Source organism: Desulfopila inferna (genome assembly GCF_016919005.1).
Lineage (GTDB): Bacteria > Desulfobacterota > Desulfobulbia > Desulfobulbales > Desulfocapsaceae > Desulfopila_A > Desulfopila_A inferna.
The window spans coordinates 57,672-288,357 of sequence record NZ_JAFFQE010000003.1; the positions used below are offsets into that span (position 1 = coordinate 57,672).

Sequence of the window (230,686 nt, forward strand, 5' to 3'; positions counted from 1 at the left end):
ATGTCCGGCAAAGGCCAGAACCCCAAACCCTATAAGTGAACTGGCCGCACAGATACTCACCGCCCGGGTGGATGTCGATTCCCCGCCGGAGAGTTTTGCACAGACAATAAAGATACCATAATCGACACTGAGGCCGATTACCATTATGCCCATGATAACGTGCATCATGTTCAATTCCCTGCCGGTCAGAAGGCAGAACACAGACATGGCGGCAAGAGCCGAAGCAACCGGAGCCAGCACCGCAGCCACCGCTCTGGTGTTACGGAACTGCAGAATGACCAGCAAGGTGATGATCAACCCTGCAGCGCAGGACAGGGTGATAACATCATGGCGGAGCAGCCGCTCCACCTCCGCCTGCCATTTTTTGTTGGCAAGAATATGCACACCTTCCCCTTCTTCCTCAAATTCGAGGAGCTTAGCCAGAATCGAGTCATCAATGGCCACAGTCGTCATGGCCAGATGTGTAGTATCCCCCGTAAGCGGATCAGACGAGATCTTCAGCATCGAAGCAAAAAGAGGCTGCAGGGGACCACCCAGAAACACTCCCGGCGACAGGTGACGGGGATCGGCGTCCAGCCACGAAAAAAACGGGACAAAACCATTTTCGGCAAAACCACTGGATACGGCTGCAGAGATGAACTGATCTTTAAAGCCAACTCGATTATCCTTCCAGAATTGCTGCCACCCCCGGAGGTTGCGGTCCTGCGCCTGGGGACCGGGCAGCAGTGGTGCAAAAGATTGAAATTTTTTCACACCCTGCTCCTGCAGGAAACGGTATATCCGGTAATTCGTATCAAGCACATTATCCGGATTAGCACCGGTGGCGAGGACAAAGGCCTGCTCGCCTCCTCCCCCCCAGTTCTGATTAAAATGACGCTCATCGCTCTCCACCTGCTTATCCGGAACATCAAGAGCCCGCAGATCGCCATTGTAGCGGAGCTGAGGCCAGGAAATCACGCCCAGGACCAGGAGCACCAACCAGCTCAGGAGAATAATCCCGGGGCGTTTCGGTGTGGAAAATTTCAACCACTGAGTTTGGGGTTGGGCAGAGTTCCGGGGCCTCAAATTGACAATGGCCGGAATAACCAGAAAGGCACACAGCGAAGAAAGCACAATTCCTGAAAAAGCGAGTAAGGCCATCTGCCGGTGACTTGGAACCTCGGAGAAAAGCAGGACGATAAAAACGGAGGAAGTTGTCAGAACGGCATACAGCAATGGCCTCATCACCCTCCTCATCGCCTCGCCTTGGTTTCTGCCGCCCGCCATCAGAGCCAGATACAGGTGGATGGAGAAATCGACAGCTATGCCGAGCAGTACAATACCAAAGCCAAGGGCAAGACCACTCAATTTGCCGAATGCCAAAGCAGTCAGGCCTATCGCCAGGGGGGCAGCCAGGTAAGGCACGCTGATCACCAGCAGTGCCCGGATGTCCCGCAGGGCAAAGCCGAGTAAAAGAATCAGAAGAACAGTTGCCACAGGCAACAGCATCCGCAGATCGCTCTTGATTGTCCGGCTGTTGGCCAGGGTATGCGGCAGGCTTCCGATGACACTGGCCTTAATACCTGAATCCAAGGCCTGGCTAAAAGCATCGTCCAGGAAGCTCTCTATCTCTGCAGCCTGTGCCGAGTCGGTAAGGGAACCAGAGGCTTCGGCCACCACAAGGCAGCTCAGGCCATCCCTGCTCATAAAAAAGCCCTGGTCAATCTGCACCGCATACTCGGAGCGCATATGATTAAGCTTCCCGAGCGCCAGGGCGGTAAAACCCAAAGGATCGACCTGCACCTGTCTTTTCATGGCTATTCCGGCAGGACTGTTGAGCAGGGCGAAGGAGTTTCGCAGCCCTTCCTGTATTCCGTCAGGCGAGATTTTGGCGGCCAGCTTTTCAAGATCCTCTTCATTGAACAGTAAAGGCAGGGAAGGCTGAAGGCCGGCAAAGAGGGCAGTCTCATAGCCTTCAGGCAAACGGGACAGCACATAGGAAAAATGTCCGCTTTCCGCCAGCAGATTGCCCAGTTTTTCGGTACTCTTCTGCAGAACCTTTTTGCTGACAGGGCGAGGTATATGCTCCTGGTCGGCGTAAACGGTAATAAATACCCGGTCGACCAATCCCATCTGCTGCAGCATCCTGAGATCTCCCTGAACCGCTTCGCCCGGCAGCAGGTCAAAGGCATCTTCACTCAGCCTGAGGTCTCTGCAAAAAAAAAGGCCCAGGGAAAAGACAAGAAGCATGATGAGCCAGCGCGAAAAGGCAGCGGTTTTACTCATTGTTGCCACAGGTATTGAACAGTAGGTCGGGGGTATCGCCGTTCAAGACATAGGAATGGAAGCTGATGATGGTGCTGTCGCCTCCGGGTTCAACGATTTCCACCTTCTCGGGTTGTTTGCTGATGGTGTTGAAAGCGATGGTCACGGTACCGATATATTCACCGACCGCCTCGTCCTTCGGGGTTATGCGCAGGGAGGTTCCCTTTTTCTCAAGAATATAATGATCCCTTAGACGCGAATAATCACCTCCAAGCCACAGCCACAGCTGCTCTGCCACGGTACGCATAACAGGGTCTGAACCGAGATTGAAATCGACTGGCGCAGCCTTGTCATTGCAGCGCATGCCCTGATCACCGTTGAAGATGAGAACGGACGGAATCGGTGAAGTAAATTCCCAGCGCAGCCGGTCTGGTCGAACGACATTCAGTGAGCCATGAAAAATTACCGGTTCGGAAAAAAGTGCCAGTCTCCTCTCCTGAACGAATTCACTTGAGAAGGAATGGACCTGCGCTGATGCATTTTGAATTTCCTCCAGAAAGCTGTGTAATTCTTCCGCCTCCGATGCGAAACCGGATTTTGGAAAATTCATTATCAGCATCGTTACACAGAGTAGCAGAAGTGGGATTATCAACGGCCCTACGGCATGTAACCCAGACTGGTCGTACTTATTTCTGTAAATCATCTGATATAGAGTCCTGATATTATTTCCCTTTAATTCCACTTCAAGACAGCCGCTCCGTCAAGCCATGGCCTCCGGCCAGGAGATCACGGCTTATATAGCTTTACGGCTGTAACATACTGTCCGAATCCCAGCACAAGAACGGAATGCCTTGCCGTATCCACCCCACTGCTATTTCCGCAAGTGAGTATTTCGGGAACCACGCCTGTTTCAAGGACAGAGGCGGCAAAAGCAGTTGCCACTGCTGAAGCAGAAGCGAACTCGCCGGTGAATCGGCGGTAATGAATAATCGGCACATCTAATCGAGTATACGCTTTAAATTGTTCAAGCTGCTTTTCTCCTTCGCTTTTCATGGCCGCCGGAATACCTACCAGAATAAGGACACAACTGCGCTGCAATTCCGCGGCGCCGCCAAGAGAATCAAGCAAGGCAGTGATAACTCCAGCGGATTCAGAGCTTTGAAAAAACGGTAAGGAGATACAGCATTTGGCGTTGCGAATGTCCCTGTTGACATAAAATGCACCGCCGCCATCGGCAAGCGGCGATCCAGGAGAAATGGAAGGGTCAAGGAGGGGAGAAAAGGTATCGTGCCCCTCGTCCGCACTCAGAAGGATGCCGGGCTGAACCGGGCTGTTAAACTTAAGCTCTGCTGACAGCAAGGCCTGCTCAAAAGAAATATCACCGCCACTGGCGGTGATATTTGGCCCCGTTGCTCCGAACATGATTGCCACCTGACCGGCGGGTCCGTTATGAACCGAGCCCACGAAATCAGTGGGGCTTGAAAACTTTTCACCTGAGGCAGCGAGCCCGGAGAGAAAATCATGAGTTTCCGAAAGAGAACCCCAACCTGTACCCATAAAAACAGCACCTGGTTTCAGGAAATCCGGGCCGGCATCGTTATGGGCCATTACGGCAAGCGCCAGGGTCATGCGCGGCAAACGCTTGAGCCTGCGGATCAACTGCGGAGGAAGGTTTTCTGAAATTGTGTCAAGTCCCGCCATTCCGGCAGCTGAATCGCCGGCGTTGATCCGGCTCATGGTGGAACAGGTATCTCCGGCACCGCTCAGACAGGAATAGCCATGAATGGCCAAAACGGTCTCACTTTCCGCCACGGATACCTGTGAAAAAGAGCCGGGCCTTGCAATCACCAGCGACCCGTTATTGCCGCCAAAACCAAAAGAATTGGAGAGAACCGCCTTTATATTTTGCTCCAGGGGCTCAATCAGCGGGTTCAGGCCGAGCACAGGATCGATATTGTCCAAGCCGGTATTGGCCGGCAATACATTTTTCGCTATGGCGATAGCCGAAACAACCGCCTCTACAGCGCCGGATGCCGCCAGGCTGTGACCGGAAGCGCCTTTGATTGAAGAGAGTGGCGGCAAGACGGTAAAGAGTCGGCGCACGGCCTTGGATTCAGACAGATCGTTTCCCGGTGTTCCAGTGCCGTGAAGATTAATATAATCGATGTCTCCCGCCTGAATCCCGGCATCGGCCAGAGCTCCCTCCATTGCCGTAAAAGCACCCCGGCCCTCAGGGTGCGGAGCGGCAGGATGATAGGCATCGCAGGTAATCCCGGTTCCCAGCAGTTCGGCAATGGGATTTTCCGGTTGTACAGTGGTAAGGAGAAGCATGCCCGCACCTTCGGCAACCGCCATTCCCTGCCTGTCCCGATCAAGAGGCTTGCAGCCGTTTATATCGACCAGTTGCAGCGAGTGAAAGCCGAAATAGGTCAGACGGCTGAGAGAATCTACCCCCCCGACCAGAACCCTTTCCGCCCTGCCGCTGCGGAGCATGGCCAAGCCGGCGGAAATAGCCACGATTCCCGAAGAACATGCTGTGGAAACAGCGAGGACCGGTCCACTACATTGAAATTCCTGAGCAAGAGCGTGAGCGACGGTGCTTAATCCGTGATAGCGGTACAATGATTTATCATTTTGACAATCCCTCAGCAACTGCTCTGTGGTGGCTATACCGCCTGTAGTGGTGCCGATAACCACTGCATCGGGGGGAGCATTGGAGCCGGCCATGGCCTGGGTTGCGGCAAGGAGCGCCAGGTGGTGTGTTCGCGGCAGAGCGGACTGTTCCAGACCTTCAACCTGCCCAACCGGTAAATGACTGCCGTGCATCAGGGGAAATAAGGTCAGGGGTGTTATTGCCGAACGGTTCTTACGTAAGGTGTTTTCCGTTGCCGCTAATCCGCAGCCGAGTGAGCTGATGATACCTGCTCCGGCGACATACACTTTTCTATTTGTCAAGAAGCTACCTTGGTTCTATTTTCTTTTATATATTCGGCAAGATCTACCAGGGTTGAAAATACCTTTTCGCCGACTTCCTGGCTGTTGATGATAATCCCGTAGTCCTGTTCAACCATGACGACCATTTCCAAAACATCGATGGAGTCGATGCCAAGCTCACCGCCGACCAGTTGAGCGTTTTCATCAAATTTTTCAGGCGTTACGTCCTGCAGATTAAGGATATCTATGAGCTTGACCTTGAGTTCTTCAATAAGCTGTTGCATAAAGTTGTCATATTCACTGGTTGAGTTAATAATTGACGGCGTCGCATGGAGTAAAATGTTCAATCCCCCAAGTCATCGGAGTTGCTGAGATGGACTCTGCGACAAGCGCAGACTTCGAGAAAGGTTTATGACGTCCCGATGAAAAAAGCAGTTCCGGCCTGAGCCAGAAGATGCTCTGTTTCAGGGAGTAATCAGACTCAATAATCAAGCAGCAACACAGGAACTCATCTTATAAAACGAAGGATATTTTGTCATCAAATTTGGTGGCGATTTCGGAAATAATAAGGTATCAGTGTTGAACATAAGCTATGAATACTCCATCTCTCACCGATCTCAACCTCGAAGACCTGCTCCCGCATCGTGATACCATGATGCTTGTCAATGACGTTCTCGAGGTTGACAGCAAGCATGCTCTGACAATCTGCCATGTGCATACCTCCTGGCCGATGTCTGATGACAATGGAGTATCTTCTTTGATTTTAGTGGAGCTTGCAGCCCAGACCGCAGGAGTATGCAACGGCTGGGACAGAATACAGACCAAGGGAATTCAATCAGATCCGACCGGATGGCTTGTGGGTATTAAAAAAGCTGATTTTTTTATCGATTACCTGCCCTTTGGCGGCAGCATCATAAGCAGTGCTGAAAATATCAATATTTTTGATAACCTCCGGGAGGTTTTCTGTGAACAGCGATTGGATGATGTCCTGATCGGCAGAGTTACCCTCCAGCTTTTTCAACCATGACACAAGAAGAAAGAAGATGACGGATGTAAACGAACAGAAAATCGCCATAGTCACCGGGGGCAGCAAGGGCATAGGCAGAGCGATCTGCGTTGAACTGGCTCAGCATGGATTTTACCTGGTCGTCAATTATATCAGCGATCAGACGGGAGCTGAACAGACCCTGGAAAAAGTAGAACACCATGGAGGCCGGGGTGAAATTTTTCAATTCGATGTCAGGGACGGAGAGGCTACCGAAAAAGCCGTCGAAGACATAGCCTTACGTTTCGGCCGGATCGATGTCCTGATCAATAATGCCGGGATTATTGCCGACGGACTGTTTATGATGATGCCGCCGGATAAATGGCAGTCGGTCATCGATACTACCCTGAAGGGCTTCTATAATATGACACGGCCGGTTATCGAGAAAATGGTGCGCAGACGAAAAGGTGCCATTGTTTCCATTTCCTCTGCCAGTTCCCTTATGCCCAATCGAGGACAAGCCAATTATTCCGCTGCCAAGGCCGGCTTGAATGGCGCCAGCAGGGCCGTGGGCTCGGAGGTTGCCCGACTCGGCATCCGCGTGAATGTCGTCGCACCCGGGCTGATCGACACGGATATGATCCAGGCGGCCCCGAAAGAGCAGATCAAGGCAATGATCCCCATGGGCCGCATCGGCAGGCCCGACGAGGTTGCCAAGGTCGTGGGATTTCTTTGCTCGGATGAAGCCTCCTATGTAACCGGCCAGGTCATTTCAGTAAATGGCGGGATGTTATAAAAAAATTTAAGCCACCAGGATTGCCGTCAATCACTTCAAAACATCTTTCCTGTCCCTTTCCTCCTTATAATCAACCTATATGAAATTCAAACTTATCTATCCCAAATGGAACAAACTGGAGAGGCAGACGGAGTTTCATCTGCCCCCCCATGGTCCGGTCGTCTTTGCTGCAACTCTCCCGGACTACATCGATGTAGATTTCGTGGATGAGAATCTGGAAGACATCGATTTTGATGATCCCGTGGATTTCGTGGGCATTTCGATGATGCTCACGATCCAGGTCAGGAGAGGCTGGGAAATAGGCGATGTTTATCGAAAAAAAGGTATCAAGGTCATCTTTGGCGGAATTGCCGCCATGCTCCATGCCGAGGAGACCATGGCCCATGCCGATGCCGTCTTTCTCGGGGAGGCCGAAGGCAGGATGGAGCAGGTTTTTCAGGACTTCAGAGAGAATAAGCTGAAGCACCGCTATGATTTTATCGATCAACGGCCTGATATCGCCCTGGTTGGACCGGCGCGAAGAGATATCCTCAACCGCCGCCTTTACAATCATAAAGGTGTGCAGATGGTCGATCTGGTGCATGCCTCGCGTGGCTGCCGCTTTCACTGCTACCCTTGTGCGGTTTCCTATCTCGGCGGGAGGGTCTTCCGACCAAGGCCAATTGAAAAAGCAATAGCCGAAATGGCTGGAATCGACAATAACCGGCTGTTCATTGTTGATAACTCCCTGGCCCAGAATACCGAATGGGAAATGGAGCTGTTTCGGGAGATGATACCTTTGAAAAAGAAGTGGTGTTCTCATCCCATCGAGGACAAGCCGAAGGTGCTGGATCTCGCAGCCCGGGCTGGTGCCTGGTATGTGTACCAGGCAATCTTTGACACCTCGGATTACATAAAGGAAAGGGTCAAACGCTACCACGATCATGGAATCGGGGTGGAGGGCACAATATTATTGGGCCTGGATGATCATACGGAAGACTTCATCAAGCGCCTCATTGATTTCTTACTTGAGATCGAGCTGGACCTGGCCGAATTTACAGTCCTTACACCATTTCCCCACACCAAAGCCTATACCGAACTGAGTAAGGAAAACCGGATCATATCCAATGACTGGAATGATTTCTCCGCGGACCAGGTCGTTTTTCAGCCAAAGAATATGACTCCGGAAAAACTGCAGTCACTGCTCGACTACGCCTGGAACACCTTTTATCAGGATGAGCCGCAGCCAATAAAAATGGCCAGGCTGTTTAAAGAAGTGGTAAAAAAGGAAATGGCGGATAATTCGTACAGACCACGGGACAGGAACCTTGCCGGTCAATCTTTCGGCAGAACAGCGGTACGGGAAGATGATCACTGATTTTTCGACACACATACAGGAAGCCATTGCGGCTCTGCTGCACGGACCAAAATCTGCAGATAAAGAATTTGTCCGCGGCATCACTTTCGGCGAAGTATATGCCATGGCGGCAGGACTGCAGGCAGCCATGGCCGAGGCGACCGAGGAAACAGCTATCTGCCTGGCTACGGAAAACAAGGCGACCATAGCGGCGGCACTATTGGCTTCGCTTGCCAGCGGTCCGGCCTTCTTGCTGCCCTACGCCTTTTCGGCCAAGGCGCTCCTGCAACTGCAGAAAACCTGCGGCTTCACCACTGCTCTTGCCGATACGGCCGGCATTCCTGAAGGGATACGGATCCTTTGCCCGCTGCCGGGCGAATATGCCGGAACACCCCTCACCCCGCAGGCTTCACCACAGGCAGAACTGCTAAAAATCTTCACGGGAGGCTCCACCGGTACTCCGCGGGTCTGGTCCAAAACTGCAGAAAACATCTTCTCCGAAGGCTTTTTTCTGGCTGAAAAATATGATGTCAGCGAACACGACTGTATTCTCGCCACCATTCCGCCGCATCATATTTACGGTTTACTTTTCTCGGTAGTCCTTCCGCTTGTTTCAGCGGCGACCGTGATCAGCGAAACGCCGTCGTTTCCCAACGAAATCGTGGACGTAGCCGAAGATCATGGGGCAACTCTTCTGGCCGGGGTTCCTGCCCATTATCATGTATTGCGGGATAAAAAAATATCCCTGCGCCTTGCTTTTTCTTCCGCGGGCATGCTCGACAGAGAAGACAGCGAAGCCTTTTACCGGAAGAACGGCATAGGTGTGGAAGAAGTCTACGGCTCCACAGAGACAGGCGGGATCGCTACGCGAAACAGATCGACCGGCGCAGAATATTTTACTCCCTTTCCCACCATCGACTGGAAGATTGTGGGAGGTCGACTGGCTGTGCACTCACCTTATGTTTCACCGGATTTACCCGTCGACGAAGATGGTTATTTTATCGCAGGTGATCGGGTGGAATACAAAGGAATAAACCACTTTGCCTTGAAAGGACGGGCCGACAAAGTCACTAAAGTGGGCGGCAAGCGCGTCGATCTTGAAGAAATCAGTCTTTTAATCAAGAATGAAGCGGGAGTAACCGACTGTGTGGTCATAGCCCTCCCCGAATCAGGAGGCCGCGGAAACCGCATTGGCACCGTGATTCAGGGGGAATCGATCGATATCGACGTGATCCGGAAAAAGCTGACCGATTCACTTGAACCATATGCCCTGCCGCGCCTAATCAGAATCGTGAAACACATGCCGCTGAGCGCAAGTGGTAAATACGATTTCGACGCCATTGCCGGACTCCTTGGAAATGAATGATGGACTCGTAAAAACCTCGATCTACGTCGTTGTAGATCTGAAACGGCGATTTTCCGTACCACATGTACTGCCAAATCACCGTTTCAGATACTACGCCTAGTATATCAAGCTTTTTCCAGAGCCCATCTCGGCAACTTCGATGACTTTTTACAAGACTATCATGAATGACATTCTGCACAGCTTTGCCATTGGCTATGATTGCCTGTCTGCCTCTGCCGATCTTCTCGATCGAATCAACGTTTTCCCGGTGGCAGACGGAGATACCGGTACCAACCTGCGTATCAGTCTTGCCCCGTTTCGCAGTCCCGGCCAGGATAGCGGCACCATGCGTTTGCTGCTTGCCCGCTGCGCCACCGGTAACTCAGGCAATATAGCCGCGGCTTTCTTCCGGGAGTTCTGCCGGGCGCAAAGTATGGCCGATCTTCCCGAAGCGGCGGCTTTGGGAAAAAAAAAGGCCTGGCAGGCTATTGCCAGGCCCTGCGCCGGCACCATGCTCACGGTTTTTGACAGCCTGGTCTCAACTCTTTCCTCGCATGAGACATTATCGACAGTGTATTCCCCGTTGAGCCTTGAACTGCAAAAGGCGGTTGGCGAGACCACACGCCGCCTGCCGATTCTCTCTGAAGCAGGTGTTGTCGATTCCGGCGCCCTGGCCATGTATGTTTTTTTTGACGGATTCTTCAGAAACCTTACTCAACACCGCAATTCCGCCGTATCCATTTTTGATCTTTTTGCCGGTAAACTCGCTATCAGCCACGCCTTTCAGCCCGAAACCAGCAGTTCATATTGTGTCGATGCCGTCATACAATTGCCGGAGGGACAGGCGGCGGCCCCCGGAGAACCGGACGAACGGGCGAAGATGATCGACGACCTCGCCGGGCTTGGAGAAAGCGTGGTAGTGGTCGAAAATGACTCGAGTCTCAAAATTCACATCCATACTCCCGATCCCGACCGACTGCGAGGTCAGCTTGATTTATTCGGCAATGTTGTCCGCTGGTCCGATGAAGCAATGAACCGGACGGTGCGGCCCTTATCCGCGGCAGCGGCAAAGTCCCCTCTGCACATAGTAACGGATGCAGCGGGTTCGATCACCAGGGAGATGGCCCGGCTATCCGGCCTCACTCTGCTTGACAGCTATATTATAGCCGGAGATGAATCCAGGCCGGAAAGTCTGTGCAACTCCGAGGATATCTACCGGATGATGCGCGAGGGTGGGAAAGTGACAACCGCCCAGGCCTCAACCTTTGAACGGTACCAACATTATCAGAACATCAGCCGGCAATTCGGCCCTTCCCTGTATCTTTGCGTCGGTGCAGCTTTTACCGGTAATTACGACACTGCACTTTCCTGGAAGATGGAGCACGATATTGACGACCGGTTCACAGTCCTCGACTCCGGAGCAGCATCGGGCAAGCTTGCTCTCATCGCCCTGCTCACCGGCCGCTATGCAGAAAATGCCGATGGTGGAGCAGATATCATTGCCTTTGCCGAAAAAGTCATCGAAGAATGTGAAGAATATGTCTTTATTCACGAGCTCAAATATTTGGTAGCCGGCGGTCGGGTATCAAAGGCAGGCGGCTTTTTCGGGGATCTGCTGCACATGAAGCCCGTGATAACTCCAACCCGAAACGGAGTACAAAAAGTCGGCGTTGTTCACAGCACCAGACAGCAGCTCGCCTTTGCCCTTGAAAAACTGAAGAAACAGTATGATCCATCTGCTACGCCGACCGTCATGCTCCAGTATTCCGACAACCAGGACTGGGTGGCGGAAGTCGTCCGGCAGCAGGTGCGTTCCCTCTTACCTGAAGCGGAAATCCTGCTCACTCCTTTGTCATTGACTTCGGGTATTCATATGGGCCCCGGCACCTGGTCGATGGCCTTCGCCTCTTCTCGGTCCAGCCAATGAACATGGAAACCACCCTGGAGCCGATCATCATTCCTGCAGGCTGCCATAATATGCGCACGACCTCGGCCATCCGTGACCGGCTGGTCATTCTCCTGTGATCATGAACGGTTTTTGGTACACATTGCTCGTCCGCTTCACCAGCCTCTGTGGGCCATGGTTTTTTGTCATGGTTTCCCGCATCGTTGCAACAGGGTATTTTATATTTTCCCGGCGACGCGTGATCGAGAGCCGCCGCTTCTATGCCGCCCTCTTTCCCGAACGGAGCATGTTTTTTCATCTTTGGTGCACCTTCAGGCAATACCAGAATTTTACCACCATCCACCTTGACAGATACCTTAAAGCTCAAGATAAAGCAGTGACATACACCTCCGTTGACTGGGAGCAGCTCGACGGTGTGATCGGCCGGCAAGGCGGGATTCTCCTTATGTCTCACCTGGGAAACTGGGAAATGGCGGCCACGCTGCTGAAAAAGCAGCGGGAAGACCTGCAACTTCTTCTCTACATGGGAGTGAAGGAAAAGGAAGGTGTGGAAAAGATGCAAAAGGATACTCTGCGTCAATCCGGCATAACCATAATCGGGGTGGATAAAGAAGACAATTCGCCTTTTTCGGCAGTTGCCGGCATTCATTTTTTGCGCTCGGGAGGTCTGGTGTCAATGGCTGGTGATGTTGTCTGGCGCAGCGATCAACGCAAGGTGCGGGTCATCTTCCTTGGCCGGGATGCGTATCTTCCCGAAGCGCCTTTTATTTTCAGCCTGGTCTCCGGTGCCCCTCTTTTTGCGTTTTTTGCCTTCCGTACCGGCAAAAACTCCTATATTTTTACCCAGTCCGATCCCATTCCCATCCAGCCGAAATCCCGCCGGGACCGAGCAGAGGCTATCGCCGGGGCCGCCCAGCAATATGCCGATCTTCTGGAGAAAACATTGCGGCAGCATCCATTTGAATGGTATCATTTTGACCGCTTTATCCATTGAACCCAATAAATGCACGTCCTCGAGGAGGCCGTCCAAGAAGGGCATTCCCGGACAACCTCCCAGGACTTCAACTAACCTGCCGGGAATCACAGGGTGCTTTGCCGGATGGTTCAATATTTCCTTTTGCAATTGCAAAAACCTTAGAGTATCTTTGCTGATTTCAGCTCCGGAGTAACCGCAAGGTTACCGGCAATTATTCATTTTTCCGAAAACTTTTCTTAGCTTCGCCCGCCTATCATGACCAGAGATGAAATTCAAAGTAAAATTTTAGCCATCCTCACCGAAGATTTCGAATTCGAACATCCCGGTCCGGATGATAACCTTCGGGACGACCATGGCTTTGACAGTATTGATGCCATTGAACTTTTAAGCAAAATAGAAACTTCGATTCTGGGATTCACCCTCACCCGTGCGGAGAAAGAGAAGGCCATGGCAATCAGGACTATCAATGATATTCTTGGTTATATCGAAGAGATCAAAAACTCCCGAACCTCATAATTGCACTGCATATGAATAGACGCGTCGTTATCACCGCTTGTTCCGCAATCACTCCCATAGGGTATGGAAAAAAAGAGATCATCAAGAATCTGCGCCGGGGTAAATCCGGAGTGCGGCCCCTGCGTGATGACGGACTTTTGAGTAAACGTATTCATTCCCGCGTCTTCGGCACCGTGGATTATCCCATAGAATACGGCTTCAAAAGGTACTATCGAAAAACCATGGGTCCGGTGGCCTACTATGCCTGCCAGGTTGCCAGGGATGTCCTGGAACAATCCGGACTGGATCAGCAATTCATCACCTCCGGACGTCTCGGCGTCGCCTTTGGCTCAACGCACGGCAGCCCTACCGTCCAGCGTGAAATCTACAAAGCCTTTTTCAGCGAACTTGATTCAGAATTCTCGTCCATCGGAGCTGTTGATTATCTCCGTTCGATGGTGCATACCACGGCAGTGAACATCACCAGAATGTTTGGTATTACCGGACGGATCATTGCCTCATCCACGGCCTGCACCACCAGCAGCCAATCCATCGGTTTTGGTTATGAAACGATCAAATACGGCATGCAGGATGCGATGATCTGCGGTGGAGCCGATGAATACGATACAACCACTGTGGCGGTTTTTGACAACCTGCTGGCCTGCTCCGTCGATTATAACGACACTCCGCACCTTACCCCCCGGCCGTTTGACGCCGACCGTGACGGTTTGGTGGTGGGAGAAGGGGGCGGCGCCGTGCTCCTCGAAGAATATGAATCCGCCAAAAAACGCGGCGCGGTTATCCTTGGCGAAATAATCGGCTTTGCCTGCAACAATAATGGCGGCGACCTCATCCTGCCGAATCTTGACGGGATTACCGCTACCTTGCGCCTGGCTCTCGATGATGCGAAAATCTCCCCGGACGATGTTGATTTCATCAGCGCCCACGCCACAGCGACAAAAATGGGTGATGTGATCGAGGCCCAGGCCATCGCCGCGGTCTATGGCGACAAACCGCTTGTAACCGGTCTGAAGAGCTATATGGGCCACACCATGGGAACCTGCGGAGTTATCGAATCGATTCTTACCCTGTATATGATGGAACAGGGATTTATTGCTCCCACCCTGAACCTGGAGAATATCGATGAACGCTGCAGAATGATCCGGCACACCCGCGAACTTACTGAAACAAAAACAGCAATAGCAGCCATTCAAAATTTTGCTTTTGGTGGAGTGAATACCTGTCTGCTCCTTAAAGACGGCAGCACGGTTTAATCTTAATGTTTTCCCCGCGGCAAACTTTCAACCACCGGCCTTCAGGTTCATTGGTGGATATAATTCTCGACTGCAGTGCTACCTTGGCCTGCTGGGCTTGGTTTACCCTGGGTTTTATCCTTTTTTTCTCCTGGCGCTATCTCATTTATGCGCTAAGAGTAAAAAATCCGGAAATTCACTTTCAGCGTCTAAACTCACTTTTCTACAGGGGATTTTTTCGCATTCTCAGCCTTACCGCTCCCCGGCAAAAAATAGAGATTGATACGGAGGCGGCCTCCATAAAATCTTCAGTGATTATCTGCAATCACCTTTCCTACCTTGATCCATTGCTGCTGATCTCACTCTTCCCGCAACATAGAACAATCGTAAAAGCCCGATTTTTCGGGACACCTGTCTTCGGCTGGATAATCACCAAATCCGGGTATATTCCCGCCTCCGGCGAAGGAGGTTTTTCCCGCCTGATGGTGAACCAAATGGAAACCATGGAGCAGTATCTTAAGGATGGCGGCAATCTTTTCATCTTTCCGGAAGGAACCAGAAGCAGAAACGGAAAAATCGGCGAACTCAACAAAGGGGCTTTTAAAATTGCGCGGATGTGCAGCGCACCTCTATATGTTCTGCAAATCCGCAATAGCGACAGACTTTTTACGCCGGGCAGGTTTATCTTCAACACCAGGGTAGAAAATACGATTACCGTTAGAACTATCAAGCATATCCCACCGGACAGGAATGCATCTCCCTCTATCTCCGGCCTGCTGCAACAGGTACGGCAGGTATATATCTCTCAACAGGAAAAGGATCTCGAGGAGCTGTAAAAATCCGGCATGCACCTTATTATTTGTGCGGAGAGGATCGGCTCAGCGATTTTTTGGGATTATGCACCTTGATAATCTCGTAAATCGATATCGCCGAGATGGGCTCTGCGATAAGCACCCGTACGGGCATAAACTCCGACTTCGAGAAAGCTCGATGGTAGGCGTAGTATCTGAAACGGTGGTTTGGCAGTACATGTGGTACGGCAAATCGCCGTTTCAGGTCAATAACGACGTAGATCGGGCTTTTTACGAGTCCGTCATACCTTCAGATTTTCACATTCATGGAATCTTCGAGCAATTCGCCGATATCACCGGCAAGCAGCGCAGCTTCGTCACGATCGAAACGGACGGCACGTTCGGCATATTTGTGGCAATAACGGCAGTCGCTGCAGTAAGTTTCCGCACAGCGAATCGATTGAAAGCCCTCCAGGAAGTTATCCAGGGCCTTATTATCGATAACAAGATCAAGGGAAAGGAGCCTGCGGCGCAACTTGAGCATGCGCAAGGTGAGCTGGCGCTCCTCTTTGTTGTAGTGTCGCATGCGTTCACGCACCTGCTCATCTATATCTTGATGAAAGCCCGAAGGGTCGCCAAGCATTTCCAAAGAGATGATGTCCAGCAGATTCCCCTGGTAGCGACGATCGGCATATGCCCTGGCGGCCCGCAACAACCACGCCGTGGACCTGGAGCGATCTATAATCTTGAACTCATCAAAGCCCATGGCTTCATAGCAGTGAAGATCTTCAGGACGAATCCACCGGCTCATCAGCAAAAGTTCCGGATGAAGCAGGCGGCGCCGGGTACATTGCCAGAGGTAGAAATCGAGAAAAAAGCCGGCCTGCCGTGTATTCTGTGCCAATTGGGATGCATGGCCAACGCTGCAGGCATGTTCTGCCAGATAGTGACAATTATAGATGCACGAGACGTTGACAAAGAGCTGCAGGTCGCAGGACAATCCGGACCGGATTTTAGTAAGCATCTTGAAATCCCGATTGAATTCGCTGTATGGGATAATCAGTGGATTGACACCGAGTGCTTCCTGGTACGTGAGTCGGGACAGGTTGGTCGGCCAGCTGAGAACGCTGCCGCGTATCTCGAGGTCAGGGAAGTTTCGGCGTACCAATGCCACTACGGCAAGATTGGCAATGGAAACCGTGTCAATGCCTATGTCGACCAGCTGAGCGATGAATTCCAGTATGTCTTTCTTGCCTTCCGGTGTCTGCTCAAGGTTGCCGAGACAGGGGGCGTTAAGGAGATAACAGAATGACAGATCGCGCTCGTGGGCTGCAGCTATATAGGCTTCCGCTGAATTCCAGTCTATATGAGGCACGACCATTCCGGCCCTGCCCCCTCCCACAATATCGAAAGGCAGCTTGGCATAAATAGAGGTCGCTTCCGGAATTTCGGCAAGACCTTCAAGTAGATCAATATCCCAATTTGCAGCAATACTTAGTTTCATTGAAATTTCTTACATCCGATTCGTTTTTGATGGACCCGTAAAAGGTGGCCCTCAGGTCATGTATCCATGAACCGCAAACTGGAAAGGCGATGCCATGGTGAGATTTAATGTTTCCGCCAGATTTGCTTTCTGTAATTGCTCCGCTACTTCCTCTAGACTATATGCCGCCCTGAGTGAGAGCAACATGTCGTCGCGCAGCAGTGGAGGCGCATCCGGCACATAGGTATCGACTATACATTCAGCCGATTCTTCGCTGTCCGGGCGCAGCAGGTCCATGATCAGGATTGCGGCATGGGGCAGACTGTATTTATAGAGAGCATTCCACAGGACCATGGGGTCTGCCAGATGGTGAAGAAAGTTGTTGGAGATTACCACCTCATAGCGCTGACGCGGAAGAAGAATGTTTTCGGGCAGAATACCCTGAAAAAGATGAATCTTATCCCCCAAACCCTGCCGATGTATGTTTTTTTTGCCGAGTTCCAGCATCTGAAAGGAGCCGTCTACGCCATGCAGCTCACACCGCGGGAACAGTCCTGCCAGCCGCAAAGGAATTTCGGCCGGTCCGCAGCCGAGATCAAGAATGGCGCCCTGCGGTTCCTGCCCACGGAAAAACTTTCGAAATTGCTGCACAAAAAACCAATGCCCGTTATCGAGGCTGGCTCCGGCATAGGCGGCAACATGCAGTGGATCTTCCATAATTTCCGGTTCCGGAATACGACTCATGGCTTTTTCTTCTTTTATCCCTCCAAAGTCATTTTTCATTATGGTTTTCCATTGCCGATAAAAATCTACAGGCGGTTCCAACCCGGATTAACCGGATTATTTGCCTGGTAATTTTAGGATTTAAATACCTTTTTGATAGACTAGCGAAAACCTGCAACGCGAGTTCGGGTTTCTCGAAGTCGGAATTTATGCCCCTACGGGTGCTTATCGCGACGTCATCTTACAATAAAGCCCTTAATAATGCTTGTGTACGAATTAAAATTTTCCAAATTGTTGCTATTGCGGAGGGATCTCATCCGAAGGATATTTTACTTGTAAACTATCAGGGAAATGTTATATATTTTTGGTTTTCTAAAAATTGATGGCGTCGTAAAAAGCCCGATCTCCCGCATTGCCTTGTATATCGAACTTTTTATCTAGCCATCTGAGAACTCCGTGGCAACTTTTTACGAGATTATCAAAATTGCCTATATAACATTATATTTTGACGGTAAACGACTTCGTATCTGCTTGCCTGTTGAAACTTTCCAGAACTAATGGTACTTATTTGCTCCCCCTCCCGGCGTTTTCTGCTTCAATGCGTTGATCGGCAGGAGAAGACGTGGATTGATATTCCAGAATATCGACTGGCAGAAAGATGGAAGTGACCAAGATTACCGCATCCGTAACCGCTGAATATAATTCCCCTTGGTTTTCCGGCCATTTTCCCAACAATCCTGTTTTGCCGGGAATTGCTCAATTGCAGATGGTTGCCGATCTTATCACCAGACCTCAGGGGTATAATGGGTATTGTATGAGTTTAAGTCGGGTTAAGTTCAGAAAATTAGTCCGACCGGGAGATAAACTTGACGTTGAAGTTTCATGCAGCGATATCCCTCATCACTACATGTTTAAAATTACCAGCGGGAACCATGATGTCTGTTCCGGCAAGATGCTTTTCACCAAAAACGAAAGACTGTGAATTATTCATGAGTAACCACACTAACCAGACCATCGCCCGAATCTCCGAAATCATCATCGATGAGCTCAAGCTTGAAGATGTCACCCCCGAAACCTTTGATGCCGACCTTGATTTAGTTGACGAGGTCGGGGTCGACTCCATGGACCTGGCGACTGTTGCCCTGGTTTTAAGAGATGAGTACGGCATAAGAATCGACGAAGACGATTATCCCAAATTGACCACCGTACGTATCATTGCCGAATATATCATCGACAAACAAAACAGCAACGAATAGATGTCTGCCCAGCACCAGCAATACAAATTCTCGGAAATAATAGCAGATCCGCGTATCAGAGAGCGTTGGGAAAAAGTTCGCCGCTATTTTTTTCTGCGCGAATCAACATACGATATGAGCAACCGTTGCAACATCCGTTGTGAGGGATGTTATTATTTCGCCGGCGAAAAGCAGTTTGCCATAGAGAATAGCGATGAAAATTCCTGGCGCCGACTTTTTCAATCCGAAAAAGAACGCGGCATAACTTTTGCCGTTCTGGCTGGAGCCGAACCATCGCTGGTGCCGCATTTATGTAAGATCTGTTATCAGACGATACCACTGGGAGCGATAGCCAGCAATGGCCTCAAGCCGATTTCCCGGGAGATTGACTACCGGATCCATATCTCCGTCTGGGGCAATGACCGAACCAGTGAAACAATCCGCAAGGCTCCGAACATGCTTGCCAGGCAGATCGCCAATTACAAAGACGATCCCAGGGCCGTTTTCGTTTACACATTCACACCGGAGAACATTGATGAGGCCCGGCAGGTAACAAAACTTCTCACCGATAACGGCCGGCAAATCACCTTCAACATGTTTTCCGCCCCTGTCGGCTACCAAGGACATCTCCGTCATACCTCCGAGACTTTGAAGAAAACACGTGAGGTAATGAGCGAACTGCTGAGGGATTACCCGCAGACGGTTCTCTTTTCGACGTACAACATTGTTGCCCATACTGAAAAATCAGCTTTGCATGAACTTTTTTCCTGTTCCTATCCTCGGATGAATTCCTCCATGGATGTCGGCCTCGGCAGGACATTCCGGCAATATCGCACGGACTTGCAATGGGACCGGGAAGCCGCCTGTTGCGTCCCGGATACGGATTGTGATGACTGCCGCCATTATGCTGCGGGCAGTGCTCTTGTCACCGCCAGAATGTATCGACATGCCATAGACCCTGTGACATTTTCCGCCTGGCTGGATTATGTTGATACGTATCTTGCCGTCTGGGTCAGAGGATATGATAAAGGAGTCAACCTGTGCAACACCTTTATCACTCCGCCTCCAAAGAATTAGATTACCTATGAAAACTGTCAGCTCCCTTCTCGATCACCATTGGTACGAGCGTTATAAAAGAATTTCCAGGCTTAACATCCGCAGCTCCATTTACGATGTAACCAATCGCTGCAACCTGAGATGCAAGGGATGCTTCTTCTATTCCTCCGGTGAAGATAAGGTGGCAGCCGAGGAAAATGATATAGACAAATGGCATGGCTTTATCGCCAAAGAGTTGAATCGGGGTGTCAATCTGGCAATTCTGATCGGCGGCGAGCCGACTCTCTGCCTGGACAGGATTGAAGCCTTTTACAAAAAAATACCCACCTTTTGTGCCACCAACGGCCTGATCAAAGTCCCCAGGGATCGTTTTCCGGACCTGATGGTTGGTATTTCCCTGTGGGGTGATGCTGAAGATGAGAAAATTCTGCGCGGAAAAGACACATTTACACTTTCAAGCGCCAATTACCAGGGCGATCCTCATGCCTACTATCTCTATACCATTACCCCCAAGCAGCTCGGTAAAACTGAAAAAATCATCCGCAAGATCAGAGATGTCGGTCTCAAAGTCCACATGCAGCTGCTGTCCAATGACGAAGATGTGGATGGTTTTTCATGGCAGGCGGACGAACTGATTGCGGTGCGCGACGAGATGGACAGTATGCTGGACAGCTACCCCGACACCGTTATTTCTTCAAAATACTACCACGAGGTCATCACTACGGGTAAAATGCTGGGTCGATCTTTCGGCTGGATGGAATGTCCCTCTGTAACAGAGCCGATCGACAACCGGGACCCTCGTCCGAAAAGATTGATAGGCTTCATTCGCTGGTCATCCGAGTTGCAGGCCATGCATCGCTGCTGCACCTCTGAAACCCGCGACTGTTCTACTTGCAAAGATGGCGCCGCCCACATGAGCTGGGTTATGGTGAACAAAAGAGCGCACATTAAAACGACCAAAGATCTGCAAAACTGGATAGAGGTTTATGAAATGTTTGCCAAACTCTATCAATTTATACCCTGGTAGCGGTTATGGGAAAAAAAGATGCCGTCATTGTCGGTTATGATGCCATTTCCCCCCTGGGATGCGACCTGCAGGGGCAATGGCAAAATGCCGTCAAAGGTCTGAGCGGCATCGGCCCGCTTACCCGATTTCCACTGCCTGAAAATTTCCCGGTCCGCATTGCCGGGCAGGTCCCGGATATAGTCGACAAGGATTATCCTTTTCTGACCGCCCGGCACCAGGCCGCCTGGACATCTCCTGTTTTCAAATACTCCCTGCTTTCGGTCGCCCGGGCCCTGGAGCGCAGCAATATTGAACTGTCTCCTGAAATTGCACTTCGTACCGCGGTAACATACAGCTCCGCGATCGGCGGGCTGGATGCGGTGCTCAATGCCGACAGACGGCTGCAGGCCAACAATAAATTACCCCCTCCATATACCAATCCCAATGCCTGCGTCAATATGGTCGGCGGTAAAATCGCCATTGAAACCGGAGCACAGGGCCCTATCACCTCAACGATATCCGCCTGTGCCACCGGTCTGACCTCAATAATTATCGGTGCCATGTTCCTGGCTCAGAACCGAGCCGACATTGCCATCTGCGGAGCAGTTGATTTTGCCCTGGTCGAGCCTATTGTCGCAGGTTTTTATACCATGAACGGCGCCTACGCTCCCGCAGAAGGTCGGGAAAACGAAGCACCGGAACAGGCCAGCAGGCCATTTTCTGCCAACCGCCGGGGTTTTGTCATTGCCGAAGGTGCAGGTGCAATCATTTTAGCCACCAGAGAATTTGCAGAGACACATGGACTACGCTATAGTTCGGAGCTGGCCGGCTGGGGAATGACATCGGATGCACACCATTTTGTAGCTCCCAATTCAGTCACCATCAGGCAGTGTATGCAGAACGCCCTGACCGATGCCGGTCTTCTGCCCCAGGATATCGCGGCGATTAACGCCCATGCAGCATCCACAAAGCTGGGCGACAAAATTGAATATAGTGCCATGAAGGAAATTTTCGGAAATAATCTTCCCCCGGTCTGTGCCAATAAATCACTCATCGGCCATGCCATGGGTGCCTCCAGTGCAATCGAAACCATTTTTGCATTGCAGGGGATGCAGGAAAGCATACTCCCTCCGACAATAAATTATCAGGCTGATCCGGAAATTGAAATCGATTGTGTCGCCGAAGGGAAACGGTCTCTGCAACAGGAATTTATACTCAAAAACTCTTTTGGCTTTGGTGGCTGCAATAGCAGCGTAATTTTCAAGAAATCGTATTAAAAATCATTTATGAAGGCACCGAAAAACAGAAGGGTTTATGTAGTAGGCTATGACGTTGCGACTGCTCTGGGCAACAGCTTTGCCGCAACATGGCAGGGTGCCGTTGAAGGTTTAGCCGGTTTTCGCAGATTGAGCCGCTGCGAAAGTTCGAGCCGCAGCAATGTGGTCGGTGAAATTCCGGATTGGGATCCGAGCCAATTTTCATATGTTAACCGTAAAGAATCTTCTCTATGGAATGCAGACTACATCTTTCTTACCATGGAGGTTTGCCGGCGTGCCCTTCTCCATGCCGGTCTTGAAATAAATGCAGAAACAGGTCCCAGGACAGGTTGCCTGATCGGTTCCGCTCTCAATGGCACCGATTCTTACCGGATCGCCATGGATAACTATATCAACAAAGGACCGCTGAAAGTCAGCCCTTATCTGCTGCCCAATGTCTGCGCGAATCTTCCGGCCGGTAAGGCAGGTATGCTGATGGGATTCACCGGACCGATTTTCTCCCCTCAGGGCGCCTGCGCCTCGGGAAATCATGCCATTGGAATCGGGGCGAGAATGATTCGTGACGGTGACTGTGATTTTGTTCTGGCCGGCGGTGTCGAAACCTGTATTGTGCCGGAAATAATTCAAGGATTTTCCAATATGCTGGCCACCATCAAGGTCGGCCCCAAAGACCGAGCGGCGGAAGATCCCACCCAGGCCTCACGGCCCTTCAGCCTTGACCGCAAGGGGTTTGTGCTTGCTGAAGGCGCCGGCGTACTTGTTTTGGCCTCCGAAGATGCCCTGCATTCAATGGGCCTGACGGCCAAGGCCGAAGTTGCCGGAATCGGCTGGAATTCCGATGCCCATCATTTCACCCGCCCAAATGCCACTACCATTATCCGCGCAATGCAGGATGCAATTGATGATGCGGAAATCTCACCTGCCGATATTGGGGCCGTAAATGCACACGGTACCTCTACGCCGACGGGAGACAGTACCGAGGTTGATTGCCTTCGTGCCGTTTTCGGCGATTCCATGGCGAATATTCCGGTATCTTCCAATAAATCACAGGTAGGCCATTCGCTTGGTGCATCTGCCGCCATTGAGGCGACTCTTGCCATCGAGGCCATGAGACTTGGTCTGGTTTTGCCCACTGTCAACCATATCCCCGATCCTGCTTTCAGTGATATCGATGTAGTGCCGAATACAGCGCGCAGACATCAACACGAATTTGTCCTCTCAAATTCGTTCGGCTTCGGCGGCACCAACTGCTGTATCGTTTTTCGAGGAGTGTGATGCGACCACGACCTTTTATTCCTGAAAAACTGGAAAAACCCTGCTATGTCAGAGACATTAACAGCGGCAAGATCTGGCATCGCTGCGAGATGCGAACACTCTATGTGGATACCGATCGCTCTCAGGTCGTCTATCATGCCAACTACCTGCGTTATTTTGAATTCGGCAGGGCTGAACTCATGCGGGAAGCAGCCTATCCCTACAAAGAAATCGAGGAGAGCGGATATATCTACCCGATCATCAAAACGGAACTCAACTATTATTCGCCGCTCTTCTACGACGACCTGATGTACATTCATACCCGTCCCGCCGGTATGGAATTAGTTAAACTGCAGTTTGATTATTTGATCACCAGAGCTGACAACGGCGAAATCTGCTGCACCGGTTTTACCAGACACTGCGCAGTGAACAGTAAGCATATCCCGGTTGAAATTGATGAAAAAACGATCAATCTCTGGAAAAAGTTTCCGGATTCATGAGCAGTAAGCGAATCCCCTGTAACATATCGGTACAACCATGGTTTAAGGACCATCGTATCGGCGGCAGGATTTGCCTTCCAGCCGTCGAAACCATGCTTTTTTTAGCCGCCCATTGCGCATCGATTTCCCCTGAAACTGATATCAGAATCATGGAAGATGTTCGCTTCGGCAAATTTCTTGAGATTCCGCCTATTGCGGCAAGGCTGGAGGCTCTGGTAGAGTATTCCGCCAATATCGATCGCCGGGTGCAGGTTAAGCTGCTCAGCCACATCCGCCTGAAAACCATGGCCAGAATCATAGAGCATGGCGAAATATTTTTCCCGGCAGAAACTAGAGACAATCACGCTCTTCAGAACATTGATCCAGCGCCGCCGACAAACACTACGGCTGAGATCAGCGCAGCGCAGTTGTATGACGAAATTGTTCCCCTGGGCTCCCGGTATCATACGCTTCAGGAAAAACTGCTCCTTACAAAAGACGAAGCATGGGGAAAATTGAGGGCTCCCGAAATTTCCTTCTGCTATGCCGTTCAGGATATGATTGGTTCGCCGTTCCCGCTGGATGGCGCTCTGCATGCAGCTTGTGTTTTAGGCCAACGATTGACGGATCTGGTGCTCTTCCCGGTTGGATTTTTCAGGCGAATTATCAGCCGGCCGACTCTTCCGGGTGCACTCTACCTGACCAGAGTGACAGTGACCGCCATAAACCATCGTCAAATAGTATTCGATCTGAATATCTTCAATAATGAAGGTCTTCTTTATGAAACTGTAAATGGACTTCGAATGCGCGATATAAAGCGATAAGTGCAACTGAGAATGCCGGCATTAAATATCCATACAAGTCCAGCTCGGCAACTCCGATGACTTTTTATGAGATTATCTACCTTGAAATAGAGATACTATGGAACCTTTTGAACGAGAATTATTGGAATTAATCATTACCACATGCAACCTTAGCGATATCGAAGTTGACAAGATAGCAAATACCGATCCACTCATCGGCCCGGATTCTCCTCTCGGAACCGACTCTCTCGATGCCCTGGAAATTGCAGTTGCTGTTCAACATAAATATGGTGTGCGAATGGATTCGGAAAATACCAGCCGACTCGTTTTACAGTCTCTGGCGACTCTTGCCGAGTATATCAAAAAGGATAGCGGAAATGCGACCGGTGCTTGAGCATCTTTTTATCACATGTGATCCGGAATGAAACTTTCGATCGAAGAATCCATCCCCGAGTGCATCGGCACTCTTCAGGTAGACGAGGAAGCAGGCGGTAAAAGAAGGGTTTCGGCGGAATGCCTCTTTCCCCCTTCATTTATCGGCTTTGCGGGACACTTTCCCGGAAACCCTGTTCTTCCGGCCATTGTCCAGCTGGCAGCAGTCCGCTGTATTGCCGAACAAGCCCTGCAGCAGCACCTGGTTGCGGAAAAATATTCCCGGACGAAGTTCAGAACCATGATACAGCCTGATCAGAAGGTAAGTTTTCAGCTTATTATTAATGCGAATGAGGGTGGATACAAGGGTAAGTTCCACTTACGAAATGCGGCTCAAGAGTCAATTGCAGAAGGTCTTTTTGTTTTCAACACTCAAGAATGAATCTGAATAGTAACGAAAATGGCAAGGAAAAAATATTTTAACACTCTTGCGGATGCCCCTCAGCCGCTCACCGTTGTCATCGGCAGACGTGTTCGGTTCGAGGAGGTTGATTCCATCGGAATGGTATGGCATGGCCGCTATCCCAGTTATTTTGAAGATGGTCGCATTGCCTTTGGAGATACTTACGGACTAGCCTACTCAACCTTCGTTCAACATCGGGTGATGGCCCCAATCGCCCAAATGCATTTTGATTTTAAATCCCCGCTGCGCTTTGATGAACAAACCACCATCGAAACATCGCTGCACTGGAACGACGCGATGCGCCTTGATTTTTCGTATATCATCCGCAACAGCAATGACAATATCGCCGCCACCGGTTATACCGTTCAACTCCTTACCGAACCTGATGGCACCGTTTTATTTGCCCCACCGGACTGGATTATCCGCTTCAGGCGAAAATGGCGGGCGGGATTCCAAGACGGGCAGAAATAAAAAACTGTGCATCCGCTTTGTCTGATTGACATGGCCACCCCGTTCTACCGAGTATCCTCTTCGGAAAAATTCCTCAAAAATGAATCATTTTTTCACTATTGAAGATTGATTTCGTTACTCGCTTGACATACCATTCAATTCAAAGTATTTTTGGTGTTTTTAATTTTACTGTCTTATACTTTATGGAATACTCAGCTTTGCTGGGCGTATTAGATAGAGTGTAATCAGTTTTTGCCTTTTTACCCGGGAACACTAAGGCTATTGGTATTTATTTGTCTAAACGGAGCTGGAATCTTTCCGGATAAGAGCCTCTAGACTGACCCAGCTGAGCTGGATAAGAACCTTTAGACAGATTATTTTTTTGCAAAAACACAAGAAAACAATCTGTAAGGTACTAAAAATTACAGGCAATTTAAAAAGAGAAGAGCAACGAACAGAGAGACAAATACATTATGTTTGAAAATCTGACAGACAGGCTGGAGGGAGTTTTTAAGAAACTCCGCGGCCACGGCATACTTTCGGAAGAAAACATCGACGAGGCAATGCGTGAAGTTCGCATGGCCCTCCTTGAAGCGGATGTTAACTTCACAGTTGCCAAAGAATTCGTTGCCTCCGTGACTGAAAAGGCCATAGGCCGAGAGGTTTCGCAGAAACTTTCTCCGGGCCAGCAGGTCATTAAAATAGTGCATGAGGAGCTTGTCGAGCTGCTGGGCGGCTCAACCGAGCAAATCAGACTGGACGGCAGGCAGCCGGTCATCATCATGATGGCGGGCCTGCAGGGCTCCGGCAAGACAACCACCTCAGGCAAGCTAGCCGGACTGCTGCGGGATAAAGGCCGCAAGCCCTACCTGGTCCCGGCTGACGTTTATCGTCCGGCGGCCATTGAACAGCTTCAGGTGCTCGGCGAGAGGCTTGGCATTCCCGTTCACCCCTCTACAACTGATCTGAAACCGACGGTTATCTGCAATCAGGCCGTCATTGAAGCTAAGAATCAGGGCTACGATACTCTGATCATCGATACCGCCGGCCGCCTGCATGTCGATGAAAGGATGATGACGGAATTGAAGGAAGTTCAGGCGGCTGTCGAGCCTTCTGAAGTCCTGTTCGTTGCCGACTCCATGACCGGCCAGGATGCGGTTACGGTTGCCGATAAATTCAACCGCGACCTGGAGATCACCGGCGTAATCCTCACCAAAATGGAAGGTGATGCCAGAGGCGGTGCGGCCCTCTCCATTAAAAACGTCACCGGCAAGCCAATAAAGTTCGTGGGCACCGGCGAAGCACTTGACGCCATTGAAATTTTTCATCCCGACCGGGTTGCCTCGCGTATCCTGGGTATGGGTGACGTGCTCACGCTTATCGAGAAAGCCGAGGCAGTTGTCGATAAAGAACAAGCCGACAAGCTTGCCAAAAAGCTGCAGAAGAGCCAGTTTTCCCTGGAAGATTTCCTCGATCAAATTCAGCAGATCAAGAAAATGGGCTCTCTTGAGCAGATCATGGGAATGATCCCGGGCATCAACAAGCTGAAACAGATCAAGGATGCACCGAAACCGGACGAAAAGGAACTTGGTAAAACCGAGGCCATTATTCGTTCCATGACTCTCAAGGAACGTCGTGATCACCGTATAATCAACGCCAGCAGACGACAGCGAATAGCCGCCGGCTCGGGCACAAGCGTCACCGATGTCAACAGGGTGCTGAAAAGCTACACGGCGATGTTGAAAATGATGAAGAAAATGCGTGGCAAACCGGGTTTTGCATCGGGAAAAAAACGCAGAAAGTTGCCCAAGGGCATAAGAAGATAAATTATTTAATGACGAAGAACTCAGATATTTACCACTTACTATAACCGGAGGATTAACCTGGTATGGCAGTTCGCATTCGATTAACCAGACTTGGCAGAAAGAAAAAACCTTTCTATCGTATTATCGTCGCCGACAGTGAAAATAAACGTGACGGTAAGTTCCTTGACATCCTGGGAACATATGATCCACTGCAGAATCCTGCTGCGGTGCAGATCGATAATGACAAATTACAAGATTGGCTCGGCAGAGGCGCATTGCCGACAACCACGGTAAAGAGCCTGATCAAGAAGCAAGCCGTTGTCGGCGAATAGGTAGAGTATGCAGGATTTAGTGGTATACATAGCCAAAGCGCTTGTTGACAATCCCGATGAGGTGAAGACAACCGTGAGCGAAGAGGAAGACAGCATCACTATCGGACTCAGCGTCGCTCAAGAAGATCTTGGTAAAGTCATCGGCAAGCAGGGCAGAACCGCTCGGGCCATGCGCACTTTGCTCGCGGCTGCAGCTGATAAGGAAAACAAGAAAACACGCCTTGATATTCTTGAGTAGTGGGTGAGTTTCCATGGCTGATGAGTTTAGCTTTGCCGAAGATGAATATCTTCTTGTAGGAAAGGTCACCAAACCGCACGGACTGCATGGTGAGGTAAAAATATTCCCCTTTTCGGAAGATGCTCAAACGCTTTTGCAGTATCCCAAAATAGTGCTGGTGGACCGAACAGGTCGGCTGTCTCCTGTTCTTCGTGTGGAAAAGGCACGGGTACAGGGCAAGACGGTGGTTGTCAAGCTCGACACCGTCAACGACAGAAACGAGGCGGAAGCCCTTCAAGGCAAGGGAATTCTGGTATTCAAAGAAGATCTTCCGGCGGCTGGAGAGGATGAGTTTTACTGGTATCAACTGTATGATCTGCCGGTATTTACCGATGCCGGAGAAAGACTTGGCGTGATAACGTCAATCTTTTCGAATGGCGCACAGGATATTATGGTGGTAGAGGATGATGATAATGAATATCTGATTCCGATACTCGACACCATCATCAAGGAGCAAACCGAAGAAGGTGTCGTTATATCACCGCCTCCCGGGCTTCTTGAAATCAATAGCGGCAGCAGTGCATGATTTTTGACATATTGACGATTTTTCCCGATTTTTTTCAGTCTCCGCTTGAGGAGAGCATTCTGAGAAGGGCCAGGGACAAAGGTAGTATAGAAGTACATATTACCAATATTCGCGATTTTGCCTTCGACAAACATGCCATGACCGACGATAGACCCTTCGGCGGCGGCGAGGGCATGGTGATGAAGGCGGAGCCTCTTGCCGCTGCATTGCAAAGTATCGAAAAGGTTATTGATACACCTCGGGTGATTCTACTCAGCCCTCAGGGCAGAGCATTCACTCAGGAGGTAGCAGGGGAACTCGCGGCCGAGCCGCAGCTGATTATGATCTGCGGCAGATATGAAGGAGTTGATGAACGTTTCCGGCAGCACTACGTCAGTGATGAAATCTCAATTGGAGACTATATACTCACCGGAGGCGAACTTGCCGCTCTGATAGTCATTGACGCGGTCACCCGACTGCTTCCCGGGGTACTTGGCTGTGCGGCATCCGCTGAAAAGGATACCTTCAGCAGAAACCTGCTGAAACATCCGCAGTACACGCGGCCTCGAGAATTTGAAGGTTTAGCGGTACCGGAGGATTTGCTGTCTGGAGATCATCAGCGCATCGAGGAGTATCGTTTTATTGCGTCAATACGGCAGACACTGGCAAAACGGCCGGAGCTTCTTGCACGTGAGACTTTTTCGAAAAGTGAAATTAAACTCCTGAAAAAAAATGAGCTCTATGCTCCAATAGAAGAAATACGGAAAGGTCGGATAAGTTGATGCAGGAACAAAAAGAAAGGGGTGTTGATATAGCCCTGGTGCATCATCCGGTTCTTGGCAAGAAAGGTGAAATTATCGGATCGGCGGTAACCAATCTCGACCTTCACGATATAGCACGGATAGCAAGGACCTATGGGGTGGATGAGTATTATATTGTCACCCCTTATGCGGATCAGCAGGAACTTGTAAAGGAAATACTCGAACACTGGCAGAAAGGTCATGGCTCGACCTACAATCCTGCCAGAAAAGAGGCTTTCAGTCTGGTTAGGCTGGCACATTCACTTGAAGAAGTCATTGAGGGCATCGCCCGCAAACGGCAGCTCAAACCGATGCTGGTGACCACCAGTGCAGGTACTCAGGAAAAATGTATTTCCTACACTGAGTCACGCAAGCGCATTGACAACGGCGAGCCCACATTGCTAGTATTTGGAACCGCCCATGGCCTTGCTCCCGAGGTGAGTGCGAAAGCGGACTACACTCTGCCCGCGATCGCAGGCAGGACGGGATATAATCATTTGCCCGTCCGATCGGCTGTTGCCATCATCTGCGACAGACTGTTGAGTGATGAGAACGACAAATAAACGGAACCACAACCAATAAAGTTTAACTAAAAAAAAGACGTTATGAGTGCAATCATCGATAAAATTGAATTAGAGCAGATGCGCCAGGACCATCCGGATTTCCGTCCTGGAGATACCATCAAGGTGTACATCCGCATCATTGAGGGCAGCAAGGAACGTGTGCAGATCTTTCAGGGAGTCGTAATCAAGCGCAAGCGCGGCACAATGAATGCCTCCTATACCGTCAGGAAAATTTCCCACGGTGTCGGCGTCGAGAAAACATTCGCCCTGCATAATCCTCGAATTGAAAAAATTGAGGTTGTCTCCCGAGGACGTGTACGCAGATCCAGACTCTTTTATCTGCGCGCCAGACGGGGCAAAGCCGCACGTATCCGCGAGCGCTCTACCCGCTAAAGAAGATCTGCTCTTCAGGGGACTCGCAGGTGCAACAGTAGAGTTTCCTGAAGGGATTTCCCAAGTGAAAGGGTCTTCGCTGCTCAATATCTTGCCGTCCGAGGATGACAATTTTCGGCTTGAAAGAAGTTTGCGCACTCAGGGCTTTACCTGTATTGCCGGCACCGACGAGGTCGGACGTGGTCCTCTGGCAGGACCTGTGGTGGCTGCATGTGTTACTCTGCCGCCGTACTGTGATGCATCGCCTTTTCTTGACTCCAAGGAAACCAGTCATGCGCAGCGCCTTAAGCTGGGCAGTCTGCTTCAGGAAAATGGTGCAACTATCGGCATCGGCATAGTTTCCCACAGGCAAATTGACACCATCAACATCCTGCAGGCATCCCTGCTTGCCATGAAACTTGCTGTTTTTCATCATTCCACCGTAGGAGCCACGCCGGATTTTATTCTGGTAGATGGAAGATTTGAATTACCGCTGAGCGTCCCTCAGCTTGCCTTGATAAAAGGTGAAAGCAAGAGTGGCTCGATAGCAGCTGCCTCCATTGTCGCCAAATTACAGCGGGATCGCATCATGACCTCTCTTGACGAAAAATATCCTCATTACAATTTCAGACAGAACAAGGGATACGCTACCCTCCATCACCGGCAGGCAATCGCCGGATACGGTCCCTGCCCCGTACACCGTTTGACGTTTAAAGGAGTACGGGAATTTGTCATATAACGGTATCTCTCTCGGTAAGGCCGGTGAGAAATCGGCTGCGCATTTTCTGCGTAAAAAGGGATATACCATAATCCAGACAAATTATCGCACCAGATACGCCGAGATCGATATTATTGCCGATCACCGCAACACCTTGGTTTTCATCGAGGTTAAAACCCGAAAAACCAATTTTCTCGAAACACCGCTTGCGGCTGTTACAGTAAATAAACAGAGACATATCAGCATGGCTGCCCAGCTGTATCTCGGCAGTAAGAATCTTTTTGACAAAGATGCCCGTTTTGACGTCATCGCCGTTTATCTCGGTGGTGGTACAACCCCGCGGATAGAGCATATTGAAAACGCTTTTGAGCTCAACTTCGGTTTTTGAGATGGCATCGTCAAGAAATCGATCTTCAGCTCTGCAGCCTCAATGACTTTGTAGCGTCTTATCAGCGTTGATAATCTCGTAAAAAGTCATCGAAGTTCCGGGATGGACTCTGGAAAAAGCTTGATATACTAGGCGTAGTATCTGAAACAGCGATTTGGCAGTACATGTGGTATGGCAAATCGCCGTTTCAGATCTACAACGACGTAGATCGGGCTTTTTACGAGTCCATCAGCGTTGATAAACTCATAAAAACCTAGATTTTCGGATGGCTAAGTAAAAAACTTCATATGCTAGGCGCGCAAAATTTCTATTATTTCGGCGTACTAGGGTACGTCGTAAGGATAGAAATTTTGCAGCAACGACACAGATAAGCGAAGACTTCGGATGAAAAATTTTTACGACGCCATCAGCGTTGCATATCGATCTTTTTTTTATCCGATTAACCGGGAACTTTGCGCTGATTTCTATGATTCTCAGCAAATGGGAGAAATCACATGTCACTGATTGGTATAACGATGGGCTGCCCCGTCGGAATCGGGCCCGAAATTATTCTTCGATACTTCCAGGCCACCGGTAATCCCCGCAATAATAGAACCGTCGTGATCGGTGACCTTGAGGTTCTGCGCTATAATGCCTCTCATTTCGGCATACCCATCGAGTGTGTTCCGTGGCAGCCCGGCGAAGCATTACCTGATAGCGGCATTCCCGTTTACAGCGTTACCAGCCTTTCACCGGACATGCTCAACTGGGGCCGGCCCAGCAAAGAGACCGGACTGGCCATGGCCGGATATATAGAGACAGCCGTTGAGTTGGCCAGGCAGGGAGCCATTGACGGAATAACCACCTGCCCTATTTCCAAAATAGCCCTGCAACGCGCCGGCTACTCCTACCCTGGCCACACCGAGATGCTGGCAGATCTCACCGGAGAGCACCATTTTACCATGATGATGGCCGGCACCTCATTGCGGGTTACTCTGGTTACAATTCACTGCAGTGTACAGCAAATAGCCGCACGATTGAGCATTGAGACAATTCTGCAGCGCATCCGCATCACGCACACATCCCTGATTACCGACTTTGCGATCCCCAAACCTAAAATTGCGGTAGCCGGTCTCAACCCTCACGCCGGCGAAGAGGGCATGTTCGGCGTTGAGGAATCGGAAATTATTTTGCCTGCCATCGAACAGGCCAGGGCGGCAAACATGAATGTCGATGGTCCCTACCCTCCCGACACGGTCTTCGTCAAGGCCGCGGCAAAAGAGTTTGACGCAGTCGTCTGCATGTATCATGACCAGGGACTCATTCCCTTTAAGCTCCTGCATTTCGACGACGGCGTCAATGTGACCATAGGTCTGGCTCTGGTGCGCACTTCCGTGGATCACGGCACCGCCTATGATATTGCCGGCAAAGGGGTGGCAAAGGCCGACAGCCTTGCCGCGGCAGTGAAAATGGCTGCAGAAATCGTGGAAAACAGAAAGAAAATGTGCAATTATACCTTATCATCATGATGTAGACTTGGAAATGACAGACAATGGACCAGAATGAGAACAGCGAGATGAAGCGCGGCAGCCTCATCGTTTTTGAAGGAATCGACGGCACCGGTAAATCCACGCAGTTAGAGCTGCTGGCAGTACACCTGAGAGCGAGCGGGTACGATGTTGTTACCACAAAAGAGCCGACGGAAGGTGAATTCGGCCAGCGGATCCGCAAACTCTATCTCAACCGGGATGAGGTAACCAGGGAGGAAGAGCTTGATCTTTTTCTGTGCGATCGCCGTGATCATGTGGAACACCTGATACGACCCTCCCTTGCAGAGGGTAAAATCATCCTCTGCGACCGCTATTATCTCTCCACCATGGCCTATCAGGGTGCAGCCGGCATGAATATAGATGAAATTGCCAGAAAAAACAATTTTGCTCCTGAGCCCGATCTGGCTCTCATTTTTCAACTGAACCCGAGACAATCCATTGAGAGAATTACCAGCAACCGAGGAGACCGGCTCAACGATTTTGAACAGGAAGATTCTCTTAAAAAGGTTGAAAGAATTTTTAATTCACTCAGTTATCCTTATATTTGTTATATTGATGCCGATCAAACCATAGAGGATGTTCATCATGCCGTCACGGCTGCGGTATACACTATCTTGAACAGGCCAGAATAAATATATGAACATGTCCCGCTTCATTCTTTGTATATCGCTTTTAGTCATTGCTCTGCTTTCCAGCGGATGCGCCAACGGCAAACAGCAGGAGCCCGTTGCTCCTGAAATTCCATGGCAGGAAAGCACGGACTCCTCCTGTTCCTACTTCTACTTCCTCTGGGGGAGCAATGCCGAATACGATGAGAGGTATGATGAAGCGTTGGAGGCCTATGAAAAAGCCTCGATCTGCGATCCCGATGCGGACTATATTGCCGAAAAGATTCCGGTACTGCTGATCCAGCTGGGCCGACTTGAGGAAGCAGCCGCCTGGCTTGAAAAATATATTGCCGGCAGACCTGATAAAACGGTGCAAAGGTTTATACTGGCTCGTCTCAGGATTCTTGAAGGAAAAGAAGATGAAGCCATACAGATTTATCGAGAGGCGCTCGAGGTCGAGCCGGACAATGCCAATATCCAACTCCGCCTCGGACTCTTACACGGTAAAAAAGGTGAATTCGAAGTAGCTGAAAATATCTTTAAGGCCATTCTGGAAAAAGACAGGAATTCATATTTCGCCCTTCTCTATCTGGCGCGACTCTATACTGAAAACAACGAACTCGATAAAGCGGAGCAGCGGTACCTTGAGGCTCTGCAGCTGAACTGGTCAAAAGAGCTTTCCTACGAAATCGCCGACTTTTATAATCTTCGCAAACAATTCGACAAGGCCCGGCAGGTGTACGAAGATGTTCTGAAAAAAGACGAAAGGGATGAAGGCGCTGCGCTTGGAATGGTGCAGACCTATCTTTTTCTCGAAGAAGCTGAAGCGGCGCTTGAAGAACTCACCAGATTACGACAATTCAGCAACAACCCGGATAAAATAGACCTTGTCAGAAGCCAGATTCTCATCAATCTTGGTGAAAATGAAGCGGCCAAGAAAATTCTTACTTTTCTGGTGAAGGAGAAGGCGCTGTCCCAGGCGAATTACCTTCTTGGCGTCATACTCTATGATGAATCGGACTTTGAAGAAGCGATCAAGGTTTTACAGAGGGTTGAACCAGGCGCACCCGAATACCGCGACAGCATAATGCTCCAGGTGAGAATCCTGGAAGAATCGGATAAGTCAGAGCAGTCGATCAAACTCCTTCAGAATGCTCTGGAAGATGAGCAAACCAGGCTGCCCTCCTTTTATTCATGGCTTGCCTCGATCTACCAGCAGCATGATAATATGGAAAAGGCGCTTGAAACGCTGGCTGAGGGAATAGTTGTTTATGAAAATGATGAATCGCTTCTGTATGAATATGGTATCCTGCAGGAGAAAACCGGTAATCATGAATTGGCCATGCAGTTGATGGAAAAGATACTTGTCCTCAATCACAATCATGCCGATGCCCTGAACTTTATCGGTTACAGCTGGGCCGATGACAATATTAACCTGCAGAAAGCCTATGAGTATATCGGCAGAGCCCTTGAGCTTAAGCCGGACAGCGGCTATATACTCGACAGCATGGGCTGGGTATACTATCGCCTTGGAGCTTTTGACAAGGCCGAAACGGAGTTGCTCAAGGCTGCTGAACTTGAACCGGAAGATCCCTATATATATGAGCATCTGGGCGACACCTACAGAGCACTGAACGACAAAGAGAAGGCATTGCATTATTACAGGAAATCCCTGGAATATCTGACAGATGATCAAAAAAGCACAACCATTCAAAATAAAATCAATACACTCGATGATCACTCATAACCACCTCACCCTCTCGATGATTTTCCTCCTTCTCGTTATCAGCGGCTGTGCTCCGAAACAGTGGCAGGATCCCCTTGGTGAAAAAGAAGAAAAAGCAAGCCGTGAACTGCTTCTTGCGGAACTGCAGAGACAGGAGCAGAATTGCACCTGCTGCATCGATGCGGAAATCTCCGCCACGTGGGACTCCAAAATCTACGATGGAGGGTTAAACGGCTATCTGCAGATCTTCCTGCCGTCCTCCTTCAAATTAGTGGCTATCAATCCTCTGGGACAGCCACTCTTTGCCCTGACCACCGACGGTAAAAAATTTCAGACCATTAACGCCGTCGAGGGAGTATTTAAACATGGCAGGGTTTCAAGCTTTGTTGACAGACATTCCATTCCCAAAAATGTTTTTCATTCCGAGTGGGGCAAATGGCTGACGGGAAAAATATTCTTTGAGGAAGAGCAGCTTACGGAACTCCGTCGTGATGCTGCGGCACGAGGGATCTGGCTTACTGTGGAGAAACCTGATGATTCAATTTTTTCCAAGGAATACCTTCTCTTTGATCCCCTGGACAGGCTGCTCCTGGAAAGAGTTGTCTACGACAAAAAAAACCGCGAGGCAGCACGGGTAATCTATAATGAATGGATCCAGGAAAACGGTTGCCCCCTGCCGACATCCATTGAAGTGGTGGGAACATCCTTTGGTACAAACATACAGATTGAACTCAAGGATATCCTGGTCGACAAGATGTTTTCCGAGGAGACTTTCTCCCTCAAGCTTCCGCCTGGATATCTACGACAATATTATCCCTGATGGACTCCCGAGCAGCACCGTACGGGCATAAACTCCGACTTCGAGAAAGCTCGATCCAGGTCTTTGCGGACTGAAACGGATCTGAGCCATTTCGGCAACTTCAATTTTGTACGAGATCATTGTCCCTGACCATGTCTGTTGCACTTCCTATTTCTCACCAAGATTACTGATAATAATCACGAAAAGATTGTCTTCCTTGAAAAAGACCTGCTTCAGGTCATAGTTGTAACTGTCCGCGAGTTCAAGAACAACCCGGACCTTATCCGGATCCCGATGAGTTGAGATTTTGACCTTTCTTATATATTCCCCTTTTGTTTCGATAACGGGATCGATTCCGATAGCAAGAACGGCGTCGAGAAAATCACAGACAACGAGAAGATTATTCTCTTCGGTTGAAAAAACGATAGGCGGATAAAAACCGTTTAATTTGAAGAGCACCATTTCCTGGTCATTTGTGCTGCGTTCGAAAGTGACATCGTGAAGAGCGGCAAAACGCTTACTTTCAGCTTCCACCGTTGAGGTGTCTTCTTCCTCCGCTGTGCCATCTGCCTCGGCGTTATCTTTAAAAGCATCAGTTCCTTTTTCAAAAGAGCCCTCCGGCTCATCTTCTATTTGTTGTAGGCTTTCGGTGGAAGTCTGCTTATCGCTGCCTTCCTCCGTTGCGGTATCTTCTTCCTCCGCTGAGCCATCAGCCTCGGCGTTATCCTCAAAAGCATCAATTCCTTTTTCAAAAGAGCCCTCCGGCTCATCTTCTGATTGTTGTACGCTTTCGGTGGAAGCCTGCTTATCGCTGTCAACAGGGGCAGGCGGCGGTGAAGAAGTGGAAATCTCATTTTTTTCATCTTTCTCCACCGGCGCTGCAGTGACTGGTTCAGCGGGAGCCTGCGGTTCTTCAGGCTGCTTGGCTTTCTTTAAGATCCTGATGATCAGCTTGTTCTCCTCTTCTCTGAAATCTCGAACGACACTGAACACACTGCTTTCTTTAAGATCGATGACGATCCGGGTTTTGACCACCGGCGTATGATGGAGTCCGACACGAACTCTTTTTATCAAATCACCCCCTGCGGCAATAACCCGTCTATTACCTGCGGGATATCCAGTATTTAAAAAGTCACAGACTACGCGAGGATTGTCTCCATTAAGCTCAAAAACCCGGGGGACAATCCTGCTGCTCAATTTCACCTGTATAGTCTCAATATCATTTTCTTCCAGAAAGTGAATGGATTCAATCATTGCCTCACCATTTTTTTCTGCTGAAATCGCCGATATTGTCCAAAGCAGGACCAGTATCATGAAAAAAAATGATAATATATTTTTCATTATAACTTCTCTTTTTCTGTGATTTTTTAAATACATGTCCTTAAATTTAGATCTGATAGGTAATTGAATACTGTATCCCTGCTTGAAAAGTCAACTGATTTCCGTTAAATCAAAGCGGCTGTTCTTTCTTCAAGAACAGTTCATCTAGTATAGAGATTAATTCCAGCATCACCGGGTTAAAAGATACCCTTTCCATAAATGATCTACCGGATATAATGAGCCAATCTATTTTACCCTATGTTTCCAAGCCCGGGCGCTACCTGGGAGAAGAGTTCAACTCCATAAAAAAGCAATGGCGGCAGGCGGATGTCCACTTTGCCCTGATCTTTCCCGATCTCTATGAAATAGGAATGTCCCACTTTGGTTTGCAGATACTCTACCATCTCCTCAATCGTGAGGAAAAGGTGGTGGCAGAGCGATGCTTCTGCCCGGACCTGGATGCCGAAAAGGTGATGGAGGAGAAGGGATTGTCTCTCCTTTCTCTGGAGTCGGCGACACCGCTTTCCTCCTTTGACGTCCTCGGCATCACTCTCCCTTACGAGCTTTGCTACACCAATATTCTCACCATCCTCAAGCTCAGCGCCATCCCTTTTTACAGCCGGGATCGCGATGAATCCCATCCACTTATCCTCGGAGGCGGTTCCTGTTCGATGAATCCTGAACCTGTTGCGGATTTTTTCGATGCGATTCTGCTGGGAGATGGAGAAGAGGCCATCATCGAAATTGCGGGGGTGATCAGGGATGGGAAGAAAACAAATATAAAGCGAAGCGCCCTGCTCGGCAAACTAGCTGAAATTAAGGGAGTATATATTCCAGCTCATTTCCAACCGGAATATGACAAAGACCACCTGATTACCAAAATAGGCGAAGCAGCAGCTCATGCCGGCAGCGTGGAAAGAAGAATCGTCGCCGATCTCGATGATGTCTCCCACCTGTGCAACCCTCTGGTTCCCAATGCGAAAATTGTTCACGATCGGCTCGGTGTGGAAATCGCTCGAGGCTGCACCAGGGGCTGCCGGTTCTGTCAGGCAGGAATGATCTACAGACCAGTCAGGGAAAGAACGGTTGAGCAGATTATGAAGCTCGCTGAAAAAGGAATAGAGCGTTCCGGTTTCGAAGAACTCGCCCTCCTCTCTCTTTCAACCGGCGACTATTCCTGCATCGACGACCTGCTTCCGGAACTGATGGATAAATTTGCTGAACGCTATGTCTCCGTATCCATGCCCTCCATGCGGGTGGGCACCCTTTCCCAGCCTGTCATGGATCAGATAAAGAGGGTGAGAAAAACAGGTTTTACCGTTGCCCCCGAGGCGGGCAGCGAACGATTGCGGCAAGTAATAAATAAAGGCATCACCGAGGATGACCTTCTGAAAACCTGCAAAGATGCCTGCAGTATGGGCTGGAAAGGCATAAAGCTGTATTTTATGATCGGCCTGCCTACTGAAACGCTCGAGGATGTCGAGGCCATTGCCGCCCTTGCCCGAAAAACCAAAGAGGCGACCAGCTCCGCCGGAAACCGGCGAATGCAGGTGACCACCAGCGTCGGCACATTTGTCCCCAAACCCCATACTCCCTTTCAATGGGAAAGACAGCTGTCTCTGGAAGAGAGTCGGGAAAGAATTTATCATCTGAAGAGGATTATGCCCTCAAAGGGTTCCAAATTGAAATGGCACAATCCCGAGATGAGTTTCCTTGAAGGTGTCTTTTCCCGCGGTGACCGACGACTGGCGCAGTTGATCGAGACCGCCTGGTCCAAGGGTGCCCGTCTGGACGGCTGGACGGAGCATTTCGATCTGGTAATCTGGCAGCAGGCCGCTCAGGGGTGCGATATAGACTTAACCGGTTATCTGCGGGCCAGGAACCATGATGAAATACTCCCCTGGCATCACCTCTCCAGTGGCATTGATCCGCAGTTTTTAAAAGATGAGCTGGAAAAGGCCCACAGCGGAGACTATACCCCGGATTGCCGCTACCATGGCTGCCGGAATTGCGGCTTATGTGATTTTGATGAAATCAAACCCATTGTTCACAAACGAAGACAGCAGCCCGAAAAGCCATCACGACAACCCGAAAAAGTTCAAATCCCGCAGGAAGCCGATGCCCATTTTAAATATATGGTGAGCTATTCCCGCAGAGGTAATATAAGTTATCTCGGACATCTGGAGATCCTTCAGTTACTTTTCAGGACATTACGCCGTGCCCGGATCCGCACCAATTTCTCCAAAGGATTCAACCCCTCACCGAAAATTTCCTTTGGCGGAGCGCTTCCCGTGGGGATGCAAAGCGAGGCGGAGTTTTTCATCATGGATTTGCCAAAACCCCTGAAGAATACTGCCGACACTGCTGCTCAACTGAATTCGTGCCTTCCGGAAGGCCTTCAGGTGCATGATATCAGACTTCATTCCGGCAAGATACCACAGAGCGTCGTTACCTCCTACACTGTGACCCTGCCCCGGGAATTAACCCATGATGAAATTATGGCGAAGGATACCTTCCTGGATTCAGAACATTTCCTTATAAAGCGTAAAAGAAAAGGTCTGGAAAAGGAGATAGACATTCGTCCGCTTGTAGAAGATATAGCCACGGTCAATGAAAAGACCCTGCGGTTCCGGATAAAATCCACTGCTGGAACTCCGGGCATCAAGGTCCAGGAGGCTCTTGCACACATTCTTTCCTGGCGGCAGGAGGAACTTATTGAAATCAGGATTGTCAAAGCATCCTGGTCGGATTTGAATGAATAAACGGCGGTAACATTACCTTGTCACCAGTGGTGATCTGATACGGAAATAACCACTACTTCGTCCCTGTTTTTTTCATTTACCTGATTCCCCTTAATCCTCAGCTCAAGGTCGGGACTACTCTTTTCACGGGTCTCTGCAGCCCGGACGGCTGCAGCGAAGCCCCCATGGACGGGTTTATGGCGTCCCGATGAAAAGAGCAGTCCCGGCCTGGGCCGGAAAATGCTGAGTTTTAAGGGTAATCAGATTCATTTATTTATCAAAATGTTGCCCGACAGACACCATCATGGTAGAAAGATATTTCAGTTCGATTGGAGCCAATAAAGCAAAAAATACTGTAAAACTGCTGGTTTTTAACTGTTTACTGAATAGTTACAAAATATTAACTGCTCTTAAAGAGGATTCCCGATGAATAAAAAGATAGTACTTCGTGATGATGAGATGCCCACGCAGTGGTATAACGTGGTGCCTGACATTCCCAATGGACTGCAGCCTCCCCTTGATCCGGAAACCAAGGAGCCCATGGGTCCCGAAAAACTCTCAGCCATTTTTCCCATGGGACTTCTGGAGCAGGAAATGTCTACAGCCAGATTTATCGATATTCCCGAGGAAGTATCGGACATACTCAAGATCTGGCGCCCGGCTCCACTGGTAAGGGCCTATAATCTGGAACAGGCCCTGGGAACGAGATCAAAAATCTATTTTAAAAACGAAAGCGTCTCTCCGGTGGGATCGCATAAACCCAACAGTGCTGTCGCTCAGGCATATTACAACATGAAAGAAGGGGTGAAGCGCCTCACCACCGAAACCGGCGCCGGCCAGTGGGGTTGCGCCCTATCCTTTGCAACCAGCAAATTCGGACTGGACTGCAAGGTCTATATGGTCCGGGTTTCATTCGACCAGAAACCCTATCGAAAATCAATGATGCACACCTATGGAGCGGAAATTGTCCCCAGCCCCAGCGAGCAGACCAACACAGGTAGAAGAATACTCAAGGAATATCCAGACACCCCGGGCTCTCTGGGAATAGCCATTTCAGAGGCACTGGAAGATGCCGCCACTCGTGATGACACCAAATATGCCCTCGGCTCGGTGTTGAACCATGTTGTTCTCCATCAGTCGATCATAGGCCTGGAGACCAAGAAACAACTGGAAATAGCAGGAGATTATCCAGATGTGATTATCGGCTGCTGCGGCGGCGGTTCAAACTTCGCCGGACTGATGGTGCCCTTTGTTCCCGATTATCTTGAGGGCAAAAAAATCCGTTTTGTCGGGGTCGAACCTGCCTCCTGTCCTTCGCTTACCATGGGAAAACTGGCCTACGATTTTGGTGATGTTGCCGGAACCACTCCGCTCCTCTACATGTATACCCTGGGACACGACTTCATTCCCCCGGGAATTCATGCCGGTGGACTGCGTTATCATGGGATGGCGCCGATTGTTTCCGCTCTTGTGAGGGAGAAAATGATCGAGCCCATCAAGGTTCACCAATTGGAGTGTTTCGAGGCCGGCGTATTGTTTGCCAAAACGGAAGGAATAATCCCCGCCCCCGAAACCTGTCATGCCATTCGCGGCGCAATAATCGAAGCAACGCGCGACCTCAAGGAAGAAAAGACTATTCTCTTTAACTTTTCGGGGCATGGATTGATCGATATGGGTTCATACGACAAATACTTCTCCGGAGAACTGCAGAATTATGACTACCCGGAAGAGCAGATTCTCAAATCCATGGCAAACCTGCCCAGGATCTGATTTTCCGCCCCCGCACCCTCCCCGGAGTCGCCGGTTATGCTGAAAGTGCACAACCAACCATCATTGGCAAAGAGGACCGGTCTGGTCCTCTTTTGCCTGCTCTGCAGTGTAATCTTATCCGCGATGCCTTTAGATGCCGTCGAGATTGAAGGTTTCGGTTCCCTTATCGCCAATGGAGGATATGCGCTGCAGTTAGCAGATGAGGTTGTCCTCTCCGGCAATTCCGATACCTCCTATATTCCGGCATCCACCATCAAAGTGCTGACATCGCTTATGGCGCTGGAGATCCTCGGTCCGGAGTATCGTTTTGTCACCCGCTTTTTTATTGATCCCGACAAGATGCTCTATATCCAAGGGGAAGGTGATCCCTTTCTTACCTCGGAAATGGTAACCCGGATGGCGGTGCAATTAAAAAATTCGGGTATTACCGAAGTCGAAACAATCGTGCTTGACGATAGCGCCTTCACTCTGGAAACTCCTCCTCCGGGATCCACCGGAACCAGCAATCCCTATGACGCCCACAACAGCGCCCTGGCTGTTAATTTTAACGCTCTTCCCTTTAAAGTAACCGCAGATAGCAGGGTGCTTGCCGCCGAAAAGCAGACACCTCTTCTGCCGATGATGGAAGATCTGGGCCGAAATTATCCGGCAGGAAATTATCGGGTCAACGTCAGCGGTTTTCCCTCAGGGAAAAATCACTCCAACATCCTGCGCTATTCAGGAGAACTGATTACAACGCTGTTCACCTTGCAGGGAATAAAGATAAACAACGGGTTCAAAAAAGGCACAACTCCACGGGAGGCTCGGTCAATCCTGGTCTATGAATCAGAAAAAGATGTTGCCGAACTGGTTCGTCTCTGCCTCTTTTTTTCCAATAATTTTATTGCCAATCAACTCTATCTCAGCTGCGGCGCACGGATTCACGGATTTCCGGCTACCTGGGAAAAGGCAGGCAGAGCCGCCCGGGAATATATAACTCTGCAGCTTCAGCTGCAACCGGAGGAAATTCATATGGAAGACGGTTCCGGACTTTCCACTGATAACAGGATCTCACCGGCTGCGATGCTAACCGTCTTAAACAGGTTCATGCCATATGCGACCCTTATGAAAAGACAGGAAGACACTTATCTCAAATCGGGAACACTGACCGGAGTCTATTGTTATGTGGGCTATTTCGGGACGGTCGGCAATTTCTCTCCTTTCGTTTTCTTCCTCAACCAGATGCACAACAACAGGGAATTACTTCTCCACCTTCTGAGAAAAGAATATTTGGACACTTTTTTTTGACCAGCGCCGCAGTACTGCGGACAGCCGACCGGGACATCTCTTCTTAGATATTATCTGTTTGAAAAATGATTTTTCCGTGGTATTTTGAATATTTCAAGCGTTTGCATATCTTTTTTTAGCTTTACCACAGGAGATTTCAGTGTCACCAATTCGCATAGTATTCAGTTTGCCGCCAACCCTGCTGTTACTTTCATCTTTCCTCGTACTGGGTGGGTGCAGTGCTCCGGAAGGTAATATTACCGACGGCAAAAGGTGGTATAGCATGCATAATTGCCATGCCTGCCACGGCCAAAACGGAAATGACGGAAGAGCGCCCAATATTGCCGGCCTCGATATGAGCTATCGCGCATTTCTAAGCCGGCTCAGAGAGACGGAGACGGCAGTTATGCCACGGTACCCTAAAGAAAAAATCAATGATCAGGACGCTGCCGATATTCTCGTTTATCTGAAAAGTCTTGACTGATCAGTGGCATCATTCTTCTTTTCTCACCCTGCCGGCGCCATTAATCCAATGGCAGCCTATATCGCTTCTCGACTCCTATAGCATGCCTTGTAATTAGCAGACTGCGGTACTGGCTGTTATGCATCGTCAACCGCACAATTGCCCTTGCAAAAGCGCAATCAAATGCCTATAAGGCAGAGATACGATTCAGTAGTTGAGCAATCCCTTTGTTTTCTCTGCCGTAATAGGGTACATTAGTACCTTCTTGTTTTTTTCTGGAAAGGGGTCAGCCAGGGGATTTGAATTCTCCGACCCGTCTGCATCGCTATCAACCTATCTACATATATGACAGAATCACATTACTCACGCATAGAAAAGAATATCGACACATTTCCTTCGCTTCCCTCTACGGTCGCTGAAGTAATGAACGTGGTGAACAATCCCGAGAGTTCGGCCAAAGAACTGACCCAGGCCATACTCCCCGATCAGTCAATGTGTGTTGCCATACTCAAAATTGCCAACTCCGCCCTGTACGGCAGACCGAAAAAGGTAAGCTCCCTGGAGACGGCTATAACCGTTCTTGGCTTCGATGAAATCGAGAATATCGTCCTGAGCAAATCGGTTCTCAATGCATTTGGTGCGGTGTTCCAGAGAAATGATACAATTATAAGCGATTTCTGGGATCACTCTTTTACTTGCGCCCTGGCGGGAAAGATTATCGCCGAACATTTCTCCATTACCGCTCCCGGACGCTTTTTCATCGGCGGCCTGATCCATGATATCGGTAAGCTCGCCATGCTCCTGACTTTTCCGGAGGAATATTCTGCAGAGAAATGGTTAAGCGGCTTTTCATCGGCGGAAAAACTGGAAGAGGAACAACGGCTGTTTGGCATCACCCACCAGGAAGTTGGAGGCAGACTCCTGGAAAAATGGAATTTTCCCGAGCAACTGGTCAATGCGCTGCAATATCATCACCGTCCTGATGATTCTCAGCAAAATCTGGGGTTCCCGATTATTGTTCAGCTGGCCGATGTGCTTTCCTATATTTGCTGCACCAGGGAAAAAGAAGAAGTAATCAACATTGAGATGAGCATCAGAGAACTTATTCCAGGGATCGAGACAACCTGGAACAACCATAAGCTCTCCTGGGAGAGTCTACGGCTGGAAATGTGGTATAACTGGGTAGTTATCGAACGAAAGCACGGCAGTTCGATATTGGCTATCCTTGCCTATTAACTTTGAGTTCTGATTACCCTTATCCTCATACTGAGTTTTCGGGGTAATCAGACTTCGAGTCTATTTCTGTGTATGGTCAGGTTTTATCAAAATACTTTCCGATGCATCGGAAGCAATATTGAGCTACTCTGAATTATTCCACAACCGGTATTTCTCGTATTTTCTCGATTTTCTCAACCAATGTATCAACAGCAAGTCCCATGATCAGTCTGCCCTTCTCCGGAGATGCCAGCCAAGACGCGGCGCCCATTCTGCCATCAGGAAAAACTTTACGCATCTCCTCTGCTGTCAACGGCCAATAATATTGCTTATCTTTAAATTGTTTTTCCTCGACCTCTTTCTCGGCAAAAGCATCAGGACGAAGGAGCATAGTCAGAGAAATTTCCGACGGCGTGGCATGACTGCCGTCCCGGCCATCGAAGAGTTCCTGCACCAGGTCGATCTCCTTGAGTCCCTCATACCAGGCAAAAAGAGCGAAATGGCCGGCTGTGCCTCTCATTTTGATCTCCTGAAATGCGGTTTCGATTGCGTTTTTATTGCCGCCATGACCATTGATAAAAAATATTCTGGAAAAGCCGTGGTGAACAAAAGAAAGACAGACGTCGACTATAACCTGGATGAAAGTGGTTGGAGCAAGGGTGGCGCTTCCCTTAAAATTCATATGATGTGGCGATACTCCATAGTTAATGGTGGGTGCGACAAGCAGATCCATTTTCTTGCCGACCTCCCTGGCCACCCCTTCAGCGGCAATGAAATCGGTGCCGATGAGACCGTATTCACTATGCTGCTCGACTGAGCCAACCGGTATCAGAATGGTGTTTTTCTCTTTGAGATACGTTTCCACTTCCTTAAAAGAAAGATTTTCCAGCAGCATGTAATCTCCTCCATGTGTGAACGGTCAGGCACTACCTGTATACCTGCGCATCCCTGAGCAGTTTTCCCGCACCATCCTTTGCCGAGAGGACAGGCTCTTCCACCAGGGGCCAATCTATTGCGATATCAGGATCATTCCAGATGATACAGCACTCATGCTGCGGTGCATAATATTCGGTGGTCTTATAAAGAAACTCTGCCACCTCACTGAGGACAACGAAACCATGTCCAAACCCCGGGGGAATCCACAGTGATTTTTTGTTCTCGGCGCTCAAATACTCACCAACCCATTTGCCGAAGGTGGGAGACTGTTTGCGCAGATCAACCGCCACATCGAATACCTCTCCGACCACGGTGCGAACGAGCTTCCCCTGAGCCTGTTCAATCTGATAATGGAGACCGCGCAGCACGCCATGCAATGAACGGGAGTGATTGCTTTGCACGAATTCACCTTCGAGTCCCGTCTCCTCCTGCCATTGCCGCTTATTGAAGCTTTCGTAGAAGAAGCCACGTTCATCGCCGAAAACCTTGGGTTCGACCAGGAGAACTTCCGCTATTGCCGTGGGTGTAACTTTCATAATCATTTACCTATTTTTTGTCTGTTACCGTACATTTCCTGATAATACTCTCTGTAGGAACCGTCAACAACACCTTCGACCCACTGCTGATGATCGAGATACCAGTCTATTGTCATTCTGATTCCCTTCTCGAAGCTGATCCTCGGCTGCCAGCCGATCTGTTCTGCAATCTTTCTGGCATCAATGGCATAACGCCGATCATGTCCAAGACGGTCGGTCACATAGGTGATCAGTGATCGTCTGGCCGCCTTGGACGGTAGAAGGCCCAGCTTCTCGTCGAGCGTATCGCAGATAATCTCCACCACATCGATATTCTTTTTTTCATTGTTGCCGCCGATGTTATAGCAATTGCCGATTTTACCGTTTTCTATTACCGCGGCGATTGCCTCACAATGATCCTCAACGTAGAGCCAGTCCCGAATATTCTTGCCGTCTCCGTAGACCGGCAGCTCCCTGCCGTGCAGACCGTTGTGCAAAACCAGGGGAATCAGCTTCTCGGGAAATTGATAAGGACCATAGTTGTTGGAACAGTTGGTGATCATCACGGGCAGGCCATAGGTGTGATAGTAGGCATTAACCAGATGATCCGAGGATGCTTTTGAGGCGGAGTAAGGCGATCTGGGATCATAAGCGGTTGTCTCGGTAAAGAGACCGGTTTCTCCCAGCGATCCGTAAACTTCATCGGTGCTCACATGCAGAAAAAGCGGGTTGCCATCCGCTGAATTTCTCTCCACCCAGCTCTTCCGGGCGTTTTCCAGCAGGGTGAAAGTCCCAATAATATTTGTAGTTATAAAGTCAGCCGGTCCGGTGATGGATCGATCCACATGAGATTCCGCGGCAAAATGGACCACTGTGTTTATTTTTTCTTCAGTAAATATCTCTGCTATCCGCTCACTGTCGCAGATATCCCCCCTGATAAACCGATAGTTTTCCCCCTCCTCAATGCCAGCAAGGTTCTGCAGGTTGCCTGCATAGGTTAATTTATCCAGATTGATGATGCGCCACTGTGGATACCGGTGATTGAGAAGTCTGATAAAATTAGCACCAATGAAACCACAGCCGCCGGTCACCAGGACTATTCTTTTAATTTTCATAAATATTCTCGGTTTTATGTTTGCATTCTGTATGAAAGAGCCCTATTGTGGCCTTTTGTATTTAGCTGATTAATACGATGTGTCGTAAATATTCTGCTTCTTTTTTCTCAAGGGCATTTTAAGTCTCCGCTTATCCCCATCGGATCATACTCTCAAGAGAATTTTTCCTTCAAAGCACTGCACTTTATAATAAGTCGAATACAGAAATTAAAGAAGTATTTTAAAGAACAACATTCCGCCAAACAATACCACTGAGAAATGAGTAAACATCTAGCACAGGAAATAGCCAAAAGAAGAACCTTCGGCATCATCAGTCATCCCGATGCGGGGAAGACCACTCTCACCGAAAAACTTTTGCTCTACGGTGGCGCGATCAATCTCGCTGGTGCGGTAAAGTCCAAGAAAAATGACCGCAAGGCTACCAGTGACTGGATGGCCATCGAGCAAGAGCGCGGCATTTCGGTCACCACATCGGTGATGAAATTCGCCTACCACGATTTTGAAATCAACCTGCTGGACACACCAGGCCATCAGGATTTCTCCGAGGACACCTACCGGGTGCTCACCGCGGTTGACTCCGCCATCATGGTGATCGACAATGCCAAAGGCGTTGAAACCCAAACCGAAAAGTTGATGGAGGTCTGTCGGATGCGAAATACCCCTCTTATCACCTTCATCAACAAACTTGACAGAGAAGGATTGTCTCCTCTCGATGTTATGGCTGATATCGAGGACAAGCTTCAGATTGAATGCTCACCGCTCTCCTGGCCTATCGGCATGGGAAAAACCTTCAAGGGCGTCTACAACATTCTTCACAAGCAGATCCATCTTTTTACACCCGGCCGGGAATCACGAGAAGATGACGGCATTACCATAAAAGACCTTAATGACCCGCGCCTTGATGAGTTGTTGGGCCGACAGGCCGATGATCTGCGCGAGGATATCGAACTGCTGGAGGGTGCGGCCAGCCCATTTGAATATGAGCATTACCGCAGTGCAAGCCAGACACCGGTATTTTTCGGCAGCGCCATCAACAATTTTGGAGTCCAGGAACTTCTCAACGGCTTTATCAGCATGGCGCCGCCTCCCGAACCACGACAGGCCGCCTCACGAATCGTCAATCCCGAAGAAGAGGATTTTTCCGGATTTGTTTTTAAAATCCAGGCCAACATGAATCCGGCTCACCGGGACAGGATCGCCTTCCTCCGTGTCTGTTCGGGAAAATTCACAAGGGGTATGAAAGTCAGACATCATCGGATCGGCAAGGAAATCACTCTGGCAAATGCCACTATCTTCATGGCTCAGGACCGTGCCAATGTGGAGGAAGCCTGGCCAGGTGACATTATTGGCCTGCATAATCACGGGACCATCAAGATAGGAGATACCTTTACTCCCAAGGAAGAACTCAAGTTCACGGGCATTCCCAACTTTGCTCCCGAGCACTTTCGACGGGTCATCCTGAAAAATCCTCTGAAAATGAAGCAATTGCAAAAAGGACTGGTCCAGCTTGCCGAAGAAGGAGCAATTCAGGTCTTCAGGCCGCTTATCGGTTCCGACTATATCATGGGTGCAGTAGGCGTCCTGCAGTTTGAAGTAACCGTGGCCCGGTTGAAAAATGAGTATGGGGTAGAAGCGATTTATGAACCGGTGAGCTATCAAGCCGCTCGCTGGGTCAGCTGCAGCGACAAAAAGAAACTGACCCAGTTCGAATCCAAGAATCAGGGGGCTCTGGCCAGGGACTCAGAAGGATTTCTCACCTATCTTGCCCAGAACGAATGGATGCTCAACTTTTTTATGGAGAAGTGGCCGAACATAGATTTCCACAAAACGCGTGAAAACGTATGATTTACAAGGGAACTTTTTTGCCAGGCCAACCCAGCTGAGCCGGACTTTTTACAGTACCCCTTAGGGGGCTTATAGAGGCAGATTCAAGGATTTAAATACATTCTTCGTTTTCTTGCTTTTTGCACCCTCTCAAGAGGATACAGAAATCCAGCAGGGTCGTGTCGCAGGCGATTTGTTCTTGAATAGAGGAAATAACGTTGTTATTCCTCTTCATCACGAACAAAAATAAGAGCTGCTCCTTCCGTCAGAGCGGCAGCAACTTTTTTGCGGGCGACAGTAATGATGCGCTGAATCGTTCCCCTGGAGACGCCCATACGCTCTCCTGCTTCTTCCTGAGTAAGACTTTCCCGATCACACAGCCGCAATACCTCAAGCTCATCGAGGTGCAATTCAATCTGACGCAGTTCATGCAACGGCGTTCCGGTTGGCTTGAACGCCATTCCGCAAAAGTTCCCCTCGCAGTTTCTGGCTTTTTTAGGTCTTGGTGACATTTCTTTCCACTAAAATAAAGTATGTGTTTTCAACACGTAACCAAACCGGATGGATGAAAAACAAAAACATGTAAATTGATAATCTCGCAAAAAGTCATCGAAGTTACCGGGATGCTCTGCGATAAGCGCAGACCTTCCGGAACATCATCCAAAAAGACTACAGTGTCGTACTGGTAGTGGTATATATCACATAATCGACGCCTTTGGCAAGTGTCTAGTCGCAAGTCACCTATTTTGTTGAAGAGTGGTAGTTCAATGAATCGTCTTGATCCCGGCCCTGATGCAGATTTGCGGCAGGTCCCCGACTATTACTTCCAACAGCAGAGGACCTGTGTGCCCGTACGGATGCTTATCGCAACGCCATCATCAATGCTGACAGTTGCCGGAGCCCTGGCAAGTCTGCGCTGGGTGCATCACCACCAAGCGGTTTTGCTGCAGGTTTTCGATCACACTTTTGACATCGGGCAACTGGCCCTGGTCAGCATGATATACTGTAATTCCGACTTCGTTAAATCCCTGCATTGGCCTTTTACCCAGGCCGGCCACGACAATAGCCTCAACTCCGGCCTTCTGCAGAAGTGTAACCGGGGCCATGCAGCCGCCAGCCTCATGACCTTCGTTTATGATCGTGGTGACATCGGTGACTTCATTGCCCGATGACAGGTCAATAACGGTAAAAATATCACAATGTCCGAAGTGACCTGACCGTTCCGCCTCAAGCCCTCCCGGAGCATTCGTAGGTATTGCAATTTTCATTATTTTCTTCCTCCAAAGATAAAAAATGTGTATATATTGGCCCAATATCGGTGCACGAACTGAACCATCCGGCTCAGCCGGAGAGTTAATTGCACTATTTTGCATATGCACAAAATATAGTATACCTGCCGAACTTCTCTGTCAAGCTAATTTCTTTCCTTGAATTCTCTCATGTGGAATTCGACCGATTTCTGCTGACTACGAGGATGGACAAGCAGTATCAATTCAGGTAAAGTTAAGAAACAGTAAGCAGATAACCGGCACAGCTTTACCCCTTCACTGCCGGGGCCGGACAACCGTCAAATAGCAATTACCCAAACATTCTCCAGAGGGTAAATTACTCTATAGAAAATGAAAAAGACACTCCTGCTGACCTCAATCATCCTGGTCCTGCTCCTTTTATCGGTTCAGACATCCATCTCTATTCCCAAGAGGACCATTGATCCTGCTTTTTCTGATATTACCGTGACCGGTTCAAAGAGTCATCTCCTGCTATTCGCCATGCTCAAAAACGCCTTTACCGAGGAGATGCTGCAGGGACTGCACAGTGGACTTCCTATACATTTTTCTTTTTTCATTGAACTCAGTCAAGCTGACAGTGAAAACTCACTCATCTCCCTGGAGACCCGGCACGTCATAAGTTATGATACCTTAAAGGAGACCTACAAGGTCGAGATAGAGGAAAGCGGCAAGCGTTTTTTCTCCTACCAGTCCCTGGATGAGGCGCAGAAAGCGATCAATGAACTTAATGGCTTGAAAGTGGTGGAACTCAACCGGTTACAGCCGGATACCCCCTATACCATACGAATACGCGCAGAACTTTACAAAAAAACCCTTCCCATGGGTTTGCATCGGGTGGTCCCTTTTATCTCCTGGTGGGATATAAAAACCAAATGGCACAGCATAACATTTACGATATAACCCAGCTGAGATGGACACTTTACAGTACCACTTGAAGGGTATTAGGACCTTGGCTACAGAGGTTGTTTTAATTATTTAAACCTGATTACCCCTAATCCTCAGCTCAAGGTCGGGACCGCTCTTTTCACGGGTCTCTGCAGCCCGGATGGCTGCAGCGAAGCCCCCATGGACGGGGTTTATGGCGTCCCGATGAAAAGAGCAGTCCCGGCCTGGGCCAGAAAATGCTGATTTTCAGGGGTAATCAGATATTTAAAAAATATTACTATTTTGTTTTCCCGTTTTTTTTTGGCAGTTCAGGAGTAAAGCTCTAAACCATGAGTCCGGAAACAGAAACATATCATAACAGCCTTAAAAATCCTTTGCCGCAAACCCTTATCGGAGATGCCGCCATTCTCCAGGAACAAAAGCGCCAGAAGAAAAAGATCACTCTGTTTGTCATTCTCTTCTGTTCCTGCCTGATCCCGATCTTTGTCTGGTTTCAGTCTCTGCTTTTCAATCATGAAGTTACCATTCCGGTAAATTCGAATATTCTCATATTCGTTCTCATCAACGTCAATGTTCTCCTGGTTCTGCTGGTCCTTTTCCTGGTGCTTCGCAACCTTGCCGAACTTTTCCTGGAAAGCAGAAAAAATCTCTTAAACACCAAACTGAAAACCAAGCTGGTCATCTCCTTTCTCTCGCTATCCCTGATTCCTACAATCCTGCTCTTCTTCGTGGCACTGCAGTTTGTCTCCACCAGTATGGATTTCTGGTTTAATGCCAGTGTGGAAAAATCTCTGCAGAAGTCTCTGGAACTGGCCCAGGCGCTATTGCGCGATACGGAAGAGCAGGCCAGTCGGCTGGGTACGGATATCAGCACCAGGCTTCAGGAAGCTTCGATCAGCAAGGATCCCCGAATCGCCTCACGGGAACTGGAAAACATCCTGAGCCTGCAAACGCGCTACGGACCAGACAGCCTTATCCTTGCTGCCGGCGACGGCAGTTTTGAGATCACGGCAGCAAGCACGAGGCTTAAGGGCATCAAGCTTCCTGATATCCCTGTCAATATACTGCAGAAGCTGGAACCGGATACAGCTGGAGAAAATATTATTCAGGAAACATTGCAAGGAGATCTTGTTCGTCATGTTGCCGCGATTCTGCTGGGCGAGGAAAAAATCAGCGCAACACTGACAACAACCCTGCTGATCGACACAGAGCGTCTTGCCGGAATGGAAACCATCTCACAGGGCATGGAGGGTTACCAGCAGCTCAAGTATCTCAAGGAACCGTTTAAATTCTGGCTCCTGATCATTCTTCTGATTGTCACCATGCTCATAATCTTCGGAGCTGTCTGGTTCGGCTTCTATATTTCCAAGGGAATCACCGAACCGGTCGCCAAGCTGGCGGACGCCACGAAAAGGATTGCCGAGGGGGATCTGGAATTTGCCATCGAAGGAAAAACAGATGATGAGATCGGCCTGCTGGTGGACGCCTTCAATAAAATGACGGCCAATCTCAACAGCAGCAACAAGAAACTTGCCGAAACCCTTACCGCCCTGCATTCCAGTTCGCAGGAATCCGAGCAGCGCAGAAGGTATACGGAAATAATCCTGCAGAATGTTTCCACTGGGGTCATTTCTCTCGATGAAGAGGGGCGGATTATCACCATCAACCGCTTTGCCGAGAGCCTTCTCAACATTGACAGGAACTTTTATCTCAACAAGCGCTTTCAGGACACGCTCCTGGAGCAGCATGCCGCAATTATCCACGGCTTTCTGGAAAAACTGCAAATCTCCAGAAAGTTAAGCATACAGGAACATTTGCGCCTGAACATCCAGCAAAAAAACTACTCGCTTCTCATTAATTTCACCCGCCTGGAAGACGAGGAAGAAACGCCGCTGGGGTACGTGCTTGTCTTCGATGACCTCACGAAGATAGAGAAGATGCAGAGAATGACAGCCTGGCGTGAGGTCGCCCGCAGGATTGCTCATGAAATCAAGAACCCGCTCACCCCGATCCAACTCTCGGCTCAGCGGTTGCGCCGGCGATATCCGGATATTCTTGAAGATGGTGACAAAATATTTGATCAGTGCACAGCCACCATCATCAACCAGGTGGATGAGTTAAAACGGTTAGTGAGCGAATTCTCCCAGTTTGCCCGCATGCCCAAGGTTCAAAAGTCGCAAGGCAACCTTGTCGAACTGGCCAACGCCACGCTGTTTCTCTACCAGGAGGCTCATAAGCACATAGACTTTCAGCTTCATGAAAAGAATCCCCTGCCCACTTTCTTTTTTGATGGAGAACAGATAAAGCGATGCATTATCAACCTTCTCGATAACGCAGTTGCAGTTTTGTCCGATGGCGGTAATATTATTATCGAGTTGCTGAGCAATGAGGAGAGCGTCTTCATTCGAGTATGCGATGACGGTCCCGGAACCACACCGGAGGACAAGGGCAAGCTTTTCGAGCCTTACTTTTCCACCAAAAAAACTGGAACAGGGCTGGGGCTTGCCATCGTTTCTACCATTGTCGCCGATCATAGCGGCTATATCCGGGTGATGGACAACAAACCACGCGGTTCAATCTTCATTATCGAACTGCCTCTTCAGGCCGAAAAGAAGGACCGGGCTTAGGTTCGGTCAAATACTTTCCAATGCAGATGAAGATAACAATGCAGCTCGTCAGGAATACACCATAAGCAGGCGGCAGAAGAAATGAATAACAGACGAATCCTGGTAATAGACGATGAGATTTCCATTCAGGAGTCACTCAAGGGCATTCTCGAAGACGAAGGTTTCAGCGCCCTCAGCGTGTCCTCGGCAGAGGAAGGCATGCTTCTTATTGAGGAGAAAAAGGTGGATCTGGTCCTGCTCGACATCTGGCTCGGGGATAACATGGATGGTCTTACCGCCCTTGAGGAAATCAAGAAAATCGATGATATTCCCATCATTATGATCTCCGGCCATGCCAGTATCGAGACGGCGGTCAAGGCAACCCGCAAGGGAGCTTATGACTTCATCGAAAAACCACTGTCCTATGACAAGGTAATCCTCTCGATAACCAACGGCCTGCGCTTTGCTCAGTTGGAACGGGAAAACAGGCTTCTTCGCCAGAGCACGACCAAAAAAACCAGGATCACCGGCAACTCCGCAATCATTTCCGCCCTGCGCGATCAAATCAAGATGGTGGCGCCAACGGATGCCTGGGTTCTTATCCGCGGAGAACACGGGACCGGCAAGGAGCTTGTTGCCCAGGCAATTCACAGCCTTTCAGCTTCCTGCGATCGCCCAATGGTGGAGGTTAACTGTGCCGCCATTCCGGAAGAATTAATAGAATCGGAACTCTTCGGTCATGAAAAAGGTTCCTTTACAGGCGCCAATGCCAACAAGCGCGGCAAATTCGACCAGGCCGACGGCGGCATCCTCTTTCTCGACGAAATAGGAGACATGAGCCTGAAAACTCAGGCCAAGACCCTGCGCATTCTGCAGGAACAGAAATTCGAGAGGGTCGGCGGCAGCAAGACGATCCACGTCAATGTCCGCGTACTCGCGGCCACTAATAAAAACCTGGAGGACGAGATCCAGAACGGAAATTTCAGGCCGGATCTTTTCTATCGCCTGAACGTCGTACCCATTCACGTTCCCCTATTACGCGATCGCATAGAGGATATTCCCCTGCTTGTCGATGACCTCATGGACAGCTTGAACGGCAAGGGACTGGTTAAAAAGGTCTTTGATAAAAGCGCCTATCGGGAAATGATGAAACATGACTGGCCCGGCAATGTCAGAGAACTGCAGAACTTCATCGAAAGGCTTGCCATCATGTGCCCGGATGGAATCATCCATGATCATCATATACAGTTCTTTCTTAAAAGTCCCACCGGAAACATTACGGGAGTGATAAACAACGATATGCGTTTTCCCTATCAGGCTGTCGATTTTAAGGAAGCCAAAAGATCTTTCGAACGCGAATATCTCAATATCAAGCTGGAAGAAAATGAAGGGAATATATCAAAAACAGCCGAACAGATAGGGCTTGAGCGCAGTCATCTTCATAAGAAACTCAAGAGTCTGAACATCATTCAGTAATGATGGACCAGTAAAAAGCCCGACCTGCGTTGTTGGAGTCGAATTTCTCGAAGTCTGCACTTATCGCAGAGTCCATACATCAACAACGATGACTATTTACAGTAATGATTGTGCCGTAAATACAAAGCATAAAATATAAGGAGCAGCAATGGTTTTTCCAGATTATCGGCCCCGCCGTTTACGAAAAAATGAAGCTTTCAGATCACTCATCCGGGAGACGCATATTTCCGCATCACAGCTTGTCTATCCACTTTTCGTCCTGCCGGGAAAAAATATTCGTGAAGAGATTCCTTCCATGCCCGGAGTCTTCAGGATTTCCGTGGACCAGTTGGCCGGTGAGGCCAAAGAATGCCTTTCCCTGGGGGTCAACAGCGTTATCCTTTTCGGTCTTCCCGAGCAGAAGGACGCCATGGGCTCCGGAGCCCATGCCAAAAGCGGCATAATCCAACAGGCGATCAAGGAATTGAAGAACAAGGCCCCACAGCTGATGGTCATTACCGATGTCTGTCTTTGTGAATACACCGACCATGGTCATTGCGGCTGCATCATCGGCAATGAAGTCGATAATGACGCCACCCTCGAGATCCTTGCCAAGACCGCTCTGTCTCATGCCCAGGCCGGGGCGGATATGGTGGCGCCGTCCGATATGATGGATGGCAGGGTTGCCGAAATTCGAGGAATTCTGGACGAAAACAACTTCGACTCCATTCCCATAATGTCCTATACGGTCAAATATGCCTCGGCCTTCTATGGTCCATTTCGCGATGCGGCAGACTGTGCGCCTCAGTTCGGCGACAGACGAAGCTATCAGATGGATCCCGCCAACAGCCGCGAGGCTCTCCGCGAGGCAACTCTGGATGTTGATGAGGGCGCGGATATCCTCATGGTGAAGCCGGCCATGGCCTATCTCGATATCATTGCACGACTGCGGGAAGAGTTTGATCTTCCCATAGCCGCCTATCATGTCAGTGGTGAATATGCCATGATCAAGGCAGCGGCGGCAAATGGCTGGATAGACGAAGAAAAGGCGATGGCCGAGACGCTGTTGTCTTTGCGGCGTGCCGGCGCGGATATCATCGTTACCTATTTTGCCAAGGATATGGCACGGCTGCTGCGACGCTGACCAATGCTCTCCCCTCGGAATCCGGGGTAAAAAAGTACCCGTATGAAAAGCGAAGTACCGGAACCGGGCTTCGCTTTGATACCCTCTTCCCACTCCGCAACCGCAGCACCGCCGGCCATAACCTCCTCAGAAAGAACCCCTCCTGTCCTTTAAACTGCGATATCGCAGCCAGAGAAGACTCACGACCGCGCTACCGCCAATATCGGCTGCAATGTCTGCAAGACTCACATATCTGCCGGGGACAAAGGACTGGTGAAACTCATCACCGATTCCATAAAGGAAACTCAGCAAAACAGCTACTACGGCAATGGTCTTCGGCCTGGACAGGCGCAACTCACATGAGGGAACAAAAAGAATGGTCGCGGCGAGCAGTCCATACAGAACAAAATGACCTATTTTATCCAGAAGAGGTATTTCCGGCAGGTCCAGCTGATCGCCTGACTGATGGGAGAGAGCAAAAATGATCCCCATGACGGTGATCATGGGGATCGTGCGAAAAACCGTGACGACCCTTTCACTCATTTCCAGGTAGTTCAAGCATCGATGTGCACCTGGTCACGTACTTCAGGAGAAAGCTGTTTCCAGATATTGCGCCTGGCCGCGGTAAGCTGCTGTACCGGAGCATTTTTTACAATCTCTTTTTTCTTATGGCGATAAGAGGTAATCTCCATTTTTTTGCCGGTAAAAGAGAAGGTGTGAGTCCATTCAACAGTGATGGTTTCCTCATTTTCTTCCAGCGGGACATCCAGGGGAGTTCCCGAGGAGGCAATCTGAACGCAGTCGGAATCTGTGACCTCCAGTACCCAGGCGTCACCGTTGCGGTCGGAGTACAGCAAAAAAACACCTACCTGATGTACCATTTTCTTTTTTTCAAGGGCCAGCTTCTGAAATTGTTGAATAACACCTCCAAGAGTCGGCTGTTTTTGTTTCCCGGACTGCCTGGGCACCATCCCGCCACCGGAACCGGAGCAGCAGCGTTTAAATTTTTTCCCGCTGCCGCATGGGCAGACATCATTTCGTCCAATCTTCATCTTTTAAACCTTTTTGTAATTACGTGTGCCTATGTTTTTCGGGCTGATCGTGTGCTGATGGGGTGCCCGGAGTCGGAGTTTATGCCCGTCAGGGTTCCCCTGACTTGCTACCCTTTGTAATTACGAGCACTTGCTGTATCCGCAGTCGTGACAGGTTTCGCAGCCCTCTTCGAATACCAGAGATCCGGCACATTCCGGGCAGATGGAAGCAAAACCATGCTGGGTGCCGGCCATAAACGACTTGAAAAGCTTGGACAGCTGGGCCGGCAGGTCGTGCATATGGCCGGAGGAACGGTCCAGCTGCTTTATGATCTCTTCCATCGGCACATTGAAGCGCAGGGCCAGGGAAACCAAACGGCAGGTGGTTGTCCACATGGTGGACTTATCCTTCAGATCTATCCTGTTGTCAAACGGAAATTTGGCGAAAACTTCCATAGGCTGCTCATCCTGATCAAAACAGACGATAATATAGACCGATTTCTGATCCTGATCCTTGAGGCGATATCGCTTGGCATCCAGGGTGTCGGGTAAATTCCGCTTGCATTGTCCGCCGCTGTTGACGATCATAGTGCCTTCTTCAACTTCACTTTTGTTCCTGGAATTGTTGAGCACCTGAGCGTCTCTTGAGCCGTCGCGGTAAACGGTCAACCCCTTGCAGCCTGAACGAAATCCCATGATGTAGGCGAGCTTGACCTCTTCCCGGGTTGCGGTATTCGGTAGATTAATGGTTTTCGATATGGAGCTGTCCACCCCGTTCTGCTGCAGAATTCCCTGCATCATAATGTGGTCTTCGGGCTTAATATCCTGAGCGGTTCGGAAGACCTCCTGCCATTTCTCGGGAATCTCCTCATGGCCGATGACCGTTCCGGTATCAGCTACCTTGCTCATGAGATCCTCGGAATAAAAGCCTTCTTCGCGCGCCGTCGCCTCAAAATGCTTGTTTACCAGGATCAGACGGTCACCGTCCATAACATGTTTGACCATGACAATGGAATAGTAAGGCTCACAGCCGGAAGCGCAGTCGGCGATCATGGAAACGGTTCCGGTCGGCTGAATCGAGGTCAGGGCGGCATTTCGTCGCGGAGGATAGTCATTTATGTCAGGATCATACGCTGGAAAAGCCCCCTTTTTCCCGGCAAGCTCCCGTGATTTCTCTTCTGCGGCCTCCCTGACAAAGCGCATAACTTCAGCACATAACTCCCGGCCCTTTTCACTGTCGTAAGGGACCGCCAACTGGATCAGCATATCGTGCATTCCCATGATACCCAGTCCAATTTTTCTTGTCTTCAGGGTCATCTCCTCAATCTCCTTGATGGGAAATCGATTACAGTCGATGACGTTGTCGAGAAAGGTCGTTGCTTTATGAACCGTATTTCTCAACCTGTCATAATCAACGGCACTCTCATGAACAAAATTGGCCAGATTCACGGAGCCGAGATTGCAACTCTCGTAGGGGAGAAGCCATTGTTCACCGCATGGATTGGTCGCCTCGAATTCACCCAACTGGGGGGTCATGTTGGCCCTGTTGGCGGCATCGATAAACAGAACACCAGGTTCGCCGTTAAGCCAGGCAAGGTCGATTATTTTATCAAAGACTTCGCGGGCATTCAGTTCGTTGACTGCCACGCCGTTTGACGGCTCGATCAGCTGATAGACGTCATCTTCTTCCACTGCCTTCATGAAACCATCGGTGATGGCGACACTGAAGTTGAAGTTGTTGAACTTACTCTGGTCTTCCTTGGCGGTAATGAAATCGAGAATGTCGGGGTGGTCGATACGCAGAACACCCATATTGGCGCCGCGCCTCTTGCCGCCCTGCTTGATGGTCTCTGTTGCGGCATCGAAAACCGCGGCAAAAGAAAGGGGACCCGAAGCGACGCCCTGGGTTGAGCGAACCGATGCATTTTTGGAGCGCAGCCTGGAAAAAGAATACCCTGTTCCCCCTCCGGTCTTATGGACCAGAGCACCATTGCGGATGGCGCTGAATATCCCATCCATGGAATCTTCCACCGGGAGAACAAAACAGGCCGACAGCTGGCCGAGATCGGTACCGGCATTCATCAGACAGGGTGAATTGGGTAAAAAGTCCATGTGGTAGATCAGTGCAAAGAATTCATCCTTCAGGATTTCATATTCTTTCTTGTCTTTCTCCACCTGGGCCACCGCACTTGCGACCCTGCGGCATAAAGTTTCCCAGGTCTCAACGGGAGCACCATCGGAATCTTTAAGATAATAACGTCTTGCCAGTACTGTCTCAGCGGTATTGGTCAATACCTGTTTGGTCAAGTCAGGTGCCATGAACTCCCCTCTTCTGGAATCAATTCTAGGATATATTCTGTATTGCAAAAAAAACGGACTGCGTATAATCTGAGACTAATCATTGCAAATGCTGTTGGATTGCAGCAAATGATCCCCCCTCTCATTGTCAAGCTTATACACCACATTTATGGCATGCTCAAGACCTATCTACAAGATATGGTAGAAATCAAAAAAGAACACCCAAAAATCAACAGCTTAAAAAATAAAAAAATTTGTACTGCAAATTACACTGCCCGATGAGATCCTGATCATCCATTTTCCGTGCCATTCTTGTCTGTTTCTGAAAAGCAATATACACCATCGAGTTGCAATGATATAGAATGGCTCCCAAGTCATTGTTTTTTCTTTTTTCCTCTTTTCTAGATTTCCCTCGTCAAGTCAACAACTTCATCATTTAGACAGGATACTCCGAAAAGTTTCGCTCATACTGTTTCCTTTGATGTCGCTGAATTTCTCTTTTGAGAATGATGATTATTATTTAATAGATATTCAGAGATGAACTTTTATTAGTCGAAAATCAGCCGACTAAAAAAAAGCAAAACCATAATGAGACATAAAACTTTTACACGGTGTACTCATGAAACACTCTATATTTTTTCTCTTTCTCTTTATCTCATCCTTTCTTGCTGCAACCATGATTGGTGTCTATTCCTTAGAGGCACAGAACCAGGAGAAGAAGCGGGAAACAGCAGAAGCTCTATTCGCCGGTGGCTGTTTCTGGTGCATGGAGAAGCCCTTTGAAGATTTGGACGGTGTGTATTCCGTAGTTTCCGGATATTCGGGCGGAACGAAAGAAAATCCCACGTATGAAAACTACGGCGCCAGCGGCCATATCGAAGTAGTCCGGATAACTTATGATCCCGAGATAGTAGATTATGCACAGCTTCTTGAGATTTTCTGGAGACAGATAGACCCAACCGACAGCGGCGGACAGTTTGTCGACCGTGGGCATGAATACACCAGTGCTATATTCTATTATGATGAACGGCAGAAGAGGCTGGCCGAGCAATCGAAAAGACGCCTTGAAGAAAGCGGTATCTTCGAAGAGCCCATCGTCACCCCTATTCGACCGGCGGAAAAATTCTGGCGCGCCGAGGAATACCATCAGGACTACTATAAAGAAAACCCCATACGCTATAACTTTTATCGTTCCAGATCCGGCCGCGATTCGTTCCTCGATAAGCACTGGGAAGGGAGAGGAGCCAACTTAACCGATAAACAGGTACCCCGGAATTTAAAGGATCGTCTCACCCCCCTGCAATACGAAGTAACCCAGGAGGACGCAACCGAGCCGGCTTTCGACAACGAATACTGGAATAACGAACAACCGGGGATCTATACGGACATCGTCTCCGGAGAACCTCTCTTCAGTTCTCTTTCCAAATATGATTCAAAAACCGGCTGGCCCAGCTTCACCAAACCGCTGGTACCGGAGAATATAGTCGAGCGCCGTGATCTCACCTGGCTGGGACCGCGCACCGAAGTACGCAGTAAAAATGCTGATTCACATCTGGGACATGTCTTCAAAGACGGTCCGCCGCCCACAGGCCTGCGCTATTGCATCAATTCCGCCGCTCTGCGCTTCATTCCCGCTGATTCACTGGCGCAGGAAGGCTATGAGGAATTTGAACATCTCTTTGAATAGCACTTGGGAACCGGTGCTGCGTTCTTGACCGGTTCCTGAGCTTTTCCTGCGCTGTTCAGCAAGGAAGATCTCTCAAAATGTGATTACTTCATAACCCTGCTCGATAAAGCCGCCCATTGACGGATGACCTGACATATCGCCCACCAGAGCTATACCCACCTTCTCTATCTCTTCGGCAACCCTCAGCTTCATGGAACAGGCTCTGCAGGCGCCATACACTATTCCCAGCCCTCTGGCCTTTTCAAACTGAGTATATAAAAAATGGTCCGGCTCAGCCATTTCGGGAACCAGTGAAACAGCATCTCCCTCTATGACTATTTTTCCACCCAGACCGCGTTCATGCAGGTCGATACCGTTAAGCAGAACATGTATAAAACACATAGAGTCGTTCCGAAAAGCGAAAATAACCTTTTTTGCCGTGTGCATTCCGTCCTCCTTACTCGCCGAACCGATCCCTCTTGAGGGTATTCATGGCGAGCTCGTAATATTCTTCATGGAAACCTTCATCCAGTTGTTCAACCTCGACATACTGAAACCGCCTCGTTTCATTGTTTTCCTCATATTCACTGAGTATTTGAAGCCGATGTTCCATTTTATGATGCTCGGCATCTTCTGTCAATTTTACCGGATCAGCCCTGCTCTCTGATGCCGCAACCAATGGACATTCTTTCCTTAAGGTAATAAGATCTGTTGCCGATATAAGATTACAGCTTATCCGGAGTTCATCCGGCAATTTCAATGATTTTTCATTCAGGAAATACCCTAGCTGCTACTATTAATGAATTATTCTGTATTTTTTTTCGCGGAATCCTCCTGACAACCACACGTTGAACTCCTTTAAAGGCTTTATGAATTATAGGATTTTTTGCCTCAACCAAATCAGAAATCAACATATAGAAAACTCCAAAAAATTATAAAGAGGTCATAAATGCTCAACAGATTCAAAAACGTCAAATTTACCACAAAACTTTTCCTGGCGATGATTTCGGTGGTAATATTTTCAATTCTCATCACCTCCGGCAATGCAATCAGGATGTCTAAACAAGGGCTCTACACGCTTGGGGAAGGAGCGATGCAGGATATACATCAAAGCCTGTACAATTCGATGGCCGCTATTGACAGCAATATCCGTGAAAAACTGGAAGGTGATCTTCTCCTGCTTGAGCGGCAGATAAACTCCGAAGGCGTATTGTTTCTCGATGAAGGCAGAATGATCAAAGAAAATCTGATCAACCAGATCACCAAAGATACGCTTACCAAAGAAATTCCCAAACTGCAGGCAGGCTTGCGCTATCTCAACAACGACAAGGAGATAGTCGATGATATCCAGGAAATCACCGGAGCGACCGCCACCATTTTTCAGCTGGTTGACGACAAGTTGCTGCGCATCTCTACGAATGTCAGAAAGGCTACGGGAGAGCGGGCTACCGGTACTTACATCCCTTCCGACAGTCCGGTCTTTCAGGCTATTATGCGCGGGGAAACCTATAGGGGCAAGGCTTTTGTCGTTAACGACTGGTATCTTACGGCTTATAAACCCATACGCAATTCCGAGAGCGAAATTGTCGGAGCAATTTATGTCGGTCAGCTGATGATTTCCGCACAGGTCCGCAAACTGGTCTCTGAAACACGGATTGGTTCCGGTTACTTTTTTCTCTACACCGATATGGGTTCATTACTCGTTCATCCGACACTGACGGAATCCGACAATATCTTTACGGTTATTCCAGCCTTTAAAGAAGGGGACGGTATGATCGACTATATACACCAGGGTCAGGAAAATGCAGCCTACAAAAAACGGATTGATGGATGGGGAGTTACTCTGGCGGTCAACATGAATCACGAAGATATCGTTGGCGGTCTCGATGTTGCAATGCTGCGCAACAATCTGCTGGTGGGCCTGTTTGTCATTGCCGGCGGTATTCTGGTCACTGTTTTTCTGGTCCGCTCCATCAACAAGCCGTTAAAGGAACTGGCGGAAAAGGCAATCAAGGTTGGAGAAGGCAATTATACCATCAATTTTTCTTCCAGAGTTGATGATGCCATTGGCCAGCTCACCAACTCATTGGGGGTAATGGTTTCCAAAGGGAAAGAAATGCTGGAAGACATAGTAAGATCTTCTGAATCACTTTCGGCGGCTTCTACCGAACTTGCGGCAATATCCGATGAGATGGTGAAAAACGCCGAATCTACCACGGATATCGCCGATGATGCCTCTGCCAACTCACAGGAAGTCTCAGATAATATGGCTTCAGTTTCAGCGGCGATGGAAGAGTCCACCGTCAATCTGGACATGATTGCCACGGCATCAGAAGAGATGGGCACCACTATCAAGGAGATAGCTGAGAACAGCGCCAAGGCACGGCAGACTACTGAAACGGCAGTGACGAACACCAAGAAATCGCATAAGAGTATTCAGGAGCTTGGAGAGGCGGCCAAGGCCATCGGCTCGATAACGGAAACAATCAGGGAGATCTCGGAACAAACCAACCTGCTGGCCTTAAATGCTACCATAGAAGCAGCCAGAGCCGGGGAGGCCGGTAAAGGATTCGCCGTGGTTGCCAATGAGATCAAGGACCTTGCTCAGGGAACCGCTGAAGCCACGGGCAAAATCAAAGAGGCGATTGACGGTATCCAGGCGAAAACGACTGTGACCGTGAAGGAAATCGAGGAAATTTCCGAAGTCATCAGCTATGTTGATGAAATAGTCAACGGTATCGTCACGGCCGTGGAAGAGCAGTCAATCACCACAAACGAAATAGTCAATAATGTCAATCAGGCCTCGCAGGGAATCTCCGAGATAAACGAAAATGTTGCAGGCAGCAATCAGATGACCACGGAGATGAGCGAAGGTGTCGCGCAGGTTAAGGAGCGCTCGCTGGAAGTGAAGGAGAGCAGTCAACATGTGCGCTCGTCCGCCGACGAACTTTCCCAACTTGCCGAGCGCTTGACTTCGCTGGTGTCCCGTTTCAAAATCTGAAGGAAGGGACGGCGTCAAATACCATATCCACACTGTATAGCGAATTCTTCCGGAACCTGCAGCAGCGCTCTCATGAGCGCTGCTGTTGTTTTATATACCCGGAAAATGGTCAAACTTGATTATTGCGAAAAAGTCATCGAAGTTTCAGAGATAAACTCTGCGATAAGCACACCTGCGGGCATAAACTCCGACTTTGAGAAAGCTCGATGTGCTGGAAGCGGTACCTTACGCGTTGAATTGCCCGTACATGCGGCACGCGGTTCGGTAAACCGCCACTTCAGACCTGCACAGCCCTACTACGACGCAGACCGATATTTTTTACAACTTCATCAAACTTTGAAACTGCCGACTATCTTGTTCAGCTCCACTGCCAGTTTCTGAAGGCCTTCCGAACTGCTTCGTACCAAACGGCTGCTCTCCGAGATAGCCTCGGCGGCAGTATTTACTTCGGCGATATCGCGGGCAATATCACCTGCCACCGATGAGCTCTGACTGACATTTTCGTTCACTTCTTCTATCCCCTGGCTTGCCTGCGAGATATTATTGGCTATCTCCTGAGTCGCCGCGGTTTGCTCCTCAACGGCAGTGGCTAATGTGGCCACAATATCATTGACCCCGCTGATTATCTTGGTAATCTGGTCTATTTCAAGACCCGCGGAACCGGTTGTTCTCTGCACCTCATCGATTTGACTCTTAATGTCAAGAGTTGCTTCCGCTGTCTGCTTTGCCAGTTCCTTTATTTCATTGGCAACTACCGCAAACCCCTTGCCTGCTTCACCGGCACGGGCTGCTTCGATAGTGGCATTCAGCGCAAGAAGGTTAGTCTGGTCTGAAATTTCTGTTATTGTTTCAGTGACCCTCCCAATCTTCTCGGCGGCAACATTTAACTCACCCATCTTCAGGGCTGCACTCTCGGACCGAGTAACTGCATCTGTAGAGATACTCCGTGCCCTTTCCGCATTTTCGGCGATCTCGCTGATAGTCGAACTCATTTCTTCTGCTGCGGCTGAAACCATATTGGTGTTTGTTGAAGACTGCTCCATGGCGGCAGCGACATTGGTGAGGTTTGCACTCATCTCTTCTGAAGCGGTTGCAACATTACCGGCTCGTCGCGAGGTGTCTTCAGCGCCGTCGGAGAGCTGACCTGAAATGCGCAGGAGTTCGGCTGAAGATGTATCAACCGAAGCTGAATTTTCGGCAATCTGCCTGATGATATTCTGAAGTTTGGCAATGAAAGTATTGAACCAGAGAGCCATTTCGCCAACCTCATCCTTTGATTTCACCACCAGACGCATGGTCAGGTCACCTTCACCTTCAGCTATATCCTTGAGCCCGGCAACCGCCTGATTAATAGGTTTGACGATGGACATAGAGGCGATAACCACCAAAAATGCGGCAGCCGCCAAGGCAATCAGCGTTACCAGAATAATGAGATTCCTGATGGTTTTAGTCGAAGTCAGGAATTCATCGGCGTCCTGAGTGGCGCCTGCATACCAGTCGACATTGGCTAAAGGCGCATATCCTGCAATCTTGTCTGCACCTTTATAGGTATATTCATCCGCACCGCTTTTACCAGAGAGCATTTTTCCGGCAAATTCCTCATCCCGGAAACTGTAGAAATATTTAGTTCAAGTATGAATTTTTCATTGGGATGTGCCAGCATTAGACCATCTTTAGCCGTCAAGAAACCATAGCCGGTCTCCCCCACTTTGCTCCCTGAAATGAGATCGACGAGAAAATCGACTTTCACAACTATCCCGACCGTTCCCAGGAATTCAGAAGAATCACTGACAATTGGTGCACAAATGACGGTGGTCAGCTGATCCGTCGCTTTTGAGCGGACCACGTTTCCAACAACCGTTTTTCCTGAAGACCTTGCCTTCTGAAAGTATTCCCGTTGATCGACCTGCAAACCCTGATATCCTAAATTCCGACCCAGTACACCGGTAAAGATAAATCCTTTGCTGTCCGTTAAGAATATGCCTTCATTGGCCTCTCCCCCACAGTGGGTTTTCAGTAAGCGATCTTCTCGGTCTACCGTCTAATTCACCGAACGAGGGCTTGACCGTCCACCTGATTATCTGCTCATTGATGGCGTCACGCCCTCGATATCCTGTGATTTATTTCTATCCAGTGGAGGCAGGCAGCGCAACGGCCGACCGCAGCCCTCAGGGCTGCGGCAAAGCTTCCTGTTTAGGGAACTGCCACGCAAATGATATATTACGCAATCGGGTAAGGTAAGCTCCCTATAGCCGAACCTCAGTCATCCTGTTTTTTTGCAGGCAAGGACTTAAAAATATGAGCAACAGAGGCATCTATGTATTCGGCCAGCTGTTTTTCACTCATCTTGCTCCTGAGTGTGTTGGTGGCATTTCCACGCCATAAAACCTTCTTGTCGGCCGAGTCCAGAACATCAATGACCAGGGTTCCTCGCGAGAATGTCTTCTGCACGATGCCGTCTTTCATTTCCTCCGGCATATTCCCGAGCAATCCGGTGTATCCGGATCGCGAATAGAACGATGCCAGAGAAATATCTTTTACCTCCTCCTCAATTGTGCCGAACCAGGCGAGAAGATAATCAGGTTTATCGGCTGCTCCGGCCTTTGCAAAGCCCATGGACTGCAATCTGTCTTCCACCGCCCGTTTGACCAGCGCATCAATTCTGGGATTATTTACTCGCAGGTCGCTGCTTGGCTCCGAGTCCTCCAGCCAACTGTATGTGGCCATCGCCGTCTGCGGCATCTGCCCCTGGCGATCTACCTGCTGAGATGAGCTGACTTCTCCCGGTCCAGCGCCTCTTGCTTCTCCGGTCGGTGCCTCAACGGTGCAGCCTGCCACCGTTAACAGGAGAAAAATTGCAATTACCGCAGTTGTTACGATCGGTGTTGTTATCAGTCTCATCATGTATACTCTCTCTTCTTGCTTCACGTTTATTTATCTTCTGTGCATGGCTTGACGATCAAAACAATTGTCAATGGCGTTCGCCAGCCGGGAGGCGGACGAGACGAATGTGTGCTCACATACGATTATAGAGCACATTCCGCTCGGCGGGCACATAATTTAGGATAAATTACCCCTGCCTGGACATGACTGCTCGGCCCAAGGCATGTTTGGAGGGGGATGTAGAACCGGGCGGTCTCCTGACTGACCACGAGTATTGAGATGGCATCTGAGAAATATTGAGGTTACGGCTCGTACAATCTCGATCCCCCCTTCTGCAAGGATCAACACCGAAATGGGGATTTCAACAGAAGAAGGAAACGGTCTCTGAGCCCGGTTACCGAGATAAGCGATTTTCGCGCTCAACTGACGGGTGACCTGGCAACCCAGACTAAGCATCCATGCCAGTTTTTCCCTGCGATCATCCTTTTCCTCTCCGTTAATGACGGATTCGCCACCATATCCATAGCCGACACCGCCGGATTCCCAGCCCTCCGGGAAAAAACGAATATACTAAATGCCCCTGGACGCGGCAGAAGGGCATACAGAGACTGACTTAAATATCGTTTGAACGCCCTTTCCAATCCAACCGGAATCATCTTGCTGGAAGCTATCTGCATTTCCATGGCGACGAAAGAGCCTTTCATCCCTTCAAGTGCCGACTTCCAGCTTCTTGCCTGTCTATCTTCCTCATGGCATCCATGACACCCAACTCCGCGATGCGCAGTAGCATCTGTCTCCGACGGCGCCGGTGCGGAAACGCGACAATCTGATCAAAATCTCCAAGAAAGTCCCAGCAAAGGTCCATCTTGAGAAACATCATAAATGAAACTACCTTCCTCGTAATCGACGTCGAGGTAACGGTAGCCGATAATCGTTGAAAATGTCGGTGTCCAACGATAGCCAAGATTGAAATTGGCATCCCACATGAAATCCGAGCCCGCGCCAAACCCGCCCAGAAATAATCCTCCGCTGAGGAAGAATTGAGACTGTCCCAGGAAGGTCAGACCCCTCATCCCCACAATCGGATCGATCCAGTCCTCGTCATTGGAAAAATCCTGCCGAGGCAACTCTCCCGGCCGGAAACGCAACGCGGCATCCACCGCCCAGTAGCGAATTCCCGCAAGAATATCAACTGAAGCAGACGCCTCATCGAATACCCGCACGATGCCCACAACTGATACTATCCATGATTCCGTCTCTGACTCCACCGCGGAAAACAGCGGGCCGGGAGTGGCTTCATCGTCTTCTATGTCGACATAGGCGATATCGGCAGACAGACCGAATCTGCCCTTGCGGGCTTCCCCAACCAGAAATAGCGCACCGTTGACATTGTCGACAACGTCCGAAAAATCTACATCGACATCGACCGGGGGAGCGGCAGGAAAGGTCGCTACCGTGCCATCGAGGCCTGCCAGCCACACATAGGGCACGAGATGAAATTGCCATTGGTCCCCATTGCCCTCACCAGCGGCCGCGTAGACGCAAGACCACGCCATGAGAGAAATCGAGAACAAGGTAAATCCGATACATGGAACACGGTATTTTTTCATGGTATGCTCTCCCTCTTCCTGAGTTGGCCAAGAGTAGAATCTTCTCAATTGTTTTGCAGATATCCGCTTGTCAAATTGTATATGAAACATGAGCTATTTGGAGCTACTTCACCGTATACCCCCTGCCCTCGAGACATGCACTCCGCGCTTTGCTGTAGCGATCGAGCATTGCCTGTCGTAATTCGAGAGAGTGTGGTTCCTTCGTTGTATTCGCCACCGCTTTCCGATGTTTGCCACCATCGAAGTCGGTGTTGGTAACGAATTTGATGACGATGATGTCCAGGGGAGATGCCTCAGCCCACACCCCAACCCACTTCAGCATATTTTCTATGCTATCTCGTCATTTAAAACATACTATTCGCAAAAAAAGTCACTCTTATGTATTTTATCGCCATTCAGCATGTTCAATGACCTAATTTAGGATAAATTGCCGGTAATATCCACTCCGTCGAGCGGGGTTCTCCTTCGACGAGCTTTACTCAAAGCTCAGGCATCCGCAATCGAACTTGATTGCCCCCAACGAAGCGATCGCCTATTACTGCGAAATTTTGCCTGGTCATATCCGTATGGTCGACTGATGCTGGGATAAGCAGTCTCCTTCTATCTATTTCCAACCAACATCGTTGAGGACCACTTTACATCGCTCACCTAATTTGTAGTCGCTGGGCAATCCATCAGTTCATTGTATCGTTGAAGCCGGCAGATCCGGAACTAACTCAAGATAAATTGTCTCTGGATCCGAGGAGTTCCAGGATGTTAACGCCTAGCGCAAACATGCCTCTTGAATAAAATACCGCTCACAGTGCCTGGCAGGGCGAGCCGCTGAAGAAAAGCGGAATATTCAATCCACGGGAGAGAAAACTTTGTTCGTTGACGCGCGGTCAGATTTAAACATAATAATCTCCGGCATCTCTTCTTTTTCCATCCGCATCTTGCCCATCCCTGGCAAAAATCGTCCAAATTTACCTTGCATTGCTTGGACAAAAACGAATACACTTTCTTAAGGGCAGTTAGAGCAGCCAACTGCCGTAATATCGCATCCATCACCGTTTATCATTGTGAATTTGATTGGTTCGACAGGCACCTAATTTAGGATAAATACCCGCTCAGCCAGCTCAACTCCGTCAGCTTCGCTGGAGCGGGGTTCTCTTTTCCATTAAACGCTTTACCGGGAGGGTCCTTCAGCCGGTCGAGGTTACAGATGGTGCAGAACAATAAATCTTCTCAACAGTTATGCCGTGAATCCAATAGCTCCTGCCCGCCGAAAGAGATCAGAAAGCACCTAAGTTGCATTCTCTCGAGTCCGGATTTTGACGCCAGCCAACAACAGCGCGATTTTCTAACCTTTGTAGTCGATCAGAAACTGGCGGGGAACAGTCAAGCCATTAAGGCATATACGGTGGCCACCGAAGTTTTCGGGCGTAATGACAACTTCAGCCAGGCCGACGATCCCATTGTCAGTATCCAGGCAAATAAACTGCGCCGTGCACTTGAGCGCTATTATCTTCTTTCCGGCAGGAACGACGAACTCCGCATCAGTATCCCCAAGGGAGCCTATGTTCCTATCTTCAGCCGTGCACAGGAGTATGTCTCCGAAGTGATGCACAAAGAGCGGATAATGCCTCAGGGGCCCACGGTGCTCATCAAACCTTTTATCAACCAAACCAACCATTCCCGCAACTACCACTTGGGTGAGAGTTTTACCACGGAACTTTCTACAGAGATCTGCCGTTACCAGTGGATCAAGGTGCTCAGGCCAAGACCGGCATTTCTTGGCATAAGCGGCATGAAAAGTTTTGTGCGATTCTTTGTAGAAGGGAGTATCCGGGAAGATGACAAGGGGATCAAGGTCAATGTCAGCTTATTTGACGCCAAGAGCGACAGGCTGATCTGGTGCGATTTTCTGCGAATGAGCGTCGAGGAGGCAGGAATTATAGAATTTCAAGAAAAGTTTGCTGCGAAGGTGGGCACAGTCATTGCCGGGGAAAACGGCATCATCGCCAGGACCCTGTATGCCGAATCGAAAAACACGCATTTTTCCCGACTTGGAACCTATGAAGCGATCCTGCAGTACCATGCCTACGAACAGACATTTTCTCCGGAAGATTTCACGAGAGCCTTGCAGGCCCTGAAAAGGGCATGCTGCATAGAACCCGGATGCGGTCAGGCCTGGTCTTTCCTCGCAAGGCTTTATGCAGCCGCTTTCAGCCTGGAATTACCGGGATTTGACATATACATGACGGAGAAAAAGGCACTTGAGTATGCATTGAGGGGGGCGCAACTCCAACCGCAAAGCCAGGCAAACAGAGTAACACTGGCCTACATCCGCATGCTTGCCGGTGATATTGATCTTGCCCGTAGGGACATAGAGCTGGCGTACGCAATGAATCCGGAATCTCCGTTTATGATGGATGTCATCGGCTATATAATGACCCTCCTCGGCCAGTGGGAAAAAGGCTCGGTGCTGATAAAAAACGTCATGCGACTGAATCCCTACTACAGACCGATGGTTCATTATGCCTTATGGGCGGTTTGTCTGCGCAGAGGAGATTGCGAAGGCGCCTATATCGAAACCACCGAAATACGTCGGAATGTCTGCTTCTGGCATCCACTTGCCAAAGCGGCCACGCTTGGCCTGTGCGGCAGGATCGAAGAAGGCAGAACGCATGCCGAAGAGCTCCTGCGCATCAAACCCGACTTTCCCGAGCGCTGCAATATTCTACTGCAGCGCTACATCAAATTCGACGAGATCACGGAGTGCCTGGTAACAGGTCTTGAGAGAGTGGGGATCAAAATACACTGAACATCATCCTGGAGAACAGAATCTGAACATCAGCCATATTCACAGCTGCTTTTCTTGCGTAGAGGAGGACGGCATGCAAAATATCAAAGAATACAGTCGGCTTCTGGAATCCAGACAGCAGGAATCTACCTGGAAAAAATGGGGCCCCTATCTCAGTGAGCGGCAATGGGGTACCGTCCGTGAGGACTACAGTGAAAACGGCGATGCCTGGGAGTATTTCAGCCACGACCAGGCGCGCTCCCGTGCGTATCGCTGGGGGGAGGACGTTTTCGATATTTTCGTCGAATACGCCAAGGCTGCCCCCGAGGATATCCTGGTCAGGATAACCATGCATAACCGCGGGCCAGCGGCGGCGCGTCTGCATCTGCTGCCGACGCTCTGGTTTCGCAACACCTGGTCTCATGCGCACCAGAATGCCAGGCCGTTGCTGCGCTCAGGTTTTCTGGGAAAGAGCAGAACGATTGTCGTCGAGCACGGCAACGGCTCGTCTCAGGAGAGGCTGCAGGTATATACCCTGAGCGGGGAAGTAGATCCGGCACTGCTCTTCTGCGATAATGAAACCAACAGGAAAAGGCTCTTTGGTATTGCCATAACCAGCGCCTATGTGAAGGGCAGCATCAATGATTTCATTGTTACTGGAGACCAGTCGGCAATCAATCCGGAGCAGACGAGCACCAAGGCCTCCTTTTATTATCCACTCGACATCGAGGCCGGCAGCAGCGCAGTCGTCCGGCTGCGCCTCTCCGCAGCCGAGCTGCAGTGGAAGGAAGCAATGACACTTTCTGCAGCAGATGACCTCTTTGACGATCGGCAGCGGGAGGCGGATGAATTCTACCGCCATGTGACCCCTTCCTCGGTCGGTGAGGACGACAGAGCTATCATGCGACAGGAACTGGCCGGTATGTTATGGACCAAGCAATATTATCACTTCGATGCCGACCTGTGGCTCGAGGAGCACCATGCCCATCCGCTGCACAGTCAGTCCCGTCCCATCAGGAACAAAAAGTACCTGGCCTCCGGTAAACGACTGGAAATCAGGTCGAAACTTTTTGCAGGCGAATACCGTAAGTGTAGAGGCGGCTTCTTTCAGCCTTCGAAGGAGCAAGTATGTCTCTGAATCCGTTGGCTATACTCTATGTGATGGTATTTTTCCTGCTGGCCTGTCTGATCGTGTCGGTTCCTCTCGAGGGAGGATACCATGTTGGTATGCGAAAGCGTCTCAGTGATAAAGGGGCAAAAGACGAATCCGTAGGCGTCATCGTCGGCTCAATCCTAGCCCTGCTGGCGTTTCTGCTTGCCTTTACCTTCAACCTCGCTGCTGCCCGCTATGAGGCACGGCGGCAGGTTGTCCTTGAGGAGGCGAACGACATCGGCACCACCTATCTGCGCACCTCTCTTCTGCCTGAGCCTCCCCGCTCCGAGGTGCAGGAACTGTTGCGCAAATATGTCAATATCCGGGTGGAAGCGTCGCAATCCGATGTCGGCGCTGATGAAATCATCGCCATTATCGATCAATCAGAACAAATACTTGAAGCAATATGGGACAAGACGATGAACGTTGCTTTGCAGAATCCCGATGTGATGACCAGCCTTTTTATCCAGTCGCTGAACAAGACCATTGATACGCAAGCCAAAAGGGTAATGGTCGGGGCACGTAGCCAGATCCCGTTGCCTATTTCCCTGGCCTTACTCGCTCTTGCTATAATAGCACATTTTTGCGCCGGGTATCAGTCCGGGATTTCAGGAAAGAAAAGATCGCCTGTCATTCTCGGCTTGATTTTATCGTTCGCCTTGGTGCTGACGATGATTGTCGACATGGACATTCCCAACAAGGGTTTGCTGCAAACCATGCAGACATCGATGGAGGATCTTCAGGAGACAGTGAACAGGCCTTCAGCATATATTAGCAACCCTTGACATCTTGAGGGTGTAATTGAAATCTAACCAATCGTTATGAAAAAACATGTTATCTCACATTTGTTGGTACCCGCCCTGCTGGCACTGGGGATGATTCTCGTCTCTCCCTCACTTTTATGGGCTTTGGAAAAGGCTGAGAACTTAGAGCAGCTGCAGGACATCCCTCCCGATCGGGTTGATAGTGTCCTGGCGGAACTCAGCGACGAGCAGATTCGATTTATCCTGAAAGCGAAGTTGTTGACCGAGGGTGTGGAAACCGGGGCGGTGGAGAAAGAAACGGGAATGGTACAGCTGATAAGACGCTGGATTCACTTGCTTGACAACGGCAACGGAGAGAACCTGGAGAACAGGGTGACAGGGATTTTTACACATGTTCCGGAAATACTGGAAAATTTGAAAGAGATCTTCTCCCGCCTGGGGAAAAATTCGGTTCCCTCGTCCGCCTGGGCGAATGTTGCCCTCGTCGCGCTTGTTCTGGGTGCAGCCCTGGGGCTGGAATTTGCGGGACGAATGCTGACTGCCTCCTTCCGTCAACGTTTTGCCGGCGCTGCAGTACCGCATATCAACGCCTACACGCGGTTCAGGGCGGGGATATTGCGTGCAGTGCCGGAAGTACTGCATCTTAGCCTTTTTCTCGGCTCGGCTTTTCTCCTTTTTCTCCTGACCGAAGGGAAACGCATCGCGGGAGTCCGCTTTCTCTTCCTGGCCGTGGTCTTCAGTATCATCTTCATCCGGCTCGCCACGCTGCTGTCCCGGCTGTTTTTCGCTCCCCGGGTCCCAGCCCTGAGAGTACTGCCGGTAAGCGATGCAGCGGCTCGGGCAATGCACGCGGGTGTACTCTTTTTCTCCTCCTATATCTCCATTGGCCTGAGCTTCATCGTTCTTCTGGCGGAGCTTGGCATGGAAAGGGATGGTGTGACTCTGGTGACCGTTATCCTGGGCTCTCTTCTCATTTTTTCCATTGCCATTTCCATCCTGTCATACAGGAAAAAGATCACTGCCCATTTGCTTTCCGCAGGTTCGGACGACGGTGGCAAAGACTGGTTCAAGACGCTGTTCGCTGCGCTCTGGCACGTTCCGGCATTGCTCTACCTGTTCATCATCTGGCTGATTTTTCTATTACAGCAGATCATGGGAATATCCCGGGACAATGGCGCCCTGCTCCTCAGCCTACTCATTGTCCCCATCTTCCTGCTGCTCGATAGGATCGGCCAATGGGTGGTAGGGATGACAGTGAGCACCCTGAAGCTGTATCCCAGCGACGGTGAAGAGCAAGACCAGGGAATAAAAACCGCGGCGGAACCGACGGCGGCGCAGAAGGAACGTCTGCTCACCAACAGGGTCGGACGCATCGTGCGGGGAGCCATCTTACTGGCCTTGGTCGGCTGGATCTTCAATCTCTGGGGATACAGCCTGCCCTACTCCGCGGACATATCGAGAATAGTGTTCAAGTCGCTTTTGACACTGGCGGTGGCGCTCTTTTTCTGGCGGCTGATTTCGGGGTATATCGAGACGAAGCTCCGGGAAGACGAGGCTGCACAGCCGGAGAGAAAAACGGAGGACGACGAGTGGGCCCCGGTGGCGCAAAGAGGGAGGGGATATACTCTTCTGCCCATGGTGCGCAAGTTCATCGGCTCCGTTCTCATGGTCATGGTGATCCTGATCATCCTATCGTCCATGGGCGTCGAGATAGGACCGCTGCTCGCCGGCGCCGGCGTCATCGGTCTGGCCATCGGTTTCGGGGCACAGAAACTGGTAAGCGATATCTTCTCCGGCTTTTTCTTTCTTCTCGACGACGCCTTCCGGGTAGGCGAATATCTCGAGGCAGGCGGTGTTTCCGGCATGGTGGAGGGCATCACCCTGCGCAACGTCATGCTCAGGCATCACCGGGGCATGCTGCAGATCGTCCCCTACAGCGAATTGGGCCCGATAACCAATTTCATGCGTGGCGGCGTCGTAGTGAAGTTCAACCTCGAGTTTGCCTACGACACCGACATAGACCTGGTCAGAAGGATAATCAAGAAAGTCGGCCAGGCCATGCTCGAGGACGAGGAGTTCGGTGCGGATTTCATTGCCCCCGTCAAGTCCCAGGGAGTCCGTGAGATCGCCAATTCGGTCATGGTGATTCGGGTGAAATTCACCGCCAAACCCGGCACCCATTTCGTCATCCGCCGCGAGGCCTACCGCCGCATTACCGAGGCCCTTGCAGCAAAGGGAATTCACTACGCTCATCGGAAGGTTATCGTCGAGGTAGCAGGGGAAGGTGAAAGCGGGGAGGATGAAAGGAAGCTGGCAGGTGAAACTGGAGGAGCAGCTCTTTCCGCCATCGCCGAGTCACAACAGAAGAGCGTTGGCAAACAGACGTAAGTCCGGCATTCATGGTCCGCGTGCTGCGCGATGTTGACGGCGCCAACCTGGACCGCGTCCAGATCGTCAAGGGCTGGCTGGACAGCAAGGGCGAACCTCAGGAGCAGATCTACGATATCGCCTGTTCGGATGACCGTACCATCAATGAGAAGAATCGCTGCGAAGGGCTCGTCGGCGATACGGTGAACATAGAAAACGCCACCTACACCAACAGTATCGGTGATGCCCTGATGATGACCTACTGGAAGGACCCGGACTTCGACCCGGAGCAGCGGGCCTTCTATTACATGCGTGTGCTGGAGATCCCTACGCCGCGCTGGACCACCTATGATGCCGCGTTCTATGGCGTCGATCTGCCCGAGGGCGTGCCGCCGACTCACCAGGAACGCGCCTACACCTCGCCGATCTGGTATACGCCGTAAACATACTCCGAACAGGGAAGGTATCGTTTAATCTATGAAAACACAGTTTATCAGCACCCTTGGCGGCCTCTTGCTCCTGTTTTTTCCAGGGACCGTCAGTACCTGGGCCTGCACGATCTGCTACCCGGTGCCGGAGACGACCCTGGCCGATCGCGTCATCAACAGCGAGGTTCTGGTTGCGGTGCGGGAAATATCTGGAAAGGCCTATACCTTCAAGGTGATCAAGTCACTCAAAGGTGGGAACGCCCCGGAGGAAATACATCTCTTTATCGATGCCGCATCACGCCGCCGGCTGGCAGCAGATGTAAAAGACGTCGTCATTCTCTCCCGCAGTGGGAATACGGACTATCGTTTTTTTGCCTATGGCACTCCAGAGGTGCAGCTGCTGATCGAAACCACCCTCGACAAATCGGCCCACTGGCAAAGCGCGGGCGGCAGTGAGGAGCGATATCGATTTTTCCTGCAGTTTCTTACTGACCCCGACTCTACGATCCGTGAACAAGCCTATCTGGAGGTGTCCAGGACCCCCTACCTTCTGCTCAAGAGCTTCGCGGCCGAAGTGGACCGGGACACCATCCATGCCCTTCTTGCCAACTGGCGGTATACGGAATGGCACCCGTTATATATCCTTCTGCTCGGCCACTCAGAGCACCCGGACGACCGGATCCATATCGCCAGGGAGTTCAACAGCTTGGCGGCACACGGCCTTACCATGAACCTGGCGCCATGGACCACCGCCTTTATCGAGTCGCAGGCCTCGGATGCTGACCCCATAACCCTAGCCAGCACCAGATGTGAACGGGGAGGGGTCAGCTGATCTTTAAGTTCTCATTTTTACCGAAACATTGAGTAAGCACAACCTGCGTTGTTATTAAAATGTGCTCCCTGACACAAAAATCAGCGGCCAAGATCCTCTAACTTTTTGACAGCGCTTTCCACCTGCCTTAATGTTTAGCGATCCTGTTACTGCATCAACACATATCGACCCTGACCAGATTTTCCCAAGTTTCCAAAATATCTAGAAAAGTTGGTGGTCATCCAAAAACCATCTACATAGAGGAGAAAAATAATGAGTCGAAAACTTTTTGTATTTATCGGATGCTTAATCATGTTAGGAACAACGAGCTCATTCGCTGCCGAAGAAGTGAAGGACTACTCAAAAACTATTGAAGTATTTAAAAGTTCGCCCGTGGTGCAGAGGTTTTTTGATTCATCCTATGGCTATGCTGTTTTTCCGACAATTGGTAAGGCCGGCTTTGTGATCGGAGGATCCTATGGCAAGGGACAGGTCTACAAAGGTGATGAGGTAACAGGAAAATCGACGGTAGTTGAAGGATCGATAGGGCTGCAAATGGGCGGCAAAGCGTTCAGTGAAATCATTTTCTTCGAGGACCAGCGTGCCTACGATGAGTTCACCGCCGGCAATTTCGAATTCGGTGCCACGGCGCAAGCCATCGTCATAACAGCAGGGGCTGAAGCGAAGGCAGGTACTGCGGGAGCCAGTGCAGGGGCAACCGCCGGCCCGAAGACAGGAGTCCAGGCAGATGTCGATTATCACAAGGGCATGGCCACCTTCGTTCATGGACTGGGTGGACTCATGTACGAGTTTTCCGTCAGCGGCCAAAAATTCACGTATACACCCTTATAGTAAAAACGTGCCATAAAATTTCCTGATTACAAGGAAAACTTGCCCTTTTTCCCACCCTGCGCCAGGTATGCAGGCTACTGGTTCAACAAGATAGTGGCTGCATAATTGCTCGAACTTGCAATTGAACTGCCGCTCTTTGCCACGCAGGATCTTGTTCACTGCCGTCTTCAGATTATCGTAGATACCCCGCCTGCATGTGCCCTGGAAAAAAACGAAGGCCTTATTGTGAACATCAAAAACCATCTCCTGGCTTTCGCGGGGATATGCTGCCACAAAGAGCATTCTGCTGTGGCAGAGACATAAATGAGCAACCTTTATCGATTGTGGTATGCCGCCGAGTATCGCTTTTTCATGGCTCCAGTCGAACTGATATGCATCACCGAGATCAAAACACAAGGGAATATAGCAATGCTCCGGTTCACGTCCTCTTTCTTCCCGCCATTTCTTCGCATAACTTTGAACGCTGTCGTAGGCTCCCTGGTAACCTCCACCATGAAGGATCTCGAACATGCGTTGGGCGGTCATCCTCCAACGTTTCGGTCGGTTGAAATTCTCCTCGAGAAGTTCGTCGAGCCGATTTGTATATGACCCGAGTTTAGGGAACTGCTGTTCCTCACGTTCGTAGCGGTGTTCAGTTACCGGACTGCGAATAACCTTGCGCACTGTATTTCGAGAGATATTCAAATCCCCTGATATCTGTTTTATAGATCGACCCTCTACAAAATGATATCTCCGTATTTTAGCTATCGTTTCCAAAATTAACATCCTCCCCTCCCTCCAAGATCTAATTTGATCATGATAGGGATACCATAGGGGATCAATTTTGGATGCTGAATGACACTACAAGATGTTCGCAGGATTTTCAGGCCTTTCGAAATCGAAGTAACACAACTCAAATATTCTTTGAGCACTGGTACCAAATCAAGAAGTAAGCTTAGAAAAGAGTTGCTGATCTTCAATTAACTTGCTTAAGAAAAGGATGGGGTTTCCGTATAAAAGCATTAGTTTTTAATAGAATCTACAACGGCCTTTTTTAGGTAGGAGAAACATAATGAGTATCTTGACAGCAGTAGTCGTCCAAGATGAATATCCCGTTGCTGAGCGTTTGATTGATATTTGTGAGGATTATGGAATAATTGTGCTCGGTAGCGCGTTAAGGGCAGAAAAGGGCCTGGATGTTATCAGGAGCACTCAACCTGATATGGTACTTATAGGTTATCAATTTCAAGGCATGATGGATGGGGTTGATGTAGCCAAGCTAATTCATGAAGAAGCACCCGATACTCGAGTAGTGTTTGTGACTAAATTCACTGATCCGGAAACGTTTGAACGAATTAGAAAAGAGGATCATCCTTATAGAATAGTGACAAGACCCTTCACCAAAAAGGATATTGAAGAGGCATTGAAGTAAGCCTCTCCTGAAAGCCTGATACAGCTGTCTGCAAAAATGGTTTCAAACCTTGTGAGAAATGGTTTCAAACCTGGCGGCGCGCTACACTACACTAGGGATTTTTCAAAGGGATTTCCTAATATCCAATAGAAAAAGAACTTACGGCATTATGCCGTAAGTTCTTTTTCTATTACTGGTGGGCGAGATGGGATTCGAACCCATGACCTTCGGCTTCGGAGGCCGACACTCTATCCAGCTGAGCTACCCGCCCAAAAAAAATATTGCTGTGAAAACAAACAATTGAGACTTAGCAAAGGGTAAAATAATACTCTACTCAATTGGCCCTGTCAATCTTCTAAAACTTTACTATACTTTTTCTATGAATAAAAAAAGGGATGTTTGGTGCTTAATGATATAGGCCGGATAATCCATTACTTATTTCGGCCGTTATGACAGGGATAATCGTGTCCCCGCCCCTTTCTCCTGAGCCGATCTGAGGATGAGATCGGCGGTAACCAGATCCTGGACGGCAACTCCAACCGATTTAAAAACCGTTATTTCATCATCGCTCTCTCGTGCCGGAATTTTTCCGGTGACGACATCGCCAAGATCACCATGAATCGACTCTTGGGTGATAATCCCCTGGGCAATGGGCTGTAGAAGATCTCCGGCTTCTGCCAGACACCCCTGCATCTGATCGACAACAACCTTGGCTCGGGCAATGGTTTCCGGTGGTATCTCTATCATATCAGGCTTATAAGAACCTACACCGTTGATATGAACACCGCTCTTGAGATGCCGATCTTCAAAGACAGGTTTTCGGGATGGAGTGGCGGTACAGATAACATCCGCCTCCTCAAGAACGGCAGCCGAATCAGCGGCAACCACTTCGATATTCAGCCGTTTGCTCATTTTGTCGGCAAAAGCCTCGGCTTTTTCAGGTTGTATATCGAAGACATAGGCCTTATGGATTTTCCTGACCGCACAAACTGCCTCGAGTTGCGTTTCTCCCTGTGTGCCTGTCCCGATTATCGCAGCGACACTCGCCTCTTTACCGGCAAGAAGAGAAGTCGCAAGTCCGGAGACAGCTCCTGTTCTCATGGCAGTGATGGCTTCCCCGTCCATTACTGCAAGCGGAACGCCGGTACTTGAGTCGAACAGCAGCATCATCGCATGCACCATGGGCAGCCCTTTTGCGGGATTGTTTCTGATGTTGGTAACCGTTTTTACGCCCACCTTTTGGATATGCGGTAAATAAACCGGCATAAACAAGGCGTTGGCGTTGTCCGCATCCATCTCCAGGCGAGTCCGGACCGGCATTACCGCTTCACCTTTGCTCAGAGCGCTAAAACCATCTTTCATCGCTTCTATGCAGCTCTCCATAGTCAAAAGAGAGTATATGTCGGTACCGGAGAAAAAAAGTATGCTGTTATTCTTCATCATTACCTCGCGGTAAATGTAAATCCATAGGTGTAAGGCAATCAGGGCGAATGGCTATATTGACGCAGCTCACCCTGCGGCCTGAAGTGTTCATCGAAACTGATCATGTTTCGGGCTGAAGGGATCGGGCCACCCTTTTTTTTCAGCCGTCCTTGACAATATCCCGCAAAACATGGCGACCAAGAAGGCAAAAGGCGAATTGGTCGTGATGCCGGTAAGAAAAAAGGCAAAGCACAGAACAGCGAAGATATTACGGTAAAATTTCATCTTTCTCCTTTACCAAGGTGTTCCCATTATATAATGGGGCAGGAACAGGGATAGCTTGGGGAAAAATACCGTCACGAAGAGTACCGGAATCCAGCATAACAGGATGAACCACAGACAGGGCTTCATCATCTCATCAATCGGTGCTCCTCCCAGCCGTCCGGAGAGATATAGTACAGGCGCCGCCGGTGGGGTGATGCAGCCAAGACCCGTGTTGACGCCGACAATTGCGGCATAGTGAATGGGATTGAAGCCCAAATCCAGTATGATAGGCATAAGGACCGGTGTCGACAGGACCACTACGCTGATATCATCCATGAGCATGCCCAGGATAACAAGAAAGATATTGATCATGAACATGACCATGAGCGGGTCAGTGGAAATGGCATAGAACACGCCAAGCAAGACGCCCGGGAGGTCTTCCAGAATATAGAGCCGGCTCAGCATTGCCACAGAATAGAGCATCACCATGATGACACCGGTGGTAACAGCAGTTTCGACCATTACCTCATAGGTGCTTTTCGGGTTGAGCCCTTTATAAACGAACAAGCCGACAGGGATCGCATAAAGTACGGCCATCGCCGATGCCTCTGTGGTGGTCATTATTCCGCCGTATATACCTCCGAGAACTATTACCGGCAGCATCATCGCCGGCAGAGCCATCCTTCCCCTTGATTTGAACAGTCGTATCCTGTCTTTATTGGTCCTGTTTTTCTTTTCGCCTATTTTTATGGTGGTGTTATGACGGAGAAGCCACCAGTTCACCGAGATGAGCAGTGCAATGGTAATGAAGCCGGGAACAACTGTGGCGAGGAAACATGCCAGCACCGATTGACCGCTTATCCAGGCGAAGATAATCAAGGTTGCATTGGGCGGAATAAGCAGTCCCAGAAGTGAAGCGTTTGCCAGAAGTGCAGCGGCAACCCCCCGTGGATATCCTTCAGCATGAAACCGTGGAAAAATGATGGATCCGACACAGGACAGTGTGGCACAGGCAGCTCCGGCGATAGATCCGACAATGGCACAGGATATGACGGTGACGATTCCCAGTCCCCCCTTGAAGTGCCCGACAAAAACATCGACGAAATCAATCAGTTTTTCGCCGATTTTTCCACGCTCCATGATGCCGCCGGCGGCGATGAACAGAGCAATGGCAATCAACGATGTGGAATTCATCTGGCCATATCCGTAGGGGAGCAGCTGCGTGGCCTGATAGCCATCCCCGGCGGGGCCACCGAAAAATATCAACCATGCCGCTGAAGCCATGAAGCTTACCGGGACCGGGACGCCGATTATCAAGCAGAGCACAAGAATTACGAGCGCAACAAAAATCATTTCTTTTTCCTCCTGAACAATTCACGCAGACTGAGAACCAGGTCCCTGGCGAAGTAGTAGACCATGAAAAGCAAGCCTAAGAAAACGGATAAATAGCCCAGCCACAGCGGAATTCTCCAAACGCTTGTCTTGGGAATAGCTATTCCGGTGCCTAAAGGACCCATAAACCCGAACATAAAGAATTCATAGCCGTACCACGCAAAAAGCCCACCTACACAGACGGTTATGAAATTTCTCAGAACGACTAAAAACTCCTTAAGTTTACCATCGGGCAAATAGGCGTTGACCAGATCTGCGGAAACGTGGGTGCGGCTATAGGCTCCGATTGCCGCTCCTATGAAATAGAGCCAGAAAGCAAGTATTTTGACCCATTCCTCATAGCCGTACAGATTCTTCTCGAGGACATAACGAAAAAAAGCGGCGAGACAGATGGTGAGAGTAAGGACAACAGCAGAAGAAAAGCAGATGATGGAAAAAGAATTGATGATTATGCGGTCGAAGATATTTTGAGGTGCGTCCACGGTAGTAACGCATTCAGCCGTTGTGGCACATACATCTTCATTCTTGATATCTGACACGGGACAACTCCATGGCGTAGTCTGAGGCCGGGGGAGCACATACCCCCCGGACCCAGCTTTTCGATTAAACTAACGCTGAAAAGTGAAAAAGGATCATTTTGGTGCAAGTTCTTCTCGGAATTCGTCCATGAGTTCCTTGGTCATGTTCCTTTCAAGTTTCGGCCAAGTAGAAGCAGAAGCCTTCATTATGGGCTGCAGTTCTTCCTTGGTGTAGGTGTGAACCTCTATGCCTTTCTCTCGCATGAGATCCATGTAGTGGTTATCAACATTCTTGGCGTTATCAATACTGCTGGTGGTGGCGTCGGCAAGAATTTCCTGGATAACGGCCTGATCTTCCGGCTTGATCTTGTTCCAGGTCTGGCCGCTGATCATGTAGTTGAGAACCTCGATAGAGTAGTTGGTCATATACCAGTGCTTGAGGACATCGCCGAGAGCGGTATAGGCAGCTGCTACAGGGTAACCATTGACGCCGTCTACAACACCGGTCTGAATCGCCTGATAAACGTCGGCATAAGGAACTGTCTGGGTATTGTAGCCCATGGCCTGCGCGGCAAGGTTATATACGTCCATATCCGGAACACGGACAAGGACACCCTTCTCTAGATCAGGATTGAGGGGCTCATTGGCCGCTTTGGTGGTACCGGTCCCGATCATACCCTCAACATAGAAACCCAGGAGCTTAACGCCGAGCCTTTCGTTGAACTCGTTCATCTTACCGAAAAGCCAGCCATCCTGTGCAAAAACTTTCTTTGCATCTTCATAGTCGCTGACATATCCGTTGATGTAGATAAGTTCCATCCGGGGATCAAACTGGCTGGGAACGGAGATACAGGACATGTCAATGGTTCCGCGAATCTGCTCTTCATAGACCAGACTGTAGTCGCCAAGCTGGTTGGCAGGAAAAACTCTAACTTCAATGCGGCCATCTGTTCTATCCTTAATCTGCTCGGCAATCTTGTTCATCATTTCGGTAGCCGGATGATCGGTTGCGTTCTGTCCCGCAAACTTAAGAGTCAGTTCCGGCTCAGCTAGAACAGTGTTTGCACCGAAAAAAAGCATGCTTATCAAGGTGACACAAACAATTCGTTTTTTTAAGAACATTCTACATTCTCCCTTTGGTTAAAATTAAGCGAATTAATTAATACCTGGAAACAACGTACGATTTGCCTTTTTATCCTCCTTTTTCTGTGGTTGACTATCAATGGGCAACAATGCAGATGATCCCATTATCCCCCTTTTAAAGATATACAAACTTCAGATTGTACACAATAAATACATACATTCTCTTTGTGCTGTTGCTGTATACACTATTTTGCTACCAGCGGCAACCATCGATTTCTTCGTACCTGCATTGGCTTAGCCTCATTAAAAAAATGTACAATAGAAAAAGTTAGGTTTTATTAGTTATTTTCTCAAACCCTGAGATCTGTTTAAAACAACCTTTTTCAGAATCGGTCCAATAAAGATCGCATTAATCATTCTCGATAATCTCGTAAAAAAGTTACCACAAAGCGCTCAGATAACCAGATAAAAAAATATTTCAATAAGGATTGGGATTTTTACGACGTCATCAATTCTTCAGCATTCGCACGCCCACGTCTTCCAGTTGACAGTCCATCCATCTTACCTCATTAACGTATCTTCCCGGAGAACTACTTAATAACCACAAATCAATCAAATATCAGCATCATTTTTTTTGAGCCTGCAACTATTTTATCGAAGGTTTTTACCTGCGGCAGCAGGTGCCTCAGAACCAGGAAGATACCCTGTATATGCAAAAGAAAAAACTCTTTATCTTATAGTAAACCAGCAGTTGAACAGATAAGCAACTTTCACTCGCATCCCGCTTCAACTATTGCCAATTGCGCACCCGTATTTGCCTTGGCTTCAGAAGATTATAATCCTCTCGTTGGTCAGAATCAAAATATCTTCAAACTACCTTGAAAATAACTCTTTTATTAATCTCGTGGTTATTGAGAAAGTTGGTGAATATTATCCAATCTGGAAATAATTCACCTCCCATGCTTTCTTTTTTATTAAGATAGTAGTAGCTATTTAATTTTGATGGCGCCTAAGAAGGCTGACCTCTTTTAAACCGACAGCTCAAGATATAATATCAGAAAGACAAAAAACCTTACATCCTGAACTTTTGCATGTTAACCGGTAACGATTATGTTCAAACCGAAATGCTTACCCATCCTGATCGGCAGTCTTCCGCTGACTGACCATCAGAAAGCCACGGAAGTCATTCTCTCATATACTCCGGAAATTCCGCTGTGGCCTCAATTACCCAAACTTCCCCGGGAAGGGATGGTTCGTCAGTTTATCTCGGGGTTCCCGGGACTGCAGGAAGATGGAGGACGGTTTTGGATCGACACCGGTGTATCCGATTTTGAAGAGCAGATGACTGCCTTTTATCAGGAATATATGGAAATTGAAGAAAAGTCCGGTTCCGTTTTTTCCACAGGTTCCAGGTTTGCTCTGAATGCCGAAACCGCCACGGGGTTCGAGGTATTTATCAATACCATGAAAGCCCGGCGGCAATCCTTTATTACACTCAAAGGACAAATCACCGGCCCGGTAACCACAGGTATCGGAGTAAAGGACCAGGAGAACAGATCCATTTTCTACGATGACGGACTGCGGGATATGCTGATCAAACTCCTCACCCTCAAAGCCTGCTGGCAAATCGTAAAGCTCAAAGAACTAACCGGAACGGCCTCTCCGATTATATTTATCGACGAACCCGGTATTGTCAGCTTCGGCTCAAGCGCCTTCGTCGGTATTTCCAAAGAGATGGTCTCCGAGGCAGTGGCCGAGGTGGTTGCCGGCATTCAGGGAGCAGGAGGCCTCGCCGGAATTCATATCTGCGCCAACGGCGACTGGAGTCCTGCCCTTTCTTCGGCCGCCGACATCATCAGCTTCGACGCTTATTTTTATTTTGACAACTTCACCCTCTATAGGGAACAGCTCACCCGCTACATTAAGCGAGGCGGCATCCTGGCCTGGGGCATCGTACCCACCGGAGACCCCGGGGTTCTCCAGGTGGTTGACGCTGAAAGCCTGTTTAAAAAATGGCAGGTGCAACTCGAGTTTCTATCCTCTTTCGGTTTTTCCCAAAAGGAGCTTATGGAACAGACCTTCATCGCTCCATCCTGCGGAACCGGTTCACTGCCGATAGAGTTGGCCGTAAAGGTCCTGCAGCTTACCGCCGAGGTTTCCGAAAGAGCACGAGTATTTCTGGACAGCGCTTGATCCTCGGTGCATACTCTGGGCACCAAACGATTCGATTTCGCAAATCTCTATTCTTTTTCACCTCTTTAATGATACTCTCGATTATTTCCCTGTCCCCGCCACTATTTTCATAAATCGTCTGAAGTTGATATCACCCTGATTTTGATTAACTTCCTCGCACAACGGGTATTTTCGAATGATAATAATGTATTTTTCTCTTGAAAATTACACATAGTTGGATTAAGACAATACCAATGACAGTAACAATGTTCTTTTGATTCGAACGATTTAAACGTTTATATAAAGATTTATCTAAACATAACAGACTGATAACAAAAATAACATCACCGAATATCATAACAACAAAAAGAAAATTACTGTCGCTTTCACAACTTAGTCCATCTTCGAATTTGAATGCTATTATAGATATATAAATGCATACCGCAACTTTCACCTTAACCCTTATTTCGGATGTCAGTAACGATGTTAAACACCCTTAAACCTGATATCCACAAGCGACTCGAGGCTGCCGTACTGGAGGTTTTCTCCCGGTCCGACTTCCATAAGGCCAGCATCAGAGATGTCGCCGAAAGGGCGGGAGTCAGCTTCACCACCATCTACAAACATTACGGCAGCAAGGAGAGGCTGGTCTTCGCCTTCGTCGATGTATGGATGGGCAAGCTTACCGACCGCATCGTCGATCACGTACAAGGAGTTGAGAATCTTCAGGAAAAGCTGCGCAAAGTTTTCTGGCTCCAGATTGAGTATTACGAAAAACATGAAGGATTGGGCCGCATTGTCTTCATGACGCTTCCCATGAAGACCTGGATGGCCGACGAAACTTTCGAACAGCGAAGGATGATGAACCTGGTCGTCAAGGTACTGAGCCAGGGACAGCAAGAGGGAATTCTCAACGACCGGGTGGATGCCTCTGTGCTCCTCGACTTCCTGATGGGATTCGTGCAGCGCAGTTTCTTTATGTGGATACAGAGAGGCAAGCAGGACAGCCTGGTTGAACACGCCAATATCATGTTCGGTATGGTTTGGCGGGGGATATTGCACCCCCGTCTGCTTGATCGGGAAGAACATTCTCAGCTTTTGTTCAAACAATTTTGATGGCCTCGAAAACTGCCCGGTCTTTCCGCGTTGCGGACTTTTTATCTGCCAACCTGGAGTTTTGTGGCACATTTTTATAAGATTATCATTGCAAATATACATGGCACTTTCAGATAGAGTCGTACCCTGAAGGAGGAGATTAGACGAAAAACAAAGAGTAGTTCCGTAAACCATTTGAGCACAAGGAACTCAGGGGACCCAACAAAAACAAAACGAGGGCTATTATGTCGAATTACGATGCTGTATTTTCTCAAAGTATCAACGAACCTGAGAAGTTTTGGGGCGAGGCCGCCAGAGGAATAGACTGGTATAAGGAATGCGAAAAAGTCCTTGATTCCTCCAACCCCCCATTTTACCGCTGGTTCAAAGGCGGCAAGATGAATACATGCTATAACGCGGTCGATCGACATGTGGAAAGAGGTCGTGCCGATCAGACAGCAATCATATACGACAGTCCCGTAACCAACACAATCACCAAAATAACCTACCGGGAACTGCAGGAAAAAATCTCCCATTTTGCCGGAGGCCTGCTAAGCCTTGGAGTCACAAAAGGCGATACCGTGGTCATATATATGCCCATGATCCCGGAGGCAGCGATTGCCATGCTGGCGTGTGCCCGGATCGGCGCCATCCATTCCGTAGTTTTCGGCGGCTTTGCCCCGCATGAGCTTGCCATCCGTATAGATCACGCCCAACCCAAAGTATTGATTACCGCCTCCGGTGCCGTCGAAGGCGTCAAAAAACTCGCCTACAAACCCATGGTCGACAGCGCTCTGAAACAATCTGTCCACGAGGTGGAAAAGGTTATTCTTTTCCAGCGCGATTTCCTCAAGGCGGATATGACCGCAGACAGGGATATCGACTGGAACGAGTTGGCGCAGAAGAGCCGGCCCGCAGAGTGCGTTGAACTCGATGCAACCGATCCACTTTATATCCTCTACACCTCAGGCACAACGGGAATGCCCAAGGGAGTTCTCAGAGACAACGGCGGTCATGCCGTGGCCCTGGCCTGGAGCATGAAGGCTATCTATGACATCGATCCGGGCGACGTCTGGTGGTCGGCCTCCGACGTCGGCTGGGTGGTGGGACATTCTTATATCGTCTACGCGCCCTTGCTGATCGGCGCTACATCGGTCTTTTATGAAGGCAAACCCATCGGCACCCCCGATGCAGGTGCTTTCTGGCGGGTCATCGCCGAGCATAAAGTTAAAACGCTCTTTACCGCCCCCACGGCCTTTCGCGCCATTAAAAAGGAAGATCCTAACGGGACTTTCCTGAAAAAATATGATATCTCTCATTTCGAATGCCTCTATCTCGCCGGTGAACGGCTCGATCCCGACACCTATCACTGGGCGGCGAATATGCTTGGCGTCCCCGTAATCGATCACTGGTGGCAGACCGAAACCGCCTGGGCTATTGCCGCCAATTGCCGTGGCATTGAAGAGTTCCCGGTCAAACCAGGCTCACCGACCAAACCCGTCCCGGGATATGACATTCGCATCCTCGACAGTGAATGTCATGAAGTTGAAAGGGGCAAGGAAGGCAACATTGTGGTCAAACTTCCGCTGCCTCCGGGAACATTGGTCAATTTGTGGCGCAACGATGATCGATTCATTAAATCCTATATGACTTCCTTCCCCGGCTATTACGAGACCAGCGACGGCGGTTATATAGATGAAGACGGTTATGTGTATGTTATGGGACGAATGGACGATGTCATTAACATTGCCGGTCATCGTCTCTCCACCGGTGCCATGGAAGAGGTTATCGCCAATCATCCCGACATTGCCGAATGCGCTGTTATCGGCACCGAGGACAAACTCAAGGGGCAGCTGCCCGTAGGCTTCTTTGTCCTCAAGGCGGGCGTCACCCGGGATGTCAGGGAGATCCAGGACGAACTTGTCAAAATGGTAAGGGAAGCCATCGGCCCGATTGCCTGTTTCCGGGAGTCGACAGTAGTAGCCAGACTGCCCAAGACCCGTTCCGGAAAAATCCTGCGGGGTACCATGCGCTCCATCGCTTCCGGCAAGGCCTATAACATGCCGTCGACCATCGATGATCCATCCATACTCGAGGAGATAACCGAAACTTTGACGGATATGGGATATCCGAAAAAATAAGACAGTACAGGCGGCAGGGCTTAACATCCCCTGCCTTTTTATGAAGCCTATGAAAAAACCGGCACCACCCGGCCGGTTGTAGAAAAACAGGAAAAATTTATGAAAATCCATGAATATCAGGCCAAACAACTTTTTCGCAAATACGATGTCCCGGTACCTCAGGGCGACACCAGCACAGACCGGCAGGGGGTCGTTGATATTGCCGACAAACTCGGTCTGCCGGTGGCGGTAAAGGCCCAGATCCATGCGGGCGGCAGAGGCAAGGGCGGCGGCGTCAAGCTGGCCCGCGATCGAGCAGAAGTCGAGGCAGCGGCCGATGCAATCCTCGGCATGACCCTGGTAACCAAGCAGACGGGCCCCCAGGGCCGACTGGTAAAAACAGTGCTGATCGAGAAAGGCGTCAATATCAAAAAAGAATTATATCTCTCCATCATTCCGGATCGTGAAACGGCAAGCATTACCATAGTCGCCAGCCAGGACGGCGGTATGGATATCGAAGAAGTTGCTGAAAAAAGTCCCGAGAGAATCATCAAGGTTCCCATCAACCCGCTCATTGGCATACAAGGCTATCATTTGCGGCAGGTAATGTTCGGCCTGGAACTTGATTCCGTGCTGATGAAATCCTTTGGCAAGATCTTGCGCAGCCTCTACACCCTCTTTGTCGATTATGACTGCTCCATGGTAGAGATAAATCCCCTTATCGTCACCGAAGAAAATGAGGTCATAGCCCTTGACGCCAAAGTGGACATTGATTCCAACGCCCTGTACAGACATCCGGATATCGTCGAGATGCACGATCCCAATGAAGATGACGAGGCGGAGGCGGAGGCGGCCAAATACAATCTCAACTATATCAACCTCGACGGCAATGTCGGCAATATGGTCAACGGTGCAGGTCTGGCCATGGCCACCATGGACATTATCAAGCAGGCGGGAGCGGAACCGGCTAATTTCCTTGATGTCGGAGGCGGCGCCGATGCCGAAATGGTTGAAAACGGTTTCAGAATTATTCTCAGTGATCCCAAGGTAAAGGCTATTCTCGTTAATATCTTCGGCGGCATCCTGCGCTGTGATGTCCTGGCCCAGGGAGTTGTCCAGGCGGCCGGCAAGGTTCAGCTCAACGTCCCTGTGGTTGTGCGTATGGAAGGCACCAATGTCGAGGAGGGGCGCCGGATTCTCGCCGAGTCGGGCATGTCTCTGATTAATGCCACCGATCTTGCCGATGCAGCCCGCAAAATTGCGGATATCGTATCCTGATCCGAAGAATCGGCTGCACACCACCGACGTCTTTAGAAGATGGGGGTGGCCAAATTGGAATAGACCTGAATAGTTACGAATACTTCAACATGTATAAAGGAACACCATGAGCATTTTCATCAATTCTCAAACACGCGTCCTCGTCCAGGGCATTACCGGCAAGGAAGGACAGTTTCACACCCGCCAATGCGCCGAATACGGCACCAATATCGTTGCCGGAGTTACACCCGGCAAAGGCGGCCAGGAGATGGACGGTATTCCCGTCTTCAATACAGTCGCGGAAGCACGCAGGCAGACCGGGGCCAACGCTTCGATGATCCTGGTTCCGCCGCCCTTCGCAGCCGACGCCATTCTTGAGGCAACAGATGCCGGAATGGAAATGATCGTATGTATCACCGAAGGTATTCCGGTGATGGATATGCTACGTATAAAAAATTATCTGGCCCGGAAGGACTCCCGCCTGATAGGCCCGAACTGTCCGGGAATAATCACACCGGGCGAATGCAAGATAGGCATTATGCCCGGGCAGATCCATAAACCCGGTGGGCCGGTCGGCGTTGTCTCCCGTTCGGGAACCCTGACCTACGAGGTAGTTCATCAGCTCACCCAATACGGCCTCGGCCAGACCACCTGCATCGGCATAGGCGGCGATCCGGTCAACGGTACAGGTTTTCTCGACTGTCTCAAAGCCTTCAATGAAGACGGGGCAACCGAGTCGGTTGTCATGGTCGGCGAAATCGGCGGCAATGCCGAGGAAGAGGCCTCCGCCTGGATATCGGCGAATATGAGTAAACCTGTAGTCGGCTTCATTGCCGGCCTCACCGCGCCTCCGGGCAGACGCATGGGTCACGCCGGTGCTATCGTCAGCGGCGGTCAGGGCACGGCGGAAGCCAAGATCACTGCCATGGAGGCGGGAGGCATTCATGTCTGCCGCGATCTCGGCAGCCTTGGTAAACTCTGTAAAGAAGTATTTTGATACTGTTGCCGGCCGAAAAGTACTTCGGACGGCAACACAATCCGACTCCCAGATGAGCCCATGGCCGGTTGAGCTCATCTGAAGCTGGCGGATCGGAACTGCAAACAAAAACGGCAGGTTCGTCAAACATCACGGATCTTCGTTTGACTAAGATGGATTTCTCTGCACGAAGGAGACTGTATGAAAGCGAACGACCAACTCGATCACCTGATGAAATTACGCGCGGAAGCACGTCTTGGAGGTGGTCAGAAGAGGATTGACAAAATCCACTCCGAGGGACGTTATACGGCGAGGGAGCGCATTGAGATGCTCCTGGATCCCGGCTCTTTTGAAGAATTCGACATGTTCAAGCTCCATAGGTGCCGCGATTTCGGCATGGAAGACAAACAATTTCCCGGCGACGGAGTGGTCACCGGCTTTGGCACCGTAGATAACCGCAGCGTCTATGTCTTTGCCCAGGATTTTACGGTACTGGGCGGCTCTCTTTCTGAAACATTTGCCGAGAAGATCTGTAAAATTATGGATCTGGCTATGAAAAACGGTGCCCCGGTGATTGGATTGAATGATTCAGGCGGTGCCCGCATTCAAGAGGGAATTGAAAGCCTGGCCGGTTACTCGGAAATATTCCAGCGCAACGTCATGGCCTCTGGAGTTGTTCCTCAAATTTCCGCCATTTTTGGACCCTGCGCGGGAGGGGCTGTCTACTCACCGGCTTTGACCGACTTTGTCACCATGGTCAAAAAGCAGTCCTATATGTTTCTCACCGGACCGAAGGTAGTCAAATCCGTCACCCATGAAGACGTCACCGTCGAGGAACTCGGCGGCGCCGAGATGCATGCCAGCAGGAGCGGAGTGAGCGACTATGCCGCCGAATCGGGTGAAGACGCTATAAACTATATCAAAAAATTACTCTCATTCCTGCCGCAGAACAATCTGGAAACCACCCCTCAGGTTCCCTGTGACGATCCGGTCACCAGGACATCTGCGGAACTGAACAGCTTTATTCCCGACAATCATAACGAAGCCTATGATATGAAGGAGGTTATCCTGCAGTCTGTTGACAACCGGGATTTCCATGAAGTCAAAGAGACTTTTGCCCCGAACCTGATCACCGGCTTTGCCCGCTACAACGGTATGAGCGTTGGTATTGTCGCCAACCAGCCGGCCCATCTCTCCGGTGTGCTCGATATAGATTCTTCAATCAAGGGAGCCCGTTTTGTCCGCTTCTGCGACTGTTTCAACATTCCCGTAGTCACCTTCGTCGATGTTCCGGGTTTTCTGCCGGGAACAGCCCAGGAATATGGCGGCGTCATCCGTAACGGTGCAAAAATTCTCTATGCCTACGCCGAGGCCACTATTCCTAAAGTAACTGTTATCACGAGGAAGGCATACGGCGGCGCCTATTGCGTTATGTCTTCGAAGCATCTGCGGGGCGATATCAATTATGCCTGGCCCACTTCGGAAATTGCCGTCATGGGCGCTCGGGGGGCAGTCGGTGTACTCTACGGAAGGGAGGCTAAAAAACAGGAGAATCCAGCCGCCTTTCTTGCGGAAAAGGAGAAGGAGTATCAGGATAAAGTTGCCAATCCATACGTTGCCGCGCAAAGAGGCTACATTGATGACATTATAGAGCCGGCCCGCACCCGTACACGAATCTGCAGGGCATTAAACCTTATCAAGAACAAGCGGGACACCAATCCCATGAAGAAGCATGGCAATATACCTCTGTAAATTCTTTCCCCTTGCGCTGCGCTCTCTAGCGGACCGATGGGAGAAATACAGTATTTCTCTACCTAGATAAAGGAGAATTCCATGGCTGTAAAAATATTCATCAAAAGAAAAGCATCTGAAGTACACGTTATCGAACTTACGATGTTGTTAAAGAAACTGCGCGGCCTGACATTGAGCCAACCCGGATATATTTCCGGCGAAACCCTGCAGCGCATAGATGAACCCGGTGAAACAATGGTTATCAGCACCTGGCGATCCGTGGAAGACTGGAACAAATGGGTCAACAATGAGAAAAGGATGATGATTCAGGGTGAAATTGACCAGATTCTCGACCAGGAAACCGAATATGCAATTTATGGGTGAACCATGGCAGCGCCCTTTCGCGCCTGATTATTCCCGAGTACCTGCATAATGGGATGTTCAGCGTAAACATATTTTTTTCAATACGTGAGTACACCAATGGCAGAAGCAAACAAGAAGATAGCAGCCGCACTTGCAGCGGTAAATGCCTATTTACAGGAGGAGGCAATCCAGCAGCAGGGTGCATGTGCTGCAACCTCGCAAGCGCCTCAACAGGAGTTGAATCTCTGGGGACTCAGTGGACGACAGGACATGATGAACATGCGTCAACTGATACAAATGAAGGCTTTTTCACGCTTTTAGAATCTTACAGATTTTTTCTTGTTTTTTTGCAAGAAAATAATCTGTCTAAAGGTTCTTATCCAGCTCAGCTGGGTTAACACCTTACAGAACGTTTTCTTAAAAAAAAATAGTCTGTCCCAAGGTTCTTATACCCTCAAGGGGGTACTGATCTGGAACAGCATTTTAAAAATTCGAATGACCTCATTAGATGCCAACATGACAAGGTACCCACAAATCCGCTGCTTTTATACAGGCGACTTTTCAAGTGGAATCAAGACAGTATGCTTAATGCAAAGCAGATTAAGAGAGTTATACCATCATGTTTAACCGACCAGGTAAGGAGATGGAGTGATGAGTGACCAAGTAAAAATGACCGAATTACAATATGACAGCGACCGCCCAAAGGCGGGAAATCCTCTGAAAATAATGGACCTGAGTATTCGCGATGGCCATCAGTCACTGTTCGCCACGCGCGGCCGCACCGAAGATATGATTCCGGTCGCCGAAATGATGGATGAGGTAGGCTTCTGGGCTATTGAAACCTGGGGCGGCGCAACTTTCGATACCATGCACCGCTTCCTCAACGAAGATCCATGGGAAAGACTGCGCACCCTGAAGCGCTATATCAAAAAAACCCCTTTCTCCATGCTTCTCAGAGCTCAGAACCTGGTGGGATATCGCAACTATGCCGACGATCTGGCCTATGCCTTCGTCGACCGGGCCGCGGAAAACGGTATGGACGTCTTCAGGACCTTTGATGCGCTCAACGACTACCGCAATTTTGAGACCGTGGTCAAACAGATCAAAAAGAGCGGTAAGCATTTTCAAGGCTGTATCTGCTATACCCTGACCGAGCCACGTCTGGGCGGTGATGTCTATAATCTTGACTATTATGTCAACAAGGCCAAAGAGCTTGAATCCATGGGAGCGGATACCATCTGCGTCAAGGACATGGCCGGACTGATGGCGCCCTATGATGCATATCCTCTGGTCAAAGCTTTGAAAGAAGCGGTATCCATTCCGATCCACCTGCATAGCCACTTCACCTCAGGAATGTCGCCCATGACCCACCTCAAGGCGATTGAGGCCGGTGTCGATATCATAGACACCTGCATGACCCCGTATGCCTACAGGACATCGCATGCCGCCGTCGAACCGCTGGTCATGGCACTGCTGGGAACGAATCGCGACACCGGTTTCGACATCAAGAAACTGGCGGACATCAACGAGGTCCTGGAGAAGAAGGTCATGCCGAAATACAAGCATCTGCTTGATGACTCCAAGGTTTCCATCATTGATATCAACGTTCTCCTGCACCAGACCCCTGGCGGCATGCTCTCGAATCTGGTCAACCAGCTTCGTGAAATGGACGCTCTGGACAAGATCGACGAGGTCTATAAGGAGCTTCCCCGGGTTCGTAAAGATCTGGGCCAGATCCCTCTGGTCACCCCGACAAGCCAGATCGTCGGCGTCCAGACAGTGAACAATGTTCTGCATGACACCCCGGATGAACGCTATAAAATGATCACCGGGCAGGTGAAGGATCTCTGCTACGGCCTCTACGGCAAAACCGCGGTCCCCATCAATGAAGAAGTTCAGAAAAAGGCACTGAAGGGATATCCGCGCGGCGAAGAACCGATCACCTGCCGTCCCGCCGAAGTACTTGAACCCGAACTGGAGAAAGCCAAGGCGGAAATCGGCGACCTTGCCGTTGATATGGACGATCTTATTCTCTACGCCCAGTTTCCGGTGACGGGGAGAAAATTTCTGGAATGGAAATACGGCAAAACAGAGCCGCCGGAAAGCGTCAAGCCTATTACCCTGGAAGAAGTCGCCAAAAGAGATGCACTGCTGAAAAAGGCGAAAGAAGGAAAGTTAGTCGAGAAAAAAGGCGATACTCCTGAAAAAACCGAGGCAGTGCGTACCTTCAACGTCTTCGTCGACCAGGAGTATTTCAGTGTCGAGGTTGATCCGGTGGGCGGTCCAGTGGTCTCCATGCCGCGGCAGAATGCAGCACCCCAGCCTGCACAGCCCACGCAGCCGGCCTCTGCTCCCGCCAATCCAGCGCCGGCGGCAACTTCACAGAGTGCCAATCCCGCACCGGCCTCCACCAGCAGGACAGGTACGCTTCTCTTGGCACCTATGCCCGGTATGATCGTCAGTTATGCCAAAAACATAGGCGACAAAGTCAGTAAGGGTGAAACGGTCGTTGTTCTTGAAGCCATGAAGATGGAAAACGCTTTGGGGGCGCCCTGTGACGGTGTCATCAAGGAAAATAGTTTTAAAAGCGGCGACACTGTGGCTAAAGGTGCTGTTTTGTGCGTTATCGAGTAGCACCACTCTCCGAGAAAGGACATGGACAATATTTCCATGCCCTTTCTTTCAACCTTTTTCCCTTTACAACTCTGCAAACGCATATAACTTTATATGATAAGGAATGGGACAAGTCGCTCTTCCCCGTTGAACTATAACAATCAACCCTTTCAGAAAAGATGATCATCAAAGAAATCAGAGGGAAAAAGCCTCAATTTGGAGCGGACTGTTTTTTTGCCGATACCGCCGTCATAATCGGTGATGTGGAGATGGGAAACCAGTGCAGCATCTGGTTCAATGCCATTCTTCGCGGCGATGTCAACTATATCAGAATGGCGGACAGGGTGAATGTGCAGGATGGGGCTGTGATCCACGGTACCTATAAGAAATCACCAACCAATATCGGCAGTAATGTCTCCATAGCCCATAACGCCATCGTGCATGGCTGCACGATTGAAGACAATGTTCTTATCGGCATGGGCTCCATTGTCATGGATGACTGCATCGTCAATTCCAATACCATTATTGCCGCCGGGGCAGTGGTCACCACCGGGACAACGGTGGAATCCGGCTGCATCTATGCGGGAGTTCCTGCAAAGAAGATCAAGGATATCAGTGAGGAGCTTATCTCCGGTCAAATCGAGCGCATAGCCCAAAGCTATATCAAGTATGCGGGATGGTACAAATAACGTAACTATTCAGGCAAAACTGCCGGTTTTTAGTACCTTACTCCCCAAAAGCTGACATAAAAAACAAGAAAAGGGAAACTACCTTTAGGCAACTTACACTTACCGCCAAGGTACTTATCCCGGCCACTTGCGGCTTTCAGGGGTTAGCTTCTTGCTGAAGAGTTACCAAATAACTAAAGGCCACCTTTTCAAGATGGCCTTTAGTTAAACCGTGTCGTCGAGAAGAGAGAGGAGCCGTGCGGCAGCCACTGTAGGCGAGGTGTGTTCCTGCTCTATTTCCCCGAGTAGGCCGGGAATGGTCTTTTTTACCTTCGCACTGTTGTAAAACCAGTCCTTGAGTCCTTCGTCAAGGAGAAACCCAAACCACTGTCTCGCCTGATCTTTTCGCTTTTGATAGAACTCTCCGCTATCCGTCAGGGCCCGGCGATGCTCTTCGACGGCCTGCCATATTTCCTCTATCCCAACCTTTTCCAAAGCACTGCAGGTCAATACCGGCACCGTCCAGTTGGGACTGTACGGCATCAATAGATGCAGGGCGGCCTGATATTCCTTGCGGGCCAGTTCCGCCTTGCCGACATTGTCTCTATCGGCCTTGTTGATGACAATGGCATCGGCTACTTCGAGCACCCCTTTCTTTATTCCCTGCAGTTCGTCGCCTGCTCCCGCTATCATCAGCACCAGAAAAAAATCGACCATCGAGGCAACGGTGGTTTCGGACTGGCCTACACCGACAGTTTCGATAATGATAACATCAAAGCCCGCAGCCTCACAGACAAGCATGGTCTCCCGGGTTTTTCCGGCGACCCCGCCAAGGGTCCCGCTGGATGGCGATGGTCGGATAAAGGCTTTGTCATTGACGGCCAGCTTCTCCATCCTGGTCTTGTCGCCGAGTATGGAGCCGCCACTGCGGCCACTGCTTGGATCTATCGCCAGTACCGCTACACGAAGGCCCATTTCGGTCAGCATGGTCCCGAAGCTTTCGATAAAGGTGCTTTTCCCGGCTCCCGGCACTCCGGTGATTCCGAGCCTTACCGCGTTTCCCGTTCTGGGAAGAAGGGAGTCGATGATAGTCCGGGCCAGTGCCTGATGCCCTGCCAGTGAACTTTCAATAAGTGTTATGGTACGGGCAAGCACGAGACGATCTCCGGCGATAACCCCGTCGATATAGTACTGTGTGTCCTTAACCATAATTAAATCCTGAGGCGCATCACTTGAATTATTTTTTAAGGAATAAGACCCAGGTCTTACTCCTTAAATTTTCCAGGTCAATATTTCTCTTCCAGCAAAGTCAGTGTCTTATCCGCCGAGACCGGTACCGGGGTACCCGGCCCGAATACGGCTTTCACGCCGGCTTTATAAAGAAAATCATAATCCGCCGGAGGGATGACCCCACCCGCCACCACCATGATTTCCTCACCGCCCAGCTTGCCGAGTTCTTCTATCAAGGCGGGAATCAAGGTCTTATGACCGGCAGCGAGGCTGGAGGCGCCCACGACATGGACATCATTTTCCACCGCCATCTTGGCAGCTTCGGCCGGCGTCTGAAACATAGGACTGATGTCTACATCAAATCCCAGATCGGCATAGGAGCTGGCAATGACTTTGATGCCGCGGTCATGTCCGTCCTGGCCCATTTTCGTAACCAGCATACGAGGCCTTCTTCCATTCTTTTCCAGGAAGGCGGCGGTACGTTGGCGCAAAGCCTCGATCACGTTGCCGCTGGCTCCGAATTCAGAGGAGTAGGCTCCCGAGATGCAGCGCGTGGTGGCGACATATCTGCCGAAGACCTTCTCCAATGCATCGGAAATTTCTCCAACCGTTGCCCTGGCCCTGACCGCAGGCAGCGCTGCCTCGAGAATATTGCCGTCCGACTCGGCCGCCCTGGTCAGATCCGCCAGGGCCTTTTCCACGGCGTTATTATCTCGTGTCGCCTTGATTTCCTTAAGCCTGGCAACCTGCTCATCACGGACGGTGGCAGGAACTTCGCGGACCTCAAAGTCGATCTTTTCGTTGGGCAGTTTGTATTTATTGACACCGACAATAACATCGCTGCCCTGATCGATTCTAGCCTGCTTACGGGCAGCTGATTCTTCGATGCGCATTTTCGGCATACCTGATTCGATGGCTTTTGCCATACCGCCAAGTTCCTCGATCTCATCGATTATCTTCTGCGCCTCGTCGACGATGCTCTTGGTCAGCGCCTCGACATAATAGGAACCGCCCAGAGGATCGACAACATGGCAGACCTCCGTTTCTTCCTGAATGAGGATCTGGGTGTTGCGGGCAATGCGCGCGGAAAAATCCGTGGGCAGGCCAATGGCCTCATCAAAGGAGTTTGTATGCAGCGACTGGGTGCCGCCCAGAACCGCGGACATGGCCTCGAGAGTCGTGCGAATAACATTGTTGTAAGGATCCTGCTCGGTCAGACTCCATCCCGAGGTCTGGCAATGAGTGCGCAGCATCGAGGATTTGGGATTTTTCGGATTGAACCTGCTCATCTGCCGGTGCCAGAGAAAACGGGCAGCTCTGAGCATGGCGATATCCATGAAAAAGTTCATGCCGATGCCGAAGAAAAAGGAAAGTCTGGGCGCAAAGGAATCGACATCCATGCCGGCCTTCAGTGCGGCCTTGACATACTCGACACCGTCAGCCAATGTAAATGCGGTCTGCAAAACGGAGTTGGCTCCCGCCTCCATCATATGGTAGCCGCTGATGCTGATGGTATTATACTTCGGCATGTTTTTGGAGGAAAAGGCCATAATATCGGAGATAATCCGCATCGAGGGCACCGGCGGATAAATATAGGTGTTCCTGGTCAGATATTCCTTGAGAATGTCATTCTGAATGGTGCCGGTAAGTTGTTCATGTTTGACTCCCTGTTCTTCGGCAGCAACTATATAGCCGGCCAGGATGGGGATAACGGCACCGTTCATGGTCATGGAAACAGACATCTTATCCAGGGGGATGCCGTCAAAGAGAATCTTCATATCCTCAACCGAATCGATGGCAACGCCTGCCTTGCCGATATCGCCGGAAACCCGTGGGTGATCAGAATCATAACCTCGATGAGTGGCAAGATCAAAGGCAACCGAAAGACCTTTCTGGCCGGCATCCAGAGCCCGTCTGTAAAAGGCATTTGATTCCTTGGCCGTGGAGAAGCCGGCATATTGTCGGATGGTCCAGGGACGGCCGGCATACATTGTCGCCATGGGTCCCCGTACATAGGGTTCCATGCCCGGCAGGGTATTGACGGTTTCCATGCCCTCTATGTCTTCGGCGGTATACAGCGGTTTTACCCGGATTCCCTCCGGGGTCATCCACTCAAGCTCTTCGACCGGCCGGCCTTTCATCTGTTTGCTTGCAAGTTCCTTCCATTTGTCGAAATCCGGATGTTCACTCATGTGATGCTCCTCGTCATTATTGGCATTGGGTTCGTTGATTTTATTCCGGATACTGATTAAGACCGTTCACATAATTCAACCAGTATCCCCCCGGTGGCCTTGGGATGCAGAAAGGCAATCTTCGCTCCACCTGCTCCGATTCTGGGAGTTTGGTCGATCAACTGAATATCTTTGGCCTTGAGTTCGGCCAGGGCCTCTTCAATATTTTCCACACGGAAGGCTACATGTTGAAATCCCTGCCCTCTCTTTTCGATGAATTTGGCTACGGGACCATCGGGGGAAGTGGATTCAAGAAGCTCTACCTCACTTTCACCTACAGGAAAAAATGCGGTGGTTACCTTTTGCTCGGCAACAGTCTCGGCTCCTTCGAACTCAAGTCCCAGAACCTCGGACCAGAAATTTTTTCCATCATTAATACTATTAACAGCAATACCAAGATGGTCAATTTTCAGAATCTTCATAGTTTTTCTCCACGTTGCTTCATGATTTATTGCCTTTCAAGTGCGTGCTTCCTGTCTCAAAAAAGCTGTTTGCCGTTCTATTTGCCCTGTATTTTTGATTGTGGTTGAGCCATTCCCTGCCAGACCATCTCGAACAACTCATTCGCCTGCCCGGCAAGGCTCTCTTTTTTGCCCCGCTGAATCCACATGAAAAAACTGCGCTGCACAAAACCCATTATAAAATCAAGCAGTACACCGGCTCGAACTTTATTGTTGAGTATTCCTTCTTCCTGTCCCTGGCGCAGAACATCGACCATCAGGTTCATCATTCTGCGCTGCTCAAAGTTTTTATCGGCCATCCAGGTTTTCATAGGTAAGGTCATGAAAACGATACGTCCCAGGCCTTCGTGCCTCTCATAGTAGTCAAGCTGCAGCCAGAATACCTTGCGCAGCTTCTCTTTAAGATCTTCGATCCCTTGAAGATGATCAACAATTCGATCGGTGAGCTTACCCATCCAGACATCCACAAAAGCAAAAACCAGTCGTTCCTTGCTGCCGTAATGTTTGTAAATCGTGGTAAAACTCACCCCAGCCTTTTCAGCAATGTCACGGATGGAGGCTTTGTGGAAATCGGAATGGGAAAAGACTTCCAATACCGCCTTTTCGAGACGCGCTCGTATTTCGGGATTTAATTCATCTTGCATTATCAACCTGTCCATTTTTTCTCAAGCCGGCTTCACTCCATAGCATGATCCAGATTCCATGAAGCAACGCAGGTTATATACCGGCAGGCCCCTTTTCGACCGGTCTGCCATCCTCTACAGTCCACCTGCTGACAAAGACAATGCCCGCTCACTCCATTTAAAGAAATCATGAAGCTGAAGATCTTGAAGTGTACTGTATGTACTTTCGAATAACATTGTTACCTTTATGTATTAACTTATAAACAATATGACCGTCAATGGAAAAATAATTGGTATTAGTAACACTATGCTTCCTCGGCTCCATCCGGTCAGTTGCCGAACAATGAAAGTAAAACCCCTGCCGACACGGCAGATCCGATAACTCCCGCTACATTGGGCCCCATGGCGTGCATCAGCAGAAAATTTGTAGGCTCTTCTTTCTGGCCCACCACCTGTGAGACTCGGGCAGCCATGGGAACCGCCGAAACACCCGCAGAGCCAATCAATGGATTTATATCAATCTTCATCACCATGTTCATCAGCTTTGCCAACAATACACCGGAGGCGGTTCCAATGGCAAAAGCGACGATGCCCAGGCTCAGAATAGCAAGCGTTTCCACCTTGAGAAACTGTTCCGCCGTCGCTGTTGCGCCAACGGTAACGCCGAGAAAGATGGTGATGATATTGATCAAGGCATTCTTTGCCGTATCTTCCAGACGTCCGACCACCCCGCACTCCCTGAAGAGATTCCCAAGCATCAGCATGCCCACCAGAGTCGCCGCCGGTGGAACGATAAGGGAAACGACAATGGTAACGATGATGGGGAAGAGGATCTTCTCTTTCTTCGACACCTCGCGCAGTTGCTCCATCTTGATACCACGCTCTTTTTTGGTGGTCAGCAGCCGCATGATCGGCGGCTGAATAATTGGCACCAATGCCATGTAGGAATAAGCTGCAATTGCTATTGCACCCAGCAGATGAGGGGCCAGCTTCGAAGAGAGGAAAATTGCCGTCGGACCGTCCGCTCCGCCGATAATGCCGATGGATGCGGCTTCCTGCGCAGTAAATAAACCAGAGGCTATTGCCCCCATAAAGGTGATGAATATACCGAATTGGGCCGCAGCGCCAAGCAGCAGTGATTTGGGGTTGGCTATAAGCGGACCGAAGTCGGTCATTGCCCCGACACCGAGAAAAATCAGGGGTGGAAATATTCCCAGATGATCTCCCTGGTAGAGATAATACAACAACCCTCCGGGCTCAGCGGTATGGACTATCTTGTCGGTTATCTCGAGCACCGGCGGGGCCATCAGACCGGCAAAAGGAAGGTTTGTCAGCAGTACCCCGAAGGCAATGGGAACGAGCAGCAGGGGTTCAAATCCTTTGACGATCGCCAGATAAAGCAGCAGGCAGGAAACGCCGATCATCAGCACCGCACCGAAGGTCAAGCCATAAAATCCGGTATTTCGCAAAAATTGGAATAATGCTTCCAGCATAGCCTGTCTCCTTCTCGTTTTACGCCAACACCATGAGCAGATCTCCGGAATTTACGGAAGCACCCTTGGCCACTGAAATTTCCTTGACCACCCCGTCATTAGGCGCCTTAACATCATTTTCCATTTTCATAGCCTCGAGGACCAGCAGGGATTGCCCCCGCTCCACCTTATCCCCGACATTGACCAGGACATTCAGAATGGTGCCGGGCAAGGCGGCAACAATACTGCCTTGCGAATTGCCTCCCGGCTCTTTCTTCGCAACTGCTACTTTCGGCGTTTCTGCGCCGGTCTGTGGGTTATTGGCAGGAATAACCTTCCGCGGTGATGCGGCGGTTGCGCTTAGCTCATTGCCCTCTTCCGCCAGTTCCTCGATGGCAACCATGTATTCATTGCCGTTTACCAGCACACGGAATTTTCTCATGTCGCAAACCTCCAAAAGGACTACAATTTATTATTCAGCTGCTCGGCGATGCCCGCCTTTTGCCATGCAGAGGATGGCTCCTCGATTTTTTCGATATTTCTGATAATGATATTACTTACCGATGTCTTCAATTGCAGGGCGATTGCCGCAGTGACCGCGGCGACAATCTCTTCATCATTGATCACCTCATCTTTGCTGTCTTCCCGGGGAATTACATTCGTAGCCGGAACTGGCGTCCCGGCAGTCAACCTGGCCATGACAGCTATGGCAATCTGGAGGATCACCAGAGAAATGAGAGTAATCCCCATCCCCAGAAAAGTAACGACCAACCCGGCTATCAGCTTTTCCGAGAGGGACAGCGTTTTTATAATCTCGGGGTCGGCGAATTTTGCCAGCAGCTCTACTGTATTCATGCTTCCTCCGATACTGACCCAGCTAAGCTGGGAAGTTTTAGACAGTGTTTCTACAAATTTAACAAGAAACGGATCTGCTAGGTAACAATCCAGCAGAGCTGGATAAGAACCTTTAAGCAAATTATTTTCTTGCAAAAAAACAAGAAAAGAATCTGTAAGGTTCTAAAGCGGCATATTGCCGTGCTTCTTTGCCGGTCTTTTTTCCCGCTTCCCTTCCAGCATGTTGAAGGCATCTATAACTCGCTGCCGGGTTGCCTGAGGCTCAATAACATCATCGACAAAACCCCGTTCCGCTGCTTTATAGGGCGTTGCAAATTCAGCAGCATATTCCCGAAGAATATTTTGCCGGGTCGCCTGCTTATCCTCTGCTTGATCAATATCCCTTTTAAAGATGATATTGACCGCCCCATCAGAACCCATGACGGCAATTTCGGCTGAAGGCCAGGCAAAAACCATATCCGCCCCCAGAGACTTTGAACACATGGCGACATAAGCGCCGCCATATGCCTTCCGCGTAATCAGGGTAACCTTGGGAACTGTGGCTTCACTATAGGCATAAAGAATCTTGGCACCATGACGGATAATGCCGCCGTGCTCCTGAGTTATGCCGGGAAGAAAACCCGGGACATCGACTATGGTGAGCAGGGGTATATTAAAAGCATTACAGGTTCTGATAAACCTTGCCGCCTTATCGCCGGCATTCATATCCAGGCATCCAGCCATAACCTGCGGCTGATTGGCAACAATGCCGATTGATTTACCGTTGATTCTGGCAAAACCGGCAACCAGATTTTTGGCAAAGTAGGGCTGGTATTCAAAAAAGTCTTCGTTGTCGATAATCGGCCTGAAGACATCATGTATGTCATATGCTTTGTTGGGACTGTCCGGTATCAAATCGTTGAGTTCTTCGATTTGCCTGTTTAAATCACCTGCCGCCTCAGTACGCCTGGCGGTTTCCATATTATTCGAGGGCAGGAATCCCAGAAGTTTACGGATAGAATCAAGACAGTGTTTGTCGCTCTCTGCAAGAAAATGTACATTGCCGCTGGTGCTGTTGTGGGTCATGGCACCCCCAAGGTCTTCTGCGGAAACAACCTCCCCGGTTACAGTTTTAATAACCTGCGGCCCGGTGATGAACATCTGCGATGTCTTGTCAACCATAAAGACAAAATCGGTCAGGGCGGGTGAATACACTGCACCACCGGCACAGGGGCCCATGATTGCGGAAATTTGCGGAATCACTCCGGAATAAATGGCGTTTCTGAAAAAGAGATCTCCATAGCCCGACAGGGCATCCACTGCTTCCTGGATCCTGGCACCGCCGGAATCATTCAGTCCAACTACGGGAGCACCGACTTTAACGGCACCATCCATTGCCTTGACGATCTTTCTGGCATGCATCTCACCAAGGGCGCCTCCAGTAATGGTGAAGTCCTGGGAGAAAGCATACACCAGCCTGCCATCCACCATGCCATAGCCGGTAACCACGGATTCACCCTCGAAATCCATTTTGTCCATGCCGAAACGAGTGCATCTGTTTTTAACAAAGGCATCCATCTCAATAAACGTTCCTTTATCAAAGAAATATTCCAGACGCTCCCGGGCTGTCATTTTGCCCTTGGCATGCTGTTTTTCGATCCTTTCCTGACCTCCGCCCTGAGAAATTTTTTCTTTCTTGCGCTTTAGTATTTCTCGTTTGTCAACGGACATATTTTTATGCTCCTCCCCGGTCATTGTTTCATCAAAACCTAGGCACCATATACCTGATATGCATCAAAAAGGTACTGTACATCAGATTGAATAACTGTTGTTACCAGAGTTTAAGATAATTAAAATCTGCCCAAAATATCTATAACTATTTTTCAAAGAATTACCAACACTTAACCCTTTAATCAACATACGACTCCATTGCCTACCCGCTCTCCAATAAATGCTGTTATTAATCTTTATCAAAATCATGTAACTGTAATTATGTCATATATTAGAACTATAGTTACTTTTGTTAATAATTAGAGTAACAACGTTATCTTCTGTTTACAATAAACCATTTTACCATGTCAAGAGAAAAAGCCTTTCCCAGAAGAAGACCAGACTGTATTTAACTATTATGAATTGAGAATATCAGTGATTTTGATACAGGAAGAGACTGGCAATACACCTGCAATGATGAGGAAAAGGGTTGTGAATAACTGCGGGCGTGATCGGAGATAAGTATTTTGCAATGTCCCGATCTGTCACCCTGTACCGGTGGGGATGAAATTTCAGACTGATATCGGAAACTAATATAAGGAGCTACAGATCAGCTGAGAATCTCAGCAGGGAAGCACACAAATCGATAACTGCTGATTCACAGTTCGGGGTTCTGACGCTTTTTCTGCTCCAGGTAACTGCTGAACCGCCGGACATGATGGATAGCGAATTGCCGTGCCTTGTCGCTTTCTCCAGCGGCGATAGACTGGACAATAAGCTGCAGGTCCTGAAAGTTCTCCTCCATTTCCACTTCACCCGCAGGTAAAAATTTGTCGTAATAGCGATGGATATTATCATAGATGGAGTGCAGCACAAAGTTATAGAGGGGATTACCGGCAATGCGGGCGATTTCGGTATGGATCTTCTCATCCACCTGGACAAATCTGTTCCAGCCGGAAAGTCCTTCTTCACGACACCGGGCGGCTTCGTCGATGAGTTTGACCAGGGTTTGATTATCAGCAGCCATTGACCTGGAAGCAGCAAGTGCCGCAACTGCCCCCTCGATCCCTTCACGGAATTCGGCAAGATGCTGCAACGAAATCGTATGAGAGCGTATCAGCATGGCCAGGTTTTCAGCCATCAATTCAGCACTGGCATTTTTAACATAGGTTCCTCCCTTTATGCCGGGACGAATCTCGACAAGGCTCTTCTGCTCCAGAATTTTAAGAGCCTCCTGAAGTATGCCGTTGCTGGTTTGAAACATGTCGCATAACTCTCTTGCTGACGGGAGTTTTTCTCCCGCCACGACATGACCTTCAAGAATCAGTGTCTGGATCTGCTCAGCAACATCCTGGTATATTCGATTCTGCTTCACTCTGTGAAAGAGATTTTCCATAAAGCTGCTTGACAAAGATAAGTTAATTTAATAATCACAATGGCTAAAACCGTCTGTTAATGATAGATCTTCTAAAAAAAACTAGCAAGTAAATCAGCCGTTTTTACCAAGATATCGTGCAGCGGTTAAAAAATGATAACCCCGTAAGATGCCATTAAGTCGCCGAGAATCTGCGATATGCGCCGACTTCGAGAAAGCGGCGACGCGAATACCGTGCAGATGGATGAGCCCATTGTCAAAGCCTACCGTGGTGAATAAGGTAGTCATTGTCATGCAGCCTGAAATCGCAACAGCGACCAGAAAGAATGCAAACCGCACTAAATGAAAGGACCGGCCGGCAAGGCTGATAGATATAAGCAATCAATGCAGAAACAGTCACAGGCATACCTCTTCACTGTGCTGGCGGTGCTTCTCTGGAGCACGGCGGCAACGGCCTTCAAGATAGCCCTGCAATATGTCACTCCTTTCATCCTGCTTTTCTATTCGGCCCTTTTTTCCACCATTGCTCTGCTGGTCATCCTGACCCTGCAGGGTCAACTTGGCAAGCTTAAAAATATAAAGACTAAATCCTGGGTCATGGCGGCCCTTCTCGGTTTTATCAACCCCTTTCTCTACTATCTTGTCCTCTTCAAGGCCTACTCCCTTCTTCCGGGACAAATCGCTATGTCGCTCAACTACGGCTGGCCCCTGGCCCTTACGCTGCTCTCTGTGCCCATCCTTAAACAAAGTCTCAGCCGCGTTCAGCTTCTCGCTCTTGCCGTGAGTTTCTGCGGTGCCATTGTCATTGCCACCCGGGGTGAGATGACTGCCTTTGCAGGAGTGAGTCTGGCCGGAGTGATGCTCGCCTTCACCTCTACCGTTATCTGGGCGGTGTTCTGGCTAGTCAATGCCAGGGATGGTCTTGCTCCGGTTTTCAAACTTTTCCTGGGATTTTGCTTCGGCCTTCTCTATGCCACACTGTTCAGTCCTCTCTTTGGCGGTCTGCATATTCCTTCAATGCAAGCCTTTCTTCCGCTTATATACATCGGTCTCTTTGAGATGGGCATCACCTTCGTCCTCTGGCTCAGCGCCCTGCAAATGAGCAGCAGCGCGGCACGGATCGGCAACCTTATCTATATTTCGCCCTTCCTCTCCCTTTTCTTCCTGTGGCTCATCATCGGAGAAGAAATTCATCAGGCTACATTTATAGGACTCTTTCTGATCGTAGGGTCGATTATCTTACAGGAATTCTATTCCAAGCGCCGACCACCAATAAAACGCAGCTGATCATGCCCGGGCTAGAAGATATTACACAAGTCCTGAGGTAGTCTTTCCAGTACAATCTGTTCACAGATCTTTGTCCAGCCTGATGCGCAGAAATGAAGGAAATCGGGGAATGCCGGAAAGGTAGTAACCAAAATACCTGAAGGTGATGAGCTCGCCGATGGCAGGGGGATTCTCTCGTTCTTCATCGCTGAAGCCGCTCCCAACCTTGAAGCGGATGCCGTCCGGCAATTCGACCAGCAAAGCCCCGAGTCTGCCGATATTTCGACCCTGGCCGGGCAGGTGAGCCACCACAACCGCCTCTGCATCCTGAAAATCCTTGACCTTGAGAATTTCGCTACTGCGTCCTCCGGCATAGAGAGCATCGGGTTTTCTAACGATCAGGCCTTCACCGCCAAGCTCTTCCACTCGCTGTAGTTCCTGCTGGAGATGCTCCTGCTGCCGCACCGGGTTCTGGGAGATCAGGAAGGCATAGGGCGAAGGATGTTCTGCAAACCATTCGCGGGCCTTTTCCAGGCGCCGCATGAACCCCCCGCTTGCTTCGGGTACATCAAAAATACCGAATTTGAGCTGCAGCCAGCCATCGTGAGCTTCATCCTTTAAAACGATCGAAATCGTTTTTTCAAAAGTTCCGCGACCGCCCCAGAGTTCTCCCTCCAGTGCAAAATCGGGCAGATCCCGGATAAATGCCGCCGGTGGGTTGAAAACCTTGCCGTTTTTCGACCATAGTCGCTCTCCATCCCAGTAGCCGCGAACTCCGTCGAGCTTTTCGCTGATCAGCCAGCCCGTGACGTCGCGGCCTTCGGCATACACTTCGGGAAGCATCATCTCCACGGGTGCGCTGGAGGCAGCGGTGATCAGCCAAAAACTCAGCAGCAGAATAACCAGATGAACACGGCAAGGGGCTTTCATAGTTTGCTACCCTCACGGTTTTTAGAGCGGGTTAAGTTTACTTTTTCTTTTGAGAAGAAGCCTCTCAGTTCATTTCCTGCTCCGTCCTGTTAATGATCTCTTCCTGATGCTCCCGGTCAAGATCGACAAAGTAGTCGCTGTATCCCGCCACCCGAACCAGCAGGTTCCTGAATTCATCGGGGGTCTGCTGAGCCTGCCGCAGGGTCTTGGTATCGACAACGTTGAATTGGATGTGATGCCCCCCCAGGCGAAAATAGGTGCGAATCAAGCCGGTCAGCTTCTTCAGATCCCTATCCGTTGCCAGCACATCAGGCAGGAAGCGCTGATTAAGGAGGGTTCCGCCGGATTTAACCTGATCCATCTTGGCAAGCGACTTAATCACCGCAGTTGGGCCGTTCCTGTCGGCACCGTGCGACGGTGAAGTTCCGTCGGATTCCGGCATATGGGCAAAACGCCCATTGGCGGAAGCGCCAAGCATTTTTCCAAAATAGACATGACAGGTAGTGGAGAGCATATTGAGGTGGTAAACGGTTCCTTTGGTATTGGGTTTGCCGTCAATCGCCGTAAACAGGCTCTCATAGACACGCTGCATGATAGCGTCGGCCCGGTCGTCATCATTGCCGAAGAAGGGGGTCTTGTTGCAGAGCTTGAGACGCAGGGCATCCGCTTCTGCAAAATTGTTTTCCAGACACTCCAGCAGTTCCTTCCAGGTGACTGTGGCCTTATCGTAGAGATGCGTCTTGATGGCGGAAAGACTGTCAGTCACCGTGCCGATGCCGCAACACTGAATATAGTTGGTGTTGTAGCGCGGACCGGCGTCATAATAATCCCGGCCCTTTTCAATGCAGTCATCGATCACCACGGAAAGGAAAGGGGCTGGAGAATACCTGGCAAACATCCGTTCGATGTAGTTGTTCACCTTGATCTTCAGATCGACAATATATTCCAGCTGGCGGTCAAAGGCCCGATAAAGCTCTTCGAAGCTCGTGAATTTTCCAGGATCTCCGGTTTGCATACCAACCTGTATGCCCGAAAGGGGATCGATACCGTTATTGAGGGTAATCTCAAGGATCTTGGGAACATTGAGATAACCGGTGAGGATATAGGCCTCCTTGCCGAAGGCTCCCGTTTCGATACAGCCGCTGGTACCTCCCTCTCGGGCATCCTCGACACTTTTGCCGGCCCGGATCTGTTCAAGAACGACCATGTCGGTATTGAAGACCGAGGGATATCCATATCCTTTACGTATCACCCTGGCAGCCGCATCAAGAAAATGATCCGGTGTCCTGCTGCTGATATGAACGCTCGGCTGCGGCTGAAGAAGGTGTAGTTCATCAGAAACCTCCAGGGCAAGAAGGGATACCTCGTTGGCGGCGTCGGTGCCGTCCCTGTTCAGGCCGCCCAGGTTTATCTGGGTGAAGTCATTATAGGTCCCGCTCTCCCTGGCGGTGACACCAACCTTGGGAGGTGCCGTATGATTATTTACCTTGATCCACAGACAGGCGAGCAGCTCCTTGGCCCTGGCCCGGTCGAGAATTCCATCCTCCAGGCCCTGCTGATAAAAGGGCAGAAGATGCTGGTCCAAGTGTCCGGGCGACATGGCATCCCAGCCATTTAGTTCGGTGATGGTGCCCAAGTGCACAAACCAATACATCTGCACCGCCTCATGATACGTTCGCGGTGCATTCTCCGGAACCCATCTGCAGATACGGGCGATCTCGAGAAGCTCCTCTTTTCTCTGCTCATTATCTTCCTGCTTCGCCAGCTGCTCGGCCAGCTCAGCATGACGCCGGGCAAAAATGACTACTGCCTCGCAGGATATATCCATGGCGGTAAGCTGCTCGTATTTATCGGAGGCCAGGGGATCATTGAGGTAATCGAGCCGGTCTATGCTCTGTCGTATCATCTCCCGACAGTCCCTCATACCATATTTGTAAATTTTGCCGTCCAGGACGGTATGACCCGGTGCACGCTGTTCCATAAACTCGGTGAACAATCCGGCCCGATAGGCACGCTGCCAGTCCTCCGGCACCTTGCTGAAGATACGGTCACGCATCGATCGCCCCTGCCAGTAAGGAATGACTTTTTCCTCATAGGTGGCAATATCTTCCTTGCTGATCGTATATCTGGTCATCTCCCTGCTGTTCAGAATGCGCAGATCGTCACCACTGTGGCAGGTCAGTTCGGGAAAAGTGGGGACCACTTTCGGTGCCGGTCCTCTCTCCCCTACTATCAGCTCATCGCTACCGATATAGAGTGTCTTTTTCTGACAGAGATATTTAAAAAATTCGGCTCGCAACACAGGCAGAGAGTATTTACCGCTGTTTTCCCGATAGAACTCCGTCTCAAGCAGGGCACGTTCTATTGACAGTGATGGCTGCGTCTCAAAACTAATTTTGCGTAATCTTTCAATTCTGGCATTCATACTCACCCTCCAACCTGGACTTTTAATTTCATTTCCGTCAGAATTTTTTCACATTGTCCAACCCTTTCTGCAGGTAAAGACGGTAGCTCGATATCAGGATCTGCAAGACCCAGCTTTCTGTATTTTCCTCCCGCTATACTATGATACGGCAGCAGGTCGACACGCAGCGGAAGAGTCGGTAACGATGTCAGAAATTCTCCGCTGCGGCGAATATTCTCTTCATCACTGTTGAACCCCTCTATCAGGGGAATACGGATAATCATAAGACTTCCTCTGTCGGCGAGAATCCGGATATTCTTCAATATTCGTTCATTAGGTACAGCGGTATGGCGTCTATGCTTTTCACTGTCCATATGTTTGAGATCAATGAGGAAGAGCTCACAGTTATCGGCAACCTCCAAAAGCTGTGCAGGAGCAGCAAAAGCACAGGTGTCAACTGCCCGATGAATTCCCAGATCACCGCATGAGCGCAGGAGCTCGAGAAGGAATTCCGGCTGCATAAGCGGCTCGCCGCCGGAAAAGGTAACACCACCGCCAGACTCATCGAAAAACGGTATATCTTTTTTGATCTCCGCCATAACGGCAGCCGCATCGGTCTGCCAGCCCGTGGATTCATGAGCCAGAGCCGGGCAAACTTCGACGCAGTTCAAACAGCGACTACACTGCTGCTCGTCCCGCACTATACTATGGTTTTTCAGGGACAGGCTCCCGGTGGGACATTTGGCGATACACTCTCCGCACCCCACACACCTGCTGCCATTCCAGAGCAGATCCACCCTGCCTTCCATTCCTTCGGGATTATGACACCAGCGGCAGGAAAGCGGACATCCTTTTAAAAAGATAGTGGTACGGATATTCGGTCCATCATGGATGGCATATTTTTTAATGGCAAATATTGTTCCCATTTCTCTAGCGCTCACTCAAACTATAAGTAACTTCAGTATCGGCTTCATCATTTTCCGGCATATTGGCCTTCATCAGCCCGCTGAACCGAACTATATGCTGCCGAGCGGATCTACCGGCCGCCGCCCGGTCACCCCGTTCAACTGCTGCGGCAATTTCGCAAAGGTGCTCAAAATCCTCATGCAGCAGCTCTCTGGAAAAGGGTAGGTATTTGTGGAAATATCCTTGGATATTATCGTGGACGGTGACAAGATTGGCTTCGATAAGGGGATTTTCCGCCATTGCTGCCAGTTTCTGATGAAACAGGGCATCAAGGCGATGAAATTCACCCCAGTCCTGTGGATCCGTTTCAATCAAGGCTTGAATTTGAGAAATAATCCCCTTTAGCCCGGCAATTTCCATCCCATCACCGATTTCTGCGGCTTTCTCCGCCGCATATACTTCCAAGAACTCCCTGAACTCGGCAAGGTGCTCCAGGGAAACTTTCTGATGGCGAATAAGCAGAGCCATGCTGTCGCTCATGGCCTCGGTGTTGGCACCCTTTACCGTGGCTCCGCCCTTTACCCCGGTAGATATGCCAACCAATCCTTTCTGCTCTAAAACCCGAAGCGCCTCCCGGACCGTTCCACGGCTGGTAGAGAACATCTCCTTCAGTTTCATCTCGGATGGCAGTCTCTCTCCCTGCTTCAGGGTACCCTCGCAAATGGCATTCTGGATCTGCTCGACAACGTGCTCATAGGATTTAACCGGCACCAGTTTAGTAAAGTTCAGGTTCATATGTATTCCTTTATTTTCGAATCAAACTGTTTAACTGTAGGACAGTTTAATACGGATACAGATCCTCGTCAAGATCTTCAGGGAAAAGCAATCAGGAATCCTTCCCTCCTGCCCGATGAAGTCCAGTAAATATTTTTTGATTACTCCTGAAACTCAGCATTTTCTGGTCCAGGCCGGGACTGCTCTTTTCATTGGGACGTCATAAATCCGTCCATGGAGGCCTCGCTGCAGCCATCCCGACTGCAAGATTGAAAAGGGCAGCCCCAGCCCTGAGCGGAGGATAAGGACTAATCAGAAGGTTATTTTCGAAATGGGGTAAGAAAAATCCATAGCCACAACCGGGAACCGGATTAATATTCTATTTTTTCCTTTCCAGGTATTCCTGCCATTCCAGAGGCAGCATTGATTTTTTAATGGTATTACAGGATTTACAGGAGGGAACGATATTTTCTCTGGTACTTTTTCCTCCCCTGGCAAGGGGGACAAGATGGTCCATGGTCAAATCTTTAAAGGCTGTTTTTCTGCCGCAGTACCAGCATTTGCCCGCTGATGTTTTCTGTTGCCACCAACGGGTCTTGCGCATTTCTCTGGCTTTTGCCTTCTGCCGTCTGATCTCGGCGTCGTCGACTCCGTCAAATTCAAGAAAGTCACTCACCAGGAACTACCCCACCAACAAGATAGGAACGGATCTCGCCTATAAGATAGAGTGAACCGGCAATAACTATAAGGTCGTTCGCCATAGCCTGTTCTTCCGCGAAATTAAGCGCCTCCCTGACGTTGACGATCTGGTGACAGCGCTTTTTGAGATCATCATCAATGACCGCCAGCAGCATGGCGGGGTCAGCCGCCCGCTCGCCCTCCGGCTTGGTCAGAATGACAGTAGAAGCCATTTCTGCAATTATCGGCAGAGTCAGCCGCAGATCCTTATCTTCCATGGCACCCCAGATGACGATCAATTTATCATAGGTATACTCCCCGGCCAGAGTCTGCTGCAGACTCAAGACTCCTGCGGGATTGTGCGCCCCGTCGATCAGATATCGTAATGCTTCTTTGGCACCTGCATCCGCACTGCTCCCGAATCGGTCAGGACGGGGCAGGACAATATACTCAAGCCTGCCGGGCCAGTGAACAGCGGCCAGTCCCTGCCGTACATCATTTTCGGAGAAGAGGTAGCCGTGTTTTTTGAGGAGGACAAGAACAGCAAGGGAAAGCGAACTGTTGCCCCGTTGATAGTCGCCTTTCATACCGCAGCGCAGATGGCTGAAGTTCTGCTGCTGCAGTTCATCGCTCTCCGCTCGCCAACTCCACATGCCTGGTTCGGTTTCACCAACGGAGAGGAACTCTCTGCCGTAAAGATAGAGCGGTGCATTTTTCTCCCGGCAGCGCTGTTCTATAACCTCGAGGCTGACATCCATAGCGGCGCCGCAGACCATGGGGACGGCTGTTTTAATGATTCCTGCCTTCTCCGAGGCAATTGAGCGCAGATCATTGCCGAGATAGGCCTCATGATCCATGCTGACATTGGTAATCACTGTAACCAGGGGGGCCACTATATTGGTGGCATCCAGCCTTCCCCCAAGTCCCGTTTCAAAAATCACCAGATCCACTTTCGACTCTTCAAACCAGAGCAGCGCAAGGGCTGTGGTGAACTCAAAATAGGTGATTTTCTCCTCTCCCAGTACTTCCCGGATGCGTCCGGCAAGCCGTGTAAAACTCTCTTCGGAGATAAATTGATCGTTTATACGGAATCGCTCACGCACGGAGCTGAGATGCGGAGAGGTAAATAGCCCAACTCTGTATCCGGCATGGGCCAGGACGGTGGCTATATTGACGCTGACGGAGCCTTTGCCGTTTGTTCCGGCCACATGGACAAAGCGCAGAGCCTCGTCCGGTCGTGACACTTTGTCGAGAAAATTCTCCATGGCCTCAAGGCCAAGCTTAATCTTGTGCATCTGCAGGCTATTGAGATAATCCTGCGCGTCTTGATAATTCACTGTTTTTTCCCGCCCCGACTCAACTCTGCCGCACAACGGCGGCATCAAATAATCTGAACTCCAGCCTCCCTGTCAGCCGCCGATTTCCAGCTTGGCATAGTCGAGGTGGAGGGTTTTCAGGCCATGTCTGTCAAAGTGTATATCAAGAGTTCGGGGTTTCGTCAGCTTTTTTACGGTGCCGCTGCCGAAAAAAGGATGTTTGACCTTACAGCCGGGGGAAAAATCTTCCATTGACAGTTTTGGACGTTTTATACTCTTAGGGATAACCGGTACCGAGGATTCCCGGACATCAGCTGATGACTGCATCGATCCCGGGGGATCTCCGACGTTCCGACACAGTCCCGGGGATATTTCCCGCAAAAATGGCGACATGCCGACACGCTTGAAACGACGATCGGAGCTCATCATTTCCTTGGGATAACAGAGATATAATTGTTTTTTGGCACGTGTCGCTGCTACATAAAAAAGCCTGCGCTCCTCCTCCCATTGATCACCGATAGTAGCGGCGGCATGTGGAAACCTGCCGTCGGCAAGACCAATTACAAACACTACCTCCCATTCAAGCCCTTTGGCGGAATGAATGGTGGAGAGAACCAGCTTGTCACCCATATAGCTGTTATCCTTCTCACTCTCGGGAGGATCCAGTGTGGTGTCGTCAATAAAGGACTGCAGATCATCATAGGAGGTCATGATCCCTTTCAGCTGTTCCAGATCCTTTTGCCGTTTGGGATAATCATCTCTGTAGATCTGCTCAAACAATGGCTGGTAGTACTGCATCGCCAGTTCAAACAGAGCACCGGGCGATTCCTCCCGGCGCAATCGTTGAAAAAGCTCGGCAAGCCTTTTTATTCCCTTTTTCCAGGCAGAGCCGGCAGGATAGGCGGCAAGGGCCGCTATCGGGTCATCATGACCGGCGATGGTCGAGGAAATTTTCTGGGCGGTCTTCGGCCCTACTTTGTCAAGCTGTAAAAGAATACGGTTCCAGGACAGTGTATCCAGAGGATTGACCAGAATTCTCATGAAGGAAAGCAGATCCTTCATATGAGCGGATTCCGTCAATTTCAAGCCTCCCCGCTTTTCAAAATCATAGCCGTGGGTGGTTAGTTCGACCTCTAACTTATAGGAATGAAAACCTGAACGAAAGAGAACGGCCATGTCCTCAAGGGCAATGCCTTCCTGGTGGAACTTCCTGATTTTCCCTGCCACAAAACGAGCCTCAGCCCGCTCGTCCACCCCCCCATAGAGCTTGGGCAGAACATCTCCTTCGATGCGGCTGAACAGGGTTTTGGCATATTTTTCCGTGGAGTTCCTGATGATGTCATTGGTCAGCGAGAGGATCGGTTGAGTAGAACGGTAATTTTCCTCAAGCTTGATTATCCGGGTTCCTTCAAAGAGCTTGGGAAAACGCATAATATTGTAGAAATCGGCACCCCGGAACGAATAGATGGACTGTGAGTCATCGCCGACGATCATCACATTGTTATGAGTGGTTGCCAGAAGCCGCACGATTTCGGCCTGGATCAGGTTGGTATCCTGATATTCATCTACCATGATATATGAAAACCTGGCGGAAATCGCCTGGCGTGCATCCTCATCCTCTATCAGCAAGCGCTTCCAGTTCACCAGCAAATCGTCATAGTCCATCAGACCGTGATTGACCTTGAACTCGGTATAGTGTTTCTGCAGAGTTAGAATGTCATCGAGATGCTCGCTCAGGTGGCTGTACTGCTCGAAGACAAGATCCTGCAGATCCCGCGATTTATTCACCGATCCGCTGATCATGTTAATGAGGACCCGCTTTGAAGGAAACTGTTTTTCCTTACCGGTCAAGCCGAGAGAGGATTTGAGCAGATTGATAATTCCCTCGGCATCGGCCCGGTCAATGATGGTGAATGAGGAACCGAATCCGAGAGCGGCCGAATAACGCCGCAGCAGCATATTGGCAATGCCGTGGAAGGTGCCGCCCACCACTCTGCTGCAGGAGTCATTGAGCAGTTGTCCGGCACGCCAGAGCATCTCCTGGGATGCCTTGCGGGTAAAGGTAAGGAGCAGGATCCTCTCCGGGGGCACGCCGCTGTTGATCAGGTGGGCAACCCGGTAAACCAGTGTCCTGGTTTTGCCGCTGCCGGCTCCGGCTATCACCAGCACAGGCCCTTCAACGGTGGTTACAGCTTCATACTGCTGCTGATTGAGCTGCTCCTGATTGATATCAGGATGGCTCTGATTTGCTTGGAATTGAGGTAGATTTGTATGCATGGAGACTAATGTAACACAGCAATATGGGCGGCGCAACGTCAGTTGACAAAGATGAAATTAAGGGTATATTATGCGCCCAGCGTGCAGAGAGAAATCTCTTAGCAGGACACAACCGTTAATTCAAATAGTGAGGAAACGATGATGAAAGAAGCAATTGACGCATTGTTCACTCCAGAGTATCTGCAGCAGATTTTCCCGAATGACCGATCCAATGCTTTTTTTGAAGCTCTGTTCGGAGATGCCGATGAAGGTGCCTACGATATCAGTCTGGCCTATCGCGGCTGCAGCGGCAACAATATTTATTTGGAAATGCAGCTCAAGGAGCGACCCGGACGCTGCCTGGCCTGCAACCTCACTCAGGGACTGCCCGCTGTCTTCTCCCGGCATCCCGTGATCAACCTGCAGGGTGTTGTTCAGAGAGTCGACAGCGACCTCAATGACACCGCTCATTGTGTCGACTGGTCTCTGGGATATACTCAGCAGAAAAGCAACGGTCTGCACGCCATCCCGCTTACCATTACTTTGAGCGATTAGCTCCGTATATTTTTTCCTGATTCCCCCTCAGCTCAAGGCCTGGCGATACTGAGTTTCAGGGGTAGTTTGATTTTTTTTTAAAAAAAAAAGGCGCCCTCTCACCGGGTATGCCGTCTTTTTGGTGTTCTCATTTTTTCGCTATCGTACCGCAACTCTTGAGCGTCCCTCGGCTTTGGCATGATAAAGTATGTCATCGGTACGGTCCAGCCATTCCATAAGACTTTCATCCTCTTCCAGCTGAGCCAGGCCGATACTGATGCCGAGCTTGGTTTTTACGTCGGCCCAGATATCCAGCTTATCAACGGCCTTGCACAGCCTTTCCGCCAAAATTCGCCCACTGAATTTATCGGTATTATCAAGAACGAGAATAAACTCATCTCCACCCATTCGCACCAGCAGATCGGAGGAGCGTACGGCATTCTGCAGTTTCTCGGCAACGGCCTTTAATACTTCATCGCCGGCAAGGTGCCCCAGGTTGTCGTTTATATCTTTGAACTTATCGAGATCCATGGAGAGCATGGTTAAAGGGTTCTTATAGCGTTTTGCACTGTTTACCATGCCGTGAATCCGTTCCTCAAACCCCCTCCTGTTGGCAAGCCCGGTGAGTGCATCGTTGCTTGCCCGCTCAAAGAGATCTTCGTAATCAAGAGCACGCTGCAGCGAATCGGTTAAGATGGTCAGAGACTCATTAATGAGATCGATCTGCTCTTCGCTCAGTTTTTTACCGTTTTTAAGTATCAGCAGGATCCCGGCGTCATCGGCACGTTCGATGAGCCACTTATGCGCGTAATGCCCATGATCGTCTTCATAGATGCCTTCGCAATCATCTTTGGTCTCTATCAGTTGTTCGGCAAAGGCGATGGCTCTTCTTCTATTAGGACCATGACCTGAACAGAACAGATGCCGTTTTTTACGCAGGCCATTGCTGTATCCGATAAGCTCATGCTCCACCAGCGGCATCAGCCAGACGGAATAAGCTTCTATCATTCCGGAAAGATTTAAGACTCCGGCAACCCGGGCATGCAACCGGTTCATAAGATCAAGACGTTCGGTCTGCTTCTTAAAATGATCCAGCTCAACCATAACCCGGTCTATATCCGTCAACTGCCGCTCCACAGATTCAACGAGTGATAATTTTGCTGCCGCCTTCATATTTGAAACCTCAAAAGAATTGGTAATATCTTAAAATGCCTTATTTTACATTTCGGCATTTCTTTGGGAATTCTTTAGCTTTTTAATCACATCTATGCAACAGTCATGCCAACAGCCAAACCCCTGACAGCAACACATAGCACTTTCTTCCATTATTTATAAATATTTTAAACACATAAAGCTCGTCAGCGACTTTGCCCTTTTTACCTGTTTGGGTCCCTGCTGGACTTTGAACGAACCTAAGTTCCTCATTTGAAACCAGATAGTCATATTTTTGACGAAGTATCTGGCTGAGTCGTACCGATACGGTTGTCATATTTTTGACTCACCTTCTTTTCTTTAAGCTCTTTTGAGAAGATCAAAAAAAAGTCTCTACTTTACAAAGCTGGAGTAAGCAAAAAAAATTGCTATTCGCCTCCGGAAAAGGTAGTAGTCAAATACGCCCCGCTACACTGAACCAGCTGAGCTGGATAGGCCTAAGCGATACACTGGAGATATTTGCTCTGAAATATTTCTTTTTATGTTATCCCTAATCCTCAGCTCAAGGTCGGGACAGCTCTGTTCACGGATCTTTGCAGCCCGGACGGCTGCAGCGAAGCCCCCCATGGACGGGTTTATGGCGTCCCGATGAAAAGAGCAGTCCCGGCCTGGGCCGGAACGGGCTGAGTTTCAGGGGGAAATCAGATTTCTTTATATGACGAGTTTCAGGCCCACGCCACTGACACAACAGATCCTTACACATCAAGACAGTCATGGACCTTCGCAAGATTATCGGACAACTCTTCATTCTCGGGTTCAGGGGAGCCACCCTGACGATGGAAAATCAGATCAGAGAAGATATCGTCACAGGAAACCTGGGCGGTATCATACTTTTTGACAATTTTCTCTCAGCCTCTGAAAAAGACAGCAATATAGTTTCCCGCCCACAACTGGAAAACCTCTGCGACAGGCTGCAGTCTCTAGCGGAAATCAAACTGCTTATCGGGGTGGACCAGGAAGGCGGCGCCGTCCGGCGGCTTAAGCAGAGGCACGGTTTTCCTCCTCTCCCTTCCGCCGCGGAGATGGGCAGGGATACGAGCTGTAGGGAATCCGCCACTCATGCCAGGAGGACGGGCGAGCTTCTGGCCGCTATCGGGATCAACTGCGATTTTGCCCCGGTGGCAGATATCAATGTCAACCTCAATAATCCCATAATCGGCAAAATCGGAAGGAGCTTTTCCAGCAGTCCGAGGGAGGTCGCTGCTCACTGTGAACAATGGCTCGATGGCCTGAAGCACTCCGGCGTTCTCGGCTGCCTCAAACATTTTCCCGGACACGGCAGCTCGACGACCGATTCGCACAAGGGATGGGTCGATATCAGCAGGAGTTGGAAGAGGCAGGAACTTATTCCGTACGCAGAACTTATCGAAAAGGGAAAAGTACAGGCAGTCATGATGGGACATCTATTTCACAGCGACTTCGATGCCGAACATCCCGCCTCTCTCTCCGCCGATATCATCGGCGGACTTCTGCGCGGCGAGATGCACTATGCAGGCCTGGTCATCACGGATGATCTGCAGATGCGTGGAATAACCGAGCGCTATGGCATCCCTGAGGCCATCGTTCAGGCTTTTTCGGCGGGAGTCGATATGATAATACTCGGCAACAATCTTGAATATGACCCGGGAATCCTGCACAAAGCCGTAAATGCCGTGGAACAGGCGGTCGAGAGCGGCTATCTTTCCCTGGAAACTCTCAGGAAATCCTACGACCGCGTACAAAAAATTAAGGAAGAAATTCTATGAATGATACTACGGCGAGTGAAACACACTCAATTGTAATCGGATATCTTCTCTGGATATTCGGCTTTTTGGGAGCTCATCGTTTTTATTACGGCAGACGTTTAACCGGTACCCTCTATTTTTTCACCCTGGGGCTGCTCTTTATCGGCTGGATCATTGACCTGTTCCTGATTCCGTTAATGAATGAAAAGGCCGACAGGCGCTACAAAAGAGGTCCTGTGGATTACAGCATTGCCTGGCTGCTCCTCGTCTTTACCGGAGTTTTCGGACTGCATAGAATTTATCTGGGAAAATGGATAACAGGTCTGCTCTATCTGCTGACCCTGGGATTATTCGGCATCGGCTACATCTACGACTTGTGGACGCTAAATGAGCAGATAAGCGAAATTAACGGTACATCCATAAGATGACATGTCTGGTATAGCGAACTTCTCGAAATCGGAGTTCATGACCCTACGGGTGCTTATCGCAGAGTCCGTCTCGGTAACTTCGATTTTTTACTGGTTATTCATAAATTAAATACAGCGGCTTCCGCTGAAAACGCCACGGTCATTGTCCCAGCACCTGCACGATATGTTTTGCCATTTTCCCGAGAGATACCGGCTTCAGACAAAAACCGTCAACTCCCGCCTCCATCGCCCTGGAACGTGAAAAATCCTCCAGAAAACCGGAGAAGAGCAAAACCGGAATATCAGGCCGAACCTCCTTGATTTTTTCACAGAGATCAATTCCGGTCATATACGGCATGGTCAAGTCAGTTATCACCAGATCGAATCCATGCCGACTATTAAGAAATTCCAGTACTGCTTCCGGGGCTGACGTGAACTTGGTCACCTTGTAGCCAAGCTTCACGAGCACCTCGGCGGTGGCATCGACTACCTGCTGCTCATCGTCGACCAGCAGAATATGTTCATTACCACCTCTGCAGGTGGAATGGCCCACACCTTCTTCAAAATCAATCTGTTCTTTGATTACAGGCAGGTGGAGGGTGATAGTCGTGCCATGGCCGACTATACTGTCGACCGAAATCCTGCCTCCCTGACGCTTGATGATACCGTGGGCCATGGCAAGTCCCATGCCTGTCCCCTGAGCCTTCTCCTTTGTGGTAAAATAGGGATCAAAAATCTTATCCAAAAGTTCAGGCGCAATGCCGCGGCCGTTATCGGCGACGCTCAACTCCAGCCAGTCACCTCTACCGTCGGATTCCGCCGATTTCCGCAGGGTGATGGTAAGAATACCACCCTGATGAGCCATGGCATCAGCCGCGTTCTTACAAAGGCTAATCAGAATTTGATGAATCTCAACCGCGTCCACGTTTACCATGCCGCATTCTTCATCGATATCCTGACGGATTTCAATGCTGCTCGGTATGGTGGCATGAATGAGCTTTAACCCTTCTTTTATAATGGGATGAATAGGCTGAAGACTTTCATTCATCTCGGTATTTCTTGAAAAAACGAGGATCTGTTCAATCAGCTTATGAGCCCTTTTAGCGGCATAGAGGACCTGATCTATATGTGAAATCGATTCGCCTCTGTCCAAATGATTATTGAGAAAATTAAGCCTCATGATCTCTGCATATCCCATTATAGGCGTAAGAATATTATTGAAATCATGGGCAATTCCGCCTGCCAGAGTGCCGATGGCCTCCATCTTTGACGCATGCCGCAATTGTTTTTCCAGCTGCAGTCTCTCGGTTATATCATGAGCAACAACAACCAATTTTTCTGCTCCATCCACACCACCTGGGACAAGAGCGCAGGTGATGCTGAAAAACTGGCCCGTGCCGTTTGCTCCGGCAACGACAATCTGTCTGCGCACAGGATCTTTGCCTTTCTTGAAAGAGATAATAATCTGGCACCGGCGGCACTTCGAAGTCGTTCCACAGAACAACTCACCGCACCGCCTTCCCACGGGATCGCTGCAGAGCCTGTCCACATTGTTGTTGGCCCAGAGAACCCGCAGGTTTCGGTCAAGAAGAAGAATCGCATCCTCGCTACAGTCCAGGACCGCCTGCTTCTGCAATTCACTCTCGCGCAGGGCGGCTTGATACTTATTCATTTTTCAAGTCCTCAGCGCACTCTTCAAGATACCCTGTTGAGCTAACTATCATCTTGATATTTCGCCTTATAATATGCTCATCCAGCGCTCGCCAGACGTATTCCAGCTAGTTCCGGTGTGTCTTTTCCTTGACTCTTCATTTCTCCGTCATTATTAATGCCGTGTATCGGGACTGTATTGAAACGAGATGTCCCAATATTTAACAACGACATTAAACAACACATTTAACCCCGTTAAGCCAGGTTAAACTAACCCGACTGAACTGGATAAGAACCTTTAGACACCAGAAAACAATCTGTAAGGTACCAAAAAAGAGTCATGTCACCCAAAGAAATATTTTCATCAGCCTGTTCAAGAAAACCGGAAATACACTATCCATGCGTATGGCAATATAAAGTGATCGGAAAAGAACTGCACCTGGTCAAGAATGCCATAAAAGAGATATGTGCTCCGGTTCCCGTCACAATAACCTATTCGCACTCCAGTGCAAGCGGCAAATACCACAGCTTCAATGCGGAAATAGAAGTACAGGACGAGGAAGCCAGACTATCAATCTTTCGTGCACTGCATGATCATGCTGCCGTAAAATTTGTCTTATAACGGAATGATGACAGAAAAAAACCTGCAACAGAAATCCGAACTCATTGATGTTCTACGGGAAACCATTAGCGTTGTACAGATGGTCATTTTTAAAGAACTGCGCAGGGTCTTTGCTCAAAAATACGTGGAAAGGGATACAATTTCCAGAGCAATGCTTGTCGGTGCCATTATCAACAAGCTCTTCGGTATGGAAAATCCGGAAAAAAAGTTTCAGGACTTCAACAGACAGAATGGTGCAGTGATAGAGCAGGAGCTTTTGGGTTTTGCCGGAGAGTTTCCGCAATTGCTGCCATACCTCACCGATGCCCTGCGTGTCCAGGTTCTCTGTGACCAACAGGAAGGCGAAGACTCAACACGCATACTCGAACAGGCGGAAGAGCTGAGAATTCTTATCAAGGACCGCGAAGTGCCCCTGCCTTCGACATTTATGACCCGGGTGCGCGACCTGGGAGAGCAACACGGGCTTACCGTGGCACCGCAGGAGATATCTCCTGAGAACAACAGTCTCATACATTAACCCGGCTGAACTGGACTCTTTACAGTACCCCCTTGAGGGGTATAAGAACCTGTAGACAGTTTATTTTCTTGCAAAAAACAAGAAAACCAATCTGTAAGATACTAAAATGCTGCGGACTTCCCGGCAGCCTTCCCGGTGCCGCAGATACTTCCTAGTGTCTGTCCAGAAATGAGCAATTTCGGAGTCTACGCTTACCTGTTCTAAATCCAGGCGCTCGATGAATTTAACCGTAGGCATATAATTGATATTTCTATGATTAAATTGTGAGAGCAGCCGGTAAGCGCAGACTCCGACGACTTAGGGCGAAAGTGCCATTTCTGGACAGATATTCCTAATCTTGGCTCAAAGCGACCCTGATAACTCCTCTCACCGAATTGCAGAGAAAAATGGCCTTCGCCCGGTGCAGATCATCGAAGGTCAGCGATCGCTCTTGCACCGGGACCGCAGAGCTTTTCAGCAAATGGCTGCGCATCACTCCGTCAAGCAGACCATCCGAGACCGGTGGGGTAACGTATCCGCTATCTCCATAGATTATAAGATTAGTTATGCATCCCTCGGTAACATGACCATTTTCATTATGAAAGAGTGTATCGAACAGCCCCTTTTGGGCTGCAACTGCAAATTCACTGTTGTAAAGATCTCGATTGGAAGTCTTATGATAGAACCAGTTAGATTGGCTATCTATTGCCTTGCCGTTCAAGGCCACTGAGGGAAAAACGTCATCAGCCCCTGCCGGATTCAGCGGAAGCTGCAGCATATGGGGTGCTTCGCAATCCTGGAGTTCTATCTGGAATGTACCGTCCTTTTCCAGAAGAAGCCGGATCCGGGTAGGATTGGCAGCGAAACTCCGCATCCGAGCCTTCAATTCAGCCTCTATCTCTTTGATATCACAGAAGAAGAGAAAATATCTGGCCGAATCCTGAAGACGCTTGAGATGTTCGGCCAGGAGAAAAAAACCGGAGCGAGGATGCCAGAAGAGCGTTTCTATCAACTGGAAATCTTTTTGCGGCGCCGTTAGAAATCTTCCTTTCAACAAACACTCCTGCCACTCCTGCTGAGGATCAGAGTCATGCACTATCCCGGAGCCGATGCCCATCTCTCCCCTTCGGCCATCAATGACCACGGTACGTATGGGAACATTGAAGACGGCATCGCCATCCGGATGAATACAGCCGATGGCACCGGTATAGACTCCTCTTCTCTGTTTCTCCAGTTCATCAATTATTTCCATGGTTCTGATCTTGGGTGCCCCGGTGACTGAACCACAGGGATAGATAGCCTTGAAAAAATCATGAAGTGACATTTTTTCCAGATCACCGCGGTCAGTTCTGCCGCGTATGGTCGAGGTCATCTGCAGCAGGGTCTCATAGGTCTCCACATCAAAGAGAGACTCGACCAGCACCTCACCGTCTTCAAGTTGGTGTATTAATCTGCCGAGATCGTTGCGCAGCAGATCGACAATCATCACATTCTCACTCAGATTCTTTATATCAGAACAGAGAAAATGACGATTTGCAGCGTCCTCCTCCAGCGTACATCCTCTTTTCACCGTTCCCTTCATTGGACGAACCATGATTCCGGAATCATCCTTTCTGAAAAAGAGCTCGGGAGAAAATGACATCACCCGCTGCTTTCCCCAGCGGATATAGGCTCCATACCCAACCGACTGATTGCGCCTCAGATCACAATAGAATTGTTCTGGTGAACCGGAGAAATTAAACAATAACTGCAGCGTATAATTAACCTGATAGGTGTCACCGGCCTCGATATGGGCAAGAATACGGCGTACGGCGTCGATATACTCTTCCTCGTCCAGTGAGGTGCGCAGGTCGGTTACCTGATATTCGTCCGGTTCGGGTCCTTCTCCGACCGGCAACGGAAAATCGGTTTCGCCGCTATGATGATTGAAGGTATGGCATTTTGAAAAGGCACCAAGATCCGCCAGCAGGGCTCCCTTGTCAGATGCTCTCTGCAGCCTTTTTTTCAAGTGGGGTTCCAGGAGATAACCGAATTCATAACTGAACCAGCCGGCGATCCAGAGCCCGCGGCGCTGCAGGTCATGGATGTGCTGCAGAAAAATTGATTCATTCTGCCCTTCGAAAAACCGCAGCCTCTCCCGAGGCTCGACAAACAGGCGAGAACGGCAGTTTACATCGTCTGGTTTTGATGTATCCAGAAAAACAAAATTTTCACATTCACCTAAAAACCGGAAAAGCCGTGATAATTTACTATTAGTAATGGTTTTCATCAATATTATTGAGGGATCTTTTACGGGACCGATTCTGACGAATAATTATCAGAAAATATTATATAAAAGTGGAATGGTTTCTTGCCGTTTCTGCTCAGCCCGCCTTTTCGGCCTCACTGAACATTGCGGATGCTATCAAAATAATCTATAGTACCTGACCCTTCTCTTGAAATCTACATTGTTTGTAATCTATGGTCTTTAGCACAGCCATACAAAAGGTTAAAGATTTTTTGATAATCTTGCGCTTATGACTGCGACAAATGGATCTTTTGTTAATCATTACGGTACAGTAAGAAGGTATATGGACGGTGGTAAAAAATTGGCATCCGAATCAGTTCCAGGCTTTTTCACGCCTGCATGCCATTGATGACTTTGGCCATCCACACATTTTGTCCGCATCATCTCACCGCTTATACAAAAAACCTTCTTTGCCAATGCCGGAAACAGTGTGACTGGCAAGACGAAATTATTTCATTTTTTGTCCATTTCCAGTAGAACATTAATGGAAGCCTTCTTTGTCATCTTGCAAATTCATTTCCAGCGAAATTGATGAAAATTCACGGCCCTGCAAATTGCAAAACGATAAAATACGATACGTCATGTATTTCATCTTCAAATATTAAGCTAAACCTGGTTTTTTGCCCGGCATTGAACAGCGCATAGCGTGTCTGTTTCAGTCGAAAGCAGCGAAATTACCATAAATAACCAAGGAGAAAAACTCATGTCTCGGAAAATGGTCACTATTGACGGCAATCAGGCCTGTACGCATGTCGCCTATGCCACGAGTGAAATTATCACCATCTATCCAATTACCCCATCCTCTCCGATGGCTGCGGAAGCTGATACTAAAGCAGCTGTTATGCAGAAGAACATCTACGGCACGGTTCCCATAGTGAATCAGATGCAGTCTGAAGCCGGCGTAGCTGGAGCGATCCACGGTTCGCTGGCAACCGGAGCCGTATGTACCACCTTTACGGCTTCTCAGGGTCTTCTGTTGATGATTCCCAATATGTACAAGATTGCCGGCGAGCTTACTCCGACGGTTTTCCATGTTACCGCCCGCGCCATCGCCTGCCAGGGACTTTCGATCTTCGGCGATCACAGCGATGTATACGCGGCACGTCAGACCGGCTGGTCAATGCTATGCTCACAGAACGTTCAGGAATGTATGGACATGTCACTGATCGCCACCCAGGCATCTTTGAAATCCAGAATTCCTTTTGTTCATTTCTTCGATGGCTTTCGCACCTCACATGAAATTCAGAAGATCGAAGAACTGACCTACGACGATATGGGGGCCGTCATCGACGAGGAGCTGATTACCGCTCATCGAGAAAGGGCCCTGACCCCTGATAAACCTACCATTCGCGGTACCGCCCAAAATCCCGACGTTTACTTTACCGGCCGCGAAACAGTCAACAAATACTACAACGCCTGTGCAGCAATAGTCCAGGAAACCATGGACAAATTCGCCGAGGTCAGCGGTCGTCAGTACAACCTTTTTGACTATCATGGCTCCCCTGAGGCCGAAGATGTAGTGGTCATGATGGGTTCAGGCTGTGAAACCGCGGCAGCTACCATCGACTATCTGGTGGCCCAGGGAGAAAAAGTCGGCATGGTCATCGTCCGTCTTTATCGTCCTTTCGACTGCAAGGCCATGGTCAACTCACTTCCGAAGACGGTTGAGCGGGTCACGGTTCTAGACCGAACCAAGGAGCCGGGGGCTCCTGGAGATCCTCTCTATCTTGATGTCCGCGCCGCTATCGGCGAGGCCATGGACACCAACAGCTCCATCTATCCGCCGATTGTTCTGTCCGGACGTTACGGTCTCGGTTCCGCGGAGTTCACCCCGGCAATGGTTAAGGGTGTTTTCGACAATATGGCCTCCATGGCGCCCAAAAATAAATTCTGTGTCGGGCCGCATGACGATGTCACCTTCTCCAGTATTTCTTACGATCCCGACTTCAACATCGAGGGTGAAGACGTCTATCGTGCAATGTTCTACGGGCTGGGCTCGGATGGCACCGTAGGCGCCAACAAGAACACCATCAAGATTATCGGCACTGAAACCGACAACTCGGCTCAAGGCTACTTTGTCTACGACTCCAAGAAGTCGGGATCAATTACCACAAGCCATCTGCGCTTCGGCAGTAACGCCGTGGTTGCGCCCTACCTTATCAACAAGGCCAACTTCATCGCCTGTCATAACTTTACTTTCCTCAATCTCGTCGACATGCTCGGCAATCTGGAGGAAGGTGGAACCTTTCTGCTTACTTCAAGCTACGGTAAAGAGGAAATCTGGGAACAGCTGCCCAAGAAGGTGCAGCAGGACCTGATTGCCAAAAAGGCTAAATTCTATATTATCGACGCCATCGCTCTTGGCCAGGCATTAGGTCTGGGCGCCAGAATCAACATGATAATGCAGACCGCATTCTTCATGATTTCAGGGATTCTGACCCAGCAGGAAGCCATTGACGCCATCAAAAACGCCATCAAGAAAACCTATGGCAAAAAAGGCGACAAGATTGTCCAGATGAACTACGATGCCGTAGATGCAGCCGTTAAGAACATTGTTGAAGTTCCGCTCGAGGACAAGATCGACGGCCATGAGCTTCCTCCCACGGTTCCGGCTCACGCTCCTGATTTTGTCAAGTCAGTGACTGCAACCATGATGGAGGGCAAAGGCGACAGGCTCAAGGTTTCACAAATCCCTGATGACGGTACCTGGCCTACGGGTACTACTCAGTATGAAAAACGAAATATTGCCGTTTCCGTTCCCAAATGGCTGCCGGACAACTGCATTCAGTGCGGTCAGTGTGCACTTATCTGTCCCCATGCCGCCAATCGTATCAAGATTGTTCCGGAACTGCAGGACGCACCTGCTGATTTCGTCTCCAAAGAGGCCGTGGGCAAGTCCTTCAAAGGACAGCAGTTCATGGTGCAGATCTTCACTGAAGACTGCTGCGGCTGTACCCTCTGCGTCGAGATCTGCCCCGCTAAGACCAAGGCACTCGAAATGACCGCCAACACAGAGGAAGTGCGTCAGGTTCAATCTAAGAATGTCGAATATTTCCTGAACCTTCCGGAGATAAATCCTGCCGACATTAATCCGGCGACCATCAAGGGAAGCCAGCTGCTTAAGCCGCTTTTCGAGTTCTCCGGAGCCTGCGCCGGCTGTGGTGAAACCCCCTATGTAAAGTTAATCTCACAACTTTTTGGCGACAGACTGTATGTCGGTAATGCTACAGGATGTTCCTCCATTTACGGCGGCAATCTGCCGACCACACCGTACACCAAACGTAAAGACGGCCGTGGTCCTACCTGGGCCAACTCACTGTTTGAGGATAATGCCGAATTTGCCTTCGGTATGAGGGCGACCGTCGACAAGCTCGGAATGCAGGCCAAGGAACTCCTCGAGACTGCAGCAGAAAGCCAGCTGATCTCCAAAGAGACGGCAGCCGGCATTGTCGATGCAGAGCAGAAAACCCAGATGGACATCGAGGCCCAGCGCGAACGGGTGGCCAAACTCAAAGAGGAGCTGAAGGGCAGCAAGGATATTATCGCCAAACGCCTCATCTCTCTTGCCGATTTTCTCGTTAAAAAATCCGTATGGGCCTTCGGCGGTGACGGCTGGGCCTATGATATCGGCTACGGCGGGCTCGATCACGTTCTGGCCTCTGGAGAGAACGTCAACGTCCTGGTCATGGACACCGAAGTATATTCCAATACCGGTGGACAAATGTCAAAGTCCACTCCTCGTGCGGCAACGGCTCAGTTTGCCGCCGGCGGCAAGAAAATGCCGAAAAAGGATATGGGTATGATCTTTGCCACCTATGGAAATGTCTTTGTTGCCAAAATTTCCATGGGCGCCAATCCCGCCCAGGCCATTAAGGCAATTGCGGAAGCTGAGGCCTATGACGGTCCTTCTCTTATCATCGCTTATGCCCACTGCATCAATCATGGCTTGAACATGGCAAAAGGCATAGAGCAGCAGAAAAAGGCGGTAGCCTGCGGTCACTGGCCTCTTTACAGATACAATCCGGAACTGGAAGACGCAGGCAAGAATCCGTTGCTCATCGATTCTAAAGAACCGACTATCAGTTTTGATGAATATGCACTCGGAGAAAACCGCTATCGTACTCTCAAGCGTGTTAATCCGGAGCATGCCGATGAACTTATGGCACAGTCTCAAAAAGATGTGCTGAAGTCCTGGAGATTTCTCAAAGGACGTCAACTCTCTCTTGAGCCGCTGGCAGAAGATAACAACTAAATCATCAACAAAGCCGCACCGCCTTCTCGCGAAGGCGGTGCACGCATGAAAAAAGGGGATATGAACGATTTAGTTCATATCCCCTTTTTTTCCCTTTTTTGCAGGGTGGTTTTTCTTCTCTCCGGATCTATTTTTTCTCTTTGGCGCGCTGAGCCTTCAGCTCTTCATATTCCCTAACGGATTCGAGTACCGATTCATCCTGACGCTTCTCGATGTCCTTCATTTTAGCAAGCACCTTTTCTTTCTTTATCTCGAGTGTCTGAGCTCCGAATAGTGTGGCGGCAAGATAGACAAAAGAAAAGTGCATCAGTTCAACATCATCGTTTTTAATCTTTTCGATGGTTTCCTCATCGATAATATAGGTATCCAGAAATGAGCTTTCAAAAATGAACCTCCTGAAGGAGGCCAGATCGGTCGAGGCCATGAAAAACATGCGCTTTGCCTGGTCTGACAAGGACGCCTGCTGCCCGTATGATTTTCGTCTCATCACCAGCCGAAGCCATTCCTTATTCATCTCGTCACGAATATCAACTCCCTGATCGGCTCGCCACTCTTCGATGGTCCAGGTCTTATCTTCTTCGAAACCTTTGCAGTGATCCTCCTTGACCAGGAAAAAGAACTTTTCCTCTTCCGTGCTTTTCTCCTCACCATCCGCTCCACGGCTGCCGCCTTCATGGAAGTCGGCCATACCCACAGGATAATATCGACAAGCGGTAGGCCGGTCACTGTATACGGTGCAGCCCTCGGGGGTGACGAAAGGACACTTGTTGTCATCTTCCCTCAGCTTAAACTGTACTCCGGGCATATCGGTCTTTTCCAGGTAGGTTGGTTCAGTGTATTTGTGGAGAAATTCATAGGCCGGCATGTCCAGACGTTTGGTCAGCTGAAGTATATCGTATGGCGTCAATACTATCTTTATTCCTCCACAACAGGCTGTAAAACAGCGCACTCCCGGATGGCATCTGAATTTGATTTTCGATTCCATGGTCAGCTTGTGCGGCATAATGTTTGATGGATTTAACTCCTTGCCGAAAAGCGTTTTTACCTTACTCAATGAATCTTGTTCTTTCATTACAGCACCTTATATAATAGAAGTGTTAATATATCGAAGTAGAGAAAATGCGGAACATAGCTTTCTAGTTTAAACATCTGCACCAAAACTGTCAAACCAATTCACACCACTACTCTCAAGAAATGTTTATCAATTAATTACAGATAGATATGTATCTAATAAAAGTTTTCTTTACTATATCGCCGATGCGGTACGTTATTTGTTGCAGTTTCACCGGAAAATGCGTAAATACAGGTTGAACTAGTCACAGTCAATGTTTTTTAAAGGATCCACTGTATGAAACTGTTTCACTCCTCATTTGATTTATCATCCGTTAGAACCATCATCTATCATCTGCCGGATGGACAGACCCTGTCCCTGAAAACGGATGGCATAGAGGATTATCTCGACTTTGAGCTGGAATTCGGCCATGTTTGCGATACCTCCGATATAGATGGTGTTATCCATTTTTTTCCCACAGGAAATGCCTGATTGCCTTTGATGCAGCAACCGTTTGATTCCATATTGTCACCATGCTGATTGATCCACATAATGACGGACACATTCACACCGAACTGTGTCATCATGCCGTCGGCAAAATGGAGGAATATGTTATCTGCGCCATCGAAAAAGAGCTTTCCGAAGTATGCTTTCTCGAGCATATGGAAGAGGGTGTTCTCGCATCGCGAACCACCTGGCTTACCGAGTCGGATTTTGACTGGTATTTCGAAGAAGGTCAGAGACTACAAAAGAAATACGGAAAAGAAATATCCATCGGACTCGGTGTTGAGGTAGGTTTTAACCCGGAACATGCCGATACCCTGCTGCACCGCCTCTCGAGGCGAACCTGGAGCCGCATAGGTGTTTCGTATCATTTTCACCGAATGGCCGGGGCGAGGGAGCATCTTAATCTTATCGGCAAAAGTGATGAGGCCGTCTACCTCCTGAGTCTCGAAGACGCGGCTGCCGTTGAGAGGGACTATTATCTCAATCTAATACTAGCTACACAAACCCTCCCGGGAAACGTCCTCTGCCATATCGATGCCGCTTTGCGTCATTATCCCCACAGGGCTCTTCTGGAGCCTCCCTGGCAGCTTATCGAAACCCTGCTGGAGAATGTGAAGAAGAGGGGCATGGCTATCGAGATCAACACATCCGGCATAGCACTCAGAGACGAGGTTTTTCCCAACCGGAAAATCCTGAAGATGGCCCTCGAAAAAAGGATACCGCTACAGGCCGGATCCGATGCCCACAGACCGGAAGATGTCGGCAACTGTTTTGAACTACTACAGGATATCTGCTCCATGCAGCCCTGAAAAACGGCATCCAACTCTGTCTTCCACTCCAAAAAAAAGGTTCGGCCAGGCTTCTGATATCATCATCGATCAAAGATATTCAGCCATAGCCGCTTGCAGCGATGCAGCATTAAAAGGTTTATGGATGATCTTGTCAACGCCGGCCCTCACGGCTGCCTCATTATCGTTGGCATCATTCTGCGTGGTCACCATTATTACCGGAAGTTCGGGACCGCTATATATTTTCCTGATCTCTTTCGTTAGTTGCACACCGGTTATATCGGGCATATTGAGGTCGGTTAAAACCAGCAGCGGCTTCTCACTCTGCAGCCACTCAATAGCGGCAGACGGGAATTCAAACAGTATCGGATCAAACCCCAGTTGATGCAGAGTCGATTTATAAATATTCAGAATCATTTTTGAATCATCGACAGCCACGACTCTCGACCTGGTGGTTTCAATCTTCTCTCCGGCAATCTTTCCGGCAAAATCCTTGAAACCGTTGCCGGTGAGCAGATCATGATAATGATGCAACGTATCTTTGTGGGTAAGTGGGAGATAAATGAGGGCTAACTCCTGAAAGAAATCTTCTTCAGCCAGGCTGAGAAAAACTTTGTCGGCCTGGCTGTCAATTATTATTTTGACGATATGTTTTGCCTCATCGTCCATGTTCCTCAACAGGTTTTTAATACCTGCCCCGAGAATATTGGAAAAATTCTGATCAATGGCTCGAGCCGCTGCAATACAGACGTGCTCTTCGGCATCCAGAAGTCCGGCAGTGAGCGTATAGGCCCCTTTTCTTAAAGGCAGAAGGGCCAGTGCCTCATAGGCGGCAAAACGTACATTGGCGCTCTTCGGCTCATTCTGCAAGAGTTTGCGAATAGGAACAACCGCCGATTCGTCACCGATATCACCGAGGACGTTGAGGGTATGGACCAGAAAATCAGAATCCCTTCTTCCCAGATTGGCGATGAGAAACGGAACCGCCTTCGGTCCTATTTTGACCAACTCCTTTTTAGCAAAACTTCGCATATGCGCGTAATGAGAAGCTAACGTCTCACTCAGCTTCTCGAGAGAAACCCGGTCCTGGACTTCTGCAAAAACCGAGAGGATCAGGAAGTCTATTTCGTTGTCCGCTCCCATCCGTTCGGCAAGCCTGTGCATTGCGGTTGGTGTTCCCACCATCCCCAATGATCGAACGGCGGCACTACCGAGTTCGTTCTTGCCGGTATAAAGAAACTCCGTCAGAGTATGGGTCGCTTCGGGATCACCGATATGACCCAGTGTTTCAATAATAAGGTGTATTTCAGCTTCATCGGTGGTATTGGCGGCTATATCGATAAGCACCGGAGTGGTCTCGTCAAACTTCAGCTCTGCCGCGATTCTGATCAGTTCCTTCTTGTCGGGTAACGCGGGGTCTTTGAGAAAAGACAGCAGCATCTCAGGGTAGGCCAGCAGATTGGAGAGCAGGGTTTCCTTAATGATCGGCATAGCCTCCAGCACATCCGGATACTCGTCGATAAGAAAGAGCAGAAGCGGAATGGAGAACTCCGCTTTGCCTCTGGAGAGTTCATAAACCAGGCGATTCCGTGTTTTCAGGTCAACATCGCCAAAATGGCTGAGAACCAGCCTGGCCTTCATGAGATCTCCGGTCCCGGCATTATCACGAATTTCCTCAATCATATGAGCATAGTTCAGTTTTGCCATCTGCATCTATCCTTTGTGCAACTGTATCTCCCACGCTTGTTAAACCGCCTTTACAACGATCACACCTACCACAAAGCTGGAACAAGTGTCCATGTCAATACCAGGCAGGTTCCTATGCTCACGTGAATTATTCCAATCCCGGCTCTTTAATGGACTGTGTCTTCGGTCGTCTGTCAGGGAAGCCAGGGAGCGCCTATTCTCTTGATGACATTGAATCCACCGCACAGAACACGATTATTGGTCACTCCAGCAGAGTCCAGAAATACCTGGATTTCATAGGACCTGCTGCCGGCATTGCAAAAAATGATCAGGGTCTTGTCTTTCGGCAGCTCCTCATATCTCTCGCGAATGCGATCGTCGGGCATGGAAATCCATCTGTCGGCTCCGAACTTTTCCACAAACGGCAAGGCCTGTTGTTCATGGCGGACATCAAGGGATATCCAGTCCGGCTGCGTGGAGAAATCGTCCATCCAACTGTAGAATTCCTCCATGGTTATCTGACGCAGGCGATTATCACAGAGATTATCCGCCACATATGCCGCGGCATTTACGGTATCCACCGCCGCGGAGAAAGGCGGGGCATAGGCCATTTCCAGATTGGTAAAATCATCAATGGTGGCCCCTTTACTCAGGAAGGCTGCGGCCGCATTTATCCGTGCCGAAACATTATCGTTCATGGCTCCGAATGCCTGAACTCCCAAAACTTTCCGGGTTCTTCTGTCAAAGATCATCACACAGCAGATAATCTCCTGGGTTGGGTAGAAATGGGCCCTGTCGGCAGGAGCCGTAAGCGAAAAATCAGCATCAAATCCTTCGGCCCTGGCCATTTCCAGACTCAATCCGGTCGCCCCGATACAGACATCGAAGGCTTTCATGATGAAACTGCCCACGGCGCCGTCAAAAGTTGAGGGCAGACCGGCCAGATTATCTCCGACAACACGTCCTTCTTTATTGGCAAGAGAACCGAAAGGAGCATAAAAATATTTACCTGTTATCAGGTTGGGGATCTTGACGCAGTCGCCTGCGGCATAGATGGAGGGATCAGACGTCTGCATTCTCCTGTTGACCACAATGCCGCCCATATCGGAGACGCGCAGGCCGGCTGCTCTGGCGATTTCAGACTGCGCCCTGACTCCGGTGGCCATGATGACCAGGTCCGCATCCAGTACTCTTTGCGGCGTTCGAACCGCAGTCACCCTGCCGCCCTCGCCGACGATTTCCGAAGCGCTCTCCCCCAGATAGATACTGACATTACTGTCCCGCAAATGTTTGCACATCATGGCAGAAAGAGACCACTCGATCACTCCGGGCAGAAGCTGGTCCTTGAATTCAATAAGGGAGGTTTCCACACCCCAAAGATCGGTCAGCGCCTCCGCCATCTCGATGCCGATGGCGCCGCCACCGATAACCACGGCTTTGCCGACTTTGCCTTTTGCTATGCGGTCCTTTATCTCGATGGCCTTGTGCAGGTTGGCGATGGTGAAAACCCCGTCAAGTTCGGCACCGGGAATCGGCAGAACATAGGGCTGGGAACCGGTGGCCAGTACCAGCTTATCATAATCGAGAGTTTCTTCTGCCCCACTTCCCAGATCCTTGATGAGCAGCTGTTTCTTCGCTCTGTCTATGGACAAAGCCTGGGTCAGAATGCGGACTTTTACCCCTTTATACTTCTCAAAATAATATTGATCCCGCAATACATGAAAGCTGGTCGAGCGCAATGCTGATTCATCGGCGACATCACCCGATATATAATAGGGAATGCCGCAGCCTCCATAGGAAATCAGGGAATCCTGGTCAATAAGCGTCACTTCCGCCTGCGGCATCAGCCGCTTTACTCTACAGGCTGCCTTGGGCCCCGCTGCCACACCGCCGACAATAACTATCTTTTCCGTCATTTCTCACTCCTTGTGTGAATCATATTCGGATACCGAGTTGTTTTAGACATATGATCACTACCAATGCCAATTTTCAAGCTCTTTCTTTCCTGAAGAAATAATCGCATCTCACTTTTTCAGTTTTTCCAGACGGAATCTATGTCTTTTGTCGAACAGGTTCCTACTTGTCAACCAGATGGAAAAGACGACCCCGAACCCTGTGCCCGCAGCTATGAGAAAGAGGATTAAAATCTGATACTTTACAGCCTCCAAAGGAGGCGTACCTCCCAATATCTGGCCGGTCATGGTTCCGGGCAGACTGACTATGCCGGCGGCGGCCATCGAATTCATAATGGGTATCATTCCTGTTCGCATCGCATTTATTCGAATATCGGCACTTGCGGATTGCCAGGTTTCACCAAGATAGAGCCGCTGTTCAACAACGTTGCGCTTATCATAAAAATCGGAGGTCATTCTATCGAGTGCCAGTGAAATTCCGGTCATGGTGTTGCCCAGCAGCATGCCGAGCAGCGGAATGGCATACTGTGGAGTATACCAAGGCTCAACCTGTATGAGGACTATCAGGGAAAACAGCGAAATGGTGAAGGCGGAAATAGACATTGAAGCTACTCCGACTCCATAGCCGAAAAATCCTGCTACCCGTATTCTCTGCCGGACCACTACTTCCCGGCCGGCGATGAGGACCATCACCAGGGCAAGACCCGCTATCAGCCAAATATTATAAGAAGCGAAAAGCTGCCGCAGGACCATACCGATGAGGAGAAGCTGCAGAGTCATCCGTAATCCCGAGAGGATCAGCCGTTTTCCCAGGCCGAGATGCAGCACAGTGCTGACACCGGCCAGCATGAGAACGAGAGCCGCCGCGAGACTCAGATCGAGGGCACTAAGAGGAATTACCGCCATGGGATACCCGGATTTTCTGTTTTTCCCGGATCAGGCCAGAACTGTTCCAGAGTATGGCGGTGGACATGAAAACATCTACCGGCTACCTTCTTGAGTTGATCATGATCATGACTCACCCAGAGCAATGCGGTTTTCGGAGTTTTCTGGTAATCGGAAAGTAATGTTTCAACAAGAGAGACAGCATAGGGATCCAATGCAGAGCAGGGTTCATCAAGCAACAGGATAACCGGTTTGAGGGTGAGTTCCCTCGCCAGGGCGAGTCTCTGGCGCTCGCCGGTGGAAAGCCTGCTGATACTCCAGGAAAGGACATCTATCTCAAAACCAAGTCGTGTCAGAATATCGACGAGCTCGGGATCTCCGTTGGCCTTGTTGAAGTGGCTGCCGACATCGTCATACCACCAGGCCGATTCGGCCGCAACAAGTCCCACTTTTCTGCGCCAGGAGGGGGCGGGAAAGCACTCCGCCTTGACCCCGTCCAGGAGAATGGTTCCGTCATAGGGTATCGATTCAACCAGGGCTCTCAGCATCTGTGTTTTCCCTATCCCGGAGGGACCGGTGAAACCAACGACCTCATTACTATACAAGGAAAAGGAATAAGGACCGTTCTGCAGATATGTGAGCCGGTCTACGGAGAAGAGCGGATCCGTCATGGCAGGAGCACGGAAAAGGTCGTTCCCTCATCCTTTCGGCTGCTCACCCGCAATTCACCGTTATGGCTGTCGATAATATTTTTGGTAATGGAAAGGCCTAACCCGGTTCCTTTGCTTTTATCGGTAAAGAAGGGATTGAAAATGAACTCCATTTTTTTCTCCGACATACCTATGCCATTATCCTCAATTTCTATTTCCGCACCGCCGGTCTTGGAAAGAGCGCGGGTAGACACCCTCAGCACTCCTTCCTTTTTCATAGCCTGCAGGGCGTTGACCAGGATGTTCAGCAGAGCCCTGTAGAGCAGTTCGATATCAACCTTCGCCGGTACAGGGGTTTCAGCCAGTTCGTTTCTGATTTCGACGTGTTGTTCAGCAGCTTTGGGAGCAATAAAAATAAGGGCTTTTTTCACCACTTCGTTGACATCACGTTTCTCCAGTTTGGCCTGCTGAGGTCTGGCGAAATCAAGAAACTCCATGGTGATGGTGTTCAATCTGCTGGTTTCTTCTATGATGATACGGGCAAGATGTTCATTTCCGGGAGCGACCTTCCTGATGCGCTTTTCCAAGATTTCAGCGGTGCTGCGAACAATTCCCAGTGGACTTTTAATCTCATGCGAGACTGTGGCCACCATGGAACCAAGATGAGCCAGCCTTTCAGACTGGTTCAGCTTTTCTTCAAGCTGCAGCCTTTCATCAACGCGCTGTTCAACCTTCTTTGATGCTCCCATGACTATGGTGCGCAAGACCAGAAAGAGAACCATCATCACTGCACTGGAAACCAGGATGATACTGCCCTGAAGTCGTATTATAGCTTTATAATCACTGGAAAGATCTTTGACAATCTCGATCACTCCCATGATAATCTCTCCGCTCTCGCCGCTCGGACCCACCTGACGGAAGGGGATATAGGTTTTTAAACGGCACTTGAGTGGTTCGGTGCCGGGGACAAGATTGGCAACCGAGCCGGAGGTGAGAATATTCGAATTGGTAATACCGCTGAGGGCTTTACGATACTCCTCCCCGCCGATATCCTCTTTACCAACCTGCTCCATGATGGTGGAATAGGAGATCACATTGACCTTGGAGTCAAATATGGTGACGGATTCGACATTCATTCCCTGTATAATTTCCCGGATTATCTTGTCCAGGGTTTCAAATTGTTCGGGATTACTTAACTGGATCGCTCCATAACGCAGAGCAGTGATGACCACAAACCTTCTGAAGACCTGCTGGTTGAGGTTTTCGGCAAATGCTACTGAATACTCCTCGCTCTGTTCGAGCATGATTTTTCTGGCATGGTTGGATATGGCCCAGGACAGAAAAAGAGTAAAAACAAGGATGACGGCAAGACTTGAAAAAGAGAAGTATTTGACCAGCTTGAAGGGCTGGAGTTGAGCGTCGATCTTCTGCTGCCGAATCGAGTCGAGCATCTCGTATGATTTTTTCTTACCTTTCACCACATACTCCACAACGACGACAAATTGAAGTGTCACAAGGTTCTGTCGAAGCCGACCGCAATCCTTTCAAGTATTCCTGCCAGAGATAGTCGTGCTCTATTCCGTGGTCTATGATATACCACGGAAAATACCTCTTGGCATCACTGCCGGCACTAATAAACCACTCGGCGCGAAGCTCATTCTTCTTCAAACCGGCCTTCCAGGACATGTTTGTGACAGCCATATCGAAGAGGACATCGGCCAGCCGGCGGTCTCCCCGGGAAAGCAATGCCTGAAAAAGGGCATTTTCAGGCTTGTCTGCCTGAAAATGCACGTTGGCAACGTCCTTCAACCCTTTCTTCAGATACGATATCTTCTCCCTGAAATTGGTCAGGGCTTCCTTGACCGTGCCCATTTCGTCGTTTTCCAGCTGTCTGCCGATACCGAAGGGATGATATTGAAACGGCGTCCAGGGTTTCGGTACAAAACAATTGACGGAAAGATAGATTTCCGTCAATCGCCCTCTCTTCTTGCCGATGGCATCGATTTTTTGCTTGATGGCGGCAACCAGATCAATAAATTCCTGCAAATCTTCACAGGTCTCGGTAGGCAGTCCCACCATGACGTAGAGCTTCAGCTTAAAGATACCGGCCTCAGCGAGCCTGCCGGCAGCAGTGAGCAGATCGCCGCGGTCGAGCCCTTTATTGATTACACGGCGCAGCCGTTCTGAAGCACCATCCGGAGCAATGGCCACACTCTTCAGGTCCGATTTCGACAGAAGGTTGAGAAGGCCGTCGTTTATCCGATCGGCTCGCAGGGAAGAGAAAGAAAGAGCACAGCCGCTTTCCAGGATGTAGCCGGATATATGATCAAGTGTTGTACCGCCGGCCATCTCCATGCCTAAAAGGCCAACGCGGCTGACCTCCGTCGGTCTTTCCTTAAGACCTTCAATGACTGCATCGGCATCCCAGAGCCTCGGGGGGCGGTAAATAAAACCGGCGGCACAGAATCTGCAGCCGCGTGAACAACCGCGCCCCAGCTCGGTCAGATAGAGATTGGAAAATTCTGCCAGCGGGGTCAGAAGCTCAGAATGCCCCGCTCTCTCACATTTAGCCAGGCTCAACCGTTTTACCCTGGCCGGCACCCCCGGCTCTGGAACCATTGCCGAGCAGCTGCCTTTTTTATCATAAACAGGAGTATATAATCCGGGAGCATAGACACCTTCAAACTTATGCACAGCCTCCAAGCTGAGTTGCCTCGGGGTAGAGGTGCCTGAATTCTCCGCCAGGAAGTCGACAAAATCATCGAGAATGGGTTCAGCTTCACCCACAAGGAAAAAATCGACAAAAGGAGCAATTGGCTCCGGATTCATAAAGGTGGCCACTCCGCCGCAGACTACCAGGGGTCTGCCTTCCTGTCGCTCCTCCCTCTTTCCGGCAAAGGGCTCGATTCCTCCGGCAAGAAGGATTTTTACAATATGAAGGTAATCGTGTTCGAAACTGACAGAGATAAATATATAGGGGAAATCGTTGAGAGGACGGCCCGATTCGAGGGAAACCGGACGTTCACTTTCTTCCGGCAGAAAAAAGCGTTCACAGATAACATCATCCCGCCTGTTGAGAAGAGAGTAAACCAGCTGCAAGCCAAGGCTGGACATACCGACGGCATAACTGTTCGGATAAATGAGGGCAATCGGGATCTTTCCTTTCCACTTCTTGAGATAACCGCCTCTTTCCAACTCCAGCCTATCCCGGCGGCTGGGTGGAGTCTTTTCTTTTCTTTTTTTCAGACTTCTAATTCCTCTGTTACTGCTGCCTTCAAGGCAAATTTTCTCCGACCCGATTGAGCCGGAGCTCTTTTCAGGATCCTAATTCGCCTTCTTTCGCAAATATGTTGGTGTTTCCAAAAATTCATCGTTCCAGCTGTCATGCTCCCGCACACCCTCTCGGGAGGTGCCCAGATTATCGAAGCCGTCAAAATTTGAATTTGGCAGGATGGTACCGGAAGGACGTGGATTTTTTTGGGCGAGCTGTACCTTCACGGACTCTTTCTGCTGTTTCTGGGGTCTGGGAAGATCCTCAACCTGGGCAATGGTTTTGCCGCTACTGATCGAGCTGCCGACTCCGGTGGCAATCACAGTGACATGGAGCTCATCCCCCAGGGTTTCATCATAAAGTGCGCCGATGACGACCTTGGCTTCATCGTCCACCTTTTCCTGGATGAGGGCGGAGGCTTCCATGAACTCGGACATGGCGAAACTCTCCTCCGTCGCCGAAATATTGATGAGCAGACCCCGGGCGCCGTCGATGCCGACATCTTCCAGCAGTTGATTGTCGATAGCACGCCTGGCCGCCTCCGTGGCACGATTTTCCCCAACGGCAAACCCGGATCCCATTACGGCAGGTCCAACCTCCCGCATCACGGTCCTGAGATCGGCAAAATCGGCATTGATCAATCCCGGGACATTAATCAAGTCGGTAATCCCCTTGACTGCCTGCAGCAGGACATTGTCCGCCTGAGCAAGCATATCGGCAAGCTTGGAGTTTTTCTGCATCATCGAAAGCAGACGATCGTTGGGCACGGTGATAATGGTATCCGCATATTTCTGCAGCTCATTCCAGCCTTCTTCGGCATTGCGCATCCGGTTTTTGCCCTCAAAGGCAAACGGTTTGGTTACCACCGCCACGGTTAATGCACCAAGATCCTTGCTGATCTTGGCGACCACCGGCGCGGCGCCGGTCCCGGTACCACCACCAAGACCTGCGGTAACGAAGACCATATCGCTTCCCTTGAGACTGTTTTTCAGCTCCTCTATGGATTCATGGGCAGCCTGCATACCCATCTCGGGATCGGCTCCTGCTCCCAACCCTTTAGTAATACTGGGGCCAAGCTGGAGGCAGATGTCTGCCTTGGACTGATTTAATGCCTGCTTATCAGTATTGGCAGCAATAAATTCCACACCCTGGAGCTTGTTGGCCACCATGGTGTTGATTGCATTTCCGCCGCCGCCACCTACTCCGATAACTTTTACTTTTGCGACGCTTTCTGATTCAGCCATTCTAAACGGCATAGGGTCCCCCTGCTGAATTCGTTTAGCAATTTCACTTTGATAATGTCAAGGTAGGACTATCAAAGAATTACAGTAATATATCATCTGCCGTAAGACACATAAACAAAAAAATACCTTTATCTCACATGATTTTCTTCATCCAGCCCCGGACTCGACCAACCATGGATGAATTGCTCTGTCCCTGTACTAAATGTTTTTTTCTTCCCTGCAATACAAGTCCGACTCCTGTGGTGCACCTGGGAGTATTGATCTTTTCCACAGCTCCGGTGATACCGACCGGATAGCCAATCCTCACCTGCAGATCAAATATCTGCTCGGCCAGCTCCACGATATTTGCCAGCAACGCGGTTCCGCCGGTGATGACGATTCCGCCATTGATTCTGTTCTTCTGTCCGGAGGCAATGAGTTCCCTGTTCACCACCTCAAGAATTTCAGCGATTCTGGCCTGAATGATATCCACCAGAACCTTCTGCGTGATCTTACGGGGCTCGCGATCACCGACGGTGGGCACATCGACGACCAGATTCGGTTTAATAAACGAAGAAATAGCGCTGCCGTAATCTTCCTTCAACCGTTCAGCCTCCTGCAGCGGCGTGCGCAGTCCCATGGAGAGATCATTGGTTAGATTGTGACCCCCAAGGCCGATCTCACAGGTATGCCGGATTGTTCCTTCACAGAAAATGGCGAGATCGGTGGTCCCTCCGCCTATATCCAGCAGGGCAACCCCTAGTTCCATCTCATCGGGACTCAATACCGCATCCGCGGAAGCAATGGATTCCAGGACAAGATCAGCGACATCCAGGCCGGCTTTATTACAGCAGGTGACCAGATTATGAACCGCTCCCATATCGGCGGTAACTATATGAACATTTGTCACCAGGCGGACACCGGTCATACCCAGGGGATTCTGGATCCCGGTATGGTCATCGACCATGTATTCCTGGGGAAGCACGTGAATTACCTGTTGATTAGCAGAAATCTTGACTGTTCTTGCCGCGGTAATAACATCATCGATATCGCTCTTTTTAATTTCCCGGCCGTTGATCGCCAGAATGCCCGGACTATTGAAGCCTTTGATATGGTTCCCGGCAATTCCCACGTGAACGGAATGCAGATCACAACCGGCCATGTCTTCAGCGACTGAAACTGCTTCGCGAATCGATTTTACGGTGCTTTCGATATTGACAACCACGCCCTTTTTCATACCCAGGGAAGGCGCTATTCCTACACCGATAATTTCAACACCATCCTCGAAAGCCTCTCCGACAACACAGCAGACTTTGGTGGTACCGATATCCAAGCCGACAACCAGCTCACCGCGCTCCCTGTGTGTTCTATGCTCTTCCGCTTCCACGGCCGGCAATATTTCCTGTTTTTCTTCCATTCTCTTCAACCTGAGTTTGACTGTGCAACAAGAACCTTATCCTCAAGATATTCCATGCGGATATATTCAACCTCACTGATATCGACACCCTTTTTTCGCTTGTTGTATAACACCGACAACACATTGCGCAGCTGCCTGTATTTCTTATTAATCTCCCCTCTGCCAAAATAAATCGGGAAAGGAAAATCGACCAGCCGAATAATCAAACCTTCGTCCTGATCGAAATGAATCTCAGACACCGACTGGGCTGGGAGATTTGGATTGTTGTAGCTAATCAGCTTGAGAAAGGATACCGCCTCCGCAAGGGCCAGCTCATGTTCTTCCGAGGAACCGGTATTCAGGCCCGTAATGACCGGATAATCCAAATCGTCGCCCTTCTTCACCGGAGCGATTGTTTCACCCAACCTGTTTAGATACATCAATTTTTCCTGACCTGGAATGCCACTGACCAGCAACGCAGCGGCGCGGTGTTCCTTTACCTCAATATAAATCGTGTCCGGCCACACCTTGTTTACTTCAGCACTCTGAATCCATGGATGACTATTTATATAATCCACCACCTGGCTCGTAGAAACACCGAACATGCTCGTCTTATAGTCCAGTCCCGTTATTTCAAGGATTTCCCTACGATCCGTCAATATGCAGCCGGATACCCCTATTTCCTTGATGCGAAAAAGATCGAGGCCGCCGGCATACTGCAGCGCAGGATTTCTGAGTGCCGCCAGGGTCAAAACAAAAAGTGCGGTAAATCCTACTATTTTTGCCGCTCTGAGTCCATATATTTTGCGTTTTTCGGATCTGCATACGAAGCTCCGCTCTTTCCAAGGCAAACGTAAATATTTTTTCAGCTTGCCAAAAAAGGCAGACCTGAGGAGATCCTTGTTTATCTTTGAGTCGCCATAGCTGTTTAAAGCCGACTTCCAGGGCTTGGCATAATCATTTTTTTTCCTGATTTTCAAAGATCTGGAACCTAAGAAGCCACGCAGTTTTCTCACCGATTTCATAATATATGAACCTCCGGATCGAGCTTTATGCCGCTGTCTTTCTCCACTTTTCCCTGTATATGCGCAATCAGATCAAGAACATCACCGGCACTGGCCATGCCCCGGTTTATAATAAAATTAGCATGCTTTTCAGACACTTGCGCATCACCGACCATCACACCCTTTAAACCGCTTGCCTCAATCAGCCGCCCGGCGCTGTGCCCCTCCGGATTTTTGAAAATCGAACCTGCGCTACCGTAACCACCAGGCTGAAGCTGATTCCGCCTCTCTCGGTAACCACGGCATACGGCCTCAACCTCTTCTCTTTTCTTTTGACAAAGCCTGAGCACCGCCCCCACGACTACACAATGTTCTACAAGAGTGTCCGCCTTTCGATAGCTGAATGACAACTGTTCTCTCTCATAGGTTTTTCTTCCCTCTCTGTTGACGACATCGAGGCTGAGCAGCACATCGGAAATCGATCCTCCCCAGGCGCCGGCATTCATGAAGATGGCTCCGCCCAGGGTTCCCGGGATGCCGACGGTAAACTCGAGTCCTGAAAAACCTTGAGCAGCACATTCCCCGGAGAGCCGTGTCAGAGAGCAACCGGCTCCAGCCTTGAGATACACCGCATCTTCGCCGACCTCACACTCATATTCTTTAAAACCGCCGGTAAGAACTATTGCTATACCGGCAAAGCCTTCATCGCGAACCAGCAGATTGGTACCCCTGCCGATAACCCGCCAGTTCAACTGATTTTCCACGAGAAACAGGAATAGTTTCTCCAATTCCCCTACACTCTCCACCTGCACAAGTGCGTCAGCCGGGCCGCCGATACCGAAAGAGGTATAGCTGCGCAGAGGGCAGTTCCACTGCACCGGATGCTTCAGCAGGGCACGCAGTTCATTTTTCTGCAACTCATTCATGCTGTACCGCTTCATTCCGCAGATGCTTGAGCAGTTTTTCCCCGGCGCTGACGATATTTCCGGCACCTAGGGTTAGCACCAGATCATCCTCCTCCAAAAGCTCGAGGAGGCGCTCGGGGACATCGGCCATTCTCTCTATATATAGAGTATGGCGCTGTCCGTGCAGTTTGATTTCATGAAGTAGCTTCTCCGATGAAATTCCGGGAACGGGTTTTTCACTGGCCGCATAGATATCGGTCATAATCAGATAATCGGCACGATGAAAGCAGGTTTGAAAATCTTTATACAAAGCCTGGGTTCTCGAATACCGGTGAGGCTGAAAGACAACCACCAGCCTCTTTTCGGGCCAGGCCTCCTTAATAGCCTCAAGAGTAGCCATGATCTCGGTTGGATGATGACCGTAATCATCAACCACGGTAATGCCGTTTACCACCCCCTTGAGCTGCATCCGTCTCTGCACCCCCGGATAGCTCTGCAATGCTTCCTTGATATCGGCAAAGGCGATCTCCAGTTCAAGACCGACACAGACCGCAGCAAGTGCGTTGTAGACATTATGCTTTCCAGGCGGCGCAATATCAATATCACCCAAGGCCTGCCCTTCTTTCATGACGGTGAAATGTATTCGTCCTTCTGAGAAGGATATCTTCTCAGCATAAATATCGGCCTGGCTGGTGAAGCCGTAACTCATGGTTCTCTTGGCGATTGCAGGAAGGATATCGGCAATGTTTTTGTCGTCGAGACAAAGGATGACCGCTCCATAAAAAGGCACCTTGTCTATAAACTCCAGAAACGACTGCTTTATGTGTTCGATATCACGATAATAATCAAGATGCTCCAGATCTATATTGGTGATAACCTCGATCACCGGCGCCAGCTTCAAAAAAGAGCCGTCACTTTCATCCGCCTCGGCGACCAGAAATTCTCCCTCTCCCAGCTTGGCGTTACCGCCGAGTTTGTCTACCTTGCCACCGATTACGATGGTGGGATCAAGCCCTGCCTTATGCAGCAGCCAACTGACCATCGATGTTGTCGAGGTCTTGCCATGACTGCCGGCAATGGCAATGCCGTATTTCTTTAAGCGCATCAGTTCTGCCAGCATCTCAGCACGCTGAATAACCGGGATATTCTGCTCCTGCGCGACGACAACTTCAGCGTTATCCCTGTCGATGGCGGATGAAGTCACCACCACTTCGGCACCCTCGACCCACTCACCGTTATGTCCTATATAGATTTTCGCCCCCAGCTCCCTGAGATGCTCCGTCATAACCGATGACTTGAGATCGGAACCCGTTACCAGATAGCCGAGATTAATCAGCAGTTCAGCAATACCGCTCATGCCGATACCGCCGATTCCTACAAAATGAATATGTTTCTTCTTTTGATACATAACGGGTTCTGATTTCCTAGTCGGAGATTAAAGCAAGGCAGACATCCACAATATTTGAAGCTGCCTGCGGAACTGCCAGTTCTTTCATGTGCGCCGCCATTATTTTTCGTTGATCGTCGTCGAGGAGAAGCTCATTGATCTGCTGCGCCAGCATCCGGCCGCTAAGGTCCTTTTCCGCAAAAGATCTGCAACCACCGCCCTCGACATAGTATTCCGCATTCCTCTGCTGATGATTATCGGCAGCATGTGGATATGGAACGAGGATCGCCGGCTTTCCCAAAACGGCCAGCTCCGCCAGAGTGGTAGCCCCGGCCCGGGAAACCAGAAGATCGGCTGCTGCATAAATCTCGGACATATCAGCAAAGAAGGGCTCCACCCTGGCATCGATTAAATTTTCCGTATATTTTTGCCGGATAATTTGGCAATCCGCTGCTCCAGTCTGATGAATTACCTGGAACGGCTGAGAGACTCCATGGTGGCAGAGAGCTTCACTTACCAGTTCATTGAGTCGATGTGCTCCCAGACTGCCGCCCAGCACCAGCAACGTTTTCTTTGCCGGATCACACTTGCGCTCAGGTGCCGCCGCCAGCTCCAGGAGCTTTTTCCGCACAGGATTACCGGTGATCACTGTTTTTTCAGAGGGAAAATATCCGGCACTCTGCGGCAGCGAAATGCAGATTCTGTCAACCAGACCGCCCAGTTTGCGGTTGGCCAAACCAGGGACGGAATTCTGTTCATGAATGAGCGTCTTTTTGCCACAGATCCTGGCTGCTGCTACCACCGGGCCGGTAACATAGCCGCCGACACCGACCACAATATCCGGCCGGAACGCCAGAATGTGTATTACCGCCTGGATGAAACCAAGCGGCAGAGCGACAACGGCCTTGATAAGATGAAGAAGGTTTTTCCCCTTAAGACCGAAGCAGAGTATACTTTTCACCTCATAGCCATACTCGAGCAGGCTGGTTTTATCCAGTTTCCGCCGCGTACCTATGAACATAACTTTCGATCCGGGAATCCTACCGCACAACTCCTGCGCTGCGGCAATAGCCGGAAAGAGGTGTCCCCCCGTGCCGCCGCCGGTCAGCATAAGCTTTATCGGTTTGTCGGCAGTTGTCATTCTTCGCGTCCTGTCTGTAGTGTTGCCGCATCCCTCTTGAGTTGCAGTCCTGCCACGCTCTCCCTGAAGATCCGGCCCCGATGCTCGTAGCTCTCGAACATATCGAAGCTGGCACAGGCGGGCGACAACAGCACGGTATCTCCGGGACGCGCCACGCGACTTGCTTTGGCCACAGCCTCTTCCAGGGAAGGCAGGTAATCAACTTCGACGATATCCTCAAGCTGCCTACCGATGCTTTCGGCAGCCTCACCTATGAGGATCAGCTTGACCACCTTGGCCCGCAGGGAATCACGGAGCAATCGGTAATCTTCTCCCTTGTCACGGCCGCCGGCAATAAGAATGATTCTTTGCCCTGCCTGTTTCAGAGCGCTGATAACCGCACCGGTATTCGTCGCCTTGGAGTCATTCCAATAGCTGACTCCGTCAATAACAGCGACATATTCCATACGGTGCGGCAGCGCTTTAAAGGAGTGCAGGCCATCCATGATTGAGTGCCAGTCGCTTCCCGCAGATTTTGCCGCCAGAATCGCTGCTGCACAATTGACCCGGCCGACCGGATTATCAAAAACCGTTCCGGCAAGATCATATTTCTCCAGTTCGTTCTGGCGACGCACATAAACTTCAGATTCACAGATATAACCATGGCAGTCCCTGGAGTGTCCGAAAAGAACGGGGGCTCTTTCCTGCAGCTGTTCAGCAAGCTCCAGGCAGATCACATCGTCGGTATAGAGGATGGCTGTATCAGTCGAACGCTGCTGGCTGAAGATTTTGGCCTTGGCAGCGATATAGTCGGCAAAGCTGCCGTGCCAGTCGATATGATCGGGAGTGATGTTCAGGAGCACAGCCACATCCGGCCTGAATTTGCCACAGTTCTCCAGCTGGAAGCTGGAGACCTCGACAACGGCAACATCGGGCTGTTGTTCAAGCATCAGGCACTCGAGCAGAGGTCTGCCGATATTACCGCAGACAAAGACCTCTTTACCGGCGGCCCTCAGCAAATCACCAATCAAGGTGGTCACCGTGGTCTTGCCGTTTGTTCCAGTGACGGCGACGACCGGACATTGCAGAGCGGGTGCCGCTAGGGCAAGCTCCCCCACTATATTCACTCCGGCCTTTTTCGCCTCCACCACAACCTTCAGATTAACAGGAATACCGGGGCTGATGAAAATGAACTCGCCTTGTCTCAAAAATTCCAGAGAATGGGCACCGCCTTCATATTCTGCGCCGCACTCCTGCAGTAGGGCGCGCTCCTGCGGCGACAGCTTTTTTTCCGGGCGGGCATCGGAGACATACACCCTGGCCCCGAGCATAGAGAGATAGCGCAGCGCCACTCTTCCGGTGATGCCAAACCCCAGGACGACAACCGGTGTTCCTTCCTGTATCATTTCATTATGCATCATCGTAATTTCAGTGTTGCCAGGGCAAAAAGACCTAAGATTATCGAGACTATCCAAAACCGCACTACCACCTTCGGCTCGTGCCAGCCCTTCTTCTCGAAATGGTGGTGGAAGGGTGCCATCAAAAATATTCTCTTCCCGCTGGTCAGTTTAAAATATCCGACCTGCATGATTACCGACATAGCCTCCATGACGAAGATACCGCCGACAATCGCCAGCAAAATTTCCTGTTTGATAATGATGGCCACGGCCCCCAGAGAGCCGCCCAGGGCCAGAGAACCAACATCACCCATAAAAATCTGGGCCGGATAGGCATTGAACCAGAGAAAGCCCAGGCAGCCGCCGACAATCGCACCACAAAAAATTGCAATTTCCCCGCTTCCCGCTACGTAGGGAATCTGCAGGTATTCAGCCAGTACCACATGACCCGCGAGATAGGAAAAGAGCAGATAGACGGCAGCACTTATTACCGTTGGCCCTGCCGCCAAGCCGTCAAGACCGTCGGTGAGATTGACTGCATTAGATGCGCCCATAATAACCAGAATCGCGAATACGATATAAAACATACCAAGATCCGGGTAGATATCCTTGAAAAAGGGGATACTCAGATGGCTGTCAAACCCAGCGTTAAAGTAAATAAAAATGCCAACCACCGAGGCGCCGGCCATCTGCAGCAACAGCTTACCCCTGGCGCTGAGTCCGACGCTGTTCCTGCCCGCTATTTTGCGGTAGTCATCGTAGGCTCCGATAGAACCGAAAAAGACGATGGTGAAGAGCGACAGCCAGACCAGAGGATTATCAAGTCTGGCCCAGAGCAGGGTCGAAACGACGATGGCCACTATTATCAGAAGTCCCCCCATAGTGGGAACCCCCTGTTTGACCAGATGACTTTCAGGGCCGTCCCGGCGCACAACCTGGCCTATCTGAAACTTCTGCATAGCCCGAATAAAAATAGGCCCAACGATAAGTAATATCAAGAAGGCCGTCAACGCGCCCCCGATGGAGCGAAAAGTAATATATCTAAAAACATTGAAGCCGATAAACGACGTATGCAGAGGATAAAGAAAATGATACAACATTCGCATTAGCACCTTGAATTGCTTTCTTGTTTTTTCGCAAGAGTGCAACTTTTAAAAATGACCTGCCCTGTTCGCGGGGGATGAGTCGTTAATTTTTGTGATTCGGTAATTATTTGTAACTATTCAGGTTGATCCGTTTATTTGGCCAACCACCTGTCTGTAACTGTTTAGAGGTAAGCCTAGACTCCAGGTGCTCCAGATGCTTGCAAGCAGCCTGGGAAACTATGGTGTACCTATGTTTCTCGGGCTGATCGCGCGCAGATGGGGTGCTGCTGAACAGAAGCCGGTCAGGCGGTCAGCTGTTCCACCACCGTTTCCAGCCGCATCCCTCTGGAGGCCTTCACCAGCACCCAGGAATCCCGGGACAGCACTCCCTTTTTTTCCAGATTCCTGATCCAGCCCGGAATATCCGCCTTATCGCTAAAAACCACTATTTTTTCATTGTCCATTCCCGCAGAAGCAGCTCCAGCGGCCAGCCGCTCTGCACAGGACCCCACTACAAGAAGAGCGGACAGGCCGGATTGAGCGGCAATTCCTCCGATTTTTTCGTGTGCGGCATCGCTTGATGCGCCAAGTTCCAGCATATCGCCGAGTACCGCTATTTTGTAGCCGCCGCTCATCCCGGCAAGCGCAGCCAGCCCGGCGGCCATCGAAGCAGGATTCGCGTTATAGGTATCATTCAGGATAGAATATCCAGCCGCAGCCCTGACTACCTGCAATCTTCCGGCGGTTGATGAAAAGGCCTCCAGTCCCTGCACTATAACCTCTATATTTATTCCGGCACCATAAGCAATTGCAGCGGCAGCAAGGCTGTTAGCCACATTATGCCTGCCCGGCACCTTCAGGTTGACCATGCGGGTTTCACCGGGTAAATGCAGCTGAAAAGAAACGTTGCCGTCTTCCCGGGTACATACGGCAGTGGCTGAAATATCCGCATTCCTTGACTGCGGTTCAATCATCGACCAGCTAACCTTTCGCCGGCTGCATTTTTCCGCGGCTTCGCGCACATATTCATCATCAAGATTGACGATGAGCAATCCGTCCGCTCCGGTGTTCCGAAAAAGCTCCGCCTTTTCTCCGGCGACTCCTTCGATTGAACCAAGACCCAGCAAATGGGCACCATGAACGTTTATAATACAACTGATATCCGGATCGGCAATGGTCGTCAGCCTGGAAATTTCACCAGGCTGATTCATGCCCATCTCCAGCACCGCCGCTGTGTGTTTCAACTGCAGAGGAAGAAGAGAGAGAGGCAGTCCGATGAGGTTATTAAAATTCCCGGGAGTTTTCAAAATCCTGCCGCATGGCTGGTCCGTGCTATCCGGCCATCGCCGCTCGAATATCGAGGCGGTCATCCCCTTTACTGTGGTTTTTCCGGTGCTGCCGGTGATTCCCACAACAAGTGGAGCTGAAAGCCGGGCCATTTTCCTGCGTCGGTACCCCGCAAGGTTGCCAAGTGCAGCGAGAGTATCTTCCACGATAAAAACCGGCAGCTCTATATTGCTGCCGATACGGGTGGCATCCGAGACGATCAGAGCAGCAGCTCCTTGCGCCACAGCCCTGTCAAGATAATCATGTCCGTCGAAATTCTCACCCTGCAATGCCACAAAAACCTGATCCTTCTCAATGCTCCTGCTGTCCGTGCATATCCCGCTGAAATAAAAATTATCCTGAAAACCGGGGGCAGCAACACCAAGGGCCTCGGCAACACTCTGCATGTCCCAGGACAGAAAGGCCTCTCTTACTTCCAGGGCGTCGTCGAAATAGCGTTTTCCCGTATTGGTCAACTGATATTTCTCATGTCCCTTGCCGGCAATGACAACAACATCATGGTGCGCTGCACTGTGTACCGCATTGTGAATTGCCAAGCGCCTGTCGGGGATGACCACGAAACCGTCTTCCTGCCCTGCCGTCAGCAGCCAATCCACAGGCTTCTGCGGTTTATTTTCAGAGTGAATCCCCGTCAGTATCTGCTCAAGGATGCGTTGGGCCGGCTCCGTTCGGGGATTGTCATCGGTGACAATGGCGACATTGGCTAATCGGGCTGCAATCCTGCCCATCTCGGGCCGTTTGGCACTATCTCTATCACCGCCGCAGCCAAACACACACAACAGTCGATCATGGGGAAGTCCCTTCAAGGTACTCAGCACATTAAGAAGGGCATCGGGAGTGTGGGCGTAGTCGACAAATGTTACCGCCTTCGAGTTTTCTTCTCCTTTCAAGGTAATACGTTCCAGTCTACCGGGAGCGCCTGTCGCCTTGTGCAGCGAATTAACAGCCTCTGCCAGATCAAGCCTCATGGTCTCGGCAATGGCAAGTGTAGTTATGAGATTATCGGCATTAAAGCGCCCCACCAGAGGCGATACCAGCGAAAACTCGCGACCTCCGGCGAGTAAGGTGAGTACGGTTCTGTCGATCTCGACATCTATCTTAAGAGGTTGGACGATGCCGGCTTTTTCCCTGCCGCAGGTGACGAAATCGATACCTCGTTCCTGCACAAGCAGACGAAGAGCGGAGGACCATTTGTTGTCGAGAGCATCATCGCTGTCCTTAAAGGTGATAATGGCTTTCCCCGATTCTTTCAGATAATGGTAAAAAAGAAGGGTTTTCGCCAGAAAATACTCCTCCATGGAAAGATGGTAATCCAGATGATCGTGGGAGAGATTGGAAAATACTGCAATATCGAATTGTATGCTGCCCAGCCTTTGCTGTGCCAGTGCATGTGAACTCACTTCCATCAAAACCGTGGTGACACCGGCGGCTGCCATCTGCTGCAGCAATTTCTGCAGAATTACCGGATCCGGGGTTGTGAAGGGGGCGGGATATTCGTATTTTTCACCGTTACGGTCTGCATATCTGTAGTTTATGGTGCCGATCACGCCAACCTGCCTGCCCTGATCTTCAAGCACCTTTTCCAGCAGATAAGTGATTGTGGTCTTGCCGTTGGTTCCGGTTATACCGATAAAGTTGAGCCTTTTCTCGGGATAGTCGTAAAAAGCAGCGGCAATTTCTCCCAGGGCCTTCCTGCTGTCCTCAACCTCAAGAACCGTGACCTGCGGCGCTGCGGTAAAAAGGTTTACATCCACCTTTTTTTTCTCCACCAGCACGGCACAACACCCACTGCTGATAGCGGAAGCCACAAAAGCGTGGCCATCATTTTTTTCGCCACCCAAGGCAACAAACAGTGCTCCATACGCCGCCATTCTGGAATCCGTCACCACCGAATCGATATAGACTTCAGCGGGGTCTGGTCCCTGAAGATGGAAGCAGGAAACCTGTTCCAGTATCTGCCTGAGGATTTTTTTCTCTGCCTTCTCTACCATTTAGACCTGCTATAAAAAATACCGGTAAATCTTCATTAGTGCGGTTTAAGCACCAATCTGCACAGCTCTCCCTGCTTGATCTGTATGCCCGGAGGAGGCATCTGCTCAACTACCACACCAGTGCCGCTGATCTGGATTTCAAGTTTCAAATCCTGAAGGTTGCGCAGGCTCTTGCGCAGACTGAGTCCTTTTAGATCAGGCATGGCCCGGTTGGGTTCGATTATGGTTCTGTCTGCTAAAGCAGCATTTTTTCCGACTTCTTTTTGTAGCTGAAAATTCATTTCGTTTTGCTCCTCCGCTGTCATCATGTCAGAGAGATTAGACATTACTTTTTGCATTGCAACCATCGATGTGGTCAACCGATGTGCTGAGTCCGCAATAGTAAAACTGCTCTTCGTTTTCGCAGGTACTGGAGAAAAGGGAGGGAGTTGCGCGAAAACGAAGAGCATGAGCTCGGGCTTTTCCTTGGGGATCAGAGAAATAAACATCCGGTTATCATCATATTTCCGCCCCTTGTCGGACTCGGAAAAAGACAGCGTCGAGGTTTCTAAAAATCCGGAAGAAAGCGGACCTGTATCCATCTGCTCTTTAAGCATGTTGATAAACTCAGCGGTGGCCTGGGGTGCCAGGGCCTGATCTCTTTTATCAATATACAGGCGTTGGACTCTCCCGTCTCCACCGGCCATGCGCTCAATCATATGCGGAACAGGCCAGCTGGCGCCCTGGATCAAGCCATTAACGGCGGCAGCTATCTGCAACGGAGTTGCTCTTTCGGCAATAGAGTCGAAACTGTTGGGGCTCTCCATTCTTTGCGGGGTGTCCACCGCTTTCAGCTGGCCGCCTTCATGCTTGATAAAGTCCACGTCAAGCGGATCATTAAGACCTAAACGATCCCAGAGCTGCAGCTGGCTGCCAAGGTTTCTTGCCCCCGATTGAACGCTCCAGGGCAACACGTTGCCGTGTTTCTCATAGTGAGACTGAATCAATGATGCGTCCCAAAAAAGTTTTCGTATCTGTTCCGGCACCACCACAGGCTGCGCCAGTATATTTTCAAGCTCTACCCAGCTGTAGTCATGAAAGCGATTAGGATCAAAGGAAGGGAAAACCGCCTCTCCGATTATTTTCCCTGATTCACATTCCATAAACACGGCGGAAAGCCGCGTATTTTTCTCCTTCCCACCCAGCTCCGCCACCAGCTTTTCGAGGATTTTCTGTATCTTCAGGTCAAGGGTCAGAACCAGAAATCTGCCCGAATTGGCAACGTTCTCTCTTTCCTCAACGACTTCTTCAACAGTTGGAAGGGAGGTGCTATACCTGTTCAGCAGGGAATTATATCTAAACTCCACTCCGGCCAACCCCATGCTCTTGCCTACAAATCCAACGGCATGAGCCGCCGTTGTTTTTTCCGGGTAATACCTTGCTCTCTCCCGGTGCAGATAAATGCCCTGCAGCTTGAGAGCGGCGACATCATCTTCCTCCTCCTGACTGATATTTTTGGCAAGCCAGGCGCGATAATGCTCACTGCCTATCATCTGCTTTATTTCAGCCGGCTCCATGTCGAAAACAGGGGCAAGTGCCGCTGCTGCCTTTTCAGCATCTACGTCCCTGACATCGGCATAAACAGACACCTTATCCAGGGTCACGGCAAGCTCCTTAAAGTTCCTGTCATAGATGGTCCCACGATTATCGAGGAGACTTTCTACCGTGCCACCTTTCATTGTCCCATATTTCATACTGGAAACATCATCGGGTGTCACAAAAAAATGAAGGCCCATCAACAGGGCGGAGCCTGCCAGGACCAACATTACCAACAATCGACCTTTTCCCCTGCGACTACGCAGACGAGATCGTTTTCGCTTATTCATCAATCACATTTTTTGGATTTGCCCTGGAGCAGGCTCAAATAATGACAGCTTCTCAGCCGCGGCAATCTTGACCCGCACAGGAGAGATTAACCTGTCTCTCTGAACGATCAGTTCGCTGCTACTGTTTTCCAGCTGCACCAAATGCTGCTCAGCCGCCTCATATTGCGCCCTGTTGGCATTGATTGCAGAAGCACACCACAGGTTTACACCCAGTACCAGGGGTAAACCCCAGAGCAGCATTTTTCCGACAGCCTTCCATAATAACAATCCGCCAGGCAGATCGAAAACCCGCCGCCGGGATATTTTCTGACGAATTCCGACATGGGCCGCAGAACGAAAATAATTGTTTGCCGTACTATGTATATTCATATTTCCCCCTTCATTTTCAGTCTTTCCTGACTGCTACTCTTAACTTGGCACTGCGGGATCTCGGGTTTTCCCTTACCTCTTCCGGGGAAGCAGTGACAGGCTTAGGCGTTATTACCTTGAAATGGTCATGCTCCCGAAATTTTCTTTTTACTATTCTGTCTTCAAGGCTGTGAAAGGTAATGATACAAAACCTTGCACCAGGCTTGAGGAATCCTACAGCCGCATTGATTATGGAAGAAAGGTTTTCCAGCTCGGTATTGACGGCTATCCGCAACCCCTGAAACGTCTTGGTTGCCACATGTATTTTCTTTGGATGAAATCGTCGCGGTATTGCTCTTGCGACTACACTCGCCAGCTGCTTCGAGGTTGCTATGGGTTCCTTTTTCCTGGAGCTGACAATTTCCGCTGCGATTCTTCGAGCCTGTTTTTCTTCACCGTAATAATAAATAATATCGGCTAGTTCTTCTTCCCTGCAGTTGGCCACCAGCTTTGCCGCCGTCATCCGGCGCCGTGTGTCCATTCGCATATCGAGCGGCTCATCCTGCAGAAAGCTGAACCCTCGTCCCCCCTGTTCAAGCTGCAGGGAGGAAAGACCGATATCGATCAAAAGCCCATCTATTTCATCTACTCCCAATTCGTCCAAACCTTCGGCAAGCTCTGCAAAATTCCGGCGAACGATGGTAATTCTGTTGCCGAACCTCTGCAGCCTTTTCTCAGCGAGAGTGATGGCATTCTCATCCCATTCGAAAGCCACTACCCGGTTGTCCGGTTCACCTGCCTGAAGAATCGATTCGGTATGGCCGCCCAGCCCTAGAGTACCATCCACATACAGACCGCCCGCATGGGGCTGCAGATACTGCAGCACTTCGGCGGCGAGTACCGGGATATGGATGCGCTCCAGGCCGTCAGACATTAGAAGATTCCAATTTTCGACAGCTTTTCTTCGTAACTTTCAAAATTATCCCTGGTGGCCTGATGCGTAGCGTCATAGGCATCCTTATCCCAGATTTCCACCCAGTCCAGCATACCGGTGAGCACCACCTCTTTGCGCAGATTCGCCTCGTTTCTCAAGGTTGGCGGCAGCAGAATCCGTCCCTGCTTGTCGGGAATACATTCCGTAACACTTGAGACAATAAGACGTACAAAATTTTGCATTCCCGGCTGTGCCTTGCCATCAGTCAGTAATTTTGTCTCAAGCTGCTCCCATTCCGCAACCGGATATGCACGCAGATATTTCCCCCAGTTGGTGATCATAAGAATGTCTGATTCGATGTGACGCAGAACTTCCCTGAAGCGACTGGGAAAACTGAGCCGACCTTTTGAATCCAGAATATGCTCTGATCTGCTGCGAAATCTGCTTTTAATTTTTCCGCCCCCACTTACCACATTGACCCACTTTACACCACTTATTCTCAGTTATAGCAGGATCACGCCGCTTGTCAAGAGAAAATAGTACGTGACTTCAACTGCATAGCCCAACTCAAAAACATGCTAAAAACACCACATATCGAGGCTGGCGAAACAAAAACCTACCATATATTGTAATTGATCCCGAAAATGGAAGAAATTTTACCCAACAAAAAAATTCAGTTAAAAGCATGGGCGACAAAAATTTCAATGAAAAATTGAAATGCCCTCACAAGCAGATAGACGGAAAAATTCTGTCTAGAGGAGATACAGAAAGAAGCGGTACTCTAAAGAGGTACCATTTTCGTGGAGGAAAGTGGAAGATTTTGATCGATCGTGGATGTGTGACCCAGGAAAGGGTAGAAATACGGCAGGGCGCTTTCAGAAAGAAATCGATCCGCCAGGAAAGCAGAGATTTCTCGCTCAGAAGCTACTTATTATTTCCTGATTACCTCTAATCTTCAGCTCAAGGCCAGAAAATGCTAAGTTTCAGGGGTAGTCAGATATTGCTTTTTTTCTTAATACCACTATAACTTCTGTCTGTACCAAAGCTATGGGCAGCATCGGGAAAAGTTCCCTCTTTTACTTCCGTGATATATTGTTTGACAGCTCCCTCGATAATCGGTGCCAGATTGGCGTACTTTTTCACAAAACTTGGCGTGAACCCGGTGAACATGCCCAGCATATCCTGATTTACCAGCACCTGACCGTCACAATCGACGCCGGCGCCAATACCGATGGCGGCAATGGAGATCGACTCTGAAATTACTTGAGCAAGTTGAGCGGGGATACATTCCAGAACGATTGAAAAAGCACCTGCTTTCTCCAAAGCCACGGCCTCCTGCAGAAGTCTTGAGGCAGAGCCATCATCTCTGCCCTGAACCTTGTAGCCCCCCATCTGCCCCGCAGTCTGCGGAGTCAAACCGATATGCCCCATTACCGGAATACCTGCACGAACAAGAGCTGCAACGGTTTCACACACCTCCACTCCACCTTCGAGTTTGACGCCGTCCACACCGGCTTCCTTGATAAAACGGACACCGTTGCGTACCGCATCTTCGCCCCCCAATTGGTATGAACCAAAGGGCATATCCCCCACCACAAAGGCCTGTGGGGCACCGCGCCGTACCGCTGCACAATGGTGCAGCATTTCATCCATGGTAACGGGGACGGTCGAATCGTAACCGAGCATAACCATCCCCAGAGAGTCGCCGACGAGCAGAATATCGACGCCGCAGGAGTCAAACAGCCTTGCCATGGAGGCATCGTAGGCGGTCAGCATGGTGAGCCGGCTGCCGGCCGCTTTCATCTCCCTGATTTCTTTTACTGTTTTTCTTTTTTTCATAAGAATACCTGTCTGCTGTTAATGTTCCGGAGGGTATTTCTGGGCAAAGCCGCCTTTCTAAAACCGCAGGCAATTATACTATACTTTGCTGGATGATAATCGTGAACAGGCAATCGTGAACGAACGGTTACTACTAATGATAGTCTCATAAAAATTGCCACGAAGCACTGAGATGGCTGGATAAAAAGTTCAATAACAAGGCACAGTGAATGGGGCTTTCCGGGTTTATCGCAACGCCATCACTAATCATTGTCAAACAATGTCGGCTGCGCCTTGAGTACATTGGCGAATTTTCTGCCGAAGTGCTCATAGGCATTCACCGTTGCCACCCGTCCCCGCGGAGTTCTGTTGAGGAAACCGGACTGAATAAGAAACGGTTCATAAACATCTTCCAGGGTATTCTTCTCCTCACAAACGACGGTGGCAAGGGTTTCAAGGCCGATCGGCCCGCCGTCGAATTTATCGATGATCGTCAGCATAATTCTGCGGTCCATTTCGTCCAGCCCGAAGGCATCGACGCCAAGCATATTCAGCGCCCCGTCAGCAACTTCCCGGGAAACTACCTTATGATTCCCCACCTGGGCGAAATCCCGCACACGGCGCAGCAGTCTGTTGGCAATCCGGGGAGTTCCCCTTGATCTCCGGCCCAGTTCCAGGGCGCCGCCTTCGTCGATCTTCATGGCCAGGATGGAGGCGGAACGCTGCACAATGGCGACCAGTTCCTCTGGGCTGTAGAACTCCAACCGCAAAATCACTCCAAAACGATCGCGCAGAGGCGGAGTCAGAAGCCCTGTTCTGGTGGTGGCCCCAACCAGGGTAAAGCGGGGAAGATCCATTTTCACGGAGCGCGCCCCCGGTCCCTGGCCTATTATCAGATCAAGCTGAAAATCCTCCATGGCGGGGTAGAGTATCTCCTCGACGGCATGATTAAGGCGGTGAATCTCATCGATAAAGAGGACATCACCTTCATGAAGGCTGGTGAGAATGGCGGCAAGATCTCCCTGTCTCTCGATGACCGGACCGGAGGTGACCTTGATCCCGGCATCCATTTCATTGGCAATTATATAGGACAAGGTGGTCTTGCCGAGTCCCGGAAAGCCGTGAAAAAGAACATGATCCAGCGGTTCATCCCTCCCTTTGGCGGCCTCGATAAAAATAGCGAGACTTTGACGGAGCTGTTCCTGGCCGATATACTCATCCAGCCTTTTTGGCCGCAGGCTGTTGTCGTTCATCGATTCCCGTTGTTTAGGCGCTGGACTGACAAGTCTATCGTCTCCACCCAGCTCTTCTTCTATATTCATGCCAGTGTCCGTAATCCCTCTTTCAACATTTCTTCAAGCGACATATCCGCAAAGGGTTCCCGCCCCACGCGTTTCTTCACCGCAACCAGAGCCTGCCGTGCTACCGGATCAGGGTAACCGAGGTTGACCAGGGCCGAGATCACATCCATCATAATCGAACCGGCATTCCGGTTAATCTCAAGATCATCACCATGTTCTGCTAACGTCTCGGAGGCCAGATGTCCCACCTTCTCCTGCAGATCTACGCAGAGTCTCTCCGCGGTTCTTTTGCCCACTCCCTGCAGAGAAGTAAGCAGCTTTATATCCTTGGAACCGATGGCGCGGCACAACTCGCTCACCCTCATGCCGGAAAGGATGGACAGCGCCAGCTTGGGCCCTATCCCCGAGACAGTCTTGAGGATGAGAAACATCTCCTTTTCTTCTTCTTCACGGAATCCATAGAGAATAATGGCATCCTCACGGACATGGGTGTAAATGAAGAGAAAGATATCGGTGTCGCATTCGCCGAGACGGGAGAGACCTTCCGCGGATAAATATACCTCGTATCCGACTCCACCGACATCAACTATGACCCGGTCCTGGTAGCGCAGCAGCAATTTACCTGATAGTGTTGCGATCATATATGTAACTGTAGGGTGTTTGCATGACATATGGCCACAGCCAAGGCATCGGCAGCGTCACTGCTTGGCGCTCCCTTGAGGCAAAGGAGGACCCGTACCATATGCTGGATCTGCTCTTTTTCCGCCTGACCATAGCCGGCAACGGCCTGTTTAATCTTTCTGGGGCTGTAATCATTAACCGAGAGGCCGTTCTGCATGGCCGCCACCACGGCAGCTCCACGCGCCTGGCCGAGTTTAAGTGCCGTCCTTGGATTGGAGGAGAGAAAAACATCCTCGACAGCGGCAACCGTAGGACCATGCATCTGAACCACCTCGTTAATGCCGTCGAAAATCTCATTGAGCCGGACGGAAAAAGGATAGCCCGGGGTTGTCCTGACAATCCCGCAGGCAATAAAGCCGAGTTGCCCTCTGTGCGATTCGATGATGCCGTAGCCGGTAATTCTGGAACCGGGATCAATACCTAGGATGCGTTCCATGACTCCCCGGTTGGCAGTCCGGTCTCAGCCGGCCACCGGCCCTTGCAAAGGTAAACATCCTCAGGAGATCTGCTCCATCAGGGATTCATCGATATCAAAGTTGGCATGAACGTTCTGTACATCATCGTGATCTTCCAGGTTTTCCAGAAGTTTCATCAGGGCTCTGGCAGGATTTTCCTCGGTGATTTCCACGGTATTCTGTGGGATCATGGTAACCGCGGCTTCGACAAACTCAACACCTTTTTCCTCCAGCGCATCGCGAACTTCAGTGAAATTTTCCGGTTCGGTCAATATCTGAAACTCAGTATCCTCTTCAATGACGTCATCGGCTCCGGCCTCCAACGCCAGGTCCATGATCTCCTCTTCCGAATACTTCTCTTTATCAACCTGAATCAGACCCTTCTTTTCGAACATCCAGGCCACACAGCCTGATTCACCGAGATTTCCGGAACTCTTGGCAAAAAAATGGCGGATGTCGGCTACAGTGCGGTTACGGTTGTCGGTCATGCACTCGACGAGCACGGCCACACCGCCGGGCCCATATCCCTCATAGAGGATTTCCTCGTAGACTTCGCCTTCAATTTCACCGGTGCCCTTTTTTATCGCTCTGGCAATATTTTCCTTCGGCATATTTTCTGCCTTTGCCGTGGCAATTGCCGAGCGCAGGCGCGGGTTACCGTCCGGATCACCACCTCCTCCGGTTCTTGCCGCAACGGTGATCTCTTTGATCAGCCGGGTGAAAATTTTGCCGCGCTTGGCGTCTATTGCACCTTTCTTTCTCTTAATAGTTGACCATTTAGAATGTCCTGACATATTTTCTACCTATTTTTAATATCCTTGTAACAACAGCATCCTGCGCTGCCTATTTTACAGTTGAAGTCGTGGTAATAGTCTCTATCAACCCATACTATTTTTCATATTCCATTCCCAGAACAAAAACCTCCCGGCTCTCCGTCCGCGAACTTTTTGGCTTGATGGTTTTTACCATTTTGAATTTTTGCTTGACCTCGTCAAAGAAAGCGGGGAAGTCTTCACCTTGAAAAACTTTGACCAGATAATGCCCTTTGGGATGGAGCAATGTCTCGGCAAGCATAAGTGTGGTGCGTACCAGATTAATCGATTGCTGATGATCTGCCCAGCGATTGCCCGTGGTCTTAGGTGCCAGATCCGAGAGAAGGACCTTGAAAGCCGGGCGGATCTTCCTGACAGCAACAATCATCTCCGGCCTGGTGATATCTTCACATATCCATTGAATATCGGCACTTTCCGGACGATTCCGGTCTTCGGCCTGCTCCAGGTCAACCCCCACCACAATCCCCTTAGGTCCTACTATCTCTGCAGCATAGAGTGACCAGCTTCCGGGATAGCAGCCCAGATCCAGAACACTGTCGCCTCTGCGCAACAGATGGTATTTTCTCTGCACTTCTTCGAGTTTATAGACCGAGCGGGCAGGATACTTGTCTTTTTTTGCCTTTTTTGAATAATAATCGCTTACTTTACGCACGTTTTAGCCCATTTGCCATTCTTTGACAAGTCCAAAGAAGTTCACCATAATCTCCTTTAGTTATCATTTAGTGTAACTATTCAGGTTGATCAGTATTATTTGGCCAACCAGCTGTCTATAACTGTCTAGAGGTAAGCACCCTGACGGGCATAAACTCCGACTCCGGGTGCGGTATGCTGCAGAATAGTTACCATTTAGTTATCATTTTCAATATAGTTTCCTACCCAGGATAAAGCATCTTCCCTGGTCCGGACTTTTTCCTCGACCCGTGCAACCTCCAGCTCATCGAGAATTTCCCTGAAGTAAGGCCCCGGTGAAAGATGAAAAATCCCGATAAGATCATTTCCCGTTACCAGCTTCTCGCCATGGAGTGCCGGCTGCACCAGCTTTTCATCAGCGGTCTTGATTTCATCAAACAGGCAGGAAAGCTCTTGCTCCATATCAGCAGGTTTCAACTCTCCCTGTCCGGCAAGACTGTCCGCCATGGCCAGCACAAACAGTCCCGGCAGCTCATTTCCCGCTTTTTTGCAAATCCTGAGGAGCGCCCTGCGGCTGAGTCGACCCTTTCTGCGCACATTGCTGAGATGAAAAGGATGCATATGCATCTCTATAAGCAAACCGATTCTTTCCGCCTCCACCCTGCTCATGCGCAACCGCCGGGCAATATCTGCAAAAATCTCTCTGCCGACCCGGTCATGATTGTAAAAGGTTATCCTGCCACCCATTGTACCAGATGAAAAGGTTGAGGGCTTGCCCAAATCATGAAAAAGAGCTGACCAGCGTAAACGTCTGCGGCGCGCATCATCACCCAGGTAATCTGTTACCGTCTCGGCGTGTTCGGCGAAATACCTGTTTGGCTCGGCCATCACCCGGTCAAGGCACTGCAGCGCCAGAATGCTGTGATGAAAAACATCCTCATGATGGTAGCCGGGCTGCTCGAGGCCCACGCCCTCTTCAAGCTCCGGCAGTATCTCCCAGAGCAGGCCTGTTCCGGCCATATCTTTAAAAACTTCGGCCGCAGAAGCTGTCGACATGATCCTGTCAAGCTCATAGTGGACACGCTCCATAGCACTCTTGCGGATTTCTTTGCAGTGCTGCCTCACCATGGTGATACATTCATTGTCCATGGTAAAACCTAATTCGGCACGCAGCCGATAGCCCCGCAGCATGCGCAGAGGATCATCAGCAAAGGCCTCGGGACAGCAGCGCAAAATACCTTCCCGGAGATCCCACAGGCCGCCCAGCGGATCGATAAGATGGGCACAGGGTTCATGGCTGTGACGCAGCTCCACGGCCAGGGCATTGATGGAAAAATCACGATGATGAAGTTCCTCTTCAATTGTTTGCGCTCCTTTCCGGAAGGCTGAGAAGTCAATGCAGTTGCCCTGCCAGACCACTCTCGCCGCTTCCTCCGTATCCGTGCCCAGTTTGACCAGAGCGCCGCCATGCAAAACATGCAGCAAATCCCTGCAACATTGCAGAGCACCCTCTTTCACGGTAATATCAAAATCCGCGGGATTCCTGCCGAGCAGCCGGTCCCTCAGGGTTCCGCCGGTGATATAGAAGGGAAAATGGTGCTTCTCCACCAGCGCCACTGCCCTCATGAGTGCTTGAGGGAGAAAGTGCGTCAAAGACGCAGAACCTTGCGTGTTATGAGAATTCTCCATGACAAATACTTTTGTTTAAAAAGAGTGGACTATGTCCATTCGAGAGTGAACTCTGCCGAATATAATGATATAATGCGTCTCTTGCGAGAAATCTCCCTTGATAATCTCGTAAAAAAAAAATCATCGAAGTCGCTGGGATGGACTCTGCAATAAATGCTCGGACGGGCATAAACTCTGACTTCGAGAAACCTCGCTATACTTGGGTGTAATATCGAGTTTTTTTACGAGTCCATCACACCTGTGGTAAATAATAAGGCATGCAGCAATCACAATCTCACTTTTTCTACCTTGCTCCCATCCTTGGCGTGACGGATGCTCTGTTTCGCACTATCTACCATAGCCATTTTCCATTTTTCGATGCAGCCGTTGCACCCTTCATCAATCCCCAGCGTTTCGCTAATTTCAAGGATAAGCTGCTTGCCGACATTCTCCCGGAGAATAATACCGGAAATCTGCCGGTTATTCCGCAGCTCCTCTACAATACCGCCGAAGACTTTATAGTCCTGGGTAAACGGTTGCAGAACCTCGGTTATGCGCACCTCAACTGGAATCTGGGATGCCCCTCCCCGATGGTTGCCGGCAAACAGCGTGGTTCGGGCCTGCTGCCACACCCTGAACGAATCATAGAGATTCTCGAAGCTGTTCGCGCTGAACTGTCGGCGGAGATCTCAGTCAAGACCAGACTTGGTTATGAACATGCCGGCGACCTGGAGAAACTGCTGCCGCTGCTGGAGGAATTTGCACTGAAGGAGATCATCATTCATCCGCGGATCGGCAAACAGCTCTACCGGGGACATGCCGACCCTGATGGATTTGAGCGATGCCGGGCGCTCACCAGCCATTCTCTGGTTTACAATGGCGATATCCTCACGCCTCTTGACTTTGAGCAGCTCTCTCGCCGATTTCCGGAAGTCGATCGCTGGATGATCGGCCGGGGAGCGTTGGCTGATCCTTTCCTGCTTGCGGATATTCGCGGCATCCTGATTCCGCCCGAGCAAAAGAAAAAGAAGATCCGGGAATTTCACGACGACCTCTATGATCAGCTGCAAACACGACATAACGGTCCGGGCCATCTGCTCAGCAAAATGAAGCAGATCTGGGCCTACCTCATCAAATCATTTCCGGAAAATGAGAAAATGCTGAAAAAGATCCGCAAAGCCTCCACGGAGCATAAATACCTCCAGATACTTGAAACGTTATGGGGAAAATAAAGACGGTATATGCCAGTGGACTACCTGCCGATCAAATCATCCAGTCAGGATATTCCTCCCCCACCAGAGGATCACGTATTATCGTCCGGGTCTCGCCATCCTGACGGACCACGATTTTCTGCGGGACATGCCTCCCATCCACCTTTTTGGCATAACGCACCACCAGTCCCATGGCCAGTTCCATATCCGCTGCCAACCGGGCGCGGTCCTGATAGAGCAGGCTGGTCCTGCGCAACAGTGCCCTCGGACCGGGATGGCTCTCCATGCAGATCAGGATATCGTCATTCCTCTTCAATGATGTCAGCCGATCGTTATCCATTTCATCCCTGCCCAGAACCAGCCAGCCTCCGCCGGGCAGAAGAAACTGCCGGCCGGTCATCAGGCAGAGAATATCAGCCGTTTCGATCTTCTCGGGCGGCACCACAAAATCACCGCCATAAATGGCGGCAAAACGTTTGCTGAGAATCGGATCCGCCAGACGGCAGCCGCCTGCCGGAGCAGGAAACTCGCTGATGCCGTAACTTTTTGCCAGGGCAATCTGGCGGGAACGCCCGCGCCCGCTGAAGTCAAGAAGCTTTTGCCGGTCAACCAGTCCCTGCTCTTCCGCTCTGGTGGGTCTCATAAGCCGAGCCGAGAGCGGCCGCAGCAGTATATCCCGACTGCCGGAATCACGTTCGATAACATTGAGGGTATCCCGGCGCTGCGACATGGGACGCTGGCCCAACACCTCTCCCGAGATCAGGAAGGAAGCACCCAGTTCCACCATCATCCGGCGCGCCCTTTCAAACATGAAAATTTTGCAGTCGATGCAGGGATTGAAATTTTTGCCGAACCCATGGACCGGATGATGAAGAAGATCCAGGTAAGACTCGGTGATATCTTCAACGAACACATCGAGAGAATATAATTTCCTGATTTTTTCTTTATACCCCTGGATATCCTGAAGTATGTCATAATCAAAAAAAGGCGAAACAAATTTTACGGCTATTACTTTAATTCCCTGAGAGGCTACGACCCGACTGGCAAGGATGGAGTCGAGGCCGCCGGAAAAAAGAGACAGCGCGGTTACTTCTTTAGTCATTCAGTCCTGCTATATATTTATATTAGTTGCCTTACATCTGAAAACTGCCACTCAGTTCAGCTGGATAAGCTATGACGGCGGATCGGTATTTTCGACCGGATCTCCTGTCTGTAGCAGTTGGCTTTTTGTTAGTAATTCACGGGCCCAGGCGTGGGTCTGATCGGTAGGGGAATCTCCCGCCAGCATCCGGGCAACTTCTATTTCACGCTCTCCTTCGGAAAGCGCGGTGATCAACGACAGCGTACGGCCACCGTTGACGCTCTTGTGCACACGAAAATGAGCAGTCCCCCGCGCGGCAATCTGCGGGAGATGAGTGATGCAGAAAACCTGATGGTGACCAGCCAGTTCCTGAATTTTCCTGGCGACGGCTTCCGCAGCTTCCCCGCCGATGCCCGCATCAACTTCATCAAAGACCACGGTCTCAACCATATCCTTGCGGGCGAGCAGACATTTGAGGGCAAGCATCAGGCGGGACAATTCTCCGCCGGAGGCTATTTTGGCAAGCGGTCGGGAAGGCTCACCGGGATTAGCGGAGAAATAAAATTCAACCTTGTCCCAGCCGGCAGGCCCGATTTCGTCGACACTCCCGGCAATTCCCTGCCACCGCACCTCGACTGCCGCCTGGTTAAAAGCAAGAGAATGAAGTTCTTTCTCCATGGCATCTTCAATATGCTCTGCAGTGGCCTTTCTTTTTGTGCTGAGTTCCCGGGCTTTTTGGATGAGCTCAGCGCGCAGCCTTTTTACTTCCTGCTCCAGCTCGGTGAGTTGGCTTTCCAGATTGTCCAAACGTTCCAACTCGACCTCCGCTTCCCTGGCGCATTGCAGAACCAGCTCTATGGTTTCACCATACTTGCGCTTCATTCTCTGGACCAGGTCGATCCGTCCGGTGACCTGTTCCAGACGATAAGGATCGCTTTCCAATGAGTCGCGATACTGCCGCAGTTCCATTATCATGTCTTCAGCCTGGAAACAATAACCACTGATACTTTCGGTCAAAGCAAGGGCATCTCCATCAAGCTCGGCTATCTGCTCCATGTTTTTCCTGATCAGGTTCAGTTCATCCGACACTGTCGATGAGAATATCCTGTAAGATTCCTGGCTGATTTTTATCAGGCTGCCGGAATTTTTCAGCTTCTTTTTCTCAACGGCCAGCTCTTCATCTTCACCCGGCTGCAGGGCGGCCTCCTCTATTTCGCTGAGCTGATATCTGAGAAAGTCGCGTTTCTGCTCCTTGTCCTGTTCCTGTTTTTTCAGATCAGCCAGCTCGGCACTTCGGCTCCGATAGGTTTTATAGAGCTCTCCCAGCTCAGTCCGCTCCCACCAGTGCTCACCGAGAGTATCAAGAAAGTCGAGGTGAAGATGCGGCTGGAGAAGCTGTTGATGATCATGTTGACTGGCAACATTGATGAGATAGTCAGTAAGCTCCCGTACCACTTTGGCGGTGGCCAGGGAACTATTGATATAAATCCGGCTGCGCCCTTTATCGGAGATGACCCGCTTGATAATCACCGTGGTCTCATCACCGAATCCCCCCGCGGAGAGTTTACCGAGCAATTGCCTGTGACTGGGGCTCACTTCGAACAACGCCTCGACCGTGCACTGTTTCGCGCCGCTGCGGACCCAGTCCGCCTGTGCTCTGTCGCCGGTGAGCATTTTAATGGCGCGGAGCATGATGGATTTACCCGCACCGGTCTCACCTGTCATCACCACAAGTGCCGCACTGTCATCGGGATCAAAAGATAGATGAAGCGACTCGATGAGAGCGAGATTCTCAACTTTCAGTTCACATAACATTGCTCAGCTAACCCAGGTTGGATAATTTCGTAAATAGTCATTGATCCGGATGGACACATAAACACGTTAATTTTTGCACAGAAACTCGCTTTTACTTCATTTTTTTTATCAGTGCGAGGATCTCTCCGTCACGGGGAAATCTCTTGAGATTTTTCTTGGAAAATAAACTCCTGCCTTCAACACTGATCTCAAAGGCACCGCTGGAGCCTGCTACACATTCTACTTCCGCACTTAACTCTCTTTTCAGCTCGCTTTCCAAACTGGAAGCTCGCGGTTTATAATTTCATCTGGCACAATACTCTATTCTGACATCCATGACATCCTCCTCCTGTTTATCTGTTGCTTTACTCCTGATAATCTCATAAAAAGTGATCGAAGTGACCGAGATGGACTCTGGAATTTACCAAAAACCTGCCATCAAATAAACAGGCTCAACTTAAGATATAGAGACCCACTCTGCAAGTATTAACGGACAGGCGATTTTTCATCACCTCTTCTGCCGTGCCCTGTTATTCCTCGACCTTGCGGATAGCCGCTGGATCAAAGAAATATACATTATCCTGATCAGCCCTAATCCTCAGATCAAGGTCGCAGCTCTCTTCACGGGTCTCTGCAGCCCGGACGGCTGCAGCGAAGCCCCCATAGGCGGGTTATGGCGTCCCGATAGAGCAGTCCCGGCCCTGGGCTGGAATACTGAGTTTAAGGTAATCAGAAATATTATTTTTCTTGACACATGCCGGTTGTATTTTCTGTGCTCTATAACTAAGGTAGATCTCTTCCCGATGGAAGATGTCCTCCGGAAAAGCGGAAAGAAAAGACAACGCAGGCGACACATACAACATTTAATGGATAAATGTCTGATTTACTAGATATACTTAACGACTTGAATGCGGCTGAACAACACAGCCTTTCACCCGCGGCGACTAATTCGGTCGATGCCGTGAGGAGAAACGAGGAGGAAAAAACCGGTCACAGGCAATCCTTTTCACTTGATGCCGACAGAATATTGCACTCACGCGCCTATTCCCGGTACATCGACAAGACCCAGGTATTCTGCCTGGTTTCCAATGATCACATCACCCACAGGATTCTTCACGTTCAGCTGGTCTCCAGAATTGCCAGGACAATAGCCCGCTTTCTCTACCTCAACGAAGATCTGGCCGAAGCAATCGCTCTGGGACATGATATCGGTCATCCGCCGTTTGGGCATGAGGGTGAGAATTTTCTCTCGGAAATATGCGAACGCCATGGTCTCTCGCCTTTCCAGCACAATATTCAGTCCGTCCGTTTCCTCGACGCTCTGGAGAGGAAGGGAAAAGGCTGGAACCTTACCCTGCAGACCCTTGACGGCATACTCTGTCACGATGGAGAAATCCATGCGAAACAACTGACTTCCGCCTCCATCTCCGATTTCAGCGATTTCGAGAGAAAACTCAAGGCCAAGGAGAAGGATCGGAGCCTGAACCTTGTGCCGATGACCCTGGAAGCCTGCGTGGTTCGGCTGGCGGATACCGTGGCCTATATCGGCAGAGATATTGAAGATGCCATCATTCTGGGACTTATCAAACGTTCCGACATTCCCACCCACTGCAGGGAAGTACTTGGCGAAACCAACGGCACCATTGTCTACTCCCTGGTGACGGATCTCATAGCCTCAAGTTCCGTGCCGAAACCCGGCGAATACGGTTTTACCGGGATACCTCGAGTGGGCTTTTCCGAAAAGGTCTCCGAGGCGCTCTATCAACTCAAACAATTCAACTATACCCATATCTACCTCAACCCCGTGACTAAGCAGTATATTCCACTTGTGAAAAACTGTTACGAGAAACTCTTTGCCTCTTTTCTCGACCACCTGAAAAAGGACAGGAACAGATTTTCTCCTCAGGTTGATCTGATGACGGATATGGGTGAGACCTATCGCAGAAAACACTCCCCCGAGGCAATGGTCAGGGATTTCATAGCCGGAATGACAGATGACTTTTTTCTTCAACAGGCTGCCAAGATTGGTTGTAAAATACCCCGAAAACAATGAAGCTCAAATACTCAAGCCTTATTCCCGGTGAAAATACCCGAATCATCTTCATTGCCGCCTTTATAGGCGTGATGGCGGGTCTTCTCAATATCATTTTCCGCACCGTCGTCGATTTTACCAATGAGGTATTTCTGGTGGGCGGAAGCGAACTCCTCAACATCGACCAGGGCGGCTGGAATCTTCTGCTGCTGCCGCTGATCCCTATTTCGGGTATGATTCTGCTGATCCCGCTCTCCCTTCTCTTTCCCGGCGAGGTCAATGGATATGGGTTCACCAAATTTCTGCGCAAGGTTAATCTCGAGGGCGGCTACATCAAAGCCCGAACCATCGTCCTGAAGATCCTCTCTACCGCTTTAACCATCGGCACCGGCAACTCCGCCGGAGTGGAGGGCCCCATAGCTCAGATCGGCGGGGCCATGGGTTCTCAGGTGGGCCAGTTTTTCAGGGTCTCGGGCAACCGCAGGAAGGTTTACATCGCCGCGGGCTGTGCCGGAGGCATTGCCGGTATGTTCAACGCCCCCATCGCAGGGGTGTTTTTCGCCTCGGAAATTGTCTTGCTGGGCACCTTTGAGGTATCTTCCTTCGCTGCCCTGGTTGTTGCCTCCTCCATGTCGACGGTTCTTACCCGCGCGTACTACGGCGCCCATCCGGCCTTTTTTATCCCGGAATATACCCTGGTCAACCCCTATGTCGAGATTCCTCTCTATGCGATCATGGCCGTTATTATGGGAGTGGTCGCGGTCTTCCATATCCGGATTTTTTACTTTGTGCGCGACAAATATCTTCAATGGAAAATTCATCCTCTGCTCAAGCCAATCAGCGGTGCTTTGTTGATCGGCATCATCGGTATCGGCTTTCCTCAGGTCATGGGCGACCGCTATGATTTTGTCGAGGATGTTCTGCATGGCGAAGGTGCCTTCCGGCTTCTTTTCGCCCTCGTTTTCCTGAAAATTTTTGCCACCGCCATCACTCTGGGATCGGGTGGCGCAGGCGGCGTTTTCGCACCTGCCCTTTTTATCGGCGCCATGCTCGGCAGCACCTTCGGCTCGGTGGCCAACAAATTTGTGCCGACGATGACGGCAGATCCCGGCACCTATGCCACGGTGGGAATCGGCGCCTTTCTCGCCGCCTCGACCCACGCCCCGATGACCGCCATTTTCCTTCTTTTTGAGATGACCGGCAATTACCTGATCATCGTTCCGCTGATGCTCACCTCGATCATCGGCACCATGGTGGCGCGCACCTTTAACAAAGACTCGATCGATACTGTCGATTTCAGCCGCGAAGGCATCGATATCCATGAAGGCCGTGAGGCCGCCGTTATGAAATCACTGCGTGTCGGCGCGGCGATGACCGAAGATGTCGATTATATCAGCGAACGTGCCAACATCAATCAGCTCTTCGAGATCTTCCGCATGGCCAAGAGAAGCTTCTATTTTCCGGTAGTGGATGATTCGGGCAAACTGACCGGTATCGTCTCGATGCAGGATATCAAAAACCTGATCCACAGCGATTACCGTGACCGCGTCGGTCAGTTGGTGGGCTCGATATGCAACAGAAATGTTATCTTTCTCACCCATGACGACACACTCTATACGGCAATGAAGGTTTTTGACGTCAAAGGCATAGAAGAAATACCCGTGGTGGATGACCGCGAGAGCAGATGGGTCATCGGCATGATCAAGCGCAGAAATGTGATAGCTGTTTATAACCGGGAAGTTCTCAACCGCGGCATCAGCGAAAAGGTGGAGTCCATCAATTTCACCCATGGCTGAAAAGCTTACCTTCAGATGCTCTACGGGGATTACCCGAACCTCCCGGTGATATAATCCTCTGTCAGCTTGTGACGGGGATTGGTGAAAATCCTCGTGGTGGCGCCGACCTCCATCAGATCGCCAAGATGGAAATAGGCTGTACGCTGCGATACCCGGGAAGCCTGCTGCATGGCATGAGTAACGATGACTATGGAAAACTGCTCCCTCAACTCGGCAATAAGCTCCTCGATTTTGGCAGTGGCGATAGGGTCCAGCGCCGAGCAGGGCTCATCCATGAGAATGACCTCGGGGCTCACCGCTATGGCCCTGGCAATGCACAGCCTTTGCTGCTGACCGCCTGACAGACCTGTTCCCGGCTGTTGCAGCCGGTCCTTCACCTCTTCCCATAATCCGGCACGCCTCAGGGAATTCTCCACAACCTCATCCAGCTCTGCCGCACTGGTGGTCAATCCGTGAATGCGCGGTCCGTAGGCGACATTATCGTAGATTGATTTCGGGAAGGGATTGGGTTTCTGGAAAACCATGCCGATCCTGGCACGAAGAGGAACGACATCGACGGACTTACCATAAATATCCATGCCGTCCAGGAGTATGCTCCCTTCAACCCGGCAGCCGGCGACGGTGTCATTCATCCTGTTGAGACAGCGCAAAAACGTAGTTTTGCCGCAGCCGGAAGGCCCTATCATGGCCAGTACTTCATTGCGTCCGACATCAATGTTGACATGACGTATCGCACTTTTCCCGTCATAATAGACACCTACATTCCGGCAGGTCATTCGGGGGGATTCAACGAAAGGTTGGCCCACAGGTAATCGCTGCTCCTCCATTTTCGATTCCGTTTTTCCAACGGCTTCGTTTTCAGAGAGAAATGCTGCTGTATAGGGCTGTGCCTCCAGATTGGTTGCTAAAGTTACCATAATTATTACTCAATGGTTGAGGTGGCTTCCGATGGAAGCTAAAATTGCAGGCCTGATCTCCCCGCCCGCAAACAGGGAGACCAGCCAAGTGACCGAGATGGACTGGGAAAAAAGCTTGATGGTAGGCGTAGTATCTGAAACGTCTATTTGGCAGTACATGTTCAGATCGACAACGACGTAGATCCAGCTTTTACGAGTCCATCATTATTGAATTTCGATAGTTTTCAGATTCTTAACATTGTCGGCATATTCCTTTCGCTCTTCCACCGGCATGGGGATCATGCCTTTGTCGGTAAGATATCCTTCATCACCCCAGGCTTTCTCCGATGTGAATTCCGCAAGAAAGGCGTTTATTCCGGGGATAACGTCCATGTGAGCCTTTTTTACATAAAAGAACAGCGGCCGGGATACCGGATATTCACCTTCGGCAATGTTATCAAAAGTCGGAGCCTTGCCGTCCACGGTCGAACCCTGGATAACATCGGTATTCTGATCGAGAAAGGAGAATCCGAAAATACCCAGAGCGGCAGGGTTGGCCTGCACTTTCTGGACGATAAGGTTGTCGTTTTCGCCCGCCTCGATATAAGCCCCATCCTCACGAAGGGTGTGGGCAATGTTCTTGAATGCCTTTTTGTCCGATTTACTCAACGCCGCCAGGTTAGCGAATGTTTTTGCTCCACCTTCCATCGCCAGTTCGACAAAGGCATCACGGGTACCGGACGTCGGAGGAGGACCGAGAACCTCGATTTTTGTAGCAGGAAGGGATGCATTGACATCTTTCCAGGTCATATACGGATTACTGATCAGTTTCTCCGGATTTTGAGGATCCGGTACCTCTTTGGCCAGTGCCAGGAAGATATCCTTGCGGCTTAATTCCATACGCTCTGTCTCTTTGGAGTTGGCCAGCACAATGCCGTCATAGCCGATTTTTACTTCAACAACATCCTTGACGCCGTTTGCCGCACATTTTTCCAGCTCCGAACTTTTTACCGCGCGGGAGGCATTGGTGATGTCGGGATGGGAGACGCCCACTCCGGCACAGAAGAGCTTGAAGCCGCCGCCAGAGCCGGTGGATTCGATTTTCGGGGTTTTAAATGAACTCGATTTACCAAAATTCTCCGCAACAACCGTGGCGAAAGGATATACGGTTGAGGAACCGACGATCGAAATGTAGTCACGTGCCGCATGGGCACCATTCACGCCCATAAGGGACAGTGAGAATACACCTGCTGCAATAATGCTTTTTACTTTCATTGTTTTTTCTCCTGAATGAGTTGTGTTAATTTTTCTATAAAGGGTTTCCCCCGGTGCTACCATTTGATTTCAAATTTTTTCCGCAACACCACTGCAGTTGCGTTCATGAGTATAAGAAAGGCCAGCAGAACCATGATCGCCGCCGATGTTCTTTCGGTGAAGGCACGTTCGGGACTATCGGACCAGAGAAAAATCTGCACCGGCAGTGCCGTGGCGGGATCGGTGAAACTTGAGGGAACATCGACAATAAAGGCCACCATGCCGATCATCAGCAGCGGTGCCGTTTCACCGAGTGCCTGAGCCATGCCGATAATTGTCCCTGTCAACATGCCGGGCAAGGCAAGCGGCAGAACATGGTGAATTATGGTCTGGAGCTTCGATGCTCCGACACCAAGAGCCGCCTCGCGAATTGAAGGAGGGACCGATTTAAGCGAGGCACGCCCCGCTATGATTATGGTCGGCAGGGTCATCAGGGTTAATACCAGCCCTCCGACAATGGGCGTTGATCTGGGCAACCCAAAAAAGTTTATGTAAACAGCGAGTCCCAGAAGTCCGAAAATAATGGATGGTACCGCTGCCAGATTGTTGATGTTGATCTCTATGAGGTCGGTCCAGCGGTTATTCGGTGCATATTCCTCAAGGTATACAGCTGCGGCGACACCAATGGGAAAGGAGAGGCCGAGTGTGATTAAAAGCATATAGACAGAGCCCTTCAGAGCGCTCATTATGCCCGCCAGCTCAGGCTCCCGGGAATCTCCGGAAGCAAAAAAGATGGTGTTGAACCTTTTTTGGATTTTTCCAGTGGTTTCCAGGCTGCCGATCCACTCAAGCTGGCTGTCGGAGATGCGCCTCTGGGATTGCGGCATGGTCGGATCTATTTTCCCCTTCATATACATGTCGACATCATCATCGGCCGGAACCCAGACGGTCCGGCTGGTGCCGATAAGACCGGGATCTGAAGCCACCAGGTCCCGCAGGGCATAAGGGGCACCGGGGCTTACCAGATGGTAGAGCTTCCTTTTTTCTTCCCGCGAAGTAACCTCGGGAAATTCTTCCCGTAGACTTTGTTTGACAAGCCCGGGAAAATCGGCGGCTAAGAGGTTTTCATGGGCAAATACCTCTTCGTCAAAAGAGATGTCCAGAGCGATATATGTCTGCAGGAAAGCGCTGTAGCCATTTGAGATAATGGAATAAAAAAGAAACAGCAGAAAGAGCAGCGCCGAGAGTATCGCGGTAATTCCCATTTTGCGGAAGAACCGCTCGGCACGATAGCGCCGATGCAGCCCTTTCTGAATGGTTGCGTTAATATGTTGGTGATCATTCATGAAGCAAGTACCTTTTTATACTGATTCGCAGTTAGCCTATTCGTATTGTTCCCGGTATCTTCTGACAACACGCAGGGAGATAAAGTTAAGAATGAGGGTAAAAACAAAAAGAACCAGACCAAGAGCGAAGGCCGCCAGTGTTTTGGGGCTGTCAAACTCCTGATCACCAACCAACAGCGTCACAATCTGCACGGTAACGGTGGTGACCGCCTCAAATGGGTTAGCCGTCAGGTTTGCCGAGAGCCCCGCCGCCATGACCACAATCATGGTTTCCCCGATAGCCCTGGAAACGGCGAGGAGGACACCTCCAACGATTCCGGGAAGGGCTGCAGGTATTATCACGCTGCGGATGGTTTCATATTTGGTGGCGCCGAGAGCATAACTGCTGTCGCGAAGGGTCTGCGGAACGGCATGAATCACGTCATCGGAAAGAGACGAGACAAAGGGAATGATCATCACGCCCATTACCACGCCGGCGGCCAGTGCACTTTCCGAAGCGACGTTCAACCCGAACACCTCCCCGGAGTCGCGTATCATCGGGGCGACAACCAGAGCAGCGAAGAAACCGTAGACAACAGTCGGGATTCCGGCGAGGATCTCAAGCAGTGGTTTGGCGATTGTCCGAAAATTCCCGGCTGCATATTCAGAGAGATAGATAGCCGACATCAGACCAACCGGAATAGCAACCATCATGGCGATCAGGGCAATAAGCATGGTGCCGGCAAATACAGGCACCGCCCCGAAGGCACCGGAAGAGCCGGCCTGGCCTTCACGGATTGCCATCTGCGGGCTCCAGTCCAGGCCGAATAGAAAATCAGAGACCGGAATAATTTTAAAGAAACGTATAGCCTCGAAAAGAACGGAGAACACTATGCCGATGGTTGTCAGTATGGCTATTGCCGAACAACCGATCAGAAAATATCGGACCAGCGTTTCCACAATATTGCGCGCCCTTAGGGCAGGCTTGATTTTAGTGTAGGCATAAAAGGAGCAGATGCAGATCACTGCCAGTAATATATAGCTTATTAGCGACCTGAAATTTTCCTGTAGATTGAGATAGGTATGGGCAGCCTCTCTGACCACGACATTGTCGACGCCGACAATAATATCTCCGGCCACAGCATTTTTGATGTCGTTGATGATCAGGCCCAGTCGTGCAGGTGACAGATCATGAGATTCGGGAGGAAGACTCCGGGTGATGAGCGATGTTAGAATGCCCGGCTCGATAATCTGCCAGATACCGTAAAGTATAAGAGCCGGCAGACCGCACCAGATCGCTGCAAAAATCCCGTGATACCCGGGAAGGGAATGGAGTACTCTTCCGCCCGTCCCTGTCCGGGCAAATTTTAGCGCACGGGTCTTTCCTAACACATAGACGATATAGGAGAGAAGCAGCAATAATGGTATAAAGTAGTTATAGATCATCGGTAACAGATCAGTAGAGATTTCTTTGAGGTTCACTCATTCTTTATGAAACTGTTCTTATAATGGTGCCCTCGACAAGATAGACCACCTCTTCGGCTATGTTGGTCGCCCGGTCTGCTATCCTTTCCAGGTGCCTGGCCAGCAGGTAGGTGTTAATCAGACAGTCGGCATGAAGCGGATAAGCCGGTATCATGCGGGTAATATGCTTATAGGCTTGATTTCTGAGGGAATCGACCTCGTCATCAATCAGAAAGACTTCTCTTGCCGCCTGGGCATTACGCTGTACCAGAGCATCAAGACTCATGCGCAGCATCGTGGTCACCTTTTCCGACATGGTCTGAAAATCAAAATTGACATCGAGCGGCCGGCATTTGGAAATCGTCTCGACCCGCATGGCGATGCTAACCGCAATATCGGCAATGCGTTCTATCTCGTTATTGATCTTGATTACAGTAATGAGAAAACGAAGATCGCCTGCTACCGGCTGGTGTAGAGCCATTATCTTCAGGCAGTCTTCTTCGATTTCAATTTCCATCTCATCAATCTCATAATCGGAGAGAATGATAGACTGAATGGTCTCCTGATCCTGAGTAAGAATTACCTGAGCGGCCTTTCGCACCCGGTCTTCAACCTTCGAGCTGAGTTCCAGAAGCTTTTTATTGAGATTTTCCAGCTCATTGTGGAATGTGTAATATGGCTGCATGGTATCGATCGACTCCTTCTCAGTACATGGTTTCATTTTTTCGTCCATGCTGAGAAGATAGAGGATGATTATTTCCGCTCTGTTAAAAGAATATTAGGATTGTGTTAGTGAGGGAGAAAGCTCTTGCAGGGGTGATCAAAATAAAGCATCTTTTTGTGAGAAGCAGGCGAACAGGAGACATAGTGTACTGCCGTCACTCCAGGTTTTTATAGGAGCGCCAAAATTCAACACAAAGATTCTTAAATGAAAAAACACCACATTCTGATAGTTGAAGATGACAGCGACATTCAACAGCTCGTCAGTTACAACCTGATCAGAGCGGGCTTTAATGTCACCTGCGCCGATTCCGGTGAAGAGGCCCTCGAGTGTCTGCAGAGGGAATCTTTTGACTGCATCCTCCTCGATCTTATGCTGCCGGGGCTTTCCGGAATAGAAGTGTGCAGGTATTTACGGAAAAACAAAAAAGACACTATCACCAGCGCCCCGATCATCATGCTGACCGCCAAGGGGGAGGAGGAGGACATCATTGTCGGGCTGGAAAGCGGCGCCGATGATTATATTCCCAAACCCTTCAGTCCCAAAGTTCTCATAGCCAGGATTAAAGCGGTCCTGCGCCGTAGCGAACAGGGCAAGGAAAATAAAGGTGCCGGCTACCGGCAGACGCTTACCATTGACAACCTGAGCATCGATCCGGCACGGCACGAGGTTCGGCTGGGTGAAGAGCTGTTGCAACTGACCATGACCGAATTCGGTATATTGACCTTTCTCGCCAAAAAGCCGGGTTGGGTCTTTACCCGTCAGCAGATAATTGACTCGGTCAGGGGATATGATTTTCTAATCACTCCCCGGGCCATCGATGTACAGATATTCGGACTGCGCAAAAAGATGAGAGGAGCGGGAAAGATGATCGAGACCGTCAGGGGAATCGGCTATCGCCTGAAGACCAGCCGGGAAGAGGAAGATGGTGAGATATCATGAAGCAGAGAAAACTCATCTGGCAGATTTTTCCGGCCAATCTTCTGATCCTGCTGTTGACGGTGGCCTGTGTTACCTGGTTCGGCAGAGCATCGCTAAAATCATTTTATCTCGACGAGTTGGAAAAAGGGCTCATCTCCCGGGCACACCTGGTCAAGCCCCTCATCTTGGAAATGCTGCAGCAGGATGAGATCACCAGACTGCGCCAGTACAGCAAAAGCGCGGGCAGAGAAGCCAATACCCGCATTACGATCATCAGACCTGACGGCAAGGTAGTGGCTGATTCCAATGAGGATCCCTCCACCATGGAGCTGCATCACACCAGGACGGAAGTCAGAGCCGCTCTGCAGGGAAATACGGGTAAATCGCTGCGCTTTTCCAGGACCCTGGGACAGGAGATGCTTTACGTCGCCATTCCGATATTTGACGGGTGGAAAAGGGATACAGCTTTACCGGCTACCACGGAAATTCAGGCAATCCTGAGGATGTCGGTTGCGGTGGAGGCTATCGAAGTTGCGCTGCAGGATATTTTTGGCAAGATATTATTCGGCGTCTTCCTTTTTGCTTTTTTGGCCGCTGCCGCCTCCCTGCTGGTCTCTCGAAATATCAGCAGGCCCCTCGAGGAAATTAAGCGGGCGGCAGAACGATACTCGAATGGGGACTTTTCCGGAAAAATGACCAATTTTCAAAGATCCGCTTCACTGGAAGTGGTGACGCTGGCCACCGCTATGGAGAAAATGGCGGCCCAGCTCAACGAACGGATCGAGACCATCAAGTCTCAGCGAAATGAACTCGAGACTGTCTTCTCGAGCATGGTGGAATCCGTAATTGCCATAGACAGCCACGAGCACGTCATAAATATCAATACAGCCGCGGCTGAGCTGTTGGGGATCGAGGAGAATTTTGCTCGAGGAAAGATGGTCCCGGAGGTGCTGCGCAATGTCAAACTTCAGCAACAGATCAAGGAGGTGATCAGGACCGGTTACTCACTGCAGGACGAGATCGTTCATTCCGATAATGGCGGCGACAGATTCCTGCAAACCAATATTGTTCCTCTCAATGACCAGATGAACAGGATCCCTGGTATTCTGGTGGTCCTCAATGACGTAACCAAGCTGCGGAGGCTTGAAAATGTACGCCGTGATTTTGTGGCCAATGTTTCCCATGAGCTGCGTACACCGATAACTTCCATTCGCGGCTATGTTGAAACTTTGCTCGATGGTGCCCTGGAAAACAGAGAGGATGCCGTCAGATTTCTAAAAACGGTTATGCGACAGGCAGAGCGCCTCAACGAAATTATCGAGGATCTTCTGGTGCTCTCCCGAATCGAGCAGGAAGCCGAGGAAAATCAGATCAAGCTGGAGACGAGCAGCCTCTGCAGAGTGCTCGAGGTTGCGGTAGAAACCTGCGGACGACTGGCGGCGGAGAAGGATATTTCGGTTTCACTGGCCTGTCCTGAATCGATTCAGCTGAAAATCAACGAAACGCTAATGGAACAGGCCCTGGTCAATCTGCTGGTCAATGCGATTAAATACAGCAGAAAAGGAGACAGGATAGACGTCACGGCATCGTCTGCCGCAGATCATGGCCGGAATGTGGTAAAAATCAGCGTCAGCGATACGGGAGTAGGAATTGCCTCAAACCATCTCTCCCGCCTCTTCGAACGTTTTTATAGAAGCGATAAGGCCCGTAGCAGAAAAGAAGGCGGAACAGGTCTGGGACTTGCCATTGTCAAACATATCGTCCTGGCCCATAAAGGCCGAATCGAGGTGTCCAGTACACCCGGTATGGGGAGCACCTTCACAATTACCCTGCCACGAAATAACAGCGAATAATCTCCGGCCAGGGAATCTAATGAACACTCCGGTTTAAGAGAAAAAAATTGCCGCTATGGCACCAATCGGCTAAGATTAATTTGGTTTTGGAACTCTACGACCACATAGATCGGGCTTGTTATGAAGCCATCAATCTTTCCCTTAACCAGGAGTACATGAAGATGAAAAACGGTCAATGTCCACGTTGCGGTGCCAAAGAAATTTATTCCGGTGCCGACATTCCCCTGAAGAGCGGCCCGTTCGGCAGCAATGCCATCCCCATCAGTCTGACCTCGATGGCCGCACTGGATAATTATATCTGCGTGTCCTGCGGCCTGGTGGAGAGCTACATAGAGGATCCTGCCAAACTCGAGGATGTGGCCGACCGCTGGAAAAAGATCGCTCCGGACAATGGAAGCGAAGATTAACTCCTGATCACGTGCAATAAAAGGAATGACCACCATATGAAAGGACTACGCCGCTTCGGGGCCATTACCGGAGTACTGGTCAGACATGGTTACGGCAATGTGATCGAACGGATGTTTAAGCGATCCCGGAAAAAAGATGCCGAGACCACACCGGAAATTTCACCGGCGTTCCACTCACCCGCCCGCATCCGCCGGATGCTGGAAGAGCTGGGTCCCAGTTTTATCAAGCTGGGTCAGCTGATGAGCGTCCGGGCGGACGTCTTTCCTGTAGAATATACCGAAGAGTTCAAGAAGCTCCAGGACAGTATCCCACCGGTACCATTCTCCTCCATCCGGGATGTGATTGAAGCCGAGTTGGAGGTGCGGTTAAGCGATATCTTCTCGAAATTTTCACCCGAGGCCATGGCTGCCGCCTCCGTGGCCCAGGTCCATGAAGCAAGACTTAAGAACGGCGACCGCGTGGCCGTCAAGGTTATCCGGCCCGGAATCGAGATCAAAATCCGCGATGACATTCATGTGATGCGGTTTTTTGCGGAAAGGTTGGAAAAGATGTTCGAGTTTGCCAGGGTCATCGGCCTCATCAACCTGGTGAAGGAATTCGAGCGCACTATTTTCAGAGAGCTCGATATGTATATCGAGGGCGGCAATATCGAGAAATTCGCCGCTAATTTCAAGGGCAGCAAAGAGATCTACACCGCCAGGGTCTATTGGGATTACTCATCCAAATCCGTCTTGGTCATGGAGTATATCGACGGCATGAAGATGGACGAGGTCGAGAAAATCCGCCAGGCCGGCATCGATCCCAAGGAAGTCGCCATGATCGGCTTGCGCTCATTTTCCCGCCAGCTCATGGATTTCGGCTTTTTCCATGCCGATCCTCATCCCGGCAATACCATCGTCATGTACGACGGCCGGGTTAGCCTGGTCGATTTCGGGATCATCGGCTACCTGGACGAAGAAACCATGACCCAGGTGGCCAATATCTTCCTCGGCTATGCCGAACACGATTACGACATGATCATGGACGCCTTCCGCGATGCCGGTATTATCGACGAGGAAGTTATCGACCTCAAGCGTTTCAGAGCGGATCTCAAGGATATGAGCGAACCATTCTACGGTCGTTCCCTGCAGACGATTGCAGTAAAAGACGTCTATGAACAGGTGATGCGGGTAGCCTACAAATACCACATCCGTCTGCCCCGCAACCTGCTTCTGCTCCTCAAAACGTTCGTGCAGACAGAAGGACTTGGTAAAATACTGGGCAGCGACGCCAGTATCCTGGAGGTCACCCGGCCCTACGCCAAAAAGCTGGTGCAGCGCGGCTACGACACCCAGAGTCTCCTCAAGAACATGGGCCGGGACACCCGGACCATGGGTACCTACCTGAAGATGATGCCCCGCCTTACCCATGCCATCTTCAAACGGACCGCCGAAGGCCGGCACCGCCTCGAGATTCGCCACCGGGGCCTCGAGTCCATTGCCAATAAATTTGAACGCGGCCTCAATCGAGCAGTGACAGCGATAATCATCGCTGCCTCGACCATTGCCGGCTCCCTGGTGCTCAACTCCCCTGACCCGATCATGAATATCTCCCTGGGCGATTTCAGTGTTTCTCTCACCACTCTGCTGGGTATCCTGGGCTACAGCATAGCCACATTTCTCGGGCTTTGGCTGATCATCTCGATCTTCAAATCAGGAAAGATGTAGCCTGATGGTGCATTTTTTGACCGGTCAATCCTGGCATTTTTATTCCGATGGTTTATTAAGAGGATTTAGCCTCCTGTCGGCGGGCCGAAACGGAGAGCCTCTTTTATCAAAATTTCTGTCTTGCTGATGAGGAATGCAAATTTAAAGGGGGTCATCAAGATGATAATCATGGTGTAGTTATTGAACTCAATGAGAAAATGCGATACCTTAACCGTTGAAGATGGATATACGGAAAAACGTCTTCATACATCCCATCATACGGATCGGGAGTACAACAAGACCTGAAAAAGACAGCTGCAGGGAGCATCGACAATGAATATTCAGTATACCCGATCTTTAAAATGCAGGCTGCTGTATATCATCGCCCTCTTTCTGCTGCCAACCTCCCTCTTGCCGGGAGCGATTTCCGCCGGGGCAGCTTCGGAAGAACAGGATTCCATCACCATCGCAATGGAGGCAACAGCGGTCAACACTTTGATCTATGTTGCCCATAAACAGAATTTTTTTGCCGACAATGGCATCAGGCTGATCATCAAAGACCATTATCCTTCGGGAGCGGCAGCAACTGAAGCGATGCTGTCCGGAGAGGCCGACCTTTCCACCACTGCCGAGTTCGCTATAGTCAGATATGCCTTTGCCGGAAGAAAAATCTGCACTCTCGGCAGCATCGACAGGTTTATGCATATGAAGCTGATCGCTCGCGCAGATGGGGAAATTGTCACCCCAAAAGATTTTTCCGGCAAAAGAATCGGGGTCGCGGTCGGGACTGCGGCTGAATTCAATCTCGGCCGGTTTCTCGACCTGCAGGGGCTCGATAAAGATTCCGTTATTGTCGAGGAAGTCCAGGCTCCGGATGCGGTTGAAGCTATGACCAAGGGCAGGGTTGATGCTCTGGTCACCTGGCAGCCTTATGTTCTGGATATCTCAAACACTATGGGGGATGCTATACAGATCTGGGACGTCCAGAGCGGACAGCCGATGTACTGCGTACTGATTACCAGCAGGAAATGGTCTGCAGCATATCCCGAACTTAAAAAGAAGTTCATGAACTCACTGCTGCAAGCCGAACAATTCCTGATAGAGAATGAGACCCAAGCACAAGAGATTATGCAGGAATTTCTTGGATATGATGCCGAAGATATCGGGACCATCTGGCATCAGCACCGTTTTTCATTGCGGCTCGACCAGTCGCTCATCCTGGCCCTGGAGGACCAGGCACGATGGATGCAAAAAAATATCCTCCACGCGGAGAAGAGCATTCCGAATTTTCTCGAATATATTGATACAGAGGGTCTTGAGGCGGTCAAGCCCGAGGCAGTTTCCATCATACGCTGATGATAGTTTAAGGTCAGGGTGGGGACTGTGGAGAGCAGCAGCACAGAAACCGGTTTCTATCAGCAGCGGCTCTGCAGATACTTGACTCCGGGAAACCCGGTCAAGCATTTTATTCATAGAAGGGAGATACCTTGAGAATAAGGACCCAATTCACAATGATCGTGGCTGCTTTTGCCGCAATCCTTTTCATTGTTGGAATATCCCTGGTTGTTGCCAGCCGCCAGGCTCAAGTGCTGAAGAAACAGTCGGATACCGCCCACGAACTCGAACTCGTGATCAGGGACCTGAGTTATCTGTTCAACGATTACCTCCTCAACGGAGAAAAAGTTCAACGCGCCCGCTGGGAGACCCGGTTTGACACCTTCTCCCAGATCCTGGAGGACTTTTCACCGGAAGATGCGAAACTTGCAGCGCTGATTGAAGAGATCAAGGTTAATCGTGAACATCTCCAAACAATATTTGCCAATGTAGCCTCCACCCTGGAAGACTACCCTTCTGATGCTGTCGACGATGAGTATCTCTCCATGATTCGCACCTCCTGGAGCAGAATGGAGGTGCAGAGTCAGGGAATAGCCTTCAACACCTCTCAGGTTGCCTGGGCCCTGGAGCAAAAGGCAAACCGGCTGCAGCAACGTACTATTCTGCTTCTCTTTGCCCTGATCGGAATTTTCGGTGCATTTCTGGTAATCAACTACATAACAGTCAACAGGCGAATTCTCATGGCCCTGGCGGACCTTCAGTCAAGCACCAAGATTATTGGTTCCGGAAACCTGCAGTTTACCATCGAAGAAAAAAGGAACGATGAAATAGGAGATCTGTCCAGGGCCTTCAACAGGATGACCAGTGATTTGCGTGCGGTGACAGCTTCAAAAGCGGACCTTGAACAGGAAATAAATGAACGCAAACGGATCGAACAGGCGCTGAAGCGTTCAAACGAAGATCTGGCGCAGTTTGCCTCTGTGGCATCACACGATCTCCAGGAACCTTTGCGGGCCATCGTCGGTTTTCTCCAGATTCTGCAGAACAAATATGGAGACAGACTGGATGAAAAAGGCCGCGAGTATATCAAAAGGACGGTAGATGCAGGCCAGCGCATGCAGGAAATGATCAAAGAACTGCTCGATCTCTCCAGAGTGAGCACCAAGGGAGCAAACTTTGCTCCGACCGATCTCGGTGAAATCATGCAGATAGTCATGGAGGATCTGCAGGCAATCATCCGGGAAAAGAATGTGGAAATTCATTACGCCCATCTGCCGGTTCTTGACGTCGATGCCGGCCAGATACAGCGTCTTTTTCAGAATCTTATCGTCAATGCGGTGAAATACAACACAAGTCCCAAACCTGTCATTGAAATCGACAGTGCAGTCAACGGCGATACCTGCCGGTTCGCCTTTCGTGATAATGGTATCGGCATCTCTGCTGAGTTTCTCCAAAGAATTTTTACTGTCTTCCAGCGTCTGCACAAGCACGATGAATACAGCGGGTCCGGAATGGGGCTAGCCCTTTGCAAGAAGATAGTTGAACGCCATGGCGGCACCATATGGGTTGAGTCTCAACCGGATGAAGGGTCGACCTTCTATTTTACCCTGCCGGTGAAAAATTAAAAAATCGCCTGGTTCTCCCGCCGCTCTATGATGACATTATTGTCAGCATATGCTAAGAATCAAAACCTGCTTTAATAGATTATTAAAAAGATTGTTCTGGAACCGAGAACATTTCAATAGGCCTGGTATTGACAATTTTCCAGCTGAAGAAAAAAATTTCATGATGATGCTTACTCTCTTTCAGGAGAAGCCGCAAATTCCCTGTTTTCGGATATTTCATTCAAGAACGAGGCTGGACAAGTGTTTTGGCCGCAGGTAGTTCATATTCCGAGGACAGAATTTCATGGCGTAACACAAAGACAGGACGAAAGGTCTGTTTTTCACAAAAGCCAGTAATGATTCGGAGGTAATAATGTCAGAAAATGAACTTTATGATGTGATAATAATTGGCGGTGGACCCGCCGGTTTGTCTGCAGGTATGTATGCCAAGCGCGCCGCCCTGAAAACCGTTCTTATCGAAAGAGGGGTATTCGGTGGACAGATGGCTATCACCAAGGAAGTAGAAAATTATCCGGGAATTCCCGATATCGGCGGCTTCGAACTGTCGGAGAAATTTTTAGAACATGCGAAATCGTATGACCTTGAGATTATAGAAAAAGAAGTGGTTGCCACAGAACCGGGAATTGAATACCACTCGGTTCGTCTGGGAGACGGCACCGTTTTGCAGGCCCATGCGATCATCCTCGCCGCCGGCGGCACCGCCAGGAAACTGGACGTCCCCGGAGAAAATGAGAATTTCGGCAAGGGTGTCTCCTATTGTGCGACCTGTGACGGCTTTTTTTTCCGGGACAAGATTGTCGCCGTCGTCGGGGGTGGCGACACAGCACTGGAAGACGCGCTATATCTTGCCAAGATCACCAAAAAGGTTTATCTCATTCATCGCCGCGATGAATTTCGAGGCAGCCGTATCCTTCAGCAACGTGTTTTTGCTGAACCTAATATCGATATCATCTTCAATGCGGTCGTTTCAGAAATCAATTCCGATCTACTAGCCGGCGTCAACGGCCTTACCCTGAAAAACACGCAGACCGAGGAGATCTGGCAGATAGAGACAGAGGGTGTGTTCATTTTTGTCGGTTTTTCCCCGAACAACCAGCTCGTTCCCGCCGGTATAAAAAAGAATTCCACAGGCTACGTCATCACCGACGAAAAATGCGAGACCAATATGCCCGGAATTTTCGCCGTGGGTGACCTTCGGCAGAAATATGCCAATCAGATAGTTCTCGCTGCCGCAGATGGATGCACCGCCGCCCTGGCAGCGGCTATCTATGTGGAAACTCGTAAGGTAACCAAGCCCTGAATTATTAGAAAAAGAGCTGCGGCTCTTTTCTTTCCCGGCAGTTGGTATGCAGCCACTCCGCTTTCTCCACCAGGGGAGGGGCTGCTATACCGATGGCATCTTCAGGGCAGTTCTTGATACAGGCACAACAGAACGTACACTGCTGTGGATCAATCTCTATAGATGTATCAAGAGAGATTGCCCCGGCAGGACATGAAGATATGCAGATTTCACATTGTGTGCATTCTTCAGTATTTATTTGTGGAGTGAACGGTAATTTTTTCATGCTGTCCAGATAAGGAATATCTCCGGGAACCTGGAGCCTTCCCTGCTCCGCCTTCGTGGATATCCTTAGCCGCTCCATCACCTTCTCTCCGAATTCTCCTGCTGCGGAAAGATCGACATCATCGGGTCGACCTTCAGCGACAGGCATCGCCACCGACGAGAAAGAATGCTCTCCGATGAAGGCTCCTGCGGCAACAACGGAAAATGACTGCGCCGTCACAATATCCCGGAGTTCAATCAAGGCATCCTCAAATTCGCGGTTCCCATAAACGACTACTATGACCGCGGGTGAATTATTGCCACGAATACCTTTCAACCGTTCCCGGGCAAGCGGCGCCACCCTGCCTCCATAGACGGGGACCCCTATTATGGCCAATTCATCGCCGTCAATCATTATCTCTCGGTGATGGCCGGGATAAGTCAGATCAAGTTCATCATAAGCATCCGGCATCTTTCCCCCTTGTGCAATTGCCTTGACCACTTTCTTAGAAGTTCCGGTAGGGGAAAAAAAGATCGTCTTGATTTTTGTAATATCCATAAGTAACTCCAGGAAAAGAAAAGTATTTTAAGAAGCAACAGTTATCATTACGATTATCATCGACTCCGGATACACTTTCTGAAGACAAAAAGATTCAATCGTGATCAGGAATCCACGTCATCAGATTACACCCTACCTTGGCACTTGTCATCATCCTGATGGCAATCTGGTTATTTTGCAAAACGATGCCAAGATCGGCCTGAGGCAGCCGTCAGATTTAAAATTCATTACGGGACCGTCAATGTTCTTGACCATTACCGCTAAACATGATATCAGAAACGACGGCTTGCACCCGTAGCTCAGCTGGATAGAGCACCGGACTTCGAATCCGGGTGTCGGGGGTTCGAATCCCTCCGGGTGTACCAAATTTAGGCGATTATCCGAATGCTCAATCGGTTAATCGCTTTTTTTGTCTCATTTGTTCCAATTGTAGTTAGAGCTCCGGAAAAGTAAGGTCGAACCGTTCGCATAAATCTGGAACACTAGCGAAATCCATCTGCAGGTTATATTTTCTATTGATCTCTGCGAATTTCTCCAGATTCCCCCAGGATGAGGCCATTTCCCGGAAATAATTTTCAAAGCCGGCCGGAAAGATGATCTCTATAATCTCGCAATCACCTCCAGCAGCATTCCAGAAAGTGTGCCATTGTTTTCGGGGCTTGAAGACCCAGGTACCCGCTTCCGCGATGACAACTTCGTCACCCAGCAGAGCGCCCAGTCTTCCTCGTATTACATAGGACAGTTCGTCTTCGTCATTATGGTAATGCAGCGGTGCGGCAAGCGCTCGAGGCGCCAGTGGGTGATGGACCACTGAAAACCGCTGGTCGGTGTCTGCTCCGTCGATGGTCCAGCGAACACCTAGCCCGCCGAAATCAAAGCTCTGTGCTGCTTCTGGGGTAAATATCCTAACATGTTCCATGACATTCCTCCTTTTTCCTATGCCTTTTGCCAGTGTTTAAGGCGGTGTAGGGATCGGCCGCACCTATTAAGGGTGCGGCCTAGGAATACCTTACTTGTCAAGCTTTACCATGACCGGCACAGCACGGGTGATAGTGTCAAACACTGGTGAGTATGAAGGACCCAGTTTAACAATTTCTTCGAGCTGTTCTGCGGGAGCATCGGCCTCAATGTTGACGAACATCCGGATTTCCTTGTAGCCGCGGGGAACATCGTCGCTGATACCGAGAAAGCCCTGCAAGTCGATATCACCTTCAAGCCTCGACTCCATCGCATGAATAGTGATCCCCTTGGCGGCGGCATGATAGACGATGGACGTTGTCACACAGGCAGCCAAGGCGGTAAGGGCATACTCCACCGGATTAGGTCCTTTGTCCTCTCCCAGCAGGATAGGCGGTTCATCGGCATCGAGCCTGAATGGTTGCTTGTGGTCATGATCCTGCTGAGTTCCATAAAAATTTTTTATGGTAGTGCGATTATGGCCGCCGTTTTGCCATTGGTTGCTGGCTCTGAATTTAAAGGTGGCGATAACCGGCGCTTTCTTGACGGCATCAATAGTTCCAAAAAGTTCTTCGACATTGACCCCGTTTACCTCTTTGTTTTTCTCTTTGGTTTCTGTAGGCTGGCTCATGGTATATCCTCCAATAGTTCTGAATCATTTATTTTTTGGGACCGCCTTTAGCTACGACGGTTTATAAAAGATATTTCAGGATACGTGCCATGAAGCATGAAAAATTTATATATTGTTATTCAGTAAGTTTAGATGCTCAAGATCGTTATCGGGAGACACACGAGATTTCGTGATTGACGAGATTTCGTGACCAAGGCACCGAGATTTCGGCAGGGGGAGAGTTTCCGGGCTCCAGCCGGAATAACATGGGCAGGAGAATCCGGGTAAACCTCAAAAATGTTTGATATTTAAATCGGGTCGCCGTATCCCCAAGGCTTTCATGCGGGATTGCAGCGTGCTGGGTGGCAGGCCCAAAAGCCTGGCAGCACCGTCTTTTCCGGCAACTCGCCATTGTGTCTGCTGCAGGGCAAGCATCAGGTTTTTCCGCTCAAGTTGCTGAAACTCAGACATCGGCATGATTTTACCTTCCGACGAAGGAAGGCTTTCAGATCTCACGCTGTCAACTCCGGCAATGGTTTGCGGCAGAGCATAATCAAGATTAAGGAGGCCGTGGCGGGCGGTTATCACCCCCCGCTCAATCACGTTCTGCAACTCGCGGACGTTTCCCGGCCAATCATATTGCTTCAACCGTTCCACTAGGCCTGCAGGGATAGGGATAATATGTTTTGCCATTAGAGCCGCATATTTTTCGACAAAATGGGCGGCAAGAGGACCGATATCGTCTGTACGCATGCGTAGCGGCGGAATAGTTACGGGAAAGACATTCAAGCGATAATAGAGATCCGTGCGAAAGGTAGCCTGCCGGACGGCAAGAGAAAGATCGCGGTTGGTAGCAGCGATGACCCGCACGTCAACCTTGATATTTCGCGAACTACCGACAGGAGCAAATTCCCCCTCCTGCAATACCCGGAGCAGTTTGCTTTGCAACTCAAGGCTCAGGTCGCCGATTTCGTCGAGGAAGATGGTGCCGCCATCGGCCAGACTGAAACGCCCTTCTCTCCGTTGCGTAGCCCCAGTGAAGGCGCCCTTCTCGTGGCCGAAAAATTCGCTTTCCATCAACGATTCGGGGATGGCGGCACAGTTGACTGTAATCATGGGGCGCTGCCGCCGGCTGCTGGCGGCGTGGATGGCGCGGGCGATCAATTCCTTGCCTGTTCCGGTTTCGCCATAAAGAAGCACAGTGGAATCGGTGGGAGCAACTTCGGACACCAGTCTCAGAACCCGCCGGAACGGCTCACTCCGGCCGATGATCGTGTTTTGATCATAAAGTTCTTTTATCTCGTCCCGCAGATACCGGGTCTCATCCTTGAGTGAATTTATTATCTTAAAGGCTTGATATTGTTCATCGAGATGCCTGCAGATCAGTACATAACAGGGGGCGTCTTTCATTTCCAGTTGTGAAAGTGTCGCCTCCGTACGGATTTCTTCACCTCGGCTGTTGATTGCCGCAAGGCCCTTGGGAATCCAGATGTTGCGATCGGCGTGGGGCCTTTTATTCAGCGTGTCGATGATGTACGTGAGCCGTTGAAAATCATTTTTTACAAGGAATCCGGCGAAGCTGTTGCCCACTATATCGTTGTCTGCCAAGGCAAAAAGCTTTCGCGCCGACGGGTTCATCATGATAATGCGAAAGTCCTTATCCAGTTCGATAATGGCATCCAGCGCACCTTCGAAAATACCCCGCAATTTCTCTTCCCGGTCCTTTAATTCCGCTTCGATACGCAAACGCAGGAGTTCGGCGGTGGCCCTGGCTGCGAAAATTCGAAACAGGGCCAGATTTCGGAAGGAATCGGGGATTGGTTGCGTATCAACAACAGCAATATTCCCCAGTATCTCGTTATGCTCGCCGAGCAAAGGAAAACCGATATAGCTTACTGCCCCGATCTTCGACAGGTCAGGGTCCTGCGGAAAGAGATCGACCACCTTATCGGGAATATGCAGATATTTTTTTTCCCTGAGCAATTTTTCACAGGGCGTTCCCTGAACGTCGTATTCATAATAATCGACAAACTCACCGCCAAGCCAGAACGCCAGTGAACGCAGGCGTCTTCTTTTTGGGAGATACTCGGTAACCCAGGCGCCATGGGTCCCCAACACCTGAGAGAGATTTTGCACCAGTGCTCGGAAAAACCTTTTTCCTGTTTCAGAAGCAGTACCGTCCGAAATGGCTCGCAACAGGACATCTTCGTTATGATTTACAGGTACAGATGCCAATGATTCACCTTTCAAAAAGGTTTTTTACAAAAACCCCAGCTGAGCTGGGTAAAACATTCAGGCAGATCATTTTGGAAACAAAACGCAATCATCATGTCTAAAATTATTTAATAAGCATTAACACAGCTCAAGACAAAGCATCTAGTTGTTCTGTTGCTATAATTTTAATTCTTTGACGACATTAGAAAAGGAGCTGCCAAAAAGTTGATACAGACAGACGGCAATCATCTTCAATGCCGAAAGGTCAAAACTAATTGCTTTATGACTCATTTATGACAACTACCTCGCAATCATTTTTTTACTGGACAATATATGGAATAAAACTCTCCCTGCATTTTCCTCTCTTGTGCTTCTTTTTAAGAATATTTAACGTATCCTCTATCCTTGAGAAGATGTTTCGCGCTTCTCATGAGCCGTGGCTTTGTCACTGTGTCGTGCGCAAACCCGCATGGGTTGCGCAGGATTTCTTCATTGAAATTCATAACAGGTGCTTGCGTAGGTAATGGTGGTATCTCTTCAAGGAATATTTACCGTGAAGTATCGGCAACAAAGGTGGGTGAGATGAAATCGCCGCTACTGCAAATCAATGAGAATTATTCCTCGCAACGTCCTGTCATTGACTAGACGAGACCATGGTGACGTTTGGCATGGGTCATACTTGAAAATAAGAAAACAGAAGGAGGTGCAGTTATGAAAAATGTTATTTTTTCGGTGCTGTTGGCAACCTTTTTTCTCCTGTCTCCAGTCGGTGTTTTCCCTGGTTCCGCACAAGCCGGGGAATACGAGGCCTTGGAGGGTGTCAAGTCGGTAAGTACAATGTTTGATTTTCGCGACGGTAAGCCGGAAAGCGCTTCGGATCACCTGAAGCTGATCCATGAGACCTATAAAGACCAGGCTCTGCTGGCTATCTCGCAGAAACCAAAATTTGTCGTGGTCTTCATGGGGCCCTCACCCATGGTGCTGTCAAAAAACCGAGAGAAATTTTCTGCGGATGAACAAAAAAAACTGGAAGAATTCGACTCAACTCTTTCAGCCATGGCGCAGGATGGCATCGGCCTCGAGGTATGCAAGGCCGCCATAATGTACTTCGGGGTCGATCCGCAGTCAATTGCGCCAGAAATCAAGCAGGTCAAAAACGGGTGGATTTCTTCAATTGGGTATCAGCAGAAGGGGTATTCCATGATTCCTGTTTTTTAAGCGAGTAGCCTTGGTCGAGATATGCCGCCGTTTGTCTTGGTCCTTCTTGCCGCCTAAGCGGGCAAGAGCTTATCGTCCCTTTGGTAACAGTAATTTGCAATTCCTGATCTTACGTTCCATTGCGCATCTACGATTATGCTTCATAGCTCCGATGGCAGGTTTCGGCCTAAAAATTGTTGAATGTGTCACAATCGTCCATGCCGCCATTTTCGAAACCAATTTTGAACCATTTTACCCGTTGTTCCGCACTACCATGGGTAAAAGAATCCGGGCTAACATAGCCTTGTGACTGTTTCTGCAAGGTGTCATCACCGATGGCGCTAGCAGCAACCAGACCTTCCTCTATATCACCTGCTTCGAGGAGTTCCCGGGTGCTGTTGGCATGATTGGCCCAGACCCCTGCAAGGCAGTCCGCCTGCAGTTCCTGTCGGACGGATAGCTTGTTGCCTTCCACCTTGCTCAGTTTGCTTTGAGCCGTATGGACTTTGCTGGAGATACCCAATAGGGTTTGAACATGGTGACCTATTTCGTGGGCAATTACATAGGCCTGGGCAAAATCCCCAGGTGCTTTGAAGCGATTTTTCAACTGGTCATAAAAACCCAGGTCGATGTATACTTGGTGGTCACCTGGACAATAGAAGGGTCCTATGGCTGAGTGAGCCATTCCGCAAGCAGATTTTACCGCATCTCGAAAGAGAACGAGGCGTGGCTCCTGATAAGTTTTACCCTTTTGTCGGAACAAGGTAGACCAGGTTTCTTCAGTATCGGCCAGAATGACTGAAATGAAGTTTACCAGTTCTTTTTCTTCCGCAGTTTCTCGAAGCGGTGCTTCGGACACACTGGTGGTGGCATCTTGTTGTAGACCAAGGACGGCTAAGATATTACCCAGGTTTCCGGTAAATAAACCGTAAGCACCCACACACACTGCCAGTATTACAGCACCTTTGAAGCCTAAAAGCTTAAAGACCATGGGCAGCAGACGTAACATGCCACCACCGCGTGAGCCGCCTACTCCGGAGACACGCTCACTACGTCGGTCTTCGACATTGTTACTCTTCCGATTTCCGCGCCAACGCATAAATATACTCCCCATGTATTGGATTTGTAAAAAATGTTCAGTTCATGACATCGCTTACATTATATATCAAAATTATCGCTGACACATAATTTCTCCCCCTACAAATCGCAATATTAGCAAATTCCGATATGAGGTGGCTCTGCAATTATCTGGATTCTCAGCTTATTATAAGGTGAGAAGACGTTCCTTGGTAAGCCCGCTCTAACTTTTCCGTAAATTCCTCACCATTTGCCGCTAACACCAGGCAACCTATCCTTTTTCAACCGTTCTATGATGCAGATGAAGAAAGGTAGAATTACAGGACAATAAAGGTAATGACAGCCTGTATAAATTGACTGGCCGTCCCGATTTTGCCCATGTGCTATTTTGATCCGGAAGGAGCAAAAAAAGGATACTTTGATACCTTTTATTGCGACATCTTTCGAGGTCTGACTTTCCATTATCCTGAACCGATATTTGGGTGCCCGGCAATATGGTACTGGCAACACCATAGGGTCTGTGATAATTTACGAAATCTTCTTATTGTTACTCTCTGTTGTGGTCAATTTAGCGGGTAACCTAACCGTATAGTAACAATTTGCTTCAAATCAGGTTCAACTAAATGATCGCATAAAAAGTATTATCAGCAAAAAAGATTAGCCAACAGGTGATAAATGGAAAAAGCAAAGGTTTATTTTACAGATTTCAGGACGAAGGCTTTCGGGGACGGGCTACCCACCAAACTGAAAAAACTTATCAAGAAAGCAGGGATAGATCAGATCAGCATGGATGGAAAGTTCGCTGCCATCAAGTTGCATTTTGGGGAATTGGGAAACATCAGCTATCTTCGTCCCAATTACGCCAAAGCCGTCGCCGACATGGTAAAGGAAATGGGCGGCAAACCCTTTCTGACTGACTGCAATACCATGTATCCTGGTAATCGCAAAAACGCTTTAGAGCATTTGGAATGCGCATGGGAAAACGGATTTACACCCCTGTCCGTCGGCTGTCCTATTCTCATCGGGGATGGATTGAAGGGAACCGACGATATTGATGTCCCAGTGGTTGGAGGTGAATACGTAAAGTCGGCCAAGATCGGCAGGGCAGTCATGGACGCTGATGTGTTCATCAGCCTGACACATTTCAAGGGGCACGAGATGACAGGTTTCGGCGGCGCCATAAAGAATATCGGCATGGGTTGCGGCTCCAGGGCCGGCAAGACAGAGCAGCACAGTAGCGGTAAAGCCGAGATCGATGAGACCAAGTGCCGTGGATGTCTCATGTGCCTGAAGGAATGCGCCAACCAAGGACTCGCCTTTGACGATGAGGCAAAGAAGATGCGGGTCAACGAAGAAAATTGTGTTGGTTGTGGTCGCTGCCTGGGAGCGTGTAACTACGATGCCATAGCCTTCGCCAGTTTCGCTGCCGTTGAACTCCTGAACCGGCGCATGGCAGAATACACCAAGGCCGTCGTTGACGGTCGTCCATGTTTCCATATTTCGCTGATTGTGGATGTATCCCCCAATTGCGACTGCCACGGGGAAAATGATGTTCCCATTCTGCCCAATCTCGGCATGTTTGCGTCTTTTGATCCCCTGGCTCTGGATCAGGCCTGTGTGGATGCCTGTCTAAAGGCCGCACCTCTTCCTGGCAGCCAACTGTCCGAGAACATGGCAAAACCAGAGTTTATTGATCTTTGCGACCATTTTACCAATTCGAGACCGGAGTCCGAATGGCGTACCTGCCTGGAACATGCAGAGAAAATCGGTTTGGGTACTCGGGAATATGAGCTGATAGTAACCGAATAATTGCTTTGATCATCCAGCGCAGATGAAAATCTACTGCTTGAGAAACTTTAGTTGTACACCTTCTGTCATTAGGGTTTTTGGACGAAAATGTCTGGGTTCCATTAACCTCATGGCAAATGATGGTTGGCAGGAACCGTGGAATAGTTGAGTTGATGATTAAGGGTAATCAGGAATATAAATGAGACATTGAACTTTAGAATCACTTAAGTATGCTATTATTGGAGGATGTCATTTTGCAAAAAAATAACGCCTTAGGTTTTTGAGGCTCTCGTTTATTTGTATTTGGAGATTCCTTAATGGTTGAAAAACGTTCCTATCGGGAACTGGAAAAACAGGTTCAAGAATTACAAGCGGAGCTCGAAAAGTCCAAGCGAAGAGAGGAGGCCCTTTCCAAAAGCGATCGATATTACAAGGCTCTTTTTGAACAAGGTTTGGATGGTGTTGTAGTTGTGGATCCTGAAACCTGCCGGGCCGTCGTTTTTAATGACCAGGTCTGTCAGAATCTAGGGTATTCGCGAGATGAGTTCGCTAAGTTGTCCATCGCCGATATAGATGCTCTCGAAACGGAAGAAGAGGCGCGAATCCACATTGAGAAGGTATTGAAAAACGGGTCCGATGATTTTCAGACTCTCCAGCGCACCAAGCAGGGAGAAATCAGACATGTTCATGTAACGGCGAAGGTCATCGAGGTCGACGGCAGCAAGGTATACCATTGCATCTGGACCGACATCACAGACCGCAGGAGAGCGGAAGAGGCGCTGCGTGAGAGCGAGACTCGGTTCTTCAGTATCTTTGAATATGCACCGATTGGGATGGCAATTGTGTCGCCTGAGGGCAAATTTCTCAAGGTGAACCGCGCCACTTGCGATCTTCTTGGCTATTCAGAACTTGAATTGCTGACCAAAACCTACCGGGACATCAGTCACCCCGATTTCCTGGAGTCGGATGATGCCCATCTCGAGCAGATGCTGGCAGGAAAAATTCGCATCTATCAAAAAGAAAAACGCTATATCCACAAAAAGCGACATGCAATATGGGCGCTGCTCAGTGTCTCATTGATTTGGGACCAACAGCAGGAACCGGCCTATTTCATATCCCAGCTCGTTAATATTACCGACCGAAAACTAGCCGAGGAGAAGCTGCGCCTGGCCTTACAGCGTCTCAATTTTCACATGGAAAATTCTCCCCTCGCGGTTGTGGAATTCAACACAGCCTTTGAGGTTATATACTGGTCCCGGCAGGCTGAACGTATTTTCGGTTGGAATTCCCAGGAAATTGTGGGAAAGAAAATCGATCAGGTAAGATGGGTTCATGAAGACGATGTGGAGAGTGTGGCCCGGCTTTCTAAAAATATGCTGAACGGTCGCAGCACCAGCAACTCGATGACCAACCGCAACTATTCTAAAGACGGTTCAGTCCTAACCTGCGAGTGGTACAATTCTGTTCTGCTGAATGGCCAGGGAGAGCTGGTATCCGTTCTCTCTCTGGTACTGGATATCACCGAACGTAAACGCTCGGAAACGGCGGTCGAGCGGCAGAATACATTGTTGAAGGGCATCAACCGCATTTTCGGTGCCGTAGTGACCAGCGCCGGCGATAAAGAATTCGGGGGCATCTGCCTGGACGTGGCTGAAAAAATCACGGGCAGTTCGATCTCCTTTCTCGGTGAAATCTCTCCGGATGGAGTATTGCATGATATCGCCGTTTCGAATCCCACCTGGAATGCCTGCTCAGTGTTCAAAAGTGGAAAAATTCCGAAAAATTTTCACACCTACGGCATCTATGCCCGTGTAATCGTAGATGGTAAGCCCCTTCTGATCAACAATCCGGCCTCGCCTCCCTCCGACATTGTATTTCCGACCGGGCATCCGCCGTTGACCTCCCTGCTGGCCGCGCCGCTCAAACATGGAGAGAAGACGATCGGCATGGTCGCGGTAGGCAACCGCAAAGGCGGTTATGGCAGAGAAGAACAAGCAGCCCTGGAAGTCCTGTGTCAGGTGATCACTGAGTCCCTGGCCCGGCGGCGTACCGAAGAGGCCCTGCGGGAAGGCGAGGTCCGCTACCGCAGTCTGTTCATGCACTCACCCGATGCGATATACATTAATCAGCAAGATCGTATTACCCTGGTCAACGACGCCTGCCTCAGGCTGTTTGGTGCCTGGACAGCCGGAGAACTTCTCGGCAAGACGCCCTACGACCTGTTTCATACCGATTATCATCAAGTGATACGGGAGCGTATCCGTCGAATGCGTCATCAAGGTGAATCACAACCCCTGCTGGAAGGGAAAATTGTCCGCCTTGACGGCGGCATCGTTGACGTCGAGGTGATTGCGGCCCATTTCCCGTTTGGTGGGTCCAAGGCCATCCACGTCATCTTGCGCGACATCACCGAACGCAGGCGAGCGGCGGAAAACCTGCAACGCTCCAATAAAGAACTGGAACAGTTTGCCTATGCGGCCTCACACGACCTGCAGGAGCCGCTACGCTCCATTGTCGGCTTCCTTCAGCTTCTGCAACACAATTATGGAGATCAACTGGATGAGAAAGGCCGGCAATATGTCGAGCGGGTCGTGGCGGCCGGCCATCGAATGCAGATTATGATCCGTGACTTACTGTCTCTGTCGCGAGTGACGACCAGCAACGGCACGTTCTTGCCGACAAATCTCAACAGTCTCGTCAAGACGGTATTGGATAACCTGGAGTCGACCCTGCAGGAGAATCATGCCGAGGTCGTTTACGCCGACCTGCCGAGCCTATCCGTCGATTCCAGTCAGATACAGAGCCTTTTTCAGAATCTTATCCTGAATAGCATTAAGTACAACATGAACCCCAATCCCAGGGTAGAAATCGGCTGCAGCCCCTCCGGGAATTTCTATCAGTTTTTCGTCAGGGATAATGGCATTGGTATTTCACCCCGGTTTTACGAACGCATATTCATAGTATTTCAACGGCTTCATACAGCCAGGGAGTATGATGGCACCGGGTTGGGCCTGGCCCTGTGCCGGAAAATCGTCGAACGCCATGGTGGAAAAATCTGGGTTGAATCAGTGCCGGGGGAAGGATCGACTTTCTTTTTTACCTTGCCCGCGATCCGATAACTTTCTGAAGTAAATCAATGGACGGGTTGCAATCAAATCTGGTAATTTCACTTTCCCTTATCGCCGCTTCACTGCCCATGTCGACTTAAGAGCCGAGATTAGTCCACAACGGTGGAAAAAATTAGTGATACAAATCGTATCTTCATGAATTATCGACATAAAACAAACCAGCAAGAGAGAGGCAAATAATGAGTTATTCCGGGTGAACGATTACCGGTTAACAGATTTATCATTTTTAAATTTTTCGGGAACAGGCATCACTCGTGGGACGTTGCCTACGGGATTTTCGTCTATCAGCAGGTCACACTCATAACTCTTTTCCATGTACTCCGGAATAAAAACTTCCGAGGGTGTACCTATAACTACCACACGACCGTTCTTCATCAATAACAACCTGTCAGAATACAGGGCCGCCAGGTTTAAATCGTGAGAAACCATTATGACGGTGGTCTTTTTTTCCTGGCGGAATCTCTCCATAAGATCCATAATCCTGAGTTGATGGGCCGGATCCAAGGCGGTCGTCGGTTCATCCAGCAATATAATTCTGGGCTCCTGGCATATGGCCCGGGCAATCATCACACGTTGCCTTTCACCTCCTGAAAGTTGATCGAGACGCCGGTTGGCGAATTGCTCAATCCCGGTAAAGCACATCGCTTCCCTGGCAAGTGCGTAATCACTTTCAGCCTCAATTCCCAGCAAACCAAGATGGGGAGAACGTCCCATAAGAACTGTTTCAGCAACAGAAAATGGAAAATCTATCGGTGCCTGCTGGGCCACAAGAGCTATCACTTTGGCAAGATCTCTGGTCGAATATGTTGATTTTGGTCTGCCAAGAATATTAATTTGCCCGAATTGGGATTTTTCAATCCCGGCGATTAATTTTAACAGTGATGACTTCCCTGCTCCATTGGGGCCAAGTATCATGAAAAACTCACCGGCTTCGGCAGAAAAGGACACATCATCCACCACCTTATTTCCGCCATAGCTCAAAGAATTATTTTGAAGATCAAGAGCAATCATTGCCGAGACCTCCACAACAAAAAGATAAAAAGTGGTGCGCCTATGAGTGCGGTTATTACCCCAACCGGCATTTCTCCGTGCTCCGGCAGAGCCCTGGCCAACACATCACACAGGACTAAAAAGCTTCCACCGCCAAGAATGCAGCTGGGGGCAAGCAGGCGGTGGTCTGATCCCAGGAACATACGAAAAAGGTGGGGTATCAATAATCCGACAAAGCCGATAAGGCCGGATTGACAGACTACCAGGCTTACCATAATTGAAGTTGTGATAAGGAGAACAGCCGAAATAAGTCGAACGTTTACGCCCATGGCAATGGCGGAATCGCGTCCCGTCAAAATAATATTAAGAGGTCTGGCAAGTATGAGTATCACAACAAAACACGGGAAACACAGGAGTAATAGAAATAAATTACTACTGCTTGCCATGGAAAGATCGCCCATCAGCCAGTAAATGATTTCCTGGACTTGCGGACCCTGACTCATTGAAATCAGAAACATGATACATGCGCCGCAGAAAGCATTCATCATCACTCCCCCAAGAAGCAAGGAATCCTTTCTGGTTGATAAACGTCCGCCGGCGAGAACAAGTACAGCACCTAATGTTAGCATCGACCCCAAAAATGAAAAAAACGTTACTCCGGGGAAAAAAGATAACCCCATCATTATGCCGCTGATTGCGCCGATGGCAGAACCACCGGATATGCCCAGAATATAGGGTTCCGCCAGTGGATTACGCAATAATGCCTGAAAAACCATACCGCCCAATGAAAGAGTGGCACCGACAACCGCTGCCAGAATGATCCGCGGGAGGCGAATTTTCCAGAGAATTGTGGCGGCTGTTGAGGAAGTGGCTTCGTCTCCGCTGACAATTGCAAAAATTTCTCCAATGCTGATCGAAGATGGCCCATTGGCCAGAGCAATCAGGATGCTCAAAATAAAGACAACAGTTAAAATTGAGCAAACGACAGGCAGTTTTCTGGTGATTGGGGCTATGGACGGTATTGAGGTTATTGGTGAAATTGGTCTTGTGGTCTGGTTACCGGTTTTATTTCGCAAGGCTTTCTCCTGAATCTTCCGGGTGTAATATCTCGGCAAGAATTTCAAGGCCGGTAATCAACCTGACAGTTGGGCGATTGAAGAGATCGGCATTGACCACATAGATTCGGTTACTTTTAACAGCAGGGATTTCAGACCAGCGTTGCCAGGAGGCTTTCAAAAGATCCGGAGATTTTCCTCCCGCCATCGAACTAATCAATACGACCTCGGGTTGCAACAGCATGATATTTTCCCATGAAAAACGTGGATACTCTGTCAAGCTGCCGGCAAGATTGCTCCCGCCGGCCAAGGTGATGATTCTATCTATATAACTATCTTTTCCGGCCGAGACTATCGGGCTATCAGCTATTTGAAAAAAAACACGCGGCCTTGTCCGACTGGAAGCTACCTTCTCTTTTACCAGGAGAAGCCGATGTTCCATATCCGAAACTAACTCTTCCGCCTTTTTTGATACCCCAAGGATATCACCCAGCAGCAGAAAGGCTTCCATAATCTGTTCAATGCTGCGTGGATCAATGGCGAAAACAGGAATACCGAGAGCCTTAATGGCATCCACCGTTCGACGTGGGTTGCCGTCTTTTATCGCAATGCACAAATCCGGTTTAATCGCGACTATTCGCTCAAGATCAAGCTGGACGTAAGAACCAACTCTGGGTAATTTTTTGGCAGCCGCGGGGAAATTGCTGTAGCGGGTAGCTCCCACCAGCTTGTCTTCCGCCTCCAATGAGTAAACCATCTCGGTTAAGCTTGGAGCCAGGGATAAAACTCGAGTAGGCCCGGCTGGTAATTCGATCTTTTCCCCTGTTTGATCAACTACCAACCGGGCGCACAGAGGAGCAACAGTCAGAGTGAGGAAAAAAAAATAAATAAGCAGTAATGATCCAAGTATTTTCATAGAAATTTCCCTGCTGACGTTATCACCTTTTCCATTTTTATCTCAACTGAAACTCGACCGGAATATCAACCCACATAACAACCCGCCCTCCACCTTCTGTTGCCGGTGAAAACAACCAGTTTTTTACGGTTTTTAAAGCAGCCCTGTCCAGGCTGATGTGCCCACTGGAGTTTTTTATTTTAATTTCAGAGACCATGCCCTCGGTATCCACCAATACATTGAGCAGGACAACACCTTCATAACCTCTCCGCTTCGCCATCGCAGGGTATGGAGGTTGTTTATTTTGCCGATATATCGGCATCGCTTTTTTGTGAATCGGCGTTGCAAAATTTTTCTCCTTGGGCAGGTCCTCAGGTATATTTTCAATCTTCTTATTATCCGTTACAGCTGCTTTTGGTCTTATGGATGATTTATCAATTTCCTTTGGCGGTTGTGGAAGCGACTCAGGAGTGCTGTTGAACTGTTCTTCTACTTTTTCATTACTGAAATCATCGCTTTTATTTTTATCCAGGAGACTGACCTTTTTTTTTGCCTGCTTCGGTTTGATAATCTCATTGTGCTGTTTCGGTGGATCTTTCGGTTGCGTAATAACTTCTTCCGAAACAACAATTTCGGAAGTGATTGAACTGATCTCAATTTCAATCGGATTTCCACTGAGAACCGGTTTTAATATTTCCTGGTTTGGCAGGTCGAAACTTACCAAAAATCCATGCAGGACAATAGCGGCGATGGCTGGAAGAAAGAACCTTTTAATGCCCTCCATCTCTCTCCGCCTGCAATGATATCTGTGAAATTCCAGCCTTCTTGATACTGTCGAGCACCAGGAAAAGGCGCTGGTACTCAACCCGATTGTCCGCAAATACCTGCACTCCTTTTTCTTTTTCAGTCACAGATTTATTTTGGAGAATTTCAACCAGATTATGTAAATCTACCGGCTGCTTGTCTATATAAACAACCCCTTCCCGGGCAACCGATATAGCCATCCGGGGCCGATTGTCGACTTCCGCCATCGCTGACTTCGGAAGAGCAATCGGCATGGCGCGATGGACAGCCATCGACAACATGGCATAAATAAAGAACACCAGAAGCAAAAACACAATATCGATCAAAGGCAGCATTTCAATACGCGGTCCACGCTGCTTTTCAATGTTGAGTTTCACAAGTCGCCTCCATCTGGTGTATCTTGTGACAATTTTTCATAAACTATTTCAAGGCTTGTTGCGTACTGTTCCATGATGCGGGCAGCCTGTTCCACTTTTACATTAAAATAATTGTAGGGAACAACCGCCAATATGGCTATGCTGAGACCCGTAGCTGTGGTTATGAGGGCCTGGGCAATGCCTCCGGTAACGGCATGCGGATTATCAATCCCCTCTATCGCCAGCATATCAAAAGACAAAATTATGCCGATGACAGTGCCGAGAATTCCCAACAAAGGCGCTACCGTGATCATCGTATCGAGCACACCCATTCCACGTCGCATTTTCACTATCTCCTGTATCGCCGCGACCTCCATGGCTTTGGTCATGGAAAATTTCCTGTGTACGATGCCGCTTACTAAAACGCGTATGGCATAATCTTTGGATCCGATCGTTTTCTTTTTTACAAGTTCCCAGTCCCCTTCCTTGCTGATCTCAACCACCTCATTGATGAGTTCGGAATTATGTCGCCGGTTGAGAATTATCCAAAATAAGCCTCGCTCAATTATGATTGTCAATACACAAAGCGAACAGGCAAATAATGGATACATTACCGGCCCTCCCTTCAACATTGTCTCAAGCATCCATATCCTCCGCCGGTCAATCCGGCTGTTATCCGAAATCAGATATCAAAAGTAAGCCCAACTAAGAAATTAACTCCCGGTGCCGGTTGAATGCCCGGTTCTCCAAGAAAGTTTATCCCGCCATATTGGTAATAGTCCTCATCGAAAAGATTATTAACCGTCAGATAAGCAGAGCCTTTTTCAAACATATAAGCCAATTTGGCAGTCACATAGAAATAACCGTCCTGGTCGTCAACTACATTGGCGAAATCTGAAATAAAAGGTCGTTCACCGATATAGGATCCATCTATATTGAATCGAAAGTTCGTGAAAATATCGGCTTCCGCACCGGCTGTGAATTGATGGCGAGGCACATTGGGTATCTCCTTGCCGTCAAATGTTCCTCCATCGATTTCAGTGTCCCTGAGTGTATAACTGCCGTTAACTGATATTTTCGAAAATTGTTTACTTGCTTTCAGTTCAATACCCTGTCTTATGGTGTCGCCATTAAGGTTTTCATTGGCAAAGCTTACAGGGTTAAAAAATATTTCCCTCTCGGTATCCAGTCTGAAAAGGTTCACGCTGAAATTAATGTCCGGACCAAATTGAATGCGCGCACCAACTTCAAAATCATCGGTGGTCTGTGGCCGGAGCGTGGAATCGAAAGAATTGGTAAAGAAGCTGAACATTTCATCGAGTACCGGATATCTGAAACTCTTTGCATAACTGAAATATGCAGAACCGTTATCTGAAAATCTATAGGTCACCCCCCCATCATATATATCTTCATCCATGGTGACTTTGTCGGAGAGCCCGTCGGTAAATGATTCGAATTCGGCACGATCATGGCGGTAACCACCGGAAACCGCCACCTTGCTGTTGAGCGATACTTCTGCATTACCATAAACTCCCATATCTTCTTTCGAGAGTTCAAACGCTGCCGAAGATGGTGCGCCAAAAAAAACAGATTCGTTGCCGATATCCTCTTTACTCTTTCTATAATCAAATCCTGCAACCAGCTTTGAATCACGACCAAAGAATTTTTCATTTATAACAATTTGCGGAGAAAGAGCCACTGTATCAATCTCAGTTTCTGCGTTATATGTCCCGCCGACAAAGGAAAAAAATGCAGTATTTTCCTTCCTCCTGGTGGAACTTTCCATTTGAAAATAGCTCGTTTCAGTGAAGAAAACCTGCGGTACAATTTGTAAATGATAATCTTTGATATCGGAGAAATCTTCAGGTGTGGTACTTGCTCTCCGTGACACTCCACTCTCTAATTCACTCAGCAATAATGATCCTGGAACCTCTGTGTCGTCTTCATGATAGCTACTGGTAAGAGCGACGTTAAAACGGTCCGAAAAAAAATAGTCAAGATTCAAACCCATATCCCTGGCGTCTGTTCCACTATTGTCTCGATATCCGTCCGATGTTCGGTAGTTGGTGCTCAGTGCGTAACTTAGGCTTTCTGTTGAACCACTGACTGCCAGCCTGGATAGAATCGTGTCGTAACTCCCTGCAACCAGACCACCTGAAAAGAGGAGCTCTTCCCCCTTTTTGGTGATGATATTGATAACTCCACCAGCGGCGTTGTCTCCATATAAAACACTTCCCCTGCCGCCATGTATAATTTCAATCCGTTCAACTCTGTTTTTAGGAATAAGAGTCCAGTCTACACCACTCAAATCAGCTTGATTGATCCGACGGCCATCAATAAGCAACAAGGTGTTCAAAGCTGCCGTTTCACCAAACCCTCTTAGGTCAACCGTTATATTGCGGCCATTGCCGGTGATATCGTTCACTACTATCCCGGGAGTGATCCGCAAGAGTTCAGGAACCGTTTCTGCTGGTGATTTTGCGATTTCCTGCGCTGTAATGACAGTTACATTGGCAGGGACAGCGGCAATCTTTTCTTCCTGTCTCGAGGCGGTAACAACGACCTTATCCATTAATGGAACTTCATCTGCCGTTGCATGAACATTTCCACTTATGAACACACCCGATAGTGAAAGAGTTGTTGCTGCAGTCATGGTGAAAAAACTACCAAAACCAAGTGTTTTTTCCTTTAAGTCCGATCCCTTCAATCCCCCAATTTTTACTTTAAACATTGTCTTTCTCCTTGATTTACAACCTTCAATTGGGGCCCGGCGAAAAAAAAATCCCCGGACCAATTCAAGAATGAATGATCCGGGGATTACCCTTTTATCGCCTGATCCGACAGCAAAATATAGTCCGCGAAATTTGCTATCTATATATCTTTCAGGTAGGTCTTCTGACTTTTCCGCCCTCTATTTGACAGCCTTCCCATGATTGGAATCCAGCTTAATTTTTGGTTGGCTGGAATTTTAGCATCACAGTGGCATATGTTATCGAGAGGGTTCCTTTCTTCAAGGTAGAATCACAGCGGCGGGTCCGTTCCCGATTTTCACGGGATTCCCGATTAAGCCCTTAAAGGGCACCTGAAATTGATTTGCATCGTAGTAATGAAAAAAACGGATGTCAACAAATATCCGCTTACTAATATCCGCTCCTCTATAACGAATGGTAAGGGAAGAATCAATCTCTTTTTTAACCCAAAGGAGTGGAGGCTTTTTACCACAGATTCTCCAGGTTTTTTCCAAATTTCCCAGCCCTTGTATTCAGAAACTCTGAGGAGCATTTTTGAGAGCTTTACGAGCATTTTTTACTATTTTATGCTAGTTTCAGATTATATCCCAGTTGTGATTATACTTGAACTTTCCAGAGGCATTTTGAATTGTATGTATTGACTGCATTCGCTAGGCAATCGTGATTTATCTCTATTAAAATGGAATATAAAATAGAACCAATTCTTGAAGGCGTCGGTGGGGTGATTTCGGGCATGAAAGCGGAGTTGTCTCTTGACAATGTAACAGCGAAACTAAGGGGAAAGCAAAACCGAGCGGCACTTGTTGAAGCAGCTTCAAAAATATTATGTACTGCTCGAGGAATATGGTGCCCCCGAATCGTTTATCGTTGGGTAGATGTCGTGCTGCAGGACAATGACACCCTACAGTTGTGTTGTAATCAATCAATGCACAAAATCAAACTTTCGTTGGGCTTTTCTGGCAAATTTTTACATCAAGCATCCAGAGCGCTTATAGGAGTTTACACAGTTGGTCAAGCTCTGGAGGAGGCAAGTGCCCAAGCATCCAGAAAAAGGCGGGTGCTGGACGCCTACTTGTATGATATTGTCAGTCTTACACTACTGGATCAGTTAAAGTACTCCGTGAACGAGATTGTCGAGTTGTACGCCCAAAAACGTGGCTGGGGAGTAAGCCCCTTTCTCAGTCCGGGATCGGTCCATGGTTGGGAGTTGGAGGATCAAGCGAATCTCTGCTCAATGCTACCGCTTGACATGATCGATGTCAGGCTGCAAGAGAATAACACGCTTATGCCGTTTAAAAGTATTTCCTTTTTAATCGGCACAGGGCCGGGATATCAAGTGAAGAAAGTCAGGGCTACCTGTGAAGTCTGTTCAAAAAGAGAGGCTTGCGAGATGCAAACAAAGGAATAAATGTCCAATCATAATATTAAAATTTTTCCCCATGGGCTAAATATACAAATTGCAGGTGGAGACAGGCTCTTGGACAGTTTGATTGAACATTCTGTTTTTCTGCGTTCCGATTGTGGTGGTAAAGGGGGCTGTGGCAAATGCCTGATCAAGATAAAACATTGCGATGGGACTCAAAAGACAACAGAGGCTTGTCAGGTGACAGTTTCCGAAGATCTCTCCATAGAAATCCCGGTAGCATCTCTGCTCTCTTCCCATATTATCGAAAAAGCTCCGGCGAATTTTCCACCTTCCTTTAGCCAATCCTTCAATAAAACGAAACAACACCGACCTTCATATGGTATCGCTGTGGATATTGGCACAACGACTGTTGCACTCTATCTCTGCAATATGAACTCAGGAAAAGTTTTGTCCTCGGTGTCGGTGGGAAATCCCCAAACAATTTTTGGCGATGATGTAATGAGTCGTATCGGAATGGTAGCAAAAGGCAAGGATAATCTTACAAAATTACAAAGAGTTATCATCAAAACCATAGAATGGGGCTGTCAGAGGCTGGCAAAGTTCCAGAAAATTAAGGTCTCTTCGCTCGAAAAGGTTGTAGCCGTTGGTAATCCAGCCATGATCCATCTTTTCTTAGGTGTTGACCCATCGTCCATTAGTGTGGCTCCCTATAGACCTGCATTTTTCGAGGCCCGATGTGAACAGGGAATAAAACTGGGATTTGAGGAGTTGGCTTGTCCTGTTCACACCCTCCCTCAGATTTCTGGTTTTCTTGGTGGAGACATCTTAGCCGCTGCTATTGCGGCAGAGCTGGGGCAACGCCAGACTGGAACGTTGTTGATTGATATCGGGACCAATGGAGAACTCATCTATAAAGGGAAAAATGGGTTCTATGCTACCTCCTGCGCAACAGGACCAGCCTTTGAAGGAGCAACTCTGTTTTGTGGAATGCATGCAATTCCGGGTGCCATAGATAAAATCATTCTTGCCGAAGCAACGGAGTTTCCTGAGTATAGGGTGATTCAGTCATCCGATAAAAAAACATCTTCATTACCTGTTGGTCTTTGTGGTTCCGGGGTGATCAGTGCGACTGCTGCCTTATACCGGACAGGAATCATTGATTCAGGTGGTGCTATGGCGATTAATGAGAACATTGTTTCACTGCAACAAGAAGATTCAGGCACAAGAAAGTATGTTATTGCTGCAATAGTAGAAGGAAAAGCTGGGCAGAATAAAGAAGTATTTATCGATCAGAAAGATATCCGTTCAATCCAACTTGGGAAGGCTGCCCTTATTACCGGCATCGAATTTTTATTAAAAATGGAAGAAGAGGTCAGCCCAGATAACATTGTTGTTGGTGGTGCATTTGGCTCATACTTGGACAAAAAAGATATGATGACTTTGGGCATGATCCCCCAAGTTCCCGAGGAGAAAATAGAAATCGCTGGAAATCTTGCCGGTGCAGGTGCGGTGATGGCTCTTTGCAATAACCGGTACCAAAAATTAGCACAAAAAATGGCAGATGAAATTGAGGTGGTTGACCTTGCAAAAAATATCGAGTTCCAACAATCGTTTATTGCCAACCTCAGGTTCCCGGGGCTACTTTAAAAAATGACCAGAATTGCAAAAAGGTCCCTGCTTCGGAGCAATGGCGATTTATCAAAAGATCGTCAGCCCCCTGTGTCAATAATCCTTGCAGATGCAACTCCTTGCGGCTTGCAACGCATGCCGCAAGAAGATTAAAACATTAAAAATCCATCCTGGGATTCAGCCTCACTTCGAAGCCAACACAGGGTAAACAGGTTCAGCTTTACCAATCATGGCCGGCATTGGCTTTTCCAGCTGAGATTCTAACCACTTACCTCCCTCGACCAAGGAAGCCAGGTCTATACCGGTTTCCACACCCATCCCATTGAACATGTGAACCAAATCCTCGGTGGCGATATTACCCAGTGCATTCGGGGAAAACGGACAACCTCCAATACCGCCGAGGGAAGCATCAAAAATCCGGACACCCACTCGGTAAGCGGCATAGGCATTAGCATAGCCGGTATTGCGGGTATTATGGAGATGCACCCCGATTCGAAGGTCTGATCGCTTTTTCCCAGCCTCCTCTATCACCATGGCACACAACCGTTCAACCTGATCGGGCATAGCCATGCCTGTGGTATCGGCAAGCATTACCTCATCAGCACCTAACTCCACAAGCCGGGTGGCAAGATTAAGAACCTGTGCTGGTGGAACATGGCCTTCATAGGGGCAACCAAATGACGCCCCGATGATTACGCCGAAGGCCACCTTAGACTCTCGAGCAACCTTGGCAACTTGTTCAAATCCTTTGAGAGAATCCGCCACCGAACATTTAAAATTTGCTTTATTGAGCGTTTCACTCGCCACGATTACCAGCCGGACATGTTGCAGACCAGCTTTAACAGCCAGTTCAAAACCCTTTAGATTCGGAACCAGAGCAGTATAACGTTGAGCCTTGTTATCAAAATCAAGCCGATGGCATATCTCTGCCAGATTGGCCATGGTGGGTACGAATTTGGGGTGCACAAAAGAACCAATTTCTATGGATCGAACCCCTGCTCGCTCTAGATAGTGAATCAGCTCCAATCTAGTTTCAGGTGATAGCACCTTGCACTCATTTTGCAGTCCGTCCCGAGGTGAGACATCGACTATTTCGACTTTATTTTTGATCATGCCGTCATTCTCCAGATAACAATCAGATAACCCCTTCTTTTTTCAGTTCCTCGAGCTGAGAAGCACTGAGCTGTAAGATATCTCCATATATCGCTTCATTATGTTCACCAAGATCAGGACCCGTCCATTTCACTCCACCTGGGGTTTCGCTCAGATACGGGAACACATTCTGCATTTTGACACTGCCAAGTGCTTTATCCGCAACCTCGATGATTGCCTTTCTAGCTTTAAAATGGGGATCCTGCAACATTTCGCGCGGTGTGAATATCAATCCCGCCGGTACTCCATGTTCATCCATCATTATTTGCAGTTCCTTCGCGGTATAATTCACCGTCCATTCGCTGATCATGTCATCGAGTTCCGCCTGGTGTTCACCCCTGGCAGTATGTGTGGAATATCGTGCATCTTCAGCTAATTCAGGTTTTCCCATGGCTTTGCAAAGTCGGCCAAAGATATTGTCTGCATTTGCCGCGATCACGAAAAAACCGCCAGTCGAAGTCGGATAAATATTGGAGGGCGCTACATTAGGCAAGACTGAGCCGGTGCGCTCTCGAATTTCTCCGGCAAATTGAAACTCTGGAATCATACTTTCCATCATTGACAGCACCGCTTCATAGATACCAATATCCACCATCTGGCCTTTTCCGGTTTTTTGTCGCTGGTGGAGCGCCACCAGGCCCCCGATTGCTCCAAAAACCGAGGTGAGAGAATCACCGATACTTATGCCGATACGTGTCGGTGGGCGATCAGGGTAGCCAGTGATGTAACGGATTCCGCCCATTGCCTCGCCGATACTGCCGAATCCAGGTTTATCCTTGTAAGGACCGGTTTGTCCGTAACCACTGACTCGGATCATAATCAGCCCGGGATTCGTTTCTTTCAGATTCTCATATCCCATTCCCCACTTTTCCAACATACCGGCGCGGAAATTTTCTACTAAAAAATCGGCTGAATCGACAAGCTCGCGTGCCATCTTCCGGCCTTTTTCACTCTTTAAATTAAGAGTAACCGACTTTTTGTTTCTAGCCAAAACCGGCCACCAGAGACTTTTACCATTGTGCCGATGTCTGCCCCACTGACGCATAGGATCGCCCACACCCGGTGCTTCAATCTTGATTACCTCAGCACCGAAATCGGCCAGCATCTGCCCGCAAAACGGTCCGGCGATAAATGCGCCCATTTCAACAACGCGTAACCCCTCAAGCGGCCTTGTATTCTCAGTCATAAAAATCCTCTATTCTAACGGTTTATCACTTGGTGATCTACGCTTTGATCGATCACACGCCCTTAACAATCGAGTACCCAACTGCAGACCATCAGCAGCCATCTCCGACTCAACTGCCCATAAGCCTTTCTAATTCCTTAACGACATCTTCAAGACCTACTAACTCATTGAATTCATGAAAACTGACCATTTGATCAATAACACCGACCGTAGACCCGTGATCTCTCAGGTGCCTCATCAACTGCAGCATTGATTGTGCCATCACAAAAATAGAGGCGGTCGGATAAATAGCGATTGAGTAGCCAATTTCTTTGAGCTTGTGATTTGGTAGCATTGGGGTTCGACCACCTTCCACCATATTGGCCAATGTGGGTTTGGTCAGCACCTCGTTGATTCGGTACATTTCCTCAATGCTTTCCGGCGACTCGACAAACAAGATATCTGCACCGGCATCTTCATAAGCCCTGGCTCGATCTAATGCTTCATCTATACCATGAAGGGTGCGAGCATCCGTCCTGGCAACAATCATGAAGTCTGGATTTATCCGTGTTGCCACAGCCGCTCTAATTTTGCCAACCATCTCTTTTGTTGGAATAACCTCCCTCCCCAGCATATGGCCACATCGTTTAGGGAGTACCTGATCTTCAAGCTGAATCGCGGCAACATTGGCTGCTTCGTATTCCCGAACAGTACGGATGACATTAATGATATTTCCAAAACCTGTATCCGCATCGGCAATAACCGGTATGCTGACCACTTCGGCAATGTTACGAGCCCGCGTTACCATCTCAGTCATCGACATCAGTCCGATGTCCGGACGACCTAAATGGCTGGCGGCCTGCCCATAACCGGTCATATACACAGCGGGGAAATTACATTTTTCAATCACTCGAGCTGTGAGCGCGTCATGTGCTCCCGGGGCAACGACCAACTCATCGTCTTCGACAGCTTTTTTAAGTATAGTAGCTATATTCATGGTCATAATATTTGCACAATCTGGAGCCACTTAGAGAAGCGGCCGATTCACCTTTGATTATATTCCCGAGCAATCAAATTTGAGTGGAGCAGGAGAAGAAATTAAACACAATACATTAAAGGGATGTTTCAAACGATAATCGCTAAATAATTTTTTTTTTGCATCAAAAGACCGGTCAAGTCCCTAACATCTACTCCTTACCAGGCTATTGTATACAATATACGATAAGAGCTGTCAAGAATATTTGGCCTTTCCCGTTGCCCCTTTCACATAGAAAAGCATTGACAGAAACGCTCCAAAATATGTATATAAGTATACAATATACGATTTTCACGAAGCGTTGTATACAATATACAATAATTCACTTTCGTATATATCTTGTTCCTAAATGTAGGTCGCCAGTCAATCAAATAGTGGAGGATAAGATGAAAAAGTATGGTTCAGTTATCGCGATGTCGTTTGTAATTCTGCTACTGGGGCATGAACTCAGTTTTGCAGACAATCTAAAATTCAGTACATGGCATGCCGCTGTTGGCCGGGAGGTGCAAACTGTCTGGATACCAATGATGGAATCGATCAAAAAAGAAAGTAACGGAGAACTTGACTACACGATGTATTCCGGTGGCGCTCTTGGTAAAGGCCCTGCCCATTATGACATCATTAAAAACGGCATGAGCGATCTCGGCTATTTCACTGCAACCTGGACCCCTGGAAAATTTCCTTTATCGGAAATACTTTCTTCAGCCATGTGGATAGACGGCAAGGAGAAAGCCGTGGCCATAGGGAACGAGATGTACGAGAAAGCGCTGAAGCATGAATTCGAAGATGTACATATGCTTGAGCTTAACGGCTGTATTCAATCTTTCTTATGGACTAAGCAGCCGGTAAAATCACTAGCCGATGTAAAAGGATTAAAGATTCGTACTCCTGGTGGCTTGCAGACACAGTACATTAAAAACCTGGGTGCGGAACCTGTTTTTATGCCGCTAGGCGATGTGTATACTTCTCTTGATACAGGTGCCATTGACGGCGTTGTTACCTGTCCTCCGCTTGTTCTTTCTTTCAAACTTTACGAAGTAGCGAAATATGGAGTTGTAGCCACCTTTGGCTGTGTGACTGAAGGGGTCGCTGTGAACAAAAAGAAATGGAACAAAATGGATCCTGAACACCAGGAAATAATTACTAAAATTGCGAGCAATCCTTTTGAACATACCGGTGGTCTTAATCATAAATCCTATAAAGAAATGATCACCGAACTGGAGGAGAAGGATGTGATTCTGCATAATCTGACCGCTGAAGAGCAGCAGCAGTGGTTTGCCTCTTATCAACAGGTAACCAGAGATTGGGTTGCCGCACAGCAAGATCCTGCTAAGGCCGAAGAGGTCGTCAGGTTATTAGCAAAGGTCGTGAAGAAGCATGGTAGCGAGGCGGTTGCTATACCCCCTGAATGGCAATAATATTTAAAAAAGCAGCAGGACCATTTGGTCTTGCTGCTTTCCTTTATAGTGAGCATTATTATGGTTCTGTTTAGATCAATTGTGCAGAAATTCACCCGAGGCATGGCCTTCGGCGCCATGTTTTTGCTTTTGCCCATGATGTTCCTCTCAACGGTTGATGTGTTTCTTCGTAAGTTTTTTTCAGCCACAGTTCCAGGCGCCATGGAATTATCTTCATATATGCTGGCCCTCTTTATTTTGCTGGGTCTCTCTTACACGCACCAGTGCCGTTCTCATGTACGTGTCTCTTTTTTATTGGACCTTATGCCCACAAAATTCAAAAGCATTATTGAGATTTTATTAAGCATACTCAGCCTTGGCATGCTGCTGGTTCTCGTCTGGCAGGGGACAATTATTGCCATTGAAGAAACCACCGTCTCGGATATGTTGCGAATTCCTCAGAATCCTTTTCGAATGGCTTTGACAGTGGGATGTCTTTCCTTTGCCCTGGAAATCATTCTTGACATTATTGACCACCTGAAGGTCCTGAGGAACTGATATGGAGCCAATCACCATTGGAATTTTAGGAATTTTTGCTGTTTTTTTATTATTGGCTTTAGGAATGCCGATTGCCTTTTCCCTGATGCTGGCAGGATTCACCGGAATCGCCTTCTTGTCCGGCTTGGATGCGGCCCTCCCAGTCTCGGCCAGAACAGTTTACGATGAGGCGGCCACATACCCCTACATGGTCATCCCCCTCTTCATCGTCATGGGCTCCTTCGCCGGGGCCTCCGGAATGACACAAGATATTTATGGCTGTCTGGATAAGTGGCTGCGGAGGTTACCGGGAGGGCTTGCGGTCGCTTCTATTTCGGCCTGCGCCGCCTTCGCCGCGGTCTCCGGTTCCGCCGTTGCCACGACAGCCACCCTGGGTAATATTGCACTTCCCGAAATGAAACGCTATGGCTATTCCGATAAACTCAGCACAGGAGCAGTCGCTGCCGGCGGAACCCTTGGTTTTTTAATTCCTCCAAGCTTGGGTTTTGTAGTCTACGGAATGCTCACCGAACAGAGTATCGGCAAGCTTTTGGTTGCCGGCATTTTTCCCGGCCTCATCCTGGCGGCGACCTTTTGCCTGGTGGTCATCGTCTGGGTGAAACTCATTCCAGCAACGGCCCCACAGCAGACCGGAACTGTCTCCTGGAAGCAACGTCTTACAGCACTTCGCGGGGTAGCCGAACCTTTGGGGCTCTTCCTGCTGGTAATGCTTGGCATCTATGGAGGACTATTCACCCCAACGGAAGCAGGAGCTGTTGGAGCCACTTTGTTGCTGCTATCGGTAATCATAAAAGGCAAATTAACCTGGACAAAACTGGTAAGTGCTCTGCAAGAGGCATTACGGACTTCGGTCATGGTCCTTTTTTTGGTTGCGGGAGCCAGTATATTCACTTATTTTCTTGCACTCTCCACGATTCCCATGCAGGCAGCCAATTGGGTTACCGGGCTGGATGTGCCTCCCTCTATTATATTACTTGCAATTATATTGGTTTATCTCTTTTTGGGATGTTTCCTCGATGCCATATCCATGATGGTGCTGACTCTTCCGGTAGTGTACCCGGTAATGACCGCACTCCATTATGATCCTATCTGGTTTGGAGTGGTTGCGGTTCTGATGATGCAGGCTGGACTGATAACACCCCCTCTTGGTCTCAACATTTTCACAATCGCCGGCGTTTCCAAAAACATAAAAGTAGAAACTATCTTCCGTGGAGTTTTACCTTTTTTGTTTGCTGTTTTTTTCGTAGCGGGTTTACTCATTATCTTCCCCGGGATTGCAACGTACCTTCCTTCAAAAATGAGTGGTTAAGATATTTTTTGACAAAATTATAACAAACAATATAGTCAGGAGCAAAATATGGGAAAAACGATTGCGGAAAAGATTTTTGATTCTCACAAAGTGGACGTTCCCTTTGGTGACATCAATGTCATCCGTCTCGATGCGGTGTTCTGCCATGAGATTACAACTCCCATCGCAATCAACGATCTTGTTGCCAGGGGCATGGACAAAGTTTTCGATCCTGCAAAAATCAAAGCAGTGATCGATCACGTCACTCCGGCGAAGGATTCAAAAACGGCAATGCAGGGCAAGATCCTCAGAGATTGGGCAAGACGGACAGGAATCAAGGATTTTTTCGATGTAGGAAGAAACGGGGTATGTCATGCTATTTTCCCGGAAAAAGGTTTTGTAAGGCCTGGATACACCATAATAATGGGTGACTCCCATACCTGCACCCATGGTGCGTTTGGTGCCTTCGCCGCCGGGGTAGGCACCACTGATCTTGAAGTCGGAATACTGAAAGGGGTTTGCGCCTTCCACTATCCTGAATCAATCCTCATCAAAATCAATGGTGAACTTCCAGCAGGAGTGTATGCCAAAGATGTGATCCTCACCATCATCGGCCAACTCGGCGTCAACGGGGCAACCAACAAGGTGATTGAATTCTCCGGAGATGCTGTTGATCGCATGTCCATGGAAGCGCGCATGACCCTCTGCAACATGGCCATTGAGGCGGGTGGAACTTGTGGTATCTGTACTCCCGACATGACTACAGTCGAGTATCTATGGCAATTCATCCATGAAGAGTTTTCATCCAAAACCGAGGCGCTGGACAAATATCGCCAATTTGCAGCCGATCCTGATGCCAAATATGCACAAACTATAGATATCGATGCGACGAAGCTTGTCCCTGTAACCACTTTCGGTTTCAAGCCCGATCAGATCAGGCCGGTGAGCGAAATGTCCTCTGAGAAGATTGATCAGGTCTATATCGGATCATGCACGAACGGTAGGATCGAAGATTTACGAATTGCTGCTGAAATACTTGAAGGCCGAAAAATAAAGGACGGGGTCAGAGGTATTGTCTCCCCTGCCTCTCCCGCCATTTTCAACAAAGCTCTCGAAGAAGGTATTATTACGATTTTCATGGACGCCGGATTTTGCGTAACCAATCCCACATGCGGCGCCTGTCTTGGAATGAGCAACGGCGTCCTTGCCGAGGGGGAAGTCTGCGCCTCCACTACGAACCGGAATTTCAATGGACGTATGGGGAAAGGTGGAATGGTACACCTTATGAGTCCCGCAACTGCAGCAGCCTCCGCCGTAACCGGTTACATTACAAACTCCAGCATATTCAAGGCACAAGGGGGTAAAAAATGAAGAATTTCAACGGAAGAGTTCTGTTTCTTGACCGCTCGGATATAAATACGGATGAGATCATTCCTGCCCGCTACCTCACTGAAATCACCAAAGAGGCCCTGCAACCCTACCTTCTTGAAGATCTCACGCTGGATGGCTTTGATCCACACAGGGACGTGGGCCCCAGTTCCGTGATTGTCACCAGAGCCAATTTTGGCTGCGGTTCCTCCAGGGAACATGCGCCCTGGGCTCTGGAGGTTAATGATATCAATATGGTGATAGCTGAAAGCTTTGCCAGAATCTTTAAACAGAATATGTTCAACTGCGGAATGATGGCGATAGAGCTTTCCTCTGCCGACCTCGACCGTATCTTTGAGAAATTCAGTAAAAAAGAAACCCTGTTAAAAACGGATATGGAGCAAAAGCTGCTTCGATTCGTTTCAGGTCAAGAAGAAGAAATTCTCTCCTTCGAACTCTCGGAATTTGACCAGGCTCTGGTGGCGGCAGACGGCTGGGTTGGATATGCGAACTCCAGGTATTGATCTCGGGAATCGTTCCATATTATATTGGTCAAGGGGCGGAGTGCTACGTGTTGTCATCCTCCTCTTGTCTTTTTTGCGCATATAACAAAAGCTCCCGGTAATCTTCAACGGTGTCTATATCCATAAGAATACCGGGATCGGCTATCTCCACCTCTCGTATGTCCCCTTTCAACTTTTGAAAAATCTGGCGTAGACCACTATCTCCGCTAATTTTTCTTATCATGGGAAAGATGTTACGATGCGCCACTACGGGATTTCCCCTTTTGCCATCGTAAACGGGAATGATAATAGCCGCCGGCTGCTTTCTCCATTCACCTATCAATGTATTGATTAGTTTTGGATCGATAAACGGTTGATCCCCTAAGAGAAACATCACTCCATCGGTGTCAGAATCGACCGCCTGCAATCCCGCTTTAAGAGAACTGCTTTGCCCCCTTCGATAATCCGGGTTGAACACAACTGTAGCATCTTTGAAATCAATCATCTTCCGGATTCTGTCCGCATCGGATCCGAGCACCACAATGGTATGCGAAAGAATTGATTCCCAAACATTGTTAATAACCAAGCCCAGGAGTAACGACTTTCCAAAAGGCAAAAGAGATTTTACTTCTCCCATTCTGTTCGACAACCCAGCGGCAAGTATGATCCCGGTAATCTTCAATGACCTGGAGAATTATTGTTGATGACGCTTAAAGGCACTGGCATTGAAGCTGGCCTGTCGGACCTGATTCGAATAATTTCAGCAATGATGCTGACCGCGATTTCCCCGGGAGTCTGCGCTCCAATGTCGAGTCCGATTGGGCAAAAGATCTGGGAGAGCTTCTTTTCACTTGCACCCTTCACCTTCAGCGCCTGAAAGATGGTATTGCGCTTGCGGACACTTCCGATCATACCTATATAGGCGGGGGTGACGGGCAATTTCAAAACCATATCAAGTATATCGTGATCTCCCATATGGCCTCGAGTGACAATTACAATATAGCTATTCTCAGTTATGTTAATCTTTTCAAAAGCCTCTTCATAAGGCATAGCGTATACGGCATCGGCATCTGGAAACCTTTTTCTGTTGGCGAAGTCATTACGATCATCAAAGACGTTCACTTGGAAGCCAATCATCTTGGCAAGGGGTGAGACAAGAACGCCAATATGCCCACCACCGAAGAGGAACAATTCAGGTTCGTTCCTGATGGGTTCAAGAAAGTAGACGGCGTTTCCTTCCTCCTTTTCTTTCAGATGCGCGCTCTTTGCCTGTTCAACTGGGGGCGCCCCTGGTATACAACCAGTCACACTGCCATCTTTTTTTACCAGCATTCGATTATTCGGAGCAGAGGACTGAACCCCATCACTCACTCGTGTAATTAAAGTGCCCCTTTCGCCATTTTGAAGAAATTCTGCGAGACAACCGAATAATTCCACTGCAGCGGTGTCTTCAGCCGAGATCGGTTCAAAAAAGAGCTCAACCTTACCTCCGCAGATCATACCATCTGCCGCAATTTCTTTAGATGTAAGTTCTAGAACACTAAGAGAAGTAACCTGATTTTTGAAAAGAAATTTTGCTTTTTCTATTGCCCTATGTTCAAGGAGTCCGCCACCGATACTGCCATAAACAGTTCCGTCGCTGCTCACAAAACAACTACTTCCAACTCCACGGGGAGCTGAACCTTGTCGCCGAACGATCCGGATCAGGACGACTCCCTTACCGCTCTTCAAGGTTTGATATAATTGTGAGTAAATATTTGTATTCATGTTCTTCTCCAATCGGTTAATACCCGGCACATATGAACAATTGGCTCCACCTTGAGTGTACCGATAATGACCCGGTTGAAGCAGGCAATATTTTGTGCCTCTATGATATCGGCGATTCGCCCGCCTGCAACAATAGCCTCCCTGGTATCTGCTTTGTTAAGAAAGGCAATTTTCAAAGTATCCTTCCCTGCTACCGGGATGGAGGCCATATCATGGAGCAGGATGGAAGCTATCGATGACTCCGCCAGATTCTCCATGAGTTTAAGTCCGGTAATTTGCGAGAAAATGCCGGACCTGAAGACAAACTCCTCCTTCAGCGGTCTTGCTACTACATCGAGTCCGATCAGCGCGACAACCAGATCCGAGAATAGGGGGACAACAGGTTCATGCGGTGCGCAGGCCTTAAGGGATCTGCCTGCAGCGCCATCGGCCTCGACAATGATGAAGTCAAAGATATTAGACTCATGAATGAATTCGAGAACCGCGGGAGTCACGCCCTTGAGTTTGGCTTCATCCGGCAGATACTCAGCTCCCAGGGTTATATGGGGATAATGATCAAGCAGCTTTCGCGCCTTTTTGACTATTTCCCGAGGAATCATTGAGACAATCGTCGGTTGCGCCTCCTTCAGGGCAGGCATATAGATCTTGGTAGTGGTGGTGGTCAACACCTTCTTGCCTATTGCTGCCAGTTCCCGGGCCAGCGCATACATCAGCGAAGTCTTCCCACCTCCACCCACCAGGCTGATGACCGCCTTTTCAGGAAGGGATAAGGCCACCTGGAGATTCATCAGGATCTCCCTTCGCCCCAGTACTGCACACTCCCCAATATTGCCTCCAGAACGGCTCCGCCGATGGCACGGGATTTATCCGATACCGTCGAGCAATACTCTACCTCTCCTCTCGGGTCGATGTCGCCGATTTTGACACCGGCGCAGACTTGTGTCCCCTCACGGATCAACCCCCTGAGGACGCCGTCGAGTTTGGCGACAACTTCCCTTCCGTCAATGTCACCGACACTCTCACCAACCCTGACCAAGTCCCTGATCTTACGCCTGCCATGGAACACCCCGGTCTTTGGTGCCCGCAGAATCCTGTGCACCGTGTGACCGGCAATGGACCCCGGAATACCGGTATCCGGACGTGCGGATCCCTTCTCAATGACACGGCCCAGATCATGCCCCCGATTGGTTTCGATAACCCTGTGAACATCTATCGAAGCTCGAAATCCCGGTCCCAGGCCGATTACAAAAGGGGCATCTCCCAGAGTTGTACCGAGGTTTTTCTTAGCGATGATGGCGTCAATAACTACCTGGGCTTTAATCTTTGACGGGACAGTCCAGCAGGGATCGACAATTACCGCAATCGATTTTTTTTTCCAGGCCTTAAAAACTTCTCCCTCATTCTTGGCCAGAACAGCCTCGATGCCCTCAACGGTTGTTCTACCTTCATAAATCACCTCACAAAAAGAAACCGTCCTGCGAATGGCCAGGGGCTTCTCTTTCTCCATCATGAAAATGCGATTGAATCCTGCGCACTTGAGACGAACCGCAATTCCTGTAGCCATCTCTCCGGCGCCTTTGATACCGACTATGCACTTGCTCCAATCAATACTTCCCATCTTTTTCCCGGCACTTTTCAACGTCGCCACCTAAAGAGCAACTCACTCACAAATTTGTAATGGGTGATAGTTCACCGACGGCTTTGGCAAATCCCGGTGTTTGAACGTACTTGCCACCCACTGCGAGCAATGCACCCCGAATTTCCCCCTGCCTTTGAACGACCAACGCCTTCTCCAAACCATTGTTCAAGGCTTCTGCTATAGTTTTTGGCGAAAGGCCCGAAGCACTCACCGTCACAAGCACATCCCCCAGATCAGAGCCTGGATCGACCATTCTTGCAGGAACTTGATGAATATTCTCGTCCTCGGCAAAACAGGCGTTGGCAATGGCAGTGGCCGCAGCATCGGCAATGGATGAACTTTCGGCAAAGACAGTGACAGCCGAGGCTATCCCTCTGGTGAGGCTCCGGCCTCCTATGCCGCTGGTATTCACTCCCCATGAGGAAAATCTTGAATCGAGAAGAATTGAGTGGGTGATCTCCCGGCTTTCAATAGTCGGTCGGATACCAACCCTTACAGCCTCTCCCTCTTGCAACCGTATTGCTATATCGCCCCCGTTATCAACTATAACTCTGGTCACATTGTGGGAAAAAAGCCAATCGGCAACGAAATCTGCAATGGTGCCGGCAACCGCCGCCATGGGTGTCAAATCCAAATCTCCGATCCGCCGTACACTCGCAAGCATGGTCGCCGCAATATCATCTTCCGGCTCAAGTGTGATATGCGAATGTCTCTTTCTGAGAAAATATTGCGCCTTCGCCACTCTGGCTAGACAATCGAAGGCAATTTCGGCAGCCTCTTTGGCAAGTTCCGTCTCGGCTACCTCACCGGAAAACACTTGAATTACCAGACGCAGAGGTCCGTTTTCGATCAATACTGCCCTTCCTTCATGCAGGATTTCCACCCGACGATCCAGCATATTTTATTTAACCGGCTTTACCGCACGGAAAGGCTTCATGGCGCCAACATGTCCACCTATCTTCACATATTCGTCCCTCTCCATGGTGTATTCCACAGGACAAATTGTCGCCGGTGTCGGTGTCCAGTAGAAGGAACCGGCTTTTACTCTTTCCACATCCACCATAAAAGAAATACCGCCGCCGGGCATGACAAAGGTTGGAGATCCACCGACTGTGAGAGTGGCCTTTCTGGCATGGATGGCCTGGGTCAGTTTTATGGGAAATTTGGTAACTCCTGCCCTTGCACTGCCTCCGGTTCCGGCAGTGTAGATGGCGGAGACCATTGAGGGCTCACATGATGATTGAATAATTTCCAGGGCGAATTGAGCTTTATCGCTCATGGGAATACTGATGATGTTGCCGGATAAGTCTATTTCATACATCGCACCATAATGACCGGTGGTTTCGGTGACCAGAATCGTCATACCAGGCCAGGCCACGGACATATCAATGTCGGAAATAATAGCGGAGGGGGTGGTAATGGAGGTGCCGCCCCAGCCTTCACCATGATCACCAAAATATCTTCCGGGAGTACTCTGAAGGAACTTGAGGCTGACTCCGGTAGGCTTGACACCCACATAACCACCGGCGACGTGCCGGCTCATCAGTCCTGTTACATGGGCATCAAGGACAATGACCTCATCTGCTGCATCCTTAAGCACGGGTGCAAAAATTCCGAGAGTGGCACTGCCGCAGCCGACCCGCATCTTTCCAGCCTGACGGCCATCGATTATCGGCGGCTTGCCGACTTCGACGATCAGCCTGCTGCCGTTTTCAATCCTTAGCTTTACCGGCTTACGGTTGGCAATATCGGTAACAGACCGGGCAACTGCAAATCCATTCTTGCCGGTTAACCGGTTCACTCCGCCGATATGAAGCATCTTGGAGCCATACTGTTCCGTTTCCACCATACCCACCTGCTGTTTGCCGACAAGAATGGCCGCACCCTCCTTACCAATGGAAATATCAGTATCGACCTTGACGATCACTGAACTATAGCTGAGAGGAACCTCGGTGACTACGGTGACCACATCTATGTCACCCCGCCGATCATTGACAATATGAGGCGCCGGTTTGCAACAGGGATAGGTAGTCCCGGAGCCGATGGCAGTTATGACCGGCTCCCGAATCTCCGCTTTCGGTTCTGCACCAACGATTTCCCTGACGTCCTCGATAGAATGTAACGGGGTGATTCGCTCAAGGTAGCCATCAGTTTGGGCATAACGATGGCATGCACCGACAGCGCCGGGCAGAATCCAGCAGCGAATTGGACAGGCGTCACATTCAACAGCGTCAGCGGGAATGGACTCCCCGGTAATCAGTGCATCTTCACAGCAAGAGCGGAGGCAGGCCTTGCAGTTAGTACAAATCGCTCTATTAATTACAGCTTTCTTTTTACTTATTTTGACAGCCGATACAGGACAGTCCCGCATACAGAAGCCACAACCGACACATTTTTCCAGATCCACTCTCATTAATCATCTCCAGCTACATAAAGGTTCCGTTATGATCCTATTTTCCCGGAACCTATTCAAACTTCATTGAATATCACACGACATCGCGTTTACAATGCGCCTATTCCACCACAAAAGGCATTCTTGTCACAGGTGGCGTATTTCGACTCTTGGAGACCACCATCTTGCCATCAACCAGGATCATGGAGACACCGGGAATATCTCCAGCTTCAATAGCAGATAGGGCATCCGTGCCAACAGAACCCATTGGAGCATCCATGATCACCAGGTCCGCCCAAAGTCCTTCTTGCACCTTGCCTGTATCGAGCTTGTGAACCCTTGCTGTATTTCCCGACGCCATGGCGATGGCCTGGGCGGCCGTGACTGGGGTAAGACTGGCCAGATGATTTATGACTCGCAGGATACCCAGGGGCACGACTCCGGTTCCAGAAGGAGCGTCATTACCGATAATAATCCGATGGAGGACCTTTTTTTCAACACAAAGCTTGGCAACCTCGCTCGTCATCAGAGGGTTACCACAATGGACGATTTCAAGAGCAATTTCCGTTTCATTGATAAGTTTTTCCACTTCTGCAAGACTTGCGGCGGTCGGCCCACCATTGACATGGGAAGCCACATCCGGATCGGTATCCTGAACCATCTGTGCTGTGACCGTGGAGCTCCCTGGTATGGAGGTGCCGCCGGTATGCATCATAACGGTCATCCCGAATTCCTTGGCCCATTTGACCATTGGCCCAGCCTCCTCGGGATTCTTTATCGAGCCCAGACCGATTTCACCAACCGCTCGAACCCCTTCTCTCGCCATTTCTTCGAAATCAGCCCGGACCAAGCCCTTTTCGAGAATAACAGAACCTCCCTGCACCTTAGCACCGCCTGGTCTGAAATTATTAAAAGATTTTGCCGCAAGAATAGCGAGGGCTTTGGTACCCGCAGGATCCTTAGGACGTCCCTTAAGGTGCACTTCACCTGCGGAAATCATGGTGGTCACACCCCCGTGAAGTTCACTTTCAAGATAGCCGGCCTGATTCTGTCGTGAGGTATAGTCGCCGAGAATAGTGTGACAATGAGAGTCTATGAGTCCTGGGGTTACGGTTGTTCCATTGCAGTCAATGACACAGTCACAAACAATTTCACCAAAATCTGCCAGACTTCCCACTTTCGCGATCTTTCCATCTTCAATATAAATGGCATCACCTTGAAGTAAGGGCTTTGCAATATCACCACTGACAATAGTACCGATGTTTTTTAAAAGAACTTTAGACATGTTATTTCTCCTCATAACCAAAATGACCCGAATGGATGCTCGCCTCCATCACCCGTTCCAAGCTAGCCGGTAACGCATAAATTCTGTATTTCAGTGCCGAACAAATACCGTTGATAATAGCCGGTGCTGTAGGGATAAGGGCGGGTTCACCTACGCCTTTCGCACCAAAAGGCCCCGTTGGTTCTTCAGATTCTACTATAATAGGCACTATGTCAGGCATGTCGGAGGTAGTGGGAATGTGATAATCTTTCATGGATTCGGTCTTCCCCTGCTCGAAGTCCTCCATGAGGGCGAAACCAAGACCCATGGCCACGCCGCCACAAATTTGTCCTACAACATTTTCCGGATTGATGGCCCGGCCGACATCATGGGCAGCCACCACCGTTTCGACAGTCACCTCACCAGTTAATATATCGACCTCTACCTGCGCCATATGGCAGGCAAAAGCGTATGTTGCATAAGGAGCGCCCTCGCCGGTCACTGGATCAAGGGGAACGGTTTCCGGATCGAAATATCCTTGCCATGATAAAGTTCCGCCTTTGTCATGTATCCTCTTAGCCAGAGTAGCAAGGGAAACACGAACCTCAGGGTTAGTGGAAACAGTGACTTCTCCATTTTCAAAGACGAGGGAGTTTTTCGGCGCCCTGAGACGATTTACAGCCTCGGTCAACAGCACATTCGCAAGATTGGTGACTGCGTCCTTCACTGCATTTCCGGAAATGTAGGTCTGGCGACTGGCTGATGTAGCTCCGGCATTGGAGGTATACTTGGTATCGCCCACGACCATAGCGATTTTATCTGATGAGATGCCCAAGATTTCAGCAGCGATCTGGCTGAGAATGGTGGTGGAACCTTGTCCAATATCCGCACAGCCGGTGAAAACCGTAACGGAGCCGTCCGGAGCCATTTCCACTCTGGCCGTGGACGGGTTCTGCACCCCGGTATTCCCAATTCCATACCACATCCCGCCTATGCCGATACCTCGACGTTTAAAAGGCGTGGGACGTACTGAAACCCAACTTTTTTTCGCTTCTTCATAGTAAGGAGCAACAGCCTCTAAACACTCCCTGAAGCCCACGCTTGCCGTCAGAATCTGCCCCGTAGCACCTTTAGCTCCCACCCGCAAGCCATTGAGGAAGCGAATGGAAAGAGGATCGATCCCCAATGCCTCGGCATGCATATCCATCTGGCTTTCATGAGCGAAGGCCATCTGCGGAGCTCCAAAACCGCGCATGGCGCCACAAAAAGTGGTGTTGGTATATACGCATTTGACCTCAATATCTACGTTTTCGATAGCATAGGGTCCCGTTGCATGAACTGCTGCACGAGAGGCCACAGCAATGCCATAGGACCCGTAAGCACCCGTATTGCAAACGGCACGCGCCTTCATCGCAATAAGCCGGCCATCCCTGTCGGTCGCGGTCTTCATGGTAATGAAGAAAGGATGCCTCTTGGAAGTGGCGAGATAGGCTTCCTCCCGGCTGTAGACGTAGCGAACGGGGACACGAAGATGATAGAGTGCAAGACCAATGAATCCCTGGACGTTCATGTCGAGTTTCGAACCGAACCCTCCTCCGGTAACTGCTTGAATGATCCGAACTTTATCGTCTTCAAGACCGAGGATATCAACCACTTCCTTATGATCATAGTGGGGATTCTGAGTGGATGCGTATATGACCAGACAACCGTCGGAATCGACAAATCCTGCACCGGCATCCGGTTCCAGATAGTTGTGTTCGATGAAGGTGGTTGTATATTCTTTTTCGATGACATTATGAGCAGTTGCAAAGGCACTTTCGGTATCACCGTGGCGAAGAACCCGGGAACAAAGGAGATTCCCTTTCTTGTGAATCTTCGGAGCTGTCTCCTCTAAAGCCTCAAAGGGATCAAATAGCTCCCTGATTAATTCATATTCCACGGCGATGGCTTCAATGGCCTCGAGCGCGGCCTCCTCAGTTTCTGCCGCAACCAGAGCCACGGCGTCGGCACGTGAACGGACCTTGTCGAAGGCAAGCAGAGGCTGATCCTTATTGATAATCCCAAGAAGATTGCCTCCCGGAATGTCTTTTGCTGTAAAGATCCCCTTGACCCCGCTGATCTTCAGGGCTTCCTCTACATCAATTTTCAGGATCAAGGCATGAGCATGATCGCTTCTCTTTGTCTTAAGAACAAGAGGAGAATCAAGTGCGATATCAGCTGCAAAGATGGAGCGTCCCTTTACTTTTTCCTCACTGTCCCTGCGCGGAATACTCCTGCCGACAACATTATAGTGTTCTTTCATTTTGCACCACCGGATATAGCATTCGCACAAAGAGCCCCTGAACTGCAGGTTCCTTGTAAATTATCGAGGATCTTCTGCCTGTAATTTCTATCATCTTCTCAGCCAGAAGATTCCCGGCACTGAAGAGCAATTCCGTCGTCGGTTTTTTGTCACTCATAAATTCTTCAACAGCCGTCATCCGGTGAGGTGTCGGTGTGCAGGCACCCAAGGACAGCCGCATGAAAGATATTCTGCCGTCGGCATCCTTATTAACCATGGCGGCCATACTCAATCGCGAAATAGCCAGATCTTTCCTTCTGCCGATCTTCTGAAAATCTGCAAAATCAGCAGACCGGGGATTAAGAATAAAGGATGTGAGAATTTCGTTCTTGGCAATGAAACAACGGTAGGGTCCTGTTGCAACCTCTTCGATTGGTATGCGTCGTTCTCGGTTTTTGCCCGAAAAAACCACCTCGGTCTCGTGAATGACCAACGGAGGAATTGTATCACCACAGGGAGAGCAGTGAGCGACATTGCCTCCAATAGTGGCTACATTCCTGATTTGTGCACTAGCAAAATTCATGGCGCTCTTTTTCAGCGCAGGGGCATGCCGGGCCAGGATATCTGAATCATATATCTCTGCAAGAGTAACTCCTGCCCCCACTACCAACTTCTCTCCTTCCAGACGTATCCCTTTTAGTTCATCGAGACGGCTGATATCAAGGATGTATCGGGCTTTAAGCTCACCAGAGCGAAGATCCACCATGACATCGGTGCCCCCAGCAATAATTATTGTGTCCTGACCATTTTCATCAAGAAAATCCAGGGCCTCATCGAGATTACCGGGTTTGAAATAGTCGATATTTTTACTCATCGCCTTTCCTCCCCACCGGCACCACTGCTTACCGCGGCCTCAATGGAAGTAATGATCTGTTGATAGCCAGTGCACCGGCAGAGATTTCCAGCTACTGCCTTGGAGATTTCATCCCGCCCGGGGTGAGGATTTTGTTCAAGAAGGGCATAGGCACTCATCAGCAATCCCGGAGTACAGAAGCCACATTGTACGGCATTATGGGCGATGAATTTTTCCTGGAGGAGATGAAGCTCCTTATCTGTTGCCAGTCCCTCAACGGTAATAACTTCAGTTCCGTGAAGCTGGGCTCCTAAAAGTAAGCAGGAATTAACAGCTTTGCCGTCGACGACTATGGTACAAGCTCCGCACTCGCCGATACCGCAGCCTTCTTTCGCCCCCTTAAGTCCGAGGACATCCCTGATCACCTGGAGTGCCGTCACTAAGGCGGGTATTTCCAAGGCCATCTTTATCCCGTTGATCACACATTCTATTTGAACCGTTTCCTGCTTCATCATCCATCCTCATAAAAATAATCCATCCCATAGCAGACGATGGTATGCATCGAATAAATCCCTGTTAACGCAATCCATCTTCACCTTTAACCTCAGCTGCAGTGAGTCCGCCTACCCGGGGAAAAGGCCGCCCAGAATCGGTAATACCAACGATGAGAACCAGTTCATCATCCTTGGGAGCGTCTGGTATCCTTACTTCCATCGCATCAAAATGACTTCTCACATAAGCGGCATTCTTATGGCCCAAGGGAAGATCAATAGCACATCCCGGACCACCAAGTTTTTTGGCGGACGGTAGTAGTGCTTTGCCACCGTCAACATTTTCACGTATAGGTGTACCTAGAGCGGGGTGCATGAGAGCGGCGCAATGCTCTCTTTCACCTTTAAGGCCGGCGATTGCCGCCTTGCCATAGCTCTCTACTTCTTGTTCCGTTATGCCCAGCGCAGCAACCGCCTTTTTGGTCAAAAGAGTGCCAAGCTCCTTGCTGTATTCATACAGAAGGCTGAGATCTTCCTGATATATACCTGCATAAGGGTTCTTAAATACAGCGGCGCAGGCAGCCTTTCGCGTGGGTTTGTCCAGGGATTTAACTCCATCAGCGTGTGTTTCTTCAACAATGGTATAAATGGTCCTTATTTCCGGTTTCATATAACACTCCTCCCTCTTCCATTAGGACAATCTTTGGTGATCGATTCTCAAGCTTCCTGAACTCAATCTCCTGTGATCCTGTCAGTCTTATGATGACATTGTATTGGCAGCATGATTCCTGCTAGAAATTTTTTTGACCAAAAAAACCAAGGCCTTGAGTACATGTTCTTCCATAAGAGCCAGCGTTTCCTTCTTATTTCCTTGCCTGATTGCATTAAGAATATTGCGGTGGTAATTAAGAGAAGATGTGAGATGCTCCGGCTCCTGAAACGACTTATAACTCATGATTGAGATTTGATAACGAAGCTGCTTTTCCAGCTCCATCATACGACGATTTCCGGAGAGGCTCATGATTGTCTCGTGGAAGGCACGGTGTGCTGCCTGGTAATCCCTCAAGTTCGGAGGATTTGCTTGGGCATATTTTTCCATCAGCTCAACATGAGTTGCCATTTCACGTATTGATTCTTCAGTCATGACTTCCATAGCCAATTCCGATGCCTTCTGATAGAGCATGGCTACAATAGTATAAACTTCCTCTACATCTTTTGGAGTAAACTCAGACACATACACTCCGCGACGAGGTTTACGCATCACGAGCCCGTTGGCCTCAAGGGTCTTAAATGCTTCCCTGATAGGGGGTCTGCTGATGGCAAATAATTTACAGAGTTCATCTTCTTTGAGTTGCTGGCCTTGGTGGAAGGCCCCGGTTATAATCAATTCTCGAATCTGTGTCGTTACCAGATCGGCAAGAGACGACACTTCCATTCCCAGACTTTTCTTTCGTTCTACCTGTCCCAATGACATACTGTTCCCATTTATCTCCAATGAATCTCCCCCTTTTGTTTTTTTGGATTAATTTCAGGAAATAATTCTCTTCATAACTTAGCAATCATTCCCACTTTTCCTGTACATCGCATACAACACATAATGTACTTTGTATACAATTTAACTGTCAAGGGGGGGTCTCATTGAATGTTTTTACCAACCTCTTTAAAATTTAGCCTCTTCATCCAGTTAAAAGCTTCAGTTGCAATTTCCCGGATGAACAAAGTAATTCTGATCATCCATTGGTATTTTTATGATATCATTAAATATTGCTTCGCAAACTGTAATGCTTTATCAGGATATTTTCGGGATAACGCGCCAATGACATACATCAGGTACTTGTCGTCAAAATAGACCGAGTACGATTCCGGCAAAAGAGATACCCCTCGGTTCTTCATGGCTTCTTTAATAATGGTCTCCCTTTCAGGAGAGGCGGTATGCGCAAATAGTCCGCCGACGGCGATTACCTTAGTAATTCCCCGCAGGTCTCTTCCTATGGGGGTTCCAGGTGCAATACCCATGACCGGGTTGTACTCCTGAGCGATATATCCGGCGTGCCGCTTTAATGCAATTTCAATAGCGGAAATGGCTAGCGCCCTGTCGAATTGATGC

The 230,686-nt window shown here is 49.5% G+C and carries 200 protein-coding genes, 2 tRNA genes, 3 pseudogenes and 1 riboswitch (2 of these 206 only partly in view); of the genes and pseudogenes, 93 read left to right on the top strand and 112 right to left on the bottom strand.

What is annotated here, in order from left to right:
* The 4 genes from JWG88_RS08510 to JWG88_RS08525 form a co-directional block, all read right to left on the bottom strand.
* A protein-coding gene (locus JWG88_RS08510) for an MMPL family transporter (RefSeq protein WP_205233309.1) crosses the window boundary here: on the bottom strand, nucleotides 1-2,265 show its 5' portion. It extends 108 nt beyond the left edge of the window; only the first 2,265 of its 2,373 coding nucleotides appear in the window; it begins with the start codon at nucleotides 2,263-2,265; its stop codon lies beyond the left edge, outside the window.
* Nucleotides 2,258-2,854, bottom strand: a complete 597-nt coding sequence (locus tag JWG88_RS08515) for an outer membrane lipoprotein carrier protein LolA (RefSeq protein WP_205233310.1) — start codon at nucleotides 2,852-2,854, stop codon at nucleotides 2,258-2,260. The genes JWG88_RS08510 and JWG88_RS08515 overlap by 8 nt, the downstream gene beginning before the upstream one ends.
* 176 nt (nucleotides 2,855-3,030) lie before the next feature.
* Complete coding sequence (locus JWG88_RS08520) at nucleotides 3,031-5,199, bottom strand: beta-ketoacyl-[acyl-carrier-protein] synthase family protein (protein WP_205233311.1); 2,169 nt, start codon at nucleotides 5,197-5,199, stop codon at nucleotides 3,031-3,033.
* On the bottom strand, nucleotides 5,196-5,462 hold the full coding sequence (locus JWG88_RS08525; RefSeq protein ID WP_205233312.1) for a phosphopantetheine-binding protein: 267 nt from the start codon (nucleotides 5,460-5,462) through the stop codon (nucleotides 5,196-5,198). The genes JWG88_RS08520 and JWG88_RS08525 overlap by 4 nt, the downstream gene beginning before the upstream one ends.
* A 308-nt stretch (nucleotides 5,463-5,770) precedes the next feature.
* Between JWG88_RS08525 and JWG88_RS08530 the strand changes: the two genes are divergently transcribed.
* The 9 genes from JWG88_RS08530 to JWG88_RS08570 all read left to right on the top strand — a co-directional run bounded on the left by JWG88_RS08530 (nucleotide 5,771) and on the right by JWG88_RS08570 (nucleotide 15,106).
* Nucleotides 5,771-6,205 (top strand): hotdog family protein, encoded by a 435-nt coding sequence (locus JWG88_RS08530; RefSeq protein WP_205233313.1) that lies wholly within the window; start codon nucleotides 5,771-5,773, stop codon nucleotides 6,203-6,205.
* 16 nt (nucleotides 6,206-6,221) lie between these two features.
* On the top strand, nucleotides 6,222-6,959 hold the full coding sequence (fabG, locus tag JWG88_RS08535) for a 3-oxoacyl-ACP reductase FabG (protein ID WP_205233314.1): 738 nt from the start codon (nucleotides 6,222-6,224) through the stop codon (nucleotides 6,957-6,959).
* 79 nt (nucleotides 6,960-7,038) lie between these two features.
* Nucleotides 7,039-8,316, top strand: coding sequence for a B12-binding domain-containing radical SAM protein (locus tag JWG88_RS08540; protein ID WP_205233315.1), 1,278 nt, complete (start codon nucleotides 7,039-7,041; stop codon nucleotides 8,314-8,316).
* The gene (locus JWG88_RS08545; RefSeq protein WP_205233316.1) at nucleotides 8,306-9,661 is read left to right on the top strand and encodes a class I adenylate-forming enzyme family protein; all 1,356 of its coding nucleotides are present in this window, start codon (nucleotides 8,306-8,308) and stop codon (nucleotides 9,659-9,661) included. The genes JWG88_RS08540 and JWG88_RS08545 overlap by 11 nt, the downstream gene beginning before the upstream one ends.
* Nucleotides 9,662-9,821: 160 nt before the next feature.
* The gene (locus JWG88_RS08550) at nucleotides 9,822-11,567 is read left to right on the top strand and encodes a DegV family protein (protein ID WP_205233317.1); all 1,746 of its coding nucleotides are present in this window, start codon (nucleotides 9,822-9,824) and stop codon (nucleotides 11,565-11,567) included.
* Between the two features lie 100 nt (nucleotides 11,568-11,667).
* The gene (locus JWG88_RS08555) at nucleotides 11,668-12,540 is read left to right on the top strand and encodes a lysophospholipid acyltransferase family protein (protein ID WP_205233318.1); all 873 of its coding nucleotides are present in this window, start codon (nucleotides 11,668-11,670) and stop codon (nucleotides 12,538-12,540) included.
* Between the two features lie 237 nt (nucleotides 12,541-12,777).
* A complete protein-coding gene (locus tag JWG88_RS08560) occupies nucleotides 12,778-13,038 on the top strand; it encodes an acyl carrier protein (protein ID WP_205233319.1) in 261 nt (86 codons plus the stop codon).
* An 11-nt stretch (nucleotides 13,039-13,049) separates the two neighbouring features.
* Nucleotides 13,050-14,291: a beta-ketoacyl-[acyl-carrier-protein] synthase family protein gene (locus tag JWG88_RS08565; protein WP_205233320.1), complete on the top strand. Its 1,242-nt coding sequence runs from the start codon at nucleotides 13,050-13,052 to the stop codon at nucleotides 14,289-14,291.
* Between the two features lie 53 nt (nucleotides 14,292-14,344).
* Nucleotides 14,345-15,106, top strand: coding sequence for a 1-acyl-sn-glycerol-3-phosphate acyltransferase (locus tag JWG88_RS08570; protein ID WP_205233321.1), 762 nt, complete (start codon nucleotides 14,345-14,347; stop codon nucleotides 15,104-15,106).
* Nucleotides 15,107-15,371: 265 nt separating this feature from the next.
* Here the strand turns inward: JWG88_RS08570 and JWG88_RS08575 are convergent, their stop codons facing one another.
* Both JWG88_RS08575 and JWG88_RS08580 read right to left on the bottom strand, forming a co-directional pair.
* Nucleotides 15,372-16,565 carry a U32 family peptidase gene (locus tag JWG88_RS08575; RefSeq protein WP_205233322.1) on the bottom strand — a complete coding sequence of 398 codons (1,194 nt, stop codon included), beginning with the start codon at nucleotides 16,563-16,565 and terminating at the stop codon, nucleotides 15,372-15,374.
* A gap of 51 nt (nucleotides 16,566-16,616) precedes the next feature.
* Nucleotides 16,617-17,327 (bottom strand): class I SAM-dependent methyltransferase, encoded by a 711-nt coding sequence (locus tag JWG88_RS08580; protein WP_205233323.1) that lies wholly within the window; start codon nucleotides 17,325-17,327, stop codon nucleotides 16,617-16,619.
* 598 nt (nucleotides 17,328-17,925) lie between these two features.
* Between JWG88_RS08580 and JWG88_RS08585 the strand changes: the two genes are divergently transcribed.
* The 24 genes from JWG88_RS08585 to JWG88_RS08700 all read left to right on the top strand — a co-directional run bounded on the left by JWG88_RS08585 (nucleotide 17,926) and on the right by JWG88_RS08700 (nucleotide 36,105).
* Nucleotides 17,926-18,249, top strand: a complete 324-nt coding sequence (locus JWG88_RS08585) for a 3-hydroxyacyl-ACP dehydratase FabZ family protein (protein ID WP_205233324.1) — start codon at nucleotides 17,926-17,928, stop codon at nucleotides 18,247-18,249.
* Between the two features lie 7 nt (nucleotides 18,250-18,256).
* Complete coding sequence (locus JWG88_RS08590; protein ID WP_205233325.1) at nucleotides 18,257-18,523, top strand: acyl carrier protein; 267 nt, start codon at nucleotides 18,257-18,259, stop codon at nucleotides 18,521-18,523.
* On the top strand, nucleotides 18,524-19,579 hold the full coding sequence (locus JWG88_RS08595; protein WP_205233326.1) for a radical SAM protein: 1,056 nt from the start codon (nucleotides 18,524-18,526) through the stop codon (nucleotides 19,577-19,579). It begins immediately after the preceding gene.
* Between the two features lie 7 nt (nucleotides 19,580-19,586).
* Entirely contained in the window at nucleotides 19,587-20,585 is a 999-nt protein-coding gene (locus JWG88_RS08600) for a radical SAM protein (protein ID WP_205233327.1), read from the top strand.
* A 5-nt stretch (nucleotides 20,586-20,590) separates the two neighbouring features.
* Nucleotides 20,591-21,841, top strand: coding sequence for a beta-ketoacyl-[acyl-carrier-protein] synthase family protein (locus JWG88_RS08605; RefSeq protein ID WP_205233328.1), 1,251 nt, complete (start codon nucleotides 20,591-20,593; stop codon nucleotides 21,839-21,841).
* 9 nt (nucleotides 21,842-21,850) lie between these two features.
* Nucleotides 21,851-23,116, top strand: coding sequence for a beta-ketoacyl-[acyl-carrier-protein] synthase family protein (locus JWG88_RS08610; RefSeq protein ID WP_205233329.1), 1,266 nt, complete (start codon nucleotides 21,851-21,853; stop codon nucleotides 23,114-23,116).
* Nucleotides 23,116-23,595, top strand: coding sequence for an acyl-CoA thioesterase (locus JWG88_RS08615; protein ID WP_205233330.1), 480 nt, complete (start codon nucleotides 23,116-23,118; stop codon nucleotides 23,593-23,595). Before JWG88_RS08610 ends, JWG88_RS08615 begins: the two co-directional genes overlap by 1 nt.
* Entirely contained in the window at nucleotides 23,592-24,398 is an 807-nt protein-coding gene (locus tag JWG88_RS08620) for a polyketide synthase dehydratase domain-containing protein (protein WP_205233331.1), read from the top strand. Before JWG88_RS08615 ends, JWG88_RS08620 begins: the two co-directional genes overlap by 4 nt.
* Nucleotides 24,399-24,495: 97 nt before the next feature.
* Entirely contained in the window at nucleotides 24,496-24,771 is a 276-nt protein-coding gene (locus JWG88_RS08625) for a phosphopantetheine-binding protein (RefSeq protein WP_205233332.1), read from the top strand.
* 27 nt (nucleotides 24,772-24,798) lie between these two features.
* Nucleotides 24,799-25,191: an ApeI family dehydratase gene (locus JWG88_RS08630; protein ID WP_205233333.1), complete on the top strand. Its 393-nt coding sequence runs from the start codon at nucleotides 24,799-24,801 to the stop codon at nucleotides 25,189-25,191.
* Nucleotides 25,192-25,209: 18 nt separating this feature from the next.
* Nucleotides 25,210-25,683: an acyl-CoA thioesterase gene (locus JWG88_RS08635; RefSeq protein ID WP_205233334.1), complete on the top strand. Its 474-nt coding sequence runs from the start codon at nucleotides 25,210-25,212 to the stop codon at nucleotides 25,681-25,683.
* Nucleotides 25,684-26,135: 452 nt separating this feature from the next.
* Complete coding sequence (gene ffh / locus JWG88_RS08640) at nucleotides 26,136-27,488, top strand: signal recognition particle protein (protein WP_205233335.1); 1,353 nt, start codon at nucleotides 26,136-26,138, stop codon at nucleotides 27,486-27,488.
* A 62-nt stretch (nucleotides 27,489-27,550) separates the two neighbouring features.
* Nucleotides 27,551-27,799 (top strand): 30S ribosomal protein S16, encoded by a 249-nt coding sequence (rpsP, locus tag JWG88_RS08645; protein WP_205233336.1) that lies wholly within the window; start codon nucleotides 27,551-27,553, stop codon nucleotides 27,797-27,799.
* Between the two features lie 7 nt (nucleotides 27,800-27,806).
* Nucleotides 27,807-28,037 (top strand): KH domain-containing protein, encoded by a 231-nt coding sequence (locus JWG88_RS08650; RefSeq protein WP_205233337.1) that lies wholly within the window; start codon nucleotides 27,807-27,809, stop codon nucleotides 28,035-28,037.
* Between the two features lie 13 nt (nucleotides 28,038-28,050).
* Nucleotides 28,051-28,602 (top strand): ribosome maturation factor RimM, encoded by a 552-nt coding sequence (rimM, locus tag JWG88_RS08655; RefSeq protein WP_205233338.1) that lies wholly within the window; start codon nucleotides 28,051-28,053, stop codon nucleotides 28,600-28,602.
* A complete protein-coding gene (gene trmD / locus JWG88_RS08660; protein ID WP_205233339.1) occupies nucleotides 28,599-29,363 on the top strand; it encodes a tRNA (guanosine(37)-N1)-methyltransferase TrmD in 765 nt (254 codons plus the stop codon). Before rimM ends, trmD begins: the two co-directional genes overlap by 4 nt.
* Nucleotides 29,363-29,944: an RNA methyltransferase gene (locus tag JWG88_RS08665; RefSeq protein WP_205233340.1), complete on the top strand. Its 582-nt coding sequence runs from the start codon at nucleotides 29,363-29,365 to the stop codon at nucleotides 29,942-29,944. Before trmD ends, JWG88_RS08665 begins: the two co-directional genes overlap by 1 nt.
* A 42-nt stretch (nucleotides 29,945-29,986) precedes the next feature.
* Nucleotides 29,987-30,337, top strand: a complete 351-nt coding sequence (gene rplS, locus JWG88_RS08670; protein WP_205233341.1) for a 50S ribosomal protein L19 — start codon at nucleotides 29,987-29,989, stop codon at nucleotides 30,335-30,337.
* Between the two features lie 64 nt (nucleotides 30,338-30,401).
* Nucleotides 30,402-31,055 (top strand): ribonuclease HII, encoded by a 654-nt coding sequence (rnhB, locus tag JWG88_RS08675; RefSeq protein WP_337833114.1) that lies wholly within the window; start codon nucleotides 30,402-30,404, stop codon nucleotides 31,053-31,055.
* Entirely contained in the window at nucleotides 31,045-31,422 is a 378-nt protein-coding gene (locus tag JWG88_RS08680) for a YraN family protein (protein ID WP_205233342.1), read from the top strand. The genes rnhB and JWG88_RS08680 overlap by 11 nt, the downstream gene beginning before the upstream one ends.
* 494 nt (nucleotides 31,423-31,916) lie before the next feature.
* The gene (pdxA, locus tag JWG88_RS08685; protein WP_240194357.1) at nucleotides 31,917-32,930 is read left to right on the top strand and encodes a 4-hydroxythreonine-4-phosphate dehydrogenase PdxA; all 1,014 of its coding nucleotides are present in this window, start codon (nucleotides 31,917-31,919) and stop codon (nucleotides 32,928-32,930) included.
* Between the two features lie 23 nt (nucleotides 32,931-32,953).
* On the top strand, nucleotides 32,954-33,583 hold the full coding sequence (gene tmk / locus JWG88_RS08690; RefSeq protein ID WP_240194358.1) for a dTMP kinase: 630 nt from the start codon (nucleotides 32,954-32,956) through the stop codon (nucleotides 33,581-33,583).
* A gap of 4 nt (nucleotides 33,584-33,587) precedes the next feature.
* Nucleotides 33,588-35,306: a tetratricopeptide repeat protein gene (locus JWG88_RS08695; protein ID WP_205233343.1), complete on the top strand. Its 1,719-nt coding sequence runs from the start codon at nucleotides 33,588-33,590 to the stop codon at nucleotides 35,304-35,306.
* Nucleotides 35,293-36,105: a DUF4292 domain-containing protein gene (locus tag JWG88_RS08700; RefSeq protein ID WP_205233344.1), complete on the top strand. Its 813-nt coding sequence runs from the start codon at nucleotides 35,293-35,295 to the stop codon at nucleotides 36,103-36,105. The genes JWG88_RS08695 and JWG88_RS08700 overlap by 14 nt, the downstream gene beginning before the upstream one ends.
* Nucleotides 36,106-36,252: 147 nt before the next feature.
* Here the strand turns inward: JWG88_RS08700 and JWG88_RS08705 are convergent, their stop codons facing one another.
* Nucleotides 36,253-37,425, bottom strand: a complete 1,173-nt coding sequence (locus JWG88_RS08705; protein WP_205233345.1) for an AMIN domain-containing protein — start codon at nucleotides 37,423-37,425, stop codon at nucleotides 36,253-36,255.
* 215 nt (nucleotides 37,426-37,640) lie between these two features.
* Here JWG88_RS08705 and JWG88_RS08710 point away from each other — a divergent pair, with 215 nt between their 5' ends.
* The 5 genes from JWG88_RS08710 (at nucleotide 37,641) to JWG88_RS08730 (ending at nucleotide 44,880) form a co-directional block, all read left to right on the top strand.
* Nucleotides 37,641-40,166 carry a TIGR03960 family B12-binding radical SAM protein gene (locus JWG88_RS08710; RefSeq protein ID WP_205233346.1) on the top strand — a complete coding sequence of 842 codons (2,526 nt, stop codon included), beginning with the start codon at nucleotides 37,641-37,643 and terminating at the stop codon, nucleotides 40,164-40,166.
* Between the two features lie 405 nt (nucleotides 40,167-40,571).
* Nucleotides 40,572-41,915: a TrpB-like pyridoxal phosphate-dependent enzyme gene (locus JWG88_RS08715; protein ID WP_205233347.1), complete on the top strand. Its 1,344-nt coding sequence runs from the start codon at nucleotides 40,572-40,574 to the stop codon at nucleotides 41,913-41,915.
* Between the two features lie 36 nt (nucleotides 41,916-41,951).
* On the top strand, nucleotides 41,952-43,202 hold the full coding sequence (locus JWG88_RS08720; RefSeq protein WP_205233348.1) for a D-alanyl-D-alanine carboxypeptidase/D-alanyl-D-alanine-endopeptidase: 1,251 nt from the start codon (nucleotides 41,952-41,954) through the stop codon (nucleotides 43,200-43,202).
* Nucleotides 43,203-43,341: 139 nt separating this feature from the next.
* Entirely contained in the window at nucleotides 43,342-43,665 is a 324-nt protein-coding gene (locus JWG88_RS21645) for a c-type cytochrome (protein WP_205233349.1), read from the top strand.
* A 324-nt stretch (nucleotides 43,666-43,989) separates the two neighbouring features.
* Nucleotides 43,990-44,880 carry an HDOD domain-containing protein gene (locus JWG88_RS08730; protein WP_205233350.1) on the top strand — a complete coding sequence of 297 codons (891 nt, stop codon included), beginning with the start codon at nucleotides 43,990-43,992 and terminating at the stop codon, nucleotides 44,878-44,880.
* Nucleotides 44,881-45,013: 133 nt separating this feature from the next.
* Here the strand turns inward: JWG88_RS08730 and JWG88_RS08735 are convergent, their stop codons facing one another.
* From JWG88_RS08735 to rfbB, 3 genes are read right to left on the bottom strand one after another with little or no spacing between them, the layout of a single operon-like run.
* Nucleotides 45,014-45,754, bottom strand: coding sequence for a creatininase family protein (locus tag JWG88_RS08735; protein ID WP_205233351.1), 741 nt, complete (start codon nucleotides 45,752-45,754; stop codon nucleotides 45,014-45,016).
* Nucleotides 45,755-45,785: 31 nt separating this feature from the next.
* A complete protein-coding gene (rfbC, locus tag JWG88_RS08740) occupies nucleotides 45,786-46,331 on the bottom strand; it encodes a dTDP-4-dehydrorhamnose 3,5-epimerase (protein WP_205233352.1) in 546 nt (181 codons plus the stop codon).
* 2 nt (nucleotides 46,332-46,333) lie between these two features.
* Nucleotides 46,334-47,425: a dTDP-glucose 4,6-dehydratase gene (gene rfbB, locus JWG88_RS08745; RefSeq protein ID WP_205233353.1), complete on the bottom strand. Its 1,092-nt coding sequence runs from the start codon at nucleotides 47,423-47,425 to the stop codon at nucleotides 46,334-46,336.
* A gap of 258 nt (nucleotides 47,426-47,683) precedes the next feature.
* Here rfbB and JWG88_RS08750 point away from each other — a divergent pair, with 258 nt between their 5' ends.
* Complete coding sequence (locus JWG88_RS08750; RefSeq protein ID WP_205233354.1) at nucleotides 47,684-49,270, top strand: peptide chain release factor 3; 1,587 nt, start codon at nucleotides 47,684-47,686, stop codon at nucleotides 49,268-49,270.
* 200 nt (nucleotides 49,271-49,470) lie between these two features.
* Here the strand turns inward: JWG88_RS08750 and JWG88_RS08755 are convergent, their stop codons facing one another.
* Together JWG88_RS08755 and JWG88_RS08760 are read right to left on the bottom strand one after the other, a co-directional pair.
* On the bottom strand, nucleotides 49,471-49,761 hold the full coding sequence (locus JWG88_RS08755) for a DUF134 domain-containing protein (RefSeq protein WP_205233355.1): 291 nt from the start codon (nucleotides 49,759-49,761) through the stop codon (nucleotides 49,471-49,473).
* A gap of 366 nt (nucleotides 49,762-50,127) precedes the next feature.
* Complete coding sequence (locus tag JWG88_RS08760; RefSeq protein WP_205233356.1) at nucleotides 50,128-50,517, bottom strand: NifB/NifX family molybdenum-iron cluster-binding protein; 390 nt, start codon at nucleotides 50,515-50,517, stop codon at nucleotides 50,128-50,130.
* A 351-nt stretch (nucleotides 50,518-50,868) separates the two neighbouring features.
* Between JWG88_RS08760 and JWG88_RS08765 the strand changes: the two genes are divergently transcribed.
* The 4 genes from JWG88_RS08765 to hemB all read left to right on the top strand — a co-directional run bounded on the left by JWG88_RS08765 (nucleotide 50,869) and on the right by hemB (nucleotide 56,628).
* Nucleotides 50,869-51,438 carry a DUF4390 domain-containing protein gene (locus JWG88_RS08765; protein ID WP_205233357.1) on the top strand — a complete coding sequence of 190 codons (570 nt, stop codon included), beginning with the start codon at nucleotides 50,869-50,871 and terminating at the stop codon, nucleotides 51,436-51,438.
* A 314-nt stretch (nucleotides 51,439-51,752) separates the two neighbouring features.
* Complete coding sequence (locus JWG88_RS08770) at nucleotides 51,753-54,050, top strand: sensor histidine kinase (protein WP_205233358.1); 2,298 nt, start codon at nucleotides 51,753-51,755, stop codon at nucleotides 54,048-54,050.
* 81 nt (nucleotides 54,051-54,131) lie between these two features.
* The gene (locus JWG88_RS08775) at nucleotides 54,132-55,505 is read left to right on the top strand and encodes a sigma-54-dependent transcriptional regulator (protein WP_205233359.1); all 1,374 of its coding nucleotides are present in this window, start codon (nucleotides 54,132-54,134) and stop codon (nucleotides 55,503-55,505) included.
* 148 nt (nucleotides 55,506-55,653) lie between these two features.
* Nucleotides 55,654-56,628, top strand: coding sequence for a porphobilinogen synthase (gene hemB / locus JWG88_RS08780; protein WP_205233360.1), 975 nt, complete (start codon nucleotides 55,654-55,656; stop codon nucleotides 56,626-56,628).
* 126 nt (nucleotides 56,629-56,754) lie between these two features.
* On the opposite strand, the gene JWG88_RS08785 is transcribed toward hemB, so the two are convergent.
* The 3 genes from JWG88_RS08785 to JWG88_RS08795 all read right to left on the bottom strand — a co-directional run bounded on the left by JWG88_RS08785 (nucleotide 56,755) and on the right by JWG88_RS08795 (nucleotide 59,957).
* Nucleotides 56,755-57,165 (bottom strand): VanZ family protein, encoded by a 411-nt coding sequence (locus JWG88_RS08785; RefSeq protein WP_205233361.1) that lies wholly within the window; start codon nucleotides 57,163-57,165, stop codon nucleotides 56,755-56,757.
* Entirely contained in the window at nucleotides 57,162-57,659 is a 498-nt protein-coding gene (locus JWG88_RS08790; protein ID WP_205233362.1) for a YecA family protein, read from the bottom strand. Before JWG88_RS08790 ends, JWG88_RS08785 begins: the two co-directional genes overlap by 4 nt.
* A 120-nt stretch (nucleotides 57,660-57,779) precedes the next feature.
* On the bottom strand, nucleotides 57,780-59,957 hold the full coding sequence (locus JWG88_RS08795; RefSeq protein ID WP_205233363.1) for an adenosylcobalamin-dependent ribonucleoside-diphosphate reductase: 2,178 nt from the start codon (nucleotides 59,955-59,957) through the stop codon (nucleotides 57,780-57,782).
* Nucleotides 59,958-60,555: 598 nt separating this feature from the next.
* Between JWG88_RS08795 and msrA the strand changes: the two genes are divergently transcribed.
* Nucleotides 60,556-61,623: a peptide-methionine (S)-S-oxide reductase MsrA gene (gene msrA, locus JWG88_RS08800; RefSeq protein ID WP_240194359.1), complete on the top strand. Its 1,068-nt coding sequence runs from the start codon at nucleotides 60,556-60,558 to the stop codon at nucleotides 61,621-61,623.
* A 72-nt stretch (nucleotides 61,624-61,695) separates the two neighbouring features.
* On the opposite strand, the gene JWG88_RS08805 is transcribed toward msrA, so the two are convergent.
* Together JWG88_RS08805 and JWG88_RS08810 are read right to left on the bottom strand one after the other, a co-directional pair.
* Nucleotides 61,696-62,049, bottom strand: a complete 354-nt coding sequence (locus JWG88_RS08805) for a cytoplasmic protein (protein WP_205233364.1) — start codon at nucleotides 62,047-62,049, stop codon at nucleotides 61,696-61,698.
* 10 nt (nucleotides 62,050-62,059) lie between these two features.
* Nucleotides 62,060-62,281 (bottom strand): hypothetical protein, encoded by a 222-nt coding sequence (locus tag JWG88_RS08810; RefSeq protein WP_205233365.1) that lies wholly within the window; start codon nucleotides 62,279-62,281, stop codon nucleotides 62,060-62,062.
* Between the two features lie 270 nt (nucleotides 62,282-62,551).
* On the opposite strand from JWG88_RS08810, the gene JWG88_RS08815 reads away from it, so the two are divergent.
* On the top strand, nucleotides 62,552-64,603 hold the full coding sequence (locus JWG88_RS08815) for a methyl-accepting chemotaxis protein (RefSeq protein ID WP_205233366.1): 2,052 nt from the start codon (nucleotides 62,552-62,554) through the stop codon (nucleotides 64,601-64,603).
* A 329-nt stretch (nucleotides 64,604-64,932) separates the two neighbouring features.
* Here JWG88_RS08815 and JWG88_RS08820 read toward each other — a convergent pair whose 3' ends face one another.
* From JWG88_RS08820 to JWG88_RS08840, 5 genes are all read right to left on the bottom strand, one after another.
* Nucleotides 64,933-66,186, bottom strand: a complete 1,254-nt coding sequence (locus tag JWG88_RS08820; RefSeq protein ID WP_205233367.1) for a methyl-accepting chemotaxis protein — start codon at nucleotides 66,184-66,186, stop codon at nucleotides 64,933-64,935.
* Nucleotides 66,111-66,620: a cache domain-containing protein gene (locus JWG88_RS08825; RefSeq protein WP_205233773.1), complete on the bottom strand. Its 510-nt coding sequence runs from the start codon at nucleotides 66,618-66,620 to the stop codon at nucleotides 66,111-66,113. Before JWG88_RS08825 ends, JWG88_RS08820 begins: the two co-directional genes overlap by 76 nt.
* Nucleotides 66,621-66,862: 242 nt before the next feature.
* The gene (locus JWG88_RS08830) at nucleotides 66,863-67,507 is read right to left on the bottom strand and encodes a DUF4136 domain-containing protein (protein ID WP_205233368.1); all 645 of its coding nucleotides are present in this window, start codon (nucleotides 67,505-67,507) and stop codon (nucleotides 66,863-66,865) included.
* A gap of 809 nt (nucleotides 67,508-68,316) precedes the next feature.
* Complete coding sequence (locus JWG88_RS08835) at nucleotides 68,317-69,042, bottom strand: hypothetical protein (RefSeq protein WP_205233369.1); 726 nt, start codon at nucleotides 69,040-69,042, stop codon at nucleotides 68,317-68,319.
* A 157-nt stretch (nucleotides 69,043-69,199) separates the two neighbouring features.
* The gene (locus JWG88_RS08840; RefSeq protein WP_205233370.1) at nucleotides 69,200-69,418 is read right to left on the bottom strand and encodes a hypothetical protein; all 219 of its coding nucleotides are present in this window, start codon (nucleotides 69,416-69,418) and stop codon (nucleotides 69,200-69,202) included.
* Between the two features lie 879 nt (nucleotides 69,419-70,297).
* Here JWG88_RS08840 and JWG88_RS08845 point away from each other — a divergent pair.
* From JWG88_RS08845 to JWG88_RS08875, 7 genes are all read left to right on the top strand, one after another.
* Nucleotides 70,298-71,899 carry a tetratricopeptide repeat protein gene (locus tag JWG88_RS08845; RefSeq protein WP_205233371.1) on the top strand — a complete coding sequence of 534 codons (1,602 nt, stop codon included), beginning with the start codon at nucleotides 70,298-70,300 and terminating at the stop codon, nucleotides 71,897-71,899.
* Nucleotides 71,900-71,972: 73 nt separating this feature from the next.
* Nucleotides 71,973-73,016 carry a hypothetical protein gene (locus JWG88_RS08850; protein WP_205233372.1) on the top strand — a complete coding sequence of 348 codons (1,044 nt, stop codon included), beginning with the start codon at nucleotides 71,973-71,975 and terminating at the stop codon, nucleotides 73,014-73,016.
* Nucleotides 73,007-73,816, top strand: a complete 810-nt coding sequence (locus JWG88_RS08855) for a bestrophin-like domain (protein ID WP_205233373.1) — start codon at nucleotides 73,007-73,009, stop codon at nucleotides 73,814-73,816. The genes JWG88_RS08850 and JWG88_RS08855 overlap by 10 nt, the downstream gene beginning before the upstream one ends.
* A gap of 36 nt (nucleotides 73,817-73,852) precedes the next feature.
* A complete protein-coding gene (locus tag JWG88_RS08860) occupies nucleotides 73,853-76,183 on the top strand; it encodes a mechanosensitive ion channel family protein (RefSeq protein ID WP_205233374.1) in 2,331 nt (776 codons plus the stop codon).
* 11 nt (nucleotides 76,184-76,194) lie between these two features.
* Nucleotides 76,195-76,605, top strand: a complete 411-nt coding sequence (locus JWG88_RS08865; protein WP_205233375.1) for a DUF3604 domain-containing protein — start codon at nucleotides 76,195-76,197, stop codon at nucleotides 76,603-76,605.
* Nucleotides 76,606-76,639: 34 nt separating this feature from the next.
* Nucleotides 76,640-77,422, top strand: coding sequence for a hypothetical protein (locus JWG88_RS08870; protein WP_205233376.1), 783 nt, complete (start codon nucleotides 76,640-76,642; stop codon nucleotides 77,420-77,422).
* A gap of 291 nt (nucleotides 77,423-77,713) precedes the next feature.
* Nucleotides 77,714-78,253: a lipid-binding SYLF domain-containing protein gene (locus JWG88_RS08875; RefSeq protein WP_205233377.1), complete on the top strand. Its 540-nt coding sequence runs from the start codon at nucleotides 77,714-77,716 to the stop codon at nucleotides 78,251-78,253.
* Nucleotides 78,254-78,289: 36 nt separating this feature from the next.
* Here JWG88_RS08875 and istA read toward each other — a convergent pair.
* A pseudogene (gene istA / locus JWG88_RS08880) lies at nucleotides 78,290-79,018 on the bottom strand (IS21 family transposase); the annotation flags it as partial.
* A gap of 286 nt (nucleotides 79,019-79,304) precedes the next feature.
* Between istA and JWG88_RS08885 the strand changes: the two are divergent.
* On the top strand, nucleotides 79,305-79,664 hold the full coding sequence (locus JWG88_RS08885) for a response regulator (RefSeq protein ID WP_205233379.1): 360 nt from the start codon (nucleotides 79,305-79,307) through the stop codon (nucleotides 79,662-79,664).
* A 173-nt stretch (nucleotides 79,665-79,837) separates the two neighbouring features.
* Here JWG88_RS08885 and JWG88_RS08890 read toward each other — a convergent pair.
* The 5 genes from JWG88_RS08890 to dctP all read right to left on the bottom strand — a co-directional run bounded on the left by JWG88_RS08890 (nucleotide 79,838) and on the right by dctP (nucleotide 84,361).
* Nucleotides 79,838-79,914, bottom strand: a tRNA-Arg gene (locus tag JWG88_RS08890).
* A 176-nt stretch (nucleotides 79,915-80,090) separates the two neighbouring features.
* On the bottom strand, nucleotides 80,091-81,086 hold the full coding sequence (locus JWG88_RS08895) for an ornithine cyclodeaminase family protein (RefSeq protein WP_205233380.1): 996 nt from the start codon (nucleotides 81,084-81,086) through the stop codon (nucleotides 80,091-80,093).
* Nucleotides 81,087-81,359: 273 nt separating this feature from the next.
* Nucleotides 81,360-82,682, bottom strand: coding sequence for a TRAP transporter large permease (locus tag JWG88_RS08900; RefSeq protein ID WP_205233381.1), 1,323 nt, complete (start codon nucleotides 82,680-82,682; stop codon nucleotides 81,360-81,362).
* A complete protein-coding gene (locus JWG88_RS08905; protein WP_205233382.1) occupies nucleotides 82,679-83,260 on the bottom strand; it encodes a TRAP transporter small permease subunit in 582 nt (193 codons plus the stop codon). The genes JWG88_RS08900 and JWG88_RS08905 overlap by 4 nt, the downstream gene beginning before the upstream one ends.
* A 93-nt stretch (nucleotides 83,261-83,353) precedes the next feature.
* Nucleotides 83,354-84,361, bottom strand: a complete 1,008-nt coding sequence (dctP, locus tag JWG88_RS08910) for a TRAP transporter substrate-binding protein DctP (RefSeq protein WP_205233383.1) — start codon at nucleotides 84,359-84,361, stop codon at nucleotides 83,354-83,356.
* Between the two features lie 1,071 nt (nucleotides 84,362-85,432).
* On the opposite strand from dctP, the gene JWG88_RS08915 reads away from it, so the two are divergent.
* The 10 genes and pseudogenes from JWG88_RS08915 (at nucleotide 85,433) to JWG88_RS08960 (ending at nucleotide 97,338) form a co-directional block, all read left to right on the top strand.
* Complete coding sequence (locus JWG88_RS08915) at nucleotides 85,433-86,515, top strand: uroporphyrinogen decarboxylase/cobalamine-independent methonine synthase family protein (protein ID WP_205233384.1); 1,083 nt, start codon at nucleotides 85,433-85,435, stop codon at nucleotides 86,513-86,515.
* A gap of 462 nt (nucleotides 86,516-86,977) precedes the next feature.
* Nucleotides 86,978-87,610, top strand: a complete 633-nt coding sequence (locus JWG88_RS08920) for a TetR/AcrR family transcriptional regulator (protein ID WP_205233385.1) — start codon at nucleotides 86,978-86,980, stop codon at nucleotides 87,608-87,610.
* A 218-nt stretch (nucleotides 87,611-87,828) separates the two neighbouring features.
* Nucleotides 87,829-89,730: pseudogene (locus JWG88_RS08925) on the top strand (propionyl-CoA synthetase); the annotation flags it as partial.
* A 99-nt stretch (nucleotides 89,731-89,829) separates the two neighbouring features.
* The gene (gene sucC, locus JWG88_RS08930) at nucleotides 89,830-90,987 is read left to right on the top strand and encodes an ADP-forming succinate--CoA ligase subunit beta (protein WP_205233386.1); all 1,158 of its coding nucleotides are present in this window, start codon (nucleotides 89,830-89,832) and stop codon (nucleotides 90,985-90,987) included.
* A gap of 106 nt (nucleotides 90,988-91,093) precedes the next feature.
* A complete protein-coding gene (gene sucD / locus JWG88_RS08935; RefSeq protein ID WP_205233387.1) occupies nucleotides 91,094-91,963 on the top strand; it encodes a succinate--CoA ligase subunit alpha in 870 nt (289 codons plus the stop codon).
* A 180-nt stretch (nucleotides 91,964-92,143) separates the two neighbouring features.
* A complete protein-coding gene (locus tag JWG88_RS08940) occupies nucleotides 92,144-93,694 on the top strand; it encodes an acyl-CoA carboxylase subunit beta (RefSeq protein WP_205233388.1) in 1,551 nt (516 codons plus the stop codon).
* 81 nt (nucleotides 93,695-93,775) lie between these two features.
* A complete protein-coding gene (locus JWG88_RS08945; RefSeq protein WP_205233389.1) occupies nucleotides 93,776-94,057 on the top strand; it encodes an antibiotic biosynthesis monooxygenase family protein in 282 nt (93 codons plus the stop codon).
* Nucleotides 94,058-94,153: 96 nt separating this feature from the next.
* The gene (locus tag JWG88_RS08950; RefSeq protein ID WP_205233390.1) at nucleotides 94,154-94,357 is read left to right on the top strand and encodes a hypothetical protein; all 204 of its coding nucleotides are present in this window, start codon (nucleotides 94,154-94,156) and stop codon (nucleotides 94,355-94,357) included.
* A gap of 330 nt (nucleotides 94,358-94,687) precedes the next feature.
* Complete coding sequence (locus JWG88_RS08955; protein WP_205233391.1) at nucleotides 94,688-96,670, top strand: pyruvate carboxylase subunit B; 1,983 nt, start codon at nucleotides 94,688-94,690, stop codon at nucleotides 96,668-96,670.
* Between the two features lie 158 nt (nucleotides 96,671-96,828).
* Complete coding sequence (locus tag JWG88_RS08960; RefSeq protein WP_205233392.1) at nucleotides 96,829-97,338, top strand: gamma carbonic anhydrase family protein; 510 nt, start codon at nucleotides 96,829-96,831, stop codon at nucleotides 97,336-97,338.
* A 204-nt stretch (nucleotides 97,339-97,542) separates the two neighbouring features.
* Here JWG88_RS08960 and meaB read toward each other — a convergent pair whose 3' ends face one another.
* From meaB to JWG88_RS09010, 10 genes are all read right to left on the bottom strand, one after another.
* On the bottom strand, nucleotides 97,543-98,526 hold the full coding sequence (meaB, locus tag JWG88_RS08965) for a methylmalonyl Co-A mutase-associated GTPase MeaB (RefSeq protein WP_205233393.1): 984 nt from the start codon (nucleotides 98,524-98,526) through the stop codon (nucleotides 97,543-97,545).
* Nucleotides 98,527-98,603: 77 nt separating this feature from the next.
* Nucleotides 98,604-100,739: a methylmalonyl-CoA mutase gene (gene scpA, locus JWG88_RS08970; protein WP_205233394.1), complete on the bottom strand. Its 2,136-nt coding sequence runs from the start codon at nucleotides 100,737-100,739 to the stop codon at nucleotides 98,604-98,606.
* A 56-nt stretch (nucleotides 100,740-100,795) separates the two neighbouring features.
* Nucleotides 100,796-101,200: a methylmalonyl-CoA epimerase gene (gene mce / locus JWG88_RS08975; protein ID WP_205233395.1), complete on the bottom strand. Its 405-nt coding sequence runs from the start codon at nucleotides 101,198-101,200 to the stop codon at nucleotides 100,796-100,798.
* Between the two features lie 77 nt (nucleotides 101,201-101,277).
* Nucleotides 101,278-101,883: a TetR/AcrR family transcriptional regulator gene (locus JWG88_RS08980; RefSeq protein ID WP_205233396.1), complete on the bottom strand. Its 606-nt coding sequence runs from the start codon at nucleotides 101,881-101,883 to the stop codon at nucleotides 101,278-101,280.
* A 308-nt stretch (nucleotides 101,884-102,191) separates the two neighbouring features.
* Nucleotides 102,192-103,355 (bottom strand): sodium ion-translocating decarboxylase subunit beta, encoded by a 1,164-nt coding sequence (locus JWG88_RS08985; protein WP_205233397.1) that lies wholly within the window; start codon nucleotides 103,353-103,355, stop codon nucleotides 102,192-102,194.
* A 19-nt stretch (nucleotides 103,356-103,374) separates the two neighbouring features.
* The gene (locus tag JWG88_RS08990) at nucleotides 103,375-103,776 is read right to left on the bottom strand and encodes a biotin/lipoyl-containing protein (protein ID WP_205233398.1); all 402 of its coding nucleotides are present in this window, start codon (nucleotides 103,774-103,776) and stop codon (nucleotides 103,375-103,377) included.
* A 20-nt stretch (nucleotides 103,777-103,796) separates the two neighbouring features.
* Complete coding sequence (locus JWG88_RS08995; protein WP_205233399.1) at nucleotides 103,797-104,189, bottom strand: OadG family transporter subunit; 393 nt, start codon at nucleotides 104,187-104,189, stop codon at nucleotides 103,797-103,799.
* A 162-nt stretch (nucleotides 104,190-104,351) separates the two neighbouring features.
* Complete coding sequence (locus JWG88_RS09000) at nucleotides 104,352-105,899, bottom strand: acyl-CoA carboxylase subunit beta (protein ID WP_205233400.1); 1,548 nt, start codon at nucleotides 105,897-105,899, stop codon at nucleotides 104,352-104,354.
* 637 nt (nucleotides 105,900-106,536) lie between these two features.
* Complete coding sequence (locus tag JWG88_RS09005) at nucleotides 106,537-107,274, bottom strand: FadR/GntR family transcriptional regulator (RefSeq protein ID WP_205233401.1); 738 nt, start codon at nucleotides 107,272-107,274, stop codon at nucleotides 106,537-106,539.
* A 93-nt stretch (nucleotides 107,275-107,367) separates the two neighbouring features.
* On the bottom strand, nucleotides 107,368-107,541 hold the full coding sequence (locus tag JWG88_RS09010) for a hypothetical protein (protein ID WP_205233402.1): 174 nt from the start codon (nucleotides 107,539-107,541) through the stop codon (nucleotides 107,368-107,370).
* A 54-nt stretch (nucleotides 107,542-107,595) separates the two neighbouring features.
* On the opposite strand from JWG88_RS09010, the gene JWG88_RS09015 reads away from it, so the two are divergent.
* Entirely contained in the window at nucleotides 107,596-108,540 is a 945-nt protein-coding gene (locus JWG88_RS09015; RefSeq protein WP_205233403.1) for a DMT family transporter, read from the top strand.
* A gap of 60 nt (nucleotides 108,541-108,600) precedes the next feature.
* On the opposite strand, the gene JWG88_RS09020 is transcribed toward JWG88_RS09015, so the two are convergent.
* From JWG88_RS09020 to JWG88_RS09050, 7 genes are all read right to left on the bottom strand, one after another.
* Entirely contained in the window at nucleotides 108,601-109,449 is an 849-nt protein-coding gene (locus JWG88_RS09020; RefSeq protein ID WP_205233404.1) for a DNA ligase, read from the bottom strand.
* A gap of 64 nt (nucleotides 109,450-109,513) precedes the next feature.
* Nucleotides 109,514-111,874 carry a trans-4-hydroxy-L-proline dehydratase gene (hypD, locus tag JWG88_RS09025; protein ID WP_205233405.1) on the bottom strand — a complete coding sequence of 787 codons (2,361 nt, stop codon included), beginning with the start codon at nucleotides 111,872-111,874 and terminating at the stop codon, nucleotides 109,514-109,516.
* 2 nt (nucleotides 111,875-111,876) lie between these two features.
* A complete protein-coding gene (locus JWG88_RS09030; protein WP_205233406.1) occupies nucleotides 111,877-112,779 on the bottom strand; it encodes a glycyl-radical enzyme activating protein in 903 nt (300 codons plus the stop codon).
* A gap of 4 nt (nucleotides 112,780-112,783) precedes the next feature.
* Complete coding sequence (locus tag JWG88_RS09035) at nucleotides 112,784-113,554, bottom strand: FadR/GntR family transcriptional regulator (protein ID WP_205233407.1); 771 nt, start codon at nucleotides 113,552-113,554, stop codon at nucleotides 112,784-112,786.
* A 358-nt stretch (nucleotides 113,555-113,912) separates the two neighbouring features.
* Complete coding sequence (locus tag JWG88_RS09040) at nucleotides 113,913-114,209, bottom strand: HNH endonuclease (RefSeq protein WP_337833115.1); 297 nt, start codon at nucleotides 114,207-114,209, stop codon at nucleotides 113,913-113,915.
* On the bottom strand, nucleotides 114,202-115,548 hold the full coding sequence (locus JWG88_RS09045; protein WP_205233408.1) for a glutamate ligase domain-containing protein: 1,347 nt from the start codon (nucleotides 115,546-115,548) through the stop codon (nucleotides 114,202-114,204). The genes JWG88_RS09040 and JWG88_RS09045 overlap by 8 nt, the downstream gene beginning before the upstream one ends.
* Before the next feature lie 72 nt (nucleotides 115,549-115,620).
* Nucleotides 115,621-117,804 carry an ATP-dependent helicase gene (locus JWG88_RS09050; RefSeq protein ID WP_205233409.1) on the bottom strand — a complete coding sequence of 728 codons (2,184 nt, stop codon included), beginning with the start codon at nucleotides 117,802-117,804 and terminating at the stop codon, nucleotides 115,621-115,623.
* A 138-nt stretch (nucleotides 117,805-117,942) separates the two neighbouring features.
* Here JWG88_RS09050 and JWG88_RS09055 point away from each other — a divergent pair, with 138 nt between their 5' ends.
* Nucleotides 117,943-118,338 (top strand): pancreas/duodenum homeobox protein 1, encoded by a 396-nt coding sequence (locus JWG88_RS09055; RefSeq protein ID WP_240194361.1) that lies wholly within the window; start codon nucleotides 117,943-117,945, stop codon nucleotides 118,336-118,338.
* A 138-nt stretch (nucleotides 118,339-118,476) separates the two neighbouring features.
* On the opposite strand, the gene JWG88_RS09060 is transcribed toward JWG88_RS09055, so the two are convergent.
* Both JWG88_RS09060 and JWG88_RS09065 read right to left on the bottom strand, forming a co-directional pair.
* The gene (locus JWG88_RS09060) at nucleotides 118,477-119,490 is read right to left on the bottom strand and encodes a GGDEF domain-containing protein (protein ID WP_205233410.1); all 1,014 of its coding nucleotides are present in this window, start codon (nucleotides 119,488-119,490) and stop codon (nucleotides 118,477-118,479) included.
* 103 nt (nucleotides 119,491-119,593) lie between these two features.
* On the bottom strand, nucleotides 119,594-119,806 hold the full coding sequence (locus JWG88_RS09065) for a hypothetical protein (protein WP_205233411.1): 213 nt from the start codon (nucleotides 119,804-119,806) through the stop codon (nucleotides 119,594-119,596).
* Between the two features lie 436 nt (nucleotides 119,807-120,242).
* Between JWG88_RS09065 and JWG88_RS09070 the strand changes: the two genes are divergently transcribed.
* Both JWG88_RS09070 and JWG88_RS09075 read left to right on the top strand, forming a co-directional pair.
* Nucleotides 120,243-121,274 (top strand): glycoside hydrolase family 3 protein, encoded by a 1,032-nt coding sequence (locus JWG88_RS09070; RefSeq protein WP_205233412.1) that lies wholly within the window; start codon nucleotides 120,243-120,245, stop codon nucleotides 121,272-121,274.
* Nucleotides 121,271-121,681 (top strand): NINE protein, encoded by a 411-nt coding sequence (locus tag JWG88_RS09075; RefSeq protein WP_205233413.1) that lies wholly within the window; start codon nucleotides 121,271-121,273, stop codon nucleotides 121,679-121,681. The genes JWG88_RS09070 and JWG88_RS09075 overlap by 4 nt, the downstream gene beginning before the upstream one ends.
* A 139-nt stretch (nucleotides 121,682-121,820) precedes the next feature.
* On the opposite strand, the gene JWG88_RS09080 is transcribed toward JWG88_RS09075, so the two are convergent.
* Nucleotides 121,821-123,332: a hybrid sensor histidine kinase/response regulator gene (locus tag JWG88_RS09080; protein WP_205233414.1), complete on the bottom strand. Its 1,512-nt coding sequence runs from the start codon at nucleotides 123,330-123,332 to the stop codon at nucleotides 121,821-121,823.
* 318 nt (nucleotides 123,333-123,650) lie between these two features.
* On the opposite strand from JWG88_RS09080, the gene JWG88_RS09085 reads away from it, so the two are divergent.
* Together JWG88_RS09085 and JWG88_RS09090 are read left to right on the top strand one after the other, a co-directional pair.
* Nucleotides 123,651-123,932 (top strand): HP0495 family protein, encoded by a 282-nt coding sequence (locus tag JWG88_RS09085; protein ID WP_240194362.1) that lies wholly within the window; start codon nucleotides 123,651-123,653, stop codon nucleotides 123,930-123,932.
* A 4-nt stretch (nucleotides 123,933-123,936) separates the two neighbouring features.
* Complete coding sequence (locus JWG88_RS09090; protein WP_205233416.1) at nucleotides 123,937-124,449, top strand: hypothetical protein; 513 nt, start codon at nucleotides 123,937-123,939, stop codon at nucleotides 124,447-124,449.
* Nucleotides 124,450-124,780: 331 nt separating this feature from the next.
* Here the strand turns inward: JWG88_RS09090 and pabB are convergent, their stop codons facing one another.
* A complete protein-coding gene (gene pabB, locus JWG88_RS09095; protein ID WP_205233417.1) occupies nucleotides 124,781-126,697 on the bottom strand; it encodes an aminodeoxychorismate synthase component I in 1,917 nt (638 codons plus the stop codon).
* A gap of 721 nt (nucleotides 126,698-127,418) precedes the next feature.
* Here pabB and nifJ point away from each other — a divergent pair.
* Nucleotides 127,419-130,967, top strand: a complete 3,549-nt coding sequence (gene nifJ / locus JWG88_RS09100) for a pyruvate:ferredoxin (flavodoxin) oxidoreductase (protein WP_205233418.1) — start codon at nucleotides 127,419-127,421, stop codon at nucleotides 130,965-130,967.
* 127 nt (nucleotides 130,968-131,094) lie between these two features.
* Here nifJ and JWG88_RS09105 read toward each other — a convergent pair whose 3' ends face one another.
* On the bottom strand, nucleotides 131,095-132,039 hold the full coding sequence (locus JWG88_RS09105) for a YkgJ family cysteine cluster protein (RefSeq protein ID WP_205233419.1): 945 nt from the start codon (nucleotides 132,037-132,039) through the stop codon (nucleotides 131,095-131,097).
* A gap of 276 nt (nucleotides 132,040-132,315) precedes the next feature.
* Between JWG88_RS09105 and JWG88_RS09110 the strand changes: the two genes are divergently transcribed.
* Both JWG88_RS09110 and JWG88_RS09115 read left to right on the top strand, forming a co-directional pair.
* Nucleotides 132,316-132,510: a hypothetical protein gene (locus JWG88_RS09110; RefSeq protein WP_205233420.1), complete on the top strand. Its 195-nt coding sequence runs from the start codon at nucleotides 132,316-132,318 to the stop codon at nucleotides 132,508-132,510.
* A 41-nt stretch (nucleotides 132,511-132,551) separates the two neighbouring features.
* A complete protein-coding gene (locus JWG88_RS09115; RefSeq protein WP_205233421.1) occupies nucleotides 132,552-133,334 on the top strand; it encodes a histidinol-phosphatase HisJ family protein in 783 nt (260 codons plus the stop codon).
* A 69-nt stretch (nucleotides 133,335-133,403) separates the two neighbouring features.
* Here JWG88_RS09115 and JWG88_RS09120 read toward each other — a convergent pair whose 3' ends face one another.
* The 26 genes from JWG88_RS09120 to JWG88_RS09245 all read right to left on the bottom strand — a co-directional run bounded on the left by JWG88_RS09120 (nucleotide 133,404) and on the right by JWG88_RS09245 (nucleotide 165,091).
* A complete protein-coding gene (locus JWG88_RS09120; protein WP_205233422.1) occupies nucleotides 133,404-135,020 on the bottom strand; it encodes a response regulator in 1,617 nt (538 codons plus the stop codon).
* A gap of 173 nt (nucleotides 135,021-135,193) precedes the next feature.
* Nucleotides 135,194-136,915, bottom strand: coding sequence for an FAD-dependent oxidoreductase (locus JWG88_RS09125; protein ID WP_205233423.1), 1,722 nt, complete (start codon nucleotides 136,913-136,915; stop codon nucleotides 135,194-135,196).
* A gap of 108 nt (nucleotides 136,916-137,023) precedes the next feature.
* On the bottom strand, nucleotides 137,024-137,818 hold the full coding sequence (locus tag JWG88_RS09130; protein WP_205233424.1) for an ABC transporter permease: 795 nt from the start codon (nucleotides 137,816-137,818) through the stop codon (nucleotides 137,024-137,026).
* Complete coding sequence (locus JWG88_RS09135; RefSeq protein ID WP_205233425.1) at nucleotides 137,809-138,468, bottom strand: ABC transporter ATP-binding protein; 660 nt, start codon at nucleotides 138,466-138,468, stop codon at nucleotides 137,809-137,811. The genes JWG88_RS09130 and JWG88_RS09135 overlap by 10 nt, the downstream gene beginning before the upstream one ends.
* Entirely contained in the window at nucleotides 138,465-139,961 is a 1,497-nt protein-coding gene (locus JWG88_RS09140; RefSeq protein ID WP_337833116.1) for a two-component system sensor histidine kinase NtrB, read from the bottom strand. The genes JWG88_RS09135 and JWG88_RS09140 overlap by 4 nt, the downstream gene beginning before the upstream one ends.
* Nucleotides 139,915-141,642 (bottom strand): radical SAM protein, encoded by a 1,728-nt coding sequence (locus JWG88_RS09145; RefSeq protein WP_240194363.1) that lies wholly within the window; start codon nucleotides 141,640-141,642, stop codon nucleotides 139,915-139,917. The genes JWG88_RS09140 and JWG88_RS09145 overlap by 47 nt, the downstream gene beginning before the upstream one ends.
* Nucleotides 141,643-141,771: 129 nt before the next feature.
* The gene (gene ftsZ / locus JWG88_RS09150) at nucleotides 141,772-142,974 is read right to left on the bottom strand and encodes a cell division protein FtsZ (RefSeq protein ID WP_205233426.1); all 1,203 of its coding nucleotides are present in this window, start codon (nucleotides 142,972-142,974) and stop codon (nucleotides 141,772-141,774) included.
* A gap of 121 nt (nucleotides 142,975-143,095) precedes the next feature.
* Nucleotides 143,096-144,358 (bottom strand): cell division protein FtsA, encoded by a 1,263-nt coding sequence (ftsA, locus tag JWG88_RS09155; RefSeq protein ID WP_205233427.1) that lies wholly within the window; start codon nucleotides 144,356-144,358, stop codon nucleotides 143,096-143,098.
* A gap of 5 nt (nucleotides 144,359-144,363) precedes the next feature.
* Nucleotides 144,364-145,362 (bottom strand): cell division protein FtsQ/DivIB, encoded by a 999-nt coding sequence (locus JWG88_RS09160; protein WP_205233428.1) that lies wholly within the window; start codon nucleotides 145,360-145,362, stop codon nucleotides 144,364-144,366.
* The gene (gene murB, locus JWG88_RS09165) at nucleotides 145,359-146,282 is read right to left on the bottom strand and encodes a UDP-N-acetylmuramate dehydrogenase (RefSeq protein WP_205233429.1); all 924 of its coding nucleotides are present in this window, start codon (nucleotides 146,280-146,282) and stop codon (nucleotides 145,359-145,361) included. The genes JWG88_RS09160 and murB overlap by 4 nt, the downstream gene beginning before the upstream one ends.
* Nucleotides 146,260-147,654 carry a UDP-N-acetylmuramate--L-alanine ligase gene (gene murC / locus JWG88_RS09170; protein ID WP_205233430.1) on the bottom strand — a complete coding sequence of 465 codons (1,395 nt, stop codon included), beginning with the start codon at nucleotides 147,652-147,654 and terminating at the stop codon, nucleotides 146,260-146,262. Before murC ends, murB begins: the two co-directional genes overlap by 23 nt.
* Before the next feature lie 16 nt (nucleotides 147,655-147,670).
* Entirely contained in the window at nucleotides 147,671-148,774 is a 1,104-nt protein-coding gene (gene murG / locus JWG88_RS09175) for an undecaprenyldiphospho-muramoylpentapeptide beta-N-acetylglucosaminyltransferase (protein ID WP_205233431.1), read from the bottom strand.
* Complete coding sequence (gene murD / locus JWG88_RS09180; RefSeq protein WP_205233432.1) at nucleotides 148,771-150,174, bottom strand: UDP-N-acetylmuramoyl-L-alanine--D-glutamate ligase; 1,404 nt, start codon at nucleotides 150,172-150,174, stop codon at nucleotides 148,771-148,773. Before murD ends, murG begins: the two co-directional genes overlap by 4 nt.
* Nucleotides 150,171-151,250, bottom strand: a complete 1,080-nt coding sequence (gene mraY, locus JWG88_RS09185; RefSeq protein WP_205233433.1) for a phospho-N-acetylmuramoyl-pentapeptide-transferase — start codon at nucleotides 151,248-151,250, stop codon at nucleotides 150,171-150,173. The genes murD and mraY overlap by 4 nt, the downstream gene beginning before the upstream one ends.
* 287 nt (nucleotides 151,251-151,537) lie before the next feature.
* A complete protein-coding gene (locus JWG88_RS09190; RefSeq protein ID WP_205233434.1) occupies nucleotides 151,538-154,573 on the bottom strand; it encodes a UDP-N-acetylmuramoyl-L-alanyl-D-glutamate--2,6-diaminopimelate ligase in 3,036 nt (1,011 codons plus the stop codon).
* Between the two features lie 35 nt (nucleotides 154,574-154,608).
* Nucleotides 154,609-156,378, bottom strand: a complete 1,770-nt coding sequence (locus JWG88_RS09195) for a PASTA domain-containing protein (protein WP_240194390.1) — start codon at nucleotides 156,376-156,378, stop codon at nucleotides 154,609-154,611.
* 63 nt (nucleotides 156,379-156,441) lie between these two features.
* Nucleotides 156,442-156,807 (bottom strand): hypothetical protein, encoded by a 366-nt coding sequence (locus JWG88_RS09200; protein WP_205233436.1) that lies wholly within the window; start codon nucleotides 156,805-156,807, stop codon nucleotides 156,442-156,444.
* Nucleotides 156,808-156,823: 16 nt separating this feature from the next.
* Nucleotides 156,824-157,720, bottom strand: coding sequence for a 16S rRNA (cytosine(1402)-N(4))-methyltransferase RsmH (rsmH, locus tag JWG88_RS09205; RefSeq protein WP_205233437.1), 897 nt, complete (start codon nucleotides 157,718-157,720; stop codon nucleotides 156,824-156,826).
* A complete protein-coding gene (gene mraZ / locus JWG88_RS09210) occupies nucleotides 157,720-158,193 on the bottom strand; it encodes a division/cell wall cluster transcriptional repressor MraZ (RefSeq protein ID WP_205233438.1) in 474 nt (157 codons plus the stop codon). The genes rsmH and mraZ overlap by 1 nt, the downstream gene beginning before the upstream one ends.
* Before the next feature lie 520 nt (nucleotides 158,194-158,713).
* Nucleotides 158,714-159,559: a 3-methyl-2-oxobutanoate hydroxymethyltransferase gene (gene panB / locus JWG88_RS09215; protein WP_205233439.1), complete on the bottom strand. Its 846-nt coding sequence runs from the start codon at nucleotides 159,557-159,559 to the stop codon at nucleotides 158,714-158,716.
* Between the two features lie 242 nt (nucleotides 159,560-159,801).
* Nucleotides 159,802-160,860 carry a Holliday junction branch migration DNA helicase RuvB gene (gene ruvB / locus JWG88_RS09220; RefSeq protein WP_205233440.1) on the bottom strand — a complete coding sequence of 353 codons (1,059 nt, stop codon included), beginning with the start codon at nucleotides 160,858-160,860 and terminating at the stop codon, nucleotides 159,802-159,804.
* A complete protein-coding gene (ruvA, locus tag JWG88_RS09225; protein ID WP_205233441.1) occupies nucleotides 160,857-161,480 on the bottom strand; it encodes a Holliday junction branch migration protein RuvA in 624 nt (207 codons plus the stop codon). The genes ruvB and ruvA overlap by 4 nt, the downstream gene beginning before the upstream one ends.
* Complete coding sequence (ruvC, locus tag JWG88_RS09230; RefSeq protein WP_205233442.1) at nucleotides 161,477-161,956, bottom strand: crossover junction endodeoxyribonuclease RuvC; 480 nt, start codon at nucleotides 161,954-161,956, stop codon at nucleotides 161,477-161,479. Before ruvC ends, ruvA begins: the two co-directional genes overlap by 4 nt.
* A gap of 60 nt (nucleotides 161,957-162,016) precedes the next feature.
* Nucleotides 162,017-162,769: a YebC/PmpR family DNA-binding transcriptional regulator gene (locus JWG88_RS09235; protein ID WP_205233443.1), complete on the bottom strand. Its 753-nt coding sequence runs from the start codon at nucleotides 162,767-162,769 to the stop codon at nucleotides 162,017-162,019.
* Nucleotides 162,770-162,863: 94 nt separating this feature from the next.
* A complete protein-coding gene (locus tag JWG88_RS09240; protein ID WP_205233444.1) occupies nucleotides 162,864-163,460 on the bottom strand; it encodes an SAM-dependent methyltransferase in 597 nt (198 codons plus the stop codon).
* Nucleotides 163,461-163,654: 194 nt separating this feature from the next.
* A complete protein-coding gene (locus JWG88_RS09245; protein ID WP_205233445.1) occupies nucleotides 163,655-165,091 on the bottom strand; it encodes a tRNA nucleotidyltransferase/poly(A) polymerase-related protein in 1,437 nt (478 codons plus the stop codon).
* Nucleotides 165,092-165,384: 293 nt separating this feature from the next.
* On the opposite strand from JWG88_RS09245, the gene JWG88_RS09250 reads away from it, so the two are divergent.
* Nucleotides 165,385-166,338 carry a tRNA dihydrouridine synthase gene (locus JWG88_RS09250; RefSeq protein WP_205233446.1) on the top strand — a complete coding sequence of 318 codons (954 nt, stop codon included), beginning with the start codon at nucleotides 165,385-165,387 and terminating at the stop codon, nucleotides 166,336-166,338.
* A 31-nt stretch (nucleotides 166,339-166,369) separates the two neighbouring features.
* Here JWG88_RS09250 and JWG88_RS09255 read toward each other — a convergent pair whose 3' ends face one another.
* The 3 genes and pseudogenes from JWG88_RS09255 to JWG88_RS21910 form a co-directional block, all read right to left on the bottom strand.
* Nucleotides 166,370-167,419, bottom strand: a complete 1,050-nt coding sequence (locus JWG88_RS09255) for a thiamine biosynthesis protein (RefSeq protein WP_205233447.1) — start codon at nucleotides 167,417-167,419, stop codon at nucleotides 166,370-166,372.
* Between the two features lie 69 nt (nucleotides 167,420-167,488).
* The gene (gene recN, locus JWG88_RS09260; protein ID WP_205233448.1) at nucleotides 167,489-169,213 is read right to left on the bottom strand and encodes a DNA repair protein RecN; all 1,725 of its coding nucleotides are present in this window, start codon (nucleotides 169,211-169,213) and stop codon (nucleotides 167,489-167,491) included.
* Nucleotides 169,214-169,304: 91 nt separating this feature from the next.
* Nucleotides 169,305-169,484, bottom strand: a pseudogene (locus JWG88_RS21910) (SelT/SelW/SelH family protein); the annotation flags it as partial.
* A gap of 582 nt (nucleotides 169,485-170,066) precedes the next feature.
* Here JWG88_RS21910 and JWG88_RS09270 point away from each other — a divergent pair.
* Together JWG88_RS09270 and JWG88_RS09275 are read left to right on the top strand one after the other, a co-directional pair.
* Nucleotides 170,067-171,245, top strand: coding sequence for a deoxyguanosinetriphosphate triphosphohydrolase family protein (locus JWG88_RS09270; RefSeq protein ID WP_205233450.1), 1,179 nt, complete (start codon nucleotides 170,067-170,069; stop codon nucleotides 171,243-171,245).
* Entirely contained in the window at nucleotides 171,242-173,020 is a 1,779-nt protein-coding gene (locus tag JWG88_RS09275) for a chloride channel protein (protein WP_205233451.1), read from the top strand. Before JWG88_RS09270 ends, JWG88_RS09275 begins: the two co-directional genes overlap by 4 nt.
* A gap of 29 nt (nucleotides 173,021-173,049) precedes the next feature.
* Here the strand turns inward: JWG88_RS09275 and pstB are convergent, their stop codons facing one another.
* The 5 genes from pstB to phoU all read right to left on the bottom strand — a co-directional run bounded on the left by pstB (nucleotide 173,050) and on the right by phoU (nucleotide 178,680).
* Nucleotides 173,050-173,847, bottom strand: a complete 798-nt coding sequence (gene pstB / locus JWG88_RS09280; protein ID WP_240194393.1) for a phosphate ABC transporter ATP-binding protein PstB — start codon at nucleotides 173,845-173,847, stop codon at nucleotides 173,050-173,052.
* Nucleotides 173,848-174,141: 294 nt separating this feature from the next.
* Nucleotides 174,142-175,191 carry a PstS family phosphate ABC transporter substrate-binding protein gene (locus JWG88_RS09285; RefSeq protein ID WP_205233453.1) on the bottom strand — a complete coding sequence of 350 codons (1,050 nt, stop codon included), beginning with the start codon at nucleotides 175,189-175,191 and terminating at the stop codon, nucleotides 174,142-174,144.
* Between the two features lie 56 nt (nucleotides 175,192-175,247).
* A complete protein-coding gene (gene pstA / locus JWG88_RS09290) occupies nucleotides 175,248-176,516 on the bottom strand; it encodes a phosphate ABC transporter permease PstA (RefSeq protein WP_205233454.1) in 1,269 nt (422 codons plus the stop codon).
* Between the two features lie 36 nt (nucleotides 176,517-176,552).
* Nucleotides 176,553-177,941 (bottom strand): phosphate ABC transporter permease subunit PstC, encoded by a 1,389-nt coding sequence (pstC, locus tag JWG88_RS09295; RefSeq protein ID WP_205233455.1) that lies wholly within the window; start codon nucleotides 177,939-177,941, stop codon nucleotides 176,553-176,555.
* 43 nt (nucleotides 177,942-177,984) lie between these two features.
* Nucleotides 177,985-178,680, bottom strand: a complete 696-nt coding sequence (gene phoU / locus JWG88_RS09300; RefSeq protein ID WP_240194364.1) for a phosphate signaling complex protein PhoU — start codon at nucleotides 178,678-178,680, stop codon at nucleotides 177,985-177,987.
* A 207-nt stretch (nucleotides 178,681-178,887) separates the two neighbouring features.
* On the opposite strand from phoU, the gene JWG88_RS09305 reads away from it, so the two are divergent.
* The 7 genes from JWG88_RS09305 to trxB all read left to right on the top strand — a co-directional run bounded on the left by JWG88_RS09305 (nucleotide 178,888) and on the right by trxB (nucleotide 187,807).
* Nucleotides 178,888-179,622, top strand: coding sequence for a response regulator transcription factor (locus JWG88_RS09305; protein ID WP_205233456.1), 735 nt, complete (start codon nucleotides 178,888-178,890; stop codon nucleotides 179,620-179,622).
* On the top strand, nucleotides 179,619-181,454 hold the full coding sequence (locus JWG88_RS09310) for an ATP-binding protein (RefSeq protein WP_205233457.1): 1,836 nt from the start codon (nucleotides 179,619-179,621) through the stop codon (nucleotides 181,452-181,454). The genes JWG88_RS09305 and JWG88_RS09310 overlap by 4 nt, the downstream gene beginning before the upstream one ends.
* Nucleotides 181,455-181,615: 161 nt before the next feature.
* Nucleotides 181,616-181,861, top strand: coding sequence for a hypothetical protein (locus JWG88_RS09315; RefSeq protein ID WP_205233458.1), 246 nt, complete (start codon nucleotides 181,616-181,618; stop codon nucleotides 181,859-181,861).
* Between the two features lie 36 nt (nucleotides 181,862-181,897).
* A complete protein-coding gene (locus JWG88_RS09320) occupies nucleotides 181,898-183,568 on the top strand; it encodes an ABC1 kinase family protein (RefSeq protein WP_205233459.1) in 1,671 nt (556 codons plus the stop codon).
* 312 nt (nucleotides 183,569-183,880) lie between these two features.
* On the top strand, nucleotides 183,881-184,903 hold the full coding sequence (locus tag JWG88_RS09325) for an ABC transporter substrate-binding protein (protein WP_205233460.1): 1,023 nt from the start codon (nucleotides 183,881-183,883) through the stop codon (nucleotides 184,901-184,903).
* Nucleotides 184,904-185,034: 131 nt separating this feature from the next.
* Complete coding sequence (locus tag JWG88_RS09330; protein ID WP_205233461.1) at nucleotides 185,035-186,507, top strand: sensor histidine kinase; 1,473 nt, start codon at nucleotides 185,035-185,037, stop codon at nucleotides 186,505-186,507.
* 352 nt (nucleotides 186,508-186,859) lie between these two features.
* Nucleotides 186,860-187,807, top strand: a complete 948-nt coding sequence (gene trxB, locus JWG88_RS09335) for a thioredoxin-disulfide reductase (protein ID WP_205233462.1) — start codon at nucleotides 186,860-186,862, stop codon at nucleotides 187,805-187,807.
* Nucleotides 187,808-187,811: 4 nt separating this feature from the next.
* Here trxB and JWG88_RS09340 read toward each other — a convergent pair whose 3' ends face one another.
* Nucleotides 187,812-188,609 carry a 4Fe-4S binding protein gene (locus JWG88_RS09340; protein WP_205233463.1) on the bottom strand — a complete coding sequence of 266 codons (798 nt, stop codon included), beginning with the start codon at nucleotides 188,607-188,609 and terminating at the stop codon, nucleotides 187,812-187,814.
* A 288-nt stretch (nucleotides 188,610-188,897) separates the two neighbouring features.
* Between JWG88_RS09340 and JWG88_RS09345 the strand changes: the two genes are divergently transcribed.
* Nucleotides 188,898-188,974: transfer RNA gene (locus tag JWG88_RS09345), tRNA-Arg, on the top strand.
* Between the two features lie 68 nt (nucleotides 188,975-189,042).
* Here JWG88_RS09345 and JWG88_RS09350 read toward each other — a convergent pair.
* The 3 genes from JWG88_RS09350 to JWG88_RS09360 all read right to left on the bottom strand — a co-directional run bounded on the left by JWG88_RS09350 (nucleotide 189,043) and on the right by JWG88_RS09360 (nucleotide 192,411).
* Nucleotides 189,043-189,528 (bottom strand): cupin domain-containing protein, encoded by a 486-nt coding sequence (locus JWG88_RS09350; protein WP_205233464.1) that lies wholly within the window; start codon nucleotides 189,526-189,528, stop codon nucleotides 189,043-189,045.
* Between the two features lie 90 nt (nucleotides 189,529-189,618).
* Entirely contained in the window at nucleotides 189,619-190,197 is a 579-nt protein-coding gene (locus tag JWG88_RS09355; RefSeq protein ID WP_205233465.1) for an OsmC family protein, read from the bottom strand.
* A gap of 270 nt (nucleotides 190,198-190,467) precedes the next feature.
* Nucleotides 190,468-192,411: a sigma-54 interaction domain-containing protein gene (locus tag JWG88_RS09360; protein ID WP_205233466.1), complete on the bottom strand. Its 1,944-nt coding sequence runs from the start codon at nucleotides 192,409-192,411 to the stop codon at nucleotides 190,468-190,470.
* 690 nt (nucleotides 192,412-193,101) lie between these two features.
* On the opposite strand from JWG88_RS09360, the gene JWG88_RS09365 reads away from it, so the two are divergent.
* Entirely contained in the window at nucleotides 193,102-193,608 is a 507-nt protein-coding gene (locus JWG88_RS09365) for a DsrE family protein (RefSeq protein WP_205233467.1), read from the top strand.
* Nucleotides 193,609-193,774: 166 nt separating this feature from the next.
* Here JWG88_RS09365 and ypfJ read toward each other — a convergent pair whose 3' ends face one another.
* On the bottom strand, nucleotides 193,775-194,686 hold the full coding sequence (ypfJ, locus tag JWG88_RS09370) for a KPN_02809 family neutral zinc metallopeptidase (RefSeq protein ID WP_205233468.1): 912 nt from the start codon (nucleotides 194,684-194,686) through the stop codon (nucleotides 193,775-193,777).
* A 653-nt stretch (nucleotides 194,687-195,339) separates the two neighbouring features.
* On the opposite strand from ypfJ, the gene JWG88_RS09375 reads away from it, so the two are divergent.
* Both JWG88_RS09375 and JWG88_RS09380 read left to right on the top strand, forming a co-directional pair.
* A complete protein-coding gene (locus tag JWG88_RS09375) occupies nucleotides 195,340-196,473 on the top strand; it encodes a DUF362 domain-containing protein (RefSeq protein ID WP_205233469.1) in 1,134 nt (377 codons plus the stop codon).
* Between the two features lie 296 nt (nucleotides 196,474-196,769).
* Nucleotides 196,770-199,571: a PAS domain S-box protein gene (locus JWG88_RS09380; RefSeq protein ID WP_205233470.1), complete on the top strand. Its 2,802-nt coding sequence runs from the start codon at nucleotides 196,770-196,772 to the stop codon at nucleotides 199,569-199,571.
* Between the two features lie 210 nt (nucleotides 199,572-199,781).
* Here the strand turns inward: JWG88_RS09380 and JWG88_RS09385 are convergent, their stop codons facing one another.
* From JWG88_RS09385 to JWG88_RS09415, 7 genes are read right to left on the bottom strand one after another with little or no spacing between them, the layout of a single operon-like run.
* Complete coding sequence (locus JWG88_RS09385; protein WP_205233471.1) at nucleotides 199,782-200,591, bottom strand: ABC transporter ATP-binding protein; 810 nt, start codon at nucleotides 200,589-200,591, stop codon at nucleotides 199,782-199,784.
* Nucleotides 200,588-201,646 (bottom strand): FecCD family ABC transporter permease, encoded by a 1,059-nt coding sequence (locus JWG88_RS09390; protein ID WP_240194365.1) that lies wholly within the window; start codon nucleotides 201,644-201,646, stop codon nucleotides 200,588-200,590. The genes JWG88_RS09385 and JWG88_RS09390 overlap by 4 nt, the downstream gene beginning before the upstream one ends.
* Nucleotides 201,636-202,541 (bottom strand): ABC transporter substrate-binding protein, encoded by a 906-nt coding sequence (locus JWG88_RS09395; RefSeq protein WP_205233472.1) that lies wholly within the window; start codon nucleotides 202,539-202,541, stop codon nucleotides 201,636-201,638. The genes JWG88_RS09390 and JWG88_RS09395 overlap by 11 nt, the downstream gene beginning before the upstream one ends.
* A 37-nt stretch (nucleotides 202,542-202,578) precedes the next feature.
* Nucleotides 202,579-203,304 (bottom strand): energy transducer TonB, encoded by a 726-nt coding sequence (locus JWG88_RS09400; protein ID WP_205233473.1) that lies wholly within the window; start codon nucleotides 203,302-203,304, stop codon nucleotides 202,579-202,581.
* A complete protein-coding gene (locus JWG88_RS09405) occupies nucleotides 203,291-203,701 on the bottom strand; it encodes a biopolymer transporter ExbD (protein ID WP_205233474.1) in 411 nt (136 codons plus the stop codon). The genes JWG88_RS09400 and JWG88_RS09405 overlap by 14 nt, the downstream gene beginning before the upstream one ends.
* Nucleotides 203,698-204,324, bottom strand: a complete 627-nt coding sequence (locus JWG88_RS09410; protein WP_205233475.1) for a MotA/TolQ/ExbB proton channel family protein — start codon at nucleotides 204,322-204,324, stop codon at nucleotides 203,698-203,700. The genes JWG88_RS09405 and JWG88_RS09410 overlap by 4 nt, the downstream gene beginning before the upstream one ends.
* 38 nt (nucleotides 204,325-204,362) lie before the next feature.
* Nucleotides 204,363-206,411, bottom strand: coding sequence for a TonB-dependent receptor (locus JWG88_RS09415; RefSeq protein ID WP_205233476.1), 2,049 nt, complete (start codon nucleotides 206,409-206,411; stop codon nucleotides 204,363-204,365).
* 137 nt (nucleotides 206,412-206,548) lie between these two features.
* A riboswitch (cobalamin riboswitch) is annotated at nucleotides 206,549-206,781 on the bottom strand.
* A 328-nt stretch (nucleotides 206,782-207,109) separates the two neighbouring features.
* Here JWG88_RS09415 and JWG88_RS09420 point away from each other — a divergent pair.
* Together JWG88_RS09420 and JWG88_RS09425 are read left to right on the top strand one after the other, a co-directional pair.
* Complete coding sequence (locus tag JWG88_RS09420) at nucleotides 207,110-207,838, top strand: hypothetical protein (RefSeq protein WP_205233477.1); 729 nt, start codon at nucleotides 207,110-207,112, stop codon at nucleotides 207,836-207,838.
* Between the two features lie 69 nt (nucleotides 207,839-207,907).
* Entirely contained in the window at nucleotides 207,908-209,443 is a 1,536-nt protein-coding gene (locus JWG88_RS09425) for an ASKHA domain-containing protein (protein ID WP_205233478.1), read from the top strand.
* A 165-nt stretch (nucleotides 209,444-209,608) separates the two neighbouring features.
* Here the strand turns inward: JWG88_RS09425 and JWG88_RS09430 are convergent, their stop codons facing one another.
* From JWG88_RS09430 to JWG88_RS09440, 3 genes are all read right to left on the bottom strand, one after another.
* The gene (locus tag JWG88_RS09430; RefSeq protein WP_205233479.1) at nucleotides 209,609-210,538 is read right to left on the bottom strand and encodes a hydroxymethylglutaryl-CoA lyase; all 930 of its coding nucleotides are present in this window, start codon (nucleotides 210,536-210,538) and stop codon (nucleotides 209,609-209,611) included.
* Between the two features lie 22 nt (nucleotides 210,539-210,560).
* Complete coding sequence (locus tag JWG88_RS09435) at nucleotides 210,561-211,763, bottom strand: CaiB/BaiF CoA transferase family protein (protein WP_205233480.1); 1,203 nt, start codon at nucleotides 211,761-211,763, stop codon at nucleotides 210,561-210,563.
* Nucleotides 211,764-211,872: 109 nt separating this feature from the next.
* Nucleotides 211,873-212,745, bottom strand: coding sequence for an isocitrate lyase/PEP mutase family protein (locus JWG88_RS09440; protein WP_205233481.1), 873 nt, complete (start codon nucleotides 212,743-212,745; stop codon nucleotides 211,873-211,875).
* 419 nt (nucleotides 212,746-213,164) lie between these two features.
* Here JWG88_RS09440 and JWG88_RS09445 point away from each other — a divergent pair, with 419 nt between their 5' ends.
* From JWG88_RS09445 to JWG88_RS09465, 5 genes are read left to right on the top strand one after another with little or no spacing between them, the layout of a single operon-like run.
* Nucleotides 213,165-214,196 (top strand): TRAP transporter substrate-binding protein, encoded by a 1,032-nt coding sequence (locus tag JWG88_RS09445; protein ID WP_205233482.1) that lies wholly within the window; start codon nucleotides 213,165-213,167, stop codon nucleotides 214,194-214,196.
* 60 nt (nucleotides 214,197-214,256) lie between these two features.
* Entirely contained in the window at nucleotides 214,257-214,733 is a 477-nt protein-coding gene (locus tag JWG88_RS09450) for a TRAP transporter small permease subunit (protein ID WP_205233483.1), read from the top strand.
* Between the two features lies 1 nt (nucleotide 214,734).
* Complete coding sequence (locus JWG88_RS09455; RefSeq protein WP_205233484.1) at nucleotides 214,735-216,042, top strand: TRAP transporter large permease; 1,308 nt, start codon at nucleotides 214,735-214,737, stop codon at nucleotides 216,040-216,042.
* Nucleotides 216,043-216,090: 48 nt separating this feature from the next.
* Nucleotides 216,091-217,392 (top strand): 3-isopropylmalate dehydratase large subunit, encoded by a 1,302-nt coding sequence (locus JWG88_RS09460; protein WP_205233485.1) that lies wholly within the window; start codon nucleotides 216,091-216,093, stop codon nucleotides 217,390-217,392.
* Complete coding sequence (locus tag JWG88_RS09465; RefSeq protein ID WP_205233486.1) at nucleotides 217,389-217,913, top strand: 3-isopropylmalate dehydratase small subunit; 525 nt, start codon at nucleotides 217,389-217,391, stop codon at nucleotides 217,911-217,913. Before JWG88_RS09460 ends, JWG88_RS09465 begins: the two co-directional genes overlap by 4 nt.
* Nucleotides 217,914-217,956: 43 nt before the next feature.
* Here JWG88_RS09465 and JWG88_RS09470 read toward each other — a convergent pair whose 3' ends face one another.
* The 13 genes from JWG88_RS09470 to JWG88_RS09530 form a co-directional block, all read right to left on the bottom strand.
* Nucleotides 217,957-218,574 carry a nucleotidyltransferase family protein gene (locus JWG88_RS09470; RefSeq protein WP_306793083.1) on the bottom strand — a complete coding sequence of 206 codons (618 nt, stop codon included), beginning with the start codon at nucleotides 218,572-218,574 and terminating at the stop codon, nucleotides 217,957-217,959.
* Nucleotides 218,571-219,659, bottom strand: a complete 1,089-nt coding sequence (locus JWG88_RS09475; protein ID WP_205233488.1) for an XdhC family protein — start codon at nucleotides 219,657-219,659, stop codon at nucleotides 218,571-218,573. Before JWG88_RS09475 ends, JWG88_RS09470 begins: the two co-directional genes overlap by 4 nt.
* Nucleotides 219,656-220,447, bottom strand: a complete 792-nt coding sequence (gene yqeC / locus JWG88_RS09480) for a selenium cofactor biosynthesis protein YqeC (protein WP_205233489.1) — start codon at nucleotides 220,445-220,447, stop codon at nucleotides 219,656-219,658. Before yqeC ends, JWG88_RS09475 begins: the two co-directional genes overlap by 4 nt.
* Nucleotides 220,447-221,277: a selenium-dependent molybdenum cofactor biosynthesis protein YqeB gene (gene yqeB, locus JWG88_RS09485; protein WP_205233490.1), complete on the bottom strand. Its 831-nt coding sequence runs from the start codon at nucleotides 221,275-221,277 to the stop codon at nucleotides 220,447-220,449. The genes yqeC and yqeB overlap by 1 nt, the downstream gene beginning before the upstream one ends.
* 46 nt (nucleotides 221,278-221,323) lie before the next feature.
* Complete coding sequence (locus tag JWG88_RS09490; protein WP_504153517.1) at nucleotides 221,324-222,196, bottom strand: UPF0280 family protein; 873 nt, start codon at nucleotides 222,194-222,196, stop codon at nucleotides 221,324-221,326.
* A 3-nt stretch (nucleotides 222,197-222,199) separates the two neighbouring features.
* The gene (locus JWG88_RS09495) at nucleotides 222,200-223,711 is read right to left on the bottom strand and encodes a DUF362 domain-containing protein (protein WP_205233492.1); all 1,512 of its coding nucleotides are present in this window, start codon (nucleotides 223,709-223,711) and stop codon (nucleotides 222,200-222,202) included.
* A gap of 100 nt (nucleotides 223,712-223,811) precedes the next feature.
* A complete protein-coding gene (locus JWG88_RS09500; protein WP_205233493.1) occupies nucleotides 223,812-224,975 on the bottom strand; it encodes an amidohydrolase family protein in 1,164 nt (387 codons plus the stop codon).
* Between the two features lies 1 nt (nucleotide 224,976).
* Complete coding sequence (locus JWG88_RS09505; RefSeq protein ID WP_205233494.1) at nucleotides 224,977-227,256, bottom strand: xanthine dehydrogenase family protein molybdopterin-binding subunit; 2,280 nt, start codon at nucleotides 227,254-227,256, stop codon at nucleotides 224,977-224,979.
* Nucleotides 227,240-228,109, bottom strand: coding sequence for an FAD binding domain-containing protein (locus JWG88_RS09510; protein ID WP_205233495.1), 870 nt, complete (start codon nucleotides 228,107-228,109; stop codon nucleotides 227,240-227,242). Before JWG88_RS09510 ends, JWG88_RS09505 begins: the two co-directional genes overlap by 17 nt.
* A complete protein-coding gene (locus tag JWG88_RS09515) occupies nucleotides 228,106-228,603 on the bottom strand; it encodes a (2Fe-2S)-binding protein (protein ID WP_240194366.1) in 498 nt (165 codons plus the stop codon). The genes JWG88_RS09510 and JWG88_RS09515 overlap by 4 nt, the downstream gene beginning before the upstream one ends.
* Before the next feature lie 61 nt (nucleotides 228,604-228,664).
* Complete coding sequence (locus JWG88_RS09520; protein ID WP_205233496.1) at nucleotides 228,665-229,249, bottom strand: amino acid synthesis family protein; 585 nt, start codon at nucleotides 229,247-229,249, stop codon at nucleotides 228,665-228,667.
* An 87-nt stretch (nucleotides 229,250-229,336) separates the two neighbouring features.
* Nucleotides 229,337-230,053 carry a GntR family transcriptional regulator gene (locus JWG88_RS09525; RefSeq protein ID WP_205233497.1) on the bottom strand — a complete coding sequence of 239 codons (717 nt, stop codon included), beginning with the start codon at nucleotides 230,051-230,053 and terminating at the stop codon, nucleotides 229,337-229,339.
* Between the two features lie 272 nt (nucleotides 230,054-230,325).
* Nucleotides 230,326-230,686, bottom strand: the 3' portion of a protein-coding gene (locus tag JWG88_RS09530; RefSeq protein ID WP_205233498.1) for a glutamate mutase L. The gene runs 1,064 nt beyond the window's last position; only the last 361 of its 1,425 coding nucleotides appear in the window; its start codon lies off the right edge, out of view — the gene reads right to left on this strand; its stop codon occupies nucleotides 230,326-230,328.

Bases quoted from the DNA above. Each gene is read 5' to 3' on its own strand.
- JWG88_RS09525 (WP_205233497.1), bottom strand. From the start codon at position 230,053: ATGTCATTGGGACAGGTAGAACGAAAGAAAAGTCTGGGAATGGAAGTG.
- JWG88_RS08915 (WP_205233384.1), top strand. From the start codon at position 85,433: ATGTTCAAACCGAAATGCTTACCCATCCTGATCGGCAGTCTTCCGCTG.
- JWG88_RS09080 (WP_205233414.1), bottom strand. From the start codon at position 123,332: ATGAATAAGTATCAAGCCGCCCTGCGCGAGAGTGAATTGCAGAAGCAG.
- JWG88_RS09320 (WP_205233459.1), top strand. From the start codon at position 181,898: ATGAAAGGACTACGCCGCTTCGGGGCCATTACCGGAGTACTGGTCAGA.
- JWG88_RS09075 (WP_205233413.1), top strand. From the start codon at position 121,271: ATGAATGATACTACGGCGAGTGAAACACACTCAATTGTAATCGGATAT.
- JWG88_RS09055 (WP_240194361.1), top strand. From the start codon at position 117,943: ATGATGAAAGAAGCAATTGACGCATTGTTCACTCCAGAGTATCTGCAG.
- JWG88_RS09460 (WP_205233485.1), top strand. From the start codon at position 216,091: ATGGGAAAAACGATTGCGGAAAAGATTTTTGATTCTCACAAAGTGGAC.
- JWG88_RS08885 (WP_205233379.1), top strand. From the start codon at position 79,305: ATGAGTATCTTGACAGCAGTAGTCGTCCAAGATGAATATCCCGTTGCT.
- ruvB (WP_205233440.1), bottom strand. From the start codon at position 160,860: ATGAATATAGAAGAAGAGCTGGGTGGAGACGATAGACTTGTCAGTCCA.
- JWG88_RS09105 (WP_205233419.1), bottom strand. From the start codon at position 132,039: ATGAAAGAACAAGATTCATTGAGTAAGGTAAAAACGCTTTTCGGCAAG.
- JWG88_RS08950 (WP_205233390.1), top strand. From the start codon at position 94,154: ATGGCAGAAGCAAACAAGAAGATAGCAGCCGCACTTGCAGCGGTAAAT.
- JWG88_RS09115 (WP_205233421.1), top strand. From the start codon at position 132,552: ATGCTGATTGATCCACATAATGACGGACACATTCACACCGAACTGTGT.
- JWG88_RS08580 (WP_205233323.1), bottom strand. From the start codon at position 17,327: ATGAAAAATGACTTTGGAGGGATAAAAGAAGAAAAAGCCATGAGTCGT.
- JWG88_RS09445 (WP_205233482.1), top strand. From the start codon at position 213,165: ATGAAAAAGTATGGTTCAGTTATCGCGATGTCGTTTGTAATTCTGCTA.
- murG (WP_205233431.1), bottom strand. From the start codon at position 148,774: ATGACAACTGCCGACAAACCGATAAAGCTTATGCTGACCGGCGGCGGC.
- JWG88_RS09190 (WP_205233434.1), bottom strand. From the start codon at position 154,573: ATGGTAGAGAAGGCAGAGAAAAAAATCCTCAGGCAGATACTGGAACAG.
- JWG88_RS09450 (WP_205233483.1), top strand. From the start codon at position 214,257: ATGGTTCTGTTTAGATCAATTGTGCAGAAATTCACCCGAGGCATGGCC.
- JWG88_RS09325 (WP_205233460.1), top strand. From the start codon at position 183,881: ATGAATATTCAGTATACCCGATCTTTAAAATGCAGGCTGCTGTATATC.
- JWG88_RS09475 (WP_205233488.1), bottom strand. From the start codon at position 219,659: ATGAATACAAATATTTACTCACAATTATATCAAACCTTGAAGAGCGGT.
- JWG88_RS09410 (WP_205233475.1), bottom strand. From the start codon at position 204,324: ATGCTTGAGACAATGTTGAAGGGAGGGCCGGTAATGTATCCATTATTT.
- JWG88_RS09090 (WP_205233416.1), top strand. From the start codon at position 123,937: ATGATGACAGAAAAAAACCTGCAACAGAAATCCGAACTCATTGATGTT.
- JWG88_RS08790 (WP_205233362.1), bottom strand. From the start codon at position 57,659: ATGAAGATTGGACGAAATGATGTCTGCCCATGCGGCAGCGGGAAAAAA.
- ruvC (WP_205233442.1), bottom strand. From the start codon at position 161,956: ATGGAACGCATCCTAGGTATTGATCCCGGTTCCAGAATTACCGGCTAC.
- JWG88_RS09365 (WP_205233467.1), top strand. From the start codon at position 193,102: ATGAAAAATGTTATTTTTTCGGTGCTGTTGGCAACCTTTTTTCTCCTG.
- JWG88_RS09505 (WP_205233494.1), bottom strand. From the start codon at position 227,256: ATGAAAGAACACTATAATGTTGTCGGCAGGAGTATTCCGCGCAGGGAC.
- JWG88_RS09455 (WP_205233484.1), top strand. From the start codon at position 214,735: ATGGAGCCAATCACCATTGGAATTTTAGGAATTTTTGCTGTTTTTTTA.
- JWG88_RS09285 (WP_205233453.1), bottom strand. From the start codon at position 175,191: ATGAAAGTAAAAAGCATTATTGCAGCAGGTGTATTCTCACTGTCCCTT.
- JWG88_RS08845 (WP_205233371.1), top strand. From the start codon at position 70,298: ATGGTGCAGAACAATAAATCTTCTCAACAGTTATGCCGTGAATCCAAT.
- ruvA (WP_205233441.1), bottom strand. From the start codon at position 161,480: ATGATCGCAACACTATCAGGTAAATTGCTGCTGCGCTACCAGGACCGG.
- JWG88_RS08960 (WP_205233392.1), top strand. From the start codon at position 96,829: ATGATCATCAAAGAAATCAGAGGGAAAAAGCCTCAATTTGGAGCGGAC.
- dctP (WP_205233383.1), bottom strand. From the start codon at position 84,361: ATGTTCTTAAAAAAACGAATTGTTTGTGTCACCTTGATAAGCATGCTT.
- rfbC (WP_205233352.1), bottom strand. From the start codon at position 46,331: ATGAAAGTTACACCCACGGCAATAGCGGAAGTTCTCCTGGTCGAACCC.
- hemB (WP_205233360.1), top strand. From the start codon at position 55,654: ATGGTTTTTCCAGATTATCGGCCCCGCCGTTTACGAAAAAATGAAGCT.
- JWG88_RS09495 (WP_205233492.1), bottom strand. From the start codon at position 223,711: ATGAGAGTGGATCTGGAAAAATGTGTCGGTTGTGGCTTCTGTATGCGG.
- JWG88_RS08985 (WP_205233397.1), bottom strand. From the start codon at position 103,355: ATGCTGGAAGCATTATTCCAATTTTTGCGAAATACCGGATTTTATGGC.
- scpA (WP_205233394.1), bottom strand. From the start codon at position 100,739: ATGAGTGAACATCCGGATTTCGACAAATGGAAGGAACTTGCAAGCAAA.
- JWG88_RS09275 (WP_205233451.1), top strand. From the start codon at position 171,242: ATGAAGCTCAAATACTCAAGCCTTATTCCCGGTGAAAATACCCGAATC.
- JWG88_RS09200 (WP_205233436.1), bottom strand. From the start codon at position 156,807: ATGAATATACATAGTACGGCAAACAATTATTTTCGTTCTGCGGCCCAT.
- JWG88_RS09235 (WP_205233443.1), bottom strand. From the start codon at position 162,769: ATGTCAGGACATTCTAAATGGTCAACTATTAAGAGAAAGAAAGGTGCA.
- JWG88_RS09070 (WP_205233412.1), top strand. From the start codon at position 120,243: ATGGACCTTCGCAAGATTATCGGACAACTCTTCATTCTCGGGTTCAGG.
- JWG88_RS09085 (WP_240194362.1), top strand. From the start codon at position 123,651: ATGTCACCCAAAGAAATATTTTCATCAGCCTGTTCAAGAAAACCGGAA.
- JWG88_RS09520 (WP_205233496.1), bottom strand. From the start codon at position 229,249: ATGAAACCGGAAATAAGGACCATTTATACCATTGTTGAAGAAACACAC.
- JWG88_RS09305 (WP_205233456.1), top strand. From the start codon at position 178,888: ATGAAAAAACACCACATTCTGATAGTTGAAGATGACAGCGACATTCAA.
- JWG88_RS09510 (WP_205233495.1), bottom strand. From the start codon at position 228,109: ATGAGTAAAAATATCGACTATTTCAAACCCGGTAATCTCGATGAGGCC.
- JWG88_RS08870 (WP_205233376.1), top strand. From the start codon at position 76,640: ATGAAAACACAGTTTATCAGCACCCTTGGCGGCCTCTTGCTCCTGTTT.
- JWG88_RS08650 (WP_205233337.1), top strand. From the start codon at position 27,807: ATGCAGGATTTAGTGGTATACATAGCCAAAGCGCTTGTTGACAATCCC.
- JWG88_RS08625 (WP_205233332.1), top strand. From the start codon at position 24,496: ATGGAACCTTTTGAACGAGAATTATTGGAATTAATCATTACCACATGC.
- JWG88_RS08585 (WP_205233324.1), top strand. From the start codon at position 17,926: ATGGAAGTGACCAAGATTACCGCATCCGTAACCGCTGAATATAATTCC.
- JWG88_RS08560 (WP_205233319.1), top strand. From the start codon at position 12,778: ATGACCAGAGATGAAATTCAAAGTAAAATTTTAGCCATCCTCACCGAA.
- mraY (WP_205233433.1), bottom strand. From the start codon at position 151,250: ATGTTGTATCATTTTCTTTATCCTCTGCATACGTCGTTTATCGGCTTC.
- JWG88_RS09160 (WP_205233428.1), bottom strand. From the start codon at position 145,362: ATGAAATCGGTGAGAAAACTGCGTGGCTTCTTAGGTTCCAGATCTTTG.
- JWG88_RS08990 (WP_205233398.1), bottom strand. From the start codon at position 103,776: ATGAGAAAATTCCGTGTGCTGGTAAACGGCAATGAATACATGGTTGCC.
- tmk (WP_240194358.1), top strand. From the start codon at position 32,954: ATGGACCAGAATGAGAACAGCGAGATGAAGCGCGGCAGCCTCATCGTT.
- JWG88_RS09430 (WP_205233479.1), bottom strand. From the start codon at position 210,538: ATGATCAAAAATAAAGTCGAAATAGTCGATGTCTCACCTCGGGACGGA.
- JWG88_RS09440 (WP_205233481.1), bottom strand. From the start codon at position 212,745: ATGACCATGAATATAGCTACTATACTTAAAAAAGCTGTCGAAGACGAT.
- JWG88_RS08605 (WP_205233328.1), top strand. From the start codon at position 20,591: ATGGGAAAAAAAGATGCCGTCATTGTCGGTTATGATGCCATTTCCCCC.
- JWG88_RS08550 (WP_205233317.1), top strand. From the start codon at position 9,822: ATGAATGACATTCTGCACAGCTTTGCCATTGGCTATGATTGCCTGTCT.
- rsmH (WP_205233437.1), bottom strand. From the start codon at position 157,720: ATGTCTGACGGCCTGGAGCGCATCCATATCCCGGTACTCGCCGCCGAA.
- JWG88_RS08855 (WP_205233373.1), top strand. From the start codon at position 73,007: ATGTCTCTGAATCCGTTGGCTATACTCTATGTGATGGTATTTTTCCTG.
- JWG88_RS09500 (WP_205233493.1), bottom strand. From the start codon at position 224,975: ATGTCTAAAGTTCTTTTAAAAAACATCGGTACTATTGTCAGTGGTGAT.
- JWG88_RS08750 (WP_205233354.1), top strand. From the start codon at position 47,684: ATGAGTAAACATCTAGCACAGGAAATAGCCAAAAGAAGAACCTTCGGC.
- trmD (WP_205233339.1), top strand. From the start codon at position 28,599: ATGATTTTTGACATATTGACGATTTTTCCCGATTTTTTTCAGTCTCCG.
- JWG88_RS09490 (WP_504153517.1), bottom strand. From the start codon at position 222,196: ATGCTGGATCGTCGGGTGGAAATCCTGCATGAAGGAAGGGCAGTATTG.
- meaB (WP_205233393.1), bottom strand. From the start codon at position 98,526: ATGGTTAAGGACACACAGTACTATATCGACGGGGTTATCGCCGGAGAT.
- JWG88_RS08555 (WP_205233318.1), top strand. From the start codon at position 11,668: ATGAACGGTTTTTGGTACACATTGCTCGTCCGCTTCACCAGCCTCTGT.
- trxB (WP_205233462.1), top strand. From the start codon at position 186,860: ATGTCAGAAAATGAACTTTATGATGTGATAATAATTGGCGGTGGACCC.
- JWG88_RS08955 (WP_205233391.1), top strand. From the start codon at position 94,688: ATGAGTGACCAAGTAAAAATGACCGAATTACAATATGACAGCGACCGC.
- JWG88_RS08695 (WP_205233343.1), top strand. From the start codon at position 33,588: ATGAACATGTCCCGCTTCATTCTTTGTATATCGCTTTTAGTCATTGCT.
- JWG88_RS09350 (WP_205233464.1), bottom strand. From the start codon at position 189,528: ATGGAACATGTTAGGATATTTACCCCAGAAGCAGCACAGAGCTTTGAT.
- JWG88_RS08815 (WP_205233366.1), top strand. From the start codon at position 62,552: ATGCTCAACAGATTCAAAAACGTCAAATTTACCACAAAACTTTTCCTG.
- JWG88_RS08715 (WP_205233347.1), top strand. From the start codon at position 40,572: ATGAATAAAAAGATAGTACTTCGTGATGATGAGATGCCCACGCAGTGG.
- sucD (WP_205233387.1), top strand. From the start codon at position 91,094: ATGAGCATTTTCATCAATTCTCAAACACGCGTCCTCGTCCAGGGCATT.
- JWG88_RS08515 (WP_205233310.1), bottom strand. From the start codon at position 2,854: ATGAATTTTCCAAAATCCGGTTTCGCATCGGAGGCGGAAGAATTACAC.
- JWG88_RS09030 (WP_205233406.1), bottom strand. From the start codon at position 112,779: ATGGGAACAATATTTGCCATTAAAAAATATGCCATCCATGATGGACCG.
- JWG88_RS08830 (WP_205233368.1), bottom strand. From the start codon at position 67,507: ATGATGAGACTGATAACAACACCGATCGTAACAACTGCGGTAATTGCA.
- JWG88_RS09015 (WP_205233403.1), top strand. From the start codon at position 107,596: ATGAAAGGACCGGCCGGCAAGGCTGATAGATATAAGCAATCAATGCAG.
- JWG88_RS08945 (WP_205233389.1), top strand. From the start codon at position 93,776: ATGGCTGTAAAAATATTCATCAAAAGAAAAGCATCTGAAGTACACGTT.
- JWG88_RS09130 (WP_205233424.1), bottom strand. From the start codon at position 137,818: ATGGCGGTAATTCCTCTTAGTGCCCTCGATCTGAGTCTCGCGGCGGCT.
- JWG88_RS09110 (WP_205233420.1), top strand. From the start codon at position 132,316: ATGAAACTGTTTCACTCCTCATTTGATTTATCATCCGTTAGAACCATC.
- JWG88_RS08730 (WP_205233350.1), top strand. From the start codon at position 43,990: ATGACAGAATCACATTACTCACGCATAGAAAAGAATATCGACACATTT.
- JWG88_RS09250 (WP_205233446.1), top strand. From the start codon at position 165,385: ATGCAGCAATCACAATCTCACTTTTTCTACCTTGCTCCCATCCTTGGC.
- JWG88_RS09065 (WP_205233411.1), bottom strand. From the start codon at position 119,806: ATGACAACCGTATCGGTACGACTCAGCCAGATACTTCGTCAAAAATAT.
- JWG88_RS08850 (WP_205233372.1), top strand. From the start codon at position 71,973: ATGCAAAATATCAAAGAATACAGTCGGCTTCTGGAATCCAGACAGCAG.
- JWG88_RS08565 (WP_205233320.1), top strand. From the start codon at position 13,050: ATGAATAGACGCGTCGTTATCACCGCTTGTTCCGCAATCACTCCCATA.
- pabB (WP_205233417.1), bottom strand. From the start codon at position 126,697: ATGAAAACCATTACTAATAGTAAATTATCACGGCTTTTCCGGTTTTTA.
- JWG88_RS08700 (WP_205233344.1), top strand. From the start codon at position 35,293: ATGATCACTCATAACCACCTCACCCTCTCGATGATTTTCCTCCTTCTC.
- JWG88_RS09395 (WP_205233472.1), bottom strand. From the start codon at position 202,541: ATGAAAATACTTGGATCATTACTGCTTATTTATTTTTTTTTCCTCACT.
- JWG88_RS09020 (WP_205233404.1), bottom strand. From the start codon at position 109,449: ATGAAAGCCCCTTGCCGTGTTCATCTGGTTATTCTGCTGCTGAGTTTT.
- JWG88_RS08635 (WP_205233334.1), top strand. From the start codon at position 25,210: ATGGCAAGGAAAAAATATTTTAACACTCTTGCGGATGCCCCTCAGCCG.
- nifJ (WP_205233418.1), top strand. From the start codon at position 127,419: ATGTCTCGGAAAATGGTCACTATTGACGGCAATCAGGCCTGTACGCAT.
- JWG88_RS08710 (WP_205233346.1), top strand. From the start codon at position 37,641: ATGAGCCAATCTATTTTACCCTATGTTTCCAAGCCCGGGCGCTACCTG.
- JWG88_RS08620 (WP_205233331.1), top strand. From the start codon at position 23,592: ATGAGCAGTAAGCGAATCCCCTGTAACATATCGGTACAACCATGGTTT.
- JWG88_RS09010 (WP_205233402.1), bottom strand. From the start codon at position 107,541: ATGACTACCTTATTCACCACGGTAGGCTTTGACAATGGGCTCATCCAT.
- JWG88_RS08865 (WP_205233375.1), top strand. From the start codon at position 76,195: ATGGTCCGCGTGCTGCGCGATGTTGACGGCGCCAACCTGGACCGCGTC.
- JWG88_RS08735 (WP_205233351.1), bottom strand. From the start codon at position 45,754: ATGCTGCTGGAAAATCTTTCTTTTAAGGAAGTGGAAACGTATCTCAAA.
- JWG88_RS08615 (WP_205233330.1), top strand. From the start codon at position 23,116: ATGCGACCACGACCTTTTATTCCTGAAAAACTGGAAAAACCCTGCTAT.
- JWG88_RS08980 (WP_205233396.1), bottom strand. From the start codon at position 101,883: ATGCAAGATGAATTAAATCCCGAAATACGAGCGCGTCTCGAAAAGGCG.
- JWG88_RS08600 (WP_205233327.1), top strand. From the start codon at position 19,587: ATGAAAACTGTCAGCTCCCTTCTCGATCACCATTGGTACGAGCGTTAT.
- JWG88_RS08805 (WP_205233364.1), bottom strand. From the start codon at position 62,049: ATGCACACGGCAAAAAAGGTTATTTTCGCTTTTCGGAACGACTCTATG.
- sucC (WP_205233386.1), top strand. From the start codon at position 89,830: ATGAAAATCCATGAATATCAGGCCAAACAACTTTTTCGCAAATACGAT.
- JWG88_RS08775 (WP_205233359.1), top strand. From the start codon at position 54,132: ATGAATAACAGACGAATCCTGGTAATAGACGATGAGATTTCCATTCAG.
- JWG88_RS08770 (WP_205233358.1), top strand. From the start codon at position 51,753: ATGAGTCCGGAAACAGAAACATATCATAACAGCCTTAAAAATCCTTTG.
- JWG88_RS08765 (WP_205233357.1), top strand. From the start codon at position 50,869: ATGAAAAAGACACTCCTGCTGACCTCAATCATCCTGGTCCTGCTCCTT.
- pdxA (WP_240194357.1), top strand. From the start codon at position 31,917: ATGTCACTGATTGGTATAACGATGGGCTGCCCCGTCGGAATCGGGCCC.
- JWG88_RS09060 (WP_205233410.1), bottom strand. From the start codon at position 119,490: ATGAAGGCGGCAGCAAAATTATCACTCGTTGAATCTGTGGAGCGGCAG.
- JWG88_RS08525 (WP_205233312.1), bottom strand. From the start codon at position 5,462: ATGCAACAGCTTATTGAAGAACTCAAGGTCAAGCTCATAGATATCCTT.
- JWG88_RS08720 (WP_205233348.1), top strand. From the start codon at position 41,952: ATGCTGAAAGTGCACAACCAACCATCATTGGCAAAGAGGACCGGTCTG.
- JWG88_RS08940 (WP_205233388.1), top strand. From the start codon at position 92,144: ATGAAAGCGAACGACCAACTCGATCACCTGATGAAATTACGCGCGGAA.
- JWG88_RS09270 (WP_205233450.1), top strand. From the start codon at position 170,067: ATGTCTGATTTACTAGATATACTTAACGACTTGAATGCGGCTGAACAA.
- JWG88_RS08760 (WP_205233356.1), bottom strand. From the start codon at position 50,517: ATGAAAATTGCAATACCTACGAATGCTCCGGGAGGGCTTGAGGCGGAA.
- ypfJ (WP_205233468.1), bottom strand. From the start codon at position 194,686: ATGCGTTGGCGCGGAAATCGGAAGAGTAACAATGTCGAAGACCGACGT.
- ftsA (WP_205233427.1), bottom strand. From the start codon at position 144,358: ATGGAAGAAAAACAGGAAATATTGCCGGCCGTGGAAGCGGAAGAGCAT.
- JWG88_RS09315 (WP_205233458.1), top strand. From the start codon at position 181,616: ATGAAAAACGGTCAATGTCCACGTTGCGGTGCCAAAGAAATTTATTCC.
- fabG (WP_205233314.1), top strand. From the start codon at position 6,222: ATGACGGATGTAAACGAACAGAAAATCGCCATAGTCACCGGGGGCAGC.
- JWG88_RS08835 (WP_205233369.1), bottom strand. From the start codon at position 69,042: ATGGCGTGGTCTTGCGTCTACGCGGCCGCTGGTGAGGGCAATGGGGAC.
- JWG88_RS08875 (WP_205233377.1), top strand. From the start codon at position 77,714: ATGTTAGGAACAACGAGCTCATTCGCTGCCGAAGAAGTGAAGGACTAC.
- JWG88_RS09515 (WP_240194366.1), bottom strand. From the start codon at position 228,603: ATGATGAAGCAGGAAACGGTTCAAATAGAATGTGTGATCAACGGGATA.
- recN (WP_205233448.1), bottom strand. From the start codon at position 169,213: ATGTTATGTGAACTGAAAGTTGAGAATCTCGCTCTCATCGAGTCGCTT.
- JWG88_RS09420 (WP_205233477.1), top strand. From the start codon at position 207,110: ATGGAATATAAAATAGAACCAATTCTTGAAGGCGTCGGTGGGGTGATT.
- JWG88_RS09415 (WP_205233476.1), bottom strand. From the start codon at position 206,411: ATGTTTAAAGTAAAAATTGGGGGATTGAAGGGATCGGACTTAAAGGAA.
- yqeC (WP_205233489.1), bottom strand. From the start codon at position 220,447: ATGAATCTCCAGGTGGCCTTATCCCTTCCTGAAAAGGCGGTCATCAGC.
- pstC (WP_205233455.1), bottom strand. From the start codon at position 177,941: ATGATCTATAACTACTTTATACCATTATTGCTGCTTCTCTCCTATATC.
- mce (WP_205233395.1), bottom strand. From the start codon at position 101,200: ATGAAGATTCTGAAAATTGACCATCTTGGTATTGCTGTTAATAGTATT.
- murD (WP_205233432.1), bottom strand. From the start codon at position 150,174: ATGATGCATAATGAAATGATACAGGAAGGAACACCGGTTGTCGTCCTG.
- JWG88_RS08705 (WP_205233345.1), bottom strand. From the start codon at position 37,425: ATGAAAAATATATTATCATTTTTTTTCATGATACTGGTCCTGCTTTGG.
- JWG88_RS08530 (WP_205233313.1), top strand. From the start codon at position 5,771: ATGAATACTCCATCTCTCACCGATCTCAACCTCGAAGACCTGCTCCCG.
- JWG88_RS08920 (WP_205233385.1), top strand. From the start codon at position 86,978: ATGTTAAACACCCTTAAACCTGATATCCACAAGCGACTCGAGGCTGCC.
- JWG88_RS09120 (WP_205233422.1), bottom strand. From the start codon at position 135,020: ATGGCAAAACTGAACTATGCTCATATGATTGAGGAAATTCGTGATAAT.
- JWG88_RS08820 (WP_205233367.1), bottom strand. From the start codon at position 66,186: ATGCTCTCTGGTAAAAGCGGTGCGGATGAATATACCTATAAAGGTGCA.
- JWG88_RS08590 (WP_205233325.1), top strand. From the start codon at position 18,257: ATGAGTAACCACACTAACCAGACCATCGCCCGAATCTCCGAAATCATC.
- murC (WP_205233430.1), bottom strand. From the start codon at position 147,654: ATGTATCAAAAGAAGAAACATATTCATTTTGTAGGAATCGGCGGTATC.
- JWG88_RS09380 (WP_205233470.1), top strand. From the start codon at position 196,770: ATGGTTGAAAAACGTTCCTATCGGGAACTGGAAAAACAGGTTCAAGAA.
- ffh (WP_205233335.1), top strand. From the start codon at position 26,136: ATGTTTGAAAATCTGACAGACAGGCTGGAGGGAGTTTTTAAGAAACTC.
- JWG88_RS09135 (WP_205233425.1), bottom strand. From the start codon at position 138,468: ATGACGGATCCGCTCTTCTCCGTAGACCGGCTCACATATCTGCAGAAC.
- JWG88_RS09000 (WP_205233400.1), bottom strand. From the start codon at position 105,899: ATGTCCGTTGACAAACGAGAAATACTAAAGCGCAAGAAAGAAAAAATT.
- JWG88_RS09400 (WP_205233473.1), bottom strand. From the start codon at position 203,304: ATGGAGGGCATTAAAAGGTTCTTTCTTCCAGCCATCGCCGCTATTGTC.
- JWG88_RS09255 (WP_205233447.1), bottom strand. From the start codon at position 167,419: ATGACTAAAGAAGTAACCGCGCTGTCTCTTTTTTCCGGCGGCCTCGAC.
- rplS (WP_205233341.1), top strand. From the start codon at position 29,987: ATGAGTGCAATCATCGATAAAATTGAATTAGAGCAGATGCGCCAGGAC.
- pstA (WP_205233454.1), bottom strand. From the start codon at position 176,516: ATGAATGATCACCAACATATTAACGCAACCATTCAGAAAGGGCTGCAT.
- JWG88_RS09465 (WP_205233486.1), top strand. From the start codon at position 217,389: ATGAAGAATTTCAACGGAAGAGTTCTGTTTCTTGACCGCTCGGATATA.
- JWG88_RS08995 (WP_205233399.1), bottom strand. From the start codon at position 104,189: ATGAATACAGTAGAGCTGCTGGCAAAATTCGCCGACCCCGAGATTATA.
- JWG88_RS09005 (WP_205233401.1), bottom strand. From the start codon at position 107,274: ATGGAAAATCTCTTTCACAGAGTGAAGCAGAATCGAATATACCAGGAT.
- rimM (WP_205233338.1), top strand. From the start codon at position 28,051: ATGGCTGATGAGTTTAGCTTTGCCGAAGATGAATATCTTCTTGTAGGA.
- pstB (WP_240194393.1), bottom strand. From the start codon at position 173,847: ATGGAGGAGCAGCGATTACCTGTGGGCCAACCTTTCGTTGAATCCCCC.
- JWG88_RS09125 (WP_205233423.1), bottom strand. From the start codon at position 136,915: ATGACGGAAAAGATAGTTATTGTCGGCGGTGTGGCAGCGGGGCCCAAG.
- JWG88_RS08610 (WP_205233329.1), top strand. From the start codon at position 21,851: ATGAAGGCACCGAAAAACAGAAGGGTTTATGTAGTAGGCTATGACGTT.
- rfbB (WP_205233353.1), bottom strand. From the start codon at position 47,425: ATGAAAATTAAAAGAATAGTCCTGGTGACCGGCGGCTGTGGTTTCATT.
- hypD (WP_205233405.1), bottom strand. From the start codon at position 111,874: ATGAATGCCAGAATTGAAAGATTACGCAAAATTAGTTTTGAGACGCAG.
- JWG88_RS09385 (WP_205233471.1), bottom strand. From the start codon at position 200,591: ATGATTGCTCTTGATCTTCAAAATAATTCTTTGAGCTATGGCGGAAAT.
- JWG88_RS08545 (WP_205233316.1), top strand. From the start codon at position 8,306: ATGATCACTGATTTTTCGACACACATACAGGAAGCCATTGCGGCTCTG.
- JWG88_RS09310 (WP_205233457.1), top strand. From the start codon at position 179,619: ATGAAGCAGAGAAAACTCATCTGGCAGATTTTTCCGGCCAATCTTCTG.
- JWG88_RS09340 (WP_205233463.1), bottom strand. From the start codon at position 188,609: ATGGATATTACAAAAATCAAGACGATCTTTTTTTCCCCTACCGGAACT.
- JWG88_RS09355 (WP_205233465.1), bottom strand. From the start codon at position 190,197: ATGAGCCAGCCTACAGAAACCAAAGAGAAAAACAAAGAGGTAAACGGG.
- JWG88_RS08575 (WP_205233322.1), bottom strand. From the start codon at position 16,565: ATGAAACTAAGTATTGCTGCAAATTGGGATATTGATCTACTTGAAGGT.
- JWG88_RS08755 (WP_205233355.1), bottom strand. From the start codon at position 49,761: ATGTCACCAAGACCTAAAAAAGCCAGAAACTGCGAGGGGAACTTTTGC.
- JWG88_RS08595 (WP_205233326.1), top strand. From the start codon at position 18,524: ATGTCTGCCCAGCACCAGCAATACAAATTCTCGGAAATAATAGCAGAT.
- msrA (WP_240194359.1), top strand. From the start codon at position 60,556: ATGAAACACTCTATATTTTTTCTCTTTCTCTTTATCTCATCCTTTCTT.
- ftsZ (WP_205233426.1), bottom strand. From the start codon at position 142,974: ATGCCGTTTAGAATGGCTGAATCAGAAAGCGTCGCAAAAGTAAAAGTT.
- JWG88_RS09050 (WP_205233409.1), bottom strand. From the start codon at position 117,804: ATGCATACAAATCTACCTCAATTCCAAGCAAATCAGAGCCATCCTGAT.
- JWG88_RS08540 (WP_205233315.1), top strand. From the start codon at position 7,039: ATGAAATTCAAACTTATCTATCCCAAATGGAACAAACTGGAGAGGCAG.
- yqeB (WP_205233490.1), bottom strand. From the start codon at position 221,277: ATGGGAAGTATTGATTGGAGCAAGTGCATAGTCGGTATCAAAGGCGCC.
- JWG88_RS08895 (WP_205233380.1), bottom strand. From the start codon at position 81,086: ATGATGAAGAATAACAGCATACTTTTTTTCTCCGGTACCGACATATAC.
- JWG88_RS08795 (WP_205233363.1), bottom strand. From the start codon at position 59,957: ATGGCACCTGACTTGACCAAACAGGTATTGACCAATACCGCTGAGACA.
- JWG88_RS08860 (WP_205233374.1), top strand. From the start codon at position 73,853: ATGAAAAAACATGTTATCTCACATTTGTTGGTACCCGCCCTGCTGGCA.
- JWG88_RS08840 (WP_205233370.1), bottom strand. From the start codon at position 69,418: ATGCTGAAGTGGGTTGGGGTGTGGGCTGAGGCATCTCCCCTGGACATC.
- rpsP (WP_205233336.1), top strand. From the start codon at position 27,551: ATGGCAGTTCGCATTCGATTAACCAGACTTGGCAGAAAGAAAAAACCT.
- JWG88_RS08630 (WP_205233333.1), top strand. From the start codon at position 24,799: ATGAAACTTTCGATCGAAGAATCCATCCCCGAGTGCATCGGCACTCTT.
- murB (WP_205233429.1), bottom strand. From the start codon at position 146,282: ATGAAGCGGTACAGCATGAATGAGTTGCAGAAAAATGAACTGCGTGCC.
- JWG88_RS09435 (WP_205233480.1), bottom strand. From the start codon at position 211,763: ATGACTGAGAATACAAGGCCGCTTGAGGGGTTACGCGTTGTTGAAATG.
- JWG88_RS09195 (WP_240194390.1), bottom strand. From the start codon at position 156,378: ATGTTGGTCCTGGCAGGCTCCGCCCTGTTGATGGGCCTTCATTTTTTT.
- JWG88_RS08900 (WP_205233381.1), bottom strand. From the start codon at position 82,682: ATGATTTTTGTTGCGCTCGTAATTCTTGTGCTCTGCTTGATAATCGGC.
- phoU (WP_240194364.1), bottom strand. From the start codon at position 178,680: ATGAAACCATGTACTGAGAAGGAGTCGATCGATACCATGCAGCCATAT.
- JWG88_RS09035 (WP_205233407.1), bottom strand. From the start codon at position 113,554: ATGAACCTGAACTTTACTAAACTGGTGCCGGTTAAATCCTATGAGCAC.
- panB (WP_205233439.1), bottom strand. From the start codon at position 159,559: ATGAAAAAAAGAAAAACAGTAAAAGAAATCAGGGAGATGAAAGCGGCC.
- JWG88_RS09375 (WP_205233469.1), top strand. From the start codon at position 195,340: ATGGAAAAAGCAAAGGTTTATTTTACAGATTTCAGGACGAAGGCTTTC.
- JWG88_RS08665 (WP_205233340.1), top strand. From the start codon at position 29,363: ATGCAGGAACAAAAAGAAAGGGGTGTTGATATAGCCCTGGTGCATCAT.